General features: G+C 43.0%; 239 protein-coding genes, 2 tRNA genes and 1 CRISPR repeat array (1 of these 242 running past the window's edge). Of the genes, 151 read left to right on the top strand and 90 right to left on the bottom strand.

What is annotated here, in order from left to right; all coding sequences use genetic code 11:
- On the bottom strand, window positions 1-832 hold the 5' portion of the coding sequence (locus PAP_RS08260) for a proteasome-activating nucleotidase (protein ID WP_048165562.1). 368 nt of this gene lie to the left of the window's left edge; 832 of the gene's 1,200 nt are visible here — the first part of the coding sequence; the start codon lies at window positions 830-832; its stop codon lies off the left edge, out of view.
- A gap of 213 nt (window positions 833-1,045) precedes the next feature.
- On the opposite strand from PAP_RS08260, the gene cas6 (PAP_RS08255) reads away from it, so the two are divergent.
- On the top strand, window positions 1,046-1,816 hold the full coding sequence (cas6, locus tag PAP_RS08255) for a CRISPR-associated endoribonuclease Cas6 (RefSeq protein WP_048165561.1): 771 nt from the start codon (window positions 1,046-1,048) through the stop codon (window positions 1,814-1,816).
- Here the strand turns inward: cas6 (PAP_RS08255) and PAP_RS08250 are convergent.
- On the bottom strand, window positions 1,752-2,657 hold the full coding sequence (locus tag PAP_RS08250) for an MraY family glycosyltransferase (RefSeq protein WP_048165560.1): 906 nt from the start codon (window positions 2,655-2,657) through the stop codon (window positions 1,752-1,754). The genes cas6 (PAP_RS08255) and PAP_RS08250 overlap by 65 nt on opposite strands.
- A gap of 53 nt (window positions 2,658-2,710) precedes the next feature.
- Here PAP_RS08250 and PAP_RS08245 point away from each other — a divergent pair, with 53 nt between their 5' ends.
- Genes PAP_RS08245 through PAP_RS08235 form a run of 3 tightly spaced genes read left to right on the top strand, consistent with a single transcriptional unit; the run spans window position 2,711 to window position 5,020 of the window.
- Window positions 2,711-3,337 (top strand): HAD family hydrolase, encoded by a 627-nt coding sequence (locus PAP_RS08245; RefSeq protein WP_052649129.1) that lies wholly within the window; start codon window positions 2,711-2,713, stop codon window positions 3,335-3,337.
- Window positions 3,327-4,649, top strand: coding sequence for an HAD hydrolase-like protein (locus PAP_RS08240; RefSeq protein ID WP_048165559.1), 1,323 nt, complete (start codon window positions 3,327-3,329; stop codon window positions 4,647-4,649). Before PAP_RS08245 ends, PAP_RS08240 begins: the two co-directional genes overlap by 11 nt.
- Before the next feature lie 5 nt (window positions 4,650-4,654).
- Window positions 4,655-5,020, top strand: coding sequence for a DUF2304 domain-containing protein (locus PAP_RS08235; protein WP_048165558.1), 366 nt, complete (start codon window positions 4,655-4,657; stop codon window positions 5,018-5,020).
- Here the strand turns inward: PAP_RS08235 and PAP_RS08230 are convergent.
- Entirely contained in the window at window positions 5,017-5,565 is a 549-nt protein-coding gene (locus tag PAP_RS08230) for a deoxycytidylate deaminase (protein WP_048165557.1), read from the bottom strand. The two genes, PAP_RS08235 and PAP_RS08230, sit on opposite strands and share 4 nt — an antisense overlap.
- 96 nt (window positions 5,566-5,661) lie before the next feature.
- Here PAP_RS08230 and PAP_RS08225 point away from each other — a divergent pair, with 96 nt between their 5' ends.
- Both PAP_RS08225 and PAP_RS08220 read left to right on the top strand, forming a co-directional pair.
- Entirely contained in the window at window positions 5,662-6,036 is a 375-nt protein-coding gene (locus PAP_RS08225) for a BlaI/MecI/CopY family transcriptional regulator (RefSeq protein WP_048165556.1), read from the top strand.
- A gap of 74 nt (window positions 6,037-6,110) precedes the next feature.
- On the top strand, window positions 6,111-6,818 hold the full coding sequence (locus tag PAP_RS08220; protein ID WP_330217304.1) for a M48 family metallopeptidase: 708 nt from the start codon (window positions 6,111-6,113) through the stop codon (window positions 6,816-6,818).
- A gap of 141 nt (window positions 6,819-6,959) precedes the next feature.
- Here the strand turns inward: PAP_RS08220 and PAP_RS08215 are convergent.
- A tRNA-Leu gene (locus PAP_RS08215) sits at window positions 6,960-7,047 on the bottom strand.
- 74 nt (window positions 7,048-7,121) lie between these two features.
- The gene (locus PAP_RS08210; RefSeq protein ID WP_048165554.1) at window positions 7,122-7,544 is read right to left on the bottom strand and encodes a hypothetical protein; all 423 of its coding nucleotides are present in this window, start codon (window positions 7,542-7,544) and stop codon (window positions 7,122-7,124) included.
- Window positions 7,545-7,643: 99 nt separating this feature from the next.
- Here PAP_RS08210 and PAP_RS08205 point away from each other — a divergent pair, with 99 nt between their 5' ends.
- The 3 genes from PAP_RS08205 to PAP_RS08195 are packed head-to-tail and all read left to right on the top strand — an operon-like array spanning window position 7,644 to window position 9,772.
- A complete protein-coding gene (locus PAP_RS08205; RefSeq protein WP_048165553.1) occupies window positions 7,644-8,330 on the top strand; it encodes a class I SAM-dependent methyltransferase in 687 nt (228 codons plus the stop codon).
- A gap of 1 nt (window position 8,331) precedes the next feature.
- Window positions 8,332-9,144: a glutamate cyclase domain-containing protein gene (locus PAP_RS08200; RefSeq protein WP_048165552.1), complete on the top strand. Its 813-nt coding sequence runs from the start codon at window positions 8,332-8,334 to the stop codon at window positions 9,142-9,144.
- Window positions 9,145-9,157: 13 nt separating this feature from the next.
- Window positions 9,158-9,772 carry an HD domain-containing protein gene (locus PAP_RS08195; RefSeq protein ID WP_048165551.1) on the top strand — a complete coding sequence of 205 codons (615 nt, stop codon included), beginning with the start codon at window positions 9,158-9,160 and terminating at the stop codon, window positions 9,770-9,772.
- On the opposite strand, the gene cyaB is transcribed toward PAP_RS08195, so the two are convergent.
- From cyaB to PAP_RS08180, 3 genes are read right to left on the bottom strand one after another with little or no spacing between them, the layout of a single operon-like run.
- Entirely contained in the window at window positions 9,769-10,299 is a 531-nt protein-coding gene (gene cyaB, locus PAP_RS08190) for a class IV adenylate cyclase (protein WP_048165550.1), read from the bottom strand. The genes PAP_RS08195 and cyaB overlap by 4 nt on opposite strands.
- A complete protein-coding gene (locus PAP_RS08185; protein ID WP_048165549.1) occupies window positions 10,296-10,871 on the bottom strand; it encodes an archaemetzincin family Zn-dependent metalloprotease in 576 nt (191 codons plus the stop codon). Before PAP_RS08185 ends, cyaB begins: the two co-directional genes overlap by 4 nt.
- Window positions 10,868-11,266: a DUF86 domain-containing protein gene (locus PAP_RS08180; protein ID WP_048165548.1), complete on the bottom strand. Its 399-nt coding sequence runs from the start codon at window positions 11,264-11,266 to the stop codon at window positions 10,868-10,870. Before PAP_RS08180 ends, PAP_RS08185 begins: the two co-directional genes overlap by 4 nt.
- Window positions 11,267-11,320: 54 nt before the next feature.
- On the opposite strand from PAP_RS08180, the gene PAP_RS08175 reads away from it, so the two are divergent.
- Window positions 11,321-12,022 (top strand): phosphoglycolate phosphatase, encoded by a 702-nt coding sequence (locus tag PAP_RS08175; protein WP_048165547.1) that lies wholly within the window; start codon window positions 11,321-11,323, stop codon window positions 12,020-12,022.
- A 67-nt stretch (window positions 12,023-12,089) separates the two neighbouring features.
- Window positions 12,090-12,599, top strand: coding sequence for a DUF996 domain-containing protein (locus PAP_RS08170; protein WP_048165546.1), 510 nt, complete (start codon window positions 12,090-12,092; stop codon window positions 12,597-12,599).
- On the opposite strand, the gene PAP_RS08165 is transcribed toward PAP_RS08170, so the two are convergent.
- Both PAP_RS08165 and PAP_RS08160 read right to left on the bottom strand, forming a co-directional pair.
- Window positions 12,596-13,879, bottom strand: coding sequence for a sodium:solute symporter family protein (locus PAP_RS08165; RefSeq protein WP_084177550.1), 1,284 nt, complete (start codon window positions 13,877-13,879; stop codon window positions 12,596-12,598). The genes PAP_RS08170 and PAP_RS08165 overlap by 4 nt on opposite strands.
- The gene (locus PAP_RS08160) at window positions 13,848-14,036 is read right to left on the bottom strand and encodes a hypothetical protein (protein ID WP_048165545.1); all 189 of its coding nucleotides are present in this window, start codon (window positions 14,034-14,036) and stop codon (window positions 13,848-13,850) included. The genes PAP_RS08165 and PAP_RS08160 overlap by 32 nt, the downstream gene beginning before the upstream one ends.
- 233 nt (window positions 14,037-14,269) lie before the next feature.
- Between PAP_RS08160 and PAP_RS08155 the strand changes: the two genes are divergently transcribed.
- From PAP_RS08155 to PAP_RS08145, 3 genes are all read left to right on the top strand, one after another.
- The gene (locus tag PAP_RS08155) at window positions 14,270-15,481 is read left to right on the top strand and encodes a CGP-CTERM-anchored Cys-rich protein (protein WP_048165544.1); all 1,212 of its coding nucleotides are present in this window, start codon (window positions 14,270-14,272) and stop codon (window positions 15,479-15,481) included.
- A gap of 84 nt (window positions 15,482-15,565) precedes the next feature.
- Complete coding sequence (locus tag PAP_RS08150; protein ID WP_048165543.1) at window positions 15,566-16,489, top strand: DUF4349 domain-containing protein; 924 nt, start codon at window positions 15,566-15,568, stop codon at window positions 16,487-16,489.
- 76 nt (window positions 16,490-16,565) lie between these two features.
- A complete protein-coding gene (locus PAP_RS08145; RefSeq protein ID WP_048165542.1) occupies window positions 16,566-16,964 on the top strand; it encodes a M67 family metallopeptidase in 399 nt (132 codons plus the stop codon).
- Here PAP_RS08145 and mobB read toward each other — a convergent pair.
- From mobB to PAP_RS08125, 4 genes are read right to left on the bottom strand one after another with little or no spacing between them, the layout of a single operon-like run.
- Window positions 16,951-17,676 (bottom strand): molybdopterin-guanine dinucleotide biosynthesis protein B, encoded by a 726-nt coding sequence (gene mobB, locus PAP_RS08140; RefSeq protein ID WP_048165541.1) that lies wholly within the window; start codon window positions 17,674-17,676, stop codon window positions 16,951-16,953. The genes PAP_RS08145 and mobB overlap by 14 nt on opposite strands.
- Before the next feature lie 9 nt (window positions 17,677-17,685).
- Complete coding sequence (locus PAP_RS08135; RefSeq protein ID WP_048165540.1) at window positions 17,686-18,507, bottom strand: ABC transporter permease; 822 nt, start codon at window positions 18,505-18,507, stop codon at window positions 17,686-17,688.
- A complete protein-coding gene (locus PAP_RS08130) occupies window positions 18,494-19,297 on the bottom strand; it encodes an ABC transporter permease (RefSeq protein ID WP_048165539.1) in 804 nt (267 codons plus the stop codon). Before PAP_RS08130 ends, PAP_RS08135 begins: the two co-directional genes overlap by 14 nt.
- Before the next feature lie 8 nt (window positions 19,298-19,305).
- On the bottom strand, window positions 19,306-20,280 hold the full coding sequence (locus PAP_RS08125; RefSeq protein ID WP_048165538.1) for an ABC transporter ATP-binding protein: 975 nt from the start codon (window positions 20,278-20,280) through the stop codon (window positions 19,306-19,308).
- Between the two features lie 130 nt (window positions 20,281-20,410).
- Between PAP_RS08125 and PAP_RS08120 the strand changes: the two genes are divergently transcribed.
- Complete coding sequence (locus PAP_RS08120; protein ID WP_048165537.1) at window positions 20,411-20,764, top strand: ASCH domain-containing protein; 354 nt, start codon at window positions 20,411-20,413, stop codon at window positions 20,762-20,764.
- Window positions 20,761-21,459: a DUF1614 domain-containing protein gene (locus PAP_RS08115; protein WP_048165536.1), complete on the top strand. Its 699-nt coding sequence runs from the start codon at window positions 20,761-20,763 to the stop codon at window positions 21,457-21,459. The genes PAP_RS08120 and PAP_RS08115 overlap by 4 nt, the downstream gene beginning before the upstream one ends.
- A gap of 33 nt (window positions 21,460-21,492) precedes the next feature.
- Here PAP_RS08115 and pyrH read toward each other — a convergent pair whose 3' ends face one another.
- A complete protein-coding gene (pyrH, locus tag PAP_RS08110; RefSeq protein WP_048165535.1) occupies window positions 21,493-22,170 on the bottom strand; it encodes a UMP kinase in 678 nt (225 codons plus the stop codon).
- Window positions 22,171-22,240: 70 nt separating this feature from the next.
- On the bottom strand, window positions 22,241-22,558 hold the full coding sequence (locus PAP_RS08105) for a hypothetical protein (protein WP_144368013.1): 318 nt from the start codon (window positions 22,556-22,558) through the stop codon (window positions 22,241-22,243).
- Window positions 22,559-22,700: 142 nt separating this feature from the next.
- Here PAP_RS08105 and PAP_RS08100 point away from each other — a divergent pair, with 142 nt between their 5' ends.
- Window positions 22,701-22,985, top strand: coding sequence for a hypothetical protein (locus PAP_RS08100; protein ID WP_048165533.1), 285 nt, complete (start codon window positions 22,701-22,703; stop codon window positions 22,983-22,985).
- Between the two features lie 5 nt (window positions 22,986-22,990).
- Here the strand turns inward: PAP_RS08100 and PAP_RS08095 are convergent, their stop codons facing one another.
- Window positions 22,991-24,037 carry a M42 family metallopeptidase gene (locus tag PAP_RS08095; protein ID WP_048165532.1) on the bottom strand — a complete coding sequence of 349 codons (1,047 nt, stop codon included), beginning with the start codon at window positions 24,035-24,037 and terminating at the stop codon, window positions 22,991-22,993.
- Window positions 24,038-24,123: 86 nt separating this feature from the next.
- Between PAP_RS08095 and sfsA the strand changes: the two genes are divergently transcribed.
- Genes sfsA through PAP_RS08080 form a run of 3 tightly spaced genes read left to right on the top strand, consistent with a single transcriptional unit; the run spans window position 24,124 to window position 26,717 of the window.
- Entirely contained in the window at window positions 24,124-24,822 is a 699-nt protein-coding gene (gene sfsA, locus PAP_RS08090) for a DNA/RNA nuclease SfsA (protein WP_048165531.1), read from the top strand.
- Window positions 24,822-25,697 (top strand): MBL fold metallo-hydrolase, encoded by an 876-nt coding sequence (locus tag PAP_RS08085; RefSeq protein WP_048165530.1) that lies wholly within the window; start codon window positions 24,822-24,824, stop codon window positions 25,695-25,697. Before sfsA ends, PAP_RS08085 begins: the two co-directional genes overlap by 1 nt.
- Window positions 25,698-25,745: 48 nt before the next feature.
- Window positions 25,746-26,717 (top strand): deoxyhypusine synthase, encoded by a 972-nt coding sequence (locus PAP_RS08080; RefSeq protein ID WP_201769530.1) that lies wholly within the window; start codon window positions 25,746-25,748, stop codon window positions 26,715-26,717.
- Between the two features lie 21 nt (window positions 26,718-26,738).
- Here the strand turns inward: PAP_RS08080 and PAP_RS08075 are convergent, their stop codons facing one another.
- On the bottom strand, window positions 26,739-27,584 hold the full coding sequence (locus PAP_RS08075) for a TatD family hydrolase (RefSeq protein ID WP_048165529.1): 846 nt from the start codon (window positions 27,582-27,584) through the stop codon (window positions 26,739-26,741).
- A 60-nt stretch (window positions 27,585-27,644) separates the two neighbouring features.
- Between PAP_RS08075 and PAP_RS08070 the strand changes: the two genes are divergently transcribed.
- The gene (locus PAP_RS08070; RefSeq protein ID WP_048165528.1) at window positions 27,645-29,243 is read left to right on the top strand and encodes a carbamoyltransferase family protein; all 1,599 of its coding nucleotides are present in this window, start codon (window positions 27,645-27,647) and stop codon (window positions 29,241-29,243) included.
- Here PAP_RS08070 and PAP_RS08065 read toward each other — a convergent pair.
- The 6 genes from PAP_RS08065 to PAP_RS08040 are packed head-to-tail and all read right to left on the bottom strand — an operon-like array spanning window position 29,240 to window position 35,583.
- Window positions 29,240-30,100 (bottom strand): carbohydrate kinase family protein, encoded by an 861-nt coding sequence (locus PAP_RS08065; RefSeq protein ID WP_048165527.1) that lies wholly within the window; start codon window positions 30,098-30,100, stop codon window positions 29,240-29,242. The genes PAP_RS08070 and PAP_RS08065 overlap by 4 nt on opposite strands.
- An 11-nt stretch (window positions 30,101-30,111) precedes the next feature.
- Window positions 30,112-31,314: a glycosyltransferase gene (locus PAP_RS08060; protein ID WP_048165526.1), complete on the bottom strand. Its 1,203-nt coding sequence runs from the start codon at window positions 31,312-31,314 to the stop codon at window positions 30,112-30,114.
- A 43-nt stretch (window positions 31,315-31,357) separates the two neighbouring features.
- Window positions 31,358-32,431, bottom strand: a complete 1,074-nt coding sequence (locus PAP_RS08055) for an ABC transporter ATP-binding protein (RefSeq protein WP_048165525.1) — start codon at window positions 32,429-32,431, stop codon at window positions 31,358-31,360.
- A complete protein-coding gene (locus tag PAP_RS08050; RefSeq protein WP_052649127.1) occupies window positions 32,431-33,279 on the bottom strand; it encodes a carbohydrate ABC transporter permease in 849 nt (282 codons plus the stop codon). Before PAP_RS08050 ends, PAP_RS08055 begins: the two co-directional genes overlap by 1 nt.
- Complete coding sequence (locus tag PAP_RS08045) at window positions 33,276-34,217, bottom strand: carbohydrate ABC transporter permease (protein ID WP_052649125.1); 942 nt, start codon at window positions 34,215-34,217, stop codon at window positions 33,276-33,278. Before PAP_RS08045 ends, PAP_RS08050 begins: the two co-directional genes overlap by 4 nt.
- Before the next feature lie 10 nt (window positions 34,218-34,227).
- A complete protein-coding gene (locus PAP_RS08040) occupies window positions 34,228-35,583 on the bottom strand; it encodes an ABC transporter substrate-binding protein (RefSeq protein WP_048165524.1) in 1,356 nt (451 codons plus the stop codon).
- A gap of 163 nt (window positions 35,584-35,746) precedes the next feature.
- Between PAP_RS08040 and PAP_RS08035 the strand changes: the two genes are divergently transcribed.
- The 6 genes from PAP_RS08035 to PAP_RS08010 all read left to right on the top strand — a co-directional run bounded on the left by PAP_RS08035 (window position 35,747) and on the right by PAP_RS08010 (window position 44,246).
- Window positions 35,747-36,793 carry a TrmB family transcriptional regulator gene (locus PAP_RS08035; RefSeq protein WP_048165998.1) on the top strand — a complete coding sequence of 349 codons (1,047 nt, stop codon included), beginning with the start codon at window positions 35,747-35,749 and terminating at the stop codon, window positions 36,791-36,793.
- Window positions 36,794-36,808: 15 nt separating this feature from the next.
- Window positions 36,809-37,525, top strand: coding sequence for an HAD family hydrolase (locus tag PAP_RS08030; RefSeq protein WP_048165523.1), 717 nt, complete (start codon window positions 36,809-36,811; stop codon window positions 37,523-37,525).
- A complete protein-coding gene (locus PAP_RS08025; protein WP_048165522.1) occupies window positions 37,522-39,762 on the top strand; it encodes a glycoside hydrolase family 65 protein in 2,241 nt (746 codons plus the stop codon). Before PAP_RS08030 ends, PAP_RS08025 begins: the two co-directional genes overlap by 4 nt.
- Window positions 39,763-39,843: 81 nt before the next feature.
- Window positions 39,844-41,763 (top strand): amylo-alpha-1,6-glucosidase, encoded by a 1,920-nt coding sequence (locus tag PAP_RS08020; RefSeq protein WP_048165521.1) that lies wholly within the window; start codon window positions 39,844-39,846, stop codon window positions 41,761-41,763.
- A complete protein-coding gene (locus PAP_RS08015; protein ID WP_052649123.1) occupies window positions 41,756-42,682 on the top strand; it encodes a glycoside hydrolase family 130 protein in 927 nt (308 codons plus the stop codon). Before PAP_RS08020 ends, PAP_RS08015 begins: the two co-directional genes overlap by 8 nt.
- 370 nt (window positions 42,683-43,052) lie before the next feature.
- On the top strand, window positions 43,053-44,246 hold the full coding sequence (locus PAP_RS08010) for a pyridoxal phosphate-dependent aminotransferase (protein ID WP_048165520.1): 1,194 nt from the start codon (window positions 43,053-43,055) through the stop codon (window positions 44,244-44,246).
- A 3-nt stretch (window positions 44,247-44,249) separates the two neighbouring features.
- Here the strand turns inward: PAP_RS08010 and PAP_RS08005 are convergent, their stop codons facing one another.
- Window positions 44,250-45,008, bottom strand: coding sequence for a sugar phosphate isomerase/epimerase family protein (locus tag PAP_RS08005; RefSeq protein ID WP_048165519.1), 759 nt, complete (start codon window positions 45,006-45,008; stop codon window positions 44,250-44,252).
- A complete protein-coding gene (locus PAP_RS08000; RefSeq protein ID WP_048165518.1) occupies window positions 45,009-46,187 on the bottom strand; it encodes a magnesium transporter in 1,179 nt (392 codons plus the stop codon).
- Between the two features lie 129 nt (window positions 46,188-46,316).
- Between PAP_RS08000 and PAP_RS07995 the strand changes: the two genes are divergently transcribed.
- Together PAP_RS07995 and PAP_RS07990 are read left to right on the top strand one after the other, a co-directional pair.
- A complete protein-coding gene (locus PAP_RS07995; protein WP_048165517.1) occupies window positions 46,317-46,928 on the top strand; it encodes a potassium channel family protein in 612 nt (203 codons plus the stop codon).
- Window positions 46,921-47,481: a potassium channel family protein gene (locus tag PAP_RS07990; RefSeq protein ID WP_048165516.1), complete on the top strand. Its 561-nt coding sequence runs from the start codon at window positions 46,921-46,923 to the stop codon at window positions 47,479-47,481. The genes PAP_RS07995 and PAP_RS07990 overlap by 8 nt, the downstream gene beginning before the upstream one ends.
- A gap of 219 nt (window positions 47,482-47,700) precedes the next feature.
- On the opposite strand, the gene PAP_RS07985 is transcribed toward PAP_RS07990, so the two are convergent.
- Complete coding sequence (locus PAP_RS07985) at window positions 47,701-48,441, bottom strand: endonuclease III domain-containing protein (protein WP_048165515.1); 741 nt, start codon at window positions 48,439-48,441, stop codon at window positions 47,701-47,703.
- Entirely contained in the window at window positions 48,404-48,841 is a 438-nt protein-coding gene (locus PAP_RS07980) for a DUF6849 domain-containing protein (RefSeq protein ID WP_048165514.1), read from the bottom strand. The genes PAP_RS07985 and PAP_RS07980 overlap by 38 nt, the downstream gene beginning before the upstream one ends.
- A gap of 98 nt (window positions 48,842-48,939) precedes the next feature.
- Between PAP_RS07980 and PAP_RS07975 the strand changes: the two genes are divergently transcribed.
- The 4 genes from PAP_RS07975 to PAP_RS07960 all read left to right on the top strand — a co-directional run bounded on the left by PAP_RS07975 (window position 48,940) and on the right by PAP_RS07960 (window position 51,899).
- Window positions 48,940-49,410, top strand: a complete 471-nt coding sequence (locus PAP_RS07975; protein ID WP_048165513.1) for a PadR family transcriptional regulator — start codon at window positions 48,940-48,942, stop codon at window positions 49,408-49,410.
- Window positions 49,397-50,386: an ATP-binding cassette domain-containing protein gene (locus PAP_RS07970; RefSeq protein WP_048165512.1), complete on the top strand. Its 990-nt coding sequence runs from the start codon at window positions 49,397-49,399 to the stop codon at window positions 50,384-50,386. Before PAP_RS07975 ends, PAP_RS07970 begins: the two co-directional genes overlap by 14 nt.
- Entirely contained in the window at window positions 50,383-51,198 is an 816-nt protein-coding gene (locus tag PAP_RS07965; protein WP_048165511.1) for an ABC transporter permease, read from the top strand. Before PAP_RS07970 ends, PAP_RS07965 begins: the two co-directional genes overlap by 4 nt.
- 77 nt (window positions 51,199-51,275) lie before the next feature.
- Window positions 51,276-51,899, top strand: coding sequence for a cyclase family protein (locus PAP_RS07960; RefSeq protein WP_048165510.1), 624 nt, complete (start codon window positions 51,276-51,278; stop codon window positions 51,897-51,899).
- On the opposite strand, the gene PAP_RS07955 is transcribed toward PAP_RS07960, so the two are convergent.
- Together PAP_RS07955 and PAP_RS07950 are read right to left on the bottom strand one after the other, a co-directional pair.
- Window positions 51,896-52,600 carry a nucleotidyltransferase domain-containing protein gene (locus PAP_RS07955; RefSeq protein WP_048165509.1) on the bottom strand — a complete coding sequence of 235 codons (705 nt, stop codon included), beginning with the start codon at window positions 52,598-52,600 and terminating at the stop codon, window positions 51,896-51,898. The two genes, PAP_RS07960 and PAP_RS07955, sit on opposite strands and share 4 nt — an antisense overlap.
- A gap of 9 nt (window positions 52,601-52,609) precedes the next feature.
- Entirely contained in the window at window positions 52,610-52,996 is a 387-nt protein-coding gene (locus PAP_RS07950; RefSeq protein WP_048165508.1) for a DUF2095 family protein, read from the bottom strand.
- 89 nt (window positions 52,997-53,085) lie between these two features.
- Here PAP_RS07950 and PAP_RS07945 point away from each other — a divergent pair, with 89 nt between their 5' ends.
- Genes PAP_RS07945 through PAP_RS07935 form a run of 3 tightly spaced genes read left to right on the top strand, consistent with a single transcriptional unit; the run spans window position 53,086 to window position 55,205 of the window.
- The gene (locus PAP_RS07945; RefSeq protein ID WP_048165507.1) at window positions 53,086-53,523 is read left to right on the top strand and encodes a GIY-YIG nuclease family protein; all 438 of its coding nucleotides are present in this window, start codon (window positions 53,086-53,088) and stop codon (window positions 53,521-53,523) included.
- A 29-nt stretch (window positions 53,524-53,552) separates the two neighbouring features.
- Window positions 53,553-54,317 (top strand): geranylgeranylglyceryl/heptaprenylglyceryl phosphate synthase, encoded by a 765-nt coding sequence (locus tag PAP_RS07940; RefSeq protein WP_048165506.1) that lies wholly within the window; start codon window positions 53,553-53,555, stop codon window positions 54,315-54,317.
- Between the two features lie 45 nt (window positions 54,318-54,362).
- On the top strand, window positions 54,363-55,205 hold the full coding sequence (locus PAP_RS07935) for a M55 family metallopeptidase (RefSeq protein WP_048165505.1): 843 nt from the start codon (window positions 54,363-54,365) through the stop codon (window positions 55,203-55,205).
- A gap of 49 nt (window positions 55,206-55,254) precedes the next feature.
- On the opposite strand, the gene PAP_RS07930 is transcribed toward PAP_RS07935, so the two are convergent.
- The gene (locus tag PAP_RS07930) at window positions 55,255-55,995 is read right to left on the bottom strand and encodes a Rossmann-like domain-containing protein (RefSeq protein WP_048165504.1); all 741 of its coding nucleotides are present in this window, start codon (window positions 55,993-55,995) and stop codon (window positions 55,255-55,257) included.
- A 66-nt stretch (window positions 55,996-56,061) separates the two neighbouring features.
- Complete coding sequence (gene folP, locus PAP_RS07925; protein ID WP_048165503.1) at window positions 56,062-56,886, bottom strand: dihydropteroate synthase; 825 nt, start codon at window positions 56,884-56,886, stop codon at window positions 56,062-56,064.
- Window positions 56,887-56,986: 100 nt separating this feature from the next.
- Between folP and PAP_RS07920 the strand changes: the two genes are divergently transcribed.
- Window positions 56,987-57,871 carry a DMT family transporter gene (locus PAP_RS07920; protein WP_144368012.1) on the top strand — a complete coding sequence of 295 codons (885 nt, stop codon included), beginning with the start codon at window positions 56,987-56,989 and terminating at the stop codon, window positions 57,869-57,871.
- A 17-nt stretch (window positions 57,872-57,888) separates the two neighbouring features.
- Here the strand turns inward: PAP_RS07920 and PAP_RS07915 are convergent, their stop codons facing one another.
- Window positions 57,889-58,782: a hypothetical protein gene (locus PAP_RS07915; RefSeq protein ID WP_144368011.1), complete on the bottom strand. Its 894-nt coding sequence runs from the start codon at window positions 58,780-58,782 to the stop codon at window positions 57,889-57,891.
- Between the two features lie 106 nt (window positions 58,783-58,888).
- On the opposite strand from PAP_RS07915, the gene rgy reads away from it, so the two are divergent.
- Both rgy and trmBL2 read left to right on the top strand, forming a co-directional pair.
- Entirely contained in the window at window positions 58,889-62,536 is a 3,648-nt protein-coding gene (gene rgy, locus PAP_RS07910) for a reverse gyrase (protein WP_048165500.1), read from the top strand.
- 275 nt (window positions 62,537-62,811) lie between these two features.
- Entirely contained in the window at window positions 62,812-63,606 is a 795-nt protein-coding gene (gene trmBL2, locus PAP_RS07905; protein ID WP_048165499.1) for an HTH-type transcriptional regulator TrmBL2, read from the top strand.
- A gap of 41 nt (window positions 63,607-63,647) precedes the next feature.
- On the opposite strand, the gene PAP_RS07900 is transcribed toward trmBL2, so the two are convergent.
- The 3 genes from PAP_RS07900 to PAP_RS07890 are packed head-to-tail and all read right to left on the bottom strand — an operon-like array spanning window position 63,648 to window position 64,917.
- The gene (locus PAP_RS07900) at window positions 63,648-63,869 is read right to left on the bottom strand and encodes a helix-turn-helix domain-containing protein (protein WP_048165498.1); all 222 of its coding nucleotides are present in this window, start codon (window positions 63,867-63,869) and stop codon (window positions 63,648-63,650) included.
- A gap of 2 nt (window positions 63,870-63,871) precedes the next feature.
- Window positions 63,872-64,186 carry an Sjogren's syndrome/scleroderma autoantigen 1 family protein gene (locus PAP_RS07895; RefSeq protein WP_084177576.1) on the bottom strand — a complete coding sequence of 105 codons (315 nt, stop codon included), beginning with the start codon at window positions 64,184-64,186 and terminating at the stop codon, window positions 63,872-63,874.
- A gap of 2 nt (window positions 64,187-64,188) precedes the next feature.
- Window positions 64,189-64,917: an arginase family protein gene (locus PAP_RS07890; protein ID WP_048165496.1), complete on the bottom strand. Its 729-nt coding sequence runs from the start codon at window positions 64,915-64,917 to the stop codon at window positions 64,189-64,191.
- Window positions 64,918-64,986: 69 nt separating this feature from the next.
- Here PAP_RS07890 and PAP_RS07885 point away from each other — a divergent pair, with 69 nt between their 5' ends.
- The 22 genes from PAP_RS07885 to cas1b all read left to right on the top strand — a co-directional run bounded on the left by PAP_RS07885 (window position 64,987) and on the right by cas1b (window position 86,973).
- Entirely contained in the window at window positions 64,987-65,538 is a 552-nt protein-coding gene (locus PAP_RS07885) for an NUDIX domain-containing protein (protein WP_048165495.1), read from the top strand.
- A 19-nt stretch (window positions 65,539-65,557) separates the two neighbouring features.
- Entirely contained in the window at window positions 65,558-66,559 is a 1,002-nt protein-coding gene (locus tag PAP_RS07880; RefSeq protein ID WP_048165494.1) for a 2-hydroxyacid dehydrogenase, read from the top strand.
- Window positions 66,560-66,570: 11 nt separating this feature from the next.
- Window positions 66,571-67,572: a M42 family metallopeptidase gene (locus PAP_RS07875; protein WP_048165493.1), complete on the top strand. Its 1,002-nt coding sequence runs from the start codon at window positions 66,571-66,573 to the stop codon at window positions 67,570-67,572.
- A gap of 12 nt (window positions 67,573-67,584) precedes the next feature.
- On the top strand, window positions 67,585-68,349 hold the full coding sequence (locus tag PAP_RS07870) for a sulfite exporter TauE/SafE family protein (protein ID WP_048165492.1): 765 nt from the start codon (window positions 67,585-67,587) through the stop codon (window positions 68,347-68,349).
- 74 nt (window positions 68,350-68,423) lie between these two features.
- On the top strand, window positions 68,424-69,833 hold the full coding sequence (locus tag PAP_RS07865; RefSeq protein WP_048165491.1) for a hypothetical protein: 1,410 nt from the start codon (window positions 68,424-68,426) through the stop codon (window positions 69,831-69,833).
- A gap of 62 nt (window positions 69,834-69,895) precedes the next feature.
- Window positions 69,896-69,972: transfer RNA gene (locus tag PAP_RS07860), tRNA-Ala, on the top strand.
- Window positions 69,973-70,123: 151 nt separating this feature from the next.
- A complete protein-coding gene (locus tag PAP_RS07855; protein ID WP_144368010.1) occupies window positions 70,124-70,882 on the top strand; it encodes a hypothetical protein in 759 nt (252 codons plus the stop codon).
- Between the two features lie 354 nt (window positions 70,883-71,236).
- Window positions 71,237-71,749 carry a metallophosphoesterase gene (locus PAP_RS07850; RefSeq protein WP_048165489.1) on the top strand — a complete coding sequence of 171 codons (513 nt, stop codon included), beginning with the start codon at window positions 71,237-71,239 and terminating at the stop codon, window positions 71,747-71,749.
- A 61-nt stretch (window positions 71,750-71,810) separates the two neighbouring features.
- Window positions 71,811-73,022 (top strand): hypothetical protein, encoded by a 1,212-nt coding sequence (locus PAP_RS07845; RefSeq protein WP_144368009.1) that lies wholly within the window; start codon window positions 71,811-71,813, stop codon window positions 73,020-73,022.
- Window positions 73,019-74,056 carry an RNA 3'-terminal phosphate cyclase gene (rtcA, locus tag PAP_RS07840; protein ID WP_048165487.1) on the top strand — a complete coding sequence of 346 codons (1,038 nt, stop codon included), beginning with the start codon at window positions 73,019-73,021 and terminating at the stop codon, window positions 74,054-74,056. The genes PAP_RS07845 and rtcA overlap by 4 nt, the downstream gene beginning before the upstream one ends.
- 114 nt (window positions 74,057-74,170) lie before the next feature.
- Window positions 74,171-75,739 carry a carboxyl transferase domain-containing protein gene (locus tag PAP_RS07835; protein WP_048165486.1) on the top strand — a complete coding sequence of 523 codons (1,569 nt, stop codon included), beginning with the start codon at window positions 74,171-74,173 and terminating at the stop codon, window positions 75,737-75,739.
- Window positions 75,740-75,749: 10 nt separating this feature from the next.
- Window positions 75,750-76,133, top strand: coding sequence for an OadG family protein (locus tag PAP_RS07830; RefSeq protein WP_048165485.1), 384 nt, complete (start codon window positions 75,750-75,752; stop codon window positions 76,131-76,133).
- 20 nt (window positions 76,134-76,153) lie between these two features.
- On the top strand, window positions 76,154-76,615 hold the full coding sequence (locus PAP_RS07825) for an acetyl-CoA carboxylase biotin carboxyl carrier protein subunit (protein ID WP_048165484.1): 462 nt from the start codon (window positions 76,154-76,156) through the stop codon (window positions 76,613-76,615).
- A 6-nt stretch (window positions 76,616-76,621) separates the two neighbouring features.
- Entirely contained in the window at window positions 76,622-77,749 is a 1,128-nt protein-coding gene (locus PAP_RS07820; protein ID WP_048165483.1) for a sodium ion-translocating decarboxylase subunit beta, read from the top strand.
- Window positions 77,750-77,866: 117 nt separating this feature from the next.
- The gene (locus tag PAP_RS07815; RefSeq protein ID WP_048165482.1) at window positions 77,867-78,937 is read left to right on the top strand and encodes an mRNA surveillance protein pelota; all 1,071 of its coding nucleotides are present in this window, start codon (window positions 77,867-77,869) and stop codon (window positions 78,935-78,937) included.
- Between the two features lie 143 nt (window positions 78,938-79,080).
- Window positions 79,081-79,848 carry a CRISPR-associated endoribonuclease Cas6 gene (gene cas6 / locus PAP_RS07810; RefSeq protein ID WP_048165481.1) on the top strand — a complete coding sequence of 256 codons (768 nt, stop codon included), beginning with the start codon at window positions 79,081-79,083 and terminating at the stop codon, window positions 79,846-79,848.
- The gene (gene cas8a1 / locus PAP_RS07805; protein WP_236626979.1) at window positions 79,817-81,559 is read left to right on the top strand and encodes a type I-B CRISPR-associated protein Cas8b1/Cst1; all 1,743 of its coding nucleotides are present in this window, start codon (window positions 79,817-79,819) and stop codon (window positions 81,557-81,559) included. The genes cas6 (PAP_RS07810) and cas8a1 overlap by 32 nt, the downstream gene beginning before the upstream one ends.
- Window positions 81,556-82,611 (top strand): type I-B CRISPR-associated protein Cas7/Cst2/DevR, encoded by a 1,056-nt coding sequence (cas7i, locus tag PAP_RS07800; RefSeq protein WP_048165480.1) that lies wholly within the window; start codon window positions 81,556-81,558, stop codon window positions 82,609-82,611. The genes cas8a1 and cas7i overlap by 4 nt, the downstream gene beginning before the upstream one ends.
- Before the next feature lie 4 nt (window positions 82,612-82,615).
- The gene (gene cas5b, locus PAP_RS07795) at window positions 82,616-83,263 is read left to right on the top strand and encodes a type I-B CRISPR-associated protein Cas5b (RefSeq protein WP_048165479.1); all 648 of its coding nucleotides are present in this window, start codon (window positions 82,616-82,618) and stop codon (window positions 83,261-83,263) included.
- Window positions 83,238-85,448 (top strand): CRISPR-associated helicase/endonuclease Cas3, encoded by a 2,211-nt coding sequence (locus tag PAP_RS07790; protein WP_048165478.1) that lies wholly within the window; start codon window positions 83,238-83,240, stop codon window positions 85,446-85,448. Before cas5b ends, PAP_RS07790 begins: the two co-directional genes overlap by 26 nt.
- 19 nt (window positions 85,449-85,467) lie before the next feature.
- Entirely contained in the window at window positions 85,468-85,977 is a 510-nt protein-coding gene (gene cas4 / locus PAP_RS07785; protein ID WP_048165477.1) for a CRISPR-associated protein Cas4, read from the top strand.
- A gap of 27 nt (window positions 85,978-86,004) precedes the next feature.
- Complete coding sequence (cas1b, locus tag PAP_RS07780; protein WP_048165476.1) at window positions 86,005-86,973, top strand: type I-B CRISPR-associated endonuclease Cas1b; 969 nt, start codon at window positions 86,005-86,007, stop codon at window positions 86,971-86,973.
- Here cas1b and cas2 read toward each other — a convergent pair.
- The 7 genes from cas2 to PAP_RS07745 form a co-directional block, all read right to left on the bottom strand.
- Window positions 86,970-87,227, bottom strand: a complete 258-nt coding sequence (gene cas2, locus PAP_RS07775) for a CRISPR-associated endonuclease Cas2 (RefSeq protein ID WP_048165475.1) — start codon at window positions 87,225-87,227, stop codon at window positions 86,970-86,972. The genes cas1b and cas2 overlap by 4 nt on opposite strands.
- Before the next feature lie 541 nt (window positions 87,228-87,768).
- Window positions 87,769-89,864: a CRISPR direct-repeat array (repeat unit 30 nt; unit sequence GTTCCAATAAGACTTTAGAAGAATTGAAAG).
- A gap of 26 nt (window positions 89,865-89,890) precedes the next feature.
- Complete coding sequence (locus PAP_RS07770) at window positions 89,891-90,709, bottom strand: hypothetical protein (RefSeq protein WP_048165474.1); 819 nt, start codon at window positions 90,707-90,709, stop codon at window positions 89,891-89,893.
- A gap of 40 nt (window positions 90,710-90,749) precedes the next feature.
- Entirely contained in the window at window positions 90,750-91,400 is a 651-nt protein-coding gene (locus PAP_RS07765) for an AAA family ATPase (protein WP_048165473.1), read from the bottom strand.
- Window positions 91,397-92,116 (bottom strand): creatininase family protein, encoded by a 720-nt coding sequence (locus PAP_RS07760; protein ID WP_048165472.1) that lies wholly within the window; start codon window positions 92,114-92,116, stop codon window positions 91,397-91,399. Before PAP_RS07760 ends, PAP_RS07765 begins: the two co-directional genes overlap by 4 nt.
- Window positions 92,117-92,155: 39 nt before the next feature.
- Window positions 92,156-93,298 carry a glycosyltransferase family 4 protein gene (locus tag PAP_RS07755; RefSeq protein ID WP_048165471.1) on the bottom strand — a complete coding sequence of 381 codons (1,143 nt, stop codon included), beginning with the start codon at window positions 93,296-93,298 and terminating at the stop codon, window positions 92,156-92,158.
- Window positions 93,276-94,202 carry a flippase-like domain-containing protein gene (locus PAP_RS07750; RefSeq protein WP_048165470.1) on the bottom strand — a complete coding sequence of 309 codons (927 nt, stop codon included), beginning with the start codon at window positions 94,200-94,202 and terminating at the stop codon, window positions 93,276-93,278. Before PAP_RS07750 ends, PAP_RS07755 begins: the two co-directional genes overlap by 23 nt.
- Window positions 94,203-94,212: 10 nt before the next feature.
- Window positions 94,213-94,998, bottom strand: coding sequence for a UbiA prenyltransferase family protein (locus tag PAP_RS07745; protein WP_048165469.1), 786 nt, complete (start codon window positions 94,996-94,998; stop codon window positions 94,213-94,215).
- A 93-nt stretch (window positions 94,999-95,091) separates the two neighbouring features.
- On the opposite strand from PAP_RS07745, the gene PAP_RS07740 reads away from it, so the two are divergent.
- Window positions 95,092-95,415: a transcriptional regulator gene (locus tag PAP_RS07740; protein ID WP_048165468.1), complete on the top strand. Its 324-nt coding sequence runs from the start codon at window positions 95,092-95,094 to the stop codon at window positions 95,413-95,415.
- Here the strand turns inward: PAP_RS07740 and PAP_RS07735 are convergent, their stop codons facing one another.
- From PAP_RS07735 to PAP_RS07715, 5 genes are all read right to left on the bottom strand, one after another.
- The gene (locus PAP_RS07735; RefSeq protein WP_048165467.1) at window positions 95,416-97,362 is read right to left on the bottom strand and encodes a beta-CASP ribonuclease aCPSF1; all 1,947 of its coding nucleotides are present in this window, start codon (window positions 97,360-97,362) and stop codon (window positions 95,416-95,418) included.
- Between the two features lie 19 nt (window positions 97,363-97,381).
- Window positions 97,382-97,999, bottom strand: coding sequence for an archaeal proteasome endopeptidase complex subunit beta (psmB, locus tag PAP_RS07730; RefSeq protein WP_048165466.1), 618 nt, complete (start codon window positions 97,997-97,999; stop codon window positions 97,382-97,384).
- 160 nt (window positions 98,000-98,159) lie between these two features.
- Window positions 98,160-98,378, bottom strand: coding sequence for a TRAM domain-containing protein (locus PAP_RS07725; protein WP_048165465.1), 219 nt, complete (start codon window positions 98,376-98,378; stop codon window positions 98,160-98,162).
- 107 nt (window positions 98,379-98,485) lie between these two features.
- Window positions 98,486-98,992: a CDP-2,3-bis-(O-geranylgeranyl)-sn-glycerol synthase gene (locus PAP_RS07720; protein ID WP_048165464.1), complete on the bottom strand. Its 507-nt coding sequence runs from the start codon at window positions 98,990-98,992 to the stop codon at window positions 98,486-98,488.
- A gap of 44 nt (window positions 98,993-99,036) precedes the next feature.
- A complete protein-coding gene (locus PAP_RS07715) occupies window positions 99,037-99,561 on the bottom strand; it encodes a GbsR/MarR family transcriptional regulator (RefSeq protein ID WP_048165463.1) in 525 nt (174 codons plus the stop codon).
- A 226-nt stretch (window positions 99,562-99,787) separates the two neighbouring features.
- Between PAP_RS07715 and PAP_RS07710 the strand changes: the two genes are divergently transcribed.
- From PAP_RS07710 to PAP_RS07695, 4 genes are all read left to right on the top strand, one after another.
- Window positions 99,788-102,046 carry a hydrophobe/amphiphile efflux-3 (HAE3) family transporter gene (locus PAP_RS07710; RefSeq protein ID WP_048165462.1) on the top strand — a complete coding sequence of 753 codons (2,259 nt, stop codon included), beginning with the start codon at window positions 99,788-99,790 and terminating at the stop codon, window positions 102,044-102,046.
- Entirely contained in the window at window positions 102,036-104,756 is a 2,721-nt protein-coding gene (locus PAP_RS07705) for a COG1361 S-layer family protein (protein WP_048165461.1), read from the top strand. Before PAP_RS07710 ends, PAP_RS07705 begins: the two co-directional genes overlap by 11 nt.
- A 70-nt stretch (window positions 104,757-104,826) precedes the next feature.
- Window positions 104,827-105,708: an LEA type 2 family protein gene (locus PAP_RS07700; RefSeq protein WP_048165460.1), complete on the top strand. Its 882-nt coding sequence runs from the start codon at window positions 104,827-104,829 to the stop codon at window positions 105,706-105,708.
- A 110-nt stretch (window positions 105,709-105,818) separates the two neighbouring features.
- The gene (locus PAP_RS07695; RefSeq protein WP_048165459.1) at window positions 105,819-106,661 is read left to right on the top strand and encodes a hypothetical protein; all 843 of its coding nucleotides are present in this window, start codon (window positions 105,819-105,821) and stop codon (window positions 106,659-106,661) included.
- Between the two features lies 1 nt (window position 106,662).
- Here PAP_RS07695 and pyrG read toward each other — a convergent pair whose 3' ends face one another.
- A complete protein-coding gene (gene pyrG / locus PAP_RS07690; protein ID WP_048165458.1) occupies window positions 106,663-108,264 on the bottom strand; it encodes a glutamine hydrolyzing CTP synthase in 1,602 nt (533 codons plus the stop codon).
- Window positions 108,265-108,435: 171 nt separating this feature from the next.
- Between pyrG and PAP_RS07685 the strand changes: the two genes are divergently transcribed.
- Window positions 108,436-109,710, top strand: a complete 1,275-nt coding sequence (locus tag PAP_RS07685) for a thioredoxin fold domain-containing protein (protein ID WP_048165457.1) — start codon at window positions 108,436-108,438, stop codon at window positions 109,708-109,710.
- Window positions 109,711-109,728: 18 nt separating this feature from the next.
- Here the strand turns inward: PAP_RS07685 and PAP_RS07680 are convergent, their stop codons facing one another.
- Window positions 109,729-110,121 (bottom strand): DUF555 domain-containing protein, encoded by a 393-nt coding sequence (locus PAP_RS07680; RefSeq protein ID WP_048165456.1) that lies wholly within the window; start codon window positions 110,119-110,121, stop codon window positions 109,729-109,731.
- 9 nt (window positions 110,122-110,130) lie between these two features.
- Window positions 110,131-110,415 (bottom strand): DUF357 domain-containing protein, encoded by a 285-nt coding sequence (locus PAP_RS07675; RefSeq protein WP_048165455.1) that lies wholly within the window; start codon window positions 110,413-110,415, stop codon window positions 110,131-110,133.
- A gap of 121 nt (window positions 110,416-110,536) precedes the next feature.
- Between PAP_RS07675 and PAP_RS07670 the strand changes: the two genes are divergently transcribed.
- Window positions 110,537-110,770, top strand: a complete 234-nt coding sequence (locus PAP_RS07670) for a PLDc N-terminal domain-containing protein (protein WP_048165454.1) — start codon at window positions 110,537-110,539, stop codon at window positions 110,768-110,770.
- Here PAP_RS07670 and PAP_RS07665 read toward each other — a convergent pair.
- From PAP_RS07665 to PAP_RS07640, 6 genes are all read right to left on the bottom strand, one after another.
- The gene (locus PAP_RS07665; protein WP_048165453.1) at window positions 110,755-111,501 is read right to left on the bottom strand and encodes a metallophosphoesterase family protein; all 747 of its coding nucleotides are present in this window, start codon (window positions 111,499-111,501) and stop codon (window positions 110,755-110,757) included. The two genes, PAP_RS07670 and PAP_RS07665, sit on opposite strands and share 16 nt — an antisense overlap.
- A gap of 79 nt (window positions 111,502-111,580) precedes the next feature.
- The gene (locus PAP_RS07660; RefSeq protein WP_048165452.1) at window positions 111,581-113,113 is read right to left on the bottom strand and encodes a hypothetical protein; all 1,533 of its coding nucleotides are present in this window, start codon (window positions 113,111-113,113) and stop codon (window positions 111,581-111,583) included.
- A 47-nt stretch (window positions 113,114-113,160) separates the two neighbouring features.
- Entirely contained in the window at window positions 113,161-114,897 is a 1,737-nt protein-coding gene (gene tgtA, locus PAP_RS07655) for a tRNA guanosine(15) transglycosylase TgtA (RefSeq protein WP_048165451.1), read from the bottom strand.
- 49 nt (window positions 114,898-114,946) lie between these two features.
- Window positions 114,947-115,909, bottom strand: coding sequence for an inorganic phosphate transporter (locus tag PAP_RS07650; protein WP_236626978.1), 963 nt, complete (start codon window positions 115,907-115,909; stop codon window positions 114,947-114,949).
- A 75-nt stretch (window positions 115,910-115,984) separates the two neighbouring features.
- A complete protein-coding gene (locus PAP_RS07645; protein ID WP_048165449.1) occupies window positions 115,985-117,028 on the bottom strand; it encodes a glycosyltransferase in 1,044 nt (347 codons plus the stop codon).
- Window positions 117,029-117,063: 35 nt separating this feature from the next.
- The gene (locus PAP_RS07640) at window positions 117,064-117,564 is read right to left on the bottom strand and encodes a hypothetical protein (RefSeq protein ID WP_048165448.1); all 501 of its coding nucleotides are present in this window, start codon (window positions 117,562-117,564) and stop codon (window positions 117,064-117,066) included.
- 200 nt (window positions 117,565-117,764) lie between these two features.
- Here PAP_RS07640 and PAP_RS07635 point away from each other — a divergent pair, with 200 nt between their 5' ends.
- Window positions 117,765-117,974: a PRC-barrel domain-containing protein gene (locus PAP_RS07635; RefSeq protein ID WP_048165447.1), complete on the top strand. Its 210-nt coding sequence runs from the start codon at window positions 117,765-117,767 to the stop codon at window positions 117,972-117,974.
- Here the strand turns inward: PAP_RS07635 and PAP_RS07630 are convergent.
- The gene (locus PAP_RS07630; RefSeq protein WP_048165446.1) at window positions 117,971-119,434 is read right to left on the bottom strand and encodes a DHH family phosphoesterase; all 1,464 of its coding nucleotides are present in this window, start codon (window positions 119,432-119,434) and stop codon (window positions 117,971-117,973) included. The two genes, PAP_RS07635 and PAP_RS07630, sit on opposite strands and share 4 nt — an antisense overlap.
- A gap of 117 nt (window positions 119,435-119,551) precedes the next feature.
- Here PAP_RS07630 and PAP_RS10290 point away from each other — a divergent pair, with 117 nt between their 5' ends.
- Complete coding sequence (locus tag PAP_RS10290) at window positions 119,552-121,312, top strand: hypothetical protein (RefSeq protein WP_048165445.1); 1,761 nt, start codon at window positions 119,552-119,554, stop codon at window positions 121,310-121,312.
- 325 nt (window positions 121,313-121,637) lie between these two features.
- Here the strand turns inward: PAP_RS10290 and PAP_RS07620 are convergent, their stop codons facing one another.
- Both PAP_RS07620 and PAP_RS07615 read right to left on the bottom strand, forming a co-directional pair.
- On the bottom strand, window positions 121,638-122,705 hold the full coding sequence (locus PAP_RS07620; RefSeq protein WP_052649121.1) for a DUF835 domain-containing protein: 1,068 nt from the start codon (window positions 122,703-122,705) through the stop codon (window positions 121,638-121,640).
- A 69-nt stretch (window positions 122,706-122,774) separates the two neighbouring features.
- Entirely contained in the window at window positions 122,775-123,830 is a 1,056-nt protein-coding gene (locus tag PAP_RS07615) for a hypothetical protein (protein ID WP_048165443.1), read from the bottom strand.
- Between the two features lie 122 nt (window positions 123,831-123,952).
- Here PAP_RS07615 and PAP_RS07610 point away from each other — a divergent pair, with 122 nt between their 5' ends.
- Both PAP_RS07610 and PAP_RS07605 read left to right on the top strand, forming a co-directional pair.
- Window positions 123,953-125,242 (top strand): phenylacetate--CoA ligase family protein, encoded by a 1,290-nt coding sequence (locus tag PAP_RS07610; RefSeq protein ID WP_048165442.1) that lies wholly within the window; start codon window positions 123,953-123,955, stop codon window positions 125,240-125,242.
- 123 nt (window positions 125,243-125,365) lie between these two features.
- Window positions 125,366-126,616 carry an HD domain-containing protein gene (locus PAP_RS07605; RefSeq protein WP_048165441.1) on the top strand — a complete coding sequence of 417 codons (1,251 nt, stop codon included), beginning with the start codon at window positions 125,366-125,368 and terminating at the stop codon, window positions 126,614-126,616.
- Here the strand turns inward: PAP_RS07605 and PAP_RS07600 are convergent.
- Window positions 126,603-127,571: a transcriptional regulator gene (locus tag PAP_RS07600; protein WP_048165995.1), complete on the bottom strand. Its 969-nt coding sequence runs from the start codon at window positions 127,569-127,571 to the stop codon at window positions 126,603-126,605. The genes PAP_RS07605 and PAP_RS07600 overlap by 14 nt on opposite strands.
- Before the next feature lie 91 nt (window positions 127,572-127,662).
- Between PAP_RS07600 and PAP_RS07595 the strand changes: the two genes are divergently transcribed.
- The 10 genes from PAP_RS07595 to cas4 (PAP_RS07550) all read left to right on the top strand — a co-directional run bounded on the left by PAP_RS07595 (window position 127,663) and on the right by cas4 (PAP_RS07550) (window position 139,773).
- The gene (locus PAP_RS07595; protein ID WP_048165440.1) at window positions 127,663-128,208 is read left to right on the top strand and encodes a GNAT family N-acetyltransferase; all 546 of its coding nucleotides are present in this window, start codon (window positions 127,663-127,665) and stop codon (window positions 128,206-128,208) included.
- Between the two features lie 32 nt (window positions 128,209-128,240).
- Window positions 128,241-129,524 (top strand): tRNA(Ile2) 2-agmatinylcytidine synthetase TiaS, encoded by a 1,284-nt coding sequence (gene tiaS / locus PAP_RS07590; protein WP_048165994.1) that lies wholly within the window; start codon window positions 128,241-128,243, stop codon window positions 129,522-129,524.
- Window positions 129,525-129,604: 80 nt separating this feature from the next.
- Complete coding sequence (locus PAP_RS07585; RefSeq protein ID WP_144368008.1) at window positions 129,605-130,015, top strand: hypothetical protein; 411 nt, start codon at window positions 129,605-129,607, stop codon at window positions 130,013-130,015.
- Between the two features lie 237 nt (window positions 130,016-130,252).
- Window positions 130,253-131,449: a molybdopterin-binding protein gene (locus tag PAP_RS07580; RefSeq protein ID WP_048165438.1), complete on the top strand. Its 1,197-nt coding sequence runs from the start codon at window positions 130,253-130,255 to the stop codon at window positions 131,447-131,449.
- 24 nt (window positions 131,450-131,473) lie between these two features.
- Window positions 131,474-132,112: a metallophosphoesterase gene (locus tag PAP_RS07575; protein ID WP_048165437.1), complete on the top strand. Its 639-nt coding sequence runs from the start codon at window positions 131,474-131,476 to the stop codon at window positions 132,110-132,112.
- Between the two features lie 47 nt (window positions 132,113-132,159).
- On the top strand, window positions 132,160-133,830 hold the full coding sequence (locus tag PAP_RS07570; RefSeq protein ID WP_048165436.1) for an ATP-binding protein: 1,671 nt from the start codon (window positions 132,160-132,162) through the stop codon (window positions 133,828-133,830).
- 1 nt (window position 133,831) lies between these two features.
- The gene (locus PAP_RS07565) at window positions 133,832-135,169 is read left to right on the top strand and encodes a metallophosphoesterase family protein (protein ID WP_048165435.1); all 1,338 of its coding nucleotides are present in this window, start codon (window positions 133,832-133,834) and stop codon (window positions 135,167-135,169) included.
- A gap of 11 nt (window positions 135,170-135,180) precedes the next feature.
- Window positions 135,181-137,847 carry a DNA double-strand break repair ATPase Rad50 gene (gene rad50, locus PAP_RS07560; protein ID WP_048165434.1) on the top strand — a complete coding sequence of 889 codons (2,667 nt, stop codon included), beginning with the start codon at window positions 135,181-135,183 and terminating at the stop codon, window positions 137,845-137,847.
- Window positions 137,834-139,138: a DNA double-strand break repair nuclease NurA gene (locus PAP_RS07555; protein WP_048165433.1), complete on the top strand. Its 1,305-nt coding sequence runs from the start codon at window positions 137,834-137,836 to the stop codon at window positions 139,136-139,138. The genes rad50 and PAP_RS07555 overlap by 14 nt, the downstream gene beginning before the upstream one ends.
- Window positions 139,139-139,143: 5 nt before the next feature.
- Window positions 139,144-139,773 carry a CRISPR-associated protein Cas4 gene (cas4, locus tag PAP_RS07550; RefSeq protein WP_048165432.1) on the top strand — a complete coding sequence of 210 codons (630 nt, stop codon included), beginning with the start codon at window positions 139,144-139,146 and terminating at the stop codon, window positions 139,771-139,773.
- Between the two features lie 3 nt (window positions 139,774-139,776).
- Here the strand turns inward: cas4 (PAP_RS07550) and PAP_RS07545 are convergent, their stop codons facing one another.
- Window positions 139,777-140,652 (bottom strand): MBL fold metallo-hydrolase, encoded by an 876-nt coding sequence (locus PAP_RS07545; RefSeq protein WP_048165431.1) that lies wholly within the window; start codon window positions 140,650-140,652, stop codon window positions 139,777-139,779.
- 54 nt (window positions 140,653-140,706) lie between these two features.
- Window positions 140,707-141,270 carry a CBS domain-containing protein gene (locus tag PAP_RS07540; protein WP_048165430.1) on the bottom strand — a complete coding sequence of 188 codons (564 nt, stop codon included), beginning with the start codon at window positions 141,268-141,270 and terminating at the stop codon, window positions 140,707-140,709.
- Window positions 141,271-141,423: 153 nt separating this feature from the next.
- On the opposite strand from PAP_RS07540, the gene PAP_RS07535 reads away from it, so the two are divergent.
- On the top strand, window positions 141,424-142,641 hold the full coding sequence (locus tag PAP_RS07535) for a methionine adenosyltransferase (protein ID WP_048165429.1): 1,218 nt from the start codon (window positions 141,424-141,426) through the stop codon (window positions 142,639-142,641).
- A 41-nt stretch (window positions 142,642-142,682) separates the two neighbouring features.
- Here PAP_RS07535 and PAP_RS10285 read toward each other — a convergent pair whose 3' ends face one another.
- Window positions 142,683-142,820 carry a hypothetical protein gene (locus tag PAP_RS10285; protein WP_158442509.1) on the bottom strand — a complete coding sequence of 46 codons (138 nt, stop codon included), beginning with the start codon at window positions 142,818-142,820 and terminating at the stop codon, window positions 142,683-142,685.
- A 127-nt stretch (window positions 142,821-142,947) separates the two neighbouring features.
- Between PAP_RS10285 and PAP_RS07530 the strand changes: the two genes are divergently transcribed.
- From PAP_RS07530 to PAP_RS10335, 4 genes are all read left to right on the top strand, one after another.
- Entirely contained in the window at window positions 142,948-143,493 is a 546-nt protein-coding gene (locus tag PAP_RS07530; RefSeq protein WP_048165428.1) for an adenylate kinase family protein, read from the top strand.
- Window positions 143,493-144,368 (top strand): zinc metalloprotease HtpX, encoded by an 876-nt coding sequence (gene htpX, locus PAP_RS07525; RefSeq protein WP_048165427.1) that lies wholly within the window; start codon window positions 143,493-143,495, stop codon window positions 144,366-144,368. Before PAP_RS07530 ends, htpX begins: the two co-directional genes overlap by 1 nt.
- Window positions 144,369-144,444: 76 nt before the next feature.
- Window positions 144,445-145,764: an NAD(P)/FAD-dependent oxidoreductase gene (locus tag PAP_RS07520; protein ID WP_048165426.1), complete on the top strand. Its 1,320-nt coding sequence runs from the start codon at window positions 144,445-144,447 to the stop codon at window positions 145,762-145,764.
- Window positions 145,765-145,849: 85 nt separating this feature from the next.
- Window positions 145,850-146,026 (top strand): hypothetical protein, encoded by a 177-nt coding sequence (locus PAP_RS10335; RefSeq protein WP_169738672.1) that lies wholly within the window; start codon window positions 145,850-145,852, stop codon window positions 146,024-146,026.
- On the opposite strand, the gene PAP_RS07515 is transcribed toward PAP_RS10335, so the two are convergent.
- A complete protein-coding gene (locus PAP_RS07515; protein WP_048165425.1) occupies window positions 146,023-146,919 on the bottom strand; it encodes a hypothetical protein in 897 nt (298 codons plus the stop codon). The two genes, PAP_RS10335 and PAP_RS07515, sit on opposite strands and share 4 nt — an antisense overlap.
- A 130-nt stretch (window positions 146,920-147,049) precedes the next feature.
- Between PAP_RS07515 and lysS the strand changes: the two genes are divergently transcribed.
- The 7 genes from lysS to trm10 all read left to right on the top strand — a co-directional run bounded on the left by lysS (window position 147,050) and on the right by trm10 (window position 154,455).
- Entirely contained in the window at window positions 147,050-148,630 is a 1,581-nt protein-coding gene (gene lysS / locus PAP_RS07510; protein WP_048165424.1) for a lysine--tRNA ligase, read from the top strand.
- Window positions 148,631-148,758: 128 nt separating this feature from the next.
- Window positions 148,759-149,340: an indolepyruvate oxidoreductase subunit beta gene (locus tag PAP_RS07505; protein ID WP_048165423.1), complete on the top strand. Its 582-nt coding sequence runs from the start codon at window positions 148,759-148,761 to the stop codon at window positions 149,338-149,340.
- Window positions 149,341-149,434: 94 nt separating this feature from the next.
- Window positions 149,435-150,346 (top strand): phosphate signaling complex PhoU family protein, encoded by a 912-nt coding sequence (locus PAP_RS07500; protein ID WP_048165422.1) that lies wholly within the window; start codon window positions 149,435-149,437, stop codon window positions 150,344-150,346.
- Window positions 150,347-150,352: 6 nt separating this feature from the next.
- Complete coding sequence (locus tag PAP_RS07495; protein WP_048165421.1) at window positions 150,353-151,108, top strand: aminoglycoside adenylyltransferase domain-containing protein; 756 nt, start codon at window positions 150,353-150,355, stop codon at window positions 151,106-151,108.
- A 66-nt stretch (window positions 151,109-151,174) separates the two neighbouring features.
- A complete protein-coding gene (locus PAP_RS07490; RefSeq protein ID WP_048165420.1) occupies window positions 151,175-152,095 on the top strand; it encodes an isoaspartyl peptidase/L-asparaginase family protein in 921 nt (306 codons plus the stop codon).
- Between the two features lies 1 nt (window position 152,096).
- A complete protein-coding gene (locus tag PAP_RS07485) occupies window positions 152,097-153,275 on the top strand; it encodes an MFS transporter (protein WP_048165419.1) in 1,179 nt (392 codons plus the stop codon).
- 52 nt (window positions 153,276-153,327) lie between these two features.
- Window positions 153,328-154,455: a tRNA (guanine(9)-/adenine(9)-N1)-methyltransferase gene (gene trm10, locus PAP_RS07480; RefSeq protein ID WP_048165418.1), complete on the top strand. Its 1,128-nt coding sequence runs from the start codon at window positions 153,328-153,330 to the stop codon at window positions 154,453-154,455.
- 11 nt (window positions 154,456-154,466) lie between these two features.
- On the opposite strand, the gene map is transcribed toward trm10, so the two are convergent.
- Window positions 154,467-155,363, bottom strand: a complete 897-nt coding sequence (gene map / locus PAP_RS07475; RefSeq protein WP_048165417.1) for a type II methionyl aminopeptidase — start codon at window positions 155,361-155,363, stop codon at window positions 154,467-154,469.
- Between the two features lie 103 nt (window positions 155,364-155,466).
- On the opposite strand from map, the gene proS reads away from it, so the two are divergent.
- The 6 genes from proS to PAP_RS07445 all read left to right on the top strand — a co-directional run bounded on the left by proS (window position 155,467) and on the right by PAP_RS07445 (window position 162,275).
- Window positions 155,467-156,912, top strand: coding sequence for a proline--tRNA ligase (gene proS, locus PAP_RS07470; RefSeq protein WP_201769529.1), 1,446 nt, complete (start codon window positions 155,467-155,469; stop codon window positions 156,910-156,912).
- Between the two features lie 59 nt (window positions 156,913-156,971).
- On the top strand, window positions 156,972-158,486 hold the full coding sequence (locus PAP_RS07465) for a dihydropteroate synthase-like protein (RefSeq protein ID WP_048165415.1): 1,515 nt from the start codon (window positions 156,972-156,974) through the stop codon (window positions 158,484-158,486).
- A 46-nt stretch (window positions 158,487-158,532) separates the two neighbouring features.
- Window positions 158,533-159,852 (top strand): 2,3-diphosphoglycerate synthetase, encoded by a 1,320-nt coding sequence (locus PAP_RS07460; protein ID WP_048165414.1) that lies wholly within the window; start codon window positions 158,533-158,535, stop codon window positions 159,850-159,852.
- A 25-nt stretch (window positions 159,853-159,877) separates the two neighbouring features.
- On the top strand, window positions 159,878-160,225 hold the full coding sequence (locus tag PAP_RS07455; RefSeq protein ID WP_236626977.1) for an NfeD family protein: 348 nt from the start codon (window positions 159,878-159,880) through the stop codon (window positions 160,223-160,225).
- Window positions 160,226-160,385: 160 nt separating this feature from the next.
- Window positions 160,386-161,729, top strand: coding sequence for a cyclic 2,3-diphosphoglycerate synthase (locus PAP_RS07450; RefSeq protein ID WP_048165412.1), 1,344 nt, complete (start codon window positions 160,386-160,388; stop codon window positions 161,727-161,729).
- Window positions 161,730-161,768: 39 nt separating this feature from the next.
- Entirely contained in the window at window positions 161,769-162,275 is a 507-nt protein-coding gene (locus PAP_RS07445; RefSeq protein ID WP_048165411.1) for a magnesium-dependent phosphatase-1, read from the top strand.
- 16 nt (window positions 162,276-162,291) lie between these two features.
- Here PAP_RS07445 and PAP_RS07440 read toward each other — a convergent pair whose 3' ends face one another.
- Both PAP_RS07440 and PAP_RS07435 read right to left on the bottom strand, forming a co-directional pair.
- Window positions 162,292-163,083, bottom strand: coding sequence for a GNAT family N-acetyltransferase (locus tag PAP_RS07440; protein ID WP_048165410.1), 792 nt, complete (start codon window positions 163,081-163,083; stop codon window positions 162,292-162,294).
- Window positions 163,084-163,107: 24 nt separating this feature from the next.
- On the bottom strand, window positions 163,108-163,968 hold the full coding sequence (locus tag PAP_RS07435; protein WP_052649119.1) for a GH12 family glycosyl hydrolase domain-containing protein: 861 nt from the start codon (window positions 163,966-163,968) through the stop codon (window positions 163,108-163,110).
- Window positions 163,969-164,108: 140 nt separating this feature from the next.
- On the opposite strand from PAP_RS07435, the gene PAP_RS07430 reads away from it, so the two are divergent.
- From PAP_RS07430 to PAP_RS07385, 10 genes are all read left to right on the top strand, one after another.
- Window positions 164,109-164,957 (top strand): DUF6544 family protein, encoded by an 849-nt coding sequence (locus PAP_RS07430; RefSeq protein ID WP_048165409.1) that lies wholly within the window; start codon window positions 164,109-164,111, stop codon window positions 164,955-164,957.
- An 89-nt stretch (window positions 164,958-165,046) separates the two neighbouring features.
- Window positions 165,047-165,790 carry a CPBP family intramembrane glutamic endopeptidase gene (locus PAP_RS07425; RefSeq protein ID WP_048165408.1) on the top strand — a complete coding sequence of 248 codons (744 nt, stop codon included), beginning with the start codon at window positions 165,047-165,049 and terminating at the stop codon, window positions 165,788-165,790.
- Between the two features lie 427 nt (window positions 165,791-166,217).
- Complete coding sequence (locus PAP_RS07420) at window positions 166,218-166,796, top strand: GNAT family N-acetyltransferase (RefSeq protein WP_048165407.1); 579 nt, start codon at window positions 166,218-166,220, stop codon at window positions 166,794-166,796.
- 179 nt (window positions 166,797-166,975) lie between these two features.
- Window positions 166,976-167,416, top strand: a complete 441-nt coding sequence (locus tag PAP_RS07415) for an RDD family protein (protein WP_048165992.1) — start codon at window positions 166,976-166,978, stop codon at window positions 167,414-167,416.
- 9 nt (window positions 167,417-167,425) lie between these two features.
- Window positions 167,426-168,769: an SDR family NAD(P)-dependent oxidoreductase gene (locus PAP_RS07410; protein ID WP_201769528.1), complete on the top strand. Its 1,344-nt coding sequence runs from the start codon at window positions 167,426-167,428 to the stop codon at window positions 168,767-168,769.
- Between the two features lie 46 nt (window positions 168,770-168,815).
- A complete protein-coding gene (locus PAP_RS07405) occupies window positions 168,816-169,595 on the top strand; it encodes a nucleotidyltransferase domain-containing protein (RefSeq protein ID WP_236626976.1) in 780 nt (259 codons plus the stop codon).
- Window positions 169,596-169,669: 74 nt separating this feature from the next.
- Window positions 169,670-169,975 carry a DUF3795 domain-containing protein gene (locus PAP_RS07400; protein WP_048165406.1) on the top strand — a complete coding sequence of 102 codons (306 nt, stop codon included), beginning with the start codon at window positions 169,670-169,672 and terminating at the stop codon, window positions 169,973-169,975.
- Between the two features lie 33 nt (window positions 169,976-170,008).
- Window positions 170,009-170,791, top strand: coding sequence for a class I SAM-dependent methyltransferase (locus PAP_RS07395; RefSeq protein WP_048165405.1), 783 nt, complete (start codon window positions 170,009-170,011; stop codon window positions 170,789-170,791).
- A gap of 150 nt (window positions 170,792-170,941) precedes the next feature.
- Complete coding sequence (locus tag PAP_RS07390; RefSeq protein WP_158442508.1) at window positions 170,942-171,649, top strand: nucleoside phosphorylase; 708 nt, start codon at window positions 170,942-170,944, stop codon at window positions 171,647-171,649.
- A 19-nt stretch (window positions 171,650-171,668) separates the two neighbouring features.
- The gene (locus PAP_RS07385) at window positions 171,669-172,838 is read left to right on the top strand and encodes an aldo/keto reductase (protein ID WP_048165403.1); all 1,170 of its coding nucleotides are present in this window, start codon (window positions 171,669-171,671) and stop codon (window positions 172,836-172,838) included.
- Here PAP_RS07385 and PAP_RS07380 read toward each other — a convergent pair.
- The 3 genes from PAP_RS07380 to PAP_RS07370 are packed head-to-tail and all read right to left on the bottom strand — an operon-like array spanning window position 172,824 to window position 174,992.
- Complete coding sequence (locus tag PAP_RS07380; protein ID WP_201769527.1) at window positions 172,824-173,357, bottom strand: NUDIX hydrolase; 534 nt, start codon at window positions 173,355-173,357, stop codon at window positions 172,824-172,826. The genes PAP_RS07385 and PAP_RS07380 overlap by 15 nt on opposite strands.
- Window positions 173,358-173,397: 40 nt before the next feature.
- On the bottom strand, window positions 173,398-174,177 hold the full coding sequence (locus PAP_RS07375) for a GNAT family protein (RefSeq protein ID WP_048165402.1): 780 nt from the start codon (window positions 174,175-174,177) through the stop codon (window positions 173,398-173,400).
- Complete coding sequence (locus tag PAP_RS07370; protein WP_144368007.1) at window positions 174,174-174,992, bottom strand: hypothetical protein; 819 nt, start codon at window positions 174,990-174,992, stop codon at window positions 174,174-174,176. The genes PAP_RS07375 and PAP_RS07370 overlap by 4 nt, the downstream gene beginning before the upstream one ends.
- 171 nt (window positions 174,993-175,163) lie before the next feature.
- On the opposite strand from PAP_RS07370, the gene PAP_RS07365 reads away from it, so the two are divergent.
- Both PAP_RS07365 and PAP_RS07360 read left to right on the top strand, forming a co-directional pair.
- Entirely contained in the window at window positions 175,164-175,766 is a 603-nt protein-coding gene (locus tag PAP_RS07365) for a flavodoxin family protein (protein ID WP_048165400.1), read from the top strand.
- Window positions 175,767-175,860: 94 nt separating this feature from the next.
- A complete protein-coding gene (locus tag PAP_RS07360) occupies window positions 175,861-176,631 on the top strand; it encodes a gamma-glutamyl-gamma-aminobutyrate hydrolase family protein (RefSeq protein WP_048165399.1) in 771 nt (256 codons plus the stop codon).
- Here PAP_RS07360 and PAP_RS07355 read toward each other — a convergent pair.
- A complete protein-coding gene (locus tag PAP_RS07355; protein WP_048165398.1) occupies window positions 176,611-177,453 on the bottom strand; it encodes an SPL family radical SAM protein in 843 nt (280 codons plus the stop codon). The two genes, PAP_RS07360 and PAP_RS07355, sit on opposite strands and share 21 nt — an antisense overlap.
- Before the next feature lie 58 nt (window positions 177,454-177,511).
- Between PAP_RS07355 and PAP_RS07350 the strand changes: the two genes are divergently transcribed.
- From PAP_RS07350 to taw22, 4 genes are all read left to right on the top strand, one after another.
- Window positions 177,512-177,904: an OsmC family protein gene (locus PAP_RS07350; protein WP_048165397.1), complete on the top strand. Its 393-nt coding sequence runs from the start codon at window positions 177,512-177,514 to the stop codon at window positions 177,902-177,904.
- A 68-nt stretch (window positions 177,905-177,972) separates the two neighbouring features.
- Window positions 177,973-178,899, top strand: a complete 927-nt coding sequence (gene moaA, locus PAP_RS07345) for a GTP 3',8-cyclase MoaA (protein WP_048165396.1) — start codon at window positions 177,973-177,975, stop codon at window positions 178,897-178,899.
- Between the two features lie 50 nt (window positions 178,900-178,949).
- Entirely contained in the window at window positions 178,950-179,912 is a 963-nt protein-coding gene (locus PAP_RS10120) for a DUF835 domain-containing protein (protein ID WP_052649112.1), read from the top strand.
- A complete protein-coding gene (gene taw22 / locus PAP_RS07335; protein WP_048165395.1) occupies window positions 179,848-180,861 on the top strand; it encodes a tRNA (guanine(37)-N1)/4-demethylwyosine(37)-methyltransferase Taw22 in 1,014 nt (337 codons plus the stop codon). The genes PAP_RS10120 and taw22 overlap by 65 nt, the downstream gene beginning before the upstream one ends.
- 3 nt (window positions 180,862-180,864) lie before the next feature.
- Here the strand turns inward: taw22 and PAP_RS07330 are convergent, their stop codons facing one another.
- From PAP_RS07330 to PAP_RS07320, 3 genes are read right to left on the bottom strand one after another with little or no spacing between them, the layout of a single operon-like run.
- The gene (locus PAP_RS07330; protein ID WP_048165394.1) at window positions 180,865-181,266 is read right to left on the bottom strand and encodes a secondary thiamine-phosphate synthase enzyme YjbQ; all 402 of its coding nucleotides are present in this window, start codon (window positions 181,264-181,266) and stop codon (window positions 180,865-180,867) included.
- A 1-nt stretch (window position 181,267) separates the two neighbouring features.
- Window positions 181,268-181,582, bottom strand: coding sequence for a hypothetical protein (locus tag PAP_RS07325; protein ID WP_048165393.1), 315 nt, complete (start codon window positions 181,580-181,582; stop codon window positions 181,268-181,270).
- Window positions 181,566-182,837 (bottom strand): hypothetical protein, encoded by a 1,272-nt coding sequence (locus tag PAP_RS07320; RefSeq protein WP_048165392.1) that lies wholly within the window; start codon window positions 182,835-182,837, stop codon window positions 181,566-181,568. Before PAP_RS07320 ends, PAP_RS07325 begins: the two co-directional genes overlap by 17 nt.
- A 97-nt stretch (window positions 182,838-182,934) precedes the next feature.
- On the opposite strand from PAP_RS07320, the gene PAP_RS07315 reads away from it, so the two are divergent.
- The 17 genes from PAP_RS07315 (at window position 182,935) to PAP_RS10395 (ending at window position 194,592) form a co-directional block, all read left to right on the top strand.
- Window positions 182,935-184,026: a TRM11 family SAM-dependent methyltransferase gene (locus PAP_RS07315; protein ID WP_048165391.1), complete on the top strand. Its 1,092-nt coding sequence runs from the start codon at window positions 182,935-182,937 to the stop codon at window positions 184,024-184,026.
- A gap of 217 nt (window positions 184,027-184,243) precedes the next feature.
- Window positions 184,244-187,489 (top strand): hypothetical protein, encoded by a 3,246-nt coding sequence (locus tag PAP_RS07310; RefSeq protein WP_048165390.1) that lies wholly within the window; start codon window positions 184,244-184,246, stop codon window positions 187,487-187,489.
- A gap of 4 nt (window positions 187,490-187,493) precedes the next feature.
- A complete protein-coding gene (locus tag PAP_RS07305) occupies window positions 187,494-188,000 on the top strand; it encodes a hypothetical protein (RefSeq protein WP_048165389.1) in 507 nt (168 codons plus the stop codon).
- 86 nt (window positions 188,001-188,086) lie between these two features.
- Window positions 188,087-188,758, top strand: a complete 672-nt coding sequence (locus PAP_RS07300; RefSeq protein ID WP_144368005.1) for a hypothetical protein — start codon at window positions 188,087-188,089, stop codon at window positions 188,756-188,758.
- 5 nt (window positions 188,759-188,763) lie between these two features.
- Window positions 188,764-189,129: a hypothetical protein gene (locus PAP_RS07295; RefSeq protein ID WP_048165387.1), complete on the top strand. Its 366-nt coding sequence runs from the start codon at window positions 188,764-188,766 to the stop codon at window positions 189,127-189,129.
- A 197-nt stretch (window positions 189,130-189,326) separates the two neighbouring features.
- The gene (locus PAP_RS07290) at window positions 189,327-189,803 is read left to right on the top strand and encodes a hypothetical protein (RefSeq protein ID WP_048165386.1); all 477 of its coding nucleotides are present in this window, start codon (window positions 189,327-189,329) and stop codon (window positions 189,801-189,803) included.
- A gap of 30 nt (window positions 189,804-189,833) precedes the next feature.
- Entirely contained in the window at window positions 189,834-190,214 is a 381-nt protein-coding gene (locus PAP_RS07285) for a hypothetical protein (protein ID WP_048165385.1), read from the top strand.
- Window positions 190,215-190,269: 55 nt separating this feature from the next.
- Window positions 190,270-190,422 carry a hypothetical protein gene (locus PAP_RS10280; RefSeq protein ID WP_158442507.1) on the top strand — a complete coding sequence of 51 codons (153 nt, stop codon included), beginning with the start codon at window positions 190,270-190,272 and terminating at the stop codon, window positions 190,420-190,422.
- Complete coding sequence (locus tag PAP_RS07280; protein WP_048165384.1) at window positions 190,415-190,687, top strand: hypothetical protein; 273 nt, start codon at window positions 190,415-190,417, stop codon at window positions 190,685-190,687. Before PAP_RS10280 ends, PAP_RS07280 begins: the two co-directional genes overlap by 8 nt.
- Complete coding sequence (locus PAP_RS07275; RefSeq protein ID WP_048165383.1) at window positions 190,684-190,899, top strand: hypothetical protein; 216 nt, start codon at window positions 190,684-190,686, stop codon at window positions 190,897-190,899. Before PAP_RS07280 ends, PAP_RS07275 begins: the two co-directional genes overlap by 4 nt.
- An 83-nt stretch (window positions 190,900-190,982) precedes the next feature.
- A complete protein-coding gene (locus PAP_RS07270) occupies window positions 190,983-191,837 on the top strand; it encodes a hypothetical protein (protein ID WP_048165382.1) in 855 nt (284 codons plus the stop codon).
- A complete protein-coding gene (locus PAP_RS10240; protein WP_158442506.1) occupies window positions 191,815-192,003 on the top strand; it encodes a hypothetical protein in 189 nt (62 codons plus the stop codon). The genes PAP_RS07270 and PAP_RS10240 overlap by 23 nt, the downstream gene beginning before the upstream one ends.
- Before the next feature lie 180 nt (window positions 192,004-192,183).
- Window positions 192,184-193,074: a hypothetical protein gene (locus PAP_RS07265; RefSeq protein ID WP_048165381.1), complete on the top strand. Its 891-nt coding sequence runs from the start codon at window positions 192,184-192,186 to the stop codon at window positions 193,072-193,074.
- A 3-nt stretch (window positions 193,075-193,077) separates the two neighbouring features.
- Window positions 193,078-193,608, top strand: a complete 531-nt coding sequence (locus tag PAP_RS07260) for a hypothetical protein (protein WP_048165380.1) — start codon at window positions 193,078-193,080, stop codon at window positions 193,606-193,608.
- Window positions 193,605-193,934, top strand: coding sequence for a hypothetical protein (locus PAP_RS07255; RefSeq protein WP_048165379.1), 330 nt, complete (start codon window positions 193,605-193,607; stop codon window positions 193,932-193,934). The genes PAP_RS07260 and PAP_RS07255 overlap by 4 nt, the downstream gene beginning before the upstream one ends.
- Window positions 193,935-194,127: 193 nt before the next feature.
- Window positions 194,128-194,283, top strand: a complete 156-nt coding sequence (locus PAP_RS10275) for a hypothetical protein (RefSeq protein WP_158442505.1) — start codon at window positions 194,128-194,130, stop codon at window positions 194,281-194,283.
- A gap of 177 nt (window positions 194,284-194,460) precedes the next feature.
- Complete coding sequence (locus PAP_RS10395; RefSeq protein ID WP_269077254.1) at window positions 194,461-194,592, top strand: hypothetical protein; 132 nt, start codon at window positions 194,461-194,463, stop codon at window positions 194,590-194,592.
- A gap of 293 nt (window positions 194,593-194,885) precedes the next feature.
- On the opposite strand, the gene PAP_RS07250 is transcribed toward PAP_RS10395, so the two are convergent.
- The gene (locus PAP_RS07250; RefSeq protein ID WP_048165378.1) at window positions 194,886-196,241 is read right to left on the bottom strand and encodes an RsmB/NOP family class I SAM-dependent RNA methyltransferase; all 1,356 of its coding nucleotides are present in this window, start codon (window positions 196,239-196,241) and stop codon (window positions 194,886-194,888) included.
- A gap of 86 nt (window positions 196,242-196,327) precedes the next feature.
- Here PAP_RS07250 and PAP_RS07245 point away from each other — a divergent pair, with 86 nt between their 5' ends.
- Window positions 196,328-197,938 carry a hypothetical protein gene (locus PAP_RS07245; RefSeq protein WP_048165377.1) on the top strand — a complete coding sequence of 537 codons (1,611 nt, stop codon included), beginning with the start codon at window positions 196,328-196,330 and terminating at the stop codon, window positions 197,936-197,938.
- Between the two features lie 5 nt (window positions 197,939-197,943).
- On the opposite strand, the gene thrC is transcribed toward PAP_RS07245, so the two are convergent.
- From thrC to PAP_RS07220, 5 genes are all read right to left on the bottom strand, one after another.
- Complete coding sequence (thrC, locus tag PAP_RS07240) at window positions 197,944-199,089, bottom strand: threonine synthase (protein ID WP_048165376.1); 1,146 nt, start codon at window positions 199,087-199,089, stop codon at window positions 197,944-197,946.
- A 9-nt stretch (window positions 199,090-199,098) separates the two neighbouring features.
- Entirely contained in the window at window positions 199,099-199,776 is a 678-nt protein-coding gene (locus PAP_RS07235) for a carbon-nitrogen hydrolase family protein (protein WP_048165375.1), read from the bottom strand.
- Complete coding sequence (locus PAP_RS07230) at window positions 199,773-200,474, bottom strand: carotenoid biosynthesis protein (protein ID WP_048165374.1); 702 nt, start codon at window positions 200,472-200,474, stop codon at window positions 199,773-199,775. The genes PAP_RS07235 and PAP_RS07230 overlap by 4 nt, the downstream gene beginning before the upstream one ends.
- A 132-nt stretch (window positions 200,475-200,606) precedes the next feature.
- Window positions 200,607-201,224: a class I SAM-dependent methyltransferase gene (locus PAP_RS07225; protein WP_048165373.1), complete on the bottom strand. Its 618-nt coding sequence runs from the start codon at window positions 201,222-201,224 to the stop codon at window positions 200,607-200,609.
- Window positions 201,225-201,228: 4 nt separating this feature from the next.
- Window positions 201,229-201,747, bottom strand: coding sequence for a hypothetical protein (locus tag PAP_RS07220; RefSeq protein WP_048165372.1), 519 nt, complete (start codon window positions 201,745-201,747; stop codon window positions 201,229-201,231).
- Between the two features lie 70 nt (window positions 201,748-201,817).
- Between PAP_RS07220 and PAP_RS07215 the strand changes: the two genes are divergently transcribed.
- The 7 genes from PAP_RS07215 to PAP_RS07190 all read left to right on the top strand — a co-directional run bounded on the left by PAP_RS07215 (window position 201,818) and on the right by PAP_RS07190 (window position 206,855).
- Window positions 201,818-202,522 (top strand): class I SAM-dependent methyltransferase, encoded by a 705-nt coding sequence (locus tag PAP_RS07215; protein ID WP_048165371.1) that lies wholly within the window; start codon window positions 201,818-201,820, stop codon window positions 202,520-202,522.
- A gap of 4 nt (window positions 202,523-202,526) precedes the next feature.
- On the top strand, window positions 202,527-203,249 hold the full coding sequence (locus PAP_RS07210; protein WP_048165370.1) for a class I SAM-dependent methyltransferase: 723 nt from the start codon (window positions 202,527-202,529) through the stop codon (window positions 203,247-203,249).
- A 1-nt stretch (window position 203,250) separates the two neighbouring features.
- Window positions 203,251-203,964 carry a class I SAM-dependent methyltransferase gene (locus PAP_RS07205; RefSeq protein WP_048165369.1) on the top strand — a complete coding sequence of 238 codons (714 nt, stop codon included), beginning with the start codon at window positions 203,251-203,253 and terminating at the stop codon, window positions 203,962-203,964.
- Window positions 203,965-204,029: 65 nt separating this feature from the next.
- A complete protein-coding gene (locus tag PAP_RS10270) occupies window positions 204,030-204,206 on the top strand; it encodes a hypothetical protein (RefSeq protein WP_158442504.1) in 177 nt (58 codons plus the stop codon).
- 190 nt (window positions 204,207-204,396) lie between these two features.
- Window positions 204,397-205,134 (top strand): class I SAM-dependent methyltransferase, encoded by a 738-nt coding sequence (locus PAP_RS07200; RefSeq protein WP_048165368.1) that lies wholly within the window; start codon window positions 204,397-204,399, stop codon window positions 205,132-205,134.
- Window positions 205,124-205,864 (top strand): class I SAM-dependent methyltransferase, encoded by a 741-nt coding sequence (locus PAP_RS07195; protein WP_048165367.1) that lies wholly within the window; start codon window positions 205,124-205,126, stop codon window positions 205,862-205,864. Before PAP_RS07200 ends, PAP_RS07195 begins: the two co-directional genes overlap by 11 nt.
- Window positions 205,865-205,934: 70 nt before the next feature.
- Window positions 205,935-206,855 carry a GNAT family N-acetyltransferase gene (locus PAP_RS07190; protein ID WP_048165366.1) on the top strand — a complete coding sequence of 307 codons (921 nt, stop codon included), beginning with the start codon at window positions 205,935-205,937 and terminating at the stop codon, window positions 206,853-206,855.
- Here the strand turns inward: PAP_RS07190 and PAP_RS07185 are convergent, their stop codons facing one another.
- Window positions 206,856-207,338, bottom strand: coding sequence for a nucleotidyltransferase domain-containing protein (locus PAP_RS07185; protein WP_048165365.1), 483 nt, complete (start codon window positions 207,336-207,338; stop codon window positions 206,856-206,858).
- Window positions 207,339-207,566: 228 nt separating this feature from the next.
- Here PAP_RS07185 and PAP_RS07180 point away from each other — a divergent pair, with 228 nt between their 5' ends.
- Window positions 207,567-208,181 (top strand): hypothetical protein, encoded by a 615-nt coding sequence (locus PAP_RS07180; protein ID WP_048165364.1) that lies wholly within the window; start codon window positions 207,567-207,569, stop codon window positions 208,179-208,181.
- A 111-nt stretch (window positions 208,182-208,292) separates the two neighbouring features.
- A complete protein-coding gene (locus tag PAP_RS07175; RefSeq protein ID WP_048165363.1) occupies window positions 208,293-209,108 on the top strand; it encodes a GNAT family N-acetyltransferase in 816 nt (271 codons plus the stop codon).
- A gap of 68 nt (window positions 209,109-209,176) precedes the next feature.
- Here the strand turns inward: PAP_RS07175 and PAP_RS07170 are convergent, their stop codons facing one another.
- Together PAP_RS07170 and PAP_RS07165 are read right to left on the bottom strand one after the other, a co-directional pair.
- Window positions 209,177-209,791: a class I SAM-dependent methyltransferase gene (locus PAP_RS07170; RefSeq protein ID WP_236626975.1), complete on the bottom strand. Its 615-nt coding sequence runs from the start codon at window positions 209,789-209,791 to the stop codon at window positions 209,177-209,179.
- Between the two features lie 151 nt (window positions 209,792-209,942).
- Window positions 209,943-211,232, bottom strand: coding sequence for an ArnT family glycosyltransferase (locus tag PAP_RS07165; protein ID WP_048165362.1), 1,290 nt, complete (start codon window positions 211,230-211,232; stop codon window positions 209,943-209,945).
- A gap of 133 nt (window positions 211,233-211,365) precedes the next feature.
- On the opposite strand from PAP_RS07165, the gene PAP_RS07160 reads away from it, so the two are divergent.
- The gene (locus PAP_RS07160) at window positions 211,366-211,818 is read left to right on the top strand and encodes a GNAT family N-acetyltransferase (protein ID WP_048165361.1); all 453 of its coding nucleotides are present in this window, start codon (window positions 211,366-211,368) and stop codon (window positions 211,816-211,818) included.
- 220 nt (window positions 211,819-212,038) lie between these two features.
- On the opposite strand, the gene PAP_RS07155 is transcribed toward PAP_RS07160, so the two are convergent.
- The 3 genes from PAP_RS07155 to PAP_RS07145 all read right to left on the bottom strand — a co-directional run bounded on the left by PAP_RS07155 (window position 212,039) and on the right by PAP_RS07145 (window position 214,573).
- Entirely contained in the window at window positions 212,039-212,737 is a 699-nt protein-coding gene (locus tag PAP_RS07155; RefSeq protein ID WP_048165360.1) for a DNA alkylation repair protein, read from the bottom strand.
- Between the two features lie 85 nt (window positions 212,738-212,822).
- Window positions 212,823-213,614: an ABC transporter permease gene (locus PAP_RS07150; protein ID WP_048165359.1), complete on the bottom strand. Its 792-nt coding sequence runs from the start codon at window positions 213,612-213,614 to the stop codon at window positions 212,823-212,825.
- Window positions 213,611-214,573 (bottom strand): ABC transporter ATP-binding protein, encoded by a 963-nt coding sequence (locus PAP_RS07145; RefSeq protein ID WP_048165358.1) that lies wholly within the window; start codon window positions 214,571-214,573, stop codon window positions 213,611-213,613. Before PAP_RS07145 ends, PAP_RS07150 begins: the two co-directional genes overlap by 4 nt.
- A 254-nt stretch (window positions 214,574-214,827) precedes the next feature.
- On the opposite strand from PAP_RS07145, the gene PAP_RS07140 reads away from it, so the two are divergent.
- Window positions 214,828-215,994: an MFS transporter gene (locus tag PAP_RS07140; protein WP_048165357.1), complete on the top strand. Its 1,167-nt coding sequence runs from the start codon at window positions 214,828-214,830 to the stop codon at window positions 215,992-215,994.
- Window positions 215,995-216,082: 88 nt separating this feature from the next.
- Here the strand turns inward: PAP_RS07140 and PAP_RS07135 are convergent, their stop codons facing one another.
- The gene (locus PAP_RS07135) at window positions 216,083-216,643 is read right to left on the bottom strand and encodes a nicotinamide-nucleotide adenylyltransferase (protein WP_048165986.1); all 561 of its coding nucleotides are present in this window, start codon (window positions 216,641-216,643) and stop codon (window positions 216,083-216,085) included.
- A gap of 31 nt (window positions 216,644-216,674) precedes the next feature.
- Window positions 216,675-217,442 carry an SAM hydrolase/SAM-dependent halogenase family protein gene (locus PAP_RS07130; RefSeq protein ID WP_048165356.1) on the bottom strand — a complete coding sequence of 256 codons (768 nt, stop codon included), beginning with the start codon at window positions 217,440-217,442 and terminating at the stop codon, window positions 216,675-216,677.
- A gap of 55 nt (window positions 217,443-217,497) precedes the next feature.
- Here PAP_RS07130 and PAP_RS07125 point away from each other — a divergent pair, with 55 nt between their 5' ends.
- From PAP_RS07125 to pgsA, 3 genes are read left to right on the top strand one after another with little or no spacing between them, the layout of a single operon-like run.
- Window positions 217,498-219,117: a COG1470 family protein gene (locus tag PAP_RS07125; protein WP_048165355.1), complete on the top strand. Its 1,620-nt coding sequence runs from the start codon at window positions 217,498-217,500 to the stop codon at window positions 219,115-219,117.
- The gene (locus PAP_RS07120) at window positions 219,114-219,647 is read left to right on the top strand and encodes a tRNA (cytidine(56)-2'-O)-methyltransferase (RefSeq protein ID WP_048165354.1); all 534 of its coding nucleotides are present in this window, start codon (window positions 219,114-219,116) and stop codon (window positions 219,645-219,647) included. The genes PAP_RS07125 and PAP_RS07120 overlap by 4 nt, the downstream gene beginning before the upstream one ends.
- 5 nt (window positions 219,648-219,652) lie before the next feature.
- Window positions 219,653-220,216 carry an archaetidylinositol phosphate synthase gene (pgsA, locus tag PAP_RS07115; RefSeq protein WP_048165353.1) on the top strand — a complete coding sequence of 188 codons (564 nt, stop codon included), beginning with the start codon at window positions 219,653-219,655 and terminating at the stop codon, window positions 220,214-220,216.
- 40 nt (window positions 220,217-220,256) lie between these two features.
- On the opposite strand, the gene pdo is transcribed toward pgsA, so the two are convergent.
- The gene (gene pdo / locus PAP_RS07110; RefSeq protein WP_048165352.1) at window positions 220,257-220,931 is read right to left on the bottom strand and encodes a protein disulfide oxidoreductase; all 675 of its coding nucleotides are present in this window, start codon (window positions 220,929-220,931) and stop codon (window positions 220,257-220,259) included.
- A 146-nt stretch (window positions 220,932-221,077) separates the two neighbouring features.
- Between pdo and surR the strand changes: the two genes are divergently transcribed.
- From surR to PAP_RS07095, 3 genes are read left to right on the top strand one after another with little or no spacing between them, the layout of a single operon-like run.
- On the top strand, window positions 221,078-221,770 hold the full coding sequence (gene surR, locus PAP_RS07105; RefSeq protein WP_048165351.1) for a sulfur metabolism transcriptional regulator SurR: 693 nt from the start codon (window positions 221,078-221,080) through the stop codon (window positions 221,768-221,770).
- 15 nt (window positions 221,771-221,785) lie between these two features.
- Window positions 221,786-221,989 (top strand): DUF362 domain-containing protein, encoded by a 204-nt coding sequence (locus PAP_RS07100; protein ID WP_048165350.1) that lies wholly within the window; start codon window positions 221,786-221,788, stop codon window positions 221,987-221,989.
- 3 nt (window positions 221,990-221,992) lie between these two features.
- The gene (locus PAP_RS07095) at window positions 221,993-223,180 is read left to right on the top strand and encodes a geranylgeranyl reductase family protein (RefSeq protein WP_048165349.1); all 1,188 of its coding nucleotides are present in this window, start codon (window positions 221,993-221,995) and stop codon (window positions 223,178-223,180) included.
- Window positions 223,181-223,184 lie beyond the last annotated feature (4 nt).

The following is a 223,184-nucleotide window of genomic DNA, read 5'->3' as shown; positions in this document are numbered from 1 at the left end:
CTCTTGGGTCAAATCCATCCAACTCTGCTAACAGCTGCATCAGTGTTCTATTGACTTCTCTTTCACCGCCCGTGGTTTCGTCCATTCTCTTGGCACCTATTGCATCAATTTCATCAATGAAGATTATTGTAGGAGCCTTCTCTCTTGCGAGTTCAAAAAGTTCTCCGACTAATCTCGCTCCTTCTCCAATGTATTTTCTAACAAGTTCACTGCCTACTACTCTAATGAAGGTTGCATTAACCTCCTTTGCTACAGCTTTTGCCATGAGTGTTTTTCCGCATCCTGGCGGACCATAGAGTAAAACGCCTTTGGGTGGGTCAATGCCTATTTTTTCAAATAGATCAGGGTGCTTCAATGGAAGCTCAACGGCTTCTCTGAGCTCGTGCATCTGCTTCTTCAATCCTCCAATATCGCTGTAGCTGACCCTTGGTTTGTCAATTACCTCAAAACCTAAAACGCTTGGGTCCTTCTGTGAAGGAAGGAGCTCAATTACTGCCATCGTTCTTTGGTCTAAAGCCACCCTTGAGCCGGGCTTTAACTTTTCTCTCTCGATCCATGGTGCTATTCTCACAACAAAGCGTGGACCATTGAAGTTTTGAACAATTGCTCTCTCATCATCGAGCATTTCTATTAGTGTCCCTGCAAATGCGGGAGGCTGCTTCATCCTGGACATTTCCATCCTCAAACGCGAAAGTTCTCTCTCCAATCTCTCTTTATCTGCCTCAAGAGTTCTCACCTGGAGCTCAAGCTGCCTTATTCTACGCTTTAAGTAGATTACGTAATCATCGTAAGTTTCTTCCCTCTCAAATTTGACGTCATCCTCAAATGACATTCTCACACCTCCATAATATAGTTTGGTAAAAGGGCTTTTAACTCTATCCTTAAAAACATCTTCATTGTGACTCGCCTGCTTTAAAATTGATACTCATGTTATAAATATTTGGTTCTTATTTCATACACGCTCATTGTAATATCATTTTCCACGAAATGTTTATTAATAATGAGCATTTTAATTATATAATGCTAGTGAGGAGGGTTTGGTTATATGAGGATAGAAATCAAGTTCCGCCCTGAGAATAAAGGAACTATACTGCCTTTTAACTACAATTACGATGTTTACAGTCAGTTGATTAATAAAATTGAACTTGCTTCTCCAGAAATGGCGGAAATTACTAAAACAACTCCCTCGGATTACTTCACTTTTTCTAGAATTATGGTGAGGTCTAGAGAACTGATTCCGGACAAGGGCATTAAGATACTCTCCGACGATGTGTGCCTTTATGTCTCCTCGTTCATGCCTGAAGTCATAAAATCAATAGTCGAGGGATTCATGGATAATCCAATATTGACGATAGAGGATATAAGGTTCTTTGTGGAAAGAATAAAAGTCTTAAAAGAGCCCGAATTTAAGGAAGGAGTGCTTTTATCAACTCTTAGCCCCATAGTGGTGCGGACAATAAAGCTTGAAGATAACAAAATGAAAATATGGGATCTGTATCCAAACGACAAGATGTTCTACGAGAAGCTAAGGAAGATAATGCTGATGCGTTATTCAGAGCTCGTGGGGGAGATGCCTGAGGACAAGGAGTTTACTATAGAGGTCATAAAGCACAAACCCGTTCGCATAAGGGTACGGGATGTTTACTATAGAGGTTCGCTTATGGTGTTTAGATACTATGGCTCAAAAGACATAGCAAAGTTTGGCTATGAAAATGGGTTTGGAGACAAAACGAGGTTCGGCTTTGGAATGGTTAAAGTGATAGATGAAGGAGATAGACCACTATCCCCAGAGCAAATTCAAGCAGCCAAACTATAGCCACGAGCTGCCACTCTTTTACTCTCTTAGCTCTCATTATCAGTCCTAGGAAACTTAGATAGGGCGGAGCTTTTAAAGTCCCATCCTCTAAGACTTCTGTTTTTCCTTTAGCTTTTCCTTTAAAGCGTATCCTCATTTTGAGCAAAAAGTCAACTGCATGGGGAATTAATAAAACTGCTGTGAAAACTTCGACCTTTCCTAGAATACCAACCATGCCTATGAGGGCTCCCAAGCTCAGAGTTCCCACATCCCCTGGAAAAATCTTCGCTGGGTATTTGTTCCACCATAAAAAGCCTAATGAGGTCCCAACACCTGCTAATGCCAAAAGCCGAGCATCTCCCGTAGTAATCAGTGCCAGGAATAGTAAAGCTATCATCGAAGTTCCTACTTCCAAGCCATTAAATCCAGCAAGCATATTTACTAAATTCGCGGAACCCGTGATGAAAAGCACTGCAAAAATGTAGTAGGCTAAGCCGAGGTTTATAGAAATACCAAAGAGATTTAGCGTAGCATCGGTTGAAATTAAGATGACTGGAATGGCAACTAATAACGACAGCACAACCTTATGGGACTGCTTTAAAACCGTTAGATCGTCCAGAATGCCGACCAAGCCAAAGAGGAGAAAGACCAAAAGGGCTTTGGAAAGAGCTTCGTTTAAAATAGGGATGAGAGCCAAAGTTAAAGCGATTAAAATAGCCAATCCTCCCATTTCTGCAACCTCTGGCCTCTCCTTCTTGTGAATATCTCTACCAACTATCCCTGCTTTTTTCATTAGCTGAGCTATGTAAGGTGTGAGTACGATGGAAAGCAACAATCCTATAAGTAATGGGATCAACACCATAACACCCTCAAAGAAAAAGTGCACGACATTAAATAAACCCTTCGGTGAAAGCAATGATAAAGCTAGTAGTGCTAGATTTTGACTACACTTTAGTAGGGAGTGAAGTTGGATTCTACGATGTAAAAGAGCATAAAAAAGAAGAGTTCAAGCGCAGGAATTTGTGGAAAATTGTTAAAGAGCTCACGCACGAATATAAGAGTGTTTTTAATGTAGCAGAAAAGCTTGGCATAGATGTAAAGGATGTTGAGAGAGCGGCGGAGGAAATAGAGCTTGAGCGTATGAAGAAGAGCTACCTCATCGAAGGAGCCAGAGAGTTGTTAGATTTTCTAAGGCAGAATAATATTAAAATTGCACTTTTAACGGGCAACTGCAGAAAAGCTGTGCTTTACGCCCTTGAAAAGCATGGGATTAAGGATTATTTTGATGCTCTGCTCACAAGAGATGAGTGTGCTCTAGAAGATATGAAGCCCAACACAAAGTGCTATCTGAAACTTTTAGAAGAGTTTGGAGCTAAAGAAGAAGAGGCTATTTTGATAGGGGACAGTGAAGCAGATTTGCTTCCAGTAAAAAGTGTGAAGATAATAATCGGCGATAAGGTTAAAGGGGACTACAACGCTAGAAACCTAAAGGAAGCAGTAAGCCTACTAAAAAAGCTCATAGGTGAAGAAGATGGACATTAGATTGGCCATATTCGATCTCGACGGAACTTTAATCGGAGCACCCATAAACTTCCAGCAGATAAAAGAAGAGCTTAAGGAGAGATTGTTGCAGTTAGGGATAAGTAAAGAAGTCGTAAGCGATTTGACGCCGATGTATGAAAGCCTGTTTAGGATAGCTGAGCAGACGGGAAGGGATGTTGATGAGCTGAAAAAAGTTCTTGAAGAGCTCGAGATTAGGAGAATACAGCAGAGTTTTATCTTCGACGGTGTAAAAGAGCTTTTGGAGTTCTTGAAGAGCAAAAACATAAAAATGGCGATTATGACAAGAAACTGTAGGAACGGGACGATTTTGGCCTTAGAAATGCATGGAATTAAAGATTACTTTGACTTAATAGTTACGAGGGATGATTTGCCTCTGGAGGATATAAAGCCGAATGACGGCCATATTAAAACGATTTTGGAGCACTTCGGAGTTCCACCCACTAAAGCGGTAGTCATAGGAGACCATGGCTATGATGTCATTCCTGCTAAAAAAGCGGGCACTTTAAGCATTCTCATAACTTCTCACGAGAGCGGTAGGATGAGTTTCAGCGTTGAGGAAGAGCCCAGCTTTGAGGTACCAACGATTAGAGATGCTATTCCACTCTTTAAAAGACTTTTAAAGGCTTATGTGGTCATTCCAGCATACAATGAAGAGAAGACAATCGGGAGAGTCCTCGACGATTTAAAAGCATACTTTAAAGCGGAGCACCTAGTGGTGGTAAACGATGGAAGTAATGACAGAACCCCCGAAATAGCTAAGAGTAAGGGTGTTCACGTGCTAACTCACGTTGTTAATAGAGGCCTTGGTGGCGCCCTTGGGACGGGAATAGCATATGCCCTAAAGAAAGGCGCTGAACTAATTATTACATTCGATGCCGATGGGCAGCACTTAGTTAGTGATGCGTTAAAGGTTATGAAGCCTGTTGCAGAGGGAAGAGCAGACTTTGCAGTTGGCTCACGTTTAAAGGGAGACATAAGCGAGATGCCCTTTGTTAAGCGCTTTGGAAATTTCGTTTTGGACTCAATAACCGCACTATTTGCGAGTAAATACGTTAGTGACTCACAAAGTGGCCTAAGATGCTTCAACAGAGAGTGTGCTTCGAAGATAAAGATTACTTGTGACCGCTACGCTGTTTCGAGTGAGATAATAATTGAAGTAAGTAAAAACAGATGTAAAATCATAGAAGTGCCGATAAAAGCGATTTACACGGATTATGCGGCCAAGAAAGGTACTAACGTTTTGGAAGGTGTTAAAATCGCGCTGAACTTGCTAATTGATAAGCTGAGGTGATATAGATGTATGCGGTTCAATACATAGCCATAGTCATAATTTTAGCTATGATGATCTATGTTTTAGGCAAATACGGAAAGAAAGAATTTGACTGGAGAGACTTTCTCTTTTGGGAAACGCTGCTTGTAGTAATGCTCCTCGTTGCGGCATTTCCTATTGAAATTTCAATGGCAGTAAAGAGAATTTTAGGATTGGGCAGGGGCTTAGATTCTCTGTTTGCAGTGGCTATTGGATTAAGCTACATTTTGATATTTAGAGTGTACTTGGCCATCGACAAAACTGAGAGGGAGATAACTGAACTAACGAGAAAGATTGCTATAGAGCTCGAGGAGATTAATGACAAGCTGAAAAAGTTGGAAAAACAAGATTAATCCTCTTCTTTTTTGCAAAATTCATTCCCAAAGAGCTCCTCCAAGAATAGCTTTACCCTATCCCTTGAAAGCTTGAATTGTCTAATCTTTACTATTCCTTTTTCTTGCGCCTCTTTAAGCAGGATTTCAGTGGCTTCGTTTGGATACATCTCTTCATAGACTATTTCCTTTATACCTGCGTTCAGCACTATTTTAAAGCACGTGTCGCAGGGAAAATGTGTAACATAGAGCGTAGCCCCTTCAAGGCTTATCCCCTTGCGGGCGGCCATTGCTATGACGTTTTGCTCCGCATGAACAGCTCTGTGGCAGTGGCCGTCAACTATGAGACAGCCCACGTCGATGCAGTGCTCCATACCCCTAGGCGCTCCATTGTATCCAGTAGCTAAGATATATCCATCCTTAACAGCAACTGCACCCACCCTCAAACGAGGACAGGTAGCCCTAAGCCCTACAAGCTTTGCTATGAGCATGAAGTATTCATCCTTCGTTGGTCTTATTTTCTTAATTCTCCCCGCCTTTTGAGAATCCAAAAACACTTCTACCATTTGCCCACCATGTGAAATTGAGAACCTCAATTTTATAAATGTTGTTGGCATAAGATTTATGTAATGACATGAGAAATAATAAATGAGGGATAACGTATGAAGTCACTAGAGCCCCATGAATTTAAGCTAACTGAAGAGGGGTTAAAAGCCGTTTTACCTCCGCTGGAAGCAGAGATAATGACATATATGTGGGAAGCAAAGGTAGCAACTGCTGGTGAAGTTTATGAGTACTTAAAAAGCAAATATCCCGATTTAAGGCGCTCAACAGTAAGCATACTAATGAACCGCCTCTGTGAAAGGGGACTTTTGGAAAGAGAGGTCGGAAAGGGAAGGGGCGGACTTAGGTATGTCTATAAAGTCACAACTACTAGGGAGGAGTTTGAACAGAAAGTCGTCGAAAGCATCTTTGATGCACTAATGAATAACTTCAAAGAGGCAACATTTGCCTACTTGTCCAAAATCAAAAAGTGATCAAGATGTTGAGACTTATAGTACTCACACAACTTTTGCTGGTGTTTCTCTATCTTGGTAAGTTAGGGGTAGCTATGACCCTACTTTCAACTCTTGTTTTAGTGGCAATATACTTTTGGATAACAAAAAATAGCTTGAAAAAAGGCCATACTGTGCTGAAATATGAGGAAATGCCCTGGCTTTATGATGCTGTTGCAAGAATGGCCAAAAAAGCAAATATCAAGACCCCAAAGATATACATTCTGGAGGATTATATACCAAATGCTTACTCATTTGGAAATTCGATAGTGCTTTCCTTAGGGTTGTTTGAGGTTCTGCAGGAAAATGAGATCTTGGGCGTTGCAGCTCATGAAGTAGGACACATCAAAAACAAAGATACTCTGCTCTTTCCAATAGTCTCCTATGGAAGGTATTGGATGATGACCCTATCCTTACTGCTTTTACTCTCAACCAATGTTCATGCTATTTTGGGCTCACTAGTCCTTTGTGGATTATATGAAGCTCAAAGACTTCGCTTCTTTAAAGAGAGAGAATTTCTAGCGGATGAAGCTGCATTGCATATTTTAGATAGACCTTTCGATTTAAAAGATGCCCTCGAGGAGATTAAGTATTACGAAGACCTGAGAATTAAAGTTAAAGAAAGCGCCCTACCTGGAATCGAGCCAAACATTGAGAGAAAGCAAAAGAGGACTTTCATGGAGACTCATCCAAGCTACGACGAGAGAATCTGGAAGATACTAATAGAAGTTGGGGCATTGGAGATTATGAGAAAGCTCAAGTGATCCCGTTTCTTCTAAAATTTTTTGTTTTTTGAGAAAGACATTTATAGGGATTTGCATATTTCTTTTTCTACGCCCCTAACTGGGGAGATTCTTTTAGGATCGATCAGGAAGAAGAGTGACTACAACTTAGAATCTATTTTTTGGTGCGGGGGACGGGATTCGAACCCGCGTAGCCCTTCGGCAACGGATCTTAAGTCCGTCCCCTTTGGCCAGGCTCGGGCACCCCCGCGCTCGAAATAGTGATGAAGTCACACAGTTAAAAAACTTTCGGTTGGACTCATCATAAAATATAAATAGAGGAGATTACTCCCTCTTAGCGCTAACGTTAACCCTTGGGAGAGGAATTGGGTAAGGTAGACGGAGCTGCTTTGAGAGGCTCATCAGCGTTGGCATGATTTCGTTTGTTATTGCATTAACAACTTCAGCGAAGAGGTATGGATCAACTTTATTTTCATTCTCCCAAGTATCGAGGATCTTATCTGTATCCTCCTTGTTCTTAGGGGTATAGAATACGAGTCCCTCAATGAAAGCCCTTGCAACATCAGGCTTGTATGTGATTGTATATTCAAATAGAACCTCTATTCCGTTGACTCTTCCACTGGGTGTTCTTATCTCTCCCAATCTAAGCTCTTTTATCTTTGGAGTCAAATCTACCTCAACTTGGGCCGTTGGCCCTTTAATTTTTTCAATGCTAATCTTTCTTATGTTTATTCCTAATACTGGCATCTTTTCTCACCTATCCAACTTTTGTTGCGTCATCTTAAAAGTCTTTGGTTTCCCATAATCATTTTTAAGTAGTTCTGCGATAATGATTTAGGTGTTAGCATGGATTTCGAGAAGTATTACATCTTTTCGAAGACATACAATGACATAGACTCACCGGAGTATAAAAAACGTATGGAAGAGCTCACTCCCTATCTATCCCAGATACTTCAGCAAAAAGGCCGAGTTTTGGATTTAGCGTGCGGTGTTGGAGGATTTTCGTTTTTCTTTGAGGAGTTAGGACACGAAGTAGTCGGGCTCGATATAAGCGACTTTCTCTTGGAAAAAGCTAAGAGATATGCAAAAGAAAAGAACTCAAAAGTCGAGTTTGTGAAGGGTGATGCAAGAGAACTGCCCTTTAAAGATGAGAGCTTTGATTACGTTGTTTTCTTAGGCAATAGCATAGTGCACTTCACCCCCACTGAACTTAATCAAGTTTTTAAAGAGATAAAACGTGTCTTAAAGCATTGGGGACAGTTTATTCTCAACTACAATGATATGCGGGCTGTTTTGCCCCTTCTTGAGAGAAGTGAGGTTATAGCGGATGGGTACTGGGTGAACAGGATATATAAGGACAAAGACGAGAAGTATTTCATAGCCGTCTTTGAGAGCCCCGAAGGAATATTCGAAGTAAAGTTCAACCTCTGGGGAAAAACTGCTGTTGATTTGCTCTCAAAGCTCTACTTCATCAAGGAGAAGAGTATAGAGATTAGGGAAAACTCTTACTTAGAGGTCTTTAGGAGGAAGTGAAATGATAGCACACCTAATAAACACAGATATTGGAAATCGTGGTATTTTGAATGTGTATCTAGACTACCGGAAGAGCAATCCGAGGTTCCTCAATAGGGCGTCTTCGCTTCTTTTGGAGCATAATGATAGGGTTTTAATTGTTACGGGCTTTCCAATCCCACCACTGGATATCTGTGAAACTGATGGACCATTAGGCGCTTTGGCTCTCTACAATGCAATTGAAGAGCTGGGTGGAAAAGCGGATATTTTAACTTATAATGAGGTTAAAGAAGCGTTAAAGCCTTTTGGAGTCCGCTTTACGGATGCTCCCCTTTTGAAGAACTACTCCCTTTTGATAAGTGTAGAACTGCCTGGAAGGGCTAAAGATTGGGGATATTACTCAATGAGTGGGCATAGAGTTAAGGCTAAGCCCTTCGACGGCCTCTTTTTAGATGCTAGGGAACTTAGAATCCCTACGATAGGGATTGGAGATGGCGGCAATGAGGTAGGGATGGGGATTGTAAGAAGGCTCATCAAAAAACACGTCCCCCTCGGGGAAAAAATTGCCAGCATTGTCGAAACGGACGAGCTTGTTCTCTCAGCTGTTTCAAACTGGGGCGCTTATGGATTAGTAGCTCAAGCATCTCTGGATTTTGGAAAAAATCTTTTCAAAGGATGGGATGAGAGAGAAAACCTTGAAACGATTGTGAAAGCTGGATTAATAGATGGAGTCCTCAAGAAAGAAACTTTAAGTGTTGATGGCCTCAGCGTTGACCTTCACGAGAGGTTTGTAGAGCTTTTGAAAGAAATAATAGTGGATAGAATCTCACCTTAAACGGGTGGTTCCTATGAGAATGGAGAACTATATCTCAAATAAGCAGAGTTTGGAATTAATTAAAACGGTGGAAGAGTTTGCAAAGAGCTTTTTTGAACGCGAAGGGACGCATGGTTTCAGCCATACAGAGAGAGTTCTAGCGCTCTGCATGCATATAGGAAAAGAAGAGGAGGCAGATTTAGAGGTTTTAGCACTGGCAGCGCTTCTCCATGATGTCGCGCGCCCTTTGGAGAGCCTAGGGAAAGTGGATGACCACGCAAAGGAGAGTGCAAAAATTGCGAGAAAGTTTTTAACGAAATTCGATTATCCAAAAGTTGAGAAAGTAGCTCACGCCATTGAGGCACACCGTTTTTCCCGCCCACCAGAGCCCAGAACTTTGGAGGCCAAAATACTAAGCGATGCTGATAAGCTCGATGCAATAGGTGCTATAGGTATTGCAAGGGTTTTCATGTATTCGGGCGAGCATGGTAGAGATATAGAAACTTCGCTCAAGCATTTTGAGGAAAAGATACTAAAGCTTAAAGATTTGATGTACACTGAAACTGCCAAGAAGATGGCCCTCGAGAGGCACCGCTACGTCGAGGAGTTCGTTGAGAGAATAAGAAAGGAAATCGAAGGAGAGATTTAGCGCTCGAGGAGCAGCTCCAAATAGGACTTTCTCTCGAATTTTTTAATTCCAATCTCTTTTAGAATTTTTTTGAGGCTGTTCACAAGCTTGTCGATATCTTCCTCTTCCTGCGCCATTGCTTCAATTTCAACAAACTTTCCAAGCTCTTCAATTTCGTCAAGGGTGATTATAATACCTTTTTTTACGAAATATTTCTCCCTGACCTTCCTAACAGTTAAAACCTCCTTAAAGCCCAGCTCTTTTAATATTTCCTCGTACTTATCAGGGTCCTCGATTGGAACTTCTATTTCTTTCCTTGTTTTCGAGAACTCATCAAGTTTCGGCCCTTTATACGTCAAAAAGGCCTCAAAATGTCCGTTGAAGCGCTTAATCCTAACTCTAAGGGCCTCATCCGTTTTTGAAAAATCTCTACACGGGTGCTGATAGTAAGTGTCTTCGTGAATCTCCTTTCTGAGAAACTCAAACTTTTCCCTAACGCGCTCAAAGATTTCCTCATTTGCATAGCCTTTAAGCTCTACTTCAATCATTCATCCCCCTCCAAGTTCAATAGGGCAATGTTGTATTTTATCTTTTCTTCGCATGACCTGCAGAAAGCTACTCCCTTAAAATCTGTGTCTAAAATAGAATTTGAGAAGTGCATAACGCATCTTGGGTCTGCACAGTGTCCCAATCCAAAGACATGCCCGAGTTCATGCACTGCTTCCTTTATAGCCCTCTCCTTAAAGAGATCATAATCAAAGGGTTCGCCATAAAAGCGGGGGTCAAGTCTGTGAAGGGAAATTATTGCGCTCTTATAAGGTGGAAGAGCAACGCCAAAGACGAAGTTCAAGCCCCGCACATATAAATCCACATCCGTTACTCCCAAGAGGGCTGTTAGTCTCTTCTCTCTGCAGATTTTTGAAAGTTTATATGCAATCTCGCTCGCTAGGAACTGTCCTCTAAACTCATCATAAGCATATAAAAACGGCCTGATGCTCACTTTCTGAAGAACTTCACCATTGAGCCCAAACCTGCCGAAGTATTCACTTATGTAATTATGCAATTCTTTAATTATCTTTTCATTCAATTCTTTCCCTTCGATAGGGAGTATCCCGATCATTTGGTCTCCTCCAGATAAGTGGTTACAGCACTTAAAACCTCTCTAATCGTGTTTATGTACTCTTTCATGTTCCTGAACGCTATTTCATCGCTCAACAAATCGTAGTTGTAAATTAAAATCTCACGTAGCTGAATTAGAAAGTCCACTTTCTCCTTGGCATCATCGCTGAGAACTCCCTTCTCATGGAGTTCTTTTATTATATCCCCATAGCTAAAAACTGGCTCTTCAGAAAGGTCTTTCCTTATTTTGGATAGCTCGTCCAAGAGGAGCTGAATTGAGAATTCTAAGCGCTTGTACATGCCGTCTTTTGCTAAGCCGAGAGATTTGAACTCCTCAAAAGTCTCTGGGAAATTTTTCTCTATTAACCTTAAGCTCTCTTCCACTAATGCAATCATTCAACCACCAAAATTGTATTAAGCTTCCATCAAAATTAAGCTTTGGGTGAGAGTATGATAAAAGCAATCTCAACAGATATCGATGGGACGATTACCTATCCTGATAGACGATTGCATGAGGAGGCACTAAAAGCGATACGCCTTGCGGAGAGCTTGGGTGTTAAAGTAATGCTTGTCACAGGAAATACTGCGGGCTTTGCCATGGGTGCTTCAATTTTAATAGGCACGAGTGGGCCCATAATAGCGGAGGACGGTGGGGTTATAGCCGACTCCAAGGGGGACAACCGCGTTTATCTCGGCGACATGGGAGAGACCGCTATTTTATGGAGCGAGCTCAAAAAGCGCTACCCTCAGGCGGAGATGAGCTACACAATGAAGTACGGCGAGAGGAAAGCGGGTTTGGTATTGAGGAGAACAGTCACAGTTGAGGTTGTAAGGGCCATCATAGAGGAGCTCGGTTTGAATTTGGTAGCCGTTGATTCAGGCTTCGCTATCCATGTAAAGCAGCCGTGGGTGAACAAGGGCACAGGCATAAAGAGGGCCTGCGAGATCCTCGGGATTAAGCCGAGCGAAGTTGCTCACATAGGCGATGGGGAGAATGATTTGGATGCCTTTAGCGTTGTGGGCTATAGAGTTGCAGTAGCTCAAGCGCCCGAATCATTGAAAGCAAAGGCAGACTACATAACGAAGAAGCCTTACGGTGAGGGTGGAGCGGAGGGAATACTCCATATTCTGGAGAAGTTTGGGTATATCTAGATCCTCTTTTCCTTATTAATTCAAAAACTATTTAAACGAGTAATGCTCTATAACTTTTGGTGGTGTCATGCCGTATGTAAGGGAAGCTCGTGAGAGGGGTAAATGGGGAGCCATGTTAATGCTTATAGGAATATTAACACCAACTATTGGTGGACTACTTCAATTTATAGGCTTCATACTGCTTTTGCTCACAGTAAGGGACATATCTCACGTTGCCAATGATATACGGCCATATAAGAACTTCATCTACTCAACTATAATTGGAATTGGTGGAATTGCATCTTTTATAGCTTTGCTAAAACTTAGAGATGACTTTTCAACAGGGGAAACTTTAATATTCCTGCTCTTTTTATGGGGTCTCTTTGTTGCAACAGTATACTTTGAAAAAGAAACTTGGATTGGAATTTACAAAATAACACGCACGGGGGAGTTTTATGATGCTGCAAAGTGGCTTTGGTATGGAGTATTAACATTGCCCATACTAATTGGTGGGATATTAGCCCTTATAGGGAGAATACATCTAATTTTTGCCTTTTCAAGGATGCCTATAAAAATAGAAAGTGAAGAAGAAGGCTAAGCAAAGGCCTTCTCAAACTCTTCATCCACCGGCTTAACTTTTGTCGCTAAGCTGACCAGCACCATGACAACAGCAGAAACTACGGCTCCACTTACATAGATGTATTCCCAGTAGGTGAAGCTCACGATGCCGCTTATGCCCAATACTGCTGTCAGTGAACCCGCGAGCATTCCAAGTAAAGCCCCCTCTTTTGTTGCCCTCTTCCAGTAGATGCCAAGTACCAAGGGAACAAAGACACCCGAGGTATAGATATCGTAAGAGTATATGAGCAACTCAACGATGCCTTGTATTGTAAGAGCGGCTGCCAGTGCTAAAAGGCCAACTCCAATTGTTGTACCTATTGAGAGTCTTAGAAGCCTTTTGTCATCTGTTTCAGGCCGAAAGCTCTGGTAAAAGTCTTTTACAATGTGCGAAGTTGCTGCCGAAAGCAGTGAATCCGCAGTGCTCATTACGGCCGCCAGTATTGCCGCCACAAATATCGCCCCTATACCCCTTCCAAATACCGCTATCACCAGCTTAGGTACGGCCGTTTTGGGGGATGTTATTATTGCCTGAGGATCGCTTGATAACGTCAGAGCAAGCATCCCCGCCAGCGCTGGGAGGAATGAGAGCACCATCAACAGCAGTCCACTGTAGATAGCTCCTCTCTTGGCTGTGTTTTCGTCTTTTGAAGCAAAGAGTCTTTGGTAAAAGTCCTGACCTATTAATGTGTACATTACTGTAGCCATTAAGGTCAAAGCAAAGAGGGATATTCCAAGAGACATTATGTTGAAGTACTCCCCAGGTGTCTGAGGCAAGTCGGGCATCTTTGAAAGTCCAAGTCTGAGTCCATCAATGCCTCCAACTTTTATTAATCCGAGCACCACTGCTACAAAGACGCCTATGCTTCCAAGTATTATTTGGATGAAGTCCGTTAGAGCAACTGCCCACAGTCCTGAAAAAGCTGTGTAGGCTATGAATATTAGCGTGGCGAAGACTGCGCCAAGAGTGCCGGGCAGGCCAATAGCCTCAAAGATAGCTGATGCAGCCCATACTTGTGCTCCCAAAATCCCAACGAGGGCAAGGAGTGAGAGCACCGCTGCTAAGAATCTTATTGCCCTGCTATTATATCGCATTTCCAAAACATCTGGTACAGTGTAGAGAGCTAAAGCCCTCATCGGCTTTGCCAATGTTAGGCCGAGCAATAAGAGCCCCAAGCCACAGGCAAAACCATACCAAATACCTCCAAACCCATAGGTGGCTCCCCAGCTAGCTCCTCCTAGGATGAAAGCCACCACCATAGTGAGTGGCTGCGAGAGTAGCTGTTGTTAGTACTAGTCCAAGCCTCCTTCCGGCCACCAAAAAGTCGGCCGAGGTTTTGATGTACTTCCTTGCATATACCGAGATTCCAAGCATTGCTCCCATGTATAGAACAACTGTCGCCCCAACCATGTCCATTTTCGTGCACCTCACGATAATCAAAGCTTTGATTTGTTGAAGATTATTTAATTTTTTTGGGTAATTTTTTGACAATATGACAAAAAAGTTGGGGATAAATGGTCTTTGACATATAGTAGCTAAAAGAATGCACTAGCTAAAAGTAGAAGTTTTGGTTTCCGCATCACTTCAACTTCATTTAAAGCTGTCGATAGGCGTATATACCTGAAAGCCAAGTATTGAATGGTGGGAAAATGAGGAAAACAGCTTTGGTACTTATACTGCTTTTGATGGTGCTCCCCTTTATGAGCGCATGCTTTTCCCCTTCCGATATGCTAGCTGTGGAGGTGTACCTCAACAAGCCGGGTATTAGCTACAACCTGAGCATGCTAAAAGGGGCCCAGAACATAATTGTCGAGAACGGAACGTTCATATACCGCTCCCACTATGACGAAAGAGTCGCTGTGATTCTGAGAGAGGATGAAGCTCTTCACATAAGGATAGAAATTCCCGCAAAGAGCTTCAACTCAAGCTATGCTTTTGCAGAGTTTGAAACTTCTATGCTGATCCCCAACGACACTCTAAGGAAGCTCAATGAACTTGGGTGGACAATTGAAGGAAACTATACCTTTAAGAAGGAAAATCTACTCGTCCAAATAACGCCTCAAAGGGGAAGTGAGTGCCAAAGCGATAGCGACTGCGCAGCGGGAGGGTGCTCCGGTGAGATATGCACCACTAGAGAAAATGCCAAAGAGATAGTTTCAATATGCGTTTACAGAGAGTGGTATGATTGTCTTCGCATGACGAACTGCGGCTGTGTGAATGGAGTGTGCACTTGGAAGCCCAATCAAGATTTTGAGAAGTGCTTGAGGGAGCACGGAGTGGATCCAGAAAAGGTCATAAAGATGCCAAGTGCAGCTATTTGGGTAGCTGTTTACAATAAGGAAAAACCGAGTGAAAATGATTTGAAAGAGCTTGAAACACTCTTCTCCGAGCTTGGTATAAGCTGTGCCTTAAAGAATGCTACGTTTAAAACCCAATACACCAACTTCCCAGTAGGAGTTGTTGATGAGTATACATTCAACTTCAAAGAAGCTCTAAGAGTGGAGCTCGAGTGGCTCAAGGAGAATGGAGTGGTTAATATAAGCGAAGAGGATATCAATGCCATTGTGGGTGTCGCTGAGAGGGCTAAAGCGGGCTACAACTCTCACATAGGATGGTATGAGACTAAGAGCGGGAAATACGCTTGGATCCCCTATGATGAGAGCAAAAATCCAAAACTGCTTAAGTGCATAGGGGAGCCCATGAAATACGAGCTCCCCCAAGGAAGCGTAGTTTTAAAGGACACCCCAACGACCTCGAGTACTAGCACAACTCCAACTGCAGTTCCCGATGGTGTATGTGGCCCTTCACTAATTTTAGCCCTTACTCTAACGCCTGCTCTAATTAAAAGGCGCAAGCGGTGACTTTTCCTTTTTTCACTTCAAACCATTTTGAAGCTTTGACAACCCTTAAGTGTAATAAACGTATATTTTTAAATAGGTGATATCATGCAGAGAAGATGGAAGGTTGTAAGCCTTTTGGTGGTTCTGGCATTTATAATTGGGACAGCTTATGTTGTGACTTTCTTTAGGATAAGCGGTAAAGCGTCATATCAACGTTATGACATGGTGTACGAGACGGCCAAAGCCGAAAGCGGGAGCTGGTTTGCACCTACATACACGAGGGCTGGGACATACACCGAAACAGCGACAGTCGCCACCCATGCTCAAACAACACAGACAGCCCAAGGAGTGCCTCAAAGGCTTAAGAAGGACTACTACGTCTTAATCCAAGATGAAGCTCCTATTAATGTTGCATCTGAGATTAAAAAGGAAGTTTCCATTCTTGGCGGATACGTAATAAGCGAGAACCTGGATAAGAGCGAAGAGAGAGTTGTGTATTACTTAGAGTTTAGAGTGCCCAATACGGTCGAAAATGAGGGAAAGATAGGTGCACTTTTTGAGAGATATAATGTAAAAAGCCTTCGTCTGGAGACACAGGATGTTACGAGCCAGTACAACAAGATAGTGGCTGAGATAGAGAGCCTTGAAGCGGAAAAAGCAAAGCTCCTTGGGTTCTACAACCTGTCCAATGACGTTGATGATTTGATGATGCTTGAGAACAGAATAAGCAGCATAAATTCCCGTTTGAACTACCTCTACCTTCAAAAGGACTACTATGAGAAAGTAACGGACTATATAACCTATCATGTGACGGTGGAGAGCAAAGAGAAGCCCGTTTTTGAAGTGGAGCTTGGCTTCAGGGAGACGGTTTATAAGGCAGTAATCATCCTCATAGGAATAATAAACGGACTCATAGCTTTGGCCATAATTGCATCGCCTTTCGTAGTCCTCCTCATTATCGGCAAAAAGCTATACGACAGATATCCCAAAAAATCTGCTGAAGAGAAAGAGGAGTCAAAAGAGATGTAAGTGTTTAAACTTTTTCTTTTAATCTTCGAAGCACTATCCCTAAGTACTCCAATGCCCTAATTAACTTGGTGATGCAATGAAGCTCAGGATTATGGAAGGGCACGTTGAGAAGATTTTAAAACGAGCTACCGAGAGCAAAATCGAGATATGCGGCTTTTTGCTTGGTGTATTTGAAGGTGATACCGCGGTTGTGAAGAAAGTCGTTTTCATGAAAAATCGCCTGAACTCTCCGGTGGCATTCGAGATGGAGCCCGAGGAGATGGTGAAGGTTTTAGAATGGGCTGATGAAAACGGGTTAGATGTTGTAGGCATCTTTCATTCCCATCTTTGCGAGCCCCTCCCATCCCAGAAGGACTTTAAGGGAATGAGAAACTGGCCCGTGGCTTGGTTTATAGTAGATAATAAGGGGAACTATGGGGCTTTCATGCTAGACGAAAATGAGGAGATAGAAGAAGTAGAGCTCATTCTTGTATGATGATTTCTATCTTTTTGCCATCTTTATATCCTTTCATTGCCGAGAGCATTCCCTTAATAGTCTTCTCCATTAACTCCTGCACCCAGTCCTTCATGGGCAAAACTTTGCCGTCTATCTTAACCACAACTTTGGGCTTTGAGCTCAAAACAACGCAGTCTTTTGTCGTTTTTTCGCCGTTAACGATTAGCTTTGCCATTCCGTAGCAGTCAAAGCCGCACATGTGGCAGTCTATGTTCGGGAGCATGAATGCTTTTTCCTCCACAAGATTAGCGAGCTCCTCGGCATCGCTTATTATTGGCAGACCATTGATCTCGCTGCTCTTTTCATTTGCTATGATCCCGCTGACGGCTATTGCCAACCCATCGTTGAGCTCTCTCACTTCCTCTTCGCTCTTTGCACAGATAATCTTTGGCATATGCTTTACGTTTTTGAACCCCTCTAAGAGGAGGAAGTCTACATCTTCTCCAATGGAAAGGAGAGCGTTTAAATCCTTGGCTTTGAAGAGCAGCGCATCCGTATCCTGAGCTCTAACGATGACATAATCGGCTACTTGAGAAAACTTCTGTGTATCGCTTCCCTCTTTATCAAAAGGAGCGTGCATGCTCTTAGCGATGCCAACGCGGTAGCCCCTATCCTTCAATACTCTCGCTACTTTCTCAACTGTCGTCGTCTTTCCGCTTTTCTTAAACCCAACAAATGCGACAGCTCTCATTTCACCACCTCAATAGCTCTTTAATCCTACGGTTCTCGCCTGTTTCTCGCTCCATTTGTATGTAATGTATCCTATAAAAGCGTATACCGAAGATATGAATACCAAATAAGAAATCTCTCCAGAAGACTGAGAGTATCCAAAGGCCACTATTTTCCTGATTGCATCTGTGGTGGGAGCATAGGGCAAGGCTTTTGCAAGAATTTGGAGTCCTTTGGGGAGTATGCTCACTGGATACATGGCGCCGCTTAATGCGAAGATAAGCATTTCGAGGATGTTTATAAACGGCCCTGGGTCTCTCAGGTACAGCACTATTCCAGCTGCAGCCAATCCAAAGCCTATCATTCCAATGGAGCCCAAGAGCAGAATTGGAAGTGCTTTTGCAAAGTTCACAAAGTTGAGCTGGATGTTGAAGATCAGCTTAAATATGAGCATGTAAAAAACCAAGTAAATCCCGTTCATCACTATTCTAAGGAGAACGTTGCCGAGAAAGAAAGTTAATCGGTTCATCGGCGATGCAAAATTGTATTCGAGGGTTCCAGCATATAGCTCATCCACTACGCTCCAGACGAAGCCCCCCATAAAAGTTAGTCCAAAACTCAACACCATGAAGCCCAAAACAGCGAATGCGACGTAGTCGGAGTACCCCGTTATGTTTTGGAGGGCCTGGGAGTTGCGCTCGCCCGTGAGCCCTATGCCTATCAGAAGGGCCTGTCCAACAAAGAAGAGTCCAAAGGCTATATCGCTTGCGAACCACACCTTATAACTTAGGAATATGCGCCAATTTTTAACCACGACACCCCAGAGAGCCCTAAGCTCATCAGTAGCCGCCATATCCAACCACCCTTGTAAGCTTCTCGCTGTATTTGAAGAGTGTGTAGCTGATAAACCAGTAAGCCACTGTCAAGACTAAAAGCGCTCTTAAACTGGAAATCATTTCAAAGTAACTCTTCCCCATGAATATGCCCCTAACTAGTGATATTGCATGGGTTAGTGGAATAACACTTCCAAAGGCTTGGACTGCACGCGGCATGACGCTCGTTGGAAAGAATACACCTGCGATGAACATAACTCCAAACTCAAAAATTTGTGCCAGCGGCCCGATATGTTTTACGAGCATTACTATGCCAGCAAAGATCATCCCAAACCCCAAAAAAGCCAAAAATGCCAAAACTAAAATTGGAAAAGACTTTAGGAGCACAGCCGCACTCAGGGGGATCTTGAACAGCACAACGCCAAAAACGAAGACTACCCCCATTAAAACGTTGTCTATCACGATCCACCCTAACGCTAACCCCACCAGGAACTTTATCATGCTTATAGGGGCCAAAACATTAACTTCAAGCGTTCCCCTTTGGAGCTCTCTCCTCACTCCCCATACATAAGCATCTATAGGGGAAGCGAAGAGCCACCATAATATATACCCTATTAGGGCATAGGTGGGGTAATCCCCCATCCCGGTTGTGGCGGCGAGCATTTGAGAGTAGCGCCCGCCTAAAACGGCCTGCCCAAAGAATATGAACTGGACTAAGAAGACTATCCCAACCACCACAGAGCTTACAACTCTAAGCGGATATCGGAAAAACATCCTAAGTTCCTTTTCAATTACAGCTAAAAGCGACATACTCTCACCTAATCTCTTATAGTTCTCCCGGTCAGTTTTATGAAGACATCCTCCAAAGTGGGCTCTTTCTCTTCGACGCTCAAAATTTTAGCATTGTTTTTAACGAGCCACTCCACAAGCCTTGGGAGGTCTTCTTCATCCACTTGGCCTCTAAGGAGGAGCACGTTTAGTGAAGGGTCTTCCTTCACAACTGCCAGTCTAAAGGGGCTTTCATTGAGCTTAGCGGGATTGAAGTCTTTTACTTTTATTTCAACGGCGTCTTCATCTCTCACAAACCTTTTTAACCTCTCTGGGGTGTCTAAGGCAATTATTTTGCCATGGTCTATGATTGCTATTCTATCGCACAGCTCCTCGGCTTCAGCCATGTAGTGCGTGGTGAGCAGAACAGTCTTTCCCTGCTCATCTACCAATTTTCGGATGAATTCCCTAACGAAGAGGGCGCTTTGAACATCCAGTCCTAGGGTAGGCTCGTCTAGGAAAAGAACCTCAGGGTCGTTTATGAGTGCCTTTGCAATTGCCAAGCGCTGCTTCATACCCCTTGAAAAGCCCATAACCAGATCATTCCTACGCTCCCAAAGCCCTACCAATTCCAAAAGCTCTTTAATTCTCTTCTGTTCTTTGTTCTTTGGAACATAATAAATCCTTGCGAAGTACTTCAGATTTTCGTAGGCACTCAATCTCCAGTAGAGGGTTCTTTCACCTTCAGCAACCAAATTGATGCGCTTTCTTATCTCCCTTGCATCTCTCTTTAAGTCGAGACCTAAAATTTTAGCCTCTCCATCACTTGGCTCTAAAAGTGTGGTGAGCATCTTTATTGTGGTTGTTTTGCCTGCCCCGTTAGGCCCCAATAACCCGAAGAGTTCACCTCTCTTGACATTAAAGCTTATACCCTTAACTGCCTCCAGCCACTCAACTTTCCTAAATGGTAGAGGTATCTTTTTGGGATAGCTTTTCTTGAGGTTCTTGACTTCAACAGCGTTCATAACCTTTCCCTAAGTAGTTCCTACCTTTGAAAATTATAAAGTTAATGCTCATTACCAGCCAAAAGACATAAAATGAATCGAGATAGTTGAATTTATAAACATGGGCAAAAATAATCAAAGTGTGAATAATATGAGAGGCTTAATTGTTAGAGAACCCTACGCAACATGGATTGTTGAGGGAAAAAAGATTTGGGAGATTAGAAAGCAGAACACCAAAATTAGGGGAGAGATTTTGATAATCAACAAGAGGAGGGCCTTAGGCAAGGTCAGGCTTGTCGACGTCCTCGGCCCCTTCACGGCTGAGGAGCTCGTAAAGCATAAGGACAAACACTTAGCTGATTATGAGTTTTTAAAATCATACTCAAAGGGCAAACCTCTCTATGCTTGGGTCTTGAGTGATGCCGAAAAGTTTGACAATCCAAAAAAGGTCGAGATAGCTAACGGCGCTCAGATATGGGCCAACGTTAGGAGGTTGAAAATATGAGAAGGCGTTACTTCTTCCCGCCATTAGCGCTTCCGTTTTTACTCCTCCTAGTGCTGCTACTCCCAATTCTCTTTTTCCTATTCGCTGGAACGATAACTTTAGCATTTCAGCGATTAGGGTTGCCTCTCCCTGTAGCATACACCCTCTTTTGGGCCGCACTAATAGGGAGCTTCATAAACCTCCCAATCACGGAGGTAACTAGTTATGGACCCATAGTTAAGGTAAAAGAAGTTTCCTTCTTTGGAATAACGTATCCTATCCCCTACGTGGATTGGGGGGAGCAGAAAACGGTTATAGCTGTTAATGTTGGGGGAGCATTAGTTCCGCTGAGCATCGTTACCTATGAAGTTCTAAGATTGATTTTGATCCAGGACTACTCCTTGCTTGCAAAAGCTCTCGTGGCAACATTAATAGCGAGTGTAATAATTCACTCCTTTGCAAGGCCTGTAAGGGGTTTAGGCATAGCTGTTCCAACATTAATTCCTCCACTCGTTGCAATTGCCTTGGCTCTAATAATAGGAGATAACAAACCCTTAGTTGCATATATGAGCGGAACGATGGGAGTTCTTATTGGCGCTGATTTGATGAATATGGATAAGATAAAACAGCTCGGGGCTCCAATGGCAAGCATAGGCGGTGCAGGAACTTTCGACGGTATATTCTTAGCGGGAATACTTGCAGTTTTACTAGTGTAAAAATAGCGAAGATTTAGGAGAAATGGAGAAAGATTAAGGTTCAACTACCGTTCCGCTGTGCTTTCCTTTAACGACCTCAAAGAGGTTAAGGGCATCATCCTTTCCGATTATGTAAACTTTAATCTTTCCTCTTTCTATAAACTTTGCTGCTAGAGCATCGACTACACCGCTTCCACCAGCTTTGCTCTCGCTCTGCATGGCTATTTCCACGAGTTCTTTCGTGCTTATCTTCTCAAGCTTCTTTGCATCAGGGTTTTTCTTTGGGTCACTGTCGTAAACCCCATCCACGTTTGTAACGACCACCAAAAGGTCAGCTTGCAGGTACTCTGCTAAGAGCGCCGCTACTGCATCCGTTGTATGTCCTGGATGGGTTCCTCCCATTATGGGGACTTTCTTAACCTGCATGACCTCCCAGGCTTTTCTAAAGTCCTGTACAACGAATGGATATGCTTTCTCACCCAGGGCGGCTATTAAGAGCATGGCATTTGCCCTTGTGATGTGTATTCCAATATAGTCTTTGAACGTCTCGTTTGGTGTGAATGTCTTGGCCGCTTTAATGTAATCCCTTGCAACTTTTCCTCCACCAACTACAACAGCCACTTCATGATCTTCACTTATTTTTGTGAGCTGATACGCAATCCTCTTAATAAAATCAATGTCTGGCTTATCTGGAACTAGAACAGAGCCTCCTATGTCGAACACTACTCTCATGTAGCACCCTCTCCAAGCTAAGCAAAAATTAGTTTATAATCTTTCCGCTCGAAACGAAATTTTGAAAAAGTCATGAATAATAAGGCTGCTCTGAAATTGCTTTTAATCTCAAAAACTCAGCAAAGTCATAATAAATCTGTTCAATGAGCTTTTCCCAAGAACATTCCATTCTAAGCCATCTTCTAATTTTGCTCTGGTTCTTTTTTACAATCTGTTTAAATTCGCCATAAAATACTCCTGAAGGGCCTGTAAAGTCGTATATTTCAGCTTTATTCCAAATATAATTTGCAATGAACTCTACGACGTCTTTCTCTCTTTCTACAATTCTTCTATCGGGCTCAGGTGGAATGGGAAGTTCAAAAAATATCGCCGGTTCCATTTCCCTCACACAATATAATATGTACCTTGAAGTATATAAACGTGGTGAAGGTCTAAATTTTATGAATACAAACATCCTTTGACCGATCTTTGTGCCCATTTCTATCAAAAAGCTTTATAATTGGATTTAGCTTAGAGAGTTAGGGGTTAAAATGGGAACAAAAGAGCTAAAGCTAATTGAAGAGATCATAATCTCCCTGCTTTTGGTATGGTTAGGATATTTGTTTTTCTATCAAAACTACCTCCTTTATAAGTGGCATCGAGGCCTTCCATTGCCATCAAAGGCACCTTTCCTGATGCTTGGAATCCTCCTCGGGGGAGCTTATTTTGTTTATGAATGGCATAAACTGGGTAAAACTGCCAAAAAGGAGGTTCAAATTTCTAACATCAGCCAGCACAAAGAAATTGCTGATGAAATTTTAGAAAAAAGAGAATAAAAAGCTCAAATCGTAAGCTCGTGGATGTGCTCCAGAACTTTGACCATCAGCTCAACTCCAGCATCGACGTCCCTCTCGTCTACAACTTCAGCATTTGAGTGAATGTACCTTGATGGAACGCTAATTGCACCTGTTGGAACACCGCTCTTGTTGAGGTGAATTGCTCCTGCATCGGTTCCTCCACCGAGGAGGATGTCCCATTGGTATGGAATTTCGTATTTCTTGGCAATCTCCTCCATCCACCTAACAACTGTTGGGTGGCAGATAACTGAGCGGTCCATTATCTTTATGGCGGTTCCCTTTCCAAGCTTTGTGACATGCTTGTGCTCTGGTGTTCCGGGAACGTCTGCTGCTATTGTTACGTCTATTGCAAAGCCGTAGTCGGGTTCAATTCCAAAAGCGGAAACCTTTGCTCCCCTAAGGCCAACTTCTTCTTGAACTGTGGCAACAAAGTAAATGTCCGCGTTAACATCTTTGAGCTTCCTAGCTGCTTCAACTAATGTGTACACAGCTATTCTGTCGTCAAAGGCTATGCTGACAAGGCGGTGCTTGCCCAAGCGCTCGAGCCTGCCGTCCCATGTGATTATCGTTCCAACCTTAACTCCCATCTCTTCAGCTTCTTCTTTGCTCTCGGCACCAATGTCAATGAAAACTTGATCCCACGTTGGTGCTTTTGTCCTCTCTTCGGGCTTTTGGATGTGTGGTGGAACACTTCCTCCAACACCATAGATGAATTTATCCTTGTCAATCCAGACCTTAAACCTTTGGGCGATTAAGGTTCTGGGGTCAATTCCTCCCACAGGAGCAACCCTTAAAAATCCGTTCTTTTCGATGTGAGTTACCATAAGACCTATTTGGTCCATGTGTGCTGCGAGCATTACCTTTGGCCCGTCACCTTTCTTGTGTGCAATAACGTTTCCAAGCTTATCAACGGTAATTTCATCGACATAGTCCTTGAAGGCCTCAATTACAACATCTTTAACTCCCATAAACTCATAGCCAGTAACACCCGGGGCTTCAACAATCTTTTTCAAAAGCTCATAGTCCACCATTCCAACCACCTCTATCGTTTAGATGTTCATCTTAATGTCATGTGAATAATATTTAAAGCTTTAGGTGGAATTAATGGAGGGTAGTGATGAAAATAATAGCCAAGCTTAACATTGTAGAGTGTGAATTTTTGGAGAGGCTTAATCGATTTGTTGGTTTAGTCAAGATTAACGGCGAGATTAAGAGGGCGTTGATTACCAACACTGGGCGTTTGGAGGAGTTTATGGTCACGGGGAGGAAAGCTTTCTGCATGCCAAAACTAGGAGGTAAGACGGATTGTATTTTGATAGGCTTTGCAGAAGAAAATGGAAGAGGGGCGATAATTGATACAAGAACTCAAGCGAGGGCTTTTGAAAAAGCTGTTGAAAAAGGCATGATTTCTTGGCTTAAAGACTGTCGAATAAAGCGCAAGGAAGTTAAAGTGGGAAAATCTCGCTTGGATTATCTCTTTGAGGGTCCTAATGGAGAAGTGTGGGCCGAGATGAAAAGTGCCGTTCTGAGAGAAGGCAAATATGCCATGTATCCCGACTGCCCTAGTGTTAGGGGGCAGAAGCATATTAAAGAGCTTATAGAGCTTAAAGAAAAAGGCTCGAAGGCGATGATACTCTTTATAGGTGCCCTTCCAGGGGTTGAGAAGTTCAAGCCATACGAAAAAGGCGATCCTAAAATAGCTGAGCTCCTAAGAGAAGCAAAAGCCAAAGGCGTTGAAATAAGGGCGATATGCATAAGTCTCCTGCCGAGCGGTGAGATTGTGCTGGAAAACGATAGTTTAAAGGTTGAGGTCTAATGGTTGTTATAAACGGCATAGGACTCGACTCTTCAGCTAAAGTGGCCTTTCAGAGCCATGCTCATACCGACCACTTCGTTAGTGGGGATATGATAGTTTCAACGAAAGCAACTAAATATCTGAGCCATCTTCGAAAGGGCGGCTTCTACAAGGTTCACCCCTTAGGAAAGAGCTTTTACATTGGGGATTACAAAGCTAAGCTACTCCCAGCTGGGCACATGCTCGGCTCTGCTCAAATCTACATTGAGTTTGACGAGTTTTCCCTTTTGTACACTGGAGATGTAAAATGGTTTAAGCTTCGCACCGCTGAAAAGAGCCGATTTAAAAAGGCCGATGTTTTGATAATTGAAGCCACTTTTGGAGTGCCGCACTTTAACTTTCCCTCGCCGAGAGAAGCAGAGAAGAAGTTAATCGCGTTCATCGAAGAGGCTTTGGATATGAAAAAGACGCCCACTCTATATGCTAATCAAATGGGGAAAGCACAGGAGCTTTTGAAAATCCTCGATGTGCATGGTTATACCGTTAAAGCTTCGCGTGAGATTATTAAAGTTGCCAAAGTTTACGAAAAGTTTGGAATTAGTTTCCACAATATCGATAGAGATGGAGAAGTGGTTTTGAGAGGCTTTAGGAGTGTGAAGCCTGAAAATGGTTTACATCCTTCTGAGCTCTTTGTTTCAGGTTTTGGGAGCTTAAAGCTGAGCAATCATGCTGATTTCTGGGAGCTTATGCGTATTGTGGAAAAAGTCAAGCCTGAAAAAATATACACGCGATATGGTTATGCTAAAGAGTTTGCTAAGATTTTGCGCGGTTTAGGGTATGATGCCCATCCTATGGACGAAAGAAAGGAGTTAGAAATTTTATTTTCAAAAAGCTAAAACTTTTAAAAGCTCTTTCTCTTTGCACAATATAAAGAGGTGATGCTCATGAAGATTAACTTAGATGATCAGAAGGTTGTTAAGGATATTAAAATTGAGAAAGGCATGACTGCTGACGAGATAGTTAGGGAGCTCTTTGAGAGCGGGGGCTTTACCGCTAAAAAGTTCGCCTTAGCTGTTGATATACTCGAGAAGATGATGAAGGAAGAGAAAATCTTCCGCTTCTTGAGCTTTCCTGCGTGCATCATGGCTACAGGAACAAAGGGAATTCTGGTAGAGCTCGTTAAGAGAAAGCTCTTTGATGCGATAATTACAACCTGCGGCACTTTAGACCACGACTTAGCGCGCTTGTGGAAGCCTTACTACCACGGGAGCTTTTTGATGGACGATAAGGAGCTCAGGCATCAAGGCATAAACAGGTTGGGCAACGTCTTAGTGCCAAACGACAGCTATTGGGTAGTGGAGGAGAAGCTTCAAAAGATTCTTCAAGAAATTTACGATGAAGGGAAGAGGAGATTAGCTACTTATGAGCTCATATGGGAGATTGGCAAACGCTTGGAGAATGAGGAGGGCAAAGAAAACTCGCTAATCTACTGGGCTTATAAAAACAAAATCCCAATCTTCGTGCCGGGTATTACGGATGGAGCAGTCGGTTACCAGATATGGATGTTTGCTCAGGACAAGAGCGACTTTATCATTGACGTATTTAGAGACGAGAGCAAGCTCGATGAGATAATGGCCACCCTTGATGCCGAGAACATCAAGAGCAGTGCCTTAATGCTTGGAGGAGGTATAAGCAAGCACCACACAATCTGGTGGAACCAGTTCTACAAGGAGGGACTTGACTACGCCGTTTACATCACCACCGCTCCAGAGTGGGATGGATCTTTAAGCGGCGCGCGCTTGAGGGAGGCTGTATCCTGGGGAAAAGTTAGAGAAGATGCGCGCTATGTAACCGTTGAAGGCGATGTAACTGTTTTGCTGCCCTTCATGGTGGCGGCGCTCTTTGAGAGGTTATGATCTAACTCTCTTTACTTTTGATTATTCCTCCAGCTCCACTCCATACACTTTTTTCGGGTTCTCCATGTGGATTTTGTAAACGTCCTCCTCGCTAAAGAGGCCGTTTTGGAGGAAGGCTTTTGTCCTCTTTGGCACGGTTTTAGGCCCTAAAACCGCTCCCGGCCTTCTCTTGTCGTCTATATAGTCCGTCTCCATCATAAAGCGGTTTCCCTGTTTTATTGCCTCTGCGATGTTCTTTTTGCTCGCTATAATCGATGGGAAGACCCCTACTTCTTTGGCGACCTTGACGAGCGGCGGCGAGAAGTGCTTCACAACGCGGTATGGCTTTATGCCAACTTCTTTAACGATTTTTCCAAGCTCTCTAAACTTTTCCTCGTTGAAACTCTCCGTATGCAGTTGGACAGCGCAGTCAGCTTCTTTAGCAAGGCTCATCCCATACTTCATGAGCTCAATGCTCGCCTCCCATACCTCTTCGCTTACCTCATAGTGCGGCCTCCCAATCTCGCCTATGGCTATCGCCTTTCTCTCGAGGCAGAGCTTTTGCGCGTACTCTAACGCCCTCATAACTTCGCTTTTTGCATATTCAAGGCCTTTTTTCTCGGCTAAATACACGAACTCCGCTGGGTGGACGCCGACAACGGCGAACGCTCTAACTTCAGTTTCTTTATTTATCTTTTCGACAAGCTTTATGTGGAAGTCCATAGCTTTAATGAAGTCCTCCGCTTTCATTCCTTCAAAGCCATAGTCATGGGCCGTTTTGTAGACAACGTTTAGATGCGTTCCCCCAGCGCGGTGAAACTGTTTGACTGCCTCGAGGAACAGCCCTTTGTAGGGGTCAACATGAAAGTGATTATCAAGGATTATCATAGCATCACCGGATTAAATTTGAGGGAGAACTTTTTAAACTCACCTTTTCAATTTGAGACCATGATAATAGGAATCCACGACGGCCACGATGCGGGAGCAGTGCTAATCGACGGGGAAAAAATCTATGCAGTTAACGAGGAGCGTTTGAATAGGGTTAAGAAGTACCGCGGCTTCCCTGAGCTCAGCTTAAAGAAAGTCCTCGAGATGGCCCAAGCTACTCCAGAGGATATTGAACTTATAGCGGTAGCTGGTATATTTAGAAAGCGCTCCCGGCTTCTGGAGCTTGAAGCTAACCTCAAAGCGATTTTTGGGAATGAATTCAAGAGAAAAATCCTCTTTGTCGAGCACCATCTAGCTCACTCAGCCTCAGCATACTACACCTCTGGCTGGAGAGAGGCGTTAGCTCTAAGCATAGACGCGGCTGGTGACGGATTGAGCTCTTCCATTTACATTGGAAGAGATGGTGAGATGATTAGGATTTCCCAGAGCACTTATCTAGACTCCTTAGGTGACTTCTATGCCTCCATTACGGAGCTTTTGGGCTTCAAGCCCATGCGTCACGAAGGTAAAGTGATGAGCTTGGCCGCTTATGGGGAGCCGACCTACGACCTCTCGAACATAATAGAGCTCAACGGGCTAAGCTTTGATAATAAGCTGGGCCTAATTGGGGTTGAGGCAACTAAAAAGCTTGCTGAACTTTTTAGCTATCCCTTATCAAAGGCTAAGGAAATAGCGCTGCAGATGAAGAAAGGCAGTCTTGAAGGTGAAATCCAAAGAAAGGCCATCGAGATAGCGGCTTCTGCTCAAAAACATCTTGAAGAGCTTGTAGATGAACTCGGTATTAAGCTCACTGAATATGGCCTTCCATTAGCTTATGCTGGCGGCGTTGCCCAAAATGTCAAAGCTAACGCTGTCCTTAGAGCCCACTTCCCTGATATTTGGGTATTTCCCGCTATGGACGACGGTGGCTTAGCTTTGGGAGCAGCTCTCTTCGTGAAGGCCCAGTTTGAGAGACTCGATGGAAAATGGAAGCCATTCAAACTTGAACACGTCTATTTGGGCCCATCTTACGATGAGGAGCAAATTGAAACAGTATTGAAAGAAGAGGGCGTTAAATATGAGGAAGTGGGAGATGTTCCTTCTTTTGTTGCTGATTCCTTAGTTGAGGGCAGGCTCGTAGGCTACTTCCAAGGTGCTATGGAGTATGGGCCAAGGGCTTTGGGCAACCGCTCCATTTTGGCCGACCCACGGGATGAGGGCGTTAAGAAGAAGCTAAACGTAGCTTTGAATAGGGACGTTTTCCAGCCCTTTGCTCCTTCAATGCTTGAGGAGCGCATAGATGAATACCTTGAAGATGCCTATCCCAACAAGTTCATGACGATGAGTTATATGGCAACGGAGAGAATGATTGAGGAAGCGCCAGCCGTTGTTCACATCGATGGGACTACAAGGCCTCAAACGCTGACGAATGAAGACAACCTAAGGTATTATGAAATCATTAAACGCTTTGAAAAAGCCACGGGCGTTGGAATCGTATTAAACACGAGCTTCAACATGCATGGAGAACCCATAGTGTGCTCGCCTCAAGATGCACTGAAGAGCTTTAGAAAAGCAAAGCTCGATATTTTGGTTTTAGAGAGCTTTGTTATCCACTTTTAATCTACTTTTACAAGTGTTCCGGGTCTGCTCACCACTTTAGCTGCTACTTTTACGCCTTCTTCTATGGCCTCCTTTAAGCTCCAGCCCTTTGAGAACTTTGCTAAAATTGTCCCGAATAGCGAATCACCTGCACCGGTTGGCTCACAAACTCTTACATTTTTAGCTGGAACTTTAATTATTTCGTTTTCCTCAGTTAGTGCTATAACTCCTCTCCCACCCATGCTCAGGATTATGTTTTTTGCTCCAGCCAGCTTAAAAGCGTCTAAAGCCTCTTGCGGTGTTTTGACCCCAAAAAGCTCTTGGGCATCTTCTATTGAAGGCTTTACTATATCCGCCATGGAAATTGCCTTAAGCAGGGCCTCTTTCCCTGCCCCCCACGTTCTCCAAATTTTTCTCCTATAGTTTGGGTCAACGCTGATTAAAGCACCCTCCTCTTTTGCTCTCTCCAAAGCCCTTAGTATGGCAGTGCTCGCTGGCTCAAGAGAGAGCGCAAAAGCTGAGGTATGGACTATCTCAGCCCTTTCCCAATTGGCATCTATTATCTCATAACTTAACATCCTATCAGCGGCGCGGTATATTATCGGGGTCAGCTTTTCTCCCTCAGCTTTTATCAAAACAAGAGTCGTGCTTGCATCCACTCTTATAGGCCTCTGACTGAAGTTTAATCTTTTAAGCTCCTCTTCTATGTGCTCTGCTAAAAAGTCGTTTCCAATGGCTCCAATGAACTTCACCTTTGCTCCCGCTTGTTCAGCGTAAAATGAAAGGTTGAGAGCGGAACCCCCTGTGTGGAGGCCCATCTTACCGCCGATAATTTTTAAGTCTACCAGCACCTCTCCAATGGATAGTATGTCCTTCATCTGAACCCCCTTTAAACGTTCTCAAAGAGATTTAACACTTCTTTTGCAACGCTGTCCCATGAATACTTGCTGAGCACTTTTTGATAAGCCCTTTCTGCAAAGAGCTCCCTCTTATCTTCCTCTCTCAAAAGCTCTGCAATCTTAGCTCCCATCTCTTCCGAGTTTTTTGGATCGACTAAAAAGCCGTCATAACCGTCTTGGAGCACCTCTGCTGGCCCTCCAAACTTTGTCGCAACCATTGGAGCTTTGCATGCCATCGCCTCAAGCATAACTATTCCAAAAGGCTCATATGGAGATGGAAGCACAAAGACATCAGCCGCTGAGTAGTACTTGGGAACTAGCTCCACTGGCGCAATTGCGGGTATTATCCTTACTTTATCCTCCACATTGAGCTCTTTTATTAGAGCCAAAAGCTTGTTCATCTCTTTCTCCTCTTCCTTGGCTCCAGTACCGGTGCTTAGTAGAACCAAAAAGTCTCCGTTATAGTGTTCCTTGATGTAGGGAACGCTCTTTATGAGAAGGTCAAGACCTTTTCTCGGGTCAAGCCTTGCCAGTGCAAAGACTAGTGGAATTTCAGGCAAGTTGAGCTCTTTTTTGAGGTTGTCCTTATCACCCATTGGTCTGTAAAAACCTGTGTCAACGCCTATAGGGATTACATGAATTTTGCTCTCTTCAATTTCATAAAGCGTTGCTATGTCATTTTTCTCAATCTTTGTCGTTGCAATTATTGCATCGCTCTTCTCATAAATCTCCTTTTCAAGGGCAATCCTTTCTTTATATGGTTCAAAATCCCCCAAAGCTTTGGCTTTCAAAATTCCGAGAGAGTGAGAAGTGTGAATCATCTTAACCCCAAAGCGCTCTTTGAGCTTTAACCCTACAAAGCCGCCATCGCAGTAATGAGTGTGAACTACGCGGTATTCTCTCTCTTCTACATATTCGGCGACTTTTTCAGTAAACTCTGGTAAATATGGCATCAGCTTTTCTTTAGGGATGAACCCCTCAGGTCCACACTCTATCCTAATCACTCTCACATTTTCGCTTATGTGCTCTATTTCCTTTCTTCCTCCCCTTTGCCTTGTAAAAATGTCCACTTCAGCCCCAAGCTTCCCCAAATGCCTGCTTAACTCCTTAACGTAAACACACTGCCCGCCGGTATCGGGTTCTCCCAACTTTCCCAATGGATCTCCATGCGGTGTTATCATGGCTATCCTCATAGCATCACCTCAAAGCTGTGTGGAAAATAATAGAACAGAAAAGCTAACCATAGATTAACTTTCTGGTCTTCCCGTCGAAGATGTAAGTCCTCTCGTGCCTCGGCCGCCAGTATATTTCTTTTGTGCTTGGGGGTATCTCTTCCGGAAGCTGGATAACAATCTCCAAGTCATCGTAGGGTAGGTGTCCATAGCTTTCCACTCCGAGCTTTTCAATTCCCAAAAGCTTCCCTTTCACAAAGCCTTCTTTGGGCTCTATGCTCACCTCTGTATGCTGCGGTCTGAAGCCGAGTATTACTTTACCCTCCACTTCAACATCAGTGGGGAGCTCCAATGTAAAGTGGCCGCTGTCAAAGAGCACCTTACCCTCTTTTCTCATTACGTCTCCGTTAATTAAATTCATCGGAGGACTTCCTACAAATGTTGCCACGAATGTATTAGCGGGTCTGTAGAATATGTCATCGGGAGTACCGACCTGCTGAAGAGAGCCTTTATTCAAAACAGCAATCCTGTCTGCCATTGTCATGGCCTCTACTTGGTCGTGCGTAACGTAAACGGTTGTTATGCCGAGCTCATAGCTTAAGAGCCTCTTGAGCTCAAAGCGCATTTGGGTCCTAATCTTTGCATCCAAGTTGCTCAATGGTTCATCTAGGAGAAAGACTTTGGGCTCTCTCACCAAAGCTCTCGCTAAGGCCACACGCTGCTGCTGTCCACCGCTGAGCTCACTTGGTTTTCTGTTCAAAAGCTCACTTATGCCGAGGAATTCCGCGACTTCTTTAACTTTTTTAGCTCTCTCCTGCTTAGGAACTCCTGACATTCTCAATGGGAACTCGATATTGCCGAAGACCGTCATGTGAGGATAGAGAGCATAACTTTGGAACACCATTGCGGTATTCCTCTTAGTGGGGTCTAAATCATTGACCAGTTGCTCTCCAATCCATATCTCGCCTGCTGTTGGATTTTCCAGCCCTGCTATCATTCTTAAAGTAGTGGACTTCCCACAGCCACTCGGGCCTAAGAGAACCATAAATTCCCCGTCCTTAATCTCAAGGTTGAGCTTATTAACTGCCAAAACATCACCAAACTTTTTAGTAACATCTTTAAGCACGACTCTAGCCATTAGCCTTTCCCTCCTGTAATGACTATTCCCCTAATCAAGTACCTGTTTAGTATTAGGAACATTAGTATCGTAGGGGCAGAGGCTACAAGAGAACCCGCAATTATTGGGGTGTACTCAGTCCACATTGCCCTTTGGAAAGCAAAGCTAAGTCCGACAGGTAGTGTGAAGTTCTCGGGGGATCTTAAGAAGATGAGGGGTCCGATGAATGCGTTCCACGAACCGAGGAATTGATAAACTGCCACCGCCCCTAAAACGGGCTTGGAAAGTGGGAGAGCAATGTAGAAAAAGGCCTTTATAGGGCCGCACCCGTCCAGGCGGGCCGCTTCAAAGATTTCGTTGGAGAGCGACATAAAGTACTGCCTCATGAGGAATATGCTTGAGACGTTCACAAGGCCCAGGAGTGCCAGTCCAAAGATATTGTCTATCAGGCCGAGCTTGTAGATGATGATATAGTTGGGGACGAGGGTCACGAACATTGGTATCATCAATAGAGACAGCAGGGCGGAAAATATGATGTCCCTTCCCGGAAATTTCAGACGGGCGAAAGCGTAGCCTGCCATGCTTGAAAACAGGATGTTGCCTGCTATTATGATACCTGCATATAGGGCGGTGTTCCTAATCCACCTGGGGAAGAGGTCGAGCCTGAAGAGCTTTTGGTAGTTCTCTAGTGTGAAGGGGTTTGGAATCCAGTCAGGAGGATATCGTGATGCTTGAGCCCAAGTCATGAAAGAAGCTACTAATGATCGTATAAACGGCATTAAATAAACTAAAGCAAACGTTAGAAGTACTGCATAGGTTATTAAAATCCATATCTTCCTTATGAGCATCTCCTTCTCTTTTGGTGTCATCTCATAGCCCCTCCATACTTTTTCTGGAAGAGATATGTCGTCGTAAATATTATTGCGAACAGGAACCAGCTCTTTGCTGCTGCAACACCGGGGTTTATGCGCGTAAATGCCTCATTGTAAATATCTAGTGCAACAGTATAGCCTGCACCACCTGGTCCTCCGTTAGCTCCGGCCATCACCCATGCCAAGTCGAACATTTGAAGTGCACCAATTAAGCCCATTACAACGACGTAAACTATCATTGGCCTTAGCATGGGGATGGTTATGAAAAAGAATCGCCTTATCGGTCCTGCACCATCCAGCATTGCAGCTTCATATATGTCCTTTGGTATAGCCTGCATTGCTGCTAGAAATGACACCATAAAGTGGCCACTTGTTCCCCATATGGCAACGAGAGCTATGGCCAAAAGCAGGTAGCTTTTGTCATTTATCCAGTCTATTGGTTGGAATCCGGGCACTACTGTGGTCAAGACGTAGTTTATGAAGCCGTTCTTCATGAAGAGCCAGATAAAGATGAGGGCTATTATGACGGAGCTTGTTGTTGCTGGGAGAAAGTAGGAGACTTTGAAAAACTGTTGGCCCTTAATCTTTTGATTTGCAAATGAAGCTAAAACTATTGCTAAAAACGTCTGGACAGGAACAACTATTGCAGTGTACACTAAGATGTTTTTCAGACCAGTATAGAAAGGAGAGAGGAGGTAGGAAGCACCGTTAATACCTCTTATTAAATCTCTAACAACAATAGCGTAGTTCTTTAAGCCAACAAATTGCATCTCACCAATATAGTCCCACTTAAAGAAGCTTAAATAGAATGCAAATATCATAGCAAAGTATCCAAAAACCAAGTTGAGCAAAACAGCAATAGAAATTAGCGAAAGACCAGCTACAATCTCCTTATTCCTAGCTTTCTCATAAAAAGAAGAAAATTTAGAAAACATAAAAACCACCTCAACCGCTTAGTTCTTCTTGCACAATTTGCTTCATAATATCGATGGCCTCTTCGGGAGTCATCTCTCCCCTCATTGCTGCAGCCATTGCATCGCTGAATTTACCTTCAAGCGGACCTGATTTGGGTCCCCATATGAACACTACGACCTCCTTGTAGTCTGGCATGAATGAGAGCGTCTTCTTGTGTTGTGGCCACATGTCTGGATCGTTCTCAAATCCCTTTATGCTTGGTAATGTTTGACCTGCTTTAACGACAAGTTCTTTTTGTCCCTCTGGACCTAGGAGATATTCTACAAACTTCCATGTCTCTTGTGGGTGCTCGGTTTTAGCGTTTATTCCGAGAATAACGGTATATGCCATTGTAGCCCTACCCTCTTTTCCAGCGGGTAATGGAGCGATGTCCCAATCTTCGCCATACTTGAAGTCCGGGAATTGGTCGGATAAGAATGGAATCATCCAGTTACCGCTTATCACCATAGCAACCTCTTGCTGTCCAAAAGCATCTCCTAGCCATCCTGCACCTACATCACCTGGTTGAACAACATAGGGGGTTTTACCTTCTTTCTCCATCTCTACTTTGCCCACTCTATACAAGTTGATGTACCATGTTAGTGTTTCCTTTACGGTTGGGTTGTCGAACCAAGAAGCATCCTCAGGCTTCTCGAACCATGGTTTTGAAGCGCCGTTGCTGACAGCAACAGGTACATACCTGTTAAATCCACCCAAATAGATTGCTAAACCTGGCTTTCCAGTCTTTTCAGCTATTATCTTTGCGTATTGTTCGAGCTCTTCCCAAGTCTCTGGTGGCTTTGTAAGACCAGCCTGCTCAAAGAGCTTCTTGTTATAGAAAAGTGCCAACATACTCCAGTCCTTTGGAAGACCATAGAGTTTGTCACCCTTCTTAAAAGGCTCTAAGAGGAATGGATAGAACTGGTCGATGAATGCTTTATCTGCAAGGTCTGAAACTGGATAAAGAGCACCTTTGTCTATGAACATTGGGGACCATGAGCTATCGACGTAGAAGACATCTGGGGCAACTCCAGCACCGAAGGATGCCAATATATTCTCGTGGAACATCTGGGTTATGACCTCATACTTAACGCCTATGTTTGGATACTTGCTCTCAAATTGGGATATCATCCTTTGGTAGTTTTTCATCTCTGTTTCTCCGGCACTCCAACCGGCAAATCTTATAAACACTTTCTCTTGAACTTGGGTTTGCGTTTCCACTTTTGTTTCGGTCTTAACTTGTGTCTCCGTAGTTGTCGTAGTTTCTCCTCCACCTATGCAGCCAGAAGCTGCAACTGCAAAAAGCATAACAAAAACTAAAAACACTCCAAAGAGGGCTTTTCTCATTTTTACATCCCTCCACTATGTAGTACACTACAGTCCTCAGAAGTTTATACTATAATTATATTATATAAACTTTTCCGTATTAGTATGCAATAAATTTAAATAGTATTAAAATACATAAAAAATATGTGATGCGTGCAACAATATAGGAGGGATAATATTGGAAATGGCCCTAGTGGAGAGACTTCAGGAGTTAGGTCTCACAAAAAGGGAAGCTGAAGTCTATCTAACTATTCTCGCTAAAAAAGGCGCCACAGTTAAAGATCTTCTCGATTACTTGGACATTCATCAGCCCCAACTTTACAATATAATCCAAAGCTTGATTAGGAAGGGATTCATAAGGGCCTCTGCAGGAAGGCCAAGAATTTACACTGCTACTGATATAGGGTCACTGATAGAAGTTCAAAAGATAAAGCTGGATATTTTAAAAACAACTCTTGAGGAGGAACTCAAGAAAATAAGCCTCACTTCAGAAGAGGAAGCACCTTATATCTCACTTGTGAGAGGTTTGGAAGGTGTTGTTTCAGGAATTCTTGAAGTTATCAACAGTGCCCAAGTCGAGATTAGAGCTGAAATGCCATATTCAATATTTCAAGAAATTAAACCCTATCTCCTAGGCGCTCTTCAAAGAGGAGTAAATCTCTATCTGCTTGTTTATCCAAGAATGGGACCAATAGAAGAATTTGAACAATATAGGGATCAGTTAAAGATTAAGACTTCCGAACTCGGAAACTTTTTGTTAGTAATCTCGGATCTTTCAAGCGCTATATACTCAAAAAGGAGGTTTTTCAGCGTTCACCGGGCCCCAATTTCAAGTACTGAGATTTATGGCTACATAATCCATGAGAAAGATCTCCTGCTGAGGCTTCTAAATATCCACAACAATCTTTGGGTTAAGGCAAAGGAAGTGCTATGCTGGAAGCCCAGGCCAGAGATATATCCAAAATTATTCATCGAGTTCTCAATGGTTTTGGATGAATTAGAAGCCCTCTTGAGACTGGGATATTTACCAATAGTAAGCGTTGAAGGCAGGGACATCAAAGAGGGGAATTATATAACTCTTAATGGGGCGGTAAAATCTGTGAACAGGTATGGAATAGTTAGCAACTTTGTTTTGGAAAATGAGAGCGGTATCTTCACAATAGGAGGTTTTGATGCAGAATTAGAGGATGTGGAAGCTCAACTTGTGACAATACAAAAAGTCGAGAGATGACTTGGAGGTGTAAGCATGAAAAACATTGGTATTGTCTGGGATTTCGATGGTGTTTTAGTTTTTACTCCGCATGAAGAAGCTTGGAGAAGAGCCGCTAAGCACTATGGTGTTGATGACTTTGATCACGAATTTTACGTTCAGTATGTTTCAGGAAAGCCTCGTTATGAAGGTGCTGATAATATATTAATGCTAAAGGGAGTTTATGATAAGTTTAATGCTAAAACAGATGAGGAAAAGCAAAAACTCCTCCATGAGTTCGCTGAGTTTAAGAATAAAATTGTAAACGATATGTTTGAAAACAAGGAATATGAGATTAACGAAAATGCTATAGCTTTTCTGATACAAGCAAAGGAAGCTGGGATTAAACATGCTTTAGCTTCTGCATCTAAAAATGCAGCCAAACTTGCCAAGAAAATCGAAGTTGAGTATAAAGGCCAGAAAATATCGCTTAACGAACTTTTTGATATCAATGTGAGTGGGTTAGCCCCGAATAAAAAGCTTGTTTTTGAGATGGCTTTGGAGAAGTTAAAAATCAAGTTCCCCGAGCTTAGGGCTTTTTTGGTTGTTGAAGACGCTCCTACTGGGGTAAAAGCAGGTAAGGAGCTTGGAATGATCACTTTGGGTTATGTAAGAGAAGCTAAGTTGGATGCCGATTTGACCTTTAGGGACTTTAGTGAGCTTAGCTTGGAAAAAATTGTGTCTTTAATAGAGTCAAAGGGGGTTCGGCTATGAAGTACAACTTCAAGTTCAAAGAGTATACTCCCAAGGAAGAAGCTGTTTATGGAACAGTGTTGACATTGGGAAATGGTCACATTGGAATTAGGGGAGAGATAGAGTTAGAGCCAACGATTTACGGCACGACAATAGCAGGAGTTTATGACTATGCCCCTTACTTTTATAGGGAGATAGTCAATGCTCCGAGAGTGATTGGAATTCAAGCGTTTTTTAATGGAGAGCCACTAAGCTTAAGCACTCAAAGGCTTTTGAAGTATGAGCGGGAGCTCAACATTGAAGATGCAACACTAAAAACTGCCTTATGTCTAGAAACTCAAAATGGAACAAATATTGAGTACGAGAGCATAAGGATTGTTCACGGAAAGCGAAAAAATATAGTTCTTCTTAAGTTTGCGATCAAAGCTAGCGAAGATGGAATTTTAACGATCATAAGTCCAATAAAGACAGATGTCGCTAATCCATCTTATAGAGATGACATTACAGTTAGGCACATTGACGTTGAAGAGCTTAAAGCCCATGAGGATTATATCTACGCTGGAACCCGAACATTAGATGGGAAATATAAGATTGGAATTGCAAGCTCTCTTGTGAGCAAGAGCAAGGCTAAGAGGAGCTTTCTTAAAAATGCTGGGGGCATAAGCGAGATTTTGACACTTAACGTGGAGAAGGGTAAAAGCTACGAGTTCACCAAGTATATAACTATAGTTTCATCAGAAAGCCCCGAAGTCAAGGAAAAGGCCATTAGAGAGCTTCAAGATGCTAAAGAGCTCGGCTTTGAAGCGCTTTATACGGAGCACAAGAATTATTGGCAAGAAGTCTGGAACTTGGCTAAAGTGGAGATAGAAGGTGATAAGGAAGCGGAAAGGGGTTTGGCCTTTAGCTTGTTCCACCTCATTCAGTCCGCACCAATAAACGACAAAATTTCTTTGACTGCTAGGGGAATTCATGGGTTTGGTTATAGAGGACACGTTTTTTGGGATACCGATATCTATGCGCTACCATTTTTTATGGCAGTTTTTCCGAAAAAGGCAAGAGATATGCTAAAATATCGCTACAACAATCTAGATGCCGCAAGGGAGAATGCGAGACTCAATGGTTATGAGGGTGCCCAGTTCCCATGGGAGTCAGCCGATGATGGCTATGAAGCCACACCTCCTCTAATTCCACTCGATATTGTGGGAAAAGAGGCTGTTAGAATTTACACCGGCGAGGAGGAGCACCACATAACAGCTGACGTGGCGTATGCTGTGGAGCTCTACTACAGGTTCACCAAAGATGAGGAGTTCATGTCCAAATACGGGCTTGAGATTATCCTTGAAGCCGCAAGGTTTTGGGCCAGCAGGGTGGAATATGAGAGCGATAAGGGCTATGTCATTGAAAAAGTCATTGGCCCGGACGAGTACCATGAGCACATAAACAACAGCTTCTTTACAAATTTAATGGCAAAATACAACCTCCTTTTGGCGGTTAGGTACTTTGAAAAGGCTAAAAAGCTTGGGGGAACTTGGCATGAAACAGTGCAAAGGATAGGTGTAAGCGAGGAGGAAGTAAAGACGTGGACTGAGATTGCGGAGAAGATATATCTCCCGAGGCAAATAGGTGGAGTATTTGAGGAGTTCGACGGCTACTTTGAGCTAGCAGATTACACTGTTGATCCTTATGGTCTTGGAGAGAAGAGGCTTCCTGAGGAAGTGAGGAGAAACTTAAGAAAGACGCGACTAATCAAGCAAGCTGATGTTATAGCGGCCCAATACCTCCTTAAAGAGCAGTTCGATTTGGAGACAATTAGAAAGAACTTTGACTATTACATCGTTAGAACAACTCATGCATCGTCTCTCTCAATGCCTACCTACAGCATAATAGCGTCATGGCTCGGCTATGACGATTTGGCTTATGACTACTTTATGAAGTGTGCTTTCATAGACCTCAACAACATCTATGGGAACACTCAAGACGGATTTCACTTAGCAACCGCCGGAGGAGTTTGGCAAATCTTCTTTAGGGGGTTCTGTGGGATTGACGTAAAAGACGACATCGTGGAGATTGCTCCAAGGCTTCCGCAAAAGTGGACATCGGTGAAGATGAAGTTCTTCTTTAAGGGGGCTCTGGTTGAACTGGAGCTCAAGAACGATGAGGTGAAAGCTAAAGTCATCAACGACAGACGTGTTAAAATCCGTGCTTTTGGTAAAGAGAGCTCTTTAGGGCCCGGGGACGAAGTAGTCCTAAGAGGCTGACATTTTATTTTTGGACTTTTTATCTCCCTAAAAAAATATAAAGTTTCAAAGGCATCATAGGAATATTTAGAAGGTGGTTCAATGACCAGGGTCATATTGTCTTCTAACGGAGCTTTTGTTGTGTCCGATGTAAAAGGAGACATGAACGGCGAATATCACGGATTTTATGCCTTTGACACAAGGTTTGTAAGCGATATCTCACTCGAGGTAGAGCACTATGAAAAGCAGCTCCTCGGACATGTTGAGCTTGCATCGCACGCCTCAATTTCTCACATGCTCCTAAAAAGTGGAAAGAGTTCAATTTTACTAGTTAGAAAAAGAGAACTTGCTGAAAACTGGACATACAGGGAAGTGCTGACTTTTTACAACCTTTCGCACGAGCCTAAGGAGATCTTAATAAACTACCTATTCAAAATCTCATTTGACGACATTTTTGAGGTCAGGAGATATCCGGGGATTACGAGGGAGATTAAGTTTGAAGAGCAAAAAGACGGAAGGAAATACTACTATTCTGGCATTGATGGGGTTAAAAGGGAGCTGATAGCGAAGAGCACAAAGCTGGTTCCAAACGAAAGCGGATTCATGGGAAGAATTACATTAGATCCCCTAAGGAGTGAGGAGGTAGAGGTAATTTTCTATCCAAAAGTTTATCAGGAGAGCCTTCAGGCCCTGCTGAAAGAAAAGCTCCATTTTAAGCTTGATGAGATAGTGAAAACCAGCAGCAGTAAGATAAACGAAGTGTTTAGAATTGCCCTCAAAGATTTAAGTGCTCTCACTGTCTCAACCGCTCATGGAGTAACAATATTTGCTGGCGTTCCCTTCTTCGTAAGCCTCTTTGGAAGGGATAGCATAATAACATCCCTCTTCCTCTTACCTTACTTCCCTGAATATGCAGAAGGGACGCTTAGAATCCTCTCAAGGCTTCAAGGAAAAGCTTTTGACTCAATGAGGGGTGAGGAGCCCGGGAAAATCCTCCACGAATTTAGGTTTAGCGAGCTCTCGCAGGGAGGAAGGTTGCCATTCAACCTATATTACGGCACAATAGATGCAACTCCCCTCTACTTAATCCTAGCAGGGGAGTACCTAAAATGGACGGGGGACTATGAGACAATAAGAGAGCTCAAGGAAAGTCTAAACAAAGCCGTTGAATGGCTGCTCGCAAAGATTGAAGAGGGCGATGGGTACGTTAGGTACTCAAGCCTTTCTCTCAAAGGCCTTAGAAATCAAGGGTGGAAGGATTCCACTGAGGGCATTCCTGATGAGGATGGAAAACCAACCCAGCACCCGGTAGCATTGGTTGAAGTTCAAGGCTATGCATACAAGGCACTACTCGATATGGCAGAACTCTCAGACGTCTTAGATGTTAATGAAAAGCTGTTGAAGAGTGAGGCTTCAAAGCTTAAGAGACGGTTTAACAGAGACTTTTGGATGAAAAAGGAAAAATTCTACGCAATAGCCCTAAGTGGAGAGAATAAGCCCTCAAAGGTAATCTCTTCAAACCCGGGTCATCTGCTTTTCACAGGCATAGCTGAGCATGAGAAGGAAATTGCACAAAGGCTGTTTGAAAGAGATATGTTTTCGGGATGGGGAATTAGAACCCTAAGTTCTAAAGAAAAAGCCTACAACCCATTCAGCTACCACAACGGCAGTGTTTGGCCCCACGACAACGCCATAATAGCCCTTGGATTATCAAAAGTTGGGGAAAGAGAAAAAGCTGCACTTCTTGGAAGCACGTTCTTGAAAGCCGGGACATTGCTTCCTAACTTCCAAATGCCCGAGCTCTTTAGCGGTGTTGAAAGCGAAGTGCCATTGATAGTCCCAAGGGCCAACGTTCCTCAAGCTTGGAGTGCTGCAAGTCTTTTTGCTTTCTTAACTGCGATGTTGGGTGCTGGGGTTGAAAATGGAGATCTTAGGATAAGCCCAACACTACCAAAGGAGCTGGGTAAGGTCGAAGTTGTTATGAAGTTCCACGGCGAAAAAGTGGTGATTGGACATGATTGAGGAGATAATAAAGGTTCAAGATGGGAAAGCTATTGCTCCCCCTATAAAAAAGCTCCCATTTCCTATTTTGTCACCATCAAGGGAGGGATTTGATTCAAAGAACGTATACAACGCTGCAGTGATAAAAGAGCGGGATGCTATTGTAATGCTCTACAGGGCGGAGAGCAAAGATGATGATATAACGGGAAGGATTGGGTTAGCCTTGAGCAAAGACGGCGTGGAGTTCTTGAGACATCCAGAGCCAATAATTGAGCCTGAGTATGAGTACGAAAAGAAGGGCGTCGAAGACCCGAGGGTTGTTAAAGTTGGGGACACATACTACATGACATACACCGGCTATGACGGGAAAACCGCAAAGCTCTGTTTAGCAACGTCAAAAAACCTGGTAACCTGGAAAAAGCACGGGCCAATTTTTGATGAGTTTCCCCAAACCAACGACTGGACAAAAAGCGGAGCAATCCTTCCATTAAAGATGAAAAAAAGCGAGTTCAAAGGGAAGTACATAATGTATTTCGGAGACTCAAATATTTGGCTGGCCCACTCAAAGGACTTAATCCACTGGGAATACGTGGAAGAGCCTGTTTTGAGACCAAGGAAGGGGAACTTCGACAGCATTCTTGTTGAACCCGGGCCACCGACAATAATGACTGACTTTGGGATAGTGCTTATCTACAACAGCGCAGGGATGGATGAAGGAGTTAGAAAATACAAAGTGGGCATTGCCGTTTTTGACAAGGAAAATCCAACTAAGCTAATAGCCAGGACCCAAGAACCGATCTTAGAACCCACTTATGAGTGGGAAATCAACGGATGGGTTGACAATGTTGTTTTTGTAGAAGGGCTAGTTGAGCACGAGGGAAGAATTTACCTCTACTATGGAGGTGCAGACAGATACATTGGCTTAGCTTACTGGGAATAGGCTCAGAGGGTGTTCACGTCATCATTACGCATCAAGTCAGTTTGCTTGCTAATCGTCATCGCCTGATACTACTCAAGCACTTTCTTTTTTAAAGTTATTTATTACACTAGGAGCGTTGTCCTGTTTTCTTTCTGTATCTTTCAGAGTTCCCTTTTCTCTAGTACTCTTTCAGAACGACAGAAAGTAAGCTGAAAATATGTATCACGGGACTATTCTGAAATTCAAGAGCATATTTAGGAGAATGCAGGGTAGGAGGGTAACTTAGGGGACATGGATGATGACAGAACACTATCAGAACCTGTGCCCCAGATGAAAAGCCTTTTATGAGATGAAATTCAACAAAATTTGAAAACTTTTGATGGTGGTCGAAATGATTCACGCATCTAAAAGAGCCATGGGTATTGAGTATGCCATCAGAGATGTTGTCCTTCCCGCAAGGGAGCTCGAAAAGAAGGGAATAAAGCTGATCAAGCTCAACATAGGCGACCCGGTTAAATTTGACTTCGATGCCCCAGAGCACATGAAAAAGGCCTACTGTGAAGCTATTATGGAAGGCCACAACTATTACGGCGATAGTGAAGGTGATAAGGAGCTTAGAGAAGCTATAGCCGAGCGTGAAAGGAAGAAAAACGGCATAGACATAACTGCCGACGATGTCCAAGTTACCGCTGCCGTTACTGAGGCGCTCCAGTTCCTCTTTGGGGCTCTCATCGATGGCGGTGAAGAAATCCTCATCCCCGGCCCAAGCTATCCCCCATATGTTGGCTTAGTCAAGTTCTATGGAGGCGTTCCTAAGGCGTATAGGACAATTGAGGAAGAAGGCTGGCAGCCTGATGTCGACGACATGAGAAAGAAGATTACCGAAAAGACGAGGGCAATAGCAATTATAAACCCAAACAACCCCACTGGTGCACTCTATGAGAAGAAGACGCTCAAGGAAATAATAGATTTGGCCGGCGAATATGAGTTGCCCGTAATAAGCGACGAGATTTATGACTTAATGACCTACGAAGGAAAGCACGTTTCTCCAAGCTCACTCACAAAGGATGTGCCCGTTATCGGAATGAACGGCCTTTCAAAGATCTACTTTGCAACGGGCTGGCGTTTGGGATACATGTACTTCGTCGACCCGGAGAACAAGCTCGCTGAAGTGAGGGAGGCAATTGGAAAGCTCGCGAGAATAAGGCTATGTCCAAACACTCCAGCTCAAAAAGCGGCCATAGCTGGCCTTAGAGGTTCAATGGACTATCTCGAAGAATATATGGCTAAGCTCAAAGAAAGGAGGGACTACATTTACAAACGTCTCAATGAGATGCCGGGCATAAGCACCCAAAAGCCGGAGGGAGCGTTCTATATCTTCCCGAAGATTGAGGAGGGACCATGGAAGAGCGACAAGGAATTTGTCCTCGATGTGCTCCACAACGCCCATGTCTTGTTTGTCCACGGCTCCGGCTTCGGCGAGGGTGGCGAAGGCCACTTCAGGTCAATATTCCTAGCACCTGTCGAAGTCCTCGAGAAGGCTATGGACAACCTCGAAAAGTTCATGAAGGAGAGGCTCAAGTGAGCCTCATCTTTTTAAAAATTTTATGCTTTTCTCCAAATCTTCAATCCGCTTCATCTCCAAGCCCCATGTAGCATTCTTCGGGAGGAGCTTAAGGATTTTTTCCCACTGGATATTCCCTTCGCCAAGGGGTGAGTGTGAATCGCTTTTCCCATCATTATCGTGGAGGTGGACGTGGATTATCCTATCTCCTAAGGTGTCGATAAAATGCTTGAACTCTCTGTTGACTGTGTTCAAGTGCCCAACGTCAAAGGTAACGTATAGGTCAGTCCCATCGAGAAATTCGGACATTCTCTCAACCGTTTGTCCGTCCAAAATAGGAAACGTTGGCATATTCTCCAAAGCGACCTTAACATCGAGCCTTTGTGCAATTTTATCTATCTCCTCGAGAGAGCGCTTGTGGACTTTCTCATATGCCTTAGGAAACCTCCCGCTCAATGGAGAGCGGTGGCCAGGGTGTAGGACCACGAGGAGTGATCCCATGTTCTGGGCGATTTTGAGGGTTTCGAATATTATCTCCAAGCTTGTCCGCCTTATGCGCTCGTTAAGCGAGGCTATGTTTACATCGCTGAAAGGAGCGTGGATAATGCTCTTCAATTTATAGCTCTCGAGTGATTCGAGGTGGAGTCGGTAATTATGCTCGTCTAAAACGTGGTAGCCTTCGTTAACGATTTCAACAAAGTCAAGCCCATCAACTTTGGTGAGCTTGTGCAAGGCTACGCCTAAACTTTTATCCGCTAGGCATGAGGTTGATGCTCCAAGCATTCAAATCCCTCCTACAATTGCTTTGGCTATTAAGATAGCGTATATTGTTCCAAATATATCGCTGTTATTCGCTATGAGTGGAATAGCTACATTATCGGGGTTTATGTTCTTTCTGAAAAGGAAGTATGAGATGGTATAGGAGTAGAGCATTATAAAGAGCGCCATAAACGGATACGTTAATGCCAATATCGTTATCGGAGCTGTTTGAACGTTTAGAGTAAGCTTAGCGACCAAGAGGCCTAGGTAGTTAATTAGAATGCCGATTATAGGGGTTGTCATGAAGAGCGCGACTATATCCAAGAAGGGTTCCACACTAAAATAGCGCTCAATTTCACCCAAGTGGAGCTTAGTCGATGTCTTTGCCGCGATAACTGAACCGTAGTTACCAAAGCTACTGAGCAGGGCAGGGTAAGCAAAACTAAGGATTATAGAGGCTTGGATTACCTCACTATAATGCTCTAAGAGAGAGCCAGATATTATAGATAGGAGAGCCAAAAATGTTATGGTCATGAAGAGCTCCTTCAGACCTAGGATTTCTCTTTTTCTAACACGGCTGAAGTGGATGAGCCCTACAAAGACTGAGAGTAGAAGAATGTTTGTTCCCCAAAACTCAAATTTAGCCTTTTCTAGGAGGAGGATAAATGCTATTAAAGATGGGATTGTTAGTAAATCACCGACTGATGCCACCAGGGGCGCGGCAACGCTGTCCGGGTCGCTTCCGCGTCTAAATGTGAATATCGTTATAAAAGCCGTAAAATAGCCCAAGATGAGAGAGACGGCTATGGTGGAGCTTATAATAATGAGTAGAATCTCGAATGTATTCTTCCTAATTCCTTGTATGACGCCTACGGTCCAGAGCATTAGTATAGGTATTAGGGAAAGCATTAAGCCTAACACGACGTTCTTGAGGACTTTTTTATCCTTTAAGCTTGGCTCTAAATCACCCAAGTAGAGCATTGTGGAGAATCTGGATGCCATAGAGCCAAAAACGTTGCCTCTCAACCCCATCATTCCCGGCAGAATTATGAGCAAACCCGGATAAGATGAGCGTATCTTAGCAAAGTACTTACCGAGAAAAGTACCGCCAAATAGACCAATCACTAAGGACACTATCAACGAGACTAATGTGGTGGTATAGGCCTCTCTGACCTTCGCTTTCAGCTCCAAAAGAACCTCCATTGCTCTCACTCTCCATCAACGCCACCACCGTGCTTTTTACTAACTTAAATTTTGCTGTGGAGTATATAAGTTTTCCCATCGAAAACTAAATAAGCTCCCGTGAACCCCTTTTTAATTGGTGGGAGCAAGGTGGAAGAGTGGGACGAATACGAGTATAAACCAAAAAACGTCAAGGAGATTTTTATCGAGATGAAAAACACCGCTGAGCTTATGGTGGATTTGGCTTACTCTTCCGTGCTTTTTGGAGAAGAAGAGATAGCGGAGGAGGTTTTAGAGCTTGAGGAGTATTTGGATTTGCTCAACTATCATTTAATGGTTCACGCAGTTTTAGCAGCTAGAAGTCCAAAAGAAGCGGAGCAAATCACCTCAATACTCCAAATGGCTCATTCAATAGACGACATATCTAATGCTGCTGCAGATTTGGCCAAAATGGTTTTGGATGGCCTGGAGCTTCATCCTGTAATAAAAGAAGCGATTCTGGGAAGTGAGGAAATTATTGGAAAGGTCATAGTCTCCCCGGATTCTATCCTAGTTGGTAAAACTCTAGAGGAGCTTGACTTAGCGAGCAGTACAGGGGTTTGGATTATAGCTATAAGGCGCGGAAAAAGGTGGATTTTTGCCCCAGAAGGGGATGTAAAGATATTTGCCCATGACGTCTTGATTGGGAGAGGAACCCAGACATCAATGGACTATCTGAAAGAAATTGCGAGAGGAATAATAAAGGTGGTTAGCAATGAATGAGCTCGAAGAGATTAAAAACTGCCTTGTTGAGATGAAAGATTTGTCATCCCTTATGGTTGATTTGGCCTTCTCCTCTGTCATGTACAACAGCGAGGACATAGCTGAGGAGGTTTACCTCTTAGAGGAGCGCATGGATGAGCTTACCTTAAAAGTTAAAAAGCTCGCTCTAAAGGCTGCCAAGAAAGAGGAGAAGCCAACAAAACTCTTAAGCATAATTGATATGGCTATGATAAACGAGCAGATTTCTGATGCTGCTTACAAAATCTCGGACCTAGTTTTGAGGGATGTCGAGCCTCACCCAATAATAAGGCGCATAATGGAAGACACGGAAGAGGAGCTTGGACGCGTTGAGGTTAAAAAAGGCTCCGTTTTAATAGGGAAAACTTTGAAGCAGCTCAAGCTTCCAAGTAAAATTGGAGTAAGAATTCTCGCCATAAAGAGGGGCACGAGGTACATCTACAACCCCACAAAGGATGATAGGATAGAAGAAGGGGATACATTGATAGCCGTTGGTTCTGACTTAGACAAGCTCAAAGAGCTCGCTGAAGAATAATTTTTTCTTTATTTATAAAGAAAAAATAAAAGGTTCACTCTTCTTCAATGTTGGCAAGCCCACATATCAGGAACAGGGGCAGGTCTGCGAAGTTCACTTTTCCTTCAATAATCTTCTCGCGAAGTATCTTCCTCAGCATTTTGTATCACCCTCGGTGGGAGAATGCATTGGCTTTAAAAATGTTCCTGGAGAAAAGAAGAGAGTGATGTACAAAAGTGTTCATTTCCCTTTCTTTTTTATGTCGTCTTCACTAACTAAGCCTCTAAAGTATGGGCAGAGCTCACTGAGAGGACACTCTTTACACTTAGGTCCTATTGGTCGGCATATCATTTTTCCATGGTCAACCATTGCATGGTTTACGTAAATCCACAAGTCCTTTGGAATAAGTTCAGTTAAATATTCCTCTACCTTCTCAGGTGAAACTCTCGGCGGTGCTAAGCCTAAGCGTTTGCTTATCCTGTTTACATGCGTATCCACGGGAATAGCTTGCTTTCCAAAGCCATACGCTAGGACAATGTTAGCACACTTTCTCCCAATGCCCGGTAACTTGACGAGCTCTTCTAAGCTGTCAGGAACTCTCCCTTCGTACTTTTCGAGAAGGATCTTTGAAGCTTCAACAATCCATCTCCCCTTGCTCTGCCACAGACCCACTCCGTTCTCTTTCAAGAGCTTTTGGATGTCTTCTACCTTCGCACTTGCGAGGGCTTTCATATCGGGATAAACTCTAAAGAGTGCGTCACTTGCTTTATCTGTTGTTTCATCTTTAGTTCTCTGGGAGATTATGCATCTAATCAACGTAAAATAAGGCTCGCCCTGTAGAATCTCACCTCTCGTCCTCCTTGGATACATTTCCATAAGCTTCTTGACGATTTTAATCGCCCTTTCTTTCTTCTTATCCCAGTTTTCCTCAAAGGTGAACCTCTCAAGGGAGAGCAATGAGTGTGAGCTTTTTGCCACCATTGTGGATCACCACAATAGAGTTTTTGATCGCCATAACATCTTTAAGTTCTTCGAACTTTTGATTATAAATTTTGTGTCCTTTGTGGTTTAAAATTAGAACCTCATCGTCAAAGACCACAGCAAAGCTTTTATCAAGAGCGATGAGCTCTCTAACTGGCTTTTCAAATTCGAGAGTTACACTCGATATCTCTTCCCCTGTGAGTTCAATTCTTAGGCTCTTATCTGCTTTTAAGACCTTGGGCTCGGCATAGACCACTCTAAACCTAAGGGGCTTACCAAGGAGCTCAACTTCGATTTCTTGGCCTTCCTTTATTTCTCTCCCCAATAACTTAGCCTTTAAAATATCAACAAACTCTGAAGGGAGCTCAGCATCGAAGAGAGGCTTTAAAATGAGCTTCATCTCTCGCACCTCGAAATACTTCCGCCTCCAGAATTATAACCTTTTCCACCGTAAAGTTTATAACGGTAAATATATCTAACGATATATCGGGTGATAATATGGAGAGACCTAAAATTAAAGGACATCTAAAGCTCCTCATCTTGAGTCTTCTTGAAGAAGAGCCCATTCACGGCTATGCAATAATGCAGAAGCTCAGCGAGAGATTTGGAATCCCCCATCCAAGTGCTGGTGCTATTTATCCTATCCTTGCAAGTCTCAAGAGGAGCGGACTCATAGAGGTTGCCGGGGAAGGCAAGAGGGAGAAAAAAACATACAGGATAACAAAGAAAGGACTTGAATATCTCGAGCTCCACGAAGACGAACTCCATGAAGCTATAATGAGAGCAGAGGTCTTCAAAGAGTTCGCCGAACTTGGGGGGAGGGAAGTTGGTAGGGCATTACATATGGTTTTGGAGAGCTTGCCTGAGCTTAACGGTGAGCAAAAAGAAGAGTTGAGCAGAGTCATGAAGGAATTTGCAAAGAAAGTTAAACTTATCCTGCTGGGAGGTGAGCTCAGTGAGCGCGATTGAAGCTGAAAACCTCGGCAAAAAGTTCGGCGACTTTGAAGCCGTTAAAGGGGTGAGCTTTAAAGTTAAGAAGGGTGAAATCTTCGCCTTTTTGGGACCAAACGGCGCTGGAAAGACCACAACAATCCACATGCTCGTTACGCTCTTAAAACCAACCTCTGGAAGAGCTATAGTTGCCGGACATGATGTTCTAAAAGAGCCAGATAAGGTCAGGAAAAAGATTGGAATCGTTTTTCAAGATCCAAGCTTGGATAGAGAGCTAACCGCTTACGAGAACATGTACATTCATGGAAAGATTTACGGGCTGAGTGGAATCGAGCTGGAGAAGAGGATTATGGAGATGCTCAGGTTCGTCGAGCTTGAAGACTTCAAAGATAAGCAGGTGAAGTTCTTCAGCGGTGGAATGCAGCGCAGGCTTGAGATTGCAAGGGCCTTGCTCCATGAACCTGAAATTCTCTTCTTGGACGAGCCGACGATAGGGTTAGACCCTCAAACAAGAGCCCACATTTGGGAGTACATAAAGAGGATGAAAGAGGAGCACAACATGACAATCTTCCTCACAACCCACTACATGGATGAAGCAGAGCAGTTGGCTGATAGGATAGCAATTATTGACCATGGAAAAATCATAGCAGAGGGAACTGCAGAAGAACTCAAGAAACTCGTTGGAAATGACGTTATTTACGTTAGGATAGCAAACGGAAAGGAGAGTACACAATGCCTGAATGCAGAGTTCATTAGAGGGTGTAAGGTTCTCCCTGATGGGAGGGTTAGACTTGAGGTCATAAATGCTGCCGAGGCTCTGCCAGAGCTCTTTGAGCTAGCTCAACAAAGTGGCATTAAGATTCTTGAGGTTACGTACCACAGACCAACACTCAATGATGTTTTCCTGTACTTAACGGGTAGAGAGCTTAGAGAAGAGGAGGGAGGAAGTCTCGACATGATGAGAACAATGGTTAGAAGGAGGTTTGCAAGATGAAAGCCTTCACAACAATGGCTTATCGTCAGATTAAGAGATTCTTCAGAGCGAGATCAAGAGTAATAGGAATGTTTGTAAATCCGTTAATGTGGCTCATATTCTTTGGGTTGGGATGGAGCAAAGTCTTCAACTTCCCAACAGCAAGTGCGCTCTTTGGAGGAGTTGATTATCTCTCATTCCTCGCACCGGGTATAACGGCAATGACAATCTTCAACGCAAGCTTCATAGCAGGAATAAGCGTTATCTGGGACAAGCAGTTTGGATTTCTCAAGGAGATTCTAGTTGCTCCAGCATCAAGAAAGGAAGCTATAACCGGCAGAATAGTCGGAGACTCAATAATGGCAGTCCTTCAGGGATTAATAATCCTTTTATTGACATTCACCATAGCGAGCAGCCTCAAGTTTTCCGGTGTGTTGCCAATGATACTCATAGGTCTCCTGCTCGCAATAGCGTTCTCAAGCTTCGGCGTCAGCTTGGCATTGAGGATGACCAGCATGGAAGGATTCCAAATGATAATGAGCTTTCTAATGCTCCCCCTCATGTTCCTAAGCGGAGCGTTTTATCCAGTTGAGACAATGCCAACATGGATGCAGTACTTAGCTTACATAAACCCCTTAACTTATGCCGTGGATGCAGCAAGGCACATATTGGTTAATGTCCCAGCGACATCTACAACAGCTTCAATAGCAGGCATACCAACGGTCTCATTAACAAGGTTCTCATTAACAACAGACATTGGAGTTCTAAGCTTATTAGCTTTAGTCTTCCTCATAATAGCCATGATTTCATTTGAAAAAGCAACAATTGAGTGAATCCTTTAATTTTTTATCTCTAGGGCTGTGATGCGTTAGCCTTTTATCCTCCTCCCCCCACTTTTTTCGGTGGTCTTATGAAGCTCGTAGATTTAAGCATGAGCCTCTCGAAAGAGACCCCCACATATCCGGGCGACCCAAAAGTTGAGATAAAGCCCTGGGCGAGCATTGGGAAGGATGGTTACTACATGAATGCCCTTTCTTTTGGAGAGCACAGCGGAACACATGTCGATGCTCCAGCGCACTTCATCAAAAGTGGGGCGACGATAGAGGAAGTTCCTTTGGAGAGGTTCATGGGAAACGCTCTCGTGATTGATGTGTCCAACCTTCCTCCAAAAGCGGAAATTACGAGGGGAGTTCTTTTGGATAAGCTTGGGGGAAGAGAGGTTAAAGACAAAATAGTACTGATTTACACAGGCTACAGCAAAAAAGCGAAGAGTGAGGAGTGGCGGGGGCTGAGCAGAGATGGAGCTGAACTTTTGGTCGAGCTTAGCATTAAGGCCGTTGGAATAGATGCGCCAAGCATAGACCACGACTTTGAAGCTCACAAGGCCCTCTTAGCAAATAAAGTGCTGATTTTTGAGAACTTGATAAACTTGGAGAAGCTCATCGGAAAGGAGTTCACTTTCATAGCTTTTCCGCTCAAAATTAAGAACGGCTCCGGAAGCCCGGTGAGGGCGGTGGCGATTTTGGAGGACTAAATTCCGCCCCTTTCTCTAACCTTTCTCCTCACGTTTGAGTCTCTATCTGCTATCATTTTAAGAGCTTCCTCAAAGCTCATCCAATCAGGAACTTCCTCGTTTAAGTAAATGCCAGTCCTTCCTATTGAATCTCTGCGCGTGAGGATTTTAACGCGCTCCTCCACAAGCTCAATGCTCACCCCAAGGAGCTTTGCAACTTCGCTCTCTCTTCCAACGACTTCCTGTTCTATGTGTCCCTTTTCTGTTGGCACTATGAGAATGAGCTTTTTATTCACCCCGGGCAGTCTTTCCTTCGTCTTCACGCCCCATATATCGAGCATCCCGCCCCACTTGTAAAATTCAATCTCTCTGTCGCTTGGGTTGATTAAGGGGAAAGTAACCGTTGTTTCTTCGTCAATCTCAATGTGGCCCTTTATAAGGTGCCACGGCGTTGCCATAACTATTCTTCTCCTCAATACAAGCCCCTCCAAAGCGAGTTCAACCAAAAAGCTCGGCACTTTGTAGGGAATGATAATGTCTATATCGCTGTCTTTTCTAACGTCTCCACGGGCGACGCTTCCGTAAACGTGAGGGTCAAAGTCCTTAAGGCGTTCCATAATCTTTAGGGCCTTCTCCCGTTTCTCCCACAGAATAGCCCACATCTTAGGGGAATACACCACCTCACGCTCGTCCCAGACTTTAACAACCTTTTCGCGGGGCATGAACTCACCTTAATGCTTTCCGTGCTTCTCGTACCAGCCCCACTCCTTTTTGGAGCCGAAGCTTCTTACGCCCTTTTTAACGAGCTGAATTCTGAGCTCTTTGGCCATTTTGTGGGTTATCTCGCCCCTCTCCTCCAACCAGTTTATAATCTCTAAAGCTTCATCATCCGTCTCGCATCTTCTTAAGAAGTCAATTACTGTGGGGCTGTAACCGGAAAAATCCTCCAGCTCTCCAACTTCGGCCTCATCTTCGCGGTAGCTCTCAATCCTAATTCCTTCTCCTCCAAGCTCTCTCGCCAGTGCAGGGTATTCCTTCTCAAACACCTCTTTATCATACTCCTGCCAGGGGAACTCATCGACAGGCCTTCTCTCTTTCCTTTCGTCCTTATCATCCATAAATATGCACCTCATCATAGGCGTTTGCATGCGGGTTTATAAAATGTAGCATTCCGAAAGAATTAAAGCCTCAACACAGAGCTTAATTTATGAAAGGCTCTTACTTTCTCGTGATTTGGCTGGAGAGGGATAAGTTAGTGCAGACTAAGAAAAAAAGCTTCAAACTTAACAGGGGTTATTATGTCTATGTTGGCTCCGCTATGAACTCACTCGAAAAGCGCGTCGCTCGACATTTCCGCAAAGATAAAAAGCTCCACTGGCACGTTGACTTTCTCCTAAAAGAAGCTGAGCTCTTAGAGGCCTACCTAATCCCAAGTGAAGAGCGCTTGGAAGAGAAGCTTTCAAGAGATGTGGCCAAGTTTGGCGATGAGATAGAGGGTTTTGGGGCGAGCGACTTGAAGGGGGTGCATACAAACTTATACTACTTTGGCGAAGCTAATCCAGAGAAAAAATTGGAGAACCTTTTGAGTAATCTCGGCTTGAGGTGGAAAAGGGTTAAAAGTGAGGGAGATATTATGGAAACTTAGAAGTAAATGGAAGAATTGAGGTGTGTCTTATGAAAATCGGAAAAGTTGAGTCTTACATTCATGAAAAGATTGAGAAGGAAAAATTACACTTCGTCCTTCTTGATCCAGATGATGTCTCACCTGAATTAGCATCAAAGCTGGCTAAAATGAGTGAAGAACTTGGTGTTGATGCTATAATGATCGGAGGCTCTACGGGAGCTGAAGGAGAAGTTCTCGACAATGTCGTTAAGGCAATAAAGGAGAGCTCCAATTTGCCCACAATACTCTTCCCGGGCTCTCACGGGGGGTTAAGCAAATACGCTGACGCGCTCTTCTTTATGAGTTTGCTCAACTCCACAAACCCATTCTTCATTACGGGAGCTCAAGCCCTCGGGGCGTTTAGGGTTAAGCTCTATGGGCTGGAGCCAATCCCAATGGCCTACCTCATAGTTGAGCCCGGGGAAACCGTTGGCTGGGTTGGAGATGCTAAGCCAATTCCAAGGCACAAGCCAAAGATTGCAGCGGCTTACGCTTTGGCCGGCCAGTACTTGGGAATGCGCCTCGTTTACCTCGAAGCGGGAAGCGGAGCGCCAAGCCATGTGCCCAACGAGATGGTTAAAATAGTGAAGAGCGTTCTCGATGTTCCTTTAATAGTCGGCGGCGGCATTAGGAGCTACGAGGATGCAAAAGAAGTAGCAATGGCCGGCGCCGATATAATTGTGACGGGCACGGCCATAGAAAAGGCTGGCTCATTGGAAGAGGCCGAGAAGCGTTTGAGGAGCATAATCAAAGGTGTGAAGGAAGTTAAGCCTTAGCTCAAATTTTTAAACTTCTTTTGTCAAATTTATAGTGGTGGTTCTATGAAGGCGTTTATATCCGTTGATTTAGAAGGTATGCCCTTTGTGGTCAGCAGAGAGCACCTATTTGTTAAAGGTGCCCTCTACAACGAGGCCCGCAAAATAGCCACGAAAATAACCCTCGCCGTCGTAGAGGAGCTCTATGAAAACGGCTTTGATGAAATTCTCATTGCAGACAGCCACGGCCCAATGGTTAACCTCCTCGTGGACGAGCTTCCCCCTTATGTGGAGCTCATTAGGGGATTCCCAAGGCCCGTTAGCATGGTTGCTGGGGTTGAAGAGGCGGATGCAGTACTTTTCTTGGGCTACCACTCAAAAGCGGGCACTCCAAGCTCTACATTTGACCACACTTACAGCGGGGCAACTGTTGATTCCTTAAAAATAAACAGCGTTCCAGTGAGTGAATTCCTGCTAAACTCTTATGTTGCAGGCCACTACAACGTTCCCGTGATTCTAGTTGCTGGAGATGCCAAGCTAATTGAGGATGATGTTAAAAAGTTCGCTCCTTGGGTAGAGGGCATTCCTCTCAAAAGGGCATTTTCGAGATATTCTGCGAGGAGCCCGAGCTTAGCGAAGCTTGAAAATGAGCTTAAAGATGGAGTTAAGCGCGCTGTTGAGAAGCTTAAGGCTGGAGAAGCCAGACCTTTAAAGACGAGCAGCCCGGTAAAAGTCGAGCTCAGGTTCCTTGGAAGTGAAATGGCAGAAACAGCTGAGCTTTTGCCATCCGTGAAAAGAATCGATGGAAAAACGGTGGAGTTTGAAGCAAGAGATGTAGTGGAAGCGTACAAAGTCTTTGAGCTGCTGGTTCTAGCGTCTGCAGGAGTAAGGGCGGTAGTGATGCGCTGAGCCTTGGTGTGCCTCTCTCCTCTATTTTCTTGTGACGAGCCATTCAGCATTAAATTTTTATCGTGTACTTCCTGTTTGCTTTTTCAAAGCCCCTGAAGCATCCGAGTTTGAGCTTTATTAGAGCTTTTTCTACGTCCAAAACTTTCATCGAGGCTAAGTGCGTAACCCCTGTTCCTCTAATGAGCTCTGGATGCACTTGGGCGCTCGGCCCCGTCAAAGCTATTAGCTCTGCATTTTTAGAGCGCTCCAGAATCATCTCAAGCGTGCCGTTAGCTAAGGAGGAACCACTCACTATTACAGCGTCCATTTGGGGGAGAAGGACGTACTCGAGAGAATCGCTGAAGGTCTCTCTATCACTTATCTTTGGATTGCGCTCAAAGACGTAAACCTCAAACTCTTGCTCCTTCAAAGCTTTAACTATTGGGGGCATGTTTCCTATTACTGCTACTCGCTCTATCCCCCCGTTTAAAAGCTCAAGCACGTCTTTTTCCTCAGCGCCGCTTAAGTCAATATAGTACTGTGAAACCGCGTTTATCGCTGCTAATGCTAAGGTTCTCTCAATTATGTTTAAGCTATCGGCCTTTTCTATGAATGCCTCGACGCTTATCTCTTCGATAGAGTTTCTGAAGAGCTGAATTTCCTCTGGGAGAGTCATCATAACTCCCAAAGCTTTCCCGCGCTCACCTTCAATGACCACGTAAGTGTATGGGAGGCCAAAGGAGAAGTCTAAAACACGGAAATCCTCGTGTATCATCTTTAATGCCTTTCTTTTGATGTCTTTGAACAGCATAAGCATCCCCTTGCTAAGTAGCTGTGAGAATTCTTAAGCCTTATCATAATATAAAAAGCAAGAGGTTCAGGGGTTAAACGTTCTCATAAACGCGGCCATCTTAACAGCATCCACAGTCTCCCTAACATCGTGAGTCCTTATTATGTGTGCGCCGTTCCAAACGGCTATTGCAGTTGCCGCTAAGCTTCCTGCAAGCCTTTCCATTGGGTCTTTTCTTCCGGTGATTGCCCCAATGAACGACTTCCTTGAGACGCCCACTAAAATCGGCAGTCCAAAGACCTTTAAGAGGTTCAGGTTTGCCAGAACTTTGGAGTCCCACTCATACCAGGGCGGCCAGTTCGGCCTTAAAAAGCCTATCGCTGGGTCTATGGCGATTTTCTCTTTCTCAATGCCGTGTTTGTATGCAATCTGGAGGCTTTCTTCGAGGGCTTTTATAACTTCATGGACAGGGTCTTTGAAGTCTCCAACTTTCTTATGGGCGCAGACTATTACGGGAACGTCGTACTCCTTAGCTACTTTAGCCATGTTCTCATCGCCTTTTAGGCCACTCACGTCGTTTATTATGTCTGCCCCAGCTTTTAACGCTTCTTCCGCTACCCTCGCGCTCGTGGTGTCGATACTTATTGGCACATCAACGTGCTCCCTGATTGTTTTAATCGCCCAAACTGCCCTCCTAACTTCCTCTTCAACTGGAATTTGAGTCTCCAAGTATGGTGCCGTTGATTTTGCACCAACATCTATGAAGGATGCCCCATCTTCAACCATCTTTAGAACTGTTTGGATGAGCTCTTCTTCACTTTGCTTAACGCTTCCTTTAAAGAAGCTCTCTGGTGAAACATTTATCACTCCCATGACTTTTGGCTTGCTTAGGTCAACACCTGCAAAGCGCATAAGCATCACCACTGTGCTATAGTGCAAAAACGTTGATAAGTTTTTTGAGTTGCCTTTTAGCTCAAGAAACGCTTTTAAATTCCTGGATCAATTTATTTCTATGAGAAGAGCACATGCACTACTCGAAGCACTGTTGGTGACATTTTTATGGTCCACTTCATACGTTCTGATTAAAATAGGGCTCAAAGAAGTTAACCCCCTATCATTTGCCGCGTATAGATACCTTTTAGGCTCCGCGATTTTAGTGCTCTTCGTCCTTCTGAAGTATAAGGAAGTAAGAATTACATCAAAGCAAATATTGTGGGTCATCCTTCTTGGTTTCACAGGCTACACCGTAGCCCAAGGTCTGCAATTCGTGGGGCTTTCCTATCTGCCCGCTATCACTGTAACTTTTCTCCTCAACTTAACTCCCCTATTTGTTGTATTTTTAAGCGTAGTCTTTCTTAGAGAGGTTCCTTCTCCTGTCCAGCTGTTGGGAATAGTTGCCGTTCTGACTGGAGTTGGAGTGTTCTTTAGTGAGAGCACTTTAGTATTTGACGAAGTCATCGGCATCGTTGTAACTCTCGTCTCGGGGGTTGGGTGGGCGAGCTATATGGTCATCATGCGCTATTATCTAAAACGAAGCGAGGAAAACGTCATAGCACTGACTTCTTGGTCCATGGTGTTTGGAGCCGCAATACTCTTCGGAGTAGCGGGCTTGAGTGGTAATCTTGTCTTGCCCTCTCTTAAAGCGTGGAGCATAATAGTGTTTTTGGCTATTATAAACACTGCATTAGCCTTTGTTCTCTGGAACCACGCTCTAAAGGTTCTCAAAGCTTATGAGCAGTCAATACTCCAAAACACAATGCTGATACAAATAACATTGTTGGCCTATACTTTCCTAGGCGAGAGGTTAACTTTCCACAAGGTTGTGGGACTAGGTATTGTCTTTTGCGGAGTTCTCTTAGTGCAGTTATACCCGAACATCAAAAAAGAGAATTGCTAAAGTGGAGAAAGAGACAATTAAAACTCCAAATCAAACTCTTCAAGCGGTTCTTCAACTTTAGTGAGCTCGCTGTAGAACATGAATCCACCAATAGCTTGGAGTGCAATTGAAAGTGCTTGGAATGGGGCACTTAAAAGTTGCAGAACTAGTTGGGGCGCGAATCCTGAGCTTCCAAGGAATGCAATTCCTCCAAATGATGCCGGAATAATGGAAATCAAGACGATAGCTAAAGCCAACAGCAGTCCAAAGCCAATTGAGGATAGTTTTTTCTTCCAGGCTAATCCAATGACACTAAATGCTGAGCTTATATCTTCTCCAACAACGTAAGCTGGGACAGCCGTTGATATTATCGTAAATATGTAGCCTAGAACAGGGATTGAGAGCACTACTATCACGAGAGCGCCTAAGCCAATCAATGCAGGAGTTCCCAAAACTCCAGCCCCTATGAGGATTATTCCTGGAGAGAGGAATACAAGAGCTAGCAAGGCTCCGAAGAGGTTCATCACGATTCTGATCAAAACGACTGCAGGCATCTTTTTAGTCCCTTCAGTTAAAAGCGCACTTAATGTAAACTCACTCCCGTTCACCACTAAGAAAGCTCCTTTTGCGAGGGCATATAATGCTATGCTCATTAGAACGAGCTCTATTAGTGCACTTATAGATGCTTTTCTTATAAGATCCATCATTCCTTCCATATCCATAGTCATTCCATGCTCCTCTATTATGACGCTTCCTTCCTTCTCAAAAGTCTGCAATTCTTGAGGCATCATTAATGGAACATCCTTGAGTATGTAAGCATTTATAGGTGCTATCAAGAAGGCAAATATTAGAGGTATTACCAAAATTTTAGGATTCTTTGCAATAAAATCTATTGTCTTTCCGAAAGCATCTATCGCACCCATCAACACCACCACAATTAGTAAAATATCTAAGTTTAAAAGCTTTTTTGGAAGTCCCTGTTCAAGTAGGATTTATAAAGACAAAAAAGGCTTAACTAAAAATTGGCGGGTGAGAAAAATGAAGGCCGTTTATAGAGAAATGTGCCCCAACTGCGAAGGGAGAATAAGTGATGAGCGCTTAGTTATTAAACACCCCTGCGAGAACTGTTTGGATGAGAAACTCAAAACTGATACTTATTTTCAGCTGTTAATGGGAATTCGAGAGGGATTAAAATTAAAAGGAACTCTGAAAGAGTGGGAGAGACTTTATCAAGTGGAAAGCGAGCTTAGAAACGTTGAAGAGCTTTTTAAAAAAGCCACGGGTTATAACTTCTGGAGCGCTCAAAAGGCGTGGGTGAGGCGTTTAATAAAAGGAAAGAGCTTTTCTATCATAGCTCCTACTGGAATGGGAAAGAGTGTTTTTGGATCGTTCATGGCGGTTTACTATGCATCAAAAGGCAAAAAGAGCTATATCGTCCTCCCTACTACTCCTCTCGTAAAGCAAACAATAAAAAAAGTGCAGGCTTTTGCTAAAAACGCTGGAATTGATGTGGACTTAGCTTACTATCACAGTGAACTTAAGAAAAAGGAAAAGGAATCCATGAAAGAGAAGATTGAAAAAGGGGAGTTTGATATACTCATAACTTCTGCCCAGTTTTTGGCGAGAAAATTCGAGATGCTCCAAAGTAAGAAGTTCGACTTTATTTTCGTTGATGATGTTGATGCTTTTCTAAAGGCTTCTAAGAACATAGACCGCTCCCTCTATCTCTTAGGATTTACGGAAGAAGCTATAAACAAGGCTTGGGAGCTCATAAGGCTTAGGAGGCAAATAGGAAAGCTCCTTGGAGGACGGCAAAGTGAAGAAAAGCAAGAGGAGCTTAAGAGGATCAATGAAGAGATTGCAAAGCGCGAAAAAGAAATAGGGGAGTTCATTAAGAAGACAGGCATAGGATCAATCATCATAGCTTCTGCCACTGGTAGGGGAAGGGGAGACAGGATTAAGCTCTATAGAGAACTTTTAGGCTTTGAAGTTGGGAGTGGTAGAAGTGTGCTGAGAAACGTTGAAGACGTTTATTTATTACCCTCAAAGAGTGTTGAAGAACACCTAGAGGAGCTTTTGCCAAAGCTAGGAAATGGTGGTCTTATATTTGTTCCCATTGACCAGGGCATAGCTTTTGCTGAAGAGCTTACTTTAAAGCTCAAAGAGAAAGGCTTTAACGTTGAGCTAATCTCAGCGAGAAATAAAAAAGGTCTGGAAAAGTTTGAGCAGGGAGAAGTGGATATACTCGTAGGAATGGCTAGTTATTATGGTTCGATAGTTAGAGGACTTGATCTGCCGCACATCATAAGGTATGCTATTTTCACCGGCCTTCCAAAGTTTAAGTTCAGCATGGATTTGGAGCAGCCTACAATATACCGCGTCCTCGGTTTAATGAGTGAGATATTTGAATTTTTAGATGATGAGGATAGGCGTGAGGGAGAGAAGATCCATGCGAGGCTTAGGCGCCTAATTCAAACAGTGCCCCAATATGAGATACTCAAGATAGAAGAAGCTCTGGCAGAGGGTCTGCCCTTAGAAGGATACCCCAATCATGTTTTGGATGTCTTTAAGCAAGCGGTGGAGTTTTTGAGAAAAGTTCTCAAAAAGGAGGACGTTATTAGAAGGATCGAAGAAGACCCATTTATTAGTTTGAAAAAAGAAGGAGAGAAGCTCTACATTGAAATCCCTGATGTTAAAACATACCTCCAAGCAAGCGGAAGAACTTCACGTCTGTTTGCGGGAGGAATAACAAAGGGTTTGGCTTTAACGATTGTGGACAATGTGAAAGTTTTCAACGGAATGAAACGCCAGCTGAGGTGGCGCTTCCCCGAGTTTGAGTGGAAGGCTTTAGAACAGGTGAACTTGGACGAAATACTTGAGAAAATCGACCAAGATAGGGAGAAAGTTAAAGGTGTTATTGAAGGTAGGTTTGCACAAGAAACGCCGGATTTAGTTAAATCTGCATTAATGATTGTAGAATCACCAAACAAAGCACGTACGATAGCGAACTTCTTCGGACAGCCGAGCAAGAGAAGAATTGGTGACTTAGTGGCTTATGAGATAAGCATAGGAGATAGAATGCTCACGATTTTAGCAAGTGGAGGGCACATGTTTGACTTAACGACGATTGAAGGGTATCATGGAGTTGAAGTGAAAGAATGTAATGGAAAATTATTCTTCATTCCAATTTATGACACAATCAAGCGCTGCAGAGACTGTGGGCACCAGTTCGTTGATTGGGAGGAAAGGGGAGTTTGCCCAAGATGCGGCTCTAAAAATGTTAGAGACGCACTGACAAACGTTAAAGCAATGCGTGAGATAGCCCAAGAGGTCGACGAGGTCTTGATAGGTACAGACCCGGATGTGGAAGGAGAAAAAATAGCGTGGGATATTAGAAACGTCCTCTCTCCTTACACGCCAAACATCAAGAGGATAGAGTTCCACGAAGTTACGAGGCCGGCCATTTTAAAGGCCATAGAGAACGCGAGGGATGTGAACGAGTTTAGGGTAAATGCCCAGCTTGTTAGGCGCATAGAGGATAGATGGATAGGCTTTGAGCTCAGCAAGAAGCTCCAAGAGGTCTTTGAGAACCACAACCTCTCCGCAGGTAGGGTTCAAACTCCAGTTTTGGGATGGATAATTCAGAGGTACAAGGAGTTCAATGAGAGTAAAACGGACTTTGTGGCATTAATATTGGAGAACGACCTAAATGTTCTCTTAGAAGGCGTTAAGGAGGGCGTTGAGGAAGTAGTTGTTGAAGAAGTAGAACTTGAGGAGAGGGAAGTCAACCCCTATCCACCATACACTACTGATACTATGCTCCAAGATGCTTCACGCTTTCTAAAGTTTTCGGCACCTCAAACGATGAAATTGGCACAAGACCTCTTCGAATTGGGTTTAATCACTTATATGAGAACAGATTCAACCCATGTGAGCAGTGCTGGGATTGGCATAGCAAAGGAGTATATAAGCGAGGAAATTGGAGAGGACTACTTTAAACCGCGTTCTTGGGGTGAAGAGGGAACCCATGAGTGTATTAGACCCACAAGACCGATAGATACTGGGCGTTTAATTCAGCTTGTAAAAGATGGCATCATAATGCTCGCGAAGCCGCTCACGAGAAATCACTTCAGGCTGTACGATTTGATATTTAGGCGCTTCATGGCAAGCCAAATGAAGCCTGCGAAAGTTCTCTATGAAAAAGCTGTTATAGATGCTGTCATTGGAAAGTCAAATGTTGAAGGCTACGTTGAGGTTATCCACGACGGCTGGAGCAAAATAAAGCCTCTTCCAATGTGGAAGATTCCAAAGCTTGAAAAAGGAGAAAAACTCAAAGTGAAAGAGGTCAAAAAGTGGAGATCTCCTAAAGTCCAGCTCTATACTCAAGGAGACATCATAGCAATGATGAAAGAGCGCAAGATTGGAAGGCCCTCAACATACGCCAAGATAGTGCAGACCCTGCTGTCGAGGTACTACGTTATCGAAACAAAGGGTAAAAAGAGGCTTGTCCCAACGGAGCAGGGAATTAAGGTGTACCACTATCTCCTAAGCAAGTATCGGGAGTTGGTCAACGAAGAAAAAACGAGAGAGCTTGAGGCAGTGATGGACAGGATTGAACATGGAGAGGTAAACTACCAAGAGGCATTAAGTGAAATGTACAATGAACTCAGACGTTACGTTTTGTGATAAAAGATACAGGCAAAAGTGCATTTATTGAAGTTCTTTTTATCCTTTGTTTTATAATAGTAATTTATGTTTTCACTAGGGGAGTTTGAGATAACGCACCATAAAGCTTAAATTGCATAATAGTAATACTATTGCATGACAGTGCACATAGCCTCAAACTTGGTTTAGTTATGTAAAACTCCGGGTGTTGAATAACTTCAGCAACTACCAGAGGTGTAGAAACTTTTATATATTACTTTGCCTGAAATATTGACAGAAATTTGGTGGTGGTAAAAATGGCAAAAGATAGAATGGTAGAACTTTTACAAGAACATTTTGAACTAAACTTATACGAAGCCAGAGCATACGTTGCATTGGTGGCCTTTGGTGTTTTGACCCCTGCTGAGCTAGCAAGCGTTTCTGAGGTTCCAGCTCCAAGAACATACGACGTTCTAAGGAGTTTGGAAAAGAAAGGCTTCGCCATAAGCCAGCCCGGAAAGGTCAACAAATACAGGCCAGTTCACCCAACAAACATTCTCGAGAAGTTTATCGAAGAGTGGCAAGAACGCATTAAAGATGAGCTTGAGGCTAAGAGAAAGGCCAAAGAAGAGCTTATTGAGCTCATGACACCACTCATTGAGACAGAGATTCCAAAGTATGGCGTTGAGAGGGTTTGGGTAGTTAGGGGCATTAGAAACTCAACCCTAAAGACCAAGGAAATGCTTGAGGCTGTTGAAAAAGAAATCCTGTTGGCTGATGATGGATTTATAGCAATCAACTTGGAGAACGATCTTGTTAAGGCCGTCGAAAATGGGGTTAGCCTGAAGATAGTCGTTACAAATGCCGTTCTACAGAGGTTACAAACAAGCAAGTTGATGGCACTCTATAGAGAAGGCAAAATTGAGCTCAAGGCCGTTGATAAGATGGAACTCCCAATGCTCATCTGCGACGAAGAAGTGTTCTTTGCCCTCGAGGACTTAGCAGCTAGATACTTCAACTATGAGACCCAAATTTGGATTAAGGACCACAGGGTTGTTAAGCTGTTCAAGGGCAAATTCAACGAATACTGGGAGAAGGCTAAGAAAGCGTGATCTTTTTTCTCTTTTATTAAAATTAAAAACACAAAATGAAACTAATAAAACTCTTTTTTGAGTTTTTTCTCTTCTTCACTAACCTCTTTAATCTTCCAATAGATTTTGCCTTCCTTCTCAAAGCTCTCGACCTTACCCTGCTCAGATAATCTCATCAGCAGTTTTTTGGTCTCGGCCAAATTTAAGTTGCTCTCTTTTGCAATTTCCTCTACTGTGAGCTCATTCTTTTCATTTAAGGCTTCCAAAATTTTCAAATGCTTCATCCCTACCCCTCCAATTTTTTATAATGTTCGAGAATCCTAATTAACTTTTCTATAATATCGAGGTATCTTTCTAGCTCTTCTAAGTCCTCCGGAAGATTGTTTACTAAATATCTAATCTTTTTCATTAAAATATCCTCTATACCCTTCATTTCCTGCCTTTTCTTTTGCTCCCTATACTCACAGAGAGGACAAAAAACTCGACCATCTTTCTCAAACATTGGAGCACCGCATTTAGGACAGTGCTTATCAAGCATCTTAGCTCCTGAGAGGAGTAGTGGGGTTATTACTTTTCTAATCTCCTCATTGGTGAGTGCCATCATCACTCCTCCGTAAGAGTTCTGTAAACCTCAAGGAATGCCTTCTTCCCTAACCGAGACCTCTTTATCCTGTCTGAGATTTCCGCTATGTCAAACGCCACAATCTCAAAATTTTCTTTTATGGCTCTCAGCACCTCTAAAAGTTCTTCCAAAGTGAGTTCGCCATGCTGAAAGCGCGCTATCTTGTATTCTGGCCTTAAGACATCTAAATCAACGGTTAAATATACCTCATTACCTAAATATTTCTTAGTTTCCTTGATCACTCTCTCGACTCCGTGGGTTTGAAGGTTTACATAACCTTTCCATCCTTTGCTCGTTTTTCTGCTCCGATTTAGAGCTGGGAAAATTTTCACTCTCCTATCCCAGAGCTGAGTTCTTGGAGTAGAAGGAATCATCAACGTTGCTCCTATAACCACAGCTCTATTAACAATCTTCTCTTCGAGAGAAAAAGCCAGCCATGAACCATGATCAAGGTAATCATGCATCAAATCCGTATGAGAATCTATGCTTATTAGAGCCGCAGGTCTGAGCTTCTTTATAATTCCATAAGTTGCTAGGTGCTCTCCCACGATGTATGTTTTATCCTTGGGCAGAGTATTTGGCAAAAGCTCGACATTATTTGATTCAACAATTATGTAACTGTCTAACAAATTGTTCTTTTTGAGGAGGTTCAGGACGTAAAGCACTCCTTCTTTGTTGGGCTTCTCTCCAAATGGAACAAATGTGGGCATACTCTCACCAAATGTTAAATCCCTTTAAAAGCTTTTAAACTTTAGCAAAAAAATTCGATTGGTGATTGTATGGAGCGCTACACCTTCTTGGTGAAAGTTCCCAAAGGATACGATATTGAAGAGATTAGTAGAGAGGTTAGAGCTTTTGTGGAGGAACATTTTGGAGACGAAGTCGAAATTACGGCTCACAAATGCATCGGACTAACGGTAGATTTGGTAATAGTATACAATGGGGGTATTGTGCTTATAAAGCGCAGAAACTATCCATATAAAGATCATTGGGCTTTGCCTGGCGGATTTGTGGAGTATGGTGAACGCGTGGAAGATGCAGCTGTGAGAGAAGCGAAAGAGGAAACCGGACTTAATGTTGAGCTTCTCGGACTAGTGGGAGTATACAGCGACCCACATAGGGATCCAAGAGGACATACTGTTACAACCGCTTTTTTAGCGGTGGGAAGAGGAGAGCTAAAAGGCGGTGACGATGCAAAAGAAGCTAGGGTCTTCACTTTTCAGGAGCTTAAAGAAATTCCCTTGGCCTTTGATCATGCAGAGATAATAAACGATGCTCTAAAACTTCTTGAAGAGAACAATGCCAAAAAGCTTATTAGTTCGCTTCGATAAAAATTTTAATGGTGGTTGCATGAGGCCAAAGGTTTTAGTTTTGTTTAAAATGAAGAGTAAGCCTTTAGAGGAGCTTAAAAAATATTGCGATGTTGATCTTCTTGTCTATCCGAGCAAAGAAGAGCTCCTAAAAGTTATTGCTAAGTATGATGCTTTAATCGTTTCTCCACTCAATAGAATTGATGGAGAGGTTATTGAAAAAGCCGAGCGGTTAAAAGTCATAAGCACTCATTCAGCTGGCTACGATCACATAGACGTCGAAGCAGCGACAAAGAAGGGGATTTATGTAACAAAAGTGAGCGGCGTTTTAAGCGAAGCGGTTGCAGAGTTTGCGATTGGACTAATGATTGCTCTCCTCAGAAAGATAGCTTATACCGATAAATTCATTCGCTTAGGAAAGTGGGAGTCCCATAGGACAGTTTGGAGCAAATTTAAGGACATCGAGACAGTTTATGGTAAAAAAGTGGGTATTTTGGGTATGGGTCCCATAGGAAAGGCGATAGCGAAGAGGGCCAAAGCCCTGGGAACAGAGATCTACTACTGGTCAAGGCATAGAAAAGAGGATATTGAGGAAGAAGTTGGGGCAAAGTACCTACCCCTTGAAGAAGTGTTAACGGAGAGTGACATAGTAGTGCTGGCTTTGCCAGCAGCAAAAGAGACTTATCACATAATCAATGAGGAGAGATTAAAGCTTCTTGAGGGCAAATATTTGATAAACATTGGAAGAGGGACACTGATAGACGAAAAAGCCTTAATTAAGGCTCTTAAAGAAGGAAAGCTCAAAGGCTTTGCGACGGATGTTTACGAAAAGGAACCCCTCCAGGAGAGCGAACTCTTTGAAATGGGGTGGGAGACTGTTTTAACTCCTCATCATGCAGGCTTGTCTGAGGAAGCTATGGAAGATATGGGTTTTCAAGCTGTTAAAAACCTCCTCGCGATTTTTAGAGGGGAGATTCCAAAGGATTTAGTAAATGGGGAAGTTTTCAAAATTAAGAGGATAGATGAGGTAAAGATGCTTTAGAGGTGTAAACGATGAGCGGTCTGATAGAAGAGCTTAGGGAGATAACACAAATTCCCGGCATCTCGGGATATGAGGAAAAAGTTAGAAAAAAGCTTATTGAGTGGGTTAAGCCTTTTGCGGATTACAAGGTCGATGAGATTGGAAATCTAATTGTGGAGCTCGGCGAAGGCGAAGAAAAGCTTTTGTTCATGGCCCACATAGATGAAATCGGGCTCCTCATTACGGGCATAACTAAAGACGGTAAGCTCAAGTTTAGGAAGATTGGGGGCATTGACGACAGGCTTTTGCTTGGAAGACACGTCGATGTGATAACCGAAGGAGGGAAGCTTGACGGTGTCATAGGCGTAACCCCTGTCCATCTGAACCTCCAGAGAAAGTTTGAAACTATCCCCTGGCACGCTTTGGAGATTGATATCGGAGCAGAGTCAAAAGAAGAGGCCCTTGAACTCGGAGTTAAGCCCTTAGACTATGCTGTCTTCAAGAAGCACTTTGGCGTGCTGAACAACAAGTTCGTCTCAACGCGCTCCCTCGATGATAGATTTGGAGCCGTTGCACTGTTTGAGGCAATTAAGGATTTGGTTGATCATGATTTAAGTGGTAAGGTTATTTTTGCTTTTACAGTGCAGGAGGAAATTGGACTTAAAGGTGCTAAATTTTTAGCAAGCAGATACAATCCAAAGTACGCTGTGGCTGTTGATAGCTTTGCCTGCTGCTCTTTCCTCACAGGTGATGTTAAGCTCGGAGGTGGAGCGGTTATAAGGGCGGTGGACAACTCCGCAATTTACACGAGAGCTTTAGCTAGACAAGTATGGGACATAGCTGAGAAAAATGAAATTCCAATACAAATCGGCGTTACAGGAGGAGGAACGGACGCTTCAGTGTTCCAGCACAAGAGCGAGGTCTTGGCTTTAAGCGTGCCCATAAGATACCTCCACTCCGAGGCTGAGATGCTGCATTTAACGGACTTGGAGGCTTTAATAAAGCTTATTGAAGCAATGGCGTTTGAACTCTAGGGGGGTGATTGAGTGCTTAAATACGCGTCTTACTTTTTCGTTGGTATATTCATAGGAATATTGGCTGCTATGTTCGGACTTGGCGGAGGGTTTTTGATAGTCCCGACTCTCAACCTCTTGGGTGTTGAAATCCATCACGCCGTTGGAACATCTTCCGCGGCCGTTGTGTTTACTTCACTTTCTTCGGCTATCGCCTACTCGAGGCAAAAGAGGATTCACTATAAAGTGGGCATTCTCTTAGCCATTCCTGCCGTGGTTGGTGCCTATATCGGTGCTTGGCTAACCTCCTTCCTAAACCCTGCCCAGCTTAAGACTATCTTTGGAGCAGTGCTCATAATCGTAGCAGTCAGGATTTATAGGAAAAAAACAGTGGAGCCGAGTGAAATTAAGCTTGAGGACGTTGAGGTTAACTATAATCTCGTGCCCATTGGGGGCTTCTTCGCTGGTATAGCCTCAGGCCTCTTGGGTGTTGGAGGAGGTATAATAAACGTTCCATTTCTCACTTACCTCGGCCTGCCGATTCACTATGCCGTTGCAACTTCAAGCTTTGCCATCGTTTTCACAGCTTTGAGCGGAGCAACGAAGCACTATCTCTTGGGCAATGTCGAGCTCAGCTGGCTCGTGTTATTGGTTCCGGGCCTTATCGTTGGTGCGCAAATAGGGGCAAGAGTGGCAAAGAGGACTAAAGCGAGCAGCTTAAAGAGGGCATTCGCCGGGGTCATGCTGATCCTCGCTTTGAGGATGATTTTAAAGGGATTGGGCTTTGCCGTTCCCTGAACTCAACTTTTTTAGTTTTAAAACCATCAAAAAGTTTAAAGATTTTTACTTCTAATACGAAGTTTGGTGAGATTATGAAAAAGCTTATCGCACTTTTGCTCATTCTCACAATTCCTTTTGTCTCTGCTTCATGGATCAGGACTTTTGATGCGGGAGGCAATGAGAAAGTTAAAGACCTAGAAATCTATGATGGGCTTTATGTAGTAGGCTACAGTGAAGGTCATTGGGCTCCTTTTATAATGAAGTTCAGCATTAATGGGAGTGAGCTTTGGGGGCTGCTCATAGATGAGAAGGGTGCTAATCTTAATGATGCTATAATAGCGGGTGATAGAATCTACGCGGTTGGAAGCTTAAAGGGAAAAGTTCTGATAGTTGAGCTCTCCAAAGACGGCGAGCTGTTAAAGGGCTTGGTGGGAGATGATGGGGAGCTCCTAAGCATTGTGAGCGCGAATGAGAGCATATTTGTATCGGGCAACGGAGAAAAAGCGTTCATAGCGCGCCTTGAGGATGGAGGGCTTGAGGGCGTTCGGGTAAACTGGAGCACCGATGTCAAAATAGCTCCCGCAGAAAATGGCCTATATGCTGCCTTCGCCTTCATGAATGATTGGCCTTTCGGTTTGCCTTCATCGGAAGGGGTGGTAGCAAAGCTCACCTTCACCCTCGAGCCAGAGTGGGCGGTTTCTATAGATGGAACGCCATTATCAATAGCCTCCGACGGGGAAAACGCGTATATAGGAGGCTATGCTCATGAAGAAGCATTTTTAGCGAAAGTAATGAGCAATGGGAACGTCTCTTGGGCTCTACAGTTTGGAGGAACATGGAGCTGGGTCAACAGTGTTTGTGTTAACGGGAGCATCTATGCGGCAGGGTTATACGATTACAACGAGGACTACTCCATGGATCCGGACGGGGGTATGATGACGAAAGTAGTTGGAAAAGTTGACGGCTTCCTTCTCATGTTTGGTCGAGATGGGGAATATCTTGGGGGAGTCGCGATAAGCGGGGAAGGAGGAGAAAACGCTGAGATGGTTGTTGTTAGAGACCATATTTATCTCACTGGATATGCGGGCTCCGAAAGAGCATGGTTCAGGGACATAATGGTGGAGCCTGTGAAGTTCGCCCTCCACAGCCGTCAGATAAAAATCACGACAATGCCGTTCGAGATGCGTCTCAAAAATGTATCCCTAAAAACCGCCTATCCCACAAACGCCACTAGAGAGCTAAGCCCCGCCATAATCGCGGGGAGGGCCTTTGGAGTTGAGGGCTTCATAGCTGGGATACATCCCTCAGAGCTGAGAGTGTTTAGGGAAAGCACTACAACAACGCTTAAGAATGATATCACGACAAAAATTAGCACAACTAAAAGCGAAACTGCTTCCATTGCTTATCCAGAAGAGGAAAGGGGAGCATACTCATGGCTAATGCTTGTGCTGATTGTTCTTTTAGCTGTAATGCTCATTAGAAGAAGATTTATTGGGAGATAGTCAATGCTCCAACCTATGACGAAAGCCTTAAAAACCCAAGCCCTCTTTGTATGTTTGGGCACGGGCCGGTAGCTCAGTTTGGGAGAGCGCTGGCTTCGCAAGCCAGAGGCCGCGGGTTCAAATCCCGCCCGGTCCACCAATAACATTTCTGGGGGAAAATTTTAGAGATGTTTTCTGTGTTATGGCCATATTGAACTTATAACAAAGGTTAAAGAATGAACTCTCTTTTGAATCTATAACCGTATTATAAGGGTATACAAAAAACTTTTAGTAAATTAAAGAAGAAAATTATGACGGGTGATATAATCGTGGAGATTGTTAAAACGGGTTTGTCCGAGATAGATTCTGCTTTGGGAGGAGGTTTAGTTAACAGAGGGAACTTGTTGATCGCATACGACAGGAGATCATTGGGATGGCTAATTGGAATAAAAATATTTAAGAGCATAGTAGAAGACGGCGCAATGGGGGTTATACTTAACACCACCTTACCAATTTCAAAGCTTGAGTTGAGGGCAAGTTATGTTGGCTTGGATATCCAAAAGGAAGGCGAAGCAGGCAATCTTTACATAATTGATCTTTTTGGCTCTAAATACAGGATTCCAGATGAGAGACATTATATTATCCAAATAGAAGATTGGAGCGATGATACTGGAATCTCTAAGCTGATTAATATATATTATGAACTAGCTTCAAAACTGTCCAAGGATGCACTGATTGTAGGTCTTGTAGCTACTATTGAAGGAATTTATCATGAATTTGGCAAAGAGGTTATGGATAGGATTATTAGGGCATCACTTGCAAGTTTTGAGAAAGAGCCATTAAAGAGTCTCAGGATTAATACAATCTCACTTTTGAATAAAGAAGCTGTTCCAGAGTATGTTAGTGCTTGGCTTTATAGCCTCAATGATCAGATTATAGAGTTTGTTTCGCAAATGGGACCGGTAGGATTACAAGAGACTATCTTAATTCCAAAATCCTTGATTCCCAGCTTTAGGCCACGTCATTACACTATAAAACTTTCAGAGGAACATTTTATTCAACTCTTTTGAGATTTTGTTTTTTCTCTGCTTTTCTTCCAGAACCTTCATTTGATCTCAAAAGACTTTAAATCGAATAAAAATTAAAAAGAACTTAATTTTGGTTAAACAAAAACCTAGGGCAGCTCATTAATGATACACAACTTCATTATTTCCACTGCCACATCCTCAATGAGGTTATGCTTGTAGTTTATTATCTCTCATTCTGTTAAGTACTTTAAGAAAGAGCACGGTCCTTTGGTTAGGTCTTTCTTGTAATTTTCTTCCTCGAGGAGTCTTTAACTGTTTTAATCTTTTATGTTTGCACCGGTCTCTGAGGCTTAAGCTTATTAAGCCAAAGGTACTATTATCGCACGGGGTGAGCCAATGCTAATTGGAGTTATGAGCGACACACATGATAATCTTCCAGCTATTAGAAAAGCCGTTGAGCTATTTAACAAAGAGGGTGTTGATCTCGTGATTCACTGCGGTGATTATGTAGCTCCCTTCGTTAAAAAAGAGCTCTCGAAGCTTAAGGCTCCTTTAAAAGGCATTTTTGGAAACAATGATGGGGAAAAAGAAGGCCTTAGGCAAGCTTTGGGGGTAGAGGATGAGATTTTAGAGCTGAATGTAGATGGAATAAAGATAGCAGTTCTCCACGGTACGGATGAGAGAATAGTGCGTGCTTTTGCAAGAAGCCAGCTCTATGACATAGTCATCAGAGGGCACACCCACAAGTATGAAATAGTCGAATTCGGGCGGACGATACTTCTAAACCCTGGAGAAGTGGGAGGCTACGTAAGCGGGATAAAAAGTGTGGCATTTATCGACACTCAAAAGAGAGAGATAAAGATCTTAAACTTAGAAACAGGAGAACCTTTGGGTTTTATGAGCCTTTAATTTTAACTTTTTTTGACACATTTTTGAAAAACCTTTTATAATTTGGAAGTAGTTAGTATTAATGGGATTGAGGATGATAAACAGTGAAATTTTAGTTCCGCAAGAGAGGTATGACTCATTGGTGTTTATAGGTATAGGGAGCGGTGAAAAAATTGAATTCATAAAAGTCTATGCCGAAGACAAAAACAAAGCTATTGATCTCTTAAATTTGTTCTTCTACGAGCAGGGAATTCACCCAATGGACTTTCTCGTTGTGGATCAGGGATTTGAAGATGTATCTCATAAAGAGATAATAAGCACGAAGACTGAGGAAGAGCTTTCGGCCTATCTCTCGAGGATGGGGCTTAAGCTCATATCTAATGGTGTTCTCTATCTCCAAGGTAAAGACTCTATATATCAGCTCACGGCAATAAGCAAAGAGCTATATGCCAAAATAAAGAAGCAGAAAGGGGCTAAAAACGGAGATGCAAAAAAGGAGCTAAAAGAGATTGCACCTTACTTTGATTTAAAGAGCATTCCTAAGGAAGAAGTCCCAGAGGAATACATTAAGCTATTCGCATCCCTAAACCTCATGCAGGATGTTTTAATAATAAATGAAGCAGAGATTGATGTTGAAAAAGTCCTTAAAGAGAGCATTCGAGGACAGGTGTTAATCCCACGGCAGATTGAGATAGAGGAAGAGCTACTCATTCGCATATTCGATAGGGAATATCACTCAGAGGTAGCTTCCGCAGTTGATCAAATACTCGTGAAAACCCCTATGGTATACTGGGACTACTATGTTGACTCAATCAGCGATTTCAAATTCAAGAAGATTGAGGAGAGAATATTTTCCGCTCCAATATTTCTAAAAGCAACAAAAGGATTTTTAATACTCTCCGACCCTCCAAGAGAACTCGTCAAAAAACTAAAGCGAATTAAAAAGAGGGGATACGTGAAGTTCCGCTTTAGGAACAAGTATCACAAAATACCCGTGAACTTTACCCTGATTGTGGAGACTACCGAAAATCCCCACCATCTGAACCTAAACTTCCCAATAACATTAAAGCTGCCAAAACTGGATGAAAATACCTGGAGCAAACTGATTAAAGAGGAGTTTGGCTTTGATTTGAATATTGCGGACATAAGGAGAATTCCAAGGGAAAACCGCACTATGACGGCATTTAAAAATCTAAAAATCCTCCACAGAAAGTTGAAAGAGATGTACCCTGAAAAAGACGAGCTAGAGCTTTTAAGGGAGACCATTGATATAATGATTGGGGAGGTCAAATGATAAGAATAGATGGGAGCTATGGGGAAGGAGGAGGCCAAATACTGAGAACTGCCGTGGCACTTTCCGCAATAACCGGAGAGCCGATTGAAGTAGTAAACATTCGTGCAAACCGGCCGAATCCGGGACTTAGGCCTCAGCACCTTCATGCTATTTTGGGAGTAAAAGAACTCTGCAATGCAGAAGTTGAAGGAGCAAAAGTAGGCTCCACCCTTTTAAGGTTCTATCCACATGAGGTTAGAGCAAAGCATGTTGAAGTCCCTATAAAGACTGCGGGAAGTGTAACTCTTGTTCTTCAAGCTCTTTTACCTGTTATGACATTTGCCAAGAGTGAGGTAAGCTTTAAAATTACCGGAGGAACTGATGTCCCCTGGTCGCCACCAGTTGACTACTTAAAGCACGTAACACTTTTCGCGCTAGAAAAAATTGGAATAACTGCCGAAATAGAAATTAGGAAGAGAGGACACTACCCAAGAGGCGGCGGACTCGTTATTGGGAGAGTTGAACCATGGGAAAAGAGAAAAGAGCTGGTAGCAAGGACGTTCAATAGGATAGAGAGCTTTGATGGGATAAGCCACTCCACAAACCTGCCTTCTCACGTAGCAGAGAGGCAGGTCAAAAGTGCTCAAGAGCACCTTAAAAAGAAGTTCCCAAGCAGCTCTATTAGCATAAGCACGGAAGTTGGCAAATCATTAGGGCCTGGGAGCGGGATAGTACTTTGGGCAAACACCGACGTTCTAAGGCTTGGAGGGGATGCACTGGGGAAGAGGGGAAAGCCCGCTGAAGTGGTGGGTAAAGAAGCTGCGGAGGAACTCATAGAGGAGCTCGAACCAAAGCATGCGGTTGATAAGTTCTTAGGAGACCAGTTAATTCCATTCTTGGCCTTTGCCGGTGGTGAAATCTGGGTGAGTGAAATCACTAAGCATCTCTTAACCAACGTTTGGGTTGTGGAGCAGTTCTTTGGAAAAGTGTTTGAGATTGAAGGCAGGCTGGGAGAACCAGGTAAGGTTAAAGTCGTTGAAAAAGTTTTTTTATAAGAGTGAACTTTTTCTCATGTTGTTTTGTATTCTTTTGAGCATTTTACGGCCATGAAAACCCTTTTAAACTTTACAAACTACAAAGGCTTAGATTGAAGCTAACAGGTGATTCTTATGAGCATGGAAGAGAAGGTTAATGAACTGCATGAAAAAAAGGAAAAGATTCTCCAAATGGGTGGAGAGAAAGCTATAGAAAAGCAGCACGCTAAAGGCAAGCTAACTGCTAGGGAAAGGATTGAAAAGCTCCTTGATCCTGGAAGCTTTGTGGAGATAGGCATGTTCGTTAGGCATAGAGGCACCGAGTTCGGTCTTGACAAGAAAGAACTCCCTGCTGATGGTGTTGTAACCGGTTATGGAACTATCGATGGGCGCTTGGTCTTTGTTTACTCTCAAGACTTCACAGTAATGGGCGGTTCTTTGGGAGAGATGCACGCGGCGAAGATTAAGCGTGTTATGGAGCTCGCAATGGAAGCAGGCGCTCCAATTATCGGGTTGAATGACTCCGGTGGAGCAAGGATACAAGAGGGTGTTGACTCACTCAAAGGCTATGGTGACATATTCAAGATGAACACATTGGCGAGCGGCGTTGTTCCGCAGATAACCGTTATTATGGGTCCATGTGCTGGAGGAGCAGTTTACAGCCCTGCAATTGGAGACTTTATAGTTATGGTGAACAACCCAGCAACGTTCATGTTTATCACAGGTCCTCAAGTCGTCAAAGCTGTTACAGGTGTTGAGGTCTCTCCAGAACAGCTTGGAGGAGGTATGGTTCACGCTCAAAAGAGCGGACAAGCCCATTTGATAGCCAACAGCGATGAGGAAGCGTTGGCTTTGGTTAGGAAGCTTGTTAGTTATCTTCCATCAAATAACATGGAAAAGCCACCAAAGCTACCAACGAGCGACCTTCCCTTCAGAAAGAGTGAGAAGCTCTATGAAATAGTTCCAGATGATCCAAATAAGGGCTACGACGTTAGGCAGGTTATATATGAGATAGTTGATAGAGATGCCAATGGAAACCCTGACTTTTTGGAGGTACTTCCGTACTTCGCTCCAAACGCCGTTGTCGGCTTTGGAAGAATGAACGGCCAAACCGTTGGTATCGTTGCGAACAATCCAATTCACTTCGCTGGTGTCCTCGACATAGACAGCTCGGACAAAATAGCGCGCTTTGTTAGGACTTGTGATGCCTACAACATACCTATTGTAACCTTAGTTGACGTTCCCGGCTATCTCCCCGGCGTTCAACAAGAGTATGGAGGGATCATAAGGCACGGTGCTAAGGTTCTCTACGCTTATGCAGAGGCAACCGTCCCAATGGTAACCATAATCCTGAGGAAAGCCTATGGTGGCGCTTACCTCGCTATGGGCTCAAAGCACCTTGGAGCGGACTTTGTTTACGCTTGGCCAACGGCAGAGATAGCGGTTATGGGTCCTGAGGGAGCAGCTAACATCATCTTTAGGAAGGATATAGCTAGTGCAGAGAACCCCGAAGAGGTTAGACAGCAAAAGATTAAGGAATACAGGGACAGGTTTGCCAACCCATATGTCGCAGCTGCAAGGGGATACATAGACGACGTTATCGACCCCGCAGAGACGAGGGGTAAGATAATAATGGCCCTCGAGGCGCTGAGCTCAAAGCGCGTTAAGCTCCCACCAAAGAAGCACGGAAACATCCCACTGTGAGGTGTAAAAGATGGTAACGACTCAAGCCATCTTAGAAGGCCTCTACATAACTGTGCTGGGCGTCACGGTGGTCTTTGGCGTCCTCATTCTCTTATCTTTGGCAATGTATGGCATAGGCTACGTTGAAAAGGCCCTAACACTGCCCAAGAAAGCAAAGAAAGTTGAAGTAAAAGAAGAGAAAGCTAAACCAGAGGTTAAAGAAGAAGCACCATCAATTGAGCCAAAGAAGCTTGCCGTTATAACCGCCGCGATTTTAGCTTATGTAGCAGAAAAGAACGCCCAACTGAGGCCGCTGCCATTTAAAAAGAAGCCTACCGATTACTGGTCTCTTTATGGCCTTCAAAGCCAAATGGAAGAGGTTGAGAACTTTAACTATGAGCTAGGAAATTGGTGATAATAGTTGAGGTGAATGGTATGAAGGGTAAAGTTAAGGTCATCGTTGATGGAGTCTCATATGAAGTTGAAATTGAGGAATTGGGTGGAGGAAAGTTCAAAGTCTCATTTGAAGGTGAGAGCTACGAAGTTCAAGCTAAGGATTTGGGAATACCAATGACAGCTATGCACGCCCCAGCAGAGGTTCAGGTTCCAAGCGCCCCCGTTTCAGCTCCCTCTCCTGTTCCTGCTGCTCCGATTGAAGCTCCAAAACCCCAAGTATCCGCCGGGGGGAATGCTGTTACTGCACCGATGCCCGGTAAAATCTTGAAGGTACTTGTTAAAGAGGGTGATTCTGTTAAGACTGGTCAAGGCTTGCTTATTTTGGAGGCCATGAAGATGGAGAATGAGATACCTTCTCCGGTGGATGGTGTGGTTAAGACAATCCACGTTAAAGAAGGCGACACCGTCGACACAGGACAGCTATTAATAGAGCTCGGGTGATGGAAGATGGCCGGATTAGAGCAGGCAGTCATAGAATTCTTTAGGGGCATGGGATTGCTCAACCTAACTCTAGGGAATGTGCTCATGATATTGGTAGGCTTGACGCTCGTTTATTTGGCAATTTACAGAGAAATGGAGCCATTATTGCTCCTACCCATAGGTATAAGCGCCGTCCTCGTTAATCTTCCTTTGACAGGAATAGTAGAGCCTCCGCACGGACTTTTCTATCTCATAAAGCACTACCTCATTGAGACCGAGATAGTTCCACTGCTGATATTCTTTGGTCTTGGAGCAATGACAGACTTCGGTCCTATGATAGCCGATCCAAAGACGGCCTTATTGGGAGCTGCAGCCCAAATCGGTGTCTTTATAGCTATGCTAACAGCTATCCTCTTAGGATTTACTCCTGCAGAAGCTGGTTCGATAGGTATTATTGGCGGTGCCGACGGTCCCACCACGATTTATCTAACGACCAAATTGGCCCCACACCTATTAGGTGCCACTGCTGTAGCTGCCTACTCTTACATGTCCCTTGTCCCACTAATCCAGCCACCGGTCATTAAAGCCCTAACAACTCCAGAAGAGAGAAGGATTAGAATGGAGCAGCTTAGGCCAGTTTCAAAGCGTGAAAAGATACTCTTCCCAATTGCATCAATGATAATTATTACCCTCCTCGTTCCTGCTGCCGGTCCTCTGGTTGGAATGCTCATGATAGGCAACCTTTTTAGGGAGAGCGGCGTCGTGGAGAGGCTTAGCAAAGCGGCAAGGGAAGAGCTGATGAACATCGTTACAATATTCCTCGGACTTGGTGTCGGTTCAACCATGCAGGCCGAGGCTTTCTTAACAGTTAAAACGCTCATGATTCTCGGCTTGGGTGTCGTAGCCTTCGCAAGCGCTACCGCTGGAGGAGTATTGTTAGGAAAGCTCATGATGAAGCTCAGCGGAGGAAGAATAAACCCAATGATAGGTGCTGCCGGTGTTAGTGCCGTTCCAATGAGTGCCCGTGTTGTCCAAAAGCTTGCAAGTGAAGAAGACCCAGGAAACTTCCTCTTAATGCATGCAATGGGACCAAACGTCGCTGGTGTTATTGGAACAGCCGTTGCCGCTGGTGTCCTCTTGAGCGCTTTGGGATGAGGCTCTGCTATGCAGAGCGATCTCTGCGCACTTTTCTCTTTTCATTCTCTAACTCGATTCATGAGAGAATGAGCATTTTTAAAAGCCAACCCGTCTAATAGCTAATAGGTGGTGAGGATGAAGGTTCTTCATAGGGACATGAAAAAAGGTGAGATTAAAGTCAAAGCTGAGACTCTCGATGATCTGTGGCATCTCTATCACATAGTTGAGGAAGGTGACGTCGTTTACGCTAAAACACTGAGGAAGAAAGCCCAGAGGAGCGACTCCCTTAGGGCCGAGAAGGTGGAGGTAATTCCGGTCTTTTTGGGCGTTAGGGCGGAGAAGATTGACTTCCACCGCTTTGCCAACAACCTGAGGATAAACGGGCCCATAGTTTATACCTCCAATGAGGAAGTGCCCCTTGGGAAGTACCACACAATCACAGTTGGAGAGGGCACAGTAATAACAATTCAAAAGCCCAAGTGGAAGGGCTACCAGCTCGATAGGCTCAAGGAAGCGGTTGATGCATCTAAGAGGGCTAAGGTCATGATAGTTGTCATTGACGATGGCGAGGCCGATATGGCGGTGGTTAGAGAATACGGCGTGGACATAGTGACGAGCATAAGACACAACATAGGAGGAAAGAGGTACAACACCAACCGCGAGGCTGATGAGAAGAAGTTCTTCCACGATGTGGCTAAAACCATGGAGGAGATAATTCAGAGGGAGAGCGTTGAGAGGGCCATTGTTGCAGGGCCGGGCTTCGTTAAGGAGGACTTTTACAGGTTCCTTCAGGAGAACTATCAAGACTTAGCAAAGAAAGTTGTTGTGGAAGATACGAGCGTCACAGGCAGGACGGGAATTTACGAGGTCATCAGGCGCGGCACGGTTGATAGGGTTTACCACGAAAACCGTGTAGCTAAGGAAGTTCAGCTCGTTGAGCGCGTAATAGAGGAGATTGCAAAGAACGGTCTGGTGGCATATGGTCTAAAAGAAGTTGAGGAAGCCGCCAATTATGGGGCAATAGAGAAGCTCCTCGTTTTGGATGAGCTCCTCAGGGGAGAGCACAAGGACAAAGTGGAGCAGCTCATGGAGTTCGTCAGGGGAATGCGCGGCGAGGTCATCGTCGTGAGCTCGGAGCACGAAGGAGGAGACAAGCTTAGGGCGATAGGTGGAATAGCGGCGCTCTTGAGGTACAAGATCAAGTGACTTTTGGCTGTTTTTGTTTATTTTACATTTATACGAACATTTGTTGATAACTCTTATATGTTCTTTTTTTCCTACTGTTTGAAGAAAAGTTTATATACGATAAGCCACATATTTTTGGAGACTTCTTTAATGGAGGTAACGGGATGCGATTCCTAATAAGACTCAAAAGTGAGAATTCCTTTAAAATTCCGTACAACCACAACCACTATCTTCAAGGCTTGATTTATAGAAGGATTCAAAGAACCAACCCTGATTTGAGCTTAGCTCTTCACAGGCCCAAAACACCAAAGCTCTTCACGTTTTCGCTCTTCATGGCCAAGAAAAGAAGACAAGGAGATGGTTTCCTCATTGGAGAAGAGCATGGATTCTTCTACTTCTCAACACCCATTGCGGAGATAGCGGAAGCTTTCATAGGGGGCCTTCTGCAGGAGCCTGAGGTAAAGCTTTGGGACGAGAGATTCTACGTTGAGAGCGTTAAAGCCCTTTCGGAGCCACATTCACTGAGCGGTAAAACCTTCTCAACGCTCTCTCCAATAGCGGTGACAACCCTAAAGCCGAGCTTTGGAAGGCTTAAACACTATGATCTGGGGCCGGATGACCCCAAGTTTTACGAGAATCTAGAAGAGAACCTGAGGGAGAAGTACATTCTCCTCTATGGTAAAAAGCCTCCGGAGGACTTTGAGATTAAAGTGCTAAATGCTAAATCAAAGAGGCTTCAAGTAAAGCCGGGGATTTACCAAATCGCCTGGCACCTTGTGTTTAAGGCGTATGGCGATGAAGATCTCCTAAAGGTCGGCTATCAAGCCGGCTTCGGGGAGAAGAACTCCTTAGGATTTGGGATGGTGAAGGTTGATAAACCAAGAAAATCCAGAAGAGGAGGTGGAAAGGATTCCAAAAGAGAAAACACTTGAGAAATTTTTGATGAATACTCACGTAAAAATATCACAAAAACAATCTACCTCCAGTGGAGACATTAAAGCAGAACCCGAAACTCACGAACCGCTTCTTAACTGGACAGGACATCCCTTCGTTGATGCAGGTCTTGTGGCGATTCTCTTGCTCAGCGGCAAAGAAAAACCGGAAGGTCTAACTAAAGAGGACATTGAGAGGGCGATAGAATTTGTGGCAGAGCTTTATGCTACAAAGGAATGGAGTTCGAGCTATCTGCATGCTATGGTAATGCCTAATAATGGAATAATTCTAGCAAATCCCGGAACAACTGGACCAATAAGTACGGCAGTCAAAAATGCAATAAAACAAGAAAACGGCTTAGAGCTCAGCGAAGATGCAAAAAAAGAACTCACTAAGAGGATAGCTAAAAACTTCGATGATCTCCTAGCTAACGAGGTGGTTATGTTTCTTGAATCTATTTCACAGAAATATTCTAACCAGGATATTAAAGACATTGAGAAATTCGCCAAAGAGATTGCTAAGCTAGTGGTTTCCCAACCGTTCGTTATACAAGCACTCAAAAGACGCATTAAAAGCAACTTGAGTGAACTCTTTAATGACATCGTACAAGCTTCTATCGGCGATTCAATTTGTATACTGTGTGGTAAACGACAGACATATCACAAAAAAGGCATATATCGTGCTGTTTTCCCACTACTTGGTACAGGTGATGTTCCAAATTATTTCCATTCCGCTAACATCCACGGTGCAGATGTGTGTGCTCACTGCCTCTTCTTAACTCAGTTCATGCCTTTGGCAGCTTACAGACTTTCGAGAGTCTTGGTCATTCACGCATACCCCTACGATCTCATGCTTACGCTATCAAAGGAAGCACTGGAGGATATAAAAAAGACTAAACTTGCATCGAATGCAAGGGGTTTCAAGAGGCCCGAGAACTTCCTGTTTCACATTATAGGAGAGATCACCAGAAGAATAGAGCGCGATGATTATTGGGAAAATGGTTCAGTGACACTTTACTACTTTGCCTGCAACAACCAGAGCCAAGAGCTTGATGTTATCCCTATTCCTAATTCAGCACTTCGCTTTGTCACCTACGCGAGCCTCGTTGACTATACAGGATGGAAGCACATCGTGGCAATGGGGTGGAGAAAAAGGCCTAAAGAGGAGCAGTTTGAAGAGTTCGAGCGCAAATATCCGAATGAGGTCTACGCAAAGCTTCTCAATAACGAGAGCATTTTAGGTTATTTCTATGATACTCAAAAGAGAAAAGCCAACACGAACTGGCGCCTTTTGGCTTTTTACTGTAAGGAGGTGTTGGGTTTGGATAAGGATGCGTTGGAGTTTATCAAAGGTGTTGGGGATAGAATTGTTGAAACCATTGAAAAGCTTCCAGACAACCAACTAAAGAGACGCGTAAGAGAGCTAGAAAACGTAAACAGACTCTATCAGTTTGAAGCATTCTTTATTGGCCTCGAAAAGCTTCGCCAAGAAAAGAGCATTGAAAAACCTCTTATGACATTCGATGAGTTCGCGAGGATTCTAACGAGCTATGGCGAGGACATAAACGTCTCATGGAAGACCGTTAGGAACCTCCTTCTATTCCGCATCTACGAAAAGCTCCATAATAGGTTGATGAAGGCTTCTGAAGAGCCGGAAGGATCCGAAGAGGAGGAATACTCAGTTTATGGTGTTGGAGGTGATGAAGAATGAGGTTTGCGGTTGGAATAGTCTTGATTGATGCCCCACATTCGGCCTTGAATATGCTTGGTATAGATGAAAGTCTCGCAGATAGGAACGTTACAAGGGTTAAGAAGCTCCGCAAGGGAGGGAAAAGCTATCCGTACGTTTCCCCACAAGCTTGGCGCTATTGGTGGAGAAAGACTTTAGCAGAGCACTTCAACTGGGAGCTTTCGCCCCTCTTTAGGGAGCAGAAACAGGTCTTTACTGCGGCGAATCCCATCGACTATCCCGATGACGACGTCTTCGGCTACATGAGGGCCTTCAAGAAGGGTAACACCAACATAACCGTTACACGTGTTTCTCCGCTTAAAAACACGCCATTGATTTCTGTTCTGCCTGACAGAAGCTCCGTCACCACTGATGAAGGCTATGCCTCAAGACACGAAGGCGACCCCGTACCATACTCTCAGGAATTCTACTCTACAGTGCTCAAGGGAGCATTTTCCCTCGATCTCGACTCTGTTGGTAGGTTCACTCGTATAGACAAAGCAGGTTTCAAAAATCTCCTTGACAAAGATTCAATCAAGAACAAGGAACTCAAAAAGGAAGTGGAAGAAATGGAAAAGAAAGCTGAAGAGCTCGGTGTGCAGATGAATAGGAAGGAGTGGCTTATGCCATCAAATATTAGAAAGAAGAGAGCTAGTGAAACCATCAAGGCCATTCGCTACTTCTTGGGTGGTGCAAAGCAGACCCAGTACCTCACCGATGTAACACCGAAGTTCGTGATTCTGGCCATGTTTGAGGGTGGCATAAACCCGTTCATAAGCAATGTGGTTTATGACGATAGAGGAGAAATCAAGCTCGATAATGAAGCAATAATCTCAAGAATTTTAGAGTTCAAAGACCTTCTAAACCCAAAGAAAGTCTTCATAGGTAAAGATAAGAGTTTCATGCGCGAGTGGGAGGACGCGCTAAAGAAGGTCAAAGAGGAACTCGAAAAGGACAAAATTGAGGTCGTTCTGACGACGGTGGGTGATGCCGTAGAAGCCTTCGCGAAGGAAGTTGAAGCATACTACGGGTGAGCTCATGATAAGGGTAAAGATCAGAAGCTGGACAGCAAGTTTTCGCTATCCTACTTTCCAGTCTGGATATCAACCTACTCTCCCAGTTCCTCCTCTTTCGACAATTCAGGGACTCCTCTCCGCTGCAAAGGGAGAGATTGCAAGCTTCATGGAAGTACCCTTTGTCGGCTATGTCTTTATCAGTGAGGGCAAGGGAATTGACTTGGAGAAAATCTATGCCCTAGGAAAGCCAGTGACAGACGTTATGAAGCGTGAAGTTCTCCTGGATAACACCCTCTATTTATATCTTCCGGACGAGTGGGAAGAGCACTTTAGAAAGCCCCGATTCCAGCTCTTGCTTGGACGCTCCAGTGACATAGCAACTGTGGAAGAAATCAAAAAAGTCGAGCTTGAGAGGAAGGAAAACGTTCCAATTGGTGGAACAATTGTCCCAGTATCCACAGGCCTTCCGGGGATAATCCACGCTCTCGTAGTAGAGTTCGATTACTCAACAATTCCAAGGAGAGCAAAACTCGTTAGGCCTTTTACAATCCTGCCGTTCCCAAGGACAGATGGCCAAAAGAAAAGGCAAACTTCTAAGAACAAGATTCCTTACGATTCAGAGCTTGGAATAGGAGTGTGGCTCCATGAAGGTCTGCATGGCGAAGTTTAATCCAAACGACTTCCTTGAGTGCCACACCAACGACGTCCTTAACGTCCTCAAAAGCATGAAGAGTGCATTCCCATGGATTCCAAAACTCTCGCGCGATGACATCTGGGAGCTTCTCTTTTATTCTATCCTTCTCCACGACATAGGCAAGTGTGCTATAGGATTTCAGAAGGCTGGGGCAAAGGGCAAAATTTGGGGCTATCGCCATGAAGTTCTTTCAGCAGCTTTTACTCAATTTCTAGATTATGATGCAGAGACAAAGAATTTAATCGCACTCGCGATTCTAACGCATCACCGTTATCTCAGCGAGTTGCCTGTTCCCACGAGGGTAGAGGAGTTCGTCTGGGATGGTTACTTGGAGAAAGTCAATGAACTACTCAAAAACGCGGATTACATTGAGGAAGTTTTCCTCCCAAAGGTACCCTATTGGGAAGGGTATATTCTTGGAAAAAGATCTGGGAAGTTTAAACTTCCATCTGATTGGAAGAATAAGCTCAAAGGATACGACTTTGATGATTTAATGAACTGGTACGAGAGAAATTGTAAAGCTCACAGAGATGTTCTAATATTTCTCAAAGGCCTACTGAATGCTGCAGATCATTTGGCATCTGCAGGTGAGATATCTTTGAGATCACTCCCTTTTATAGCCGAGACATTAGAACTGAAGATACCACGAGAGAAGTGGAGGCCACTTCAAGAAAAAGCGAATAATGTGAGAGGAAATCTCCTTTTACGTGCCCCAACTGGTTATGGAAAAACTGAAGCCGCTCTTTTGTGGGCAGATGCAAATGCTTACAGACAAAAGAAAGGGATTTCGAATAGAATCTTTTACGTTCTTCCATATAAGGCCAGCATCAACGCGATGCACGAGCGCCTTCTTAGTTATTTCAAGAGTCCAGAACTCGTTGGAATTCTTCACAGCTCGTCGAACTATTACCTATATTCCTCAAGCCTTGAGTACAAGCGTCTCTCGAGTCTCTACCAAAAAATATTCACCCCCTTCAAGGTTACGACACCATTCCAAATAATGAAAGCCTTCTTTGGCGTTGGCTTTTTCGAGATGACGCTGAGCGAGCTGGCTAACTCCCTTCTAATCTTCGATGAAATCCACGCCTACGAGCCCAATGTCCTGGGGATAATTCTTGCAATGCTCGAAATCCTGAATGGTTATGGATCAAGAACGATGATAATGTCGGCAACGCTCCCATCCTTCATCGAGGAGCTTTTTGCAGAGGTGATATCTCCAAAAGAGCTTAAAGTCTCTAACGAAGAAGCCGACCGCTTCACGAGGCATAGAGTTAGAATAATCGAAGGCAATATGGAAGAAAATCTCGAAGAGCTTGCAGAGCAGTTTAAGGCTAATGGGTTAATGCCAGCCTTGATAGCTTGCAACACTGTCGATAGAGCTATGGAAACATACAAGCGGCTTAAGGCTAAGGGATACCGTGTCATGCTTATCCACAGCCGCTTCACTTATGGTGATAGGGAGGAACTCGAAAGAAAGTTGAGGAGCAACCTCAATGGGTACGATTTTGTGGTTGCCACTCAGGTCATAGAGGTTTCCCTTGATATAAGCTTCAAGACAATCCTAACTGAGCCAGCTCCCCTCGACGCCCTTATTCAGCGTTTTGGAAGAGTGAACAGACAGGGGTGGAAGCAGGGAAAGATTGCAGACGTGCATATCCTAACTAGGGGCTCCGAAAAGGATGAGAAAGTTTACAAGCCTTACAGGATTGTGAGGCAGAGCGTTAAGATTTTGGAGGAGTTGAATGAAGACTTCTTGTGGGAATCCTCAATTCCAGAACTTGTTAGTGAGGCATACTCCAGTGTGGAAAAGGAGCTAGTTGAGAGTGTGTTAGACTATAAGCAGACTGCTTTTGACCTCTTTGACGGGCTTCAGCCTTTGAAGAGGAGCGGAAGTGAGCAGGAATTTTACAAAATGTTCCAAGGACTTGAGATTATTCCCTCAAGGTTTGCTGGAGAAGTGAGTAAGCTCATCGATGCTGGTAAGGGAATTGAGGTTCACCGCTACCTTGTTCCCATTCCTTATTGGAAGCTCTTCGCAATTCAAAAGGAGCTCGGCAATGTCTTCACATATGATAAAAAGCACCGCATGATGATTGCCAATCTGAAGTATAGCCACAAGCTCGGTCTTTTGAACGAATCGGAGGAGAATGAGATATTTTGAACACTTGCAGGTGTCTTAAGTGGAATCTTATCCCGAAACCCACCTCCTAATTAGGGGTGTCGAGATAAACTACCTCTTCATCTGCAAAACAAAGCTATGGTACTTCGCCAAGGGAATTACAATGGAGCAGGAGAACGAATACGTTGACTTGGGCAAGTTCCTCCATGAAAGGAGTTACTTTGGTGAGGAGAAAGAAGTTCAAATCGGGCCGATAAAAATCGACTTTGTGAAGAAAGGCGACATCATAGAAGTCCACGAAGTCAAGAAGGGCAAATCAATGGAGAAAGCCCACGAGATGCAGGCTTTGTACTACATCTACTACCTCAAGAGGCATGGCATAAATGCCAAAGCTGTCCTCAACTATCCGAAGCTCAGGGAGACAAAGGAGATAACCCTTGATGGGAGAGAACAAGAGGTTGAGGAAGCTATAAATGAAGTTGAGCAGATAAAAGCACTCTCAAAGCCGCCAGAGCCTGTGAAAACCAAAAAGTGTAAGAAATGCGCTTATTATGAGCTGTGCTGGGTTTAAATAAGCTAAAATATTGGAGGGAAAAAGATGCGTAAAAAATCCCTAACCCTCCTTTCGGATGGAAAACTCTTTCGAAAAGAAAACACTCTCTACTTTGAAAACGCCCAAGGAAAGAGACCGTTAGCCGTTGAGGGCATCTATGACATTTACATTTACAGCCACGTGAACATAACTTCCCAAGCCCTTCACTATCTCGCCCAAAAGGGAGTAGCAGTTCACTTCTTCAACCACTACGGCTACTATGATGGAAGCTTTTACCCAAAAGAAAGCCTTCATTCTGGAGATTTGGTGATAAAACAAGCACAGCACTACTTGGACTTTGAAAAGAGGTTAAAACTTGCAAAGCTCTTTGTGATAGGGGCAGCAAAGAATATGGAGAGGAACTTAGCGCGCTTTGGAGCCAAGCATAAGTTTGATGAGCTCTTGGAGGAGTTGGATGGATGCGGAAAAATTACCGATGTTATGAACGTTGAAGCGAGGATAAGGCAGGAGTATTACGCGCTTTGGGATGAGACTTTGCCAGAGAGTTTCAAGATAGTTAAAAGAACAAGAAGACCTCCTCAGAATGAGATGAATGCATTAATAAGCTTCTTGAACTCTCGCTTATACCCTGCTATATTAAGCGAACTCTACAACACACAGCTAACTCCGACGATAAGCTATCTCCACGAGCCGAGTGAGAGGAGGTTTTCGCTTGCTTTAGATTTGAGTGAGATTTTCAAGCCAATCATAGCTGACAGAATAGCGAACCGCCTGGTGAAGCAAGGCATAATTAAAAAAGAACATTTTAGAGGAGATTTGAATGGGGTTCTGCTGAACGAGGAAGGTAAGAAGACTGTCATTAAAGCTTTCAACAAGGAGATGGAGAAAAGTGTTAAACATCCAAAGCTTAAGAAAAATGTAACGAAGAAGAGACTGATTCGATTGGAAGCATATAAATTAATCAAACATCTCGTCGGAGTTCAAGATTACGAGCCCCTAGTGGCGTGGTTTTAAATAATATCTTCAATCGGGTTCTTTTCCACTCCAAACGTTTCTCTTTTTGGCTTTGAGCGGAGCTTGTAAATAATGACGGAGTCCTCATCCTCATCAATTAAATCCAAAATTCCAGCTTTTATACGCTCAAACTCTGCTAACGTTACTTCACCTTCAAAAACGCTGTTCTGAACCCAGTGAAGGTGCTGTCTTAAGAACTTCTTTACCCTATTTACGCGGGAGACATTGATGTCATACACTATTACCACATACATGGGGCATCATTCAATCTATGCTCTCGCTAATTTTAATGCTTTCGAAAATTTTTCTACTTTCTCTCTGAGCTCATCTCGATAGAGAGTGTTACTTTTCAAAAAACTCCAAGTTGAAGTTGCCATCACTCGCTTAATGTATTCTTATCAGTTTTGGGACCTTTAATAATTAAAGGTTCCTAAATTACTTTTCGTTACGGAATTCAAGCAAATCTATAACGTTTTAAATGTATGCATTTGGAATGGGCGCTCTGAACGTTTCTTTAACATGTCTTCCCAGCAGAAAATCGCTCATTTTTAATTTAAAGTTTTTAAAAATTGAATTTTTGAATTTTGGCTGCATTAAATGCTCTGGAAGTCTCGTGAATGTTTTTGTGTATTATCTTTGTAACTTTAAGTTTAATGCTTTACTCGCGTGTTACGTGTTTTATCAATCGTGGGTTGGAGTTCTGTTAAAGCTTGTTTTTCACCCCTTTGACGAAAGGCTTAAATATTTCAAGTTTTCATAGGGGTTTATAGGACAAAATCTCAAAAATCCGCCCCTGTTCCAATAAGACTTTAGAAGAATTGAAAGGCTTTAAACATCCATTCACCCGTCATTTCATCCCTTTCAAGTTCCAATAAGACTTTAGAAGAATTGAAAGTTCTTGGAATTTTAGCTAGATTCTTGGCTTTAGCAAGTTCCAATAAGACTTTAGAAGAATTGAAAGTTTGGGAGGGTTACATAAGCGAGCTGCACGGCTGGCTGTTCCAATAAGACTTTAGAAGAATTGAAAGCTACTCTATACTCATCAGTTATAACCGGACTAAGAGGGTTCCAATAAGACTTTAGAAGAATTGAAAGAGCTCTGGGCAATGTTCGCCATTGTGATCGGAGAATCGGTTCCAATAAGACTTTAGAAGAATTGAAAGGGATACTGGGGGTTTCTGATAGGCAGGTTAGGAACTGTTCCAATAAGACTTTAGAAGAATTGAAAGCTAACAATACTAAAACAATATTCACAATAATCACAGTTCCAATAAGACTTTAGAAGAATTGAAAGTTAACTTCATTGTTTTCAGAAACGGCACTAGCTATGAGTTCCAATAAGACTTTAGAAGAATTGAAAGTTCGCTTTTTCAATTATTATTTTATCCCCTTCGAGGGTTCCAATAAGACTTTAGAAGAATTGAAAGATCTTGCTCAGTATTTGTTTTAGTTCTGACTGTTTAAGTTCCAATAAGACTTTAGAAGAATTGAAAGATAAAGCGGCTAATAGCGTAACAACCCAATCCGGTGGTTCCAATAAGACTTTAGAAGAATTGAAAGTTGTAATCTCAGACATGGATACTGCTGGGTGCAAGGTTCCAATAAGACTTTAGAAGAATTGAAAGAATTACAAACCTCTAAGCGTTCAAAATGTTCAAATGGGTTCCAATAAGACTTTAGAAGAATTGAAAGGTGCTAAATCTAATAATCGTTAAATCCTCACCCTCTGTTCCAATAAGACTTTAGAAGAATTGAAAGTATCCTCAGCGAAGCAGTAGTGTATGCAACAGATATGGTTCCAATAAGACTTTAGAAGAATTGAAAGCTTTCGTATAACTCTTTTACCCTTTGCCTAGTGTTCGTTCCAATAAGACTTTAGAAGAATTGAAAGAAGTAGGTTTTAATCGAAAGGGGTTTGGTGGGCGGGTTCCAATAAGACTTTAGAAGAATTGAAAGTCATACTTGCAAAAGGCCTGAAACGAGTAGTAAAAGCGTTCCAATAAGACTTTAGAAGAATTGAAAGACGTTTATTGTGATTGTCTTGCTTGTGTATTGCTGCAGTTCCAATAAGACTTTAGAAGAATTGAAAGAAGAACTCATTTGTTCTATCTACCTTGTCCTCAAAGGTTCCAATAAGACTTTAGAAGAATTGAAAGTGTAAACTTTAGTACTTGTGGGAAAAGCTTAGGGTTAGTTCCAATAAGACTTTAGAAGAATTGAAAGATGGTTGTTGTCAATGTAAACGTTTGAATTATCCTGGTTCCAATAAGACTTTAGAAGAATTGAAAGAACATAGATTAGACCGGCTTTTGGAGTGTTGTTCACCGTTCCAATAAGACTTTAGAAGAATTGAAAGTTATAAATTTTGGAGTTACTACGGTGCAGTTCCAAAAGTTCCAATAAGACTTTAGAAGAATTGAAAGCAATAGGGGCTGAGGAGGTTTATAATCCTGTTACAGGTTCCAATAAGACTTTAGAAGAATTGAAAGTCGGCCGTTTTCGTATTTGTAAAGCTCTTTATAACCGGTTCCAATAAGACTTTAGAAGAATTGAAAGTCTTATCGCTGAATTTGTCAAATAATTCTATACCAACGTTCCAATAAGACTTTAGAAGAATTGAAAGGGGTCTGGTCTATTGATGTTTGGGTTTCTGAGGAAAGTTCCAATAAGACTTTAGAAGAATTGAAAGAAGTTTTCTCTTCCTACTTGCCACCGCTCACCCCTCCAGTTCCAATAAGACTTTAGAAGTATTGAAAGTGTTTCTTGCCAAAAGCGGAATTTTCTGCCATCTATGAGTTCCAATAAGACTTTAGAAGAATTGAAAGGCAATAGGAGCGATAAGTTCTTTAACCTTAGGTGCAGTTCCAATAAGACTCTAAGAGAACTAAAAACTTAAAAAAGAAAAAGTCTTTTCCAGCTACCACCAAATTTTGTTTCCTTTGACCTTTATGTAACCCAGAGTCTGGAGCTCTTTCAAAAAGTCCTCGAGCGCGTCTTCCTCAAAATAGATATTCACCTTCTCTCTCTTCCCCTCAATTGTTATCGGCTCTTCCGCTAAGAGAGTTTCAATGAGCTCTTTTTTCTTATTGTTCTTCTTTACGAGCTCCAAAATTATATCAGCCAGAGTGGATTTTGCTATCCCAACGAACATAGCATCCGCTAGGGATTCCTCCGTCGCATACTCCTCAGCTATCTCCAAAGCCTCTTGAATGAGCTCCTTTTCCACTTCCAGAACCTCAACATAGTACTTTCTTTCGAGTGTAAACTCCGTCAAAAGCTTGGCATTCAATCTCTCCTCAAGCTCCTCCAAAACATCAGCTACCTCATCAATCGGAATCCTAAGCTCCAACTCCAGCTCACTAAGCTCGGGCTTCTCTTTAAGCACAAGTCCTTCCTCACTTTCTTCGAGATAGCCACCTTCAACCAAAGCCGTTAAGACAATCAGCATCCCAAGCTTTGCCTCATCAAAAAGCTCATCCACTTTTTTCTTCTCGCCGACTTCCCATCCCAGCACTGCGTTATTGTAGGCGTTCTCAACTTCCTCCAGAAGTTCATGGAGGACTTCAACTTCCATATCCTTAATTTTTTTCTTCAGCTCTTCAAATTTTCCTTTTATCAAAATCCTGTGCTCCAATGAATATCCAAGCTCTTCCTTAGTCTTGTTCATAATTCCTGCCTTGCTGAGCTCTTTGCTAAGCTCTTGCATCTCTTCCTTACTCAAAACCTCAAACTTCATGATCGTCACCAAAGAAAAGTTGGAGTTTGGGGTTATAACCTTAACTAGTTTTAAGATCTTCAAGCGACAGCAGAAGGAGCTTTTTTAGGGGTTTGTTCCTCATTTTTTCTGCGGTATCTAAAATCTCATCGGCCACATCAGGCCCTCTGTATGCGTAGAGGTACAAGGCGTATGCCATGAGCTTTGCGTCCCCCTCGTTGAGAATATCTAAGGCCTCGCTGAGTGCTCTGCTGTGGATAAGTTCATCGGCGAGTGATTTAAGCTTTTCCTCGTTCCCTTTTTCCAAAGCTTCTTTTAGTGGGTTGTAGAAGGATTTTAAGACGGTTCTCGCGGCATTTTCTCTCTTCTCCAGATACTGGACTGGAGTTTCCTCGGGTTTTTTATAAAGCTTTGAGATGAAGTAGAAAATTGGAAAGAGGGCCAAAACGGTGGCGATAAGTATATAGGGCGTTAGGGATATTGGGACGAATGAAAAGCGGTTTTTTATCCATGCAAAAACGAAGAGGCTGGAGATAAGGAATATGAGAAAAAAGAACATATAGAGGTCTAATCCCTGACTCCTGCTTTCCCAGAGTGAGTACTTTGTTAAAGCCCCAACTTTGTCCATTAAAGCCAGTCTTTGCTCGGCTAACTCAATCTCTGCCTCAAGCTTCTTTATCCTCTTCTCAAGTTCATCTAAAACCTCTTTCATCTTAACTCCTCTAAGATCAGTCTCATGATTTTCTCACTCACAATTTCCAAAATTGCCTCGCCCTTCTCCCTCGTAGCTCCTCTGGGGTTGTCGTTTACTCCCTCTGGAAATAGCTCTAAGCCGATATTTTTCTTAATCTTCCTGACTCCATAGGCCCTTTTCTCTCCAACTGCCTTCCCCATCTTTACGAGCTCTGGCTTAATTGCGAGGATGACTGAGGTTTCATCTTCCCCAGCGTGTCCTTGAGATGAGCAGATGCTTAAAATGTCCTCCCTAAAGTCTATCCACCAGTTTATGAGCCAGACTTCAATATCCTCAAACTTCTCTGCAGCGTCTTCGGCTGCTTCTACCAGCGGATAAACGTTTCCACCATGGCCATTTAAGAGGATTATGCGCTTAAATCCCTCTGTGGCGAACTCCTCGATAATGTCCCTAACATAGGCCCTCAATGTCTCTGCTCTCACGTTAATGGTTCCAGGATAGACGTTTAGGACAAATGTATGGCCGTAGTTAACTGGAGGGGCAATTAACACATCTTTTCCTATCTCTTGAAGCTTCTTTTCCACGCGTTTAGCTATTTCAACTGGAGCTAAAACATCGGTGTTTAAGGGCAAATGCTTTCCATGAGCTTCTATGCTTCCTATGGGGATAACAACTGTATCTATTCTCTCTTTGACCTCTTTAAATTCATCCCAAGTTAAGTTTTCCATCATCATGACTATCCCAATTAATTATCGCTGAGAGAAATAAAAAGGTTAGTGCTTGAGCTTCGAGAGGACGTACTCATAAGTTTCCTCCACTTCCCTCGAAACCACATCCCATGAGTACCTCCTTTCCACGGCTCTCCTTCCATTCTTTCCTAACTTATTTCTAAGCTCTTTATCGGCCAAAAGTGCTTCTATGGCATCTTTAAGAGCGGTTTCATTTGAAGGTGGAACGAGAAGGCCGCTCTGCGACTCCCTAACGATCTCGGGTATCCCCCCGACGTTAGTCGCTACTACTGGGACCCCTGAGGCCATAGCTTCTAAAATCACTATTCCAAAGGCCTCTGCCGTCACGGAAGGGAGGACGAATATGTCGGCCATTCCAAAAAGCTTTGGTAGCTCATTACTTGGGACGTATCCCAAAAACCTGACCCTCTTGTCTATGCCTAAAAATTTTGCTTGAGCCTTTAAGAATGGTAGGAGCTCTCCAGGGCCTACCATTATTAGAGTGCCCTCTTTTAACCTAGAAAAAGCGTTAAGTAAAACCTGCGGCCCTTTCCTATAGCTCATCCTGCTGACGTAGAGAATAACATCTCCTTCGATGTCGTATTCCTCTTTTAACTCCTCTTTATCCCAGTTTGGGTGGAAGCGCTTATCATCGACGCCATTTGGAATAACCTTAATCTCAGTGTCAGTGAAGTGCTCTATAAAGCTCTTTGAAGCTTCGCTTACGGATATTATACAGTGGGGGAACTTTAGATAGTGGCTGAAAACTGGAAAAGATAAGCCAAGGGCTTTCCAAAGCTTTGACTCATGAGCAAAGGATATGCTGTGAGTGGTTAAAAGGGTGGCCTTTCCCATTTTCCTTCCTGCCTTTGCAGCCTTTAGCGCTAGGGGGGTAAATGCATGGTGCGAGTGAATGACGTCGAAGTCGTTCAAATACTCGAAAAGCTCCTCGCTTGAGTTGATTCCAAAGGATAGATTTATGCTCAATATTGGGCTTATTACCCCTTCTACTTTTATCAGCTCAATCCCATTTTTTTCAAGCTCTTCTTCCTTTCCAGTTTTCCAGTAGTTCGTCACTATCGCAACTTCATTTCCCCTCTCCCTCAACTTCAAAGCTAGGTTGTGCATGTGCGATGCAACACCGCCTACTTTAGGATAATACCAATCACTCACCAGCGCTATTTTCATTGCCACCACCCAAAATGCTGTAAAACACCATAGCTCCTACAATAGCCCACACATATTGAAATATGAACTTGTAGGTGAAAGCTGTTATGGCAGACTTAGTTGAGGAGCCGATTCCTAAAACGAGGCCAAACTCATTTGCACCCACTCCTGCAGGAATTCCGCTAATGCTGGCAAATATTGTGCTTATTATAAAGCCTTTCAAAGCTTGGCCAAGGTTTATGGAAAGCTCAAATGCCTTTCCAACTATGATAATGCCCAAAATTTGGAGAAGAAAAGTGAAAAACGAGAGCAGAAAAGATACCCCAAAGACAGCTCTGTCTTCCTTCGCTTTAGTCCATCCGTGGTACAGTCTTTCGCTATAACTCCTCAAAGTAGAGGTTATCTCTCTTATTCCTCCTTTCTCGAGGAGATTTAAGAATGAGTTTGCAAGATTGTAAATCCCTTTCTCATATACTAAAATAAGTAGAAGAAAGAGCAGTATCAGCACTCCGATTTTTGTGAAGCCTATGAATATGAGGGCAAAGCTGAGAACGATTATAATTTCTGCTACCAAGCTCATCGCTAAAGATGAGAGCGCCCTGAAGTAATCGCCTCCCACTAGCTTTACCTTCGCCATGTGGCCGAGCGTTGGTGGGAGAATCGAAATCAGGTAGTAGCCGCTTAAATATGCCCTAAGAGTTTTTTTGAAGCTCGCCTCTTGAACTTGGTTTAAAAACAGGTACCATCTGAGGCTCGAGATAAAGACTGTTAAAAGGGCTAAAACAAAAGCCAAGAGGAGGTACTCTAGGGAGGCCGTTTGAAGGGCTACTCTAAGCTCCCCAAAGTCCACCTGGATGTATAAATAGGTAATTGAAATTAAAAATGCAAAGATGCTAAAGAGTCTCTTCACCTTTTCACTGACCATGAAAGTCCCTCTATACAACGACCGCTTTTAACAAGTAACCCAACAGCAGCATTGTGATTGTAGCATCAAAGATTCTGTACTCTCTTTGAACCACCAGTATTGAAGCCCCTATGACAAAGGGAGGGGAAACGAGATATAAAAGGAGGAGTACTGCAGAGAGTGAGAAAGCAAAAACCAGCTGTTGTGACTTTTCTCTACCCAATACAATGGGCGTAGTTTTCAAATTTGCCTTTAAATCGCTCTCATAATCCCCTAAATGGTTTCTAATCTCCAGTGCAAAGGAGTACAGTGCTATTGCTATACTTATGATTAGTTCCGGTCTTGAAAGGACTCCATCTACATAGGCACCGAAGAGGAAAGGCAGAGCGCCGAAAAAGATGCCGTGGGATAAAACATCTAAGAATGGCTTGGCCTTCAACCTAGGCGGAACTGAGTAGAACGTAGATAAGCCCAGCATTATTGAGTATATGGCAAACATGACTTCATTTGTAAAGTATGCGAATATTAGGCCTAGTAGGCCAATTACGGCGGATGACGCTAATCCTACAGTAAAGCTCAGCTCTCCACTTGCTATAGGATTCTTTTCATGTTTTTGTGGGTTTTGAGAGTCGGTATCAACATCAAAGCAGTTGTTTATTGCAAAAGAGTATGCAACATAGAGTACTCCTGCGACCATCGCCAAAATAATCGTTTCCAAACTCGCCCCTTCCAAGTTAAGAGCGAGTGCAAAGGCTATCAGACCGATATAAGCCCTACCATCAAGTATGCGAGTATTTTTAAGTATCGATGTTATCATGACTATCACCGAAAGTAGGTTAAGAGGAAGGTTTATAAATATTTCCACCTAAAAGTGAAGTAGTATGAAGAAAAAGTTGCATAGGTGTTGTCGTTGGAGGACATTTTCAAGTCCCTAAACCAGATTTTAAAGAACTTTGAGCTTACCAACTCAGAGATAAGGATTTACTCCCTTCTTCTAAAGGAAAGCTTAACTCCAAGGCAAATTTCGAAAAAACTGGGCTTATCTGAAAGGATAGTGAGGGAAAAGCTTCGTCACCTTCTAGAGCTCGGTTTGGTGGAGAGGGAGCTCATCAATAGAGGGTGGATAGGCTACTTATACAAGGCCAGACCATCGAGGGAGGCCTTAAATACTTTAATAAAAAAGATGGAAGAACTTTTGGAAAACTTTGAAAAAGAGGTAGAGAAAGTACTCTAATCACTTAAGTCTTATTGCATCAAGGTTGTTTGGAGCTCTCGTACTTATGCTGAACTTCTTGTGAATGCTTGAGGCTAAATCAAGGCATTTTTGCGTTTCTCCGTGGACTGTGATTACCCTCTCAGGCCTTGGCTTGACTCTTGCGACGTAGTTTATGAGCTCTCTCCTATCGGCGTGACCTGAGAATCCATCTATTGTGTGGACTTCCATGTTGACTTTGATTACTTCCGTCTTTCCGCTTTCTCCGGCCACTGGAATTTCCCTAAGACCTCTCTGCACCCTTCTACCAAGTGTTCCCTCCGCTTGGTAGCTCACAAAGATGACGCTGTTTTTCTCATCGCTTGCCAAATTCTTGAAGTATTCCACGCTAGGTCCGCCCACAAGCATACCTGAAGAGGCTATAATTATTGCAGGCTCTCTGCTCTCAATTATATCCTTTCTTTCATTTGAGTTTGCAACTGGGTGGAATATCTCGCTTAAGAATGGGTTGTAGCCTTCGTGGAATATCTGCTCCCTTAAGTGTCTGCTGAGGTATTCTGGGTAAGCTGTGTGAATAGCTGTTGCCTCCCAGATCATACCATCCAAGTAAACGGGAACCTCCATTCCCCCAATTCTCGCGTATTCTTCGAGAACCATCATTATCTCTTGGCTTCTTCCTACAGACATTGCTGGGATTAGGACTTTTCCTCCGCGTTTGATAGTCCTTAAGATAACCTCCATAAGTCTCTTTTCTGCTTCATCTCTGGGTAACTGGTAGTCCTTGGATGCTCCATAGGTGGACTCCATTATGAGTGTCTCCAACCTTGGGAACCTTGAGTTGGCAGGCTCAAATAGCCTTGTTGGGATGAACTTAAAGTCTCCAGTTACTGCTATGTTGTGGAGTCCGTTTCCAACATGGAGGTGAGCTATTGATGAACCTAAGATGTGACCAGCATTGTGCAGGGTGAGGCGTATATCGGGTGAGATATCTCTCACTTCACCGTATTCGAGCGTTATGGTATGCTTCACGACCTCTTTGATGTCCTTTGGCCTGTAAAGCGGTGGTACACCATTGCTCTGCTGTATCTCAATGAAATCCTTTTGGAGGAGCACCATGAGGTCTCTTGTAGGGGGAGTGGTGTAAATTGGTCCATCGAAGAGGTTGAACCTAAACAAGTAGGGCAGCAATCCGCTGTGGTCTAAGTGAGCGTGGGTAATGATTATGGCATCCAACAGTCCCTCTTTAAGGACGTATTGGAACTCGGGAGCATCGAAGTGCGGGACGGCCTTCTTCGGGTCGTGAAGGGCGGCAACATTTATACCAAAGTCAACTAATACGTTGCTTTCGTTGGTTTGGAGCAGAAGAGCGCTCCTCCCTACTTCCCTCCATCCTCCTAGACCGGTGATTCTTATCCAATCACTCTTTAATTCGGGCTTTCTATAGATGTTTCTCCCCACCTGCCTCAAGAACTTTCTCCTATCCTTGCTCTCGCTTTGTAGAATTTGTCTAATAGAATAAATCGTTTGGGATTGTAATGGAGGGGTTCTAATAACCCTCGGTGCCCAATAAACCTTTTGAGTTATTAACCTCAGCGTTTCACCATTTTTTCCAATAACTAATCCGGGCTTTTTGGCTTCTATCAAAACTTCTCCTACGGATGGGTCAAAGCTAATATTTGTTATCTCTGCTTCAGCAGGAACGAGCTCTTTAATTAGCTCCTCCGCTTTTTCGGGAGGTAGAAGAACATCCGGGTCTGGTCTAACGCTAATCCTCTTTTTAAGAACCTTGGCGAGATTTTTAATAAGCTCGCCATCTCTCATCAAAACTTCAGGGTTTTTTACATATATAACAAGCTCAGGGCCTTCAAACTCGACTTCCGTAATCTTCGCTTCCTTGGGAACCATCTGATTTATAATCTCCCTCATTTCTTTTAGAATTTCATCGACAGATGTTTCTCTTTTTATCACACTGCTCACCTCAGAAGAGTTATAGCTTCTTAAGAATCTCGTCTATTTCCTCTTTGCTTAATTCCCTATATCCTTTTTTGTCAACAGCAACCAACATAATTCCATCTCCAGTGTATACATCCCTCTTTAAAGCTGAGTTTATGGCCCTAACAGCCAACTTAACGCCCGTTTTTAAGGTCATGTTCTTTCTATAGTTCTCCTCCAAAATTGCATAGGCAAATTCCATACCGGAGCCAGCTGAAACGTATTTGTCTTCCGTTATGCCGCCTAGGGGGTCTATAGAGTAAAGTCCGGGTTTTTCATCATAGCCCGCAATTAGAAACCATGCAAAGTAGGGTAGGAACTTGCTTCCTTGGAGTACATTGGCCGTTAATGTAGCTAACGCCTTGACACTCATATTTTTGTAGACTCTAGTTTTATATAAACTGGCTTCTGATCTTAAGAGCCTAACGAGGCTTAAGATGTCGCCAACGCTCCCAGCACCTGCTAATGCCAAATGCCTGTCTATCTGGAATATCTTTGTGGCATTCTTTGTCATTATCATGTTCCCATAGGAGCCTCTCTTATCTGCTGCTAACACTACGCCATCTTTACAAACAATGCCTACTGTTGTAGTGCCTTTAATATGCTCTGTCAACTACAACACCCCTTTATTTTCGTAGAATAGCATAAAATTGCCTCTCACATGCCACTTTCACCAAATAGTATTTAAAGTTTTCGCATTTGGGCGTTATAACATGAGCTTGGTATTAGCGATGCTAGATTTACTTAGGAAAAAGAAATTTAAGAAAAGGGGTTCAAATGACTTCCCCAAAAGCGAATTTCCTTTTAACGCTGTTTATAACGATTTCAACTTCGTCTCCAACCTTAGTATTTGGAACAAAGATCACGAAACCTTTAACCCTCGCAATACCATCTCCACCATTTCCAAGGCTCTCAATCTTGACTGTATATCTTTCACCGACCTTAACAGGTGCCGTACTTCCAAATTTATCTCCATATCTATCTCCATACATTTCCAACAAACTCCTTCAAATATTTCGCACTCTTCCCAGAAGAGCACGTGTTCTACTATGTTCACCAGTTTATAAATCTTTGGGTATATTAAGCCAAAAAACAGAAATTACCAAGGAACACTCTTCCATCCTACTTTATATGCAAAAACATTAGCTAACCAGTGGACAAAAGGCGTCACAACGAGTAAAAAGAGAACCTGCTTAGTCTCTATCGTTTTTATGGGATACGCTAGTATCATAGCGACTATTAAAAAGCCCCACTGATCTAATCCTATCGCAGGATACCCCCGAGGAAAGTTTGCTCTCCTCTTTATGAAGCTTCCTATCAAATCACCAAGAAGAGCACCAAACGAGAGAGCAAATCCCAGCTTGAGAGCAAAATAAGGAGAACCGTAGTAAGAGGGAATGAGGTGGTATTGAATCAGTGATATGAGCACACCAACAGTTAAACCGCCAAAAAAGCCCCGCCATGTTTTTCCATCGCCTAAAATTCTTTTATTATCAATAAAATTCTTTCCAAAATCTATGGGAGTCCGCCCTTTAAAAACAACTGGCGAAGAATTCGCAAAGTACGCTGGGAGTATGTACCAAAGTGCTTCAAGCCAGGGATTCATTTGATCACCGCCATAATTTAATCCAGCCTATTTTTAAGCTTTGCCTATTCTTCTCTAATCTTCTTCTCAACGCATTCGAGAATCTTCTTGAGGACTTCATCTTCATCGTTCTTTAAGAATATGTTGACTATTTTCTCGGCTATGGCATTCCTCTCAAGGGCAAACTCAATTCTCTCCCTTATCCTCTTGGCCTCTTCGCTGTCATCTCCTTCAATCTCTTTTAGAGCTCTCGTTAGGTTTATCTTAGTCTGCTCTATATCCTCCTCGAGCCTCTTATAGTACGCTTCTCTTCTCCACTCTCTAATGTTCTTTATTGCTGTATAGTAGGCTTTCTTGTCACCCGGCTTTTTGACCCTCTTAACAAGCCCAACGCTCTCGAGAAGCTTCAAAGCAGTGCTCACGTGCGATAGGGAATAACCGGTTCTTTCAGCTATCTCTCCCAAACTTAGAGGTTCGTCTTCAAAGAACAAAACTCCATAAATGTATCCGTAAAGCTCATTTAAGCCAAATCTTCTCGCAGCATTTGCAAAGTGCTCCATCATAATTTTCTTTGCTTCTTCAACACCCAACTCATTCACCCCGCCACAATCAAAGTGCCATAAAGTATTTCAGTATTCTTATTTAAAAATTCGCCCCTAAATTTTGGATTCTTCCTAAACATGACACCTCTGCAGTCTCAAAGTCTGCCGGTGTTGAGATGAATGTCATTCTATCTCACCTCTCATGACCAAAAGATTTTTAAGGTTCATAACATATAAAACTTTCGGAAATTTCCGAAAGTTATGAGGTGAGAGTATGCTCAGGAAGACCTCGAAGATAATCGTGAGATACAGAGCGGCATTTGTACTTATTGCAATTTTCTTACTTATACTGTCAGGATATGGCATTACTCAGCTAAAATTTGAGAGCGACTTATCAAAGCAGCTTCCTGAGGATTTACAAGCAGTTAAGGATTACGAGACACTCCAAAATGAATTTCAAAGCGGTGACGTAGCGATAATTATTGTCAAAGTCAAAAGCATAGAAAAAGGTGGCGTTTACGATATCAGGGATCCTGCAGTAATACAATCAATCTACGAACTTGAGCAGCGGTTAAAGCAACATGAGTACGTGACGAATACAATGAGTATAGCCGACATTTACATTCAAGCCCTTGGAAGGCTGCCAAAAAATGATGGAGAGGTAAAGTTCGTTTTGAATATGCTTCCAGAAGAAGCTAAACAGGGCCTAATAAGCTCTGATTACAGGACAACAATACTAATAGCTTCACTTACAAGGGAAAAAAGTTCTCAAGCACTCATGAGGGTTTACGATGAAATCCAAAAGGACATAGATAACGTTAATTTTCCCCAAAATGTTGAAGCTGTCCAAACAGGCACTGTAGGGATAACATATAAAATTCTAGCGCTTCTCCAGAGCGATTTAAACATAACAATGGGAATCGCATTTTTTGTAGTAGGAATTTTGTTGCTCTACTTCTACCGCTCTCCTATAAAAGCCCTGATTCCGTTAATCCCATTAATTCTTGGAGTTACGATGACCCTTGGATTTATGGGGCTTCTAGGCATTCCCCTCGACATGGCAACTACAACGGTTGGAGCTATGCTAATAGGAATGGGAATTGACTACGGCGTTCACGTGACCAATAGATACTACGAAGAGAGGCGGAAAGGGAAAAGCATCGAGGAAGCTGCAGAAGAGGCAATAGCGGAAACGGGTAAAGCCCTTCTTGGAGCTGCTTTAACTACAATAGCGGGGTTTGCAGCACTAAGCCTCTCAATACTTCCATCACTCCAGAGGCTTAGTATTACGCTAATAATGGGTTTGGGCTTGGCGGCTCTAAACGCAGTGGTGATAACTCCCGCCGTCATCATACTTGAAGAAGACTTAATGAAAAAGATAAAAGGGCACTATGAGGTTCCAGAGATTCGTTCATACTCGGGATTCATAGCGAAAGGGTTCTATAAGCTTGGAAAAACGGTAAGGGACCATCCAATGCAGTTCTTAGGAGTCGCACTCCTCATAAGCTTAATAACAGCTTACGGGGTAACTCAGGTCACAACTGAAGTTAGGCTTGAAAAGATGATTCCTGAAGGAATTCCCGAGATTGAAGTGATGAAAGATGTTAGATACGAATTTGGTGGTCAAGATGAGGTTGATGTGATCATCACAGCTGAGGATGTGAGGGATCCAAGCGTAGTCAGAGCCATCCACCGCTTTGAAAAACAAATTATAGCAGACTCTTACTACAATAACGTCTTTGAATCGAACAGTATCGCTGATATTGTAATCAACAAGTATGGGTACATTCCAGATGACAAGGAAAAGATAAAGGAGGCTTTAGAGGAGTATCAAGGCCAAGGAATGGTAAATGACGACTACTCAATGACAATTGTGCAGTTTAAAGGGAACTTTATGGGAGTTAGGCAGGAGCAATTTAGAGAAATAATGAGGTACTTTGAGGAGGAAGTTCAAAACGCTGATCTTCCGGCAGGTGTTGAAGCGAGGGTGGCTGGGGAGTCTTACTTAAACTATGTTTTGGATAGCCTGACAAACAGTGAACTCGGTAGGATTTCTATGTACGGAACTCTTTTTGTCATCCTTATCGTTCTCCTGCTCTTTAGAAAGCCTGCACTTTCGCTTTCCATGATAACACCAATGCTTCTCGGCGCCTTTTGGACGGTTGGATACATGGGATTAGCAGGGATTCCATTTAGTCAAACACTTGCAGGGATTATCTCAATGATAGTAGGCTTAGGAGTGGACTACGGCATGCACTTAACTCATCGCTTCCTCGAGGAGATGGGAGAAGGAAATCCCCACCCAATAATTACGGCTGTCCAAGGTGTGGGTCCAGGAATATTGGTGGGGGCTTTAACAACAGCTGGTGGATTTTTAGCACTCTTGGCTGGCGAGTTAACCCCAATCCACGACTTGGGCAAAACCTTGGCGGTAGGGATATTCGCGTCAATGCTTGCCGCTTTTATTGTCACACCTGCACTGCTTCAGCTAAAGTATGGAAAACAAATTGGAGGTGGAGGAGATGAGGAGTAAAGTTTTTAGTTTGCTGATGGGGGTAATTCTCCTTTCGAGTATGTTTAACATCGCATTGGCTCAAGAAACAGTGCTCTTTGAGGGCTACCTGGATAAAGGAGAATCTCTCCTTGTGGGGCCACTAGTCATAACGGTTGCCGACGTTCACAAGAACTACCTGAACGGGACTTATGAGGCCTTAGTGGTCGTGTTGAAGGACGGCAAGCCCATAAATGAAGTCGCTACACCTATAATTAATCCAAACACAGCTTTAATTCAAAGCTTGATGCAAAATCAAACGTTCTTAACTTTGATGGGTGAAACATTGGGCTACAATATGACGGACCCATTGGATCAAGCGCAATTTTATGGATGGCTCCAAACCGCGAGTGAGGAGGAAGTGTTCAACGCAATAGTCGCTACCATCCAAGCCCATCCCGAACTCGGCTTAACACAGGAGGATTTAGTGAACGTTCAAATTGAATATAACTACATACGCGAAAACCAAACGATTGAGCTTGATGTGGATGGGGATAAAGTGAGCATAACAGCCCTCCAGGTTTATCCCAATGGTGCAAAGCTCAGCATAAGCGGCCCCTATGAGTGGAAAGCATCTACAATGCCTGCATACCTTACCACCTGGGTCGAAGCACCTAAGAGCGTCAATCCTGGCGAGGAAGTGACTGTTAAAGTCTATCTAAAGAATGAAGGGGCCCTAAAAGCACGCTATGTTAATGTTATCGTTTCACCGATGCCTCTAACCATGAGTGAGGGGAGCCAAGAAACTTCAAGCAATGCTCTGGCTCAAGCACTCTCCCAAAGCGGAGTGGTTCAAAGCGTCTTCCTCCCTGTTGACAGCGCAACACAGTATGTGGAATATCTCGAGGGCAAGGAAGAGAAGGTTTTGGAGTTCCACTTTAAGCTGAATGAGAACGCCGTTCCTGGAACCTATCCTCTTTATGTGAACGTTGTTTACTCAGTGGGGATGGGACAGAGCCTAACGCAAATGCAGAGCTTCAACTATGTGGGAATAACCGTTGCGAGGGAAAGCGACGCTACATTTGCACTCGAAAATGTTGAAACGCCCAAGATAGTCCATCCCGGCGAGGACTTTGAAGTTAAAGTCAGGCTCAAGAACGTGGGTATGGAAGAGGCAAAAAATCTTCTTATAAAATTGGAGACATCTCCAAGTTTGGAATCTACCGATACACTAAAGGCTCCAAAATTGGAAACACCCATACTTATAGGCAACGCAACTGACCAGTATTATACATCTCTCGTAGGTACAAACAGGGAAGTGGAGTACACCTTTAAGCTCCATGTGAGTGAAGATGCAAAGACAGGCAGCTATCCTCTAACGCTTAAGCTCGAATACTACAGTGGCGATGCTAAGGAAGGTAAAAGCCAAAGCTTTGAGTTCTCTATCCAAGTGCTTGAGAGCAGGAAGGCCTTCATAGAAATTGAAAGAATTGAAGTCGAACCAAAGAAGATTGAGCCTGGAGATGACTTTACGTTGAAGATCACGCTTAAGAACGTTGGGGAAGAAACCGCAAGGGGCTTTGAGCTCAAGCTCCTCCCCTATGAGACGCAAGTCCAAGGCGAGATTAAAAACGTTGACCTCTCATCACTACAAAGCCTGCCAATCCAGGGAAGCCAGGCTATAAGTGAGAACCTCCAAACAGCTCTGAATCAATTAATTCAAGAGCTGGCTAAAAGGAACGTTGAAGCTTTCCTCCCAATAGGAGAAGACAACTCAAAGTATGTGAGTGAGATACAACCTAACCAAGAGGTGACCTTGGAGTTCCACGTTAAGGCAAACGAGAAACTTGAGAATGGTGTTTACCCTGTAAGGCTTGGCATATCATATTTGAGCTCCCCAAACGATGAAAAAGTTAGCGACGAGCGTTTAGTGGGTGTTGAGATCATCGGAAAGGAGGAACTCATTATTTCGAAGGTGTCCACATCACCAAGCCGTGTTTTAGCGGGGACAAACAACGTTGAGATAAGCTTAGAAGTGGAGAATATTGGAAGCGGGAGTGCACGCTATGTGCTTCTTAAACCTGAGCCAAACGACCCATTCGAGCTCAGTGAAACGAGCGAGCAGGTGATTAACCTTGGAACTTTGAGCCAAGGAGACTCAGCGAAAGCTGTGTTTAGAGTGAACGTTAAAGACAGCATAAGCGGAGGAACCTACGAGATCCCAGTAAAGATTAGCTATAAAGATGCCCTTGGAGAGAAGCAAGAGATAACGTTGAAAGTGCCCATAATAGTCAATGAAAAGCCAAAAGTTGAGGTAGAGAGCATTAAGTTCGACAAGAAGCCCCTGCAAGGGGAGGACGTGAAGATTTACATCAAAATCAAGAACATTGGAGGAGAACAAGCAGAGAATGTTATAATTGAAGGTGTAGTGAAAGCAAACCAACCTTTCACACTAACGAAGAGGACGGACTACGTGGGAACCCTTGACCCAGGAAAAGATGGAGAGGGAGTGCTGGAGCTCAGTATAAATAGAGATGCAATTCCAAAGGAGTATACAATCCAAGTTAGGATTAGGGCAGTGGGAGATAAAGAAAGCGGCGATGACAATGTCTACATATTCGAAGACAGCATAAAGGTGCCTATCGAAGAGAACATAAAGCAGAAGACGGAATTAAAAACCATGGGTGCTGTGGTGGGAATTTTGGCTCTTTTGGCAGTAATAGTGACGTACTTGAGGAGAAAAAGAGCTTGAATTTTCCTCTTCTTTTTTATTAAAAAACCTTAAATCTTTTAAAGTCCAATATACACCGGAGGGGTGGCTTATGAAGGCTGTGCTAAAATTAACTTCACTCATATTTTTGGCTTTCATTTTGTGGGGGAGCTATTTAGCATACGCTGTGCATATTTTAAATCCCCAAATGACTGCAGAGTGGGGTTATGTGGATGAAGATACAACCGAACTTTGGCTTCATGTGAGCTTAGGGAGCAAACTTCCAATATTAGCAAACATCAAATCAGCGACATTAGAGCTTGCGGGAGTGGAGTTTGGGAGAGTAGACAATGTGAAGTTTGGCTTCATGAGTGATGCGATTGATATTCCAATAGTGATTGATAATAAAAAGGCTGTCGAAGCACTTAAAGCCCATATAAAGAACAACGAGAACAGTGAGATTAAAATAACTATTGAAGCTTCTCTTTTTGGCATTTCTCTTAAAAAAGAGCTCACTCAGAATGTTGAAACTGACATACTCTCAGCGTTAAACATCCAAACCGAAAGCGAAAATGCCGTAATCCTTCAAACACCTGCAGTAGAGAGAGTTGACTCTAGATGGGGCGAGGTTGATGAAGATATTACAATTTACAGCGATATTTTAGTCTACAATCCAAACAGCTTCCCCCTACCTGTAAGAGGCTTAGAATACTCTATAGATATCGATGAGTACAATGTGGCTCAGGGAGAGCTTTTGGAAGGAGTTACGATACCCGCTAAAGGGCGTGAAACAGTGAAGGTAAAAACTATCCTCAATACAGAGCTGCTACCTAAGGTATGGGCTCAGCACATAAAGCAGGGAGAGAGGAGCACTATTGGGGTTAAGCTGTATATAAAGACGACCGTCCTAAAAAAAGACATCAGGATAAAGCTCTTGGACTATGAAGAAACTATCGAAACCAATATACTCAAAGAAATAAGCCTCATGTCTTAGGGAACACTTTCTCTTTTTCCTGTTTTAAATCTTTGAAAGTTATGCACTTCTTTTGTCCACACTATGGAAAATTATTTAACTTTTAAGCTCGTAATCTGTACGGTGGTGGTATGGGAGCCATAAATGCGTTGAGCCAGACAATAGATTTGCTCTCCAAAAACCCCCGAATCTTGCTAGTGCCTCTCATAATAGCGTTTATAATGGTTCCTATTACAGCGTATCAGGCTCAAAAGCTCCATTTTGAGTATTCTTTTGAAGACAATAACGTTTCCCAAGAGGAACTCAAAGCAATCCTACGGGATATGGCAGCTACCTTCGCCCGAACCATGCTCATAATTGGGTCCATTATGGCGCTTCTAAACGCAGTTGCTCAGTACTACCTTGTCAAAAGTGCCCTCACCATTCTAAAAGGAGAAAAACCACTAACTGCAGATTTAATTAAAGCTGGACTTAAAAAAGCAGTGCCGATAGCAATTCTCAATGTTTTTGTGGGAGCATTGATCGTAGGAGTGGCGCTCATTCCGCATGCATACCTCATTAAACTTATCCTCTCTGCTGAGGGTCCAACGATACCTGGCTCGGCAATGGACTTATTTTTCCTCCTATGGATAATCTCGCTCTTCCTTGAGCTGTTCATACTCCCGGCATCGATGATGGTGGTTCCAGCATACATCGTTGAAAACTCGCCACTAAAAGGCCTCAAAGCTTATGCAGTTGCCTTTAGAAACATGCCATCCACTCTGGGCTTTGGAGTTCTATTAGGAATAATAATGCTTGTTTTCATGGTTCCATATTTTATGACAGCATTTGCAATTCATCAAAACGCGGGTTTCAGCACTTATCTAACACGCCAACTGATCCAAGCGCCCTTTTTAGCGCTTAGCAATGCTATTGGAACTGTAGGCGGCTTAATGCTGTATTTGGACTTTAAAGGGAATAGAAAAGAAGAGTAGTTCATTTACCATACTTCTTTTCTCTTGCCGCCTCTACAAGTCCTTTAAACACTGGAGAAGGTTTCATAGGTCTAGACTTGAGCTCTGGGTGGTACTGGGTGGCTATGAAGTATGGGTGTTCTGGAAGCTCTAAAATTTCCATTCTCCTTCCGTCGTCTCCCGAAACTCCGCTGAACACTAAGCCTTTTTCTTCAAATTGGGCTATGAAGTCTGGATTAACCTCCCAGCGGTGTCTGTGCCTCTCATAGATTAGCTCCTTTCCGTAGAGCCTGTGTGCCAAAGTGTTTGGCTTTATCTTGACGGGGTAAGCTCCTAAGCGCATTGTTCCACCTAGCTTGTCGATGCCCCTCTGCTCAGGAAGCAAATCAACAACTGGATATGGTGTTTGTGGGTCAATCTCTGTTGAATGGGCCCCTTTAAGACCTAAAACATTCCTTGCAAATTCAACAACTGTGAGCTGGAATCCAAAGCATATTCCCAAGAAAGGTATGCCGTTCTCCCTCGCATAGCGGACAGCCATCATTTTGCCTTCCGTTCCCCTTGCACCGAAGCCACCTGGGACTATTATTCCATCAACGCCCTCGAGAAGCTTAAATCCGTCTCTCTCTAAATCTTCGGCCTCTATCCACCTTATCTTAACCTTCACATTGTTGGCGACACTTGAGTGCTTTAAAGCTTCTTTTATGCTCAAGTAGGAATCAGCTAGTTTAACGTACTTTCCGACTATTGCGATTTCAACAGTCTTATCAAGCTTCTTGTATTTTTCAACTATCTCTCTCCAATCTTCCAAGTTGGGCTCTCTCTCTTCGAGGCCAATCCTTTTGGTTAAATAGCGCGCCAATCCTTCCTTCTCAAGAAGGAGCGGCACCTCATAAGTGTCTTCAACGTCATAAGCACTTATAACTGCCTCTTCGGGCACGTTTGTAAAGAGGCTTATCTTCTTCCTCGCTCCCTCTTCTAGGGGGTCTTCGCTCCTCGCGATTATTGCATCGGGCTGAATTCCAAGGCTCCTAAGCTCTTTAACGCTGTGCTGTGTTGGCTTTGTCTTTTGTTCACCTACAACCTTAAGTTTGGGCACATAGGTAACATGCACAAAGGCAACGTTCTCCCTTCCCTCTTCGAGCTGCATCTCTCTAGCAGCTTCAAGGAAAGGCATGCTCTCTATGTCTCCAACTGTTCCACCAATTTCCACAACAACAACCTCATAGTCTTGGGCTATTTTCCTAATACGCTCCTTAATCTCGTTGGTGATGTGGGGAATGACCTGGACGGTTGCACCTAAGTAATCGCCTCTGCGCTCTTTCTCGATGACTGCAGAGTAGACTTTCCCTGTGGTTATGTTGTGGTCAAATGTTAAGTTCGTGTCTAAGAAGCGCTCGTAGTTGCCTAAATCCAAATCAACTTCTCCACCATCATCGAGGACAAAAACTTCTCCGTGCTGATATGGGTTCATCGTTCCTGCGTCGTAGTTTAGGTATGGGTCGATTTTGATGTTCGTTGTTTTGAAGCCCCTCGCCTTCATGAGCATTCCAAGGGATGCGCTGGTGATTCCTTTTCCCAATCCGCTTACGACACCACCGGTTACAAAGATGAACTTAGCCATGGTAAAAACCTCCAAAAGTTATGTTGAAAGTTGCAAATTAAGTGTTTAAAAGCTTTGTTTAGAAAAGCCTAAAAACAAAGATGGCATAGATTAACATCCCCATAAAAGGTGAAAAAAATTTAAACAAAATCTTTTTATTTTCTAAGCTCAATTAAAGCTTTGGTGTCTTAAATGAAGAGGATTGCTCCTTTCATTGTTCTTCTACTGCTCAGTGGATTTGTATTCTCTCTCCAGGAAATGAAGTATGGAGGTATTACCTTCAATATCGCATCAACTCAAAGTGAGCTAAGTGAAATCATAGCTGCAAATGAGGGGAAGTACATTTTCCTTTACTACTACTCACCCACATGCCCCGCGTGCAACTACATGAAGGAGACTACCTTCAAAGACCCCGCAACCATAAAACTCATCGAAGAGAATCTCATACCAGTTGCAATTGATGTGAATAGGGGTAGGGATATAACCTCTTTGAGATACATACTCAATACTAACGTTTTAGTAATTCAGCCGGATAATGTGGGTTATTATACTCCCAAGAGCAGAGGTGAAGAGGTCGCAGTCTCTGTTCCGGGAACTCCCACGATGGTGATATTTAAAGTGGAAAATGGCAAAATGGTGCTTAAGGGACTTGCCGTTGGAGCACTAAACTCCAAATCATTCGACTTCTTTGTGAGGGGAAGCATTGGGAGTGAAAAAGCTGATCAATCTGCAAGCAGGGAGCAATCAAAAGAAGAGGAGAGCAATCTTTCCCTCGCCGTTTTGCTCCCGATATTTTCTGCAGGAATTGTGAGCGTCTTTTCACCGTGTGTTTTGCCTTTAATAGTTAGCGGGTTTACACTAATATTTGCTAAGAGAAACCTGGAAGTTTTAATAGCGGGCATGGTTCTAAGCTTTTCTCTCCTTGGCGCATTGGCGGGAAGTTTAGGTGCCTTCACAGCCCAAATTAGGTCTTTATTTTACTTAATCGGGGGGATCGGCTTCATTTCTCTTGGGGTTGTAATGATAAATGAAAAAGTTAATCAGAGGCTTAGGGCTCGTTTAGCATTTCTCCAGAGTTTAGGGGAGAACTTTGCAAAAAAGCAGGGGAAGTTTGGTGACTTTCTCCTCGGCATGGCTCTGGGCACAACTTGGATAGGGTGCATAGCTCCTTACGTAGGATTTGCACTTTTAACTGCCGCGTTGAGCAAGGGCTTTGTGAACGGTTTCGTGGTAATGCTGGTATATTCCTTGGGCTTTGGCTTAACGCTCTACTTGCTCTTAAGCTCAAAGGACTTGGCAGAATGGATTAACAAGAAGTTTCTCTCCAATAAAATCTCTCTAGGCGAAAGAAATAAGGCCAAGTGGGAGCTGGCTTTGGGAGCGATAATGATTCTCATAGGCTTGCTAATGCTGACGGAGCTGACATCCATTAAACTCTGGAGTGCAATCTTTGAGAGTTTAGCATAGAAATAAAAAGTAAGAAGGTCAGTTGTTGCTCTCATCCTCGAAGTGAACGCCTTCCCCTTCCCTTCCGTTTTGTATCTCCTTTATTTCAAAAACCTTAAGCGGAACCTTCTTTAGCGCTTTGCCAACAACAGCTTTTGCAATTCTCTCAGCGTGCTCTACACTTTGAGCGTTGAACACTTTTAGCGTCAAATAAATCCCTACCAATCCCACATTTCCGATAACAAAAGCACTCTCAAAGTGGTTCCCACAGAGAGGGCACTGTGAATAGCCAAGTTCAACTCTCACAAAATCGAGCTTTTCTTTATTCAAAGCCTTTGCCACCTTAGAGACGGCAACGTTTATTGCATCGTCAGCAGTCTCGACATCTCTCACTATTATGGGCGCTTCCAACACCACTATGTAGTCTCCCATGTTCTCACCTCATCCAAAGGCAAATAGACGGTTGTCTTCGCCTTTAAACACTCCCAAGCGAACTCCGGCATCTATGAATCCATGTGCATAGTTTAGGGCTGCGAAAGCCGTTACATAATCGCCTTTTTTGTAGTAGTATTCTGCATCGCTATAGTAGCTCTTGGCCATCGTTAAAAAGTCTTTCGCAACAGAATAGAGGAGACTTTTTTCATGTACAGCAACTTCAAGCGTTTCAAGGGCTTTCTTGGTTATTTGAAAGTATTTTTGAATTTTTTCCTCGCTTATTTCCCTCATTGGCGCTCGCCTCGATTAGTGGTCAATGCTGAGTGCTTATAAACATATCGGATAGAGCTAAAAGTTTATATATCTCGATGGTAAATCAATTACGTGAACAATTATGTTGGAGGTGTGGAGAATGTTTAATATGGCAATATTCGGATGGTTCATGTTATTGTGGTTAGTTGGGCTGCTAGCGGTGGTTTGGGTGATATACGATGTTTTAACAAAACAAAAAGCCATGCCCGACATAGAAAAGCTCATTTGGGTTCTCGTGGCATTTTTCCTGGGATGGATTGGCGCAATAATATACTACCTCATAGTGAAGCGCGAAGGAAAGTATGAAAAAGAAGAACTTCAAACCCTTCCGTGATACAATATTTTAATTATCTCCTCTGGCAAGCCTTCTTTTCTAATTTTTTCCTCTATGAGTCTCTTCTCACTCTCGTAATCAACTTCAATGAACTTTGTGTGGAGTGTATCAACATCAACGATGGCAAACGTGGCTTTGTGCTCTTTAGCGGGGGGCAGGCCAACGCTTCCGGGACATATTACACGCCCATATCTCGTTGGAGCATTTACGGGCCACTTTGGTGATGCAACAAAGAGGATTTCATACTTCTTCATGGGTCTCATAATGGCATCATAATACGTTGAAGGCTGCTCCGGAAGGACTTCGCCATTTATAGGGTCAAGGGGGCTTCCATAAACACCGAAAATTTCATTCTTTCCAATCTTGTCCACCAAGTAAATTGGCAGCTCTCTTATGAACTCTCTCCCCTCGTGGCCGAGCTTCTCCCAAGTATATTTTAGGGCCCTCTTGACATAATCAGGCGCGTTAATAACTTCAACATCTTCATAGGAGCCGCTTTCGGCTATAATTTGATCATATTTACCTCTAATTACTTTGACATCATTCATTTTAATGAGATCTTCAAGAGCATCAACGATTTCTTTGGGATATGGGAAGAGCCCAATGATGTTGCCCATGATGTAGTATTTTTCAATGTCGTATCCATCTTCTTTAAGCTCCTCAATTTTGCCTAAAGCCTTCATTAAAGCTGGGAAGTTGCCATTTATGTTTGCCAAAACAGCTACATACATGGCTACCCCCTCCCAGCTTTTTCTAACTAAAATTTACTAAAAGAGATATTTAAAGATTTCGCTCTACTCCCTTGGATGATTAAAAGTCCCTTACAGTAAGCTTCAGCTTTCCTATGGATGGCTCAAAGAGGAAGCCCTCTCTAAGGAGCTTGTCTATGAGCTCTTCTGCATATCTATGCTTAAAGCCGTATTTAATCAGCGCATCATAGAATTCTCCCTTATTCACATAGCCATCAAAAGAGGTGGCCTCTAAGTCCATAAAAATGCTCAGCGCTTTCCGTGTCCTATTATCCACGTTTACTATTCCTTCATAAGTTTCGAGGGCTTTTATGAGCTCTTCTTCCGAGAGTTCGTTCATCCAAGTGTCCAAAAGCTCTTGATTAATAGTGAGAACTTCTCTTGCTATGCTTCTCTTGAAAGCTCCTTCAAAGCGCACCATCTGCCCTAAGAGGAAGAGACTTAGGTGAAATCTTGTGTTGGTCTCAAACACCATTCCTTTAAGCCGGAGTGCGTCGAATTTTTCTCCATACTCTCTCTTGTTTTTAACGAGCCAGTCGTCGAACATCCCCCTAAACTCTGAAACCACTTCATCATTAGGCGAGAATGTTTTAAATCTCTCCCGAGCAAGTGCTATCGTAATTATGATGTTCGGGATAAGCTGCTCGAACTCTCTATTGCGCTCCAAACCTAGGGGTTTATTTGGAAGGAATGGGGTTTCTGAATGATGGGCTAAGGGATCGTTGGCTTTGATTTGAGAGTACTGCTTTGGTGTTAAAAATACTCCATCATGTTCTAATAAATAACGCTCAGCCCAATTAGCAACGGGAATTTCTTTTTTAAGAAGCCTTTTGGTCTCAGGGGAATAGTAGCGGAGAGATGTAGTTGGGTTGAATAAAACAAAGTCCAAGTCGAAGTTCTCATCTACATAGACATAGGGTTTCTTCAGGGATTTGGGGTTTTGTAAGCGAAGCTCTCTTGGAAAAATTCTAACCAAATACTTGCTCGCTTCCCAAAAAGACTTGACAACCTTTTCGTTGTCCTTGAGGGTTGAAAAGATGGCGCCTTCCCCAAAGCTGAGTCCTATCACTCTGGGCGATGAGAAGAGGGAGTAAAGAAATGCCATTTCAATTTGGTTATTGTCCGCATATATTGTCTGCGAAAACAGGCTCTCAAGCTCTCTCCTGCTGAGGGCATACTCCTTATACTCAAGCCAATATTCTGAATAATCTCGCCCTTCGATAGATGTGACGTTTATGGCCTTCAAAAGGCCGTAGGGATAGGCTTCAACTACACCCTTGACTTTAACATACTCACCGCTCTTGAACTCCAAAGAAGGAGGAATAGATGCTTTATCCGTGATTTTTAAGACAGCGAAGCTTCTAAACTCATCTCTCTTTAAGCTTTGGAGTTCAGAAGGGCTCAAGGGAGATAGAAAGTAGTAGAGGGCATCTTTTGGAGGATGGGGCGGCTCCCTAAGGAGGAGAAATCCGCTTATTTCAATCTCATCTCCTATTTTGTGAGTCTGCAAAGTCCTTTGGAAGTCCTTAACCCTTTGATGCGGTGTGAGGGGCTGAGGACCTCTGAGAGCTTGGAGAAGGGAGAACACGTCCATGGCTCGCACCAAAGATTAATTGGAAAAAAGGTTTAAAGGATTTACCGCTACTTCTCGACACCCCTCCTTACTCTAACGGCCATGCCTTGCCTGAATATCTTGAGTTCCCTACCGTTGAGGAGCGTTACCCCAGTGGCCAACAGCTCATCGTTCTCATTGACAATTAAGACCTCATCGTAAGGCCTTATGTTCTCGTCTGCATCCACAACGAACTTCGCAAAGACGCTCTTCCCTTTTCTTGCAAATGGTTCAGCATCAGCATTAACCACCACACGCATCTTTGGATATGGTAGGAGCTCCTTTAATCGCTTTGCCCCTTCGATTCCTAAGGTTAGGAGTCCGTCATCTGCTCTGAATGTTGCTAAGTGCTTGCCTTTGGCTTTTATTTGCCTCGGCATGCTGGTTTTCCTCGAGAGCTCCACGAATGCATCTTCAAAAGCTTTACCAGCGTTTTCACCGAACTGGTACTCTGCTATGGCCTTTATGTAGAGCTTTGCATCGCTCTTTGTTGGCCTAGGTATTGTGAAGTCCTCCTCACCTTCGCTCTGGGCAAAGGGGAAAGTCAAAGCTAAATACTTTGGAATCTCACCGAATATGGGGTGGCTCATGGTCTCAGGGAACTTCGCCCTCACGCGCTCAGCCCTCGCTTTGGCCCTCTCTACTATGGGCCATTTCATAGATTCCTCGCTCACCTTGAAGAGGGCGGAGTTTTTGGTTATAGGCTCATTTGCCTCGAAGTAGTCTTTATACTCAAGGAGCCTCTTATAAGCGGCGAACATTTTTGGATGCGAGCGAGCTCTTTCATCCACGAGCTCCCACAGAGTCCCCTCCTTTATAGCCTGCTTAACTCTGTTGAGCTCTTCCCTTATGACCCACAGATTGTGGAGCGCTAAAAGCCTCGTCCTCTCTCCCTTTGGCATCTCCCTAAGCTCTTGTGGAGTGTAGCGTGAGCAGACAGGACATGAGCACGGGAAATATTCAAGCTCGTCTAGGCTTTTCGTGCCTTCGGGCGTTAAATAGCGGTCGTCCTTAGCGTAGAGCGCATAAGATGCCGAATCGAAGAGATCAATACCCATAGCCACCGCCAACGCGAAAATCATTGGATGGCCTGCCCCAAAGAGATGAACTGGTCTATCTGGCCTAAGGCCTTGCTTGGATGCTATAACAACATCTACCAAGTCCTTGTAGCGGTAGCTTTCCATTAAGGGCACGACAGCTCCAATTGGGTGAATCTCAAAGTCCATCTCGCTCAGCTTTTTAGCGGCATAAGTCCTTAAGTCGGGATAAGTAGAGCCCTGGACCGCTGCGTTCATGGCGATGCTTTTAATCTCCTCCGCTTCCTTAGCTCTCTCAAGCGTTATCTTTAAGTCTTCCTCCGCTTTCTCCCTTGGGGCGTCGGGAATGGTTGGGATGTCTAGGAAAGTACCAATATCAACCCCTATTTCATGCTGGAACTCTATGATTTCCCTGTTGGTAACTTCAATTCCTCCATAGCGCATGAGCTGAAAGCTTCCGGAGTCAACTTCTATTATCCCATCGTAGCCCAAAAGCTCGTGAATGCCTTTCTCTAAAGCCCTCTCACGGAGCTTTTTGTCCTTATAAATGATGTAGGAGTTTGTGATTATCATCCCGAACCCCATTTCTTTGAGCTCCTTAGGGGAAACAATAAGCTGCTTTGGGTTTATGACAGGCATTATCGCCGGAGTCTCAATTTTTTTGCCGTTTACTTCAAGCTTTCCAATTCTTCCTGCAGCATCTCTCGCCTTAACCTCAAACTTCAGCATTCTCACCACCAGAGAAACATGGGAAGGAGGGTTTAAAAGGTATCCCCTTCTAACTGAGAAAAGCGTGAAACGCTTTAATGAGGACTAACGTCATGGAAAAGGATATTACCGGTGCCAAAACCCACCCCTTGACAATGTCAGCTATGAGCTTTTGGTTTATTTTTTGGCCTTTTAGCATTCCAACGCCTATAACTCCCCCTATAATTGCCTGTCCTGAGCTGACGGGAAGTCCAAACACATTTGCAATTGTTACAGCAAGAGAAGAGCCAAACTGGGATGAGAAAGCTGCCATTGGTCCCAACACAGTTAACCTCTTCCCTATAGTCATTATAACTTCATAGCTGAATGTTAATGCCCCAAGTGCTAAGCTTACGGCCATCCAGAGCTTCAGCGAGACTCCAAAATGGGTTCCATACTCTACCAGACCGATTACATTTGACAGCTCGTTTGCCCCAAGGTTAAAAGAAGCGTAGGAAGCGCTTAAAAATGCCATCCAAATGTAAAGGATTTCTATCTCCTTTATGCTGTGCATGCGGTTGATTATCCCCTCATAAGCTTTGAAGAATAATATGGAAAATAAAGCGGCGGCAAGAGGGGAGACTATCCAGGCCAGTGCAGTTCTACCTACCACTCCCCAGTTTATGGGAGCATCCTGATAGACGCCTATTCCTATAATTGCTCCTATGATGGCTTGAGTTGTGGAAATGGGGATTCCTCTTAGGGATGCCACTGTTACAGAGAATCCAGCACTTAAAAGTGCAAATGGGATGAGAGACGTATCCAATGCTGGCACTATCCCTTTTCCGACAGTTTGAGCAACTCCAGAACCTCCGAAGTAAGCACCTAATATGGAAAACAGGATGATTAGTAGAACAGCCTGTTTGAAGCTTAATATGTTGGAGCCTACTGCTGTTCCAACAGCCTTTGCACTGTCGTTTGCACCCACACTCCATGCCATAAACGCTCCAGCTACAAGAATTGCTATCGTTGGCTCCATGCCACATCTCTCCATAGTTTATTTAGATATATATAGACTATATAGAAAGTAGCTTTGCTTTTAAATCTTACCCTAAAATCACTTTAGATGCTAAACTCTTGAGAAGAGCACATGCAAATAACCGTATATATGCAAGGTCAGATAAAAAAGGGCCCAAAACCAGAGGAAAAAGGGGAAGAGGAAGGCATTCATTAAACTCCCTCCCTCGGCTAAAGTAGGCACGAGTATGGTTAAGACCTCAAATGCTAAGAAAAATCCTAAAAGAAGCCACTGAGAGCTTAGGGCTAAAGCTATGGGCAAAATAATGTCCAGCAGAGTTATAAAATCGCCAAACAATAGAAAGAACCACTCCTTTTCAAAGCCACCTCCAAAGTGTTCCAAATCTCCCAAAAACCACCTCTTTCTCTGTCTCCACAGCGTTTTGATGGAAGAAGGCATTTTCGTAAACGCTTTGGCATTTGGAGCATACACAACTCTGCCGACTTTTTTGAGCTCTATGGTCGTGGCATAATCCTCTACTTTGCTCTCAACAAAGCCGCCTATTTTTTCTAATGCATCTCTTCTAAATGCACTTATCGGGCCAGGAGCGACGCTTAAGTCTTCGAGCTCCTTCGCTCTCCTAAACATTGCTATCCTCAAGTGCTCGACATCTTGTGCTCTCTCTAAAAAAGAATGCCCTAAAACCCTGACTTGGCCGCCAACACAGACTACATCATCATGGAAGCGCTTAATTAATTCTTTAGTTGCATTATTATTTAATTGAGTATCTGCATCCGTAGTAACGATTACTTCCCCATTAGCTTTCGATAATCCAAAGTTTAATGCCTTTGCTTTTCCGCCGTGGGGCATTTTGAAGACCCTTAGCCGTGGGTCTTTAATTTGGATAGCTTTTTCAAAGGTCTCATCTTCACTCCCATCATCTATTACCAAAACCTCAAAGTTCTCATAATTCTGGGCAAGGGCAGAACTAACAGCTTTTTCGATATTCCTCTCTTCATTATAAGCTGGAATTAGGATACTCACAAAAGGATTCCACTCTTTAGTTATGTACTTATTTAAAAGGCTAATTAAATAATTCAGGAAAAAGTATCCATCCCACAGAACTATGATGGCGAGTGCAATTTTAAGCAACATGGAAGGAAATAGAAAAGAGACCTTAAAAGTTTAGCTCAGTAAATGGAGATTCTCTTAACTCCCTCGAGCTTGGATAGCTCGTTAATTAAGTCACCTGGAATTGGCTTTTCAGTAATTATTGTTAATGTGGCCTCAGGATATAGCTCTGGGTCTTCTGCAACGACTTGCACAATGTTTATGCCCTTTTCAGCGATTTTGTTGGCTATCTTTGCGAGTATTCCTATTGCCCTTGGCTCGGGCTCAATCTCAATAACACCGTAACCAACGTGCCTTCCTACGAACTTCATGTGAACTGTCGGCTCTAACTCTGTGTAGATCTCCTTAAGGTCAGGTATTTTAAGAATCATCGCTACAGTTTCTTTCACAACTCTCCTATCTACATCCAAAGCCTTTGCTATTTTTGTATACGGCACATCAATGTTGCCGCACTTTATTTTCATATCCTCTGTTACCTTGAGCCCGTACTTTAGTAATGTCTTCGCTATTTGCTTTCTAACAGGGTATTCATCAAAGTAATGTTCGAGTCTTCCCCACATATCCATCACCCCACATATAAGTCCAACATTAAGCTATAGGATACATTATTATTAAAATGTTTCCATGATTACATGAACCCTCTCTGATAATGCCCTCTTGGGTTTATAAATTTTCACCTTTGTATTGAGATGGTATTATGTGGCCAAAAAGTGCGTAAACTATATTAAGCGAAAAGCACTATTTATGGAAGGTGATTAAAATGGTGATGCGCTTATCAAAACTTTACGGAAAGCAGATATACAGTACGAAAGGAAACTACGTCGGTTACGTGGATGAGGTTTTAATAGATATAGACCAGGGAAAGGCTAAAGTTTTAGCCTTAGGTTTGCCAGGGGAAAAAGTTGGTATTCCTTACGAGAGAGTTACAGCGATAGGAGATATAATATTGGTAAAAGCAAAAGAAGATTAGGATTCTTTTATTCCCAATGCTTCTAAAAATTTTTCAGTTATAGCTTCTTCTACCAATCTTAGGAGGGAGTTTTTGTCTCGTGCTAATTTGAATATTCCCAAATTTATTCTAGCACCGCCCATTTGAGAGTGACCGCCGGCACTGCCTATATCACCAAAGGCACTCTTTAGAATCTGTCCAATGTTTATTCTTACATCTTTTGTCCTTGAAGAAATTTCAATTCTATCATCAACTACTCCAAAGACAAGCACTGTTGAAGTACCTTCGAGCCTCAATAGGAAGTCTGCCGCTTGGGCTATTGCATCTCTATTTGTTATAAAGCCCACATTAGAGATTATGGTGTTCTTATACACCCTTCTATTTAATATCGCCTTTGCAAGTATTTCTGCTGCTTCAGTTGAAATATCTGGATTTTCAATTTTCTCCAGAAGTGCATAGTTTATTTTTTCGGCCAGAAACTCTATCGCGTCAAGGTCGATGTGGCTCAGCATCGAGAACTTTTTCGTGTCAGTGTAAATTCCATAGAAAAGCGCAGTGCCCAAGTAGGAGTTGACATCTATATTGAGCGCCCTTAAATATTCAGTGAGAATTGACGAAGAGGCTTTTGCATCAGGTCGTATGTCTATGAAAGCATCGCTTGGTATTCTCTCTTTTGCGTTCTCTAGTATTTGGTGGTGGTCAATTAAAATTTGAACACGTTTTAAGTCATCCTCTTCTAAAATTGTCAGGTTTCCGTTGGGCTGGCAGTCAATAATTGCTATAAAGGGATGCCTCTTAATCTCGTAGGAACCCCTAGAGACTTTAACCAAGTCCAATCCTAGAATATTAACGAGAGCTCTATTTTCATGGTGAGTTATTTCCCCACCGTATACCATCTTAACCGTGAATCCAACCTGCTGGGCTATAGCTTTTAATGCCACCGCGCTTGCCATGGCATCGGGATCTGGGTTGTCATGCATAACAATCAGCAAAGAATCGCCCTTTTGTTTAAGGTCGAGCAATTTTCTGTAGAGCAAGCTTGCATTTTTCTTTTCTGCAAAGTTTTCTATTAGGTGTATTATGGCCTTTGATAGTGCTATTCGGGGCGAAAGAGTATAGTTTAGTTTGGCTTCAAATTCAAGTTCTTCCTCAATTTCTTTTTGAAGCTCATCAGGAGAAATTTCGTCAGGGATTACAGTGATGATGGGAATTTCTTTATTATTAGTTCTAATTACTTGGGTTGCCCTTTTTATTGTATGTACATCCATAGTTGTTATAACAATCAAATCAGCTTTATCAATTCCTGCTTTTAACAGTGTGGCAGTATAACTAAAATCACCTACTATTACCCGAAAGCCGCTCTCGATTAAAGCTTTTGCTCTAACTTCATCTTTTTCTATAATTGTAATATCAACCTCTCCCTTTAAAGCATCTGCCAACGTCCTTCCAATAACGCCGCCACCTAGTATTAACACTTTCATAGGGCTCACCTTATAGGTACAATAATGCTTAAATACTTGCTTGAATGTATAGTTATTGAAATCCTATCCAATTATTTTTTGCTGAGTTTGGCCTATATATACCTAATGGTGATGAGCATGCAGCTTCCAGAAGTGGAACCATATAAAGAAAATGCAGTATTCCTGTCAAAAGAAGAGTTCATGAATGAAATAAGAGATGCATTAAAAGACAGTTCTGGCATATTTCTAAAGCTGTTTATAAAAGATTCATCGAACAAGTACTATTTCACTGTTTTAATTGGAAGGAACAGACTTATGGGAATAGAAGGGGAGATTGTGGATACTCAAGAGAAAATGGTAGGAAAAGAGGCTATCAACGTCCTATCGCATCTTCTTTCAAATCCACTAATTGTAGACATCTATAAGCTTGATGAGATCACACTAAAGATATCATTGGCTGATAATATCGATATATACACCGTTACTCCAAAATTAGAGTTGGAAGAACTTTTGAAGGCTAAAAAAATTGAGGTTAAGCCTTCTGAGCAAGTTGTCCAAAAGAAAATGGAAGAAAAGCCCATAAAAAAAGAAGAGCCTCAGAAAGCAGCAGAGGAAATAACGCCCCCAAAGCCAGAAATGAAAGAAGCAAAAGAAAAAAAGGTTGAAAAAGAAGAAAAAAGAGGGGAAAAAAAGGAAGAGGGAGTAATTATTGATATCCAGCTTACAGGTCCAGAAGCATTCAAAGCTGCTCTAGAAAGTGCTTTTCAGGAATATTTAAGCGCTGTTTTCAAAGATATCCAACGTATGAAGAATACAAAACTAAAGAAAGTTGAGATAAAAGGCGATGTTGGGACAGGGGTTGTTTACACAACTATTCACATATATGGGGAAAGCGCAGGTTCAAGTTCTGAGGCTGATTTGGCAAAAAGAAAAGTTCTGTACTTCGCAAATAGGCACATCCCCCTCATAGGAAGACTGTCAGGGCTAAAGCCGATTTTAAGTGGATTGCAAGCTGAAATCATCCCTACAGGTGCAGAAGATACTAAAAAAGAGACCTCTACACGTATACAGCCCAAAAAACTAAAAGATGATGGTGTTAGAATAGTTGTAAATGCTCCCCCACAGCTTAAGCCCTTCTTTACTGCCTATGCAAAAAATATACTAAATGGAATTAACGGCATGGATTTCAAACCTAAATACTGTGAGATAGATGTGATCGATGGAAAAAGTTTAGAGCTACATGTTTTTGTTAAAGGAAGTTCATCAACGCTTTCTAGAATAGGGGTTATAACACGAGTGGAAAAGATAGCCAAAAACCATGCTAAAAACCTATCCAGGGAAATTAGAAGATCAATTTCAATTGACACTGTAGATGCTGTAGTGGAGAGGGTAGAAATGCCTCAAATCAAGGGCCAAGCAGCACAAACCGCACCCACAAAGGCCCAAGTTGACTCCAGAAAAGTTGAGGAAATATTAAAGAAAAAGGCACTCATAGAAGCGGAGGTTGAAAAGCTCTTAAAAGAAGCAGGTGTTGACGAACTTTCCTACCTAACCGAAGAAAAAAAGAAAGAAACTACTGAGACAGTTTTAAGAACTCGCGTGGAGCCTGCTATGAAGTCGCTTAGAGAAAGGATACAAGCAGAGCTAAGCGTCATCCCAAGGACAAAGTTCAAGTGGTTAAAGATGAACTGGGACTTCAAAGAGTCCATAGTGGAAGTTAACCTAGAGGTTAGCTTTTCTAAGGAAGTGCAAGAAGGGTTGTTTGGTTCATTCTCAGGAATTTCAGATGAAAAAATAAGACAGGAGGCTCAGAGAGCAATAACCAACTTAATGCATGAAATTGGAAGAGAGTATGGAGTAGCAATAAAGCCTAAAACATTAAACATAATCATCCATTGACTTTTTACTGTTTTTTGCCTCAATTATTGGGTGAGATTTTATTTGGTGAATATTTGTAGCCCGCCCGTAACCCTCGCTCTCATTGAAGGCTAACGCCAAAACTCAAGCGAGGTAACCCAGGCGGGCAAGTTCTTAGAGAATTGTACTCGGCCAGGGTTTCCCACGGTCATTGTTGCTCCGTAACGCGGAAAGCCCTTCCGTGGGGACCTCGCTATGGCCGAGCTGTTGCCCCCGCATCGCTCCCACTTTCACTATTCAAGTGGGCCCTCGCGCAGGGGCATTAATATGTTTATATGAACTCCTTATAAGTTCTTGGATTGGAAGATCAATATATCTCCCCTAATAGTTTGTTTAAGAGAGCCCATTGCTTTTCGCCTAGGGCAGATTTATCAGCGACCAATATTAGCGTGCTGTTATTAATAAGTGCAAAGTCTGTTAGCTTAGTTAAAAATTTCATAATAGCTGAGGTTTCGTTGTAGATTAAAAGATATTCGAGACAGTCAATAACTACAATTCCTTTGACTTTAGAATCCGCCGCGGTTTTTAAATATCTATACGACAATTCAGTCATCTTAGCTAAATCCGTAGGATATATTGCATTTTTTGTTTCCTCTTTAACTGCAGTGGTAACAAAGAAACACTCCCAATTCTCAGGAGCATCTTTTATTTCTCTTAAAAATGCCAAAACTGGAGCATCTTTTAATTTTTCTCTTAATCGTTTATATTCCTCCTGATCAACAATCAAAACTCCTGTTTTAATGTCTATTTCTTTTACAACAGCTTCTTTTAGCTTATTGAATTGTTTTGAAGATGTCAAACGTATCATAAGAATGGTTAAAATGAGGATTAGTACTGTCGAAATTGTAAAGCCAATGGGAAAATACCATTCTGCTCTTCCTAGAATTGGAAGCGGGAGCAGATGAATCCCAAAAAGTGCTAGGGTATATGATAAGTATCTTGCCTTCTTTTCGTATATATGATCTAAAGTCTTTATTAGAACGCCAGAAATAACTAAAAAAATACAAGAGATTAAAGAGGATATTCCTACCATGAACATCCACTCATCGACTAAATTAATTGATTTTAAAATCCAGAAATAGAAAATGGCTATAGGGGGAACTAATGAATAACGTCTTATCCTATCTTGACTTAGAGACTCTCTTTCTTCTTTGAGGAGTGTTAAAGACCCATAGAAAATTAAAGCTGAGAATGTAGCTAAAAACAATGAGCTTAACTCATAATGACTATCGCTGCCGAATAATATTGTTAGAAAGTCAAAGAACCATGCTAGTGAAAACGCTAAAGCTGATTTTCTCTTATTCTTCAAATAGACGCGCAAAATAAGAGCAAAAGCGGTCAAATCTAAGAGCATTACTAATCCAGCTTCAGCCATTATCCACCAAGACGTCATACTCTTTTCCCTCCAACTTATTACAGATTTTTATAATGCTTAACTTTTCTATTAGCCCTCTGCTCTGCTGGGATTTGCAAAGCCATCCCATTTAAAAGGATAAGTTGCTGAAACTCTCTTTATCTGCTCATTTTCTACCTTTACAACCAAAATTTCTGGTCTGGCAATAATAAGGCCTGTTTTTCCGCTTTCTCCTGGTCTTGCCAATCTATAGGTTCCTCCTTCACTTGTTAGTGGAAAGATTATTGTAAACGGATAATTTGGATAATAACGAAGCTCTTTATTTTTATAAATCCCCACTACATCCCCGAAGGCGAAATGACCATAAAAAGGTATAACTTTTGCATTCTCAAAAGTTGATTGTATCATCTCAAAAGATTCCGGAGTTATTCCAACACCGCTGATCATCAAAGTCTCTACCTCTTCTCTAACTGACTCAAAGAGGTTTAACAGCGGAGGGGCTGTTCTTATGGTATTAATTTTATCTTTCTCAAGAACCCTCTGTGTATATCTCATCAAGGGATCAAGTTTCCGTAGAACTGCTTCTAATCCTTTCTCCTTAAGTTCTTTCTTTAATCCATCTGTTTCCATTCCAATGAAATAAAGAAGTCCTTGGTATGACCAAACTAACCTACTCATCTCATCTTGATACCAACCGTAAGGACCATGAGCTAAAGCTCTCATCCTATGCTCCTCATCATACACCTTGTCAAGTGCATAAATCTTGTCCAGTGCCTTCCTTAGATAGGACACTAAAAAGTGCACATAATTATAATCCCAGTGAGCAAAACTTCTCTGTCCAGTGGTTCCTGAGGACTGATAGAACCTTAACTCTCCCTTATAATTATTGGGTAAAAAGCTCAACCAGTTTGTTCGTAAGTCGTTATCGTTAATGAAAAGCTGGGAATTAAATATATTCTCAATAACGTTTTCAAAACTTCCAGTAAAGATTTCATCTAAATTTATTTCTTTACTCTCTTTCATTGCATGCCAGTAAGGGGTATTCCTCAAATGAAACTCAAAAATTTCCCTTAAGTAGTCTTTTGTAGTTTTTTCAGCGATATCAAATGGGTCTTTGTAAATATCTCTTGCCTCCTCGTATATCATGGATAATCTTATAGTTTGTAGCTTTTTAAAAGTTTTGTATGAGTAAACGCTAAATTTGGAAGGGCTTCAATAAATTCCCAAAGCTTTAAATATTTTTTTAAAAATTCCTATGTGGTGGTTATATGTCCGGCTTGGTGATTGGAAGAGTCTCGCAGAATGATTTTGAAGATCTGAGGTACACTGCCAAGAAGGCAATTGAAACTACAAAATTTTGGAAAGAGAAATTTTCTGAGATTGATCTTGAGGATTTGACAGCAGAGACTTTGCTCTCGAAAACTGACAGTTTGTACATAACACCTAAAGATTTGTACAATGTGGAAAGTATTTGGCCAAGCTATATACTAAACCGTGAAGTGTTCCATGCAATGATGAGAACGAGTGGAACAACAGGGGAACCCAAAAGAATTCCTTTTACAAAAGACGATAAACGAAGGGTTTCAAGACAAATTGCTCCTTGGGTTACAAAATATATGGATAAAGGAGATAAAATCGCGTCGTTCTTTCCATTGTTGCCGTCATCGTCAGGAGTTTTTGCATATGGTGGATTTGAAGAACTTGGCATGAGAGTGGGATACTATCAAATACCAATTCAATATTTAATGAAACCTGATCTCCTGCTTAAAGAATTAAAAAGCATAAAACCTACCGCACTGTTTTGTTTAACAACAACTGCTTATCTCCTTGGGTTAAAGCTTCCCGAGGAAATCAGAAATGATATAAGCGTTATAGTGCTTGGAGGGGAGACATTAACAGAAGAGATGGCAAAGGCAATGCTCACATATTTTGAAAATGCAATGATAGTGGACAACTTCGGCGCATCGGAAGAAGGAGTTACAGGATACAGATTAATCACGAAAAACCGCATAGAACCTTTTAAATTCCCCGAGTCTGTTTTGATCTTGAAAGAAAGAGATGGAGAGGATGAATACAAGGAGTACTACAAACTCTACCTTACAAAGGTTATGAGAGAAGGTGAACTCACTGGATTGCCTATCTTCAATTATGATATTGGTGATTTTGCAAGAGTCGTTAACGGAGAGATAACAAGCATAATAAGGGTTAAAGATGTTATCAGTTTGGCGGGTGCAAAGCTGCACATTGATCAAGTTATGAACATTGTTTACAGATACAGCTTCTTGACAGACTTTGTCATAATATATCATCCACTATCTCCAAACAATCCAAAACCAAAGGCGATCATAAGAGTTGGTTATGTCGAAAAGTTCTCTGGGATAGAGGATGAGATTAGAAGCCTCATATATCAAGCAAACAATCCCGTTAGATATGAAGTGGAGGAGTCTAAACAAGCGGAGCTTATAATAGAAGCAGTTCCTGCAAGTGAATTGAGGAAAGACCTTCCACAAAAGCCGGGCAAGACTAAGAGAATTTACATCGTAGGTAAGGACATTTGATAGTTAACTTTTTCCTTTCTTTCAATTGCAGTGATTATTACGACAATATTAACTCGGGATAAATTGTCAAAATGCCAAAACCTATTTAAGAGCTCTGTTCTAACTTTTCTTTAGGTGAAGGTAATGGACGGAAAGATAATCCATGATCCTCTTCATGGAAGCATGAAAGTTAAAGGCCTTATCTTGGATTTGATTAAAACTCCCGAGTTCCAGAGGCTTAGAGGGATCAGACAGCTTGGAATGGCTTATCTTGTTTTCCCCGGAGCAAACCATTCACGCTTTGAGCACTCTTTGGGGACTTACTACGTAGCTAAGCGTTTGGGTGAGGAAATTGGACTAAATGAGGAAGAAAAACTTCTTCTTCAAGCTAGTGCTCTCCTCCACGACATAGGACATGGGCCGTTTTCACACACGTTTGAGCAGATCTACCAGCACTATGTGAAAGAATACGACCACATGCGCTTAGGCCAAAGCATTATCTTGGGTAACATAGATATAATAGATGGGGAAGTTGAGAGCAGGAAGCTGATACCTGAAGTTCTTGAAGAGTATGGAATAAAGCCCCAAGAAGTTGCAGCGCTCTTGTTGGGAAAGTATGAAAAGCGCTATTTAGGTCAGATGCTCCATGGTGACGTTGATGTCGACCAGCTTGACTATTTGATGAGAGACGCCCACTACACGGGTGTAGCTCACGGAATTGTGGACTTCGAGAGAATTCTAAAGACCCTTAGGATATACAACGATGAGCTTGTGGTGGACGAGAAGGGCATTGAGGCAATTGAGGGAATGATGGTAGCTCGGGCTCTCATGTACTCAAGGGTTTACTTCCACCACACTGTAAAGATAGCAGAGGGAATGCTTACAAGGGCTTTGGAATTCGCCTTGGAAGAGGGGCACCTCTGGGAGTTCTGGAAGATGAACGACTGTAGAGTTATAATCGAGCTTGAGGACTTAGAAGGCTACCCAAGCGAAATAGTTAAGCGCGTTAAGTATAGAGACCTCTTTAAAGCGGCCGTTTTGGCAAGCGCCGACGAGCTCAGTGCAGAGGAAAAGAGAGAGTTCTTAAGTGCGTATAGGAACGTCAAAAAGAGACAAGAACTTGAGAGGAGATTAGCCGATGCGGTTGGTGCTAAGGAGGGGGAGGTCATAATAGAGTTCTCAATAGCTGATTTGATGCTCAGCGAGCCCAGACTAAAGGCCACGGAGATAAATGTTCACCTACCGACTGGTGAGTTCCAACCTCTCACGAAAGTGACCCCTCTGGCAAACGCCTTAAAAAGAAGACAAACCCCTAGATGGGTGGTTTTAGTTGCTTCACCATCGAAATATGTCGAAAACGTTAAAAAAATCTGGAAGAAGGTTATCTTTGGTTAGGGATGAAGAGCTTTTTTCTTATCTCTCTTTTTAGACTTTCAATGATGTCTATAAGCTCATCGGCGTCCTTAACTTCTCTAAGGGTCTCCTTGGGGATTAGAGGCACTTCTCCAATGACCTCGGTCTTGGTCTTCTCAATTATAAACAAGCCGTCGCTGTGGATTATCTTGCTAACTTCGCTGACCATCTGCGCCCTCTTTACAGTTGTGGAGGTCTTTTTAGAGTCAATGCCCGTTAGTATCCTAACTTCATCCTCTCTTGAAACCGCATTAAAAGGAGCTTTTCTTATTTTTATCACGCCCATGCCTAGCCCCTTCAGTCTCTCAAGTATCTCCCTCTCGAGCTGATTTTCGGGTTTCACGTTGAGGTTTGCTTCGACTTTAGCAGTTAGGATATCTATGGGCTTAGCTATAGGCTCATCGAATATCTCCTCGAGCCTCAAAGCTACATCCAAACTAACGGCCTGTTCGCCCCTCTCATAGTTTTGGAGGCTTTTTCTTGAAACGCCGAGCATTCTCGCCAGTTCGCCAACGCTGTAGCCTCTCCTCTCTCTAAGCTTCCTCAAAAGCTCCCCATCCACGTTAACATAGAATCCTCCACGCTCGGCAAAGATAGCGGGAAGCTCATTTTCGACGAGCACATCGTAGAGGGTTTGTGGATTCAGCGCATAGATGCCAAAACGCTCGTAAACCACTCCCTCCTCAAGCTCGTCGTTCTTGCTCTTAATACCCACCAGCAAGGGCGTAGCTTGGAAGAACTTAGCTAAGCGCTTTAAATCATCAGCCTGCTCTTGAGTAAGGCTGTCAATGTTTTGGAGAACTTTAACAAAGAGCAGCAAAAAGAGTTTATTGCCCACTAAGTCAAAGCATGAACCTTTAAAATCCATTCTGGCGGTCTTAAACCCGGTGCCGTGGAGTATGCTCTCAACAATTCTGACCAGTCTCGCTTTCTCCATTGTCATCATTTGTAAATACGACTTGGACGTTTAAAAGTTTCTCTCCGTTAGGTTTATTACTATGGAAAGTTAGTTATATGCTGTGATAATTATGAGACGGCCGATTATATTAAGCGGTGAAAATGTATCTCTGGGTTTGCTGTTGAAAGAGGACATGCCCAAGATTTGGGAGTGGTTCAACGACAGGGATCTTAGGGAGTTCTTGATGAATCCTGAGGAGATTTTTTATCTTGAAGATGAAATGGAGTGGTACGAGAACGTTAGAAAGAATAAAGAGAAACATAAAGTCTTTACGATACTCAATGCCACAACTGCAGAACTGATGGGTGTCATTGGACTCCACAATATAGACCACAAGAATGGACACGCCGAGCTGGGCTACTTTTTATGGAAGAAGTATTGGAGAAAAGGCTACATGAGCGAGGCCGTTAAGTTAATGCTCAACTATGCTTTTGAGTATCTGAACTTGAGAAAAGTCTATGCAAGGGTTTTTGAACCTAACATTGGCTCACAGAGAGTTTTAGAGAAGAACGGCTTTAACTTAGCTGGGAAATTAAAAAAGCACGTTTATATTCCAAAATTTGGCTACGTTGATGTCCTGTATTATGAGATGTTTAGAGAGGAGTGGGAGGGATAACCTTTTAACTTCATGTCCTATTTTACGGCTTGATGATGATTCACATAGGCATCGACGACACGGACTCCCCAAATGGCATGTGCACAACTTATGTGGGCGCTTTGCTCTATAGAGAAATCTCCCGCTTAGCTCACCCTATAGACCTTCCCCGCTTGATTAGGCTTAATCCAAATGTACCCTACAAAACTAGGGGCAACGGCGCCGTTGCAATGAGCTTTGAAGCTGATGAGAAGGATATTTCTAGGATTAAAGAGCTCGTTTTGGATATGGTTAAGTCGTTATCTGATTTTTCTCATGAAAACACAAATCCTGGAGTAGTCTTCTTAGAGGGCGAAGTTCCAAAGGAGCTCACCGAGTTTACTTATAAAGCAATTTGGGAGCATGTGAGCATAGAGGAGGCTGAGAAAGCAGCTAAGGAAGTCGGCGCCGAGGTTCACAAGTTCAAGATCGGGCGCGGTATAATAGGGGCATTAGCTTCAATTGGGCACCCACTTGATAGATTTACTTATGAGTTATTGGCATACCGCGGGAGGGAGCTCTGGGGGACAAAGAGGCGCGTAAATAAGGAGAGCGTCTTTGAGATGGATAAACGCTTTTACCCCCTCACCTACGACAACGTGGATTGGGAAAAGGGGAGCGTTTTGATAACGCCGCACGGCAAAGACCCGGTTTTAGTTGGAATTAGAGGAATTGATGAGAAAAAGGTGCTCTCAGCGTTTGAGCGTATAATCTTCGAGGAGCCTGTGGAGTTTTTCCAAGTTTTTAAGACGAACCAAAACACAGACGACCACTTAAGGTTCAGGCGCATTGGTGAGCTTAAACCTCTCGAAAGTGCTGTCGTTAAGGGGAAAGTTGTCAAGGATTGGTGGGAAAAGGGAAGGCACGTCTTCTTTGAGCTTGCCGATGAGACGGGGAAGATTAGGGTAGCCGCTTTCGAGCCGACTAAGGGGTTTAGGCGCTATGTGAGAGAGCTTATTGAAGGCGACGAGATTATCGCTGCTGGAGGGGTTAAGGAGTTTGAAGGCGTTTTGACGCTCAACCTTGAGAAGTTCTATCCCGCGAAGCTCGCCAAAAAAGTTGAGTACAAAAAGCCCAAGTGCCCCAAGTGCGGAGGAACGATGAAGAGCAAAGGAGATTACTTGAAGTGCAAAAAGTGCGGCCATAAGATGCCAAAAACGCTAATCCCCATCGAAGTGCCCCGTGAGCTTAAGCAAAAGATATATGAAGTTCCTCCAGATGCGAGAAGGCACTTATCGAGGCCTTTGGTTTTACCTTTGGGTGAGGAGAGGATTTTAGAAATCCTCAAAAAGAGCTGAGCTTGCAGTAATGTCATGATAAAGTAAATCATGAAGTCATCAACGAACCCCTTTTATACTCTCCCACCAAATCTCTATTGGTGAATAAATTGGGAAACATCAAAAAGAGCATCTCGCTCTTTGCAATAATCCTCATGATAGCTTCAACATTAGGCTACGCTGGATTTTCTTACTTTGCGTCATCAAAGGAGAGAGTTTACAGCAGTGAGCAGGTTCTAAATCCAAGGAGTGCTGTTTACTACGAGCTTTTGAGCGAATCTCACCTTTCAGGAACCATAGAAAGCTCGGCCCCAATAAGTGTCTACATCTTCAATGGGGAAGAGCTCCAAAAGCTTAAATCGGGTGAAACAGGAACACCCTACAAGGCTTGGGAGAACACAAAAAGCGTGGTGCTTGAGGCGACCATCCCTAAGGGGGACTACTACCTCGTAATCCTCAACCCGGGCTATGAATCCGTTTATGTGAAAGTGAGTCTCACAAATGAACGGTGAATCAAATCCTTTTATGGCTTTTAAACCAATTCTAAAACCGGTGGAAGCGTGGAATATTCCAATGAGGCTTTTGATCTCATAAATGGATTCAACAGCTTCAAAGAGGTCAGCTTTTTGAAATAACCTCTCTTTTTGTGTCCACGGAGAAAAAACAATACTTTTTTGATACTGTTAAACAGCTTTACTTAACTCCAATAACTTTATTTAGCTTTTTTCGTAAGTTATTTGGGTGGTAGCATGGGGTTCTTGAAAGTAGTTCCTCTCGAGGAAGCGCTAAAGGTAATCGATTCCTTCGGTTTAAAGCCTCAAATAGAGGAAATTCCTTTAGAAGAAGCTCTTGGGCGAGTCTTGGCTGAAGACGTAAAGGCACCAATAGACGTGCCCCCATTTGATAGGGCGACAGTTGATGGGTATGCCCTCTTAAGTAAAGACACTTGGAAAGCCAGCGAGAGCGAGCCCGTGCGCTTGGAGATTGTAGGTCAAATAAATGCGGGTGACGTTCCCACAATCGAGCTCAAAGAAGGCCAAGCCGTCGGAATATCAACAGGTGCTCCGCTTCCAAAGGGCGCCGATGCCGTTGCAATGCTTGAGGAGGTTGATGTTGAGGGAGACGAACTGATAGTTTACAAGCCTTACTATCCCCAGGCAGGCGTTATGAAGGCTGGAAGCGACATAGTAAAGGGTAAAGAGGTTTTAAAGGCCTCAAAGAAGCTCACCTTCAAGGATACGGCACTCCTGTCAGCCCTTGGATTTGAAAAAGTCAAAGTTTTCAAAAAGCCGAAAGTGGCGGTGATAAGCACGGGCAACGAGATAATACTCCCTGGAGATGAACTTGGAGTAGGAAAGATTTACGACATAAACGGAAGAGCAATCACCGATGCGATAAGGGAGCTCGGCGCGGAAGCGTACTTTTTAGGCATAGCGAAAGACGATGAGGCGAGCTTAAAGGAGAAGATTTTTGAGGGGCTTAAGTACGATATGGTCATACTCTCAGGAGGGGCTTCCGCAGGTGTTAGGGACTTGACGAGCTCTATAATTGAAGCTCATGGTGAGGTTTTCATCCACGGCATAGCGATTCAGCCGGGGAAGCCCACAATAATCGGCCAAATCCAAGGAAAGCCCGTATTTGGCCTCCCTGGTTATCCAACCTCATGCCTCACAAACTTCACGCTATTGGTGGCGCCGCTCTTGAGAAAGCTCTTAGGACTCAAGGGCGAGCACAGGAAAGTGCAAAAGAAGCTCGCCTTTAAAGTGTTCTCCGTTAAAGGAAGGCGCCAGTTTTTGCCTGTTAAGATTGAAGGCGAAGAGGCTGTTCCAATACTAAAAGGCAGCGGCGCAGTGACGAGCTTCGTTGATGCCGATGGATTTATAGAGGTTCCCGAAACAGTAGAAATTCTCGAAGAAGGCGAAGAGGTTGAGGTCTTCCTCTTTTGAATTTAACTTTTTGGAGGTGAGGGTATGAGGATTGTAGCGGTAACTGATCTCCACGGAAGAGCGGGTAAGGCTAGGGAGTTTGTTGAAGAGCTTAAAGGCTTTGACTTCGATTTGCTCCTGATAGGAGGGGACATAACGCACTTTGGTGGACGTGAGCAAGCTGAGCGGTTATTAACCATATTGGAAGAACTTGGAAAGCCAATTCTCGCTGTCATGGGCAACTGTGACGGGAGGGACGTTTTGGAGCTCTTTGAAGAGAAAGGGATTAACATTCACGATAAAAGGGTTGAGTTTAAAGGCCTTGGAATAGTGGGCTTCGGCGGCTCAAATATAACACCGTTCTCGACTATATGGGAGTTCGATGATGGGCATATAAGGGATAGCGTGGAGAGAAACTACCGTGAGGGCGATATACTTCTAATCCACGCCCCTCCATACGGCACGAAAGTCGATAAAACCTATACAGGGGTTCATGTAGGAAGTAAAGCCTTGAAGCACTTCATCGAAGAAAAGCAACCGCCCCTTGTTATCTGCGGTCACATACACGAGGCGAGAGGAGTTGATGAAATTGGTAAAACGCTCATTGTAAACCCCGGGCCGCTCTCTAGGGGGCACTACGCCATAATCGATGTGGGAGATAGGATTAGCATAGAGCTGAGATAGCGCAAGCTTTTTATTCATTTAGTTAGTAAATATTTGAAGGTGGGAAAATGGAGGACAAAGTTGGCATAGTCTATGGAGAATCCAGCACAGACTACTTCACATTTATAGTTGATCCAAAGAACATGCCCAATTTTGGAGAGTTTGTTGTGGTTAAAAATAGGAACGGTGAAGAGGTATTAGCTGTCGTTAAGAGTGTGAAAAACATCAACTGGCTTATGAGTGCGGGAAGAGGGAGCTACGACTACATAGAAAAGACAGTTACAATTTTTTCTAAGGGTGTTTTGGATAAGAGCGAGTCGATAATAGCAAGCGCCAAGGTTTTAGGGGTTCTAAAAACCAAAGAGGACATTGAGAGTGGGGATTTTGAATTTAGGCAGATACCAAATAGAGTCCCAATAAAGCCCGGAGAAGTTGTTAAACTTGCAGATAATGATGATTTGAAGAAGATTTTCTCAAATGGGCACATTAGGATAGGAAGGCTCTTGGCTAGAGCTGATGTTGAAGTTGGGCTGGATGTGGATAGGCTCGTCTCTAGGCACTTTGCCGTCTTAGCTGTTACGGGAGCAGGAAAGTCCAATACAATAGCAGTTCTAACAAAAGAAATTATTGACAAGACGAGGGGGACTATAGTCATTTTAGACCCTCATGGGGAGTACTCATCCCTAACTTGGAAAAACGCTAGAGTAAACCCCATAAAGGCCACGATAGACCCCTCTAAAATCACTATCAGCGAGTTTGCAACTCTTTTAGGGATAGCGGAGAATGCCTCACTCCAGAGGCGCTTTTTGAGCTTAGCTTACCACACAGTTAAATGGGAGGCTAAAAACCAAGCTAAAGTGCTGGGTGGGCTGTCATTTGTAGAGGCTCTCGAAGACCAAATTGAAGAGTGGATAAGGACTTATGAGAATAAATCAAAAGGAGAAGAAGCTTTTATTGATTATTATGACTCACAGGGAAGGGTTCTCCAAAGAAAGATACAGGCGAGAGACTTGGATTCACTGATTAGGATAAAAGACTACCTCCAAGAGCTTAAAGCAAACTTTGGTGAGTTCATAAAGCTTGGAAACGTTCTATCCGAGATAGTCCCAGGAATGGCAAACATCATAGACCTGAGCGGTATGGAAGAGGATCAAATGATTGCTTTAGCTTCCTATCTCCTTAGGGGAGTTCTAAAATACCGCGTCCAGTATATGAAGGCCCTTAGGACGAACGATGCTGCTACACTAAAAATGATAAGAGAAAAGTTCCCTGCTCTGACAAAGCCCCTCCTCTTGGTCATAGAGGAAGCCCACATATTCGCTCCTAGAGGTGAAAAGACGCAAGCATCCCACTGGTTAGGCAAAATAGCTAGAGAAGGAAGAAAGTTCGGTATAGGACTTGGAATTGTTTCACAAAGGCCCAAAAAGCTCGACGATGATATTTTAAGCCAGACGAACACAAAGATAATCCTCCGCTTGGTTGAGCCCCATGACCAAAAATACGTCCAGCAGGCGAGCGAGCAGATAAGTGAGGATTTACTTATGGACATAGCTTCCTTGGGAATAGGTGAAGCAGTTATAGTCGGCTACGCCATTTCTCTTCCCGCTATGGTCAAGATATACAGCTTTAAAGATGAGTTCAAGGGCTACTACGGCGGCGGTGACATAGATATTGTTAAGGAATGGAGCGAAGGTGAAGAAAGAGAGGATTTTGATTTAGCAGACTTTGCTGGTGAGTGAGATGAAGTTTGCCCACATAGCTGACGTTCACTTGGGTAGAGAGCAGTTTCAGCAGCCTTTTAGATATAGAGACTACGTAGAGGTATTTAGAAAATCCATGGAGATTTCAATAAGGGAAGGCGTTGACTTTATACTCCTCTCAGGCGATTTTTTCCACGTCAGCAAGCCTTCGCCCAAAGCCATAAGAGACGCTGTTGAGATTTTGAGCCTCGCAAAGAAAAAGGATATCCCAGTATTTGCCATAGAGGGAAACCATGACAAAACGATAAGGGATACTTCGATTTACGACCTTTTAGAGCACTTAGGGTTGATTTATACGCTTGGCATTAAGAAGTCGCCACGTGAAAGCGAGTTTCAAAAGAGCATGAAAAAAGGCAGTATTTACTTAGTTCATGGCACAGTTGGAGATTTGAAAATTTATGGACTAAGGCACCACAGCAGATGGCAGCTGATAAGCAAAGATGGGCTTAGTAAGATTAAACACATATTCAGAGGCGAGAAAAACGCTATTTTAATGCTTCATCAAGCTATAGACTACCTCGCCGAAGGAACGCCTTATCAAAATGCCTTTGACTTAAAGCTGAGTGAACTCCCGGATGGTTTTGAGTACTATGCTTTGGGGCACATACACATGAGGAAGGAGCTCGAGCACGGAAAGAGCGGTTTCAGCGGTGATATAATTTACCCAGGCTCTCTTGAAAGGACGGAGATTAGAGAGGCTAGCCATAGGATAATCTACGACAAAAGGCTGAAATTGGAGAACCTAACGAGAAGAGAGGAAGAGCTCGGCCCCAACGCAAAGGGGTTTTACATAGTGGAGGACTTTGAGCCCCAATTTATTGAGATAGAGACGAGGCCATTTTACAACATCACCGTAAGAGGAAACTCTAAGGAAGAGCTTAAGAGAAAGCTTGCGGACATTAGGGACTACGTTGAGAGAGACAGCATAGCTTTAGTAACTCTCGAAGGAACTGTGAGAGGGGGAGTGCATGTAAGTGAGTTTTATCCCCTCTTAGACGACTGGGGCTTAGCATACTACAGCTTCAACAACAGAGTGACGTCTGAGGCTGTGCTAATTGATAGGGAGATTAAAGAAGAGGAATTCTTCACGGCCTTTGAGAGAGAGCTATTCTCTCAGCTGGCTGTGGAACCAAAGGAGTTTCTAAAGGAATTGGACAGCTTTTTGGAATGGCTCTTGGAGAGGTACGAACCTAAGAGAGAAGAAAAGAGGGAAATGATAGAAGTGCAGAGCAAAAAAGCTCCCAAAGCTCAAAAAGTTGAGAAAAATGTGAAGAAAAAAGCTGTTGGGAAGCTTGATGCCTGGATTAAGGTCAAATAGCGGTGGTAATCATGAGGATTAGAGCACTCGCCATAAAGGATTTTAGGGCTCATGAAAAGTCTTACGTGGAATTTAACGATGGTATAAACTTAGTAATTGGACAAAACGGTTCTGGAAAGAGCTCTATTCTTGAGGCCATATTTGCCTCGTTCTACCTCGGCCATGGGAGCTTCCCGAGGGGATATAAGAAAGTTAACACCAGGGTGGACTCCAAGTCTGGCTTTGAGCTTACATTAAAATTTGAACATGGGGGAAAGATGTATGAAATTGTGAGAAAGTCCCTTGGAGAGAGCTATCTTAAAGAAAATGGCAGCATAATTGCGGACAAAGACAGCGATATAGCGAGATGGGTGGAGCGCTATTTGTATCCAATCCATGTTTATAGAAATGCCCTCTATATCAGACAGGGAGAGATTGAGAGCATTTTAACGGATGAAGATGTGAGAGAGAAGGTTTTGAGGAAAGTCCTTGGAATTGAGGACTACGAAAACGCCGAGAAAAATGCTCAAGAGGTTATAAGAGAGCTGAGGAGAGAGAAAGAACACTTGGAGGGCGTCATACTGGGAGCGGGAGATGTAAAATCTCAAATAGAAGACGCTGAAAGAAAGCTCAAGGAAGTATTTAAATCTATCAATGAGCTTAGACTTTTGGAAGGAGAACTTAAGGAGAAGTTCAAAGCAGTATCCTCCAGATACTCCCAGCTTAAAAACACTAAAGAACTTCTCGAAGAACTTGAAAGAGAGGAGATCAGGAAAGAAGGAGAGCTCAACGAGATAAAAGAGTCCATAACCCATCTCGAAGAGAGAATAAAAGAGCTCCAACAAGAGATCCAAGACCTCAAGGGGAAAGAGAAGAGGCTTAAGGAGATTGAGTGGGTTAACAAGAGATATCCCAAACTCAAATCTGTTCTATCTAAAAAAGATGACCTTCACAAGGCCAAAATTGAGATGTCTCGTCTAGAACAAAAGCTTAAGAATATTGGGGAGCAGATTGAGGAGCTTAAAGAAAAGGAGAAAGAGCTCCAGATAAAGAGAGAGGAATATACCAAAGCAATTAAAACATACAACGAGTTAAAACGCTCCGTTGAGCAGTATGAGAAGGCCATGCAGCTTTTAGCTCAGAAAGAAAGGCATGAGATGGAACTTAAAAAAGAGGGATACACTAAAGAAAAGCTTCTCAGCGAGATTGAAGGGGTCAACAAAGCTAAAGAAAAGGCAAAGGAAGTTGATGAAGAAATAATTAAGATAAGAGAAGAAATCAGCGGCTTAAACAAGCTTGAGCACAGCTTAAGACAAAACCTCTCAAAGCTTGAAGGAGCGAAGGAGTGTCCACTGTGTAAGAGGCCTATGGAAGAGCACGATGAAGAGGAAATAATGCGTGAGTATAGAGAGGAGTTCGCACAGATTGAGAAAAGGAGAAAAGAACTCAAAGAAAAACTAAAAGAGCTCACTGAAGAGAAGAAACAACTCGAAAGTATCAAGGCAACTGAAGGAAAGCTTCTAAAGCTCCAAAAAACACTCGAACTTCTCGAAGAAGTTGAAAAAGAGCTGAAAGGCTACGACGTTGAAAAGCTAAAGAAAAAAGCTGATGAATTCGAAGAGGTCAAGAGAAAGGCCATTGAACTCAAGAAGGAGATGACCAGCATTAACAGAGAGCTCGAAAAGCTGGAAAAGCTTATGATGGAAAAAGAGAGAGCTGAAAATGAGATGAAGGCTCTGAATGCGAGAGTAAACCGGATATTGAATGAGCTCTCTAAAGAGGGCTTCTCGTCATTTGAAGATGTTGAGGAGGAGCTTGAACGGATTGACCCCATTTACAGAGAGTATCTTCAACTAAAGGGCATTCCTTCTGAACTGAGCTTAAAGGAAAAGAGAAAGAGAATCCTCGAGGAGAAAATGGGGCTGAAGATTAAGGGACTGGAAAAGCTCAAAAAAGAGCTCCAAGAGATTAAAGCAAAAGTTCAAAAGCTTAAAAAAGAGTTCTCAAAGGAAGAGTTTGAGAGAGTTGAAAATGAGTACTTGAATCTCTCAAACAAAGTTGCCAGCATTAAAGCAGAAATTGAGGGCCAGGAAAGACTTAAAGAAGAAGTAACAAAACGTTTAGAAGGTTTAAGGAAGCAGCTTGAGGAGGTTAAGAGCGCTCAAGCAAAGATAAAGGCAGTAGAAAAGGTCATGGCCGATATGAAAGTGCTGAGAGAGAAGTTAATCAAATTCAAGGCTGAAGCGGAACGCAGGGGACTTGAGGAAGTTGAAAAAGTTGCGAGCGAGTTGTTCTCGGAAATGACGGAAAGGAAGTACCAGGGCATTAAGATAATCCGCGAGAAGAGGTATGGTAAGGAGAGGATTAGGATAGCAGTTTTATACCAAGGTGAAGAGCAGGGCATTGATTTTTTAAGTGGAGGCGAGAGGATAGCTCTCGGTCTTTCATTTAGGTTGGCACTGTCGCTCTACAAAGTCAGAAACCTCGAGCTCCTCATTTTGGACGAGCCGACGCCTTTCTTAGACGAAGAGAGAAGAAAGAAGCTCATAGACATAATAACGCAGCACTTGAGGAAAATACCGCAGGTTATAATAGTGTCTCATGACGAGGAGCTTAAAGATGCAGCGGATTACGTGATTAGGGTTTCGTTAGTTGGTGGAAAGAGCAGGGTAGAGGTGGAGAGTCTTGCCGCGTATTAGCGAGAGCCACTTGAAGGAGGTCAGGAAGTACCTCGACTCACAGCTCGATAAGATAAAGCTCCTAAAGGAGCTCGTGGCAAAGGAGTACCGTTGGCAAGATTTCCCACAGCCAAAGAAGGTCAATGTTTACGCAGTTGATGGCAGCAGGATGATAAAGCGCTTAAGTGGAGCTATAGTTTATGCAGTCTCTTCGGTTGCGATAGGTAAGGATTTACTGCAATGGCACGAAATAGGGTTAGTCTCTCCTTATAAGCATGTGGATGAGAGGATTAGACTTCACATGCAGACCCTTGAAAATAGAATCGGCGCGATGACGAGGGAGATCAAGGGAGCGGAGCTCATTTTGATGGACGGAACTTTAAGTGGCTCAATAGCAAGGCCTCCTGCTTATGTGGATACTACAATCAAGGAAATCTACAAAGAAAATAAGATAGAAATGATGGACTTGGTCAGGGCTTTTTTAGATATGCTTGATGATGAATGGACACAATGGAAAAAGGATTTAGAAGCAGAAGGGCTGATTAACTACTCTACAGTAATAGCACGGAAAAATGATATCTTTGATTTAATAAAAGAGCGCAGTTTGGATGCTGAATTTGTGGATGGAATTAAAGAGAACCCATCGTACAGTGAGGATGTAATAATCTTTCTTGAATATCTCGAATATTTGCACTCTCTCGACAGGCTTTTTGCTGGGAATGTGGCATCCATAGCAAAGACGTTCTACACAGATGACTTGGTGAAATCCGCCATTGAAAAGCAGTCAGCAAACGGCACGGGGGATAACAGGACTACAAAGAACAAGCCTGCTCCCATGCTTGATGTTCCAATAATCGACGCAATTTCAAAAGAAAGAGGATACATACGGTTTAACTACTCTAAATCGCGAAAATGGTCTCTTCCGGAGGTTATAAAAGAAGTTGCAGAAAAACATGGCCATCTAAAAAATATAGTGTCGTTATTTTCAGAGAGGGAAATCTACGAGAGGGGAAAAATAAAAAAGGTGACGGTCTTAAACATACAGCCGTTCTATGTTAGATTTGTTAATGGGGGCGTGATATATCTCCTTGAAATCCCAAAGCTCGGGAAAAATAAGGAGTTAGAGATGCTCTCTTACCTGTTGTCTGCAGCGGAAGACGAATATGTAATCCCTCTCGAATACGCGCACCATACCGTAGTTATTAAAAAGCAGGAGTTCGATACCTATGTGGATTCTCTCATAAGTGCCCTCGTTGGCGAGGATGAAAAGTACCTCAGCTTCCTCAGATACGGTAGAGAACCCTTGGAGTGAGTAAAATGGCCGATGAGCTATTGGAGTTTTACGCGAGTGAGGCTTTGATGTGCCCTCGAAGGATATACTATCGCCTCAAAGGCTACCCGCAGAGGTGGCCGATAAATGTTAAAATTAGGCTTGAGCAGGGGGTTAGAATTCACAACCTCTTGGGGAACATACTCAAAAAGCGCTTCAATTACGAGCTTGAGAAGCACATGGTTCTTAAAGCTCCGCGCTTGGGCTTTGAAATCCACGGGAGGATAGATGCATTTAAAGGCCACCCAATCGAAATCAAAGGAAAGACGAGTGTGCCAAGAGAACCATATGACTACCACTTGGCCCAGCTCAACATATACATGCGCTGGGCAAATGCAGAGTGGGGCTACTTGTATTACGTCAGGTTGGGCAATGAGAAGGAGCGCTTAAGGAAGATAGACTTCTCGCGCTTCCCGCTCGTTGAAGGTGTAGGCTTCAGGGCTTTTGAAATCCCCTACGATAAAAAGCTCTTCCACGAGACGCTCAGGCAGTTCTACAAAATTAAAAAGCACTACGAAAAGGACAAGCCCCCTAAGGGGTGGGACAACTTCATGTGTAAATACTGCCCCTACCGCTACCTGTGTCAGCCGGAGGACTATGCAGACGGCTTCTTTTGATGCTCATCCTCTAACCTTCCACTTTAAGTCCTTCTCTATTACCGCTTCAATTAACTCCCTATTGTAAAGCTCTGCTATAAATGCCCTAATAGGCACTTGGTTCAAAGCCAGAGTTTGTGGAGTTATTTTTGCGTCGAAAGCCTTTGCTAGGCTATAAGATAGTTCGCTTATGCTCATCGGCTTTTCTAAAAGCTCCAAAATTTTCTCCTCTATCTCCTCTACGCGCTTTAAATTGAAGTCGAGCACCTCTAAGGCCTCTCCCCCTCTCACCATTCGACCATGCGAGGGTATTATGGTGAAGCCTTTATTTGCATAATTATGTAATTCTTTAATTGAAGCTTTGAATAATTCTGGGTCAATTAGGTATGGAGCGCCAACAGCTTGGATAATCTTTTCACCGAAAAAGCTGTCTCCAGCGTATAGAACCCCATTGTCTTTATCTAAAAACCCTGTCATTCCCGGAGAGTGGCCGTCCAGCTTGATTGTTCTCAAACCAAAGAGCTCATCGTCCCACTCAAAAATGACATGGGCCTTAACCTCCTGAGGGAACTGGTAAACAAGGAAGCCCTTTGGAGCCTTGGAACCAAAAGTCAAAAGTTCCCGGTTTAAAGGACTTTCCGCAACGGAGAACTCAAAGCGGTGTATAAACAGGGGCTTTTCAAGCTTCGGCACGACGCTTATATGATCAGCGTGGCCGTGAGTTGCCATTAACGCCTCAATTTCAACCCCGAGCTTTTTAACCTCTCTCTTTAGGTCTTTATGCCGCCCACTCCCGTGCCCAACATCAATGAGAACAGCTTTTCCTTCGTGGACTTTAATCATTGTTGATGGGCTTCCGGGGTAAAGGTATAAACCATCACCAAGCTCTCTTAATGCCATAAGACCACCTAAATGAATTGCTTTTCACCCTATTTTAAAGTTTTGAAAAGAAAATCAGCTTTTAAGCGTGAACAAGTCCGAGCGTGTTATGATGCCAACTGGGACGCCCTCTTTATTTTGGACTATAACTGCGGGATGCTCCTCTAAGAGGTACTTAACAAGCTCAATATCGTCTTCTTCGTTCACTATTGGAAAAGGCTCGTCCATGACTTCCATAACCTTCCGGTCGTAGATGTCTTCAAACTCCAAGCTCTTCCTGACCAGCAATTTCTCGGTTATTCCGCCTACAATTTTGCTCCCCGCTATCACAGGCACTTGAGATATGTTGTTTTCGTTCATCAGCTTTATAACTTTCTCAACGCTTTCATAGGGCTTAACTCCAATTATGGGGGAAGACATTATATTCTTTGCACGGATTTTGCCTTTTTTGCACTCCAATAAAGCTTCGAGTATTTTGTTAAACGTTGAAAGTCTTGGATCAACTTTTCCGTTTTCAAGCTTCGCTATATACGCCTGAGTAACTCCAGCTTTTTTGGCAAGTTCTTCTTGTGTTATACCTAATTCCTTTCTAATTTTCTTTATCTCCCGCGGATCTATCGGTCTAGGAAATATTACCATAATAACCCCCAGTTATTTATTGTTTCTCAGGGATAATAAATTTTTCCTTTATTGTTAATAACCACTAGTTATATATTGGCCCTGCCATCATGCCGAAAAATATATAAAGCCCATGACAGAGCTATGCACGTAAAAGTTCATCAGGTGATGATCATGGCGGAGAAGAGAAGGAATATAGTTGTTGAGGAGATTCATAAGACTCCGGTTGAGATGCAAAAGGTTGAACTCGTCGAAAGGAAGGGAATTGGACACCCAGATAGCATTGCGGATGGAATAGCCGAGGCCGTCAGCAGGGCATTGAGCAGAGAATACATCAAGAGGTACGGCATAATTTTGCACCACAACACAGATCAAGTTGAGGTTGTTGGAGGAAGGGCCTATCCAAGATTTGGTGGTGGAGAAGTAATAAAGCCCATTTACATACTTCTCTCAGGTAGAGCAGTTGAACTCATCGATAGAGAGCTTTTCCCTGTTCATGAGGTAGCAATAAAAGCTGCGAAGGAATACCTAAGGAAGGCTGTTAGACACCTCAACATAGATGAGCACGTCGTTATTGACTCAAGAATAGGCCAAGGTAGCGTTGACCTCGTTGGTGTTTTCAACAAGGCTAAGGAGAACCCAATCCCTCTATCAAACGACACCTCATTCGGTGTAGGCTTTGCTCCATTCAGCGAAGTTGAGAAGATAGTTTATGAGACAGAGAAGATGCTCAACAGCGATGAGTTTAAGAAGAAGTTCCCAGCCGTAGGTGAGGACATTAAGGTTATGGGTCTTAGAAAGGGCGATGAGATAGACCTCACGATAGCAGCTGCAATGGTTGACAGTGAAGTGCAAAACCCACAAGAATATTTAGAAGCTAAGCAGGCAGTTTATGAGGCCGTGGAAGAGCTTGTAGGCAAATACACGGAGAGAAAAGTTAACATTTACGTAAACACCGCTGATGATCCCGAGAAGGACATTTACTACATAACAGTCACAGGAACTTCAGCTGAGGCTGGAGATGATGGAAGCGTTGGAAGGGGCAACAGAGTAAACGGTTTGATCACTCCAAACAGATACATGAGTATGGAGGCTGCCGCTGGAAAGAACCCAGTTTCACACGTGGGTAAGATTTACAACCTCCTCGCTAATCTCATAGCTAGGGACGTTGCAGAGCAGGTAGAAGGCGTTGAAGAGGTTTATGTCAGAATTTTGAGCCAAATAGGAAAGCCAATTGACGAGCCATTAGTCGCAAGCCTGCAGATAATTCCAAAGAAGGGCTACACAATTGAGAAGATCGAGAGGCCAGCATACGAGATAGCAGACGAGTGGTTGGCCAACATTATAAGGATCAGAGAAATGATTCTAAAGGACGAGCTCAACGTCTTCTGAGCTCTTTGCTTTTATTTTAAAAATTTGGAATAAAAGAGGAATTAGCTTGTAGCTTTTTTCATTTTCTCCTGCTTTAATATCCTCAAGATTCTAGCCTCTTCAGCGAGGAGCTTTTCCTTCTGCCTCCTCACTATCTCCAACCTCTTCTCGAGTATCTTCAGGTTTTCCATGGAAATCACCAGGAGATATAATTACTCTCGGAGTATATAAGATTTTCGCTTAATGCTAAATTTGCTTTCGACATTTGTCTATGCAAAAAAGCATATCTTTAAAAGGAAGCTCTGCTAAAATACCATCGGTGAAAAAATGATAATAGCTGTAAGCGGCACCCCTGGCGTGGGAAAAACCACGGTAAGTAAACTTTTAGCTGAAAAGCTTGGCTATGAGTATGTAAACATAAAGGACTTTGCAATAGCCAGAGGCATGGGAGAAAAGGTAGGAGAGGAGCTTGAACTTGATATCGACGAGCTCTCACGTGCTGTCGAGGAAGAGCTCAAAGATAGAAATGTCGTTTTGGACAGCCATTTAAGTCATTTGCTTCCAGCTGACCAAGTTATAATCCTCAGAGCTCATCCAAAGATAGTTGGGGAGAGGCTCTCAGAGCGTGGTTATTCGAAGCAGAAACTTAGTGAGAACGTCGAAGCTGAGCTTGTGGATGTGTGCCTAGTGGAGGCCATTGAAAAACACGAAAACGTCATAGAGGTAGACACCACAAGCAAAACTCCAGCGGAAGTTGTGGACGAAATTTTAGAGCTTTTAAATAAGGGCATTCGGAAGAGAATTGGAATTGTTGACTGGAGTGAGGTTTATGATGAAGTAGTTCCATATTTAAATTTAGGAGGTGAGGAGTGATGGGATTCGGGCTCTGGCTCAGGACAGGCTTTTTAATGGCCGTAATGACGGGCCTCTTGATGGGGATAGGCTATTTAATCGGCGGAACAAATGTTATGTTTATGGCGTTCCTCTTTGCACTCTTCATGAACTTCCTAAGCTACTGGTACAGCGATAAAATGGTCTTAGCGTGGTATAGGGCCAGAATAGTGGATGAGTTTGAAGCTCCTGAGCTTTACGCTATTGTGAGGGGGTTGACTCAGGAGGCAGGCCTTCCAATGCCGAGAATAGCCATAATTCCAACGGAAGTCCCCAACGCTTTCGCAACCGGTAGAAACCCAAATCATGCTGTCGTTGCTGTTACTCAAGGTCTTTTGAGGATTTTAAATAGAGACGAGCTTGAAGGGGTTATAGCCCACGAGCTGAGCCACATTAAAAACAGGGACATACTAATTCAGACCATCGCGGCCACAATGGCGGGTGCAATAATGTACCTTGCCTATTGGGCGAGGTGGATTGCCATATTTGGAGGCTATGGTGGAAGGGATAGAGACGAGGGTGGAAACATTATAGGAGCTTTGCTGATTGCTATACTCGCTCCAATAGCCGCAGCTCTTATCCAAGCCGCAATAAGCCGCTCGAGGGAGTTTTTAGCTGATGAAACGGGAGCTAAGATAAGCGGAAAGCCATGGGCTCTCGCGAGTGCTCTTGAAAAGATTGAGTACGCCGTGTCAAGGAGGCCTCTAAGAGATGGTAACCCAGCAACAGCGCACATGTTCATAGTCAATCCATTTAGAGGAATGAGCATAGCAACGCTCTTTTCAACGCACCCACCAACGGAGAAGAGGATTGAGAGGCTTAGGAAGATAGCCCAAGAAATGGGCACATACTTCTGAGCCACCTTTTCCTTTAACCTATTTTGTTGCGGATAAGCTTTTATACTCACAAAATATCTTTTCTATGGTGGTCGTAATGAGGCTCGTTGTTATTGGTTCTGGTACAGCCGGGAGCAACTTTGCACTCTTCGCAAGAAAGCTCGATAGAAAAGCCGAAATTATTGTGATAGGAAAGGAAAAGACGATGCAGTACTCCCCATGCGCCCTGCCCTTCGTCCTGAGCGGAAAGATACCCAAACTTGATAATATAATCGTGTTTCCAAATGAGTTCTATGAGAAGCAAAAAATCCAGCTCATGCTCGATACGGAGGCTAAGGCCATCGACAGGGAGAAGAAGGTTGTCATAACCGATAAAGGGGAAGTAAACTACGATAAGCTCATTTTAGCCGTCGGCTCAAAAGCCTTCGTCCCACCGATTAAAGGTGTTGAAGCGGATGGAGTTTTCACGCTCAAGAGCATGGATGACGTTAAAAAAATTAAAGCTTACATAGAGGAGAAAAAACCAAAGAGAGCCGTTGTAATAGGTGCGGGATTGATTGGGCTTGAAGGTGCAGTTGCATTCAAGGAGCTTGGCTTGGATGTTCTCGTGGTTGAGTTGCTTCCACACCTGCTCCCGACGATGCTCGACAAGGATACAGCATCAATAGTGCAAAAGCACCTCGAGGAGAAGGACATTGAGTTCAAGTTCGGCGTCGGCGTTGGTGAGATAATTGGAAGTCCAGTAAAGGCCGTTAAAATCGGCGAGGAAGAAATTGAAGCAGATTTGGTTTTAGTGGCAACCGGCGTTAGGGCAAACGTTGAGCTGGCTAAGAGGGCGGGCCTTGAAGTTAATAGGGGCATCATTGTGGATGAGTACTTGAGGACGAGTGACCCTGATATTTATGCCATTGGTGACTGTGCTGAGGTTTTTGATGCCGTAACCGGGGAGAGAATGCTAAGCCAGCTCGGAACCACTGCCGTTAGGATGGCAAAGGTAGCGGCAATAAACGCTTTGGGAGGAGAGGAGAAGTTTAGGCCCGTATTTAACACAGCAATAACCGAGCTCTTCGACCTTGAAATAGGGACTTTTGGCATGACACAGGAGAGAGCTAAGAGAGAAGGCATTGACATAGTTGTCGGCAAGTTCAAAGGCTCAACCAAGCCCGAGTACTTCCCCGGAGGAAAGCCAATAACCGTGAAGGCCATCTTTAGAAAAGAGGACAAGCGCTTGATAGGAGCACAAATAGTAGGTGGAGAAAGAGTTTGGGGAAGGATAATGGCATTGAGCTTTGCTGCTCAAAAGGGCGCAACCGTTGAGGACATAGCCTACGGTGAAACTGCCTATGCTCCTCCAATAAGCCCAACAATTGATCCAATAACCGTTGCTGCAGAGATGGCGCTTAGGAAGTTTAAGTAATCTGCCTTTCCTTTTCTTACTCTTCAGCCGATTTTGGGAGAGTAAACTTTTTATCCAATATTTTCCTACTTTTAGTGGTGGTACTATGGAAAGGCAGCACTTAAAGTGTCCTCTCTGTGGAGGTATGGATTTCCAAGTTGAGGAGGGTAAGCTTGACAGCAAATGGGGCTTTACGGCACATAAGGTCAAGATTGTTATATGCAAGAGCTGCGGCTATGTGATGATGTTCTACAAAGGAAGGACGATATGGGACTTTGATTAGCCTCCAAAGACACTTTTAACTTTTTCCAATGCCCAGTAGAAGTCATTGGCCCGGACCGTCATGAAGTGCCTCTCCCCGTAGCTCAGCTCTCCTCTTGATTTTCCTTCCAGTTCTCCGTACAGACCGCGGATTTTAACCCTCGGGTAGTTGGTGCCGAGCCGTAGTGCTATCCTTTGGGGTTCCCCTTCCTTCCATATGAGCCCTACTTTTAAGCCCGCTCTTGTACTCTTGCTTTTCTTCAATCCGAGCTTTAGGAAGTTTAAGACATCTCTATCGATGCTACTTTCATCGGCCTTCTCAGCAAAATACTCTCCTGCCAGCTCCAACCCATTAAGGCCCAAATAGTAGGCATATACAGGAATTCCTAAATCTTTATACTTTCTGCCTTTGTAAGCGTAGACTTCGATTTCTCTACCACTTCTGCCACGCGAATCGATGTAAATGCCTTTTGGTGTCTCTCCACGAAGTTTGCTTAGCCTTTCAAGAATATCGTCCAAAAAGGCCGCACTCAGCGAAAAGCTCACCCATGCATTCCATATCCTTGGGGGAATTGATACAAAGTTCAAATCTTCGAGGTGGTAGCGTTTAAGTTCAATTTCAAGCGTCAGGTAACCTTTTTCATTGGTTAAAAACTTTAAATGTGCCTCTTCATTTGGGATTTTCACAAACTTATCGTCTTCTTCGAATTCATGAGCTTTTAAAAGCCTGTTTTTGGGGATAACAGTACCTTTTGAAAATGCCGATATCACGGGGAGCGGAGTTGAAATCTTCTTTTCTTTGTCATATGGAACTTTAAAGCCTGCTTTGAGGAGCTCTTCTTGTATCTCAAGTGATGCTGGGAAAAATATTTGAGCGCTTTCGAGTTGGTACGTCCCGAGTTCTTCCCACTCCATATTATCACACTCCAACCATACTAGATAGTAATACAACTAATGTTAGTTAGCAAAGACCAACTTTATAAAGTTTTCGTATAGGTGAAGCTTAAAAAGGCCCCCACGTATTTAAACCCAAGGAGGGGATATCATGGTGCATTGGGCAGATTATATGGTTGAGAAAATCATTAAGGAGCACGGCGACAAAGAAGAATACGTCGTTGAGAGCGGGATTACTCCAAGCGGATATGTTCACATAGGAAACTTTAGAGAACTCTTCACAGCTTACATTGTGGGTCACGCCCTTAGGGATAGGGGCAAAAAGGTGAGGCACATCCACATGTGGGACGACTATGATAGGTTTAGGAAAGTACCAAAGAACGTTCCAAAGGAGTGGGCTCAATATTTGACAATGCCTGTTAGTGAAGTCCCTGACCCATGGGGATGCCATGAGAGCTATGCAGCCCATTTTATGGAGCTCTTCGAGCGCGAAGTTGAAAAGCTCGGCATTGAAGTGGACTTCCTTAGAGCAAGCGAGCTCTATAAAAGTGGCGAATATGCAAATGAAGTTAGGCTCGCCCTTGAGAAGAGGAGCAAGATAATGGAAGTCCTAAACAAGTTCCGCGACATAGCTAAGCAGCCCCACTTGGAAGAGGACTGGCAACCTGTGCAAATTTATTGTCCAAAGTGTAGGAAGGAAGCAAATTTTGTTGAGTGGGACGGTGAGTGGAGCGTTAAGTATAAGTGCCCCCATTGCGGGAGCGAGGGCGAGACGGACATAAGGGAAGGCAACGTCAAGCTTAGGTGGCGTGTAGATTGGCCTATGCGTTGGGCTCACTTCGATGTTGATTTCGAGCCAGCTGGAAAAGACCATCTCGCCGCTGGAAGCTCTTGGGACACAGGTCAAGAGATAGTTAAAAAAATCTTCGAAAAGCCCGGGCCTTTAGGGCTTATGTATGAGTTCGTTGGAATTAAAGGACAAAAAGGAAAGATGAGCGGCTCAAAGGGTAACGTAATTTTATTGAGCGACCTCTATGAGGTCTTGGAGCCAGGAGTAATAAGGTTCCTCTACGCGAGCCACAGGCCCAATAAGGAGCTCAAGATTGATCTCGGTCTTGGCTTACTAAACCTCTACGACGAGTTCGACAAAGTGGAGAGGATCTACTTTGGCCTAGAAAGTGCAAAGAGCGAGGAAGAGGCAGAAGAACTAAAGAGGACTTACGAGCTCGCAATGCCAAAAGTTCCCCAGAGATTAATCGCCCAAGCGCCTTTCAGGTTCTTGGTGGTCTTAGTGCAGATGCCTCACTTGGATGAGGAAGGCATAATAAGGACGCTCCAAGAGCAAGGGCACATTCCAACTGAGCTGAATGGGGAGGACTTGGAGAGAATAAAGCTTAGGATAAGGTTGGCGAGGAACTGGGTTGAAAAGTACGCTCCAGACATGGTAAAGTTCTCGCTCTTGGAAGAACTTCCACAAATTGAGGTGGAGGAAAAGGTAAAGGAAGCTTTGACAGAGGTGGCAGAGTGGCTCGAGAACAGGGAAAGCTTTACCGTTGACGAGCTCAACGGAGTGATATTTGATGCTGCAAAGAAGAGAGGAATTCCAAGCAAAGCTTACTTCAAAACTTTATACAACCTCTTCATAGGTAAAGACAGGGGACCGAGGTTGGCGAACTTCTTAGCTTCGCTCGATAAGGAGTTCGTCGTTAAGAGGTTAAAGCTCGAAGCTTAACTCCTTTTTTCTTTGTTTTAGGCACTATTAGCGTGCTAAAATGCTTCCACATAAGTTAAGGATAGAGAACCTTAGGCACTGGCTTAACCTTTAAAAATGTCAAAGCCCTATTTTCTACGGTGATTGAAATGGAGTTCAACCTAATTATCACAGGTGTTGGCGGTCAAGGCGGTTTAACACTCTCGAGAATAGTCGGGAATGCGGCAATGAAAGAAGGCTACAATGTTAGGATAGGTGAAACCCTTGGAATGAGCCAGCGCTATGGTAGTGTTCTCTCATACCTCAGGTTTGGTGATGTGCACTCTCCCCTAATAGAGGAAGGTGAAGCTGATTTGGTGCTCGCTCTTGAGCCAGCTGAAGCCCTAAGAAACGCGCGCTTCTTAAGCAAGAAGAGCTATGCTATAGTAAATGCATATCCAATTCATACTGCAACTACTTTAGTTGGAAAGGAGAAGTATCCTGATGTTGAAGAGATCAAAGAGGCACTTTCAAAGATATGTCCTACTGAGGTCAGGGACTTCCAAAGCGAAGCCGATAAAATAAATCCGCGCACCCTTGGAGTTTTAATGCTCGGCTATGCCTGCGGAAAAGGATTAATTCCCCTCAAAAAAGAGAGCATAGAAGAAGGCATAAAAGAAACGCTCAAGCCCAAACTGTGGGAAATAAACATCAGAGCTCTGGAGAGGGGAATAGAGCTGGCAAAGGAATAAACGCTTCTATTTGCTTCTTCTTAAATTCTTCAGCAAAAATATTTATATACTCTCACCTATACTCCATACCAGCTATATAGACCTGGTGATAACTATGGAGTTTAGGAAGATACAATTTACTGGCAGAAGCTCATACATAATTTCACTCCCTAAAAAGTGGATAAAGGAGAATGAGCTTAAGCAGGGAGATGTGGTGCCGCTTTTGATAAACCCGGATGGATCAATAACTGTTCTCCCAAAAAAGCCAAAAGAGGTTAGTGAACGCAAAAAACTCAAAATATCAAAGGAATATTCTCCAGACATGGCCGTTAGACTCGTTATCTCCGCTTACATACAGGGCTATGACATATTAGAGATTGAAATTCTTGACGAACTTCCTCATTATAAGATAAAGATCAGAAAAACAATTCAAATACTGCCTGGGATGGAGATAATAGCTGATGAACCCGGAAGAATAGTTGCAAAAAGCCTGCTCGCCGATGAAGAGGTTAATATAGACGAAATACTGGAGAGGATAAGCTCCATAATACTCTCAATGTTTGAGGACTTGGAGCTCATGAAGCAGGTAAAAGATAAGGCCATCAGAAGGGATATACAGGATTTAGAAAACGAACTTGATAGGTTTTACTTTTTAGCACTCCGCGCCGTGAACAAACTTCTATCGCAGCCCTCTATTGTAGGTACACAAATAGTAAAGAGGAGCTTCGATTTGCTTGGGATCCTCTTCATAGTCCGCAACATAGAGAGAGTAGGCGACCACATAGTTAGGATTTCCCAGGATTTTGATGAGGATATAGAAATTGCCTATCTAAAGAAGGCCTTCTCTGATATAATGCTCCAAGTCAAAGTGAAAGACCTCAAGAAGATTGACAGTTTAATGTACGAGCTAAAGCAGCGCATAAATGCTATAGATTACAAAAAGTCAATAGCAATGGACAGCTACAGGCGCATTTTAGAGTACTTGGAGAACATAGGAGAAACCACGATAAATATGTCTCTGAGCTGATAAAAAATGGAAAAAGTCAAAGACGGTCTAGAAAAAGCTCTCAAGGAATTTAAAGAAATACTCAGTAAAAATCTGGTTGGGATATACCTACACGGCTCCTTGGCTATGGGATGCTTCGTCCCAGGATACAGCGATGTGGACCTAATAATCGTGGTCAAAACTCCAATGAGCTTAGAAGACAAGAAAGCTTTAGCTAGAGTTTGCTTGGAAGTTTCCAAAGAGATTGGCGGCAAAGGTCTCGAGATGAGCGTCATCTTAGAGAAATATGCTAAAAATCCCCCTTATCCAATCCCTTTTGAATTTCATTACAGCGAATGGTTTAGAGAAGCCTATGAAAGGGGAGAAATTCCCTTTGAAAGTGGAGAGCTCGATCCAGATCTGTCAGCACATTTGAAAGTGCTCAAAGAAAGAGGAGTTGCCCTCTCTGGAAAACCCATAGAGGAAGTTTTTGGCGAAGTTACAGATGAACACTTTATAAAAGCCCTGCTCTATGATGTGAAAGATGAAGCCTCTCTAAACCCTCCAGAATATCTCGTTTTAAACATCTGCAGAATGCTCTACTATCTGAGAGAAAAGAAAATAGCTTCGAAAGTTGAAGGCGGCACTTGGGCCCTCAAAAACCTCCCAATGAGATTTAGAAGAACGATAGAAAAAGCTCTTTTGAGGTATCAAAACAATCAAGACGTGGATTTGGAAAAAGAAGAACTTTTGGAATTTAGAGAGTTTGCATTGAGTGCAGTCCAAGATAGCAAGAAGTTTTAAATTTACTTCTCTTCGCTTCCATAATGCTTTTAACCTTTTGACCACAATAAATGGGTGGTGGTTTTCATGGTAGCTATTATTGTTCATGGCGGTGCTGGCACCATTAAGAAAGAGGAGAGAATTCCAAAAGTTCTCGAAGGTGTTAGGGAAGCTGTTTTAGCTGGATGGAAGGAATTAAAAAGAGGCTCAGCTTTAGATGCAGTCGAGGAAGCTATTAAGGCTTTAGAAGACAATCCAGTGTTTAATGCAGGAACTGGGAGCGTTCTCACGTTGGATGGGAAGGTAGAAATGGACGCTGCTGTGATGCGCGGAAGAACTTTGGAAGCAGGTGCCGTCGCGGGTATATGGGGTGTTAAAAACCCTATAAGCGTTGCAAGAAAGGTCATGGAAAAGACCGACCATGTTCTCTTAGGAGGAGAAGGTGCTGTTAAATTTGCTCGTTTAATGGGCTTTGACGATTACAACCCAACAACTGAGGAAAGGGTAGATCAGTGGAAGAAGCTTAGAGAAAAGCTTCTAAACGACGGGCAAATCCCTCACTGGAAGAAGATAAGCGAGCTGATTAAGGAGTACCCCGAAGTTTTGAGGAGCACGGTTGGGGCTGTTGCCTTTGACGGCGGGGAAGTAGTTGCAGGAACTTCGACAGGAGGAGTATTTTTGAAGATGTTTGGGCGCATAGGAGATACTCCCATAATCGGGGGAGGAACCTATGCAAACGAGTTTGCTGGGGCCTCATGCACCGGGCTTGGAGAGGTTATGATAAAGCTCGTCCTTGCTAAAAGCGCCGTGGACTTCGTTCGCTTTGGACTGACCGCTCAAAAAGCAAGTGAAGCTGCCATAAGCCTTGCAACGGAACACTTCGGCTCTGACAATGCGGGGGTTATAATGATAGACGCCAGAGGCAACATCGGCTTTGCGAAGAACACAAAGCACATGAGCGTCGCATATATGAAAGAGGGGATGCAAGAACCTTTCACGGGGATTTGAGATGGAAAACAGAGAAATCTGGCTCCTCCACTTCTCGACATTTTTCTTCTTCCTCGGCTACATACTTGTCTCTCCGCTCATATCACCCCTCGCTATTCTCTATGGTGCGAGCCCCCTCGTTGTTGGAACTATCGCTTCCGTCTCCTCGATATTTGCCCTTGTTTTAAAGCCCATTGGCGGAATATTGGGTGATAGGGGCAAGAAGTTTGAAGTAATGATGTTTGGAACGATTTTAGGTGCCTTGGCGGGAGTTTTTTATGCGCTCTCAATAGTGGCTAAAAGCTTGGTGCTGTTTACGGTAGGGAGGGCTATTCACGGTGCCGCTTCGGCATTCTTTTTCCCTTCCTCACTCTCGACGGCTATTGATTTGGCACCAAAAGGAAGGGTAGGAGAGACTTTGGGATGGAGGGGCACCATGTTCTCGATAAGCCAGCTTATAGGCCCCGCTCTTGGAGGCTTTGTTGCGGATTATCTTGGCTTCCAAAGTGCCTTTATCTTGACGATTTTCCTCTCCATAATCGGATTCGGATTTATTTTTATCCCCTACAGAAAGCAGAAGGGATTGATAAAGATAGTCCACGACAAGACCAAAGCTTCATACAAAGGCCTAATCAACTGGGCGTTTGCGGCGGCATCTTTCTCGCTCTTCTTTATGGTGCTCGCCTACAGCGGGCTGTATACCTTCCTCCCGGCGTACTATAAAGTTTTGGGACTTGGGACTAGTATTTTTGGAGTATACGCAAGCATAATGGGTGCCTTTAGCCTACTAACGAGAGTTTTTGGTGGAAAACAAGCTGACAAAAGGGGCCCCATCCCAGTCGCTACGGTAGGCCTCGTCTTGGTTATTATCGCATATGTCATGCTTACAAGGGCTCTTGAGCCACCTTTGGCATATCTAAGTGCAGTCCCATTAGGAATGGGCTTTGGATTGGCCGTCCCATCCCTCCAAATGCTCGCATTGGCAAAGCTTCCCCAAAAAATTAGGGGATTTGGCTCGAGCCTCTATACAATGTTTTTTGACTTGGGCTATCTCTCGGGCCCCCTACTCTTGGGCTACCTCGCAAATGTAAGAGGTACTTATGCGGTGGTATTCCCAATCCTGCCGATTTTAACTGCTTTCGCGTTAACATCACTCCAAGCAGCGAGAATGTCTCCCAAAGAAGGCCCATTAAAGGATTGAACACAAAGACGCAAAGCTTAAAAACATTTCATCTTTCCCCCTCTCGATGCCTATGAAAAAGCTCGGTGATCTGTTCAAGGAGCTCTTGAGGGAGAAGGGAATAGAAAGTTTGGGGACGCTCTCAAAGAGAATACCTAACAGAAAATCCCAAGACATTATTCAGGATATTGCTATTGCTGTTCTGGAAGAGAAGGGATTTATTGGAAAGGTCGAGGATGGAGCTGCCCTTTCATGGGACTTTAGCGGTAAGAGGGTTGAGCCTTCAAAGTTCGCTTTTATCCCTTTAAAGCTTAAAGATAGGTTTGAGATTATTTTAACGCCTGAAGAACTTAGGGCAAAATTGGAAGAACAAAACTACCCTTACTTCATAATAGATCTAATGCACTGGGAGAAGCACACTCCGAGAGAAAAGAAAAAGGTCGCCTTCCAGGCTTCCAGAAGTTATGGAACACTCAGAGACTACTTGGTTGGAGATTCTCTTATCGTCACTTGGGCGAATGAGGAGTTTAAAAAACTCTTAAAAGGCATGCCTCTTGATAGGGGAAACATAATAGAGAAAAGTACAGCCGAGTTTCTAAAGGAAAAGGGCATATCTGAGGTTGTTCTATTGGATCCTAATGGAGACAAAGACCTCAGTTCAGAGGACTTCAATGTTAAAGCTTTCATCCTCGGTGGAATAGTCGATATGGGGGGGACTAAGAGAGGAACAACTTCTCAAATAGCTGAGTCTCTGGAGAAAGAGGGAATTAAAGTTAAGAAGCGTAAAATCACCCTCAGAGGGGATGTAATTGGGGTTCCTGATAGGATTAATCTAATTTTGGAAATCCTGCTCAAAATGCTTACGGAGGATAAAGATATGGAAAGAGCAATTTTGGATGTTCAAGCTCCTCTCCAGGCCCGTTGGAGGCTTAGAAAGGAGATACCAAAGCGTAAAATTAGATTTTTAATTGACGGCAAAAAGTTCCTTGTGGTTGAGAAGGAGCTCTACGATGAGCTCAAAGAGTGGTTAAACATCCGCTGGGAGGACTTCGTCCAAGTCCTTAGGGAGCTCGGCTTTGTAGCTCTGGAGAGGAGGAGAATCCACCACCTTAAGAAACTCTCGAGCTACAGGCTAATAAATGGTAAGGGCCACTATGTGATACTCCTCAAAAAAGCCGCAATGCTCTGCTACAACTGCTAAAAAAGAAAAGATCAGGTAATAACCGTGACCCCGTCTTCTTCAACTATTATAGTGTGCTCAAATTGGGAGACGAGGCCTCCTCTAATTTCCTTCAAAATTGGGTATGCATAAACCGCCCCTATTCTTACAAGCTGCTTCAACGCAATTCTAATTTGACCATCGGTGAAGTTCCCTTGAAGCCAGCGGTAGGCAAAGGGCAAAGTACCGAACTCACGTTTTATGTAGCTTAAGATTAGTCTAGCCTGTGGAAGCCTAACGGGCCTGTCTTTGATGTACATGTATATCAAAGTCGGCTCAACTTCGATTACTTGCCCTGCTCCTGTCGTAGCAAATGGTTCTATCGCAAAAATATCCCCTTCTTGGAGAACATAGTTATCGTTTGGTCTATGGATGTTTGGGATCGAAACACCTGCATGAAGATTGAAGCGCTGTATCTTATGCCCGCTCAGGTTTACAATTGGATTGAAGCCATATTTTCGTATGGCCTCTTCAATCGCTTTTCCAAGCTCACTTACCTTTACTCCAGCTCTTGCAACGCTTATAGCACTTTCGAGTGCTTCTTTAGCTGCCGTCATTAGATCATCCTCTTCCATACCCACCCTAAATGTTTCTGCTGTATCCGCTATGTAGCCATCCACATGGACGCCTATATCCACCTTTAAGTAGTCGCCCTCTTTTAAGACAGTCGTGTCGCCTTTATATGGGGTGTAGTGAGCTGCCACAGCGTTTAAAGAGAGGTTGCACGGAAAAGCTGGCTTTCCGCCGAGTTCAACTATCCTCTTCTCAACGAACTCAGCTATATCATATAATGGAACTTCTGGTTTGATAAGCTTAGCAACTTCACTTTTAACCTGTCTGGCGATTTCACCTGCTTTGATTAGCTTTTCTCTTTCACTTTCTGTGAGCATTAGTATCACCTAACATTCAATATGAAAGAAAGCTTAAAAAGTTAAGCGCTCTCAAGCGAAAAAATTAAATGTCTTGCTTCACTCTTAGGGTTAGGTGGTGTTAGTGAAGGTAAAAAGAGAGAAGTGGCAAAAGGAATTCAGCGAGTGGTATAATGAGCTAATTGAAACAGCAGGAATTCAAGATAAGAGATACCCTGTCAAAGGAATGAACATTTGGCTGCCATACGGCCTTAAAATAATGAGAAAGATAGAGCGATTTATTCATGATGAAATGGAAAGGACAAACCACGAGGAAGTTCTATTCCCCGCTTTAATCCCCGAAACAGAGTTCCAAAAAGAGGCTGAACACATAGCGGGCTTTGAGGGGGAGGTTTATTGGATAACCCATGCGGGGCTAAATCCTTTAGAAATTAAGCTCCTCCTTAGGCCAACAAGTGAAACTGCTATGTATTCAATGTTCTCACTCTGGATTAGGAATCACGCCGATTTGCCCTTCAAGGTTTACCAAATAGTGAATGTCTACCGCTATGAGACCAAGCACACAAGGCCCTTGATTAGAGTTAGAGAAATTAGCAGGTTCTTTGAGGCTCACACTGCTCACAGAGACTTTGAAGATGCGGAGAGGCAAATTAGAGAAGACTTGGAGATATTCGATAGATTGGCCAAATTCTTGGCCTTGCCCTACATAGTCTCAAAGAGGCCTGATTGGGATAAGTTCCCTGGAGCATTTTATTCGCTCGGCGCCGAAGTTATGATGCCCGATGGAAGGACGCTCCAAATAGGTACTATGCACAACTACAAGCAGAACTTCGCTAAGGCCTACAACATCAAGTACGAAACTGAGACTGGAGACCACGAATACGCCCACCAAACGACATTTGGAATGAGCGAGAGGCTTTTGGCAGCTGTTATGGCAATCCACGGCGACGACAATGGATTGGTATTACCCCCAACAATAGCTCCAATCCAAGTTGTTGTTGTGCCAATTCCAAAGAAGGACTCACCATACGATGTCGTTGCCTACGCAAGGGGCATAGTTGAGGAGCTGAAGAATGCTGGAATAAGGGCTCACTTGGATGATAGAGACGAGATAAGACCAGGAAGGAAGTTCTACGAGTGGGAGCTTAAGGGTGTCCCATTAAGGATTGAAGTTGGACCAAGGGATGTTGAGGGAGGAAAAGCGGTTATAGCAAGGAGAGACACATTAGAGAAAAGCGTCATCGAGAGGGAGAAACTCGTTGATGCTGTTAGAGAGCTCATAGACGCAATAATGGAGAACCTTTACAACAGAGCAAAGGAGTTCCTTGAGAGCCACATAAAGCGCGTTGACAGCCTAGAGGAAGCTAAGAAAGTCTTTGAAGGTAGGAGAGGGATTGTCGAGATTCCATGGTGTGGTGAAGAGAGCTGTGGCCTGGAGATGGAAGAAGTACTCGACGCCAAGATGCTTGGAACGCCATATCCCGAGGAAAAGGCAAAGATAGAAGGAAAGAAGTGCCCACACTGCGGAAGAGAGGCAAAGTTCATAGCTAGATTTGCAAGAACTTACTGATTCCTATTCTCCATATTTTCATTTGTGCTGTTGACTTAAAGGGCTCTGGTGAACTTAGTATGAGAATCCTCCTCGTAACTGGTCGTTTAGCTGAACCACTGGTTAGAAAATATGGGAAAGGTTGTGAGGTATTTGTAACCCCTGTTAGTGTAGCTGCTTTTCTAACGCCTAAGCTAATAGCCCACTATCTCGAAAAAGTCAACGTTAAGGGCTATGACTTAATTCTAATTCCAGGCCTCGTTAGAGGCTCGGCTCAAGAGATTGAAGAAAAGATAGGAATTTTAACATTCAAAGGCCCGCGCTATGCTCACGACTTGCCCCAAGTCTTAAAAGCAATTAGAGAGGGCTTTAAGCTCAGCAAAGAAGTCCCAGCTGATTTGCTCTTTCATCAGGATACGCTTAAAAAAGTTGAAGATATCAAGAATAAAACGAAAAATAAAGCCTACATCGAGAAAGCCCTCAAAAAACCCTACAACTTTTTTATTGGGACCCTACCCGTCGGATTTGATTTTCCCCATAGAATTTTGGCCGAAATAGTCGATGCTCCAAAGCTAAGCGTTAGCGAGATAGTTAAAAGAGCCGTATACTACCTCAAGAGCGGTGCGGATATAATAGACATTGGGATGGTTAGTGGTAAGAAGAACTTGGAGTTTATTGAGAAAATACCCGAAATCCGGGAGAAGCTCAGTGAAGAAGGCTTTAGTGTTCCGATAAGCTTTGACTCATTGAACGAGCGCGAAATTGAGAAAGCCCTTGATTATGCAGATTTATTCTTAAGCATAGATGAGAGCAACGTTGAGAGACTCGTTACGGATAAGCCTGTTGTTCTAATTCCTACCAACCAGAAGAAAGGGTACTTTCCTAAAAATCCGGCTGAGAGGACCAAATTTTTGGAGAGGCTAAAAGAAGAAGCTTTAAATTTAGGGTATGGGAGGGTTATTCCGGACTTGATTTTAGAGCATGTACCCCATTTAGCACGCTCCATAACTGCATTTCAGCTTTATAGGGAGAGAAACCCTAATGATGTTCTCTTGGCTGGAGTTGGCAATGTAGTTGAGCTCATTGATGCAGACAGCGTTGGAATAAACGCTCTATTGGCCGGTGTTGCGAAAGAGCTTAATATTTCTCTTTTGCTGACGACTGAGGTGAGTGCTAAGTGTCGTGGTGGCGTAAAAGAGCTTAGAAGGGCTTTGGACATGATGCTCTTTGAGGTGCCGAAAGATTTGGGCTTTGATTTGCTTATCCTAAAGGAGAAAAAGAGCGAAATAGCTGAATATTCCGTCATGTCGCCAGTAGTTGAGGCTAAGGAAAGAGAGGTTAAGCTTGAAAGCATCTACTTCAGAATATTTACCAAAGAGGGCAAAATCTGGGTCATTGCCCATAAAGGGACGAAACAGATTTTAACAATCTCCGGAGGAGAGCCCAACGCAATAATAGACACCATCTTGGAACACTTCCAAATTTCGCCGAGGCATGCTTTCTATTTAGGGAGAGAGCTTGAGAGAGCTAGAACAGCCATAAAGCTCAAGCGATCTTATGTGCAGGAAGTTGAACTCTTTGAGGATTTCTACTAAAGGTTTTATACTTTCGAACATTAATAGGGTAGTGGAGGGAGGCGCCATGCGCTTAGCACTTATAGATGGCGAGCATTATCCAGACGTTACTAAGTGGGCGTTAAGGAAAATCAACGCTTGCTGTGCCGTATTTTTAGGAGGAAGAGAGAAAATTGGGAGCATTGCGGAGCTTGAGCGTGAGCTGGGTCTCACAGTATTTCACGATGATGATTATTTGGAAGCCATTGAGCGCGCAATTAAAGCTTTTCCAATTCAGGAGGTTGTTGATTTGAGCGATGAGCCCGTGTTAAATTATGAGGATCGCTTTAGAATTGCTTCACTTTTAATGCGCTACGGCATAGTCTATAAGGGAGCAGACTTTGAGTTTAGGCCTAAGATGTTCAAAAAACTCCTAAACAAGCCCAGCATAGCTATAATCGGCACAGGAAAAAGGACAGGGAAAACAGCAGTGAGCGGCTTTGTTGCAAGAACACTAAAGGGGATAGCCAACCCCGTAATTGTGACTATGGGACGAGGCGGCCCTGAAAAGCCCGAAATAATTGAGGGAGACAAAATGGAAATAACACCAACGTTTCTAATAAAGCTAAGCGAGGAAGGCAAACACGCTGCTTCAGATCACATAGAAAATGCTCTAACGTCGAGAGTTCTGACCATAGGATGCAGGCGCTGTGGAGGAGGAATGGCTGGCTTTTCGTTCTTTGATATCGTTGAGGAAGGTGTTAAGATAGCCAACGAGACGGACAGGGATTTGGTGATTTTGGAGGGAAGTGGAGCCACTTTTCCTGCTGTTAAGGCGGATAGATACATAACCATCGTTGGCGCAAATCAAAAGTTGGATTTCATTAAGAGTTATTTCGGGCCTTTTAGAATAGGGCTTGCAGACTTAGTGGTCATAACTATGGCAGAAGAGCCTATGGTAAGTGAAGAAAAGCTTAGGGAAGTGCAAAAAGCTGTGAGAAGAATAAACCCCAGTGCAGACGTTCACACGACGGTATTTAGGCCGCGTCCCCTTGGCCCCATCGAAGGAAAAAGACTCCTCCTTGTAATGACAGCATCTAAAGAAGTGGTTAAAAAGATCGCGAACTATTTGGAGGAAACCTATGGCGTTGAAGTCGTTGGGATGAGCTCAAACTTGGCTGACAGACCAAAGCTTAGAGAGGACTTGAAAGCTGTTGGAGATTATGATGCCGTTTTGGTTGAATTAAAGGCCGCTGCTGTTGATGTAGTTACAAAAGAAGCACTATCCCAAGGGAAGGAAGTAGTATACATGGACAATGAGCCGATTAATGTGGATGGAAAAGACTTAAAGAGTGCCATTGTTCAACTGTGGGAAGATTTGAAGAGAGATGGATATGAAAAGCCTTAAAAACGCCTTAAAGCTCTCGGGGATTTTGATAGATGAAATAGTTGTAGGACTTTTTTTATTGGTTATTTTACCTTCTGCAGGTATAGAAATACCTTTAAAGGTTAGTTTAACAATAATAACCCTTTTAATTCTCAAAGATGTTCTATTTGTCCCTTTGCTATGGAAAGTGCTTGATAAGAAAGTAGAAGTTGGTGGAGAGGCACTGGTGGGAAGAGAGGCAACTACAGTTGAGAATTTAAACCCAGAAGGTGTTGTGAAAGTTGGGGGTGAATACTGGAGGGCCGAAAGCATCGAAGGGGATATAAAAGCGGGTGAAAAGGTTAAAATCGTTGGATTGAGCGGGCTGAAGCTTCTTGTGGAGCGCCAAAAATAATTTGGAAATAAAAATTCACATCCTTCCGAAGAACTTTCTTTTTCCAGAATGTGCAATCTAAGAATTTTTGCTAAAAGCTTTCATTGCTCAACGATAATGGTTATAAATGACAATATCGATGCATTATTTGCTGGAACTAAAATATTTTGAGGTGGTTTAGATGGCCGAGAAAAAGAAAACAAGAGTTGTAATTCTTGGTGCTGCTGGAAGAGATTTCCACAACTTCAACACCTTCTTTAGGGACAACCCGGACTACGAAGTAGTTGCCTTTACCGCAACTCAGATTCCTGATATCGAGGGAAGGGTTTACCCACCAGAACTTGCTGGCGAGCTCTACCCCGAGGGAATTCCAATTTTGAGCGAGGATGATTTAGAGAAGATAATTAAGGAGAAAAACGTTGATGTGGCCGTTTTCGCTTACTCCGACGTTTCCCATGAGTATGTTATGCACTTGGCCTCAAGGGTCCACGCCGCCGGTGCCGACTTCTGGCTCCTCGGCCCAGAGAGCACAATGATTAAATCAACCAAGCCTGTTATAGCCGTCACCGCTGTAAGAACAGGAAGCGGTAAGAGCCAAACATCAAGAAAAGTCGTTCAAATCCTCCAAGAGATGGGCTACAGGGTAGTTGCCATAAGACACCCAATGCCATATGGTGACCTTAGAAAGCAGGTCGTCCAAAGGTTCGCCACATATGAGGATCTTGACAAGCACGAGTGTACAATTGAGGAGAGAGAAGAGTATGAGCCATACATTGACAGAGGGCTCGTAGTTTACGCAGGTGTTGACTACGAGAAAATCTTGAGAGAGGCCGAGAAGGAAGCTGACATTATCCTCTGGGACGGCGGAAACAACGACTTCCCATTCTACAAGCCAGACCTCTGGATAGTTGTTGTCGACCCACACAGGCCAGGCCACGAGCTCAAGTACCACCCAGGTGAGACCAACTTCAGAGCTGCTGATGTGATAATCATCAACAAGATGGAGACTGCTTCACCAGAAGGCATACAAAAGGTCAGGGAGAGCATTGAGAAGGCCAATCCAAACGCTATCGTTATCGAAGGTGCTTCACCAATCTTCGTTGACAACCCAGAGCTCATTAAGGGCAAGCGCGTTTTAGTCGTTGAGGACGGCCCAACACTCACACACGGTGGAATGACCTACGGTGCCGGTTACGTTGCCGCTAAGAAGTTCGGCGCCGCTGAAATCATCGACCCAAGACCATACGCTGTTGGCTCAATCATCGACACCTACAAGAAGTACTCCCACTTGAGCAACATCCTCCCAGCCATGGGATACGGCGAGAAGCAAATTAAGGAGCTCGAGGAGACAATCAACAAGGCCGACGCTGACGTTGTCATCATGGGAACCCCAATTGACCTTAGAAGGGTTATGAAGCTCAATAAGCCATCCGTTAGGGTTAGGTACGAGCTTGAAGAGATCGGCCAACCAAAGCTCAAGGACGTCCTCAAGGAGTTCGTCGAGAAGCACGTCAAGAAGGAGTGAGCTCTTTTCTTCTTTTATATCCTGTTTTTGGTGGTAATTATGAAGAAGCTTTTGGTTCTTGATTTGGATGGAACACTTTGGGAACAAAAAGATATGCCACAAATGGTTCTTAAATTTGAAGTTCTTCGATTTAAAGATCCTCAATTTAAGGTTGAAGGGAACCTGTTCATAGATGTTTACGGAAGAGAGGTTAGGCTTTTTGAAGGAACTAGGGAGTTTCTTGAATGGGCAAAGGAAAGATTTATCTTAAGCATCGCAAGCTGGAACGTAGAAGAAATAGTACAGCCAATTTTAGAAGCATTTGGAATTTGGGAGTATTTTCTCTTTCCAAAAATGGAGAATCATCCAGATAAAGCGGATATGATTAGGAGAACAGTCGAACAGCTTGAAAGTCTGGGCTATGAGATTAAGGAGGTTGTTTATGTTGATGATAAAGCTTCCCATGTAGAAAATGTAAAGAGAGAGGTTCCAAATATAAAATTCATCCATATGTGGGCTGATGTCAAGAGCTTTGAAGAGCTGAAGGAATTTCTTGATAAAGATTAAACAAGCATTTGTAATTCTAGCCTTTCTTGATTAAAAGCCACCACACATCATCCCCTTGGAATCCGCACCGCCTATAGAGGATTTCTGGCTTGGTTTTATTGTTAACCTCTCCTGAAACCGTAGTAAATGCCGCACGACCTTGGAGACGCCTGAGCAACTCCAATACGATAGATTTTCCTATGCCTTTTCCTCTGTACTCAGGAAGAACTTGTATCCACTCAAGGGAGCCTTCTCGAATTGTGGGGTCAAACTCCGCAATTCCTAAGCCTGCCGGAGTGCCTTTCTCGTCATCAATTACCCAAATCCACAAATTTGGGTCAAATACGGGGTGTTTAGTCCAGCTTTTCACGATTTCTGGATTTACATTTATGTTTTCATAGCATTTTTTAATAACTTCAGCAACGAGGTCACTCTCGCTTTTTGTGTCTACGTTAGCTATGTGAAAGCCTTGCGGCAGCTCTACTTCTCTCATTTGTTGCTTTTTGCGGATAAGCCGGAAGTATGGTCTTTGTATATCAAAATTTTCAGCAGGAAAAGCCCTTAAAAAGTCTTGGTGCACAAGAGCAAACTTTAGGTTGTCTAAGCGTTTTTTGGGAATTTTTGGTGGGGTTCTGTCTCTGCTCCAATAGATGTATAAGCTTTCGTCATTCCACGCCTCGAGGTGTGTTACTAAGCCATTTTCAACCTTAAAAGATGTCTCAAATTTGTTAATTTCTTTTAGAGTTTTCCATAATGCATTCGGCAGAACTTGGCAGGGATTTTCACGATATACCAAAATGAGAGCGTCGCGAAACGTTTCTAAAGGCAATATATCAAACCTCCCAAAATATAATCACTCCTTTACCCTAATCTCAAATTCAAATATTTGCCATCCAAAGTTAGCACTCCTTTTATAAGGGCTCCCAAACTCCGTTCCAACTTCCCAGTCCTCCAGATAAAGCTCCTCAAAGTCTTTGACTCTGCAGAAATTTTCTTCAAAAACTTCTTTAGCTGTTGCAATAAGTGGTGAAACGCTCAACTCAACCTTCCCACTTTTAATAGGCTCTTTTAAGCGGAAAGTTATTAAGTCCCAAGGCAGAGCATTGCAGTAGAGCCAAACTTCCCATTCTGCCTCTCTTAGAGTGTCGTTTACAACTATGGGGGCAGTTATAGTTTTAATTTTACTTCCCGCCGGCCTAACAAGCGAATTTGAATAGAGCCACACCATTAACTCCACATCGCCCTCTCTAGCTCCCCTAGCTTTTTCCTCCGCAGTTATCCAAGCTTCCATGGCTAAGTTTATAGGAAGGTTTCTTTTGTGCCAGAGGGAGTAGTTCAATGTCACCTCAATGTTTCCAAGCTCCTTTATCCTTTTAGGGAGCTTTCCATTGGTTCCATGATCAATCCACGGTTTATATCCATAAAATATCTCAGGATAGCCTTGAATGTAACGTTGAGGTTCTTCCATCACAATATCACTCAAATTTGCGTAAAACCCTATTGTATGATTGCTTTTGTAATAAGCTAGCTTAGCGCTTCCATTAAACTCTTTGATGTTCCAAAAGTTAAGCTCCATTATAAGCTCGGTGCCGTTGTAATCTATCTTTCTATGTGAGCCGGGTTCGACTAGAGTGACATCTCCTCCATTCCCTAAACAGCCAAATAGTAAAGATGCAAAAATTACTAAGATTATCATGAGGAATTTTATTTTCATTAGATATCTCCCCCTGATTTTCTTTGGATATTTAGTCAATCGCTCTTGTTATACTTCCCAAAAGTATATAACACCTACGGGCAATGAACGTTGTCACCGCAAATTAAGGTGATGAAAGTTCCAAAACGAGGTAAAACAAAATGATGAAAAGTGTATTAATTGTATTAGGAATAATTGTTATTCTACTAGTCTCAACTGCTGTTCTCGGTGGCGTTGCATTCACCAAAAGTACAAGAAACGAGGTAAAAGAGCTTTTTAAAGAGAGTGATATGACAAAACCCAAAGTCATTACCGAGGAAGACGTACAAGATTTACCTGAACCGGTTCAAAGATATTTGAGATATACCCAGATCATAGGCAAGGAAGAACTCAACACTGTTAGGTTAAAACAAGGCGGGTATTTCCGTATGAAGGAAGATCAAAAGTGGATGCCAATAACAGCAGAGCAGTATTTTAGAGTGGATTCCGCTGAGTTCATCTGGATAGCAAAAGTGAGAGCTGCTCCACTGCTATCAATACATGCGAAGGACGAATTTGTTGAGGGTAAGGGCAATTTGGTGGTAAAACTATTGGGGTTAATTACGGTTGTCGATGCAAAAGGAAATGAGGTTGATCACGGAGAGCTTTTGAGATTTCTTGCTGAGTGCATCTGGTTTCCTTCAGCGTTTTTAAACGACTACATCACATGGGAATCTATAGATAACACCTCAGCAAAAGCTACAATAACTTACGATGGAGTCTCAGCTTCGGCAGTTTTCCATTTTAACGAAAAGGGCGAAGTAACGAGAATCACTGCAAAGCGGTACATGGAGGTTGATGGAGAGTTCGTTTTAGAGGACTGGGAAGGACAGATTGTGAAATACAAAATGTTCAACGGCGTTGTTGTCCCAAGCAAGGTCAACATAATATGGAAACTAAAAACAGGAGACTTTTGCTATGACCAAATTGAGATTGTGGACATTGAATACAATAGTTTATCAACCTACTGATAGCCGCTTTCATATTTTTTCTAGCTGAGCAAAGGTTTTTATATTGCCAAATGCAACTCGATTTATTTAAACGCAATGGAGGAAGCTAGATGCAAACATCTCTTCAAATGGCACTTGGTGCCTTTGGAACAATCCTCTTTGTACTCCTCGCGCATAAAAAGATTGGAAGCTATCCTTCACCCCTGCCAAAAAGTGAAAACCCAACAAGGGAGCTCTTTGAAGCTATTACCATCTGGTTAATTATATTTGCATCAATCACATACATCGTGCTTTTTGGCACTGAGTCCTATCCAAGTGTAGCGATAGGTGGAATTAAGTTTTCCTTACACTTCTTCCTCGTCCTTCTGCTCCCATTCGTGGTTGAGGTTGTGATCCACAAGCGAGGTGCAAGAGAGCTTGGCTTTAGAACTCCCATAGCATGGAAGCCCGCGACTGCATTGATTGGGTTTGGCATGTTTTTTGGCTTTTTTGCGTTCCTCTTTGAGGGTTCTGTATCCACAAGTATGGATAAGCTGATAATCGGATTCCTCTCCCCATCTTTCAAAGAGGAGTGGTTTTACCGTGCCACACTTCAATCAAAGCTTGAGAGAGCATTGGGGCAAAACAAAGCCTGGTTCTTTGGAGGATTGCTTTTTGGATTAGCGCACATTCCGACAAACTTTTTTGGGCCTTTGTGGGAAGCTTCAGGATACAGCATAGCTGCAGCTTTATTTAGATTTCTTGGACAGTGTGCATTTGGCTGGCTCTGGGGAATCCTCTATATGAAAAGCCGCAGCATTTTTCCGGCAGTGATTGCCCATTATTTCGCCGATTTTCTTTCAGGGTTGATGTAGCATCGCTTTTTTGAGAAAAGCAATTTTGTGAGCTCCATATAGCCTCAAGAGAATTGGAAAGAAAAAGTAGAAGGCCTAAATAAATTGGTCAATTTTGAGCGCTGAAATATTGTAGTTTGAACACTTTTAGGGAGTAGTGAGGTGAGTGAAATGTTTGATTTCGAGAGTTTGAGGTTTTGGAAGAAAGTGGGAAAAAACGAGAGCGGTGTCGTGAAAGAGTGGGCAGTTAAAGAGGCATGGGAATTTAGGAACATGATGTAGGGGAGAATACGATGATGAAACGGACGAAGGTGAAGAGGGGGAAAATTAAGCCAGAGACTCTCTTTCTCTGGCACGCTTTGAATTTAAAGAGATGAAGGAACAGCCGAGAGATTATGGAGAACATTTGAAAATGAAAATTGCTCGTAGAGCTTAGGTGGTGTGTATAATGGAACGACCAAAAATTATGAGAGGAGAAAAAATTTCGTTGGCCATTATCTTGAAAGAGGACAAAGATAAATGGTTTTTGTGGATAAACGACAGGAACATACAGAGCTTTCTTAATGATGGAGCGAGAATACACCTTAGAGAAGAATTTGACGAAATCTATGAAATGTCTAAAAAGAACAAGCAGAAAATGGTAGATTTCGCAATAGTGGATAATACTAACGGAGAACTTATTGGATTCGTAGGCTTGCAGGGAATTAACTGGGTTTCAAGGCATGCTATGGTCTGGTATGTTATAGCTAAGGAGCACTGGGGGAAAGGCTACGCGAGTGAGGCTTTAAGTTTATTGTGCAAGTTTGCCTTCGAGAATATGAACCTCAATAAGCTTTGGGCAAGAGTCTATGAGCCGAACAAAGCTTCTCAACGGGTTTTAGAGAAGAATGGCTTCAAGTTCGTTGGGCGCTTAAGGAAGCATGTTTATTTGCCCGAGTTTGGTTATGTTGATGAACTCCACTATGACCTGCTGAGAGAGGACAATAAAGGAGGTGTGGGATTCTCGTTTAGCGGATGCTGGCTGTGAGCCTGAAGGAGGCTTTATCATAAAAGCGGTGGTTGTTTATAAATCGGTTCTCTTTTACCTTGGAGAGCTTCTTCGTTATTGAGAAGGGGCCTCTTGAGGAGGGAGAGCTAAAAAAGCGAAAGAGTGTGCGCACAAAGTTTGGCAAAATAGGATATGGAGGACTTAAAGGAGGGATAAACATGGAAAAGGTTGAGTATCCAGGAGTTTTGAAAAGAGGAGCAGCTTACATCATAGACACCATTGTTTTGTTTTCCCTTTTGGGGATACTCCATTTTCCTATCTTTAGCATCTGGATCAAGCACCCTCCAAGCATGGACGAGCTGTTTGCTATACCCTTAATCGGGTTGTTATACTTGGGGGTATATCTCGCCTACTTTACTGTGCTTGAGGGAACAATGGGCTTCACGATTGGCAAGAGAGTGCTTGGGCTCAAGGTGCAGAAGGAAAATGGAGAACCTTGCGGACTCCGTGAAGCGCTTTTGAGGAACGTGCTCAGGGTGATTGATGGCATTGCGTCCTACTTGGTGGGGGCACTTCTGATCGCAACGTCAAGGAAGAAACAGCGGTTCGGTGATATAGTTGCCAAAACTGTCGTTGTGAAAGGTGATTGGGGTAAGTGAGTTGATGCTTTGGAGGAGTTTGAGATGAGGTATGAAAAAATGAAAAGTATGGGTCTATCCAGAAACGAACTCTCCGGAAAAGTTGCACTCATTACAGGTGCAGGACGCGGTATTGGTAAAGAGCTTGCAAAAGCTTTAGCATGGCTTGGTGCAAAGGTCATTATTGCTGAGATTTCCGAATCAGGCGCTGAAGTTGAAGAAGAGATCTGCTCTAAAGGGGGCACAGCTTTTTATTTCCAAACTGATGTCTCCGATGAGAAGAGCATTAAGGAACTTGCAGAGAAAATCCCCAAAGAGTTCGGCAAAGTGAATATACTGGTCAACAACGCCACTATAGTGAAGACCGGTTCAATATTGGACACCCCTCTTGAAGATTGGGACGAGTCCTGGAAAGTTAATGCCCGGGCGGCTATCCTTTTGGTGAGGACATTCCTACCCGATATGGTGGAAAGAAAAGATGGAGTCATTGTCATGATGACATCAGAAGAGGGAATGCCTTACGTAGCACCATATTCAGCTTCTAAAGCTGCATTAAACTCATTTGGACTCTCTTTAGCGGCAGAACTGGGTGAAGACTCAGGTGTGTCAGTCTTCATCTTTGCGCCCGGAATGGTTGACACTCCGGGAATAAGAAATGCTGCCCAAGAGTTAGCCCCACTCTATGGCATGGCATATGATGAGTTCATAAATCAAAGCGTGAATCCAGGATATAATGGACTCATGCCAGCTGAAGACTGTGCAGCAGGACTTGCTTACTGCATTGCTCATGCAAAGGACTATCATGGGCAGGTGGCGGATCCATTCGGGCCGCTTGCTAAGGCAGGGCTCCTAACTTTCTCCACACAATCTGAGGGCAAACATACCAACGATATTCTCCATAGAGATGAGGCTGTGAGTGAAAAAACGGCACTTGAACTCGCTGAAGAACTAAAAAAGATCATGGAAGACGTTGAAAGAGAGACTAACGAGCTCAACAGGTTCGCGAGGATGTGGGTTAGAAGGATATTCAGACAGAGAACAGGAATGGGCATCAAAGAGTGGCTGGAGGCTATTGAAAAGTTAATTTCTGAACTTGAGGAGCTCGATATGGTTATAAAAACTCATGATGATGTAAAGGATGAACGCATTCGTGCAAAGCTTCTTTGGATAACAAGCCATCTGGAAAAACTGGCAGATAACTTCAAACAGAACATGAAGGATGTGGAGGCGTTCATCAAAGATCCAGATGCCCTTGCTAATGCCCTTGAAGTTCTGGCTTATCGTGAAAACACGACGCGTTCACTGGTAGCGGCCTTGAACAAAAAGCTGGCCGAGGTAAAAACCAGAAACCCCTCGGATGTATGGCATAGCTGAGGAGTGAGAAAATGAAACTACAACTATATTGGCGTAGGGAGGTTGTATGAGTATGAACATCCCCCAAAACAAAAACGACTGGCAGTTCGCTTTGGAAATTTTTCTTGAGGAATGGAAGGAAAAAGAGTTTGTTGAGGCTGCTCTGCTCACGGGAAGTCGAGCGATAAACACCCAAACCGAATATTCGGACGTAGATGTTTACATAATCCTATCTGAAGATGTGGATTGGCGTGAGCGGGGAAACAAAGTAATTAATGGCGTTTTAATTGAATACTTTGCAAATCCGCCCAGACAGATCAGACACTACTTTAAGAAGGAATTCAGGGAAAACAGCAGGTGCACCGCGAGAATAGTCGCGGTTGGAAAAGTTCTCTTTGATAAAACTGGCATAGCTAAGGAGCTTAAGAAAGAAGCGTTGGAGTACATGAAAAAGCCTTTTCAAAAGCCAGATAACATTTGGATCGAGATTGCGAAATATGGTCTGTGGGATATGCTTGACAGCGTAAAGGATGCGAAGGAAAGAAACGACCCGAGCTTCCCATATTTGTATCACCTGACCTTAAATGAAGTCCTTGGGGTCTACTCCCAATTCCTCTCAGTTGAAGCCCCTCCGGCCAGCAAGGTTTACCGCATGTTTGCCGATGGGGAGTTTAGAGAGGCATACATGTTTGAACCTTTTCCGGATAGGGAGTTTATGGCACTGTTCTTGAGCACTATAGAGAGGGAACAGGTTGAAACGTTGGAGAAACTAATCATGCATGTTTTTGAGAGGATGGGAGGGTTTAACATCGATGGCTGGCGACTGAAAACGGAGACGGAGGTTTAGGATGCATTCCCCATAAAAAGAGAAAGTTTAAGATGGGGATTAAACAGACATTAAAAACCTAAGGAGGTATCGTTATGGAAAAGGTTATTGGAGTATGTGGATGTATATGTAGTGACTGTGGGATGTATGGAAAAAACTGTGAAGGATGTTATGTCATAGAAGGCAAGCCATGTTGGTTGCACGAAGTAGGACTTGATGTTTGTGATTTTTATGAATGCTGTGTAATTGATAGAGGGCTAGAGCACTGTGGACAATGTGGGGAAATCCCATGTATCAAGTTTTGGAAGAATAAAGATCCTGCGTGGACGGAAGAACAGCACAAGAAAATCGTGGAAGAGAGGGTTGCTTTACTTAAAGGATTAGCGCAAAATAAAGTTTGATTCATGTTTGTTAAACCAACCGAAGGGAGATTTATGGAAATTAAACAGTACAGTAAATATTTACACCATTGGACAGTGGAGTTATATGAACAGACAGTAACTAAGATAGAAGATGTTCAGATGATTAAGAAAATGATTGGTGACCGCAAGGAACAGCGTATTTTTGAGGTATGCTGTGGCAGCGGTCGCATACTCGTCCCTTTGGCAAAAGATGGGCATATAGTGGTTGGACTGGATATGGACAATTTGATGCTGGCAAAACTCTTTGAAAAAACCCGGGGATTAGAAAACATCACAATAATCCAAGCGGATGCTATTACCGCCAATTGGGGTGAAGAATATGACGTCGTGATCCTAGCCGGCAACGTTCTGCTTAACATTATATCCAATAATGACAATAAAGCTGCCCAGCAGAAACTTATCGAGAAGTCTTATTCCGCACTCAAACCCGGTGGACACATGTATTTAGATACCCACTTAGTTGCCCATCCCGAACAATTTTTCGGTCAACCAGGAGAACGTGTAATTTTTGAGGGCATTGATAGTTGGGGAACTTATGGACGCTATATCCTTATAGACGAAAAATATGACGCACAAAAGCAGGTAGTATCGGGTGTGCGCAGGTTTGAGCTTAGACTAAAATCAGGCGAAACTTTTTGTAAAGAAGAGAGCTATGTTAAATATATCCCCACTGCTCAGGAAATTGAAGGGTGGATAACTGATGCAGGGTTCGTTATTGAGAGGAGATATGGGGACTATAAAGGCAATCCAATTGGTGAAACCTCACACCGCGCTATTTATTGGGCAAAAAAGTAGCTGTAAAGTAAAAGAGAGCAATTTTAGAAAAAGGGGGATAGATGAAAAGCTGAAGTCACTTACAGAACGGAGAGGAAAAGGATGCTGAATAGTGGTATAAAGCTTGGGAAAGGAAGAGAGATTATAAAACCCTCTGATTTTAAAAGGGGAGTGGTAGAAGCAAAAAGCGAATCCTGCTCAAAATATCTAATAACCTTCACAGGTATTGCAATGAACCATGCCAAACGATTGTTAGAGAACGTGGAAATTAAAGCTAAATGCACCCATGTGTATCAAGCTTTTGTTGGCGAATACCAAGGCGAGAAAATTTACGTGCTTAACCCCTATTTTGGAGCGCCAGCTTCGGTTTTTGCTTTAGAGCTCGCAATAGCCAGCGGGGGAAAGAAATTTTTAGTGGTAGGGGAAGCAGGTGCAATTAAAACAGGTGTAAACATTGGCGATGTGATACTGCCAACGTGGGCTTTGAGGGAAGAGGGAACGAGCTATCACTACATGCCACCGGATTACATACCAAAGCCCAGCGAGATGCTTTTCAACGCACTTAAAAAAGAAGTGAAATGTCAAACTGAAAAAGAACATATTAATGTGTTCGAAGGAGGTATTTGGACAACAGATGCATCCTTTAGAGAAACAGAGGATAAGGTGAGAGAATACTCAAAGCGTGGCATTCTTGGCGTTGAGATGGAGAGCTCTGCCTTAATGAGCGTCGCTAAGTTTAGAGGCGTTGATTTAGCCATTGCTTTAGCAGTATCAGATACACTTTACAATGGATGGAATCCGGAATTTGAAGGTGAAAGACTGCGAAGAACAGAAGGAATCTTGGTTAAGGCTGCTTTGGATGTTTTGGTATCAATTTAAATTGTAGGAGGGTATATTTGTGAAATATCAAAAGCATAGGGATTTGAAAATCTCCGAGATAGGGATCGGTACGTACTCTTTAAGCGGGGTTTATGGAGTAAAAAATCTTGAAGAGTTTAAGAGAATGATTTACCGTGCCTATGAACTTGGGGTTAACTTCTTTGACACTGCGGAAGCCTATGGAAACGCTGAACAAATTTTGGGGGAAATTGTAAAGCCCTTCCGTGAAGACATTTATATAGCCACGAAAGTGGGGATTAGGAGCGGCATAAAGCCAAACCTCTCCAAAGAGTACATCAAAAAAGCCTGTGAGGAGAGCCTCAAGAGACTCCAGACCGATTATATCGACCTCTACCAAGTTCACTTCCATGACCCAACCACGCCAATAGAGGAAACCATTGAAGCGCTGGAAGATCTTATTGAAGAGGGGAAGATTCGATATTACGGCGTTGGCCACTTGCCTATAGAGGTCACAGAGGAATACTGCAGGCTTGGAAAGCCTTTCTCAGTTCTTGCAGAGTTTAGTGCAGTTGCAAGAGAATCCTATGAAAAGCTTTTGCCACTTTACAGGAAATACAATTTGGGAATCATTGCTTTCAGCACAACGGGAAGAGGCTTGCTCACAGGGAAGTTTAAAGAAAATCAAAAGTTTGAACCTGGGGATATACGTTATTTAGACCCACTTTTCCAGAGAGAACGCTTTCAACATGGCTTGAGAATAGCCAAAAAGTTTGCCGAGTTGGGAGAGAGATATGATAAAACTCCAGTGCAGGTTGCCATCGCTTGGGTTCTTGCCCATGAGGGGGTAATATGCGCCCTAACTGGACCTTCAACGATAAAGCATTTAGAAGAGAACGTTGAAGCGAGTGGATGGGAGATCCCCAAAGAGGATTTGAGAGAGCTGGAGGAGTTTTTTAAGAGAGAAAATGAGTGGCTAAGGCAGAAGCAGAAAGAATCCATAAAACAAATTCTCATCGAACCCCTCCAAGAACCTCAAAGAGCTTTCGTTGATTTGATATATGTTATTGAAACTGCACTTTCCCTTGGCATTATTGAGGAAAAAGAGATACTATCAATTTTCTATGAGCTCTACGGTTTGAGGAAGGAGTTGGATAAAGAAGATGTTAGTGAAAAACTGAAGGACATCCAAGCCCAGCTGCGAAAAGTAATCCCACTAGATGCTCTTTGACCTCTTTTTCAAATTTTCCCACACCTCTATATGCTGCGTGGTTTGAGGGAGATCCCTCAACGCTTTCCGCAAAAATCGTGGATAGAGCGGGAGAGCCTCAAGCTCATTAAGAGAGAACCACTCAAAAATCAGCCTGATTTCTTTTTCTTCTTCTAGACGTTCCTTCCCCAAAAACTGTCTTTTCCTGTAGAGGGAGCAATTTTTGGGAAGCTCTACCAGATAGTAAAGCCCCATCTCATGAAAAAGTGTCCCACCATCTTTAAAGAACGTCTCAACGATCCAGATTAGCCTGTCCACACGAACCTCAACGCCAAGCTCTTCTTGCATTTCTCTCTTTAACGCATCTTTTGAAGGCTCCAACAGCTCAACCCGTCCTCCCGGCAGAGCCCAAAAATTATCCCTTTCTGCTCTGTGGAGGAGAACATAATTCTTATTGAATATAATCCCAACCACCCGATAATTAAACCTCATATCCCCTTTTTCAAACGTTATCATCTGTCTTATCCTCAAAATTACCATCTCCGCTTTGAGTTTGGATTATAAACCTCAGCCCCCACACTTAAGTCTTTATTGCTATCATGAGTTCCTCCCTAAACTTCTCCTTTTCTATAGGGAGCGATTTTATTGGAATGCCGTTCACCAACATCCAATTCCGCCCTCTGGACACAAACTCTTCTGGATGTTCCCATCCATTCAACATTCTTATCTCCAGTTCCGGAGCAATTTCTTTCACTATTTCTTTACTCCTATGTGCCCAAAGATAAGTGAAGGGGCATGTAGGCTCGTAGAATATTAAGACTTTGCCGATATCCTCGTTGCTCCTCTTATATTCCTCTCCCTCTTTCCAGAAACCAGAATAAGGTTCTTTAAGCGCTCTCCCGCTAAACGAGTAGTAAAGGTCTTCTTTAGTTATCTTCCTGAAGCCTAACCTCTCAAAGAACTCCGCTTGTGACAAAAACTCTCCCGTATCAAATGCATGAGTGAGCAAAAATTCATATTTCCCTCTTGCCTTTTCAATGAGTTTCTCGACCATACTCCTTGCTATTCCCTTTCTTTGGGCTTCTAAAAGAGGATTGTATATGCAGTTGATGACTAAAACGTTTTCTCGCTTCAGACTTGTCGGGTCTGCTTTTTCAGGGTAGGTTAATAGTTGAGCAGCAGGCTTTCTATTAAAATACGCAACAAGGCCAACATCCCCATACGTTCTCAGCATCTCGAGAAGCCAAACCCTCTTGATCTCGACGCCTTTCTTGTACGCCTCACTGATGGTAGAAGGATTGCACACCGAAATCATGTCACCTATATTAGTTTCATCAACTTCTCTAATCTCAATCCTCACCTCTCATACCTCCAGTGAAATATAGTCACAACAAGCCAGCCAAATAAGAAGTTCGATAAAAGGACCTCCACAAAGTGCGCTCTTCTTATGACGTCGGGCATATATGGATTGGGAACTAAAAGGAGACTAGCCATGAGTACTGAGTAGAGCAAAGCAACAGCTAAGCGGGCTTTCTTCCAGTCATCAATCATCTTGACTATTGGGATTGCCAAAAGGCCCCATATTATGCCCCTTAAGATTTGAAATGGAAGTATCCATGCTGGCAGCTGCAGGTTAGCGTAGTATTCATCAAAGGCTTTCCCTGCCAATGGTTTGAAGACCAGAGCTCCAAACGCAATGTAAATAAACATGTAAACAATTCCAATTAACAGCAATTTCCAAATCCAAGTCTTTAGAGGGAGAGAAAACTCTTTGGCATGTTCTTGAGGAGTTTCTTCCATTTTATCGTGAACTATCACTGCTATCGGTGAGAAAACTGTTGCGACAATAAATCCTTCTACAAAAAGCTTTGGAATCATCTCAGGAGGGATTATCTCTTCAAAGTAGGTTAAGAATACAATGGTCTCTATCTGGCTCAGAAACGTCATTGCCCCATAAAACACGGCAAAAGTTGCTAAAACGAGCTTCCAGCCGCTCCACTTGGAATTAACTATCATGTAGCTCAGCACTAATATGTCAAGGAATGCAACTAAGAACCAGTATATTAAGTTCCCAGCCTCTGACGATGCTCTTATCCCCGGAATGGGAAGCCAAAACAGAAGTGCTAAAACCAGAGTTAAAATTATCAACTTTGCCCAAGTATTTTTCAGTCTCATCCATACCCCTCTTCTCAAATTGTGTAATGAATTAAAATAGAAATAATGAAAGTTTGATATAATTCCACTTCTGATTTTTCTCTGATCTTCTGTCTTATATAGCTTGTGATTTGGCCGTTTGATAATAACAAGCATTATATACACCGCTGCTCATTGCTTATGGGGGATAGTATGGTCTATGAGAAGTCTGCCAAAGTTTATGTTTTGGGTCTAGCTTTTAGTGCACGAAGAAAAGGAAATTGTTCAAAGCTTTTGGAGTACTGTCTTAAGAAATTTGAGGAGATGGGTTTTGAAACAGAGCTTATGGAAAGCTATGACCTCAACATCACCCCATGTAGTCATTGCAACTATGAATGTTTCTCTGGTGAAGCATGCCCGGTAGAAGATGATGTTCCAAAAATCTATGAACAATGCAAAAGTGCGGACATAATCCTTTTCGCAGTACCTACTTATGGAGGACATGTCGCTTCGCTTTATCTTGCATTTTCTGAAAGAGGGCAAGCAATTTTTGAGAGTTATAAAGAATGGAAAGAGTTTGCTAAGAAAGTGAACTTCATAATAATCGGAAATCTTTCCTCAGGGGGTGATATGGCGCTTCATGAAGCACTTTATAGTTTTGCAAACTTTGGATTTTGGCCTGAAGTTGTATTAATTTCTTCAAGAGAGTATGGGAGAAGCTCAATTAAGGGAGATTTAATTGAAGAGGAAGAAGTTAAAAAAAGACTCGACAGGTTCGTAGAGAGAATAAATCAAAAAATGAAGGAGAATAACTGACCTCTTCCCTGCCCTGAAGGACGAGGCTTCCAAAAGGGTAAAGAGGCAATGAGGTTTAAATACCAGTTCCCTCAACAATGTTGGTGGTGATATAATGAAGCCTGTAATAGGAATAACCACATCATACTCCTGGAAAAAGCAGGCCTTTTTCATAAAAGAGGCCTATGTTAGAATGGTGAGAGAAGCTGGAGGCATTCCTGTACTCCTGAGCCCATTTATGGAAGTAGAGGAGGCTTTGGATTTAGTGGATGGGATACTCCTAAGCGGGGGTGGTGATATCCATCCCAGCTTTTACGGAGAGGGAGCAACCAACAAAATAAGGAGCATCGAGCCCTATAGGGATGAGTTTGAAATAGCTCTTGTCAAAGAGGCCATAGATAACAAAATCCCACTCTTAGGAATATGCCGCGGTGCTCAGCTCATAAATGTAGCTCTTGGAGGCACTCTTTATCAAGACCTAGCTAGTGAAGTTGTTAACTCTATAAAGCACGACTGGTTTGCCAAAGGCGAGGATTTGCTTCCACGAAATTATCCGATTCACGGAATAAAAGTAAAGCTTGATACAAAACTTTTCGAAATTTTAAAGCCGGCGTTAAGTGTGGAGAGCACTAAAGAAGCGACGCTAATGGTGAACAGTTACCATCATCAAGCCATAAAACGCCTTGGTGAGGGCCTCAAATCGGTAGCCTATGCTCCAGATGGAGTTATTGAAGCGATTGAAATGGAGGGCCAATTTGTTATTGGTGTTCAATGGCATGCGGAATGGATGGACAACATGCTGCCCCTCTTTAAGGCACTTATCGAAGAGGCAAAAAGAGGAGAGCTTGAGGAAAACGTTCCTCAGTTAGATAGGAACGAGATGTGACGCGTCGCAGCTTGGAAATGAGTAGTATCCCTCACGGCAGGAACCGAAGGTTATCCCCTTTTCTTCTGTTTTCCTCCTTGCTTCTTCTAGAATCTTAAGCCTAAGCCTCTTTGGCAGATAATAGTACCCTTCAATCCTTCCACCTTCTTTATACAAGGGCCCGAGCTTTTCCATAACTTTTGGAAACTTCACTTTCATCCTCCTCCAAGAATCAGGACGGAGTTTTAGCGTGGATACAGTTATGTGGGAAACGAAGCTCAAAGCATCGAGCGTTTCCTCGAAGTCCTCCCATGTCAGGTAGGGGATTATTGGATCTATGCGTGCATACACAGGAATACCCTCTTTTTTAGCCTTCTTTAATACCTCTATCCTTTCTTTGGGGCTTGGAGCATTTGGCTCTAGAACTCTCGCCTTATCCTCATCAATGGTTGTGACTGTTATCCCAACGGCACACTTAAGCTCCTTTAAAATGTGCAAATCACGCTCAAATAGGTTGGATTTTGTCAGAAGAATGCATCTAACATCATAGCGCTTGAAAAGCTCGAGGACTCTGCGGGTAATTTTTAGCTCTTTATCAACTGTAGGATATGCGTCGGATGAATAGGAGAGAGCTATTATAAAGCGCTTGTCGAGCTTTCTAAGCTCCTTTTCGAGCCTCGGCAAAAGCCCCTCTTTCGTCCTAACTTGGAATGCCCTTGGGATATAAGAAGTGATGTAGCAGTAAACGCAGGCGTAATCGCAGCCGGTGTAAACGTTTAGAGTGTACTTGAATGGGCACGTGCAGAACTTTGACTTCCATGGATCGAAAGGCCTTATGTACATAACTTAAGGTTTTGCAAAGCTATTTAAAAGCTCTCCCTTTATTTTCTTTGGTGGTTATATGAAAGGGAGTGTAAAATGGCTTGGTGACGGGAAGTTTGAAGCCCAAGTTGAGGAAGGAGGAAAAATAATCTTCGGCGAAAATGGCATTTTTCCAATGAAAACCCTCCTTTTGAGCGTTGCTGGATGTACGGCAATAGATGTTGTAATGATACTCCAAAAGATGCGTGAACCCATAAAAGACCTCGAAGTTGAGATAAGCGGCGAGAGAAGGGAAGAGCACCCCAAAATTTACAAGAAGGTTCACATTCACTACAAAATTTATGGGGATGTCAATCCAGAAAAAGCGGAGCGTGCCATAAAATTAAGCCAAGATAAGTACTGTTCAGCATCTGCACACCTAAAGCTCAGCGGTACAGAAGTTACATACTCCTACGAGATTATCAAAGAGTGAGTTAAACACTTTCATTTTCCCAAAACATTTTTTTAAGCGAATAGGTTAATCAAGTGTTGGTGGAATAAATGCCTTTAGTGGACCGCTTTGGAAGGCCTTTAACAAACCTTAGGATTTCACTTACTGAGGAATGCAACTATAACTGCTTTTTTTGCCATAGAGAAGGGCAAATTAACGCCAAAAAGAGAGAGATGACCCCCGAGGAAATTGAGCACATTGTGAGAATAGCTTCATCCCTTGGGATTAAAAAAGTAAAGTTAACTGGTGGTGAGCCTACTGTTAGAAGGGACATTGTAGAAATAGTGGAGAGGATTAAACCATACACCACGGACTTATCAATGACAACGAATGGAAGTGTGATGAACCGCTTAGCCGAGCCTCTAAAGGAAGCAGGGTTAAATAGAGTTAACATAAGCTTTCACAGCCTTAATAGAAAAAGGTATAAACAAATAACAGGCGTTGATTTGTTGGACAGGGCCATTAAGGGCATTGAAAAGGCTTCAAAGTTTTTTCACCCCGTTAAGCTCAACATGACCATTATGAGGGGGCTAAACGAGGACGAAATATGGGATATGATTGAGTTTGCAGCTAAAAACAAAGTCGTCCTTCAGCTCATTGAGCTCGAAGCTCCAAGGGAGCTTGAAGGGACGGAATTTTTTAAGACGTTCTTCTATCCACTCAAGCCGGTAGAAGAGGAACTTGAAAAAAGAGCTGTACAGATTAAGGAGAGAAAGCTCCATAGAAGGAGAAAATATTTCATTCCTACGAAATATGGCATAGTTGAGGTAGAGGTCGTTCGCTCTATGCACAACACAGTATTCTGCGCCAACTGTACGAGGTTGAGGATAACGGCAGACGGCCACATAAAAACGTGTATCTATAGAAATGACAATCTAATAGACCTCCTAGAGCCACTTAGGAAAGGAGCAAGTGATGATGAGTTAATAGAACTCTTCAAAAAATCAGTGATTATAAGAGAGCCCTACTGGAAATGAACATAAAAAGTTAATAATCATGATGAGAAAGATAATAATTGGTGGAAAGAATGCCTGTCAATTTTGGAGGAATCATAGCCGGACTGGTATTAATCATAATTAGCATTTATGGTATCCTCCGAGTGTTTAATTACTATAAAAGCCTAAAAAATAATGCAAAGCAGCTGGCAGGCAGAGTTTTAATGTCATTTGTTCTTCTGAGTCTGGGAGGAGTAATGGTTATATTCGATTCCCTAATTGAAAACGAATTATGGTTTATTACAGCCATTTTAGTCACATCAGCATACATACTCTCAACTCTCTCAGATATGTATTATTTGGATGCACTTGCAAAAATCTCGGAGCAGAAAACGGAAATCCCACCAAGCAGAGCAGTCTCGGGGAAAAGGGAAAAGAAAGAAACAAAAATCCCTGTAGGGGCTTTTATTGTCACACCTCAAAATGAAAAGAAATTAAAGCAAGCCTTAAAGATGCTTCAAAGTGAAGCAAAAGGTCTTTTTGTCGTAAGCAGGATGTCTCAAGAGGATTGGGAAAAGAAATTTGAAGTCAAATCTGATTTTTATATCTGGCTCAGTAGGGTAGAAAGTCCAAATGCGGTAGACCCATCTAAGCTTCACGTGATTTTGGAGGAGGCTATAAAGTTCATGAAAAATAAAGGTGGAGAGATTGTAATTTACATTGAAGGTATCGAATATATAATGATATACAGCAATTTTAATGCGGTGGTTAAATTTTTGTTCTCTTTAAAAGACCATGCTATCATCGGAAGTTCAATGCTTTTGCTGTCACTCGATCCACAATTTTTAGAGGAGTCCCAGTACAGCGTACTTTTGAGGGAATTTGAGCTTTTCAATGTAGAAAAATTTTTGAACAAGATGGCCAGAGAAGCTTTGTTTGGAGCAATTGTAAGGGAAGAGGTTAAAAAGGAAGCAGAGAACAGTGAAAGAGATGGCGGCGATAAAGGTCAAGAAAGTGGAAGCGGAGAAGGTCAAAAGGCTTTTGAAAAGACTTAACTTGTATGATGGGAAAAGAAGGCCTAAGCGGGAGGGTGATTTTGTCCTATTGCCTATTTTAGACTCTGCAAAGGTTCAAGAATTAGAGTTTGAAGTTCTTGATGTTGAGCTACCAATGAGACCTGATAGACAGATATACAAAAATTTGGAGAGCGTCTTGAGAGAAAAGCTTAGTGAAAACGAGCTCAAGCACTTGAGAAGGTACGATGTTATAGGAGATATTGCGGTTATTCAAATACCCAAAGAGCTCGAGCACCGCAGGGAGGAAATAGTTGAGGGGCTCTTGACGGTTCATCCTTTTCTCAAGGTCATAGCCGTTAAGGGCTTTCACGAAGGAGCGTTTAGAATTCGGGACTATGGAATAATTTGGGGGGAAGAGAGGCTCTGGACAGTTCACAAGGAAAATGGAGTAAAAATAAAAGTGGACTTAAGCAAAGCTTTTTTCAATCCACGGATGAAAGGCGAGCGTTATCGCCTAGCACAGCTCGTTAAAGATGGCGAGAGAGTTTTAATCCCATTTGCTGGAGTTCTGCCCTATGCCCTCGTTATAGCCCGCTACAAAAATGTTCATATAACTGCTGTTGAGCTTAACAAAGAAGCCATAAAACTCGGCCTTGAAAATATAAAACTAAATGAGAAGAAGCTCAAAGGGAGCATCGAAGTAATCCAAGGTGATGTTTTTGAAGTTCTTCCTACGCTCGGCACGTTTGATAGGGTTATAAGCCCCACACCAAAAGGCGTTGATGCCTTGGCTTTAACTCTACGCAAGGCCAAAAACTCCCTCCACTACTACGACTTCGTACATGAGGAAAATATTAATCAATTCAAGAATTACATAATTGAACAATGCAATAATTATGGAAAAAAGTGTGAGGTTAGAATAAAGAAAGTCTCAGACTACAAACCTCATGTGTACAAAGTGTGTGCCGATGTTGAGATTAAAAATTAAAAATCAGCACTGGCACACTTTTACCACGACTTTTCTCCGCCTCGGCCCATCCAATTCGATAAAGAGGATAGACTGCCAGGTACCTAAAGCTAAACGGCTGTTCTCAATGGGTATTGCTATACTTGAACTCATCAAAATGCTCCTCAGGTGGGAGTGGGCATTGTGGTCTATAGCATCGTGGGCGTAGCCTTCACCTTTTGGCACGAGCTCTTTGAAAATCCTTTCCATATCCTTTAGGAGTCTCGGCTCATTCTCGTTTAGAATTAAGGCCGTTGTTGTATGTCTTGTGAAAACCACCACCAATCCTTCACTTATACCGCTTTTTTTAACAATTTCCTCTACTTGGGCAGTTATATCGACAATCTCGACTTCCTTAGATGTTAAAATTTCAATTGTGTGCAGCATTTCAATCACCGAGTGCCTTGTCTATAGCATGTTTAGTATCTTTTAAGAGCTTTAAAGGCGATAGATCCGGATAATTTATCAGCGCACGAAGTACAGCTATATGTTCAAAGGCATCTAGAAGATTTTCATCTTTTGAGTTTAGCATAGCATCCCTCAGTATCTTGTACATCTCATCAATAGTCTCAAACAAAAGCTCCTTATCCTCTGCCAACCTCTCAAAATCCCCACTGATGAGTGTGTCCAACAGAATCCTAATAAACTCCAAATCTTCTTTCCTATGCCTTTCACGGCGGAGGGACTTAATCAGCGTTTCCAATACTTTCCCCTCCAACTTTTCCAGCAACTCTCACAAGAATTTCAGAAACTAACTGCGATGAAAGCTTTGGCTCTTTTATTTGGATAACCAAATCAATTGCATCCTCTACCATGTTCCTCTTTAGTAAGTAATGGGCAATACTTCCAAACGCTAGAGATCGGAGCTTTACATCCTTAATTTTTGCTCCAATCCTTACTGCACTCTCAAGTTCATCTAGTTTTAGGTAGTATCCCACAATTTTAACCAAAATCTTCTCATCAGCAGTTCTTTTAGGAATCTGTGCTACCAAGTCTTTAAACTCTTCGTGAGGATTGTCCAAGAGATAATTCATTAATTCCTTCGCTGCGATGTTTAGCTCTTCATCGGAGAGGCTTTCAAATAGTTTCGGCAGAACTCCCGGTTTTCTCGCTATTAACACCTTAGTGATCTCCTTTAAGGCATCATCAGGGTCTTCAACACCCCGTATTAACGAAACAGCGTTTTTAACTTCCCCATTCAGTGCAAATATGACTATCAAATCCCGTGTTATATTAATGCCCAGTCTTTCGGAGAGGTCCACGGCCACAGTAACGAGCTTTTCATAGTATTTCTTTGATATATTTTTCTTTTTTAGGTGGGTGATGACCTCTCTCACAACCTGCTTTATCCAAGGCTTGCTTTTGAGGTAGCTTATCATGAAAATGGCCCTATCATATTCTTCAAGCCGCAAATAGGCTTTAATTATCTCAACGGTAGCTATTGAGTAGTAGGGCTCACTCTCTATCTGCTCCCATATGTACTCTGCCTTCCTCATTTGCAGAACGCGTGTTGTCTTGTTTGCACTGATTTTCCTCAAATATCTTTTGAGAGCCAAAACAAGAGCTTCATTTCTCAGCTCTTTATCAGATATTCCTAGAGCATGATATGTTGCTTCATCAATCTCACCCAAATCAACGAGGTAGTTGACAATATCGACTAAAAGGAGGTCCCGTTTATCTTTAGGCAGGACATCTAAATCATCTTTAATCCTCTGAAAAATTCTTTTTGAGGACTTTAAGTTCGCTTTTCCCATATAGTATGCGACCACTGCCAAGTTGCGAAGAATTGCAAATGGATCATTCATGGAGTAAACAACATCAAAAGCCTTTTTAAACGCTTTATTTGCAAGAGGATTGTCCATCTTCGCAAATTCCAAACCTAATCGCGCATACGTAGCTATTTTTATGTCTGGATCTCTTATCACATCCACAGATGCGAGAATCTCTTCAAGGAGCATATCATCACCTAATAATCTATCAAAATAATTCTGCGCTTGAATTATATTTAATTTTTGGTAGCAAAGCTTTTTAAATTTCCCAGCCAAGGCTTTAACCATGTATGCAGTGATCTTTGGAAAGAACCCCATGCTCAGCGAAGCAGAGTTTTGGGCATTTGCGAGGCGCTTTGGAATAAAAGTCAAGGTGATTGAGTCATCAAAGGACTGGCTTATTTTTGAATCTAATAAAAAAATTGAGCATCTCTTTCATAGACTCGGTGGTTCTCTAAAGCTCATACGGATAGTTGGGGAAGGTGAAGAGACTATAGCAGATTTAGAATATGCTAAGCTATTTACGCTGAGCTTTTATGGGAAGGAAGATTGGCGGCTGTGGAGAAAAATGGGGAGCAAGATAAAGAAGAGCTTTAAGCCAGAACCCTCAAAGTTCTTCAAGCCAAAAAACATCTATTCCATGCCTTCTGAGCTCGTTCTTAAGGGCTTTCCTGATGTAAAGGACTTCGTGTTTATCTTTGGGAACAAGCTCTATGTTGGCGAGACTGTTAGAGTAGCTGACCCATTTGAGCTCAAAAAGCTCGATGTGGAGAGGCCGAGGCAACGAGCGATACTTTCAATTCCGCCGAGGTTAGCGAGGATAATGGTGAACTTGAGTGAAGTTAGAGAGGGGAACGCGTTAGACCCCTTCTGCGGCGTGGGAACGATAGTGCAGGAATTCCTCCTTCAAGGTCTAAACGCCTATGGAAGCGATGTTAATCCAAAGATCGTTAATGCAGCTAAGGAAAACATTAAGTGGCTCAAAAAAGAGTTTAGAGTTAAAAGATCCGCTAATCTTCAAGTGTGCGATGCTAAAAAGCTCCACCGCTGCTATCGCGTTAAATTCGATGTCATAGTCAGCGAGCCCTACTTGGGCAAGCCCTTAAAGTACCACCCCACGAGGGAGGAGGCCGTAAGAATGGCCAACGAGCTCGACCGCTTCTACTACCCCGTCTTCGAGAGCTTTGCCAAAATACTTAGAAGGAACGCGAGAGTGGTATTTGTTTTCCCCGCATTTAAGCTCAAAAATGGCAAAATCTACCGCAAGGACAGGAGATGGCTCGAAAAGCTTGGCTTTGAAGTTTTAGCGAAATACACTGACTTTGAAGAGAGGCATAAAGTGGTGAGAGATATACACGTGCTGAGGTTTAGGGGCTGATCATGTTCTCCCTACCTGTTTAGTTTGAACGGCACTGTTTGTGTTGATGATAAACATGGGAAACTCGGAGGTTTAATCTGAACTTTTTTTGTTAAGTGTTTTTGTTTTCTTTTCGTTTTTTGGTTACTATTTTTAGTGGTGTTCAAAATTTGGAGAGAAAAGTATTTAAAGATTGAAAATATTCCAAAAATATAAACACAACTTCCAAGGTGATAAAATGAGAAAAATACTAATATTAGTATTGAGTTATCTCATCCTAAGCCTGAGTTTTATCACAGCCCAGAACACCACGATCACAGTCAACGCTCTCGAGAACGAGAATCAGCCTTACGAAGAATTCTGGAATATACTCAACAAAGAAGCAGAACTCATAATCAAACTCAATCAAACAGCAGACCAAAACACCGCCAGAGAACTCATCACAAACTCCCAAAAAGGAGCAGAAAACGCAGTCCAAATATCAGCACTAATCTGGCAAAACCTCAAAGAACTCGAACAATCAGGAGTTAAAACCTACTACACCACACAAGAACTCAGGAGCATAGCCGAAGAAATAAAACAGAATGGTCTACCCGCAGAGACCGTCAGCACTCTCAAAGAACAGGGCTGGAGTGACAGTGAAATCCAGGCCCTCCAAAACTACATTGTCCAAAATGCTGATCAAATTACCGAAGACTTTAATATGACGGCCTTTCTAGAGGAATTCTCAACGGCGTTCATTAACGTCGCCTTCAAATACAATGAATACGAGACTTGGGCGATTGAAAAGTGGAAGTGGACAAATGCAGGGGAAGCACCACAAGAAAACCACGGAATCGCGATAAACCCTATACTTGCAGAGGAATGGGCGCTCTTTTACATGAGGTACTCTCAGAAAGACTACAAGAACATGTCTGTAGGCATAAAAAGTCTGAAGGATTTAACATACAAGATCATCACAGGATCTAGCGGTGAACAGGTAACCTCTATGCTATATAGGACAGAGTCTATCCTCAGCAAACAGGGCACTCTTGAGAGCATTAGATGGATCAAAAATGGAGGTCTCGTCATTACGTTCAAATCAACTCAAATAACGCCCACAGAGATAATCACTGAAAGGACAACCTACTACTGGCCGAACGCTTTGAAGGCATATGAACTCATGGGCAACGTATATGCCCTAATAAAAACAAGAAACTATGGTAACAATAATCCTAAAGTGGAGTCAATGCTCAATCAGAAAGTTGCCGAGCTCAAGGAAGCATTGAAGGTGTTAATAATTTCCAGTGAAATTAAAAGAAGCCCCATAAAATCCCCCATTCCAATTAAACCCGGCGACCCCAGGATTCCAGCGCCAATACCAGTATCCCCAAAGGGTTATTCAGTAGATGGCACCCAAACCTTCGAAGAAAATCTTGGAGTAGAAGTGAATGGAGTGTTGATAGAGCCTGAAATTATCAGGGAAGCCTTGGACACGCAGGGCAACATTGGCCAGCTAAAGATTACAGAAGTTAAAGTTATCGTGGACAAGAATCAGCCTGGAAAAGTTGAGTATCACGTTAAGATTTCGTTCAAGGCGGAGAACAACGCAGTCGACACCATTAGGATCAACGTTAAGGATTACACAACCGGCGATTCTGATACAGGAACATTATCATTCCTCAACTCAGGTCAGAGTTACGCCTGGAACAGCAAGAGGTTCACACTAACTCATTCCATGGATGGTGAACTCACCGTGAGTGGAAAGGTTGAAATCACTTACACTCCCTCCTGTGGTGCAGTACCCCTCTCAAAGAATCACGAAACACTCTCCACCTCGCCGAGCTGCCAGGAGAGGACTATAACGAGAGAATACTCCTCGACAATAAACCTTGAATCTCCCATAGACTGGAGCAAAGTTAGCATTAGAATGGAAACCTCAAGAGATAGGATTGTTGAAGGCGAAAGTGTGACTTACAGGGTTGTCGTGGAGAATGGGAATAGCGCACCTTTGAGTGATGTGGAGTACTCTATCAGTATTCCTTTCTCGCCAACTAATTCAAAGACATACTCTGATACCGTGAACGTTCCTGCAAATGGAGCGGTTACTCTGCTCGAACAGACAATAACTTACGAGGATGCCAGCACTTACGTTGCCCATGCATCAATCTACTGGAATGGCAATTCAAAGAGCGCCAGCAAAAGTGTTACAGTGACTTCGGGAACTTTAACTATAACTGGCGTTGACGTTTCACCAGCGAATCCAACGCATGGAGACAGTGTGAGTTTTGACGTGAGCGTCAAAAACCCCGTCTCTAGATCCCGGAGCGTGATGGTAAAACTTTTCATTGATGATGCGGAAAAGGCGAGTAAAACTATCACAATAGGCAGTGGGGGTTCTGGGGTGGTGAGCTTAACGTGGACTGCCGTTGCAGGAACCCACAAGTACAGGATAGAAGTGTGGGAGGGCGGAAAACTGGAGGCATCGAGGAGCGGTGGAATAACCGTGGGTGGAGCTCCCAGCGATTCCTTTAACGTTGTTTTAACCGCTTACCCGACTGAGCTTGAGGGTAGTGGGACGGTGTACTTTACCATCAAAGCGTGGAATTATGGAAACACGGCTATTCCACTTAGCGGTTTCGTTGAGGATGAAGATGGTGCGGTGGTAAAGCGCATTGATGGTTTTGCTGGCAGGCTCCCGGCCAACGCTCAGAACTACACTCTAACAGCCTTCAGTCTGGACGTTTATGGTATTGGCAACCACACTTTCAAGCTCTTCCTCGACAATTACGACGGCAAACCTAACGGAGCAGGAGAAGAACACTGGAGCGAAGTGAAGGTGGAAGTGAAACCTTGGAAGGCAGATCTGAAGTTGGAATGCGATGATGGAGTTGTGCTGGGTGAAAATGATGTAGACGACCTTGACTGCACTTTGTACTTGCTAAGGACAAATCCAGATGACTCTGTGCAAGTCAAAATATCAGGAATCGACGTTGGGGGAGCAAAAGTCTGGCCAAGCGATTTTAAAGAAGTCACGTTGTCAAAGGATACTCTTAAAGTGACTCCAAATGATCCAGATGACGAGACTCACATCAAGATTACGATAGATGAAAACTTTGCAGAGTTTTACTTTGGGATCGATCCCCTCTTCCCATGGCATTCTTATGTGGATAAACTTGCCACGGAGCAACCTTGGGAGATAGTGATACACTTTGAGAATGCGCCACCAATAAGCACGACATTCCAGATACTAAAGAATAGTGGCACCACGATTGAAGATGCAGTTGAATACGGCGGTTCAGGAACATTTGTAGTGACAGAGATACTTGAAAAGGCAGGATACATAACAACCGAGGCAACAGGATCCGGACAATTGGCGGTTTTTGGATCTAGACTATTCGGATACGCTGGACTACTGCTCTTCCTAGCGGACATAACGGAGGAGGCATATTTCTATGGATGGAAACAACCGAGGGATTTTGATAACGATGGTTTTGTGGGGTGATATCATGAACAAAGTCCGCGTTCACAATATTTTGACGTTTTATCTTCCAATTTTAATTTTTGGTAGTCTCCTATATGGATTCCTGAACGAGAATTCTCAGATGTTGATTTATGCTGTAGGATATTTAGTAGCTTATTCAGCGATTAGACTTGAAATCCACCACTATCACCACAAATGGAGTGCACATGGGAATACAAGATTTGTCAAGACCCTTGTAATCTCAGATTTAGTGGTAGTAGGTTTTCTATTGCCTACAATTCTTGCTTATTCTACAATGACAGATTTTAGCAGGAATCTTATGATTTTCTTTATTGTGGGAGCCTTCATATATGTGACAATTTGGAAGATAGTTGATAAAATATCAGAGCACGGGCTGTTAGTTGTATCGTTAGTACTTTCAGTTTTGATTCTTATAACTACAAAAAGCATTCTAGAACCCACGATATTTGCACTCCTTAGTTTATGGACATACTTAGTACTGAAACATGATTTAGTATCTTATGCAAAGTAAAAGGCATTAACTAAAGCATAAGCTCCCTCAAAAGACTACGACTGAAACTGTATGAAACGGAAAAAGAACACTGGAGCGAGGTGAAGGTGGGAGTAAAACCACTGAAAGGGCTGGTGTTCGGTTTGAACTGTCCAGAGCAACCGATATTGCTGGGAGAAGCTGGAGTCTGTGAGGTAGTAGTTAGGAAGAACACTCTATCAACGGCTGTGGGTTATTCGGTAGTGACTAAATTGCTTGATGATGACATGGACACTTCCAGTGTAATAAGCGTAACAATGGTGAAGGACGTTATACCCAGCCAGTTTACTGGAAAAATTGCCGAAGTTTACGTTCCACTGGACGAGAAAATGGCTAAGGCTCTTGAGCTTAACGACGTAAGGGATTTAACTCCCAAAACCAACACATGGGTGTGTGAAAACGGAGACTGCCACTACACGCTAGAAAGAGTTGATACCCCACACTACCTAAAACTGAAAATAAGATTAGACTCAGGTGAGTACATGAACCTTGAAGGAATAATCACGGCAAGATACACAGGAAGCAAATACTGGAACGAGGATGCTAATGGTGGTATCAAAAAGGGGGCATTAATGATAATTGCACCTTTGGGATTGGCATATGCCCCAGTAGAATATATGGGAACTGTGATAGTTGAAATGACTCCAGCCCCAAAACCAGTAAAAACAATTATCCAAGTATTTCTGTTTGTTAAAAGTATTGGTCAAAGTATTTGGAAAGAGATTAATTTTGGAGGGTGATGCACATGAAGTTTGATACTATCCCAACGGGAATTTCAGTACTATCACTACTAGCATATGCCTTTAGTGGGCAGGAGATTCATTTTTTATCCTTTATTTTATTTGCATTTCTCTCAGCTTTTTATCCGGTTAAAAATGAAATTCAAAATCTCAAAAAGAAGCTTAACATCGGAAATATTGATCAGGATCCCGGAGAAGTAGTGGTTAGGTATATTTTGGTGGGGATTGTTGCAATATCCTTTGCTATGAGTGGAAGCCCAAGAGACTTTATTGCTCTCGTGTTGTTGTACTCTTTAATTGAGAGATGGCAAATCAAACAAGAAATTATCCACATTAGAAATAGTTTAAGGTATCCAAATCAGCAAGAGTGAGAGAATGCACATCTACCACAGAAGCTTCCAAATAGGGCCTTGGAAAATTATCCTCTCGGTTCCAAGCAAGTTTAAAGGTGATTGTGGTTTGATGGAAGTGCATTCAGACTGCATTCCTGGACTGCAGTGATCTATTACTCTAGATCACTGAGAGTGTCAAGTCAATAATAAAAAGATATATCGGGTGGTGATTGTTAATGAGTACTCTACTGGACATTCCACCCATAGTACTTTCCTTTATCTCTTCAATTCTGTTTTTTGCCCTTGCAATCACTTCCCAACGCACTCAGAGATTCAAAGAGCTAGTTGCATTGGTGAGCTATATCCTCTCAGTGGGAGTATGGTGGATCCATGGTTATCCACACATCTTTGTAGTTATGCTAGTCCCACTCTTAACGTATATCGAAGAAAAACAAAAATCCCACGAATTCCAGAAGTACTACTTAAAGAAGAGTACCGCTCCATGGGTTATCCTAGCAGTGATTGGAATGTTCTCAGCCCCTCTATTATGTCTGGCAGGAATAGCTTTGGAGAAAAACTACGGAGTATGTTTTATGTCTGCAGGGATATTGATATTTGCAAGTGAGATAATATTTAGATTCGTAAAGAACAGAAAGGCAAAAGTTCCAAACAATGATAAACAATATCTGACAGAGACTAAATCGGACAATTAAGTCTGATATGAAAAAAGTTCTGGAGGAAATATGTCGAGGGAGTTAAATATGAAAAGAGTCTGGCAGTTGGAAATTCCGGTAATTTTTATTTCTCTTTCCTCTCTTTTAATGTATATCTATTCGAAGGAGGCAGTATACTTTGGAGCAACGATCGTGTTTTTGGCAATAGTTGCAGAGTACAGATTTGATAAAGAGCTGGAGAAAATAAGGGATTTGTTGGGGTTACGGGAGTCCATGGGATCCTCTAGAGATTTATGCTGGGTACATTCTAATCTTCGCTACAACATTAGGATTTTTGCTGGATGGAACTGTGATAACGTTTGGAATAGTTTTCATGCTTTATTGCCTGTTCGTCAAGAGGATGCTGAAAAAGGAATTCTCAGAAATTGCAAGACGATTAGAGTACAATGATAAAGACTCAAGTTTGAGAAATAAAGCCTAGAACAGTAGAACCCGGGGTGATCCCATGTCCGACGCATACTTACTGATGGTGCTCCCTTGGATCTTTTATTTCTTTTTAATGTACTTCTTCCGCTGCAGGCTCCTTGGAGAGTTCAAAGAAATCAATCACAGACTATTACAGCTCGAAGACCGCGTTAGGAGGGAGGCAAATGATTAATTACATCCCACTCTGGAACTCAATCGTGGCACTGATGTACATAGTTTTAATAATAGAGATAGCCCTTAAGACACGCCCCAGTGCTGGAGAACTAATTTTCATGACGCTTTACAGCATTTCAGCGCTCGTGGTCTCTTGGATATCCCTAGGATACTCACTGCTCCTCTTAGCGCCACTCTTAATGTATGGAATGTTAGCTTATTCCGAAAATGAGAGCCTTGGACATCTCAAGGAGAAAATTAAAGCACTGGAGGGTGAATTATGAGAGCTGATCGCGTGATGCCTACCATTTTGGGAGTAATGTTCTTTCCTATGCTCCTCGAGGCGGACGTTTATGGATGGCTTATTGCACTAATTTCGGTTTTTATGATACCCTGGGCATTCGCTTGGGCGCTCTTCGATGATGTTGACGAACTAAAATCCAACATAAACAGACGGGTTCAATTATTAAAGCAAGAAGTAGAAAGACGACGGTAACGTCATCAGAGAGTCAGAAAGAACTAAACAGTACTCTTAAACAGGACAGTAAAACTATCACGATTGGTAGTGGGGGCACAGGAATGGTTACTTTAACGTGGGCTGCCGTTGCAGGAGAGCATGAGTGGAGAATTGAGGTATGGGAAAGTGAGAAGTTAGAAGCATCGAAGAGCGGAAGCATCAGGGTTAACTCCAACGGAGATAGTCAGAAAAGTGGATCCAACACAATCAATGCAAACTTGGAAATTACAGACTTCGCTTGTATGCCAAAAGAAGTTGGGCTGTATGAATGGAGACTGGACAGGGACAAGGTTTCTTGTACCGTTACTATACAAAATAAAGGTCCAGAAATCCAAATAGCCCCAAGAGTTGTGATTGATGACATCGAGACCTTTTGGCTTAATATAAGAACGTTACCAATAAATTCCTCAATAAATCTACAGTATGAGGTTAAGTTCAGCGATGGACTGGCTCAAATTATGTATGAACCATCAGCAACTGCATTGAGCTTTGTTCGTACTGTTGAGGAAAGCGGCAGAGCTGTATGTCAGCGTGGAGTATGCTACAACTCGACAAGGATCTACCACTTGCCCAAGAACCACACGATTAGTCTAAAGATTTACAAGGCAATAAACTTTATGCCAACAACAGAAGCACTAACACAAAGCGAGAAAGAAGTTATCACAGTCAAATACGACGAGTACGTTGAAAAACGGACAGTGTTATTTTACTTATATGTCGCACGGACGAGCGCAGAGGTAATAACCGGCTTTATGGCTATTGAAATGGAAATAACCAAAAACGGAGCCAAGATTGCAGTAAAGAAACTCTCAAAAAAATATGGGATTGGCTGTTGGGGTGATGCTCGTGAAGACTCGATATTGGGCAATACTATTTTGTTTTTATGTTCTTACTGTGATTATCCAGGAAAGGATTAGCATCATAGACTTCATAGGATTTGTAATTTTACTAGTTGCGTACATGGTGATACTGAAGTATGGAGATCAGAGAAAAGAGCCATATATCATTGGAAAATCTAAGAAAATTGAGTATTTGACATCTAAAGAGCTAGAAGAACGGTTAAGATGCCGTAAAAAGGTCTAAAAAGCGAACATTACCTGGGAGATTTAGACCGAAAATTGAAGGACAACTGGAGGACAGGAGTGGAAAGGTAGAAAGCTGGAGGCATCAAGGAGCAGTGGAATAACCGTAACTGGAACTCCCAGCAGTTCCTTTAACGTTGTTTTAACTGCGTATCCGACTGAGCTTGAGGGTGGTGGGACGGTGTACTTTACCATCAAAGCGTGGAATTATGGAAACACGGCTATTCCACTTAGCGGTTTCGTTGAGGATGAAGATGGTGCGGTGGTAAAGCGCATTGATGGTTTTGCTGGCAGGCTCCCGGCCAACGCTCAGAACTACACTCTAACAGCCTTCAGTCTGGACGTTTATGGTATTGGCAACCACACTTTCAAGCTCTTCCTCGACAATTACGACGGCAAACCTAACGGAGCAGGAGAAGAACACTGGAGCGAGGTGAGGGTGGAGGTAAAGTCTGTGGGTAATGTGATTGCAAGTATGGAGTGCGAGCCTGTAATTGTTCCTCTGGACGAGTCGACAACTTGTACTGTTCACCTTGAGTTAAAGAGTGCTGATACAGTAAGGCGTAACTTAGTGGAGGTTGAGTTTGGGAGGAAGAGGGTGTGGCCTGACGGCCCGAGCAGTGTCACGGTTAACAAGCAAACCATAACCCTAACTCCAACAAACATGCAGGAGGATTTAACGATAACCATAGATATAAACGACGAGCTGGCGAACTACTACTTTGGAAAGCCCGTTTACAGAACTTACATTGATAAGTTTGCTGGTCACTCATACTTAATTAAAACAAAGTTTAGTGAACTGAATTATCCAGTTTCAGATGTGATAACGATAATTTACAAGGACACGAGGAGTGAGACGGAAAAGGCAATAGATTACGGTTCAACCGCAGGGGAAATAATATCCACAGCACAGCTTGTTGTTGAGGGCAGTAACCCTGTGGGCTGGATTGCATTTGCATTAACAAGTCTTCCAAAGCTCGGAAAAGCCGCTTCAGAGATCCAGTGGATATTTGAATGGGGTGTGAATGGATTTTCACAAGAAAACGACAATAATGCTGTGGTGGGGGGATGAGAAATGGATATTTCCCTTGCTGTTTCTATTTTTTTGTGGGTTGTCATAGCGTCACTTGCTATTGTATCTTCACGGCAGGCTATTGCTTGTCTTGCGATTCTTATGGTGTCTGGATACATTGCTCTACGCTCGAACTCAATAGGAGCACTTTGGCCACTTGTCGCTTCCTTTATGCTATGGCTTGGGACTGCTCTGATCAGTATTAGGAGAAATGTAATTGGCATAACCAGAAGAGATATTGAAAACAGTGGTGCTTTGGCTTCCATTCCATTTCTTGGTTTTTCAGCGACGTTGCTCTTTAAACATCCAGGATATGGGGCTTTTGGTATTTTAATCTGGTTTCTCCTCTGGTATTACCTTAAGAATGCATGCAAGAGCTTAAGGGCATTATGTCTAATGCTCCTTTATCTCCCAACTCTCTTATTCGTAATACTCTACAGAACCCCAATTGCCGTAGTGTATGGTATAATTACATTATGGTTGCAGAACGAAATTAAAATCTTACAGAACGTAAGGAATAAAGAAGAGTCATGAGAAGAAAATATACTTACAAGCTCTTCCTCGACAATTATGATGGTGAACCAAACGGAGCAGGAGAAGAACACTGGAGCGAAGTGAAGGTGGAAGTGAAAGCAATGAATGGAACCGAGTTGAAGCAAGTGAGCTTTGAGTGTGATGACCCTGAATTCAACTGGAACGGTATAGAATACAAGGCCACATTAGTGTGCAAGGCATTTGTTTATAATCCTGCGCAAGAAAATGTCCTCTTGAACTCTTTGAGTGTTAATGAGTGGCATACCGACAACCCTGACTTTACGCGGTCCTTGGCTCCTCGTGGACGATTGAGTATCCCAGCGTAATACAGAGCTCTGAAACTGCTATGATAGTTTTCAAGAATACCGCGCGAACAGGACTCATAACGCTCGAAAAAGACTTGTTTGGGGACTACGTCCCGATATCGCTGAAGTATGCAATATCCCCGCAGAATGGAAACGACTTTATATTCACCGGACTCGATGTAATAAACATAAACAGGATAACAAGGACGTGATAGTGGACGTTGGTACTAACTTCGTCCTCATTGGAGGAGAGGTTAAAGCCATCATTATCTCAGCAAAACTTATCAAGGCGGGCAAGGTAATTAAAGGACTTTCAGAATTAACTCCAGTTATTGCAGATTTTATTAGACGTGCATATAGTTGGAGGTGATGCAAATGCAAGTATTTAAGGATAGATTTGCAATCCCTGCTTTTATGTTTTTTACCTCAATAACAAGCACGTTTTATCTTTGCAAAATATTTAATCCCACAATTCATAATCACTGCGTATATTATTGGATTCATTACACTTCACTGGAAAAAAGCGTTGTTTCCAAAGGAGAAAGCTATGAAGAGCCTTGCAGTTAGCTTTCCGCTCTATGTCCTTCCAGCATGGGTAGTAACAGATAATCTAACTCTGGCTCTCTCCTTGGAACGTTATGGGGCATCTCCACAGGCTTGGGAATTCATGCAATACTAACAAGAAGACTGGATGATAATCAAACACAACTACGTGGTAGCTAGTGTCCTCCAGTAGCTTTTAGTTTTTAAACTACGATAGAGAACTCCCACGGAAAAGGAAATTAGGGCTGAGTGTTGAAGGGCTTTTTTGTTGTTTACTTCTTTTACTCACGATGTGGAAGAATCAATTCCTAGAGAGATGACAATCTCAAACACAAAAGACCGAATCCTAGAGAGAACAGCGTGAGGTGTTAAATAATGAGTCAGCCTCTTTCATGTAGAATATTGCAAAATAAAAACTTTTTTCAGAAACTACGACTTCCTCAACTTTGCTATAAAAAAGCTGTTACAATCATGGAGATGAGTAAAAGCTCTAAACACCTTGTCACCTATCTCCGTGAAGCCCCTCTCACCCCATGTGAACTCATAGGGGACGAGCTCAAAGCCAACCTTATTTAGGGCGTACTTAACGTTTTCCTCGTCCTCGTCAATCCTTATGGAACACGTTGAGTAGGTCATCTCTCCTCCTTTGCGCAGATTCTTGTATGCATTCTTGAGCATCGCCTTCTGCACTTGGATAACTTTCGCAATCTTCTCCTCATCGAAGCTCCACTTTACATCGGGGAACTGGCGGTAAGTTCCGGAGGAAGAGCAGGGCGCATCTAAAACAATTTTATCAAACTCATGCTTCCACTTAAATATCTGCCCATCGGCGTGGATTAGCTTGACGTTTTTAACTCCCAAAAGAGCCATTTTCTCGCGCATCTTTTCCAACCTGTCGCGCGAGTAATCAATAGCTATTATCTCCCCTGTATTTTCCATTAAGTGAGCCACGTGAAATGTTTTACTTCCGGGAGCAGCGGCCATATCCAAAATCCTTTCGCCATTTTCCGGACTTAAAACATGGGCAACATATGCACTTGCCAGGTCTTGAATTACGAAGTAGCCTTCTTTATACCACTTCAAGCGTGTTAAGGGCTTTTGGTATTCCAAAACTTTCAGGACATCATCTAAGGGAGTTCTCGCTACTCTAACATCGTGTTCCTCGAGATAGTCTCTCAAAGAATCTATATCCGTCTTTAGCGGATTAACCCTAACATAATAGCGCTGGGGCCTGTTGTTGCTCATCATGAGCCTTATCGCTCCTTCATAACCGAGCAGTTCCATAGCATACTCCACATACCAGCGCGGGTGGGAGAACTTGACGCTCAAATACTCTATCCTATCTTTTTCCTTGAGCTTTTTCAATGCATTCTCCTCATTGAACTCCTCAACGCTCCTTAAAATGGCATTGGCGAACTTTGCAGTCTTTATGTTGAAGCGCTTCTTAACAACTCTAATCACAGAGTCTGTGGCAATAGCGGGAGGAGTGCCCTTAAAGCGTATATCATAAACAGCTATCCTCAAAAGGTTTGCTAAAAAGGGATTGAGCTTCTCTATCTTTGTACCTTTTAGGACAGAGTTCAAAGCAAAGTCAATCCTCTTACGCCATTTCAAAATTTCAAAAATATACGAGTGCACAAGCCCCCTATATCTCTCTCTATCCTCTTCAACAACATTTCTAAACGCCCTTTCCAATGCATTCTTCGCCGATAAGTTGAACTCCTCTATATCCGTTAGAATATCTGCAATGAGTTCTTGAATAGTTATCTTAATCGTCACTTCCATGTTTTAGGCCTACCCAGAGGGAGTTAAAAAGATTTCTCAGGTTGAGTTTATATAGTGTGCGAGCGAATGCATCTATGGGATGAACCATGAAAGAAATCAATATCAAAATAGGTTCCAAAAGAGGGGCCTTGTGGATAGCGCCTCTCTTGGTAATAGCTCTTTTGGTTTGGATTGCTAGACCATGGTTTCACGGCCTAATAATGGGCTTTTACAGGAATCCCTCAATCATTTACATAATAATTTCACTTTTGCTGCTGTTCCCATGCTCAATAAAAGCAAAGCTTGCACCGACAAACAAGAACAGGGCAATAACCGGGGCTTTAGTGGTGGTTCTTATACTTTCACTATCCGCTTCAATACTCTCGGGAGCACTGATGAATACAGCCCTTTACAATGAATATCATCCGAGCTCTGTCTCAAGTGAGATGTCTCAGCTCTCAACGAGCAAAATTAGGATTCTGCCAAAGTTTACGGCGTATAAATACGCTCTTGATACGATCGAATATGCCCGCTACACCCTTGGAGATGCTCACCTGACAATAAAAGACGGCTCTCCCGTGTGGGGCTTTTATATAGTTCCCGATGGAGCATGGAATGCAATAAAGCTGAAGGATAAAGGCGTTCTCTTTGTGGATATGAACACGACTCAGGCCAAAATTGAGAGGGTCGAGAGGGAGCTCCAGGTGGGGCCGGAGATGCAGATTTTTGACAACTTGGAGTGGCGCATCTACAAAGAACACTACCTAATTGACCTCGATCTGCCGAGGGCCCTTTACTATGAAGGAAAAGTCTACATTGTGGTTCCTTACATCGAGTACCAGTTTAGGGTTTTCTACACAGTCCCCAAGTGGGGCGGCGTTATAATAGTTGATGAAGACGGTAACATAGAGGATTTAACGCCTGAAGAAGCCCTAAAGGATGAGAGACTCAAAGAATTTCCAATATTCCCCGAGAGGCTCACGAGAGACATCATAAATGCTCAAAACTACTGGAAAGAGGGTGTCCTAGACAACATAATAAACCTGTGGATTTACCACAAAGACCAAATAGAGCTTATAGATGTTAGCAACCAGGGCAACAGGCAACCGTTTTTGGTCATAACGAGTGATGGAAAGGAGTACTGGATGACTGCTGTAGAGCCCTATGGAAAGGCGTATGGTCTTGCCGCCATATATCTAATGGATGCTCAAAGCGGTGAAATGAGCCAAATAAAGTTTGATACTCCTTTAACAGGTCCAGTAAAGGCTATTGACTACGTTAAAAAAGCTCTCCCGACGTTTGACTGGAACCAGTTCATAACCGTTGAGCCAATCCCAGTTTTCATGAAGGGCACGCTCTGGTGGCGCATAGCTGTTATACCAAGGACGGGCTCTGGAATAGCGAAGATAGCCTTTGTAAATGCCGAAACCAAAGACGTCAAAATCTTTGAGAGCGAAAAAGAGGTAAAGGAATTCCTCATCTATGGGCAGATACGCGGAGAAAAGCCCCAGGAGGTCAGCGGCACACTTGAGGCCATCTACTCATATACCAAAAACGGCAATACCCACTGGGTTCTTGTAATCGGCAACACCACAATTTACGCAAACGCCGCCGAACTCAGCGGCGAGCTTATATACAAGCTCCTAACTCTTAAAGAGGGCGACAGTGTGGTGATAAAAGTAAGCGGCGAAAGGATAGTGGACATTGAGAAGGGCTGAGGGAACTATAAACACTCTCCAAGCTCCTCAATTCTGCATTCGCGGACTTTTCCTTCTTTCACAGCATCTAAGAACTTAAGTCCACTCCCGGTTAAAATGCTCACCACTCTGGCACCGGCTTTAATCTTTCCTTCTTCCCTGAGCTTTCTTAGTGCCGCTATACCCGTAGCTGAAGCAGGCTGGATGAAAAGGCCTTCCCGAGCTAGCTCTCGTTGAGCCTTTAAAATCTCATCATCGCTAACAGCAACGCAAAGCCCTTTGAGTTCTTTCAAAAGCCTTAGAACAGCATTCCCGCTCGGCGGGTAAGGGTTCTCTATGGCATGGGCTATGGTGTGGGGGTTTTCAAAGCGCTCGATTTTTTGCTTACCTTCATTAAAAGCCCTGCATAGTGGAGAGCATCCTTTGGCTTGAACGGCAACGAAAGTTGGGAGGTTATCTATTAGCTCACTCTCCTTGAGCTCTAAAAATCCCTTTACAATGCCTCTAAAAAGTCCGCCCGAGCTTGTGGGGATTACGACATAATCGGGAGCAATTTCCTCAGCAATCTCAAAGCTTATGCTCTTGTAACCTTCGACCCTAAAGGGGTCGTCGGAGTTTATGAAGTAGATACCCTTCTTTTGTCCGAGCTCGAGGCTTTTGTAGTAAAGCTCTCCATAATTTCCGTGAACTTTAATAACCCTCGCTCCATAGGGCGCCAGAGTTTTAAGCTTCTCCTCCGCTATGCTTGAGGAGACAAGGATGAAGGTTTCGAGCCCAAAGCGCGCCCCATAGGCAGCAACACTAGCGGCCATGTTGCCCGTTGAGACTGTCCCAATTTTATCAAAGCCAAGCTCCAAAGCTCTGTGAATGCCTATGAACGTTCCTCTATCCTTAAAGCTCCATGTTGGGTTGAGGGTCTCGTTCTTGAAGTACAGCCTAACACCAAGCTCTTTTGAGAGGCGCTTCGCTTTCGTGAGGGGAGTGTCACCTTCACCGAGGCTATACTCCAAGTCGAGCTCGAAGGGATAGAATTGAGAAAAGCGCTCCCAAATACTCCTTCCTATGCCAGGAACTCCCTTGAAAAGCTCCAATTCTAAGGGTTCACCGCATTCGCACCTTTGACACGGCTTTCTCAATGGATACTCCTTTCCGCATGATGTACATTTAAGCATGATACCACCTCACTCCACATACACCAGAATCTTCTCCCCATTACTCTGAGCTAAAAGCTCTCCATTTTCGTCAAAGACCCATGCACCGCCGAAGCTGTCCCAGTGAGCGTAGGAGTTCACTATGAAAGTCTTAACTCCTAAGAGCTTGACCCTCCCGCCCATGCATTTAATCTCTTCCTCCAAATTAAAATCACCCCATGGAGAGCGATCCATTGGTACAAAGATGTAGTCAGGTTTTTTGCGTTTAATCCACTTGGCTATTCTCTTATTGTAGAGGTCGCCGCAAATAATTATCGCAAGCTTTCCGAACTCCGTCTTCGCGGTCCTTACAGTGTTGCCTGTACAGAACTTCATCGGCTCCTGGAACTTGCGGTGCTTTAAAATAACTTCACCTTCTCGATTGATGAGCAGAGCAGAGTTGTAAACACAGCGCTTGTATGGCTCAAGGAGACCGAGGATTACATAGACCGAGTTCTCCTTTGCAAGTGCGCTCACCCTGTCCACAATCTCATCATAAAGCTTTGCCCCGCTGAAGTCCCACTCATCAAAGCCCGTGAGGCAGTACTCGGGAAACACCAGGATGTCGGGGCTGTGCTCCAATGCCTCTTCAAATCTCTGTTCAAACTCCTTCCAGTTTGCTTCAAAGTCATTAACTTTAGCTCTCATTGGAATTAAAGCAGCTTTCATTTCATCCACCTCCATAAATACAGCGGGAGAAGCACAGCGACGGAGACCAAAAACGCGATTGTTGTGGGAGTTTTTACACCTGCGGGAGCATAAATCATGAATGTGAACATTTCCAGAAGGTAAACTGGAGGGCCGAGCTTTAAAAGCTCCTCCCCAACTTCACCCTTTGAAAGACGCTCGTAGAGATAGAAAAACGTCAAGGACACAATAAACCATCCCAGATAGTTCGTCCATGGGATTCCAAACCAGTTTATAGCTGTTATCGTCTCCCACACCCATGCCCTCCACGAAGTCATGATGGGGTCGATTGAGAGGTCGAGGACGACCATCAAGAGCGATGCAAAGACTATTCTACTCATTTTGTGCACAAAAAAGCGGCGCGCTGTCAGATATGAAATAAACCCAAAAATTGCCCATGCAAAAGGGACGAAGAGAGCCACACCGAACACCTGGGGCTTCAGATTTTCGTAGTAATAGCAGCCAAAGGGCGTGCACATGCGAGTACCGATGATTTCAGCTAAGAAGCCTACAAGGACGGAGATTGCGAGAAACCTTGGGAAGTCCTTCCAGAGCCTTCGAGAGAGAACAATCATTGCAAGGAGATAAAAGATGTTATAAATCGGTGAGCGCTTAAAAAGGTTGGCGAGCAGGATTAGGGCTGAGATTGTGTAGAGATCATGCTTTGCACTTTGCGTCATATCTTTAATTAAGCGGGATTGGGATATAAGTGTGGCGGTTTCATTGCTAGATCTTACCTCCTGCTAAGCTTTTTATTTGGTAAAATAATTCATCCAAACCTTTTGCCGTATCTGTAAGTGCCCCCGCAATTTTCACCTCTGGGCAGTGATTAAAAACCCGTCATGAATACCTCCATGTGTCTTTGCCCTTCCAATGGTAATATCTTTAACGATTTCCAGCCCATTTTCTTGTGCGAATGCCTTAACTTTCTCTCTAAGTCCATTAATATCAAAATCGCCGATTATTATTCTCCCTTCTTGTTTCAATATTTTGAGAGCTTTTTTTAAAAATGGCTCCGGTTCATGGTCGTGGAGCGTGTAGAGAAAGACAACACAGTCAAATTTCCCATTAACTTCCACGCTCAGGAAATCACTGCATAAAAATTCTGCTTTCTCTGTGATTCTATTTCTCAAACGATTGCAAAAGTTGATTAGTTCACAACTACTATCGATGCCTACAGCTTTTTTGACTTCATCTTTAAGTGCCATCCTGAATGTTAAAATCCCAATGCCGCAACCAACATCTAGGACTTTGCCACCAACCTCTTGAATTATTAAATGCATCAGACTCTTTCTAACTTCAAGCTCGTCTCTGTGTTCCGGATATCTAATCAAGATGCTACTAACAAGCCAATAAAGATCCTCTTCATCTCCACCCTTCTCATAAAAAACTTTGATGGCCTCATCGTGATATACCCGGAGAAGGCTCATAAAATCACCTCTCACTTTTTATTAAATCCTCCGAAACCTCAAGAAAACTCTCCGCCAACTTATCTGGAATATCATTTGGTTTCTGATACTGTGAAAGCTCTTTGAAAAGTTTGTCAAACTCTCTCAACGCTTCAAGATTGCTCTGCAGATTTTCTCTAAGGCTTTCAGGATTATCACTCATACTATTCAGAACATCGAATAAATTCATCATTGCAACATGTAGCTTTCGGAATTTTTCTTCTTCATTGTAGGAGCCCAAAATCCCAAAGACGTTCTTCACGACAAGTACGTGATGTTGATACTTCTCAAGATAAAGCAAAAGAACATCTTGTGAGGCATTTTTCTGAAGTAAATGTTGAAAGGTCTCTCCCATGTACTCAAGCTCCCACCTGCTCACTTCAAATTCATTGTATATCTGTATCTGCATTTTTCTCTTTTCCCTCCTGCATTGCCACCAAGAATACACTGAAAAGATTGAAACTAAGAGTAATGCAATGAGAAGGAAAGAGAAGACCTTTTTCATATAACCACCAAATTTTATTTCATCGATAAAGATTTAAAACTCTTTTGCGTTGTAATATTGGGGATCTGCTATGTTTAAGAATCTTGGCTATACTGATGAGCCCCTCTACGAAAAGACCCAAGGTGAATACGATATAGAAAGCGAGAGAGGTAAAGAAAGATTTGCGGAGGTAAGGGAGATTCTGTCAAGACATTTACCTATTAAAAATGGCAGAGCTTTGGACATTGGTTGCAACGCAGGGCTAAGCAGTTTTGTTTTAGAAGAGCTGGGTTTTGACGTTGTGGGCATAGACATTCAAGAAAAAGCCGTAGAGCGGGCTAAAGAGTTAGCCAAAAAGCGAGGTTCAAAGGCAAAATTTTATGTTATGAACGCTAAAAATCTGAATTTCAAAGAAAACAATTTTGACCTTGTTGTGTTGCTCGGCTATCCTTTAGCTCACTTCAGCATCTGGGATTTTGATAAGATTTTGCAGGAAGTTAGACGAGTTCTGAAGCCTCAAGGCTGGATTGTGATTCAAGAAAGTGACTTTCTCTGGACGCTCATAAGGGGTTTCAACCAGCCGGGGCTTGAGGCTGAGGGCTTGGTTAGAATAAACATAGACGTGAATGTTTACGAGGGCTACCTTGAGAGATTGCTCATCGATTTTGAGAAAGGCGTCTTTTCAAGGGACAGATTCTATATTTGGTCGCCGTGGATTCTGCGTTATGTTCTTGAGAAGAATGGTTTTTGGGTTGAGTTTAAGGATAAGGACCTGATTCTTGCTCGAATGAGGTGATACTATGTTCAAAAACCTCGGTTATACCTTTGAGCCAACCTATAAGGAAAAGCTCTGGATGTACGACCCGCGGAGTGAAGTTGGGAAAAAGAAAATGGGAAAGCAGAGAGAGTTACTTGAAAGATTTCTTCCCATAAAAAGCGGTAAAGCCTTGGATGTTGGCTGCGGCATGGGGATCTCGACCTTCGCCCTCGAAAATCTGGGGTTTGAAGTTGTTGGAATAGATGTTCAGGAGGAACTCGTGGAAGAGGCAAAGGAAATTGCGAAAGAGTTCAAGTACAATGCAGAATTTAGAGTTATGGACGGCAAAAAGCTAGATTTTCCTGATGAGAGCTTTGACCTAGTTGCGCTTTTAGGGAACCCTCTTCCTCACTTGAGCGTTTATGATTTCGATAAGATTGTCCAAGAGGCTTTCAGGGTGCTAAAGCCCAACGGAGTCCTATTCCTTGAGTATGCGGACTGGGTTAAGCTTTTACATGACGGTTATAAGCACGTGCTCGTTGAAGATCCATTCCTTTCCTTCCATGTTTCCCTCAACACCGTGAAAGGACAAGTAGAGCGGCTGTTCATTAATCTTGAGAAGGGCTACTTCTTTAGGGTGAAGATTAACGTCTGGGCACCGTGGATTGTAGAGTTCATCCTGAGAAAAGCCGGGTTTGACGTGAAGACACATTATTTAGGAACTTTTAGTGTTGTGACTGTTGGCAGAAAACCTTCGGGTGTTTAAAGTGTCCAGACATCTTGGCGAAGGTGCCGACATTTATTACAAAGCCCTTCCCACTACTTGGGATGCAACGAGTGAGATTGGGAAGAGGAGAATAAGAGAGTTAAAGGAAACCTTAAGGAAATATCTGTCCATAAAGGGAGGAAAAGCTTTAGATGTTGGTTGTGGCACTGGAATTTCAACTTTTGCTTTAGAAGAACTCGGCTTTAAGGTCATTGGAATAGACATTAGAAAAGAAGCGATTCAAAAATCTAAAGAAGTTGCAAAGGAAAGAGGTTCCAAAGCAGAATTCTACCTTATGGATGCTAAAAGGCTGGAGTTTGAGAGTGAAAGCTTTGATCTTGTGGCTTTACTTGGCTCTCCTTTGCCGCACTTCAGCGTTTATGACTTTGACGAGATAATTAGAGAAGTTTATCGAGTCTTAAAGCCAAAGGGAGTGCTTGTAATTGAACACGCAGATACAATAAACGGGCTTTATAGCTGGCACAGAGATGCTTTTGTAGAGGGCTCGCTGATTTCCATTCACAAAGGTTTTAACTTCATTGAAGGCTTAGAGGAAAGGTTCTTCATAAATTTAGACAACGGGACAACTTTTAGCGTTAAGTTCTACCTTTGGTCTCCATGGATTGTGGAATTCATCCTAAGAAAAGCTGGTTTTGAAGTAGAAAGCCATTACATAAATGAGAGAATGGTTGTAACGGTGGGAGTCAAACCATGAAGCTGAAAATCACATATGAAGTGGTGAGAGACACATTGGTGAACTAATTTAGAGAGGTTTGGGAAATGAAGCGGATATGGAGTGCTGTGCTCATACTGTGTCTATTTGCTCCGGTATTCTGGAAGTATACCCCTGAAAATTTTAAAACCCCAATAGCTCTAGCTTATCCTTATCTAATCATCTTCGGAGGAGTCTTGGCTGGATGGATAGCTGGAAGATATGTTAAGAAGAGATGGGAGTGAAAATCTGTGTGTCTAGGTATGAATAAGGAAAAACTGTAAAAGAATCAAAGGCGCAAATGCTGGTTGATTATTTAGCAAGAAGGATTGTGGAGGTTGTAAGCCTTATGCACTAAAGAGCGTTTGTGAAGAACCTTAGAAACACCCATAAATTGTTTTAAAGAGCAAGCCCAGATTGAATGGGGGTGAAAACATGTTCAAACATCTGGGTGAAACTTTTGAGCCGTTTTACAGGGAGTTTGCCGAGATGTATGACCCAAACACTGAAGTTGGAAAGAGAAGGATAGAGCAAATAAAAGGAGTTTTACAAAAGTATTCTCCAGTAAAGAGTGGGAGAGTATTGGATATCGGCTGTAATGCGGGAGTCTCGACTTTTGCCCTAGAGGAGCTTGGTTTTGAAGTTGTGGGCATTGATATAGACAGAAAGGCAATTGAAAAAGCAAGGGAGAACGCAAAGCTGAGAAATTCGAAGGCACAATTCTACATTATGGATGCCAAAAGACTAGAGTTTGATGATGAAAGCTTTGACCTCGTTGTTACGTTAGGGTATAATTTGCCACACTTCAGCATCTACGACTTTGATGAAATAGTAAGAGAAGCTTACAGGGTTTTAAAGCCCGACGGTGCAATAATAGTGGATTACTCGGATTTTGTGAAAGCCCTCTCTGCAGGAATCATAAAAGACGTTTATGTTGAAGAACCATTTATAGCCTACCATAAGGGTTTTGACTTTAAAGGAGGTTCCAGAGAGCTTTTCTACGTCAATTTAAGCGAAGGTTACACATTCACTATGAAGACTTACCTTTGGTCTCAGTGGATAGTGGAGTTCATTCTTAGAAAAGTGGGTTTTAATGTTAGGACATATCCTCTAACGAGTATGAGCGTGATAACAATAGGAGAGAAAAAGTGGAGTGATAACGATGACCTTTAACATCGAAGATGTCTTCAACGTTGACGATTACATGTATTTTTATTCGGAGAAACTTACTGAAGAGCGAACCAAGAGGGAAGTGGAATTTTTAGTGAAAGTCCTTGAATTGAAGGAGTCAAAGAGAATCCTTGATTTAGCCTGCGGCTTTGGAAGACATGCAATAAAGTTGGTAGAGTTAGGGCATGAAGTAGTTGGCGTTGACATAATGGAGGGTTTCCTAGAGATCGCAAGAAAGAAAGCAGAAGAGCAAGGAGTAAGCGTTAAGTTCATGAAAGGAGATATGAGAGAAACAAACTTCAAAGAAGAATTTGATATAGTTTTACTTCTCTACACATCATTTGGATATTTTAGTGGCGAGGAGAACTTTAAAGTATTGCAAAACGTTTACAAAGCCTTAAAGCCAAATGGGTTCTTTTGCCTTGATGTTCCAAACAGAGATTTTGTAGTTAATCACCTTTCTCCATGCTCCGTGCTTGAGAAGGGTGAAGATTTGATGATTGACATGCCGAGCTTTGATGTCTTTACAGGAAGGATGAATGTGAGAAGGATAACCATAAGAAACGGCAGGAGAAGAGAAGTTTCCTATTCAATTAGACTCTACACATTCACGGAACTAAAAGAACTCCTCAAAAGAGCTGGGTTCGAAGTTTACAAAGTTTTTGGGCACTGGGATGGGAGAGAGCTTTCGCTAAACGCCCCAAGGATGATAGTGGTTGCACAGAAAGTTTGAACATTACCAAATGTGTAATATACCCGACTGGCAATACCTCTTTAAGGGCTAAAAATTGAGGTAGTGCCAAATGAAAGTTCAAGTCCTTGAGTTTAAAGAGGAGTTTGCAGAAGGTGTCGAGGAACTTTATAATACATTAGGCTGGAAATTCAGCCCAAAACTTATCACTATTTGGAAGAGCCTGAGGAACTATTCAAAAGTCCTAATAGCGTTGTCTGATGATAGAGTCGTTGGAAAGGTAACTCTCGATGTAGCTTTTCCACCTTATGCGGAGATTGTTAATTTAATAGTGCATCCCGAATACCAAGGAAAGGGAATTGGAACAAAGCTCATAGAGGAGTGCATCAAAATATCCGAAAGCAAAGGACACAATATTCAATTTTTAATGACAGAATACGATAATATTCCCGCCCTAAACCTTTATAAAAAGTTTAACTTTTATCCAGCGATACTCTCTAAAAGGAAGCAACTCTGGCTTTTTAGGTTTGGAAAGGGCAGCTTTGTCGAAAACTTTCTCAAGACTCATCCTCTCTTTGAGTTCAAAGTTTCCAGAAAGAAGGTTAGCTTTCATAGTGAGAAATTCTATGAGATTTCTTTTGCTGATATTATAGGCAATGCGCGCTTGAAAGTTTATTTTAGAGGCCAGCCGGGGCAAGAAGGGACAATGCCAAGAATTGCGGGAATCTCTGTTATGGAAGAGAAAAAGGCCTTTGATTTAGTTGCCTATGAGAATCCATTTGAGCTTGGAATCTTCAATTACGGAGAGGGCGTAAGCTTAAAGATAGAGCCTTTAAGCCCAAAAGGTTTGGAAGTTTTCATTGAGAAACAGATTTTAAAGCTCTCCAAGAACCAAAACGAAAGGATGGATATAGGTTTTAAGAAAACTAGAGACTTTGGTATTCTCCTTGGGTATCTCTCATTCAGAACGATCGTTGCCTCATTTAGAATAAACGAAAAATTTGTGATTTCGATAGGGAAAGATTGTAGATAGTCAAACATCATCTTTTCCTCTCTTTTCTAAAAACTCCTTCAGCATCTTCGCTTTTTCAATTCTTCCAAGCTTGAGATAAGCTTGATACTCATACTCTAGCGACAAAACGGGAATTTCCATCCCTTCAATTTGCACAAAGCGTTTGTATTTGTTTATGTCCACCGGCGGCTCCCACTCCTCATTGACTTTCTTTTGAATGTCCCCCATTATCTCGACCTTAACGCCTTCAATCATCAGCGCTCCAAAGTGCGAGCGGATTCTCTCGCTTTCCTTAAATCTCACAGGCTCAACTACAAACTCAGAAAAGAGGCGCTCGATTTCATAAGCTCCTTCATTATCAGTTTGGATATCAATGTCATGTGGCTCAACTGGAACACCTTGGAGCGCAAAGCCAAGACTTCCGGTAACAACCCAATTCACATTGCTATCCTTTAACCTCTCATACAGCTTATAGAGAACTTTGAGGTGGGTTTGAGGAATCATCTCAGCACCTCTAAGGTTTTATAGCTTAGGTTCATAAAAACTTTAAGGATTCTCCCGGAGTTTTATCTTGAGGACTTTCTGTTTAAGTTTCACCCATTTTAGAAACAAAACTCCAAGACTTACTCTTTTTGACTCATGTTTTACAATGGTGAATAAGCTTAAATAAATTGAGAACATATGGTTCTGTGAGAACATAGAGTCTATGACACTAAATCAGGAGGCAGGTTCATGAAATTTACTCATTTCTTCCTAATTTTGAGTTTAATCTTGATAGTGATAGCCGGAAGCTTGCTCATTAGCGAAAGGCACCAGAAGACATCTTTGGAAGCTGATAATGAGAAATACAATAACTCTCAAAGTGAATCAACACCTTTAGAAATTAATGGAGGGAATGAAAATGCTTCTAGAGTTGAACCCGAGTGCCTGCACCCGGCTTACGGGGAGTTGAATATCCACTCTATTAGATTGAGTGAAAACGAGGTCATGATTCACAAGGGAGACAAGGTTGTGGTTAGAGGCAACATTACCGGAAAGGAATATCACGTAGGAGAATCTGGTGGGTCTAAAAACACATGCTATTATGATGGTTGCGTAGTGCTGAAGGCATACCTCGGTCCGGAAGCTTCAAAGTCCTCATGGAGCTATATGCAGGGAAAACTGACGAAGGTGGAAGGATTGGATACCAAAATTACCCCACAGAAGTTCTGTTTAAAGCCCAATGAAACCATAGAATTTCAGGTTGAGGTGATAGCTCAAAAAGCGGGGACTTATTATCTCTATATAGTTGCCTTTGGAGAGAAAGGCTGGAAGAGCTGGGATGTGATTGAAGTTGAGGTAAGGTAAAGCTGGCAATATTAACATCACAACGTTAGCTCAAAAATGCTTTGTTTAAAAGCAATAGTCTACGTAGGAAAATTATAAATGTCAAAGGTGCATAGAACTTTTGGTGGTACGATGGAACCAATAATTAGGCCTGCTAAATCAGAAGATAAACCCTTCATCGAGGAAATTGCAAAGTTAACCTGGGAAGGTGAGGACTACCTTGCGAGGGTTTTTGATAATTGGGTGAAAGATGGAAACTTCTATGTTATCGAGCTTGAAGGAAAAGCCATCGGAACGGCAAAGCTTACAATCTTACCTGACAAAGTCGGCTGGCTTGAAGGCCTTAGAGTTCACCCCAATTATCAAAAACACGGGTTTGGGAGGCTTTTGCACAACTTTATGCTCAAGAAAGGAAAAGAACTGGCAGAAGAGGGCATCATAAATGCACTGGAGTTCTCAACCTACTTCCTCAACAAAGAGAGCATTGCAATGGCAAAGAGGGACGGATTTAAGATCGTGGAGCGGTTTTATTACGTTCAAAGAGCGCTTGAGGAAGAAAAAGAACCAAACGTTTCAAAAATTTCCTCTTTAGATGAACTAGGCTATGAAGGCCATATCCCCTACGGTTGGAAGTTTCTGCACAAATGTAAGGAAAGTATCGAATGGCTAAACCAAAAGGCGAAGGTTAGGGAATTTAAAGGATTCAAGTTCCTTTATCCAGAAGTGAACACTGAGCCGGCATTCACAATTTTTAAAGTCTCAATGGAGAGCATAAAAACGCTTTTACCTGCGATGAGTTTTGAGGCAAAGAAACTCGGCTACGACAGCATTGACATAATGCTCCCTGAAGATAAGCAAGATTTGATTGAACCCCTAAAAGAGCTTGGATTTAAGAACTGGACTGACTTTAAGGAGCCTGATGTCTTGGTACTCAGGAAGGTACTGTAGTGACTTTGTCCTGCTGAATCCAAAGGTGCTTGTGGACGGAGAGCCCATAATGGAGGATGGTCGCATTATCATCGAGTAGTTCTTTTCATCTCAGCGATCCACACATACCTGTTTATCTGCTCAAACGTAAACTCAAGCCCCAGTCTCTCGCATATCTCCCTCAAATGCTCTACTGTCGCGAAGTACTCATCCTCAATCTCCCCTGCTATACCGTCTTCTTCACCGATGCGTCTCTTCTCCTCTTCGGACTCAAACATGACATCTCCAATGACAATTTTCCCATCATGCTTTAGAACCCGGAGCATCTCCTTTATTGCGTTCTCCTTTTCCCCGTCGGGCACGTGGTGAAAAGCATAGGTCGTTATTACAGTATCGGCGGTTTCAGCTGGCAGAAGAATGTCCAAGAAGTGGCCGTTTACAGGTTCAAAGCCCCACTTTTCTTTAAAAACTCTTCTCATTTCTCCTGAAGGCTCAACACCGATGTATTGCTCACACTTAATGACTCTCAAAATATTTCCCGTGCCGCAGCCGATATCAACTACAATACCTTTAGCTTTCTCCGCGACGAGTTTAAGAACCTTTTTATAATCCTTGTGTATCCAGTTTTCCTGCTTCACATCTTCGTCATAGCTTTGAGCCCATTCATCAAAGTTCCATTTATCTTCCATCATTGCAAAAACCATAAAGAGTTAACTAATGCTCCATTTAAATTGTTTTCTAGGGCACAGGTTTTTATTTAGCAATTTTTATCTATACGCTCAAAGACATTTTTAACAATGATTACCTCCTCTTCCACGAGCTAGTTGAAATTTAGCGTTTAGAAAAACTCACTCATCAAGGCCTAAAAGGAGGAGGCAGCAAAGGCTGTTCAAACCTAAAATTAAGGACGTAACGGGCCACAAAACTTGCAAATGAAGATAAGTCCACCAGCAATATGAAGCCAAAGAGCGTATAGCCCAATGCTCTAATTTCTTTGGGCGTTTTCTCATCTAAAATGCTCGCTATCAATACTCCTGCCAAAGCTGCGAGTACTGGGGCGAAGGGGAGATAAAAGCGCATTTGGAAGATGTAGGCATCGGCGCGGAGCCAATCGTATTGGAAGTATAAACCAAAGTATGCTAAGAACCACAGAAATAATAGGGGCGTTAAGCGGCTTTTTCTTGCAAAGTACAAGCCCACCGGAAGCAGAAAGATTGATGGGAACCCTTCAAAGAGAAGCTTTGGGTGAACCAGGAAGTTTCTCAAGAGTATTGCAAAGGCCCTATGCCACTCTCCCTTCAACAGAAACTGGAAAGCAAAGTTTGTGTAGCCAATTGTATATGCATAGCCCACCCTAAATGGACCTCCAAAGACTGTGTAGTGATATATCATGAGCAAAATCACAGGGGGAATCGAACCCAAAAGGAGAATGCCAAGATATCTAAGCGGTTTCTTCGTGCCTTTTCTCAAAAACCACACGGCATAGAGGAAGAGCGCAGAGTAAATCACGGCATTTGTGTATCTAATTGCCACACTCGATCCCAAAGCTAATCCGGAGAGCACAGCTAGGGTTTTGCTTTCTTTTTCGAGTCCCATGTAGTAGAACGCCACGCCGATGAGCACAAAAACCATGCTCGCAAAGTCAGACATGTAAATCCTGTAGAGCATTCCCAAGAAGGTCGCATTGAAAAGTAGGATTAGCGAAGAAACAAAAGCAGTTTTTGGATTGTAAGCCAATGAGATGAGCTTGTAGAAGACAATCAGCCCAAAAAGTCCAAAAACTAAGTTTACTATTCTCTCAAGCCCGAGCTTGTGAAAGAAGGCGAGTATGAAGGCATAACCGGGAGCCTTTTCCAAAGCATACTCATCGACATCAATCCTCACGTATTGTATTCCAAGGTGTTTGCCTGCAAGATTAGACACGCCTATGAGCTCTTCATAGCTTGCATCCCTTTGAAGCTCCAGAAGCTCGGAGCGCGAAACTGTGATTTTACCTTGGGAAAACGCCTTCATTGCGGCGTAGTACGTTATGTCGTCGGGCTCTATGAGCTTAATAGGGACTACTAAAACAGCTGAGAAAACTATGAATGCTATGATGAGCGTCATTAACAAATAGCGAGCCTCTGGATCTTCAAACTTCCTCATTGATGGCCCTCCATTTCCAACCAAAAGATAATTAGGCTAAGGTTATTTAAGGAATTCTGTGAAAATAACGTTTCGGAGCGTTCCCTATAACTTAAGAAAATGCCTAAATGATAAAAAGGGAAAGTGATCGATTATGGAAATCAAACCTCTCCAAAGCGAAGAAGAGTATTTGCAGTGCCTCCAAATAGCCAAAGACCTTAGAGAATGGTTCAACGAAGGTGGAATTAAAGCGATTGAGCGCGACCTAAAGAGCGAAGCTACATTCATAGCCCATGAGAACGAAGTTATTGGCTTCATAATTCTAAAGCCCATCAACGATAGAGCACTTGAAATCCTCTGGATGGCCGTAAAAAGAGAACACCAAGGCAAAGGTATTGGCTCAAGCCTCTTGTCGTTCGTTGAAGAATGGGCAAGGGGGAAGGGCTTTGAAGTGCTCCTTGTTAAAACCTCCGGCGACTTGAACTACAAACCCTATGATCGAACAAGGCGCTTTTATGAAAAGGGAGGGTTCGTGAGAATTGCCCTTATAGACCCCTATCCTGAGTGGGGGGAGGAAGCTTTAATCTATGTAAAGTGCTTGAAATGACTTTTCTTGACCATTTTTGACCACTTATGAGTTCTACTTTGAGCATACTATTATCAATTGGTGAGGACAATGTTAGATTGTGAGTGTTGGAAGTTTTGGAAAAAAGTGAGCCGGGATGATCCGAAGATAGCGGAAGAGTGGGCAGTTAAGGATGCGATAGATTTTAGGAATAGGGTTCTTTGAACCACTCTTTGATTTTTTCAAAAGCTTGTGGGTCTTATCACGCCCCTATCTCTTTAGATGATAGCCTCCTCTGGACTTTTTCGCTCCTCAGCTCTCTAAGTGTTTCTGTGGCAATGTATTTTGCACTTTTGGTTTCCAATTTTTTGATTTCCTCAGCCAGCTCAATGGCTTTTTTGTTCAAATACAAGTTCCTCTTTCCAATTTGTCTCAACGCCCAGCTTACAGCTTTCTTGACATAGTTTCTCTCGTCCTTAGCACCCTCGAGGATGTAGGGGAAGAACTTTTCAAACTTCTCATTATTTGCCTTTTTGTCGCTAATAGCTAACTTTGCCATTAAAGCAAATCCTGCTCTTTTTACAAACTCCTCCTCTCTCTGGCTCCACTCAACGGCCTTTTTATATGCAAACTTCGTTCTCCAGAAAAGATTTATAACACATTGGTCGCACAAATCCCAGTTGTCAAAATCCTTGACCCAGCGCTCCATTAGGTCTTCATCAACTTTCTCGGGCTCAGCAACCATGCTCGCCAAAATTCGCGCTTCGTGGATGTTAGAATCCCACAGCTTCAAGGCAAGTTCATGGTTTTTACCTATTTTCTTAGCCAGCTCCCTCAGCTTTGGCTTAGGGACCCCTAAAATCTTGGAGGAGGAAGTTATGCCAAACCTTTTCATGCCTTCAATATTTCTTTTATCTCCTAAAGATGCCAAAATATCTAAGACATCCTCTATCATTATCATACCCCGTCGTAGAGTCCTGCTAAAAGTATTTAAGTTTCACGATAACCTCCCATAGCGAATAAAAATAGAGAGGATAACACAAAGGTTACTTTTCAAGTGCCTGCGCAAACCCTCTGGCGCCTAGCAATAAGCTTACAAGCGCAAGAGCTGATAAGTATATCATAGATATTAGCAACGTTGAAGCTAATAGCGGGGTTGAGTAGACAAAAGATCTAACTAGCCTTGCGGCATGGGTCATGGGATTAACTGCGACTATTAGTGAGAGCAATCTGTTACTGCTGAAGACGCTTTCAGGATAGAACACCGTGGAAAGGAACATCATGGGCAGCAGTAATATGCTGGAAATTGCAAGAGGGAGATTTGGATTTTGGCTCTTGGAAAGGAGATATATCATGAAGCTTGCCAAGGCTACAACAAGGCTCATATTAACCAAAAAGCTTTTTAGGATTCCTGATAATGTCAAAGAAAGCCCTTCTGCCATTAAAGCTGCTAAGAGTGTAATTACCGACATTGCTATTAATGCTCTCAAACATGAGCCCAAAATCTTGGCTAGGAAGAGAGCTGAGCGAGGCACAGGGAGTGTAAAAAGTGTCTCCAAGCCACCTCTGAACTTATCCTGAATGAATGTTGCAGCACCCCGAAATCCTTGGTTAATGCCTATTATCGTGAGCACTCCTGGAAACATGAAAGCAAGGTAGGAGATTTCTTTTCCTCCAAAATTCACGTTTCCAATGAGCTTTTCCATCAAAGGCCCAAAGAGCATGACGTATATCAAAGGCTCAAACAGCGTTCCTAAGAAAAATTCCAAATCCATGCCCATTTTTACTTCCCTTGAAATGGCGACCCTAAGCGAAGACACTACTGATTTTAAGTTCATCCCATGTCACCTCCAGAATTTTCTATTATTTCAAGGTACACGTCCTCGAAGTTTGCAGCGGTTGTGACAATATCCTTAATTTTTAGCTCCTTAGATGCGAGAATTCGAACAAGGTTGTTAATGGAGCGATCCAAGGAATCCAGCTTTATCTCAACTGCATTTTCGCTTACTTGAAAAATGCCCTTGATTCCATCAACCTTCATAAATTCATCCATTAAAGTATTAGAAATCAGTATGGGATCTTCAAAAATAACTTTAACGGTCTTACCAAATCTTTTTCTCAAATCTCTCGGCGTGCCTTCAGCTATTAGTCGACCATTGTTTATGATGATCACTCGATCCGCAAGATACTCTACCTCATAAAGATCGTGGCTTGTAAGAAGAATAGTTGCCCCACTATCCTCAATTTTGTCTTTGATTAGCTTCCACGTGTTCCTCTTGCTTTTTGGATCCAGTCCTGTTGTTGGTTCGTCAAGAAAAATCACAGGCGCTTTGGCAGATAGGACAGATGCTAACTGCACTCGTCTTTTCAAACCAGTACTTAATTGAAACGGTTTTTTACGTCTATGATCATTTAGATTAAAAGATTTGAGAGCTTCTTCGCAACGCTTTTTGGCTTCTTTTTTACTAAACCCTCTAAAACGGAGGTAGTAGGTTATATGTTCTTCAACAGATAAAGATGGAATCAAATCTGGCTCTTGAGGCATGTACGCTATCCGTTTTCTAACGTCTAATGGATTGTCTAAAACATCTATCCCCTCAACCCTTATGGTGCCTTTGTCAGGCTTGTAAATTGTGGCAATCATCCTTAAAGTTGTTGTTTTTCCAGCCCCGTTGGGACCAAGAATGCCAAGAACTTCACCTTCTTTTGCTTGAAAACTGAGGTTGTCAACGGCAGTAATCCTCCCTTTAGGACTTGAAAACGTTTTTACGACATCTCTTAATTCAACGGTTGTCACCCCTACACCTCCCTAATGAGAACATTGTGCATTTTGGGTAGGCTTGGAAAGGTTCTTAACAATTGTAAGTACCATAGCTGAGAACAATTGCCTTCCATATTTATTAAACTTTTTGTTGTAACAAACATACGTTTCTCTTTAATTCTTAAACTACCCGAGGGCAATAAACTTTTAAATAATTCAACACATTTCATATGGCAGGACATCTGGACTTTAAGCTTACTGAACTCTAAATTATGAGGAGTGTAATTTCAATGCGCTGGAGTGAAATCCCCCGCGATGCTAAAGCCTATATGCTCTACCATACAATCATAGCTCCACAGCTCATAGTGTGGACTCTCCTCCCGCTCTACATGATGTACTCTGGTTACTCCGTTCTTGAAGTCGGGGCGTTCTTCACAGCCGTTAACATAATCTCTATACCGCTAACCTATCTCTTTGGCAGGGCGTTTAACCACTGGGACATTAAAAAGGGGCTGATTGCGATAGACGCGCTCGATGGAATAGCTTATGTCCTCTACGGCTTTGCAAAGGGTGCGATAGCTCCACTGATGCTCTTCGCTGGGAGGACCATCGAGAAGTTCTCCACCATGCTTTATCCCCTCTACCGTGCTTACGAGCAGATCATTTACCCCGAAGATAGATATGAGGAGATATTCGCCTGGCACCTTCGGCTGCCGGAGATAGCGCGGCTGGTAACGTTCCCAATCCTTGGCTACCTCTTCGGCTATGTCTTCCCAAAGCCGGAGCACTACCGTTTAGCGTTCATCTTCTTTGGGTTGCTCTCAATAGCCACGATGGCCTACATCTGGCTGTTTCTACCATCCGTGGGGAAAGAAGAGAGGATAACACCAAAGGGCTTCACCTTCAAGGCCGGCGAATTCAAACTCCTCCTCACTTTTGAGGCTTTGCTCACACTAGCCTGGGAGCTCGCTCCCGAGATAGTTCTCATAAACTATGTTGTTTTTGTGCTCAAAAAGACGATCTTTGAAGTAACACTGATAGCCTGTGTAAGTAGTATTGCTTCAATAATCGGCACCTATGCCAGCGAGAAGGTTCCAAGGGAAAGGGGTTTTCAGGCGATAGGCTTTGGAATGTTCCTCAACGCGGTTTACGCTCTCATTATGGCGCTTTCTCCACCCTTCTGGCTGGCACTGATGGTTTATGCCATAGGGGATTTTGGCACCACTCTCTGGTTCCCCTTCTACCGCTCCTGGATGTTCAAGCTCATCCCCAAGGAGAGAGCGAGCGAGTTTCACGCAGCAATAACAAGCTATCGCAGGTTGATTGGCCTCGTTACTCCATTTATCGCTGGCGCGCTCGCGAGTGTATATGCGACTCTTCCGTATGCAGCAAGTTTGGTACTGTTCCTAATAATGGGAGGCCTCTTTATGAAAGCAAAGCGTGAAATGCACGTTTAGAACAGCTAATAGACATCTTTGGTAGGAATATATCTTGCCTTCAGTTCAGCCGGGCATGTAAAACAAGAAGAAAAAAGCCCCGGGGACTTTAAAACTCCGGAATCCTTATGGGGGCTTGTAATTCCTTCTCATTGGCTTCCAAGTTCGTTGCGAGCATCTTTATCCTCTCAACACCTTTAATCTCCTTGATGTATTCCACGACACTCTTTGGAACTAAATTCTCCCAGGACTCATCTTCAAGCATCCTACGTCTTATCTCCGTCGCCGAGAGAATATCCTTCCTAAACATGGGCTGGACAAAGACCTTGTATCCTCTCTCCCTAAAGAGCTGAGCCACGAGGGAGTTTCCTGTAAAGACTACATCGAACTTTGGAACTATGGACTCCACGTAAGGAGCCCAGATTGAGTTGAAGTTTATGTCTGGGAGCGGGATTAGGAAGTATCTTCCCCTATCAAAGCCAGCTTCGTCCAAAGCCCTTAGGAGCATTTCCATTCTCTCACTCGTTGTGAATGGGTTCTTTAACGTGTGACTAACTTGTGCACTCCCAATTCCAATTATAAGCTCATCCACTTCCTTGAAAATAAACTCTAAGGCCTTTAAGTGTCCGTTGTGAACGGGTTGAAAACGCCCGATGAAGAGACCTCTCATACCTTCACCTCCAAAGCCCAAATTTTTGAACTTAATAGACAAGCTTCACCTCCAGCTCATCGCCCACATTAACCTCTAAAATCTCAGCAGCAGAGCCCTGATTGACAGCTATCTCTAAGTAATCGTGGCTTCCTGGCAAAGCTAAGAGCTCTCCCTTACCAACTTCGCCATAGGTGTCCTTGTAGGGAATTCTAATACTCTTAACTTCAATGTAGGTTGGCTTTTCGTAGTCCTCTAGGCCTAGAATCACGTTGCCGAATTCATCGATGTATATAACTTTTAAGAGCCAGGCATCTCCGCTTTTCTTAGGCTTTAAGTCAAGTTTTATTATGCTCTCCATGTCTATTTCCTCTCCCAAACGGGATGGTTCATACCCAAGCTCAAGAAGAGCTGCTGCTGGCCCAAAAACGTCTCTCCCATGGAACGTAGTGCTTATTTTTCTCCCGATTATTCCCTCCATCTTTCCTATATCAATCTCATAGGCTGCTTTTGGAGTTATGTGTTTTAGCGGCAATGTCGCAAGGCCGTTATCGGGAACTATTAAAAATTGGCTCCCCTCTATGATCAGAGCCCTCCTCGAAGTGCCTACCCCCGGATCAATAACTCCAACATGAATTGTGCCTTTTGGATAATACTTCACAATCTGCTCCATCACAAAGGAGCCTTCTAAAATGCTGTGCCGCGTTATTGAGTGTGTTATATCTATTAACTCAACTTCAGGATTTATCGAAAGTATTGCTCCTTTCATCTCGCCTACATATGGTGCTTTGAGCCCGAAATCAGTTGTAAGCGTTATCATAGTACCACCTAAAGTTTATTAAGCTGCAAATGTTAAAGGCTTTTGGGTGGAGTAAGTGGACAAATTTAAAAAATACGCTCTGTTTGTAGCATTCTTGGTGCTGGCTTCCGGATGTATTTATAAACCCCCCTATACCATTAACTTTTCCTTAAATAAAAATGTCGTTGAGCCAGGTGAGACCTTTTATATAACCTTAACGTTTAATAACACGGGAAAAGTTGCTTTTGTCGGAATGGAAGATTTAAGTGATATTCCCGACGGATTTATAGTGATTAGATATCCTCAATTTCCCCGCTTCCTGAAAGTTGGAGAAAGCGCCGATCTAGTGTGGGTTTTAAAAGCACCTTTAGCCCCTGGGACGTATCCCATAAAGTTGCGCATAAATTTTATAGATGAGCTTCATAGAGCGTGGTTTGAATATAGAGAGTTTGTGATTACAGTTGTAAAAGGAAGCAATTCTAACAGTAAAAATAAAGAGGGCAAACTTCTCTTGAACTTTGGGATATCCTCTTCTACGCTGGAAGGGGGAGAAGAGTTTCAGTTAACGCTCAATTTAACGAATATAGGGGACAAAACTGTAAAAGTGGGAGAGGTTAACATTTATCTTTCAGAGGGAATAGAACTGAGCTCCCAAAGCACTTTACCGGATAAAATTCCCCCGCAGGAAACCGTTTTGGTCAATTATACATTGAAAGCAAAATACATGCACTCAAAAGGATACATAACCATATTTGTGAGCTATAATGAAGGTGGAACGGAAGTTAAAAAAGTGCTGAGCGGTGATGTTGAAGTCCTCTGGAGGCCCTGGATTCACGACAGAGAAACTTTGAAAGAGGCTTATAAAGACAAGTATGGCTGGATAGTCGATCCCTACATTGTAGACGGATACTGGATAAAAAAATATAAAGCTGAAATAACCGGAGACCTAGAGAGCCTAACACCATACATTAAAGGACTGACAGAGGGAGCAAAATCCGAGGTAGATGCGGCAAAGAACGTCTATAATTGGATAAGGGATAACTACACATTTGGGGACACAACGACAGCTCTTGAGCCCATCAACATAGCAGAGCAAAGAAAGATAAGCTATGATGAAGGACAAATACTCTTTGTCGGCATGATGAGGGCTTTAAATGTTCCCTCCAGACTTGTGACGCTGTACAACGGTGGGGACTGCACTTTGAAAGCAGTCTCTGAATTTTACTCAAATGGAGAATGGTATGTTGTAGATTTTGAGAGGGGCTTTTTTGGAAGCAGGGGAGAGTACATAGCTACATCCTTCTTCCCTCGTCTCTATCAAATGTTAACGGACGGAGGTTATAGATTGGTTGCTCAAGCTCCGGAAGAACTAAAGGGGCATGAACACATTGATGTGACCGGTGAATATACCGCAAAAATTAAAGAGACACTAATAGAAGAAATTGAAAAGAGAACATCTCCGACAGGAAGGATCCAGCTTAATAAGATACTCATGGATATGGATGAAAATGAGCAACTTTTTGCTCTATTTTTATTGGCATCAGCCCCTAAGGACGAGCTCAATTATGTGCTAACAAAATACAGTGCCGGGGACATCGGGAAAAACATTAAAACCATACATGAATTTTACAAAAATAAGCCTTATCCAGATGATTTTGAAGAATACTGGAAAATATTAAGGGAGGGACTGGGATGATTGTAGTTTTGCGCTTGGGACACAGACCGGAGAGGGATAAGAGGATAACAACTCATGTAGCCCTAACAGCGAGGGCGTTTGGAGCGGATGGAATAATCATAACCACAGAAGATGAGCACGTTGAGGAAAGCGTTAAGGATGTTGTGGAGAGATGGGGAGGTCCTTTCTTCATTGAATTCAACGAGAACTGGCGCAGGATTTTAAGGGAATGGAAAGGGAAGATAGTCCACCTTACCATGTATGGCCTACATATAGATGATGCTCTTCCTAAAGTTGAGGAGGACTTAGAAAGAGGAGAGGATCTGCTCATTGTGGTTGGAGCTGAAAAAGTTCCAAGGGACGTTTATGAGAGAGCAGACTACAACATAGGCGTTGGCAATCAGCCGCACAGTGAAGTTGCGGCTTTGGCCGTCTTTTTGGACAGGCTCTTAAAGGGAGAAGGTCTTAGGAAAGAGTTCCAAAATGCCAAAGTTAAAATAATCCCGCAGGAAAGAGGCAAAAAAGTGATCACACTCGAGAAAGAGGAGTGAGGAGGATGGTCCTAAATAAGTACCGGCCAAAGGTCAAAGGATATCTGGAATCTATTGTATCTCCTTTGGCAAAGCTTGGCCTAACTCCAAACCAGCTCACCCTTATAGGGTTTTTAATAACACTCGCGAGCGCTTACTACTTCTCCCTTGGAGCCCAGAGAGTAGCGGCTTTGATTTTAATTTTTGGCTCTTTGGTAGATGCTCTAGATGGGACATTAGCTCGACTGACAGGCAAAACCTCTCGCTTCGGCGCTTTTTTGGATTCCACAATTGATCGAGTAAGCGATGGAGCAATACTGTTTGGAATTGCTTATGGTGGGCTTGTAAGGTGGGAGGTTGCTTTTATCACGCTGATTGGGGCATATTTGGTAAGCTATGAGAGGTGCAGGGCTGAATTAGCGGGAAGCGGCAGCTTAGCCATAGGAATAGCAGAAAGGGCAGAGCGTTTAATAATCCTAGTGCTCTTCGCCTTGTTAAATAGAGTCGAGCTTGGTGTTTATATAGTTGCTGTGTTGGCGTGGATTACTGTCTTTCAACGTTTAATTGCCGCAAAAGAAAGGCTCAGTTAATTTTTGTCCTCTTAAATTTTTAGAGAAAAGAAAGAAGAAATCACTCTAAGGCTTCCATGAGCTTCTCGAGGAACATCTTCTCCGGATATGCACCCTCAAATGAAACTTTGTCTTCGCCGTTAACCCTAATTACAACCTTTGGAACGGCCATAACGCTGTATTTGTCTGCCAATTCTGGGTACTCAATAGCCTCAATCATATCTCCAAGGATCTTGCCCTTTCCTGCCAATGCATTCTCAATAGCAAACTTGTGGGCCATCCTAACAGCCATTGGGCAGTATGGGCATGTTGGTGTAACGAAAGCATATATTTGGACGTCCTTGTCAATGTTCTTAAGGGCTTCCTTTGTCTCAGGCATTAAGTCTGTAGTACCGTTTGAAACGTCAACTATGTCCTCAAGGAAAGCTCCGAACTCGTGCCCTGCTGGAAGTCCAAAGTATCTAACACCCAAATCTTTGCCGTCTTGGGTAATTACAAGTGAAGGAGCTTTGTCAATCCTATACTTCTCTGCGAGCTCCTTCTCATTATCAAAGTCATGGATCTCGTAGCTCACCAAGTCGCTAAGTTCACTAACCTCTTGAACGAGCTGCTTTAGTTGTTCACAGTACTGGCAGTGGTCTTTTCCAATGAAGACGATAATCTTAACTGGATTAGTTAATTTTGAGAAGAACTCCTCCCTAATAACTTTCTTGTCTCCATCGCTAATCAGTCCCATTCTTCACACCTCCAACTTCAATCTAAAGGTTTATAACCTCTGGATGCAACAATTTAATTAAACCTTTGCAAATTTAAAGTTATCAACCAAAGGTTAAAGTGGACAATATATAAACTTTACGCCACAAGTTTGGGTAGGTGGGGAACATGTCTGAGCCTGATATATTTTACATCCTTGGGAATAAGGTTAGGAGGGATTTACTGAGTCATTTAACTTGTACTGAATGTTATTTTAGTCTCTTAAGTAACAAAGTTAATGTATCATCAACAGCCGTCTCAAAGCATCTAAAGATAATGGAGAGGGAAGGCATCATCAAGTCCTATGAGAAAGAGGGCACGTTTATAGGTCCCACAAGGAAGTATTACCAAATAACGTTCTCTAGGACATATATAGCCACCGTAACTCCAAACCTATTCTGGTACAAGGGACTAGATTTACATGAAGCTCCAGAGAAGCTAGGAAAATATAACATTAATCTTGAAGAGTTAAAACTATCCCATGACAACCTAACAGACATGATAATCGATTTTATAGGATCTAACGAACAGTTAAGCCGCATCTTAGATGCCCTTAAGGATATTGAGAGCTATAGAAACTGGCTCATTGAGGAAATAAAAGACATATACCTCAAAGAGATAGGCGATATGACGCAATTAGCTATTCTCCATCACCTGCTTTTGTATAATGAGGCCACAGTGGATAACCTCAGTGACATATTGAACCTGAAGGAAAGGGAAGTTTTAAAGAAGGCTGAAGAGCTTAACAAATTTGTTCCGTTAATAATAAAAGACGGTGTCATTAAGATAGATGAAGAAGCATTAAAGAAAAAATCTCAATGAATCGGAGGGTCAAATATGGCACTGCAGAGGATTAAAATAGAGGTTACTAAAGAAAAGTGCTACTTATGCGGCTCCTGTGTTGCGGTATGCCCAAAAGAAAGTATAGTACTTGAGAACGATGAATGGATTTTCTTCCAAGATAGGTGCATCTCATGTAAGTTTTGTATTGCAGCTTGTCCAGTTGGGGCTTTGAGTGCAAAACCTTTGGAGGAGGAATGAACTATGCACTATGATGTCGTTGTAGTTGGAGCCGGTATAGCTGGCCCAATCTTAGCAAGAAACGTTGCAAAGCAGGGATATAGCGTTCTTGTAATAGACAAAAAAGCCGAGATTGGTTCGCCAAAGAGGTGCGGAGAGGGCCTCGGCATTGGAACCTTTGAGAAGTATGATATTCCCTATGATAAGCGCTTTATCAATAGGGAAATCTATGGTGCTGCTATATACTCTCCAAATGGACACAAGCTTGAGCTCCGCTATAATAAAGCGAGCGGTGTTATATTAGAGAGAAAAATCTTTGATAAGATGCTCGCATATTATGCAGCGAAAGCGGGCGCTGATGTGATGGCAAAAACCGAAGCCATCGGACTAATAAGGAGAAATGGAAAAATTGTTGGACTCAAAGCCAAGCATGAGGGAGAGACCCTTGAGATTAACGCTGACATAATCGTCGCTGCCGATGGTGTTGAGAGCAGAATCGCAAGGTGGGCTGGAATAAACAGCTTTTTGCCGCCCCATGAGCTTGACTCCGCTTATGAGTACGAGATGATTTTAAAGGACTTTGAATTTGATCCTGACCTAATTCACCTCTACTTTGGAAATGAGGTTGCCCCAAGGGGTTATGTTTGGATATTCCCAAAAGATGAAGACAGAGCAAACGTTGGAATTGGAATCAATGGAGATAATCCAAACACTGCTAAATACTATCTCGAAAAGTGGCTCAAAGAGAACAACATTAAGGGTACAAAAATCCTTGAGGTAAATGTTGGCGGCGTTCCCGTTGGAGGCTTCTTAAAGGAGCTCACAAAGGAAAATGTCGTTGTGGTTGGAGATGCAGCTCGTCAAGTGAACCCAATGCATGGCGGAGGAATGGCCGAGGCGATGGAAGCTGCTACAATAGCATCAAAGTGGATAGTGAAGGCTTTGGAGGAAGAGAACCTTGAACTTCTCGAAAACTACACAACCGAATGGTGGACAAACGATGGAGAGAGGCTCATGAAAGTCCTCAAGATAAGACAAATAAGCGAAAAACTAAGCGATGATGAGCTTGATGCCGCTGTGCAAGCACTAAGCGGTGCCGATGCCGAAAAGCTGGCTGCAGGAGATTACAAAGAAGTCTTCAAAGCATTAATAAAGCATCCAAAAGTTCTCTTAAAGCCGCGCATGCTCAAGCTTTTGAGAGAAGCTCTGTGAGCTT

Source organism: Palaeococcus pacificus DY20341, assembly GCF_000725425.1.
GTDB lineage: Archaea > Methanobacteriota_B > Thermococci > Thermococcales > Thermococcaceae > Palaeococcus > Palaeococcus pacificus.
Note: the sequence above shows the minus strand (reverse complement) of the source record. Positions and strands in the feature narration are given on the sequence as shown.

What these genes read in the sequence shown, in the direction of transcription:
- PAP_RS08010 (WP_048165520.1), top strand. Translation starts at nt 43,053, where the DNA reads ATGATTCACGCATCTAAAAGAGCCATGGGTATTGAGTATGCCATCAGA.
- PAP_RS08070 (WP_048165528.1), top strand. Translation starts at nt 27,645, where the DNA reads ATGATAATAGGAATCCACGACGGCCACGATGCGGGAGCAGTGCTAATC.
- PAP_RS07815 (WP_048165482.1), top strand. Translation starts at nt 77,867, where the DNA reads ATGAAGGTTCTTCATAGGGACATGAAAAAAGGTGAGATTAAAGTCAAA.
- PAP_RS08170 (WP_048165546.1), top strand. Translation starts at nt 12,090, where the DNA reads ATGCCGTATGTAAGGGAAGCTCGTGAGAGGGGTAAATGGGGAGCCATG.
- PAP_RS07255 (WP_048165379.1), top strand. Translation starts at nt 193,605, where the DNA reads ATGAGAAGAAAATATACTTACAAGCTCTTCCTCGACAATTATGATGGT.
- PAP_RS07235 (WP_048165375.1), bottom strand. Translation starts at nt 199,776, where the DNA reads ATGAAAGCTGCTTTAATTCCAATGAGAGCTAAAGTTAATGACTTTGAA.
- PAP_RS08055 (WP_048165525.1), bottom strand. Translation starts at nt 32,431, where the DNA reads ATGGCTAGAGTCGTGCTTAAAGATGTTACTAAAAAGTTTGGTGATGTT.
- PAP_RS08150 (WP_048165543.1), top strand. Translation starts at nt 15,566, where the DNA reads ATGCAGAGAAGATGGAAGGTTGTAAGCCTTTTGGTGGTTCTGGCATTT.
- PAP_RS08160 (WP_048165545.1), bottom strand. Translation starts at nt 14,036, where the DNA reads ATGGACATGGTTGGGGCGACAGTTGTTCTATACATGGGAGCAATGCTT.
- PAP_RS07950 (WP_048165508.1), bottom strand. Translation starts at nt 52,996, where the DNA reads ATGGATGATAAGGACGAAAGGAAAGAGAGAAGGCCTGTCGATGAGTTC.
- PAP_RS07095 (WP_048165349.1), top strand. Translation starts at nt 221,993, where the DNA reads ATGCACTATGATGTCGTTGTAGTTGGAGCCGGTATAGCTGGCCCAATC.
- PAP_RS07490 (WP_048165420.1), top strand. Translation starts at nt 151,175, where the DNA reads ATGGTAGCTATTATTGTTCATGGCGGTGCTGGCACCATTAAGAAAGAG.
- PAP_RS08020 (WP_048165521.1), top strand. Translation starts at nt 39,844, where the DNA reads ATGACCAGGGTCATATTGTCTTCTAACGGAGCTTTTGTTGTGTCCGAT.
- PAP_RS08135 (WP_048165540.1), bottom strand. Translation starts at nt 18,507, where the DNA reads ATGGCGGCTACTGATGAGCTTAGGGCTCTCTGGGGTGTCGTGGTTAAA.
- PAP_RS07745 (WP_048165469.1), bottom strand. Translation starts at nt 94,998, where the DNA reads ATGATAACATCGATACTTAAAAATACTCGCATACTTGATGGTAGGGCT.
- PAP_RS07790 (WP_048165478.1), top strand. Translation starts at nt 83,238, where the DNA reads ATGAAGGTCTGCATGGCGAAGTTTAATCCAAACGACTTCCTTGAGTGC.
- PAP_RS07365 (WP_048165400.1), top strand. Translation starts at nt 175,164, where the DNA reads ATGGTCTATGAGAAGTCTGCCAAAGTTTATGTTTTGGGTCTAGCTTTT.
- cas7i (WP_048165480.1), top strand. Translation starts at nt 81,556, where the DNA reads ATGAGGTTTGCGGTTGGAATAGTCTTGATTGATGCCCCACATTCGGCC.
- PAP_RS07720 (WP_048165464.1), bottom strand. Translation starts at nt 98,992, where the DNA reads ATGAATCCCTGGCTTGAAGCACTTTGGTACATACTCCCAGCGTACTTT.
- PAP_RS07330 (WP_048165394.1), bottom strand. Translation starts at nt 181,266, where the DNA reads ATGCTGCACACAATTGAAATTTTAACATCTAAGGAAGTCGAGATTGTC.
- PAP_RS07120 (WP_048165354.1), top strand. Translation starts at nt 219,114, where the DNA reads ATGATTGTAGTTTTGCGCTTGGGACACAGACCGGAGAGGGATAAGAGG.
- PAP_RS10395 (WP_269077254.1), top strand. Translation starts at nt 194,461, where the DNA reads ATGAAGAGCCTTGCAGTTAGCTTTCCGCTCTATGTCCTTCCAGCATGG.
- PAP_RS07890 (WP_048165496.1), bottom strand. Translation starts at nt 64,917, where the DNA reads ATGCCCACATTTGTTCCATTTGGAGAGAAGCCCAACAAAGAAGGAGTG.
- PAP_RS10335 (WP_169738672.1), top strand. Translation starts at nt 145,850, where the DNA reads ATGGAAAGGCAGCACTTAAAGTGTCCTCTCTGTGGAGGTATGGATTTC.
- PAP_RS07665 (WP_048165453.1), bottom strand. Translation starts at nt 111,501, where the DNA reads ATGTATGTAGCTGTTTTGGCAAACATAAATGGCAACTTCCCAGCTTTA.
- PAP_RS07725 (WP_048165465.1), bottom strand. Translation starts at nt 98,378, where the DNA reads ATGTATGGAGATAGATATGGAGATAAATTTGGAAGTACGGCACCTGTT.
- PAP_RS08065 (WP_048165527.1), bottom strand. Translation starts at nt 30,100, where the DNA reads ATGAAGGACATACTATCCATTGGAGAGGTGCTGGTAGACTTAAAAATT.
- PAP_RS07820 (WP_048165483.1), top strand. Translation starts at nt 76,622, where the DNA reads ATGGCCGGATTAGAGCAGGCAGTCATAGAATTCTTTAGGGGCATGGGA.
- PAP_RS07660 (WP_048165452.1), bottom strand. Translation starts at nt 113,113, where the DNA reads ATGGACGTGTTCTCCCTTCTCCAAGCTCTCAGAGGTCCTCAGCCCCTC.
- PAP_RS07595 (WP_048165440.1), top strand. Translation starts at nt 127,663, where the DNA reads ATGAGACGGCCGATTATATTAAGCGGTGAAAATGTATCTCTGGGTTTG.
- PAP_RS07940 (WP_048165506.1), top strand. Translation starts at nt 53,553, where the DNA reads ATGAAAATCGGAAAAGTTGAGTCTTACATTCATGAAAAGATTGAGAAG.
- cas6 (WP_048165481.1), top strand. Translation starts at nt 79,081, where the DNA reads ATGCGATTCCTAATAAGACTCAAAAGTGAGAATTCCTTTAAAATTCCG.
- PAP_RS07570 (WP_048165436.1), top strand. Translation starts at nt 132,160, where the DNA reads ATGGAGGACAAAGTTGGCATAGTCTATGGAGAATCCAGCACAGACTAC.
- taw22 (WP_048165395.1), top strand. Translation starts at nt 179,848, where the DNA reads ATGGCGGCGATAAAGGTCAAGAAAGTGGAAGCGGAGAAGGTCAAAAGG.
- PAP_RS07405 (WP_236626976.1), top strand. Translation starts at nt 168,816, where the DNA reads ATGAGTATGAACATCCCCCAAAACAAAAACGACTGGCAGTTCGCTTTG.
- PAP_RS07545 (WP_048165431.1), bottom strand. Translation starts at nt 140,652, where the DNA reads ATGGCATTAAGAGAGCTTGGTGATGGTTTATACCTTTACCCCGGAAGC.
- PAP_RS07930 (WP_048165504.1), bottom strand. Translation starts at nt 55,995, where the DNA reads ATGCTGTTCAAAGACATCAAAAGAAAGGCATTAAAGATGATACACGAG.
- PAP_RS07210 (WP_048165370.1), top strand. Translation starts at nt 202,527, where the DNA reads ATGTTCAAAAACCTCGGTTATACCTTTGAGCCAACCTATAAGGAAAAG.
- PAP_RS07945 (WP_048165507.1), top strand. Translation starts at nt 53,086, where the DNA reads ATGAAAGGCTCTTACTTTCTCGTGATTTGGCTGGAGAGGGATAAGTTA.
- PAP_RS07825 (WP_048165484.1), top strand. Translation starts at nt 76,154, where the DNA reads ATGAAGGGTAAAGTTAAGGTCATCGTTGATGGAGTCTCATATGAAGTT.
- PAP_RS07200 (WP_048165368.1), top strand. Translation starts at nt 204,397, where the DNA reads ATGTTCAAACATCTGGGTGAAACTTTTGAGCCGTTTTACAGGGAGTTT.
- rtcA (WP_048165487.1), top strand. Translation starts at nt 73,019, where the DNA reads ATGATAAGAATAGATGGGAGCTATGGGGAAGGAGGAGGCCAAATACTG.
- PAP_RS07260 (WP_048165380.1), top strand. Translation starts at nt 193,078, where the DNA reads ATGGATATTTCCCTTGCTGTTTCTATTTTTTTGTGGGTTGTCATAGCG.
- PAP_RS08095 (WP_048165532.1), bottom strand. Translation starts at nt 24,037, where the DNA reads ATGGTGGACTATGAGCTTTTGAAAAAGATTGTTGAAGCCCCGGGTGTT.
- PAP_RS07150 (WP_048165359.1), bottom strand. Translation starts at nt 213,614, where the DNA reads ATGAACTTAAAATCAGTAGTGTCTTCGCTTAGGGTCGCCATTTCAAGG.
- cyaB (WP_048165550.1), bottom strand. Translation starts at nt 10,299, where the DNA reads ATGATTGAAGTAGAGCTTAAAGGCTATGCAAATGAGGAAATCTTTGAG.
- PAP_RS08125 (WP_048165538.1), bottom strand. Translation starts at nt 20,280, where the DNA reads ATGAACGCTGTTGAAGTCAAGAACCTCAAGAAAAGCTATCCCAAAAAG.
- PAP_RS07880 (WP_048165494.1), top strand. Translation starts at nt 65,558, where the DNA reads ATGAGGCCAAAGGTTTTAGTTTTGTTTAAAATGAAGAGTAAGCCTTTA.
- PAP_RS08245 (WP_052649129.1), top strand. Translation starts at nt 2,711, where the DNA reads ATGATAAAGCTAGTAGTGCTAGATTTTGACTACACTTTAGTAGGGAGT.
- PAP_RS07495 (WP_048165421.1), top strand. Translation starts at nt 150,353, where the DNA reads ATGGAAAAAGTCAAAGACGGTCTAGAAAAAGCTCTCAAGGAATTTAAA.
- PAP_RS07420 (WP_048165407.1), top strand. Translation starts at nt 166,218, where the DNA reads ATGGAACGACCAAAAATTATGAGAGGAGAAAAAATTTCGTTGGCCATT.
- PAP_RS07770 (WP_048165474.1), bottom strand. Translation starts at nt 90,709, where the DNA reads ATGAAGTTTGAGGTTTTGAGTAAGGAAGAGATGCAAGAGCTTAGCAAA.
- PAP_RS08155 (WP_048165544.1), top strand. Translation starts at nt 14,270, where the DNA reads ATGAGGAAAACAGCTTTGGTACTTATACTGCTTTTGATGGTGCTCCCC.
- PAP_RS07975 (WP_048165513.1), top strand. Translation starts at nt 48,940, where the DNA reads ATGGAGAGACCTAAAATTAAAGGACATCTAAAGCTCCTCATCTTGAGT.
- PAP_RS07850 (WP_048165489.1), top strand. Translation starts at nt 71,237, where the DNA reads ATGCTAATTGGAGTTATGAGCGACACACATGATAATCTTCCAGCTATT.
- PAP_RS08240 (WP_048165559.1), top strand. Translation starts at nt 3,327, where the DNA reads ATGGACATTAGATTGGCCATATTCGATCTCGACGGAACTTTAATCGGA.
- PAP_RS08250 (WP_048165560.1), bottom strand. Translation starts at nt 2,657, where the DNA reads ATGGTGTTGATCCCATTACTTATAGGATTGTTGCTTTCCATCGTACTC.
- PAP_RS08175 (WP_048165547.1), top strand. Translation starts at nt 11,321, where the DNA reads ATGATAAAAGCAATCTCAACAGATATCGATGGGACGATTACCTATCCT.
- PAP_RS07230 (WP_048165374.1), bottom strand. Translation starts at nt 200,474, where the DNA reads ATGACGCAAAGTGCAAAGCATGATCTCTACACAATCTCAGCCCTAATC.
- PAP_RS08060 (WP_048165526.1), bottom strand. Translation starts at nt 31,314, where the DNA reads ATGAGGATAGCCATGATAACACCGCATGGAGATCCATTGGGAAAGTTG.
- PAP_RS07980 (WP_048165514.1), bottom strand. Translation starts at nt 48,841, where the DNA reads ATGAAGCTCATTTTAAAGCCTCTCTTCGATGCTGAGCTCCCTTCAGAG.
- PAP_RS07615 (WP_048165443.1), bottom strand. Translation starts at nt 123,830, where the DNA reads ATGATATACGAGGAGGCAAGAGATATTTACAAAGACCCATTTGATATC.
- PAP_RS07935 (WP_048165505.1), top strand. Translation starts at nt 54,363, where the DNA reads ATGAAGGCGTTTATATCCGTTGATTTAGAAGGTATGCCCTTTGTGGTC.
- PAP_RS07575 (WP_048165437.1), top strand. Translation starts at nt 131,474, where the DNA reads ATGAGGATTGTAGCGGTAACTGATCTCCACGGAAGAGCGGGTAAGGCT.
- PAP_RS07700 (WP_048165460.1), top strand. Translation starts at nt 104,827, where the DNA reads ATGAAGGCTGTGCTAAAATTAACTTCACTCATATTTTTGGCTTTCATT.
- PAP_RS08220 (WP_330217304.1), top strand. Translation starts at nt 6,111, where the DNA reads ATGACCCTACTTTCAACTCTTGTTTTAGTGGCAATATACTTTTGGATA.
- PAP_RS07180 (WP_048165364.1), top strand. Translation starts at nt 207,567, where the DNA reads ATGAAATTTACTCATTTCTTCCTAATTTTGAGTTTAATCTTGATAGTG.
- PAP_RS10280 (WP_158442507.1), top strand. Translation starts at nt 190,270, where the DNA reads ATGTCCGACGCATACTTACTGATGGTGCTCCCTTGGATCTTTTATTTC.
- PAP_RS07220 (WP_048165372.1), bottom strand. Translation starts at nt 201,747, where the DNA reads ATGAAAAAGGTCTTCTCTTTCCTTCTCATTGCATTACTCTTAGTTTCA.
- PAP_RS07685 (WP_048165457.1), top strand. Translation starts at nt 108,436, where the DNA reads ATGAAGAGGATTGCTCCTTTCATTGTTCTTCTACTGCTCAGTGGATTT.
- PAP_RS07465 (WP_048165415.1), top strand. Translation starts at nt 156,972, where the DNA reads ATGAGAATCCTCCTCGTAACTGGTCGTTTAGCTGAACCACTGGTTAGA.
- PAP_RS07955 (WP_048165509.1), bottom strand. Translation starts at nt 52,600, where the DNA reads ATGCCCCGCGAAAAGGTTGTTAAAGTCTGGGACGAGCGTGAGGTGGTG.
- PAP_RS07310 (WP_048165390.1), top strand. Translation starts at nt 184,244, where the DNA reads ATGAGAAAAATACTAATATTAGTATTGAGTTATCTCATCCTAAGCCTG.
- PAP_RS07305 (WP_048165389.1), top strand. Translation starts at nt 187,494, where the DNA reads ATGAACAAAGTCCGCGTTCACAATATTTTGACGTTTTATCTTCCAATT.
- PAP_RS07610 (WP_048165442.1), top strand. Translation starts at nt 123,953, where the DNA reads ATGTCCGGCTTGGTGATTGGAAGAGTCTCGCAGAATGATTTTGAAGAT.
- PAP_RS07160 (WP_048165361.1), top strand. Translation starts at nt 211,366, where the DNA reads ATGGAAATCAAACCTCTCCAAAGCGAAGAAGAGTATTTGCAGTGCCTC.
- rad50 (WP_048165434.1), top strand. Translation starts at nt 135,181, where the DNA reads ATGAGGATTAGAGCACTCGCCATAAAGGATTTTAGGGCTCATGAAAAG.
- PAP_RS07835 (WP_048165486.1), top strand. Translation starts at nt 74,171, where the DNA reads ATGAGCATGGAAGAGAAGGTTAATGAACTGCATGAAAAAAAGGAAAAG.
- PAP_RS07605 (WP_048165441.1), top strand. Translation starts at nt 125,366, where the DNA reads ATGGACGGAAAGATAATCCATGATCCTCTTCATGGAAGCATGAAAGTT.
- PAP_RS07400 (WP_048165406.1), top strand. Translation starts at nt 169,670, where the DNA reads ATGGAAAAGGTTATTGGAGTATGTGGATGTATATGTAGTGACTGTGGG.
- PAP_RS08115 (WP_048165536.1), top strand. Translation starts at nt 20,761, where the DNA reads ATGAGAAGGCGTTACTTCTTCCCGCCATTAGCGCTTCCGTTTTTACTC.
- pgsA (WP_048165353.1), top strand. Translation starts at nt 219,653, where the DNA reads ATGGTCCTAAATAAGTACCGGCCAAAGGTCAAAGGATATCTGGAATCT.
- PAP_RS07895 (WP_084177576.1), bottom strand. Translation starts at nt 64,186, where the DNA reads ATGGCACTCACCAATGAGGAGATTAGAAAAGTAATAACCCCACTACTC.
- PAP_RS07185 (WP_048165365.1), bottom strand. Translation starts at nt 207,338, where the DNA reads ATGATTCCTCAAACCCACCTCAAAGTTCTCTATAAGCTGTATGAGAGG.
- PAP_RS07695 (WP_048165459.1), top strand. Translation starts at nt 105,819, where the DNA reads ATGGGAGCCATAAATGCGTTGAGCCAGACAATAGATTTGCTCTCCAAA.
- PAP_RS08040 (WP_048165524.1), bottom strand. Translation starts at nt 35,583, where the DNA reads ATGAGAAAAGCCCTCTTTGGAGTGTTTTTAGTTTTTGTTATGCTTTTT.
- PAP_RS08195 (WP_048165551.1), top strand. Translation starts at nt 9,158, where the DNA reads ATGAGAATGGAGAACTATATCTCAAATAAGCAGAGTTTGGAATTAATT.
- PAP_RS07155 (WP_048165360.1), bottom strand. Translation starts at nt 212,737, where the DNA reads ATGATAATGATAGAGGATGTCTTAGATATTTTGGCATCTTTAGGAGAT.
- PAP_RS07280 (WP_048165384.1), top strand. Translation starts at nt 190,415, where the DNA reads ATGATTAATTACATCCCACTCTGGAACTCAATCGTGGCACTGATGTAC.
- PAP_RS08165 (WP_084177550.1), bottom strand. Translation starts at nt 13,879, where the DNA reads ATGGTGGTGGCTTTCATCCTAGGAGGAGCTAGCTGGGGAGCCACCTAT.
- PAP_RS08015 (WP_052649123.1), top strand. Translation starts at nt 41,756, where the DNA reads ATGATTGAGGAGATAATAAAGGTTCAAGATGGGAAAGCTATTGCTCCC.
- PAP_RS08180 (WP_048165548.1), bottom strand. Translation starts at nt 11,266, where the DNA reads ATGATTGCATTAGTGGAAGAGAGCTTAAGGTTAATAGAGAAAAATTTC.
- PAP_RS07430 (WP_048165409.1), top strand. Translation starts at nt 164,109, where the DNA reads ATGATGAAAAGTGTATTAATTGTATTAGGAATAATTGTTATTCTACTA.
- PAP_RS07355 (WP_048165398.1), bottom strand. Translation starts at nt 177,453, where the DNA reads ATGTACATAAGGCCTTTCGATCCATGGAAGTCAAAGTTCTGCACGTGC.
- trmBL2 (WP_048165499.1), top strand. Translation starts at nt 62,812, where the DNA reads ATGGCAAAAGATAGAATGGTAGAACTTTTACAAGAACATTTTGAACTA.
- pyrH (WP_048165535.1), bottom strand. Translation starts at nt 22,170, where the DNA reads ATGAGAGTAGTGTTCGACATAGGAGGCTCTGTTCTAGTTCCAGATAAG.
- PAP_RS07680 (WP_048165456.1), bottom strand. Translation starts at nt 110,121, where the DNA reads ATGGGAGACTACATAGTGGTGTTGGAAGCGCCCATAATAGTGAGAGAT.
- PAP_RS07705 (WP_048165461.1), top strand. Translation starts at nt 102,036, where the DNA reads ATGAGGAGTAAAGTTTTTAGTTTGCTGATGGGGGTAATTCTCCTTTCG.
- PAP_RS08050 (WP_052649127.1), bottom strand. Translation starts at nt 33,279, where the DNA reads ATGACACCAAAAGAGAAGGAGATGCTCATAAGGAAGATATGGATTTTA.
- PAP_RS07450 (WP_048165412.1), top strand. Translation starts at nt 160,386, where the DNA reads ATGGCCGAGAAAAAGAAAACAAGAGTTGTAATTCTTGGTGCTGCTGGA.
- PAP_RS10120 (WP_052649112.1), top strand. Translation starts at nt 178,950, where the DNA reads ATGCCTGTCAATTTTGGAGGAATCATAGCCGGACTGGTATTAATCATA.
- PAP_RS07245 (WP_048165377.1), top strand. Translation starts at nt 196,328, where the DNA reads ATGAAAGAAATCAATATCAAAATAGGTTCCAAAAGAGGGGCCTTGTGG.
- PAP_RS07435 (WP_052649119.1), bottom strand. Translation starts at nt 163,968, where the DNA reads ATGAAAATAAAATTCCTCATGATAATCTTAGTAATTTTTGCATCTTTA.
- PAP_RS07380 (WP_201769527.1), bottom strand. Translation starts at nt 173,357, where the DNA reads ATGGTAATTTTGAGGATAAGACAGATGATAACGTTTGAAAAAGGGGAT.
- trm10 (WP_048165418.1), top strand. Translation starts at nt 153,328, where the DNA reads ATGAAAAAGCTCGGTGATCTGTTCAAGGAGCTCTTGAGGGAGAAGGGA.
- PAP_RS07635 (WP_048165447.1), top strand. Translation starts at nt 117,765, where the DNA reads ATGGTGATGCGCTTATCAAAACTTTACGGAAAGCAGATATACAGTACG.
- PAP_RS07565 (WP_048165435.1), top strand. Translation starts at nt 133,832, where the DNA reads ATGAAGTTTGCCCACATAGCTGACGTTCACTTGGGTAGAGAGCAGTTT.
- PAP_RS07370 (WP_144368007.1), bottom strand. Translation starts at nt 174,992, where the DNA reads ATGAGACTGAAAAATACTTGGGCAAAGTTGATAATTTTAACTCTGGTT.
- PAP_RS07175 (WP_048165363.1), top strand. Translation starts at nt 208,293, where the DNA reads ATGGAACCAATAATTAGGCCTGCTAAATCAGAAGATAAACCCTTCATC.
- PAP_RS07965 (WP_048165511.1), top strand. Translation starts at nt 50,383, where the DNA reads ATGAAAGCCTTCACAACAATGGCTTATCGTCAGATTAAGAGATTCTTC.
- PAP_RS07960 (WP_048165510.1), top strand. Translation starts at nt 51,276, where the DNA reads ATGAAGCTCGTAGATTTAAGCATGAGCCTCTCGAAAGAGACCCCCACA.
- PAP_RS08005 (WP_048165519.1), bottom strand. Translation starts at nt 45,008, where the DNA reads ATGCTTGGAGCATCAACCTCATGCCTAGCGGATAAAAGTTTAGGCGTA.
- PAP_RS07395 (WP_048165405.1), top strand. Translation starts at nt 170,009, where the DNA reads ATGGAAATTAAACAGTACAGTAAATATTTACACCATTGGACAGTGGAG.
- PAP_RS07135 (WP_048165986.1), bottom strand. Translation starts at nt 216,643, where the DNA reads ATGAGAGGTCTCTTCATCGGGCGTTTTCAACCCGTTCACAACGGACAC.
- PAP_RS07360 (WP_048165399.1), top strand. Translation starts at nt 175,861, where the DNA reads ATGAAGCCTGTAATAGGAATAACCACATCATACTCCTGGAAAAAGCAG.
- tiaS (WP_048165994.1), top strand. Translation starts at nt 128,241, where the DNA reads ATGATGATTCACATAGGCATCGACGACACGGACTCCCCAAATGGCATG.
- PAP_RS08025 (WP_048165522.1), top strand. Translation starts at nt 37,522, where the DNA reads ATGAAGTACAACTTCAAGTTCAAAGAGTATACTCCCAAGGAAGAAGCT.
- PAP_RS07830 (WP_048165485.1), top strand. Translation starts at nt 75,750, where the DNA reads ATGGTAACGACTCAAGCCATCTTAGAAGGCCTCTACATAACTGTGCTG.
- PAP_RS07215 (WP_048165371.1), top strand. Translation starts at nt 201,818, where the DNA reads ATGTTTAAGAATCTTGGCTATACTGATGAGCCCCTCTACGAAAAGACC.
- PAP_RS08235 (WP_048165558.1), top strand. Translation starts at nt 4,655, where the DNA reads ATGTATGCGGTTCAATACATAGCCATAGTCATAATTTTAGCTATGATG.
- thrC (WP_048165376.1), bottom strand. Translation starts at nt 199,089, where the DNA reads ATGCTTAAATGTACATCATGCGGAAAGGAGTATCCATTGAGAAAGCCG.
- PAP_RS07225 (WP_048165373.1), bottom strand. Translation starts at nt 201,224, where the DNA reads ATGAGCCTTCTCCGGGTATATCACGATGAGGCCATCAAAGTTTTTTAT.
- PAP_RS07100 (WP_048165350.1), top strand. Translation starts at nt 221,786, where the DNA reads ATGGCACTGCAGAGGATTAAAATAGAGGTTACTAAAGAAAAGTGCTAC.
- PAP_RS07540 (WP_048165430.1), bottom strand. Translation starts at nt 141,270, where the DNA reads ATGGTAATATTTCCTAGACCGATAGATCCGCGGGAGATAAAGAAAATT.
- pyrG (WP_048165458.1), bottom strand. Translation starts at nt 108,264, where the DNA reads ATGGCTAAGTTCATCTTTGTAACCGGTGGTGTCGTAAGCGGATTGGGA.
- PAP_RS07425 (WP_048165408.1), top strand. Translation starts at nt 165,047, where the DNA reads ATGCAAACATCTCTTCAAATGGCACTTGGTGCCTTTGGAACAATCCTC.
- pdo (WP_048165352.1), bottom strand. Translation starts at nt 220,931, where the DNA reads ATGGGACTGATTAGCGATGGAGACAAGAAAGTTATTAGGGAGGAGTTC.
- PAP_RS07765 (WP_048165473.1), bottom strand. Translation starts at nt 91,400, where the DNA reads ATGAAAGAGGTTTTAGATGAACTTGAGAAGAGGATAAAGAAGCTTGAG.
- PAP_RS07275 (WP_048165383.1), top strand. Translation starts at nt 190,684, where the DNA reads ATGAGAGCTGATCGCGTGATGCCTACCATTTTGGGAGTAATGTTCTTT.
- PAP_RS10290 (WP_048165445.1), top strand. Translation starts at nt 119,552, where the DNA reads ATGCAGCTTCCAGAAGTGGAACCATATAAAGAAAATGCAGTATTCCTG.
- PAP_RS07640 (WP_048165448.1), bottom strand. Translation starts at nt 117,564, where the DNA reads ATGTGGGGAAGACTCGAACATTACTTTGATGAATACCCTGTTAGAAAG.
- PAP_RS07885 (WP_048165495.1), top strand. Translation starts at nt 64,987, where the DNA reads ATGGAGCGCTACACCTTCTTGGTGAAAGTTCCCAAAGGATACGATATT.
- map (WP_048165417.1), bottom strand. Translation starts at nt 155,363, where the DNA reads ATGCTCACAGAAAGTGAAAGAGAAAAGCTAATCAAAGCAGGTGAAATC.
- rgy (WP_048165500.1), top strand. Translation starts at nt 58,889, where the DNA reads ATGAAGGCCGTTTATAGAGAAATGTGCCCCAACTGCGAAGGGAGAATA.
- PAP_RS07670 (WP_048165454.1), top strand. Translation starts at nt 110,537, where the DNA reads ATGTTTAATATGGCAATATTCGGATGGTTCATGTTATTGTGGTTAGTT.
- surR (WP_048165351.1), top strand. Translation starts at nt 221,078, where the DNA reads ATGTCTGAGCCTGATATATTTTACATCCTTGGGAATAAGGTTAGGAGG.
- PAP_RS07460 (WP_048165414.1), top strand. Translation starts at nt 158,533, where the DNA reads ATGCGCTTAGCACTTATAGATGGCGAGCATTATCCAGACGTTACTAAG.
- PAP_RS07195 (WP_048165367.1), top strand. Translation starts at nt 205,124, where the DNA reads ATGACCTTTAACATCGAAGATGTCTTCAACGTTGACGATTACATGTAT.
- PAP_RS07985 (WP_048165515.1), bottom strand. Translation starts at nt 48,441, where the DNA reads ATGGTGGCAAAAAGCTCACACTCATTGCTCTCCCTTGAGAGGTTCACC.
- PAP_RS07315 (WP_048165391.1), top strand. Translation starts at nt 182,935, where the DNA reads ATGTATGCAGTGATCTTTGGAAAGAACCCCATGCTCAGCGAAGCAGAG.
- PAP_RS08230 (WP_048165557.1), bottom strand. Translation starts at nt 5,565, where the DNA reads ATGGTAGAAGTGTTTTTGGATTCTCAAAAGGCGGGGAGAATTAAGAAA.
- PAP_RS08200 (WP_048165552.1), top strand. Translation starts at nt 8,332, where the DNA reads ATGATAGCACACCTAATAAACACAGATATTGGAAATCGTGGTATTTTG.
- PAP_RS07920 (WP_144368012.1), top strand. Translation starts at nt 56,987, where the DNA reads ATGAGAAGAGCACATGCACTACTCGAAGCACTGTTGGTGACATTTTTA.
- PAP_RS07650 (WP_236626978.1), bottom strand. Translation starts at nt 115,909, where the DNA reads ATGGAGAGATGTGGCATGGAGCCAACGATAGCAATTCTTGTAGCTGGA.
- PAP_RS07250 (WP_048165378.1), bottom strand. Translation starts at nt 196,241, where the DNA reads ATGGAAGTGACGATTAAGATAACTATTCAAGAACTCATTGCAGATATT.
- PAP_RS07415 (WP_048165992.1), top strand. Translation starts at nt 166,976, where the DNA reads ATGGAAAAGGTTGAGTATCCAGGAGTTTTGAAAAGAGGAGCAGCTTAC.
- PAP_RS07755 (WP_048165471.1), bottom strand. Translation starts at nt 93,298, where the DNA reads ATGAAAATAGCGCTGGTGAGTGATTGGTATTATCCTAAAGTAGGCGGT.
- PAP_RS07130 (WP_048165356.1), bottom strand. Translation starts at nt 217,442, where the DNA reads ATGATAACGCTTACAACTGATTTCGGGCTCAAAGCACCATATGTAGGC.
- moaA (WP_048165396.1), top strand. Translation starts at nt 177,973, where the DNA reads ATGCCTTTAGTGGACCGCTTTGGAAGGCCTTTAACAAACCTTAGGATT.
- PAP_RS07675 (WP_048165455.1), bottom strand. Translation starts at nt 110,415, where the DNA reads ATGAGGGAAATAAGCGAGGAAAAAATTCAAAAATACTTTCAAATAACC.
- PAP_RS07285 (WP_048165385.1), top strand. Translation starts at nt 189,834, where the DNA reads ATGTCGAGGGAGTTAAATATGAAAAGAGTCTGGCAGTTGGAAATTCCG.
- PAP_RS07290 (WP_048165386.1), top strand. Translation starts at nt 189,327, where the DNA reads ATGAGTACTCTACTGGACATTCCACCCATAGTACTTTCCTTTATCTCT.
- PAP_RS07165 (WP_048165362.1), bottom strand. Translation starts at nt 211,232, where the DNA reads ATGAGGAAGTTTGAAGATCCAGAGGCTCGCTATTTGTTAATGACGCTC.
- PAP_RS07535 (WP_048165429.1), top strand. Translation starts at nt 141,424, where the DNA reads ATGGCGGAGAAGAGAAGGAATATAGTTGTTGAGGAGATTCATAAGACT.
- PAP_RS07520 (WP_048165426.1), top strand. Translation starts at nt 144,445, where the DNA reads ATGAGGCTCGTTGTTATTGGTTCTGGTACAGCCGGGAGCAACTTTGCA.
- PAP_RS08225 (WP_048165556.1), top strand. Translation starts at nt 5,662, where the DNA reads ATGAAGTCACTAGAGCCCCATGAATTTAAGCTAACTGAAGAGGGGTTA.
- cas5b (WP_048165479.1), top strand. Translation starts at nt 82,616, where the DNA reads ATGATAAGGGTAAAGATCAGAAGCTGGACAGCAAGTTTTCGCTATCCT.
- PAP_RS08085 (WP_048165530.1), top strand. Translation starts at nt 24,822, where the DNA reads ATGGTTGTTATAAACGGCATAGGACTCGACTCTTCAGCTAAAGTGGCC.
- PAP_RS08080 (WP_201769530.1), top strand. Translation starts at nt 25,746, where the DNA reads ATGAAGATTAACTTAGATGATCAGAAGGTTGTTAAGGATATTAAAATT.
- htpX (WP_048165427.1), top strand. Translation starts at nt 143,493, where the DNA reads ATGGGATTCGGGCTCTGGCTCAGGACAGGCTTTTTAATGGCCGTAATG.
- PAP_RS07170 (WP_236626975.1), bottom strand. Translation starts at nt 209,791, where the DNA reads ATGGTTTTTGCAATGATGGAAGATAAATGGAACTTTGATGAATGGGCT.
- PAP_RS07270 (WP_048165382.1), top strand. Translation starts at nt 190,983, where the DNA reads ATGGTTACTTTAACGTGGGCTGCCGTTGCAGGAGAGCATGAGTGGAGA.
- PAP_RS08035 (WP_048165998.1), top strand. Translation starts at nt 35,747, where the DNA reads ATGGCCCTAGTGGAGAGACTTCAGGAGTTAGGTCTCACAAAAAGGGAA.
- PAP_RS08205 (WP_048165553.1), top strand. Translation starts at nt 7,644, where the DNA reads ATGGATTTCGAGAAGTATTACATCTTTTCGAAGACATACAATGACATA.
- PAP_RS07875 (WP_048165493.1), top strand. Translation starts at nt 66,571, where the DNA reads ATGAGCGGTCTGATAGAAGAGCTTAGGGAGATAACACAAATTCCCGGC.
- PAP_RS08100 (WP_048165533.1), top strand. Translation starts at nt 22,701, where the DNA reads ATGGGAACAAAAGAGCTAAAGCTAATTGAAGAGATCATAATCTCCCTG.
- PAP_RS07620 (WP_052649121.1), bottom strand. Translation starts at nt 122,705, where the DNA reads ATGGCTGAAGCTGGATTAGTAATGCTCTTAGATTTGACCGCTTTTGCT.
- PAP_RS08185 (WP_048165549.1), bottom strand. Translation starts at nt 10,871, where the DNA reads ATGATCGGGATACTCCCTATCGAAGGGAAAGAATTGAATGAAAAGATA.
- PAP_RS07445 (WP_048165411.1), top strand. Translation starts at nt 161,769, where the DNA reads ATGAAGAAGCTTTTGGTTCTTGATTTGGATGGAACACTTTGGGAACAA.
- tgtA (WP_048165451.1), bottom strand. Translation starts at nt 114,897, where the DNA reads ATGCTGAAGTTTGAGGTTAAGGCGAGAGATGCTGCAGGAAGAATTGGA.
- PAP_RS07710 (WP_048165462.1), top strand. Translation starts at nt 99,788, where the DNA reads ATGCTCAGGAAGACCTCGAAGATAATCGTGAGATACAGAGCGGCATTT.
- PAP_RS07295 (WP_048165387.1), top strand. Translation starts at nt 188,764, where the DNA reads ATGAAGTTTGATACTATCCCAACGGGAATTTCAGTACTATCACTACTA.
- PAP_RS08130 (WP_048165539.1), bottom strand. Translation starts at nt 19,297, where the DNA reads ATGTCGCTTTTAGCTGTAATTGAAAAGGAACTTAGGATGTTTTTCCGA.
- PAP_RS08075 (WP_048165529.1), bottom strand. Translation starts at nt 27,584, where the DNA reads ATGATAATCCTTGATAATCACTTTCATGTTGACCCCTACAAAGGGCTG.
- PAP_RS08210 (WP_048165554.1), bottom strand. Translation starts at nt 7,544, where the DNA reads ATGCCAGTATTAGGAATAAACATAAGAAAGATTAGCATTGAAAAAATT.
- PAP_RS07600 (WP_048165995.1), bottom strand. Translation starts at nt 127,571, where the DNA reads ATGGAGAAAGCGAGACTGGTCAGAATTGTTGAGAGCATACTCCACGGC.
- PAP_RS07630 (WP_048165446.1), bottom strand. Translation starts at nt 119,434, where the DNA reads ATGAAAGTGTTAATACTAGGTGGCGGCGTTATTGGAAGGACGTTGGCA.
- cas1b (WP_048165476.1), top strand. Translation starts at nt 86,005, where the DNA reads ATGCGTAAAAAATCCCTAACCCTCCTTTCGGATGGAAAACTCTTTCGA.
- PAP_RS07515 (WP_048165425.1), bottom strand. Translation starts at nt 146,919, where the DNA reads ATGGAGTGGGAAGAACTCGGGACGTACCAACTCGAAAGCGCTCAAATA.
- PAP_RS07350 (WP_048165397.1), top strand. Translation starts at nt 177,512, where the DNA reads ATGAAAGGGAGTGTAAAATGGCTTGGTGACGGGAAGTTTGAAGCCCAA.
- sfsA (WP_048165531.1), top strand. Translation starts at nt 24,124, where the DNA reads ATGAAAATAATAGCCAAGCTTAACATTGTAGAGTGTGAATTTTTGGAG.
- PAP_RS10270 (WP_158442504.1), top strand. Translation starts at nt 204,030, where the DNA reads ATGAAGCGGATATGGAGTGCTGTGCTCATACTGTGTCTATTTGCTCCG.
- PAP_RS07750 (WP_048165470.1), bottom strand. Translation starts at nt 94,202, where the DNA reads ATGGTCAGTGAAAAGGTGAAGAGACTCTTTAGCATCTTTGCATTTTTA.
- PAP_RS07855 (WP_144368010.1), top strand. Translation starts at nt 70,124, where the DNA reads ATGACGGGTGATATAATCGTGGAGATTGTTAAAACGGGTTTGTCCGAG.
- PAP_RS07990 (WP_048165516.1), top strand. Translation starts at nt 46,921, where the DNA reads ATGAATGAGCTCGAAGAGATTAAAAACTGCCTTGTTGAGATGAAAGAT.
- cas2 (WP_048165475.1), bottom strand. Translation starts at nt 87,227, where the DNA reads ATGTATGTGGTAATAGTGTATGACATCAATGTCTCCCGCGTAAATAGG.
- PAP_RS07485 (WP_048165419.1), top strand. Translation starts at nt 152,097, where the DNA reads ATGGAAAACAGAGAAATCTGGCTCCTCCACTTCTCGACATTTTTCTTC.
- PAP_RS07190 (WP_048165366.1), top strand. Translation starts at nt 205,935, where the DNA reads ATGAAAGTTCAAGTCCTTGAGTTTAAAGAGGAGTTTGCAGAAGGTGTC.
- PAP_RS08145 (WP_048165542.1), top strand. Translation starts at nt 16,566, where the DNA reads ATGAAGCTCAGGATTATGGAAGGGCACGTTGAGAAGATTTTAAAACGA.
- mobB (WP_048165541.1), bottom strand. Translation starts at nt 17,676, where the DNA reads ATGAGAGCTGTCGCATTTGTTGGGTTTAAGAAAAGCGGAAAGACGACG.
- PAP_RS07140 (WP_048165357.1), top strand. Translation starts at nt 214,828, where the DNA reads ATGCGCTGGAGTGAAATCCCCCGCGATGCTAAAGCCTATATGCTCTAC.
- PAP_RS07580 (WP_048165438.1), top strand. Translation starts at nt 130,253, where the DNA reads ATGGGGTTCTTGAAAGTAGTTCCTCTCGAGGAAGCGCTAAAGGTAATC.
- PAP_RS08120 (WP_048165537.1), top strand. Translation starts at nt 20,411, where the DNA reads ATGAGAGGCTTAATTGTTAGAGAACCCTACGCAACATGGATTGTTGAG.
- PAP_RS07530 (WP_048165428.1), top strand. Translation starts at nt 142,948, where the DNA reads ATGATAATAGCTGTAAGCGGCACCCCTGGCGTGGGAAAAACCACGGTA.
- cas4 (WP_048165432.1), top strand. Translation starts at nt 139,144, where the DNA reads ATGGCCGATGAGCTATTGGAGTTTTACGCGAGTGAGGCTTTGATGTGC.
- lysS (WP_048165424.1), top strand. Translation starts at nt 147,050, where the DNA reads ATGGTGCATTGGGCAGATTATATGGTTGAGAAAATCATTAAGGAGCAC.
- PAP_RS08045 (WP_052649125.1), bottom strand. Translation starts at nt 34,217, where the DNA reads ATGTTTTCTAAATTTTCTTCTTTTTATGAGAAAGCTAGGAATAAGGAG.
- PAP_RS07865 (WP_048165491.1), top strand. Translation starts at nt 68,424, where the DNA reads ATGAAAAAGCTTATCGCACTTTTGCTCATTCTCACAATTCCTTTTGTC.
- PAP_RS07505 (WP_048165423.1), top strand. Translation starts at nt 148,759, where the DNA reads ATGGAGTTCAACCTAATTATCACAGGTGTTGGCGGTCAAGGCGGTTTA.
- PAP_RS08030 (WP_048165523.1), top strand. Translation starts at nt 36,809, where the DNA reads ATGAAAAACATTGGTATTGTCTGGGATTTCGATGGTGTTTTAGTTTTT.
- PAP_RS07845 (WP_144368009.1), top strand. Translation starts at nt 71,811, where the DNA reads ATGGGATTGAGGATGATAAACAGTGAAATTTTAGTTCCGCAAGAGAGG.
- PAP_RS07320 (WP_048165392.1), bottom strand. Translation starts at nt 182,837, where the DNA reads ATGCTCCTTGAAGAGATTCTCGCATCTGTGGATGTGATAAGAGATCCA.
- cas6 (WP_048165561.1), top strand. Translation starts at nt 1,046, where the DNA reads ATGAGGATAGAAATCAAGTTCCGCCCTGAGAATAAAGGAACTATACTG.
- PAP_RS07500 (WP_048165422.1), top strand. Translation starts at nt 149,435, where the DNA reads ATGGAGTTTAGGAAGATACAATTTACTGGCAGAAGCTCATACATAATT.
- PAP_RS07645 (WP_048165449.1), bottom strand. Translation starts at nt 117,028, where the DNA reads ATGTTGCTTAAAATTGCACTCGCCATCATAGTTCTGTGGGATGGATAC.
- PAP_RS07900 (WP_048165498.1), bottom strand. Translation starts at nt 63,869, where the DNA reads ATGAAGCATTTGAAAATTTTGGAAGCCTTAAATGAAAAGAATGAGCTC.
- PAP_RS08000 (WP_048165518.1), bottom strand. Translation starts at nt 46,187, where the DNA reads ATGGAGGTTCTTTTGGAGCTGAAAGCGAAGGTCAGAGAGGCCTATACC.
- PAP_RS07760 (WP_048165472.1), bottom strand. Translation starts at nt 92,116, where the DNA reads ATGATGATGGAAAACTTAACTTGGGATGAATTTAAAGAGGTCAAAGAG.
- folP (WP_048165503.1), bottom strand. Translation starts at nt 56,886, where the DNA reads ATGCGCTTTGCAGGTGTTGACCTAAGCAAGCCAAAAGTCATGGGAGTG.